Source organism: Vibrio lamellibrachiae, assembly GCF_050337265.1.
Classification (GTDB): Bacteria; Pseudomonadota; Gammaproteobacteria; order Enterobacterales; family Vibrionaceae; genus Vibrio; species Vibrio kyushuensis.
The window spans coordinates 1-230,686 of sequence record NZ_JAKJSU010000007.1 but is presented as its reverse complement, the minus strand read 5'-3'; the positions used below and the strand labels follow the sequence as shown (position 1 = coordinate 230,686).

The 230,686-nt window shown below is 41.4% G+C and carries 177 protein-coding genes and 2 pseudogenes (1 of these 179 cut by a window edge); 74 read left to right on the top strand and 105 right to left on the bottom strand.

The genetic code is table 11. The features are described from left to right. Together L4C54_RS12350 and L4C54_RS12345 are read right to left on the bottom strand one after the other, a co-directional pair. Positions 1-186, bottom strand: the 5' portion of a protein-coding gene (locus tag L4C54_RS12350; RefSeq protein ID WP_428808433.1) for a methionine synthase. 843 nt of this gene lie to the left of the window's left edge; the window shows 186 of its 1,029 coding nt (coding positions 1-186); the start codon lies at positions 184-186; its stop codon lies off the left edge, out of view. A 28-nt stretch (positions 187-214) separates the two neighbouring features. Continuing rightward, on the bottom strand, positions 215-1,192 hold the full coding sequence (locus L4C54_RS12345; RefSeq protein ID WP_428808432.1) for a DUF1852 domain-containing protein: 978 nt from the start codon (positions 1,190-1,192) through the stop codon (positions 215-217). Positions 1,193-1,513: 321 nt separating this feature from the next. Between L4C54_RS12345 and L4C54_RS12340 the strand changes: the two genes are divergently transcribed. The 8 genes from L4C54_RS12340 to L4C54_RS12305 all read left to right on the top strand — a co-directional run bounded on the left by L4C54_RS12340 (position 1,514) and on the right by L4C54_RS12305 (position 10,082). Then, positions 1,514-2,323, top strand: a complete 810-nt coding sequence (locus L4C54_RS12340) for a sulfite exporter TauE/SafE family protein (RefSeq protein ID WP_428808431.1) — start codon at positions 1,514-1,516, stop codon at positions 2,321-2,323. A gap of 112 nt (positions 2,324-2,435) precedes the next feature. After that, positions 2,436-3,233 (top strand): PhzF family phenazine biosynthesis protein, encoded by a 798-nt coding sequence (locus tag L4C54_RS12335; RefSeq protein WP_428808430.1) that lies wholly within the window; start codon positions 2,436-2,438, stop codon positions 3,231-3,233. A gap of 160 nt (positions 3,234-3,393) precedes the next feature. Next, the gene (locus L4C54_RS12330; RefSeq protein ID WP_428808429.1) at positions 3,394-4,092 is read left to right on the top strand and encodes a substrate-binding periplasmic protein; all 699 of its coding nucleotides are present in this window, start codon (positions 3,394-3,396) and stop codon (positions 4,090-4,092) included. 136 nt (positions 4,093-4,228) lie between these two features. Beyond that, complete coding sequence (locus L4C54_RS12325) at positions 4,229-4,630, top strand: VF530 family protein (RefSeq protein WP_428800412.1); 402 nt, start codon at positions 4,229-4,231, stop codon at positions 4,628-4,630. A gap of 315 nt (positions 4,631-4,945) precedes the next feature. Next, complete coding sequence (locus L4C54_RS12320) at positions 4,946-6,400, top strand: phospholipase D family protein (protein WP_428808428.1); 1,455 nt, start codon at positions 4,946-4,948, stop codon at positions 6,398-6,400. Between the two features lie 22 nt (positions 6,401-6,422). Beyond that, entirely contained in the window at positions 6,423-7,583 is a 1,161-nt protein-coding gene (locus tag L4C54_RS12315; RefSeq protein WP_428808427.1) for a YcjF family protein, read from the top strand. Then, complete coding sequence (locus L4C54_RS12310) at positions 7,576-9,153, top strand: GTPase family protein (RefSeq protein WP_428808426.1); 1,578 nt, start codon at positions 7,576-7,578, stop codon at positions 9,151-9,153. Before L4C54_RS12315 ends, L4C54_RS12310 begins: the two co-directional genes overlap by 8 nt. Then, positions 9,150-10,082: a Gfo/Idh/MocA family protein gene (locus L4C54_RS12305; protein WP_428808425.1), complete on the top strand. Its 933-nt coding sequence runs from the start codon at positions 9,150-9,152 to the stop codon at positions 10,080-10,082. Before L4C54_RS12310 ends, L4C54_RS12305 begins: the two co-directional genes overlap by 4 nt. A gap of 12 nt (positions 10,083-10,094) precedes the next feature. Here L4C54_RS12305 and L4C54_RS12300 read toward each other — a convergent pair whose 3' ends face one another. Both L4C54_RS12300 and L4C54_RS12295 read right to left on the bottom strand, forming a co-directional pair. Continuing rightward, a complete protein-coding gene (locus L4C54_RS12300) occupies positions 10,095-11,081 on the bottom strand; it encodes a GGDEF domain-containing protein (RefSeq protein ID WP_428808424.1) in 987 nt (328 codons plus the stop codon). A 210-nt stretch (positions 11,082-11,291) separates the two neighbouring features. Further along, the gene (locus L4C54_RS12295; RefSeq protein ID WP_428808423.1) at positions 11,292-12,908 is read right to left on the bottom strand and encodes an NAD(P)/FAD-dependent oxidoreductase; all 1,617 of its coding nucleotides are present in this window, start codon (positions 12,906-12,908) and stop codon (positions 11,292-11,294) included. A gap of 236 nt (positions 12,909-13,144) precedes the next feature. On the opposite strand from L4C54_RS12295, the gene fdxA reads away from it, so the two are divergent. Then, entirely contained in the window at positions 13,145-13,468 is a 324-nt protein-coding gene (gene fdxA, locus L4C54_RS12290) for a ferredoxin FdxA (protein ID WP_428800406.1), read from the top strand. 116 nt (positions 13,469-13,584) lie between these two features. On the opposite strand, the gene L4C54_RS12285 is transcribed toward fdxA, so the two are convergent. Continuing rightward, on the bottom strand, positions 13,585-14,322 hold the full coding sequence (locus L4C54_RS12285; protein ID WP_428808422.1) for an RNA methyltransferase: 738 nt from the start codon (positions 14,320-14,322) through the stop codon (positions 13,585-13,587). Positions 14,323-14,542: 220 nt separating this feature from the next. Here L4C54_RS12285 and L4C54_RS12280 point away from each other — a divergent pair, with 220 nt between their 5' ends. The 4 genes from L4C54_RS12280 to L4C54_RS12265 all read left to right on the top strand — a co-directional run bounded on the left by L4C54_RS12280 (position 14,543) and on the right by L4C54_RS12265 (position 16,345). After that, positions 14,543-14,752, top strand: coding sequence for a transporter suffix domain-containing protein (locus L4C54_RS12280; protein ID WP_428800756.1), 210 nt, complete (start codon positions 14,543-14,545; stop codon positions 14,750-14,752). Positions 14,753-14,785: 33 nt separating this feature from the next. Beyond that, on the top strand, positions 14,786-15,346 hold the full coding sequence (locus L4C54_RS12275; RefSeq protein ID WP_428800404.1) for a DUF2301 domain-containing membrane protein: 561 nt from the start codon (positions 14,786-14,788) through the stop codon (positions 15,344-15,346). A 20-nt stretch (positions 15,347-15,366) separates the two neighbouring features. Beyond that, on the top strand, positions 15,367-15,957 hold the full coding sequence (locus L4C54_RS12270) for a sugar O-acetyltransferase (protein ID WP_428808421.1): 591 nt from the start codon (positions 15,367-15,369) through the stop codon (positions 15,955-15,957). 70 nt (positions 15,958-16,027) lie between these two features. After that, entirely contained in the window at positions 16,028-16,345 is a 318-nt protein-coding gene (locus tag L4C54_RS12265; RefSeq protein WP_428808420.1) for a DOPA 4,5-dioxygenase family protein, read from the top strand. 50 nt (positions 16,346-16,395) lie between these two features. On the opposite strand, the gene L4C54_RS12260 is transcribed toward L4C54_RS12265, so the two are convergent. Continuing rightward, on the bottom strand, positions 16,396-17,058 hold the full coding sequence (locus L4C54_RS12260; RefSeq protein ID WP_428808419.1) for a hypothetical protein: 663 nt from the start codon (positions 17,056-17,058) through the stop codon (positions 16,396-16,398). A 300-nt stretch (positions 17,059-17,358) separates the two neighbouring features. Beyond that, positions 17,359-18,744, bottom strand: a complete 1,386-nt coding sequence (locus L4C54_RS12255) for an MATE family efflux transporter (RefSeq protein ID WP_428808418.1) — start codon at positions 18,742-18,744, stop codon at positions 17,359-17,361. A gap of 132 nt (positions 18,745-18,876) precedes the next feature. Here L4C54_RS12255 and L4C54_RS12250 point away from each other — a divergent pair, with 132 nt between their 5' ends. From L4C54_RS12250 to L4C54_RS12240, 3 genes are all read left to right on the top strand, one after another. Then, on the top strand, positions 18,877-19,719 hold the full coding sequence (locus L4C54_RS12250; protein WP_428808417.1) for an AraC family transcriptional regulator: 843 nt from the start codon (positions 18,877-18,879) through the stop codon (positions 19,717-19,719). A gap of 244 nt (positions 19,720-19,963) precedes the next feature. Then, positions 19,964-22,276, top strand: a complete 2,313-nt coding sequence (locus L4C54_RS12245) for a methyl-accepting chemotaxis protein (protein WP_428800398.1) — start codon at positions 19,964-19,966, stop codon at positions 22,274-22,276. A 436-nt stretch (positions 22,277-22,712) separates the two neighbouring features. Next, the gene (locus tag L4C54_RS12240) at positions 22,713-24,257 is read left to right on the top strand and encodes a DUF3369 domain-containing protein (protein ID WP_428800397.1); all 1,545 of its coding nucleotides are present in this window, start codon (positions 22,713-22,715) and stop codon (positions 24,255-24,257) included. Positions 24,258-24,361: 104 nt separating this feature from the next. Here L4C54_RS12240 and L4C54_RS12235 read toward each other — a convergent pair whose 3' ends face one another. After that, on the bottom strand, positions 24,362-26,311 hold the full coding sequence (locus L4C54_RS12235; protein WP_428808416.1) for a PAS domain-containing sensor histidine kinase: 1,950 nt from the start codon (positions 26,309-26,311) through the stop codon (positions 24,362-24,364). Positions 26,312-26,439: 128 nt separating this feature from the next. Between L4C54_RS12235 and L4C54_RS12230 the strand changes: the two genes are divergently transcribed. Together L4C54_RS12230 and L4C54_RS12225 are read left to right on the top strand one after the other, a co-directional pair. Then, positions 26,440-27,405, top strand: a complete 966-nt coding sequence (locus L4C54_RS12230) for an ABC transporter substrate-binding protein (RefSeq protein WP_428808415.1) — start codon at positions 26,440-26,442, stop codon at positions 27,403-27,405. 73 nt (positions 27,406-27,478) lie between these two features. Further along, a complete protein-coding gene (locus L4C54_RS12225; RefSeq protein WP_428808414.1) occupies positions 27,479-27,823 on the top strand; it encodes a HopJ type III effector protein in 345 nt (114 codons plus the stop codon). A gap of 63 nt (positions 27,824-27,886) precedes the next feature. Here the strand turns inward: L4C54_RS12225 and L4C54_RS12220 are convergent, their stop codons facing one another. Then, a complete protein-coding gene (locus L4C54_RS12220) occupies positions 27,887-28,195 on the bottom strand; it encodes a cysteine-rich CWC family protein (protein WP_428808413.1) in 309 nt (102 codons plus the stop codon). Between the two features lie 146 nt (positions 28,196-28,341). Here L4C54_RS12220 and yegD point away from each other — a divergent pair, with 146 nt between their 5' ends. Then, positions 28,342-29,694, top strand: coding sequence for a molecular chaperone (gene yegD, locus L4C54_RS12215; protein ID WP_428808412.1), 1,353 nt, complete (start codon positions 28,342-28,344; stop codon positions 29,692-29,694). Between the two features lie 86 nt (positions 29,695-29,780). Here the strand turns inward: yegD and L4C54_RS12210 are convergent, their stop codons facing one another. Then, positions 29,781-30,728: a DMT family transporter gene (locus L4C54_RS12210; RefSeq protein WP_428808411.1), complete on the bottom strand. Its 948-nt coding sequence runs from the start codon at positions 30,726-30,728 to the stop codon at positions 29,781-29,783. A 154-nt stretch (positions 30,729-30,882) separates the two neighbouring features. Here L4C54_RS12210 and L4C54_RS12205 point away from each other — a divergent pair, with 154 nt between their 5' ends. Next, positions 30,883-31,338, top strand: coding sequence for an Lrp/AsnC family transcriptional regulator (locus L4C54_RS12205; protein ID WP_428808577.1), 456 nt, complete (start codon positions 30,883-30,885; stop codon positions 31,336-31,338). A gap of 42 nt (positions 31,339-31,380) precedes the next feature. On the opposite strand, the gene L4C54_RS12200 is transcribed toward L4C54_RS12205, so the two are convergent. After that, complete coding sequence (locus L4C54_RS12200; RefSeq protein ID WP_428808410.1) at positions 31,381-32,586, bottom strand: aromatic amino acid transport family protein; 1,206 nt, start codon at positions 32,584-32,586, stop codon at positions 31,381-31,383. Positions 32,587-32,884: 298 nt separating this feature from the next. Here L4C54_RS12200 and L4C54_RS12195 point away from each other — a divergent pair, with 298 nt between their 5' ends. The 5 genes from L4C54_RS12195 to phaC all read left to right on the top strand — a co-directional run bounded on the left by L4C54_RS12195 (position 32,885) and on the right by phaC (position 39,064). Then, positions 32,885-34,144 carry a DEAD/DEAH box helicase gene (locus L4C54_RS12195; RefSeq protein ID WP_428808409.1) on the top strand — a complete coding sequence of 420 codons (1,260 nt, stop codon included), beginning with the start codon at positions 32,885-32,887 and terminating at the stop codon, positions 34,142-34,144. Between the two features lie 711 nt (positions 34,145-34,855). Next, positions 34,856-35,596, top strand: coding sequence for an SDR family oxidoreductase (locus tag L4C54_RS12190; protein WP_428800388.1), 741 nt, complete (start codon positions 34,856-34,858; stop codon positions 35,594-35,596). Positions 35,597-35,605: 9 nt separating this feature from the next. Further along, positions 35,606-36,811: an acetyl-CoA C-acetyltransferase gene (locus L4C54_RS12185; RefSeq protein WP_428808408.1), complete on the top strand. Its 1,206-nt coding sequence runs from the start codon at positions 35,606-35,608 to the stop codon at positions 36,809-36,811. A 39-nt stretch (positions 36,812-36,850) separates the two neighbouring features. Further along, entirely contained in the window at positions 36,851-37,198 is a 348-nt protein-coding gene (locus L4C54_RS12180) for a phasin family protein (protein WP_428800386.1), read from the top strand. A 57-nt stretch (positions 37,199-37,255) separates the two neighbouring features. After that, positions 37,256-39,064: a class I poly(R)-hydroxyalkanoic acid synthase gene (gene phaC / locus L4C54_RS12175; RefSeq protein ID WP_428808407.1), complete on the top strand. Its 1,809-nt coding sequence runs from the start codon at positions 37,256-37,258 to the stop codon at positions 39,062-39,064. A gap of 81 nt (positions 39,065-39,145) precedes the next feature. Here the strand turns inward: phaC and L4C54_RS12170 are convergent, their stop codons facing one another. Continuing rightward, positions 39,146-40,798: an FAD-dependent oxidoreductase gene (locus tag L4C54_RS12170; protein WP_428808406.1), complete on the bottom strand. Its 1,653-nt coding sequence runs from the start codon at positions 40,796-40,798 to the stop codon at positions 39,146-39,148. 298 nt (positions 40,799-41,096) lie between these two features. Between L4C54_RS12170 and L4C54_RS12165 the strand changes: the two genes are divergently transcribed. Together L4C54_RS12165 and L4C54_RS12160 are read left to right on the top strand one after the other, a co-directional pair. Beyond that, the gene (locus L4C54_RS12165; RefSeq protein ID WP_428808405.1) at positions 41,097-41,519 is read left to right on the top strand and encodes a YeeE/YedE family protein; all 423 of its coding nucleotides are present in this window, start codon (positions 41,097-41,099) and stop codon (positions 41,517-41,519) included. Then, positions 41,519-41,983, top strand: a complete 465-nt coding sequence (locus L4C54_RS12160) for a DUF6691 family protein (protein ID WP_428808404.1) — start codon at positions 41,519-41,521, stop codon at positions 41,981-41,983. The genes L4C54_RS12165 and L4C54_RS12160 overlap by 1 nt, the downstream gene beginning before the upstream one ends. A gap of 26 nt (positions 41,984-42,009) precedes the next feature. Here the strand turns inward: L4C54_RS12160 and L4C54_RS12155 are convergent, their stop codons facing one another. Further along, positions 42,010-42,909, bottom strand: coding sequence for an endonuclease/exonuclease/phosphatase family protein (locus L4C54_RS12155; protein ID WP_428808403.1), 900 nt, complete (start codon positions 42,907-42,909; stop codon positions 42,010-42,012). A gap of 294 nt (positions 42,910-43,203) precedes the next feature. Here L4C54_RS12155 and nrdD point away from each other — a divergent pair, with 294 nt between their 5' ends. From nrdD to L4C54_RS12135, 4 genes are all read left to right on the top strand, one after another. Beyond that, a complete protein-coding gene (gene nrdD, locus L4C54_RS12150) occupies positions 43,204-45,324 on the top strand; it encodes an anaerobic ribonucleoside-triphosphate reductase (protein WP_428808402.1) in 2,121 nt (706 codons plus the stop codon). 129 nt (positions 45,325-45,453) lie between these two features. Next, on the top strand, positions 45,454-45,924 hold the full coding sequence (gene nrdG, locus L4C54_RS12145) for an anaerobic ribonucleoside-triphosphate reductase-activating protein (protein WP_428808401.1): 471 nt from the start codon (positions 45,454-45,456) through the stop codon (positions 45,922-45,924). Between the two features lie 154 nt (positions 45,925-46,078). After that, on the top strand, positions 46,079-47,263 hold the full coding sequence (locus L4C54_RS12140; RefSeq protein WP_428808400.1) for an amino acid aminotransferase: 1,185 nt from the start codon (positions 46,079-46,081) through the stop codon (positions 47,261-47,263). A gap of 18 nt (positions 47,264-47,281) precedes the next feature. Next, positions 47,282-47,962 (top strand): putative ATP-dependent zinc protease, encoded by a 681-nt coding sequence (locus tag L4C54_RS12135; RefSeq protein WP_428808399.1) that lies wholly within the window; start codon positions 47,282-47,284, stop codon positions 47,960-47,962. Between the two features lie 89 nt (positions 47,963-48,051). On the opposite strand, the gene L4C54_RS12130 is transcribed toward L4C54_RS12135, so the two are convergent. From L4C54_RS12130 to moeA, 6 genes are all read right to left on the bottom strand, one after another. Continuing rightward, a complete protein-coding gene (locus L4C54_RS12130) occupies positions 48,052-48,882 on the bottom strand; it encodes a sulfurtransferase (protein WP_428808398.1) in 831 nt (276 codons plus the stop codon). Between the two features lie 79 nt (positions 48,883-48,961). Beyond that, positions 48,962-49,270 carry a hypothetical protein gene (locus tag L4C54_RS12125; RefSeq protein WP_428808397.1) on the bottom strand — a complete coding sequence of 103 codons (309 nt, stop codon included), beginning with the start codon at positions 49,268-49,270 and terminating at the stop codon, positions 48,962-48,964. 78 nt (positions 49,271-49,348) lie between these two features. Next, entirely contained in the window at positions 49,349-49,852 is a 504-nt protein-coding gene (locus L4C54_RS12120; protein ID WP_428808396.1) for a hypothetical protein, read from the bottom strand. A gap of 5 nt (positions 49,853-49,857) precedes the next feature. After that, positions 49,858-51,969, bottom strand: coding sequence for an LruC domain-containing protein (locus L4C54_RS12115; protein ID WP_428808395.1), 2,112 nt, complete (start codon positions 51,967-51,969; stop codon positions 49,858-49,860). Between the two features lie 229 nt (positions 51,970-52,198). After that, the gene (gene moeB / locus L4C54_RS12110) at positions 52,199-52,948 is read right to left on the bottom strand and encodes a molybdopterin-synthase adenylyltransferase MoeB (protein ID WP_428808394.1); all 750 of its coding nucleotides are present in this window, start codon (positions 52,946-52,948) and stop codon (positions 52,199-52,201) included. Positions 52,949-52,957: 9 nt separating this feature from the next. Further along, on the bottom strand, positions 52,958-54,193 hold the full coding sequence (moeA, locus tag L4C54_RS12105; RefSeq protein ID WP_428808393.1) for a molybdopterin molybdotransferase MoeA: 1,236 nt from the start codon (positions 54,191-54,193) through the stop codon (positions 52,958-52,960). 150 nt (positions 54,194-54,343) lie between these two features. Here moeA and folE point away from each other — a divergent pair, with 150 nt between their 5' ends. Both folE and dbpA read left to right on the top strand, forming a co-directional pair. Further along, positions 54,344-54,997 (top strand): GTP cyclohydrolase I FolE, encoded by a 654-nt coding sequence (gene folE / locus L4C54_RS12100; protein WP_428800358.1) that lies wholly within the window; start codon positions 54,344-54,346, stop codon positions 54,995-54,997. Between the two features lie 215 nt (positions 54,998-55,212). Further along, positions 55,213-56,592: an ATP-dependent RNA helicase DbpA gene (dbpA, locus tag L4C54_RS12095; RefSeq protein ID WP_428808392.1), complete on the top strand. Its 1,380-nt coding sequence runs from the start codon at positions 55,213-55,215 to the stop codon at positions 56,590-56,592. A gap of 83 nt (positions 56,593-56,675) precedes the next feature. Here dbpA and L4C54_RS12090 read toward each other — a convergent pair whose 3' ends face one another. Beyond that, positions 56,676-60,065 (bottom strand): response regulator, encoded by a 3,390-nt coding sequence (locus tag L4C54_RS12090; protein WP_428808391.1) that lies wholly within the window; start codon positions 60,063-60,065, stop codon positions 56,676-56,678. A gap of 147 nt (positions 60,066-60,212) precedes the next feature. On the opposite strand from L4C54_RS12090, the gene nagZ reads away from it, so the two are divergent. The 6 genes from nagZ (at position 60,213) to L4C54_RS12060 (ending at position 66,960) form a co-directional block, all read left to right on the top strand. After that, positions 60,213-61,238, top strand: coding sequence for a beta-N-acetylhexosaminidase (gene nagZ, locus L4C54_RS12085; RefSeq protein WP_428808390.1), 1,026 nt, complete (start codon positions 60,213-60,215; stop codon positions 61,236-61,238). 254 nt (positions 61,239-61,492) lie between these two features. Next, positions 61,493-63,181, top strand: a complete 1,689-nt coding sequence (locus L4C54_RS12080; RefSeq protein WP_428800354.1) for an ABC transporter substrate-binding protein — start codon at positions 61,493-61,495, stop codon at positions 63,179-63,181. An 89-nt stretch (positions 63,182-63,270) separates the two neighbouring features. Beyond that, on the top strand, positions 63,271-64,248 hold the full coding sequence (locus L4C54_RS12075) for an ABC transporter permease (protein WP_428808389.1): 978 nt from the start codon (positions 63,271-63,273) through the stop codon (positions 64,246-64,248). A 12-nt stretch (positions 64,249-64,260) separates the two neighbouring features. After that, on the top strand, positions 64,261-65,205 hold the full coding sequence (locus L4C54_RS12070; protein ID WP_428800352.1) for an ABC transporter permease: 945 nt from the start codon (positions 64,261-64,263) through the stop codon (positions 65,203-65,205). Next, positions 65,198-66,022 carry an ABC transporter ATP-binding protein gene (locus L4C54_RS12065; RefSeq protein WP_428800351.1) on the top strand — a complete coding sequence of 275 codons (825 nt, stop codon included), beginning with the start codon at positions 65,198-65,200 and terminating at the stop codon, positions 66,020-66,022. Before L4C54_RS12070 ends, L4C54_RS12065 begins: the two co-directional genes overlap by 8 nt. After that, positions 66,019-66,960: an ABC transporter ATP-binding protein gene (locus tag L4C54_RS12060; protein WP_428808388.1), complete on the top strand. Its 942-nt coding sequence runs from the start codon at positions 66,019-66,021 to the stop codon at positions 66,958-66,960. Before L4C54_RS12065 ends, L4C54_RS12060 begins: the two co-directional genes overlap by 4 nt. A 167-nt stretch (positions 66,961-67,127) precedes the next feature. Here the strand turns inward: L4C54_RS12060 and msrB are convergent, their stop codons facing one another. The 3 genes from msrB to L4C54_RS12045 all read right to left on the bottom strand — a co-directional run bounded on the left by msrB (position 67,128) and on the right by L4C54_RS12045 (position 71,036). Continuing rightward, positions 67,128-68,276: a peptide-methionine (R)-S-oxide reductase MsrB gene (gene msrB / locus L4C54_RS12055; protein ID WP_428808387.1), complete on the bottom strand. Its 1,149-nt coding sequence runs from the start codon at positions 68,274-68,276 to the stop codon at positions 67,128-67,130. A gap of 139 nt (positions 68,277-68,415) precedes the next feature. After that, positions 68,416-70,164, bottom strand: coding sequence for a formate--tetrahydrofolate ligase (locus L4C54_RS12050; RefSeq protein ID WP_428808386.1), 1,749 nt, complete (start codon positions 70,162-70,164; stop codon positions 68,416-68,418). Between the two features lie 245 nt (positions 70,165-70,409). Next, entirely contained in the window at positions 70,410-71,036 is a 627-nt protein-coding gene (locus tag L4C54_RS12045; RefSeq protein WP_428808385.1) for a lysoplasmalogenase, read from the bottom strand. Positions 71,037-71,440: 404 nt separating this feature from the next. Between L4C54_RS12045 and L4C54_RS12040 the strand changes: the two genes are divergently transcribed. After that, on the top strand, positions 71,441-74,575 hold the full coding sequence (locus tag L4C54_RS12040) for a chitinase C-terminal domain-containing protein (RefSeq protein ID WP_428808384.1): 3,135 nt from the start codon (positions 71,441-71,443) through the stop codon (positions 74,573-74,575). Between the two features lie 75 nt (positions 74,576-74,650). On the opposite strand, the gene glgC is transcribed toward L4C54_RS12040, so the two are convergent. The 4 genes from glgC to L4C54_RS12020 form a co-directional block, all read right to left on the bottom strand. Next, positions 74,651-75,868 (bottom strand): glucose-1-phosphate adenylyltransferase, encoded by a 1,218-nt coding sequence (gene glgC, locus L4C54_RS12035; RefSeq protein ID WP_428808383.1) that lies wholly within the window; start codon positions 75,866-75,868, stop codon positions 74,651-74,653. 230 nt (positions 75,869-76,098) lie between these two features. Then, the gene (locus L4C54_RS12030; RefSeq protein ID WP_428808382.1) at positions 76,099-78,000 is read right to left on the bottom strand and encodes a sensor domain-containing diguanylate cyclase; all 1,902 of its coding nucleotides are present in this window, start codon (positions 77,998-78,000) and stop codon (positions 76,099-76,101) included. A 271-nt stretch (positions 78,001-78,271) separates the two neighbouring features. Continuing rightward, a complete protein-coding gene (locus L4C54_RS12025) occupies positions 78,272-78,796 on the bottom strand; it encodes a hypothetical protein (protein WP_428808381.1) in 525 nt (174 codons plus the stop codon). 115 nt (positions 78,797-78,911) lie between these two features. Then, complete coding sequence (locus tag L4C54_RS12020; protein ID WP_428808380.1) at positions 78,912-79,286, bottom strand: YgiW/YdeI family stress tolerance OB fold protein; 375 nt, start codon at positions 79,284-79,286, stop codon at positions 78,912-78,914. Between the two features lie 163 nt (positions 79,287-79,449). On the opposite strand from L4C54_RS12020, the gene L4C54_RS12015 reads away from it, so the two are divergent. Beyond that, on the top strand, positions 79,450-80,913 hold the full coding sequence (locus tag L4C54_RS12015) for a cobyric acid synthase (protein ID WP_428808379.1): 1,464 nt from the start codon (positions 79,450-79,452) through the stop codon (positions 80,911-80,913). Between the two features lie 134 nt (positions 80,914-81,047). On the opposite strand, the gene L4C54_RS12010 is transcribed toward L4C54_RS12015, so the two are convergent. Beyond that, entirely contained in the window at positions 81,048-81,485 is a 438-nt protein-coding gene (locus tag L4C54_RS12010; protein ID WP_428800340.1) for a DUF3069 domain-containing protein, read from the bottom strand. Positions 81,486-81,620: 135 nt separating this feature from the next. Here L4C54_RS12010 and L4C54_RS12005 point away from each other — a divergent pair, with 135 nt between their 5' ends. Both L4C54_RS12005 and L4C54_RS12000 read left to right on the top strand, forming a co-directional pair. Continuing rightward, positions 81,621-82,583: a GGDEF domain-containing response regulator gene (locus L4C54_RS12005; protein WP_428800339.1), complete on the top strand. Its 963-nt coding sequence runs from the start codon at positions 81,621-81,623 to the stop codon at positions 82,581-82,583. A 172-nt stretch (positions 82,584-82,755) separates the two neighbouring features. Beyond that, positions 82,756-83,751, top strand: a complete 996-nt coding sequence (locus L4C54_RS12000) for a Solitary outer membrane autotransporter beta-barrel domain (RefSeq protein ID WP_428800338.1) — start codon at positions 82,756-82,758, stop codon at positions 83,749-83,751. Positions 83,752-83,812: 61 nt separating this feature from the next. Here L4C54_RS12000 and L4C54_RS11995 read toward each other — a convergent pair whose 3' ends face one another. Then, positions 83,813-85,045, bottom strand: coding sequence for a GGDEF domain-containing protein (locus tag L4C54_RS11995; protein WP_428808378.1), 1,233 nt, complete (start codon positions 85,043-85,045; stop codon positions 83,813-83,815). A gap of 234 nt (positions 85,046-85,279) precedes the next feature. Between L4C54_RS11995 and L4C54_RS11990 the strand changes: the two genes are divergently transcribed. The 11 genes from L4C54_RS11990 to L4C54_RS11940 all read left to right on the top strand — a co-directional run bounded on the left by L4C54_RS11990 (position 85,280) and on the right by L4C54_RS11940 (position 95,445). Then, entirely contained in the window at positions 85,280-85,645 is a 366-nt protein-coding gene (locus tag L4C54_RS11990) for a late competence development ComFB family protein (protein WP_428800336.1), read from the top strand. Between the two features lie 13 nt (positions 85,646-85,658). Further along, positions 85,659-85,943, top strand: a complete 285-nt coding sequence (locus tag L4C54_RS11985; protein ID WP_428808377.1) for an HlyU family transcriptional regulator — start codon at positions 85,659-85,661, stop codon at positions 85,941-85,943. Between the two features lie 296 nt (positions 85,944-86,239). Further along, positions 86,240-87,793: a Re/Si-specific NAD(P)(+) transhydrogenase subunit alpha gene (gene pntA, locus L4C54_RS11980; protein ID WP_428808376.1), complete on the top strand. Its 1,554-nt coding sequence runs from the start codon at positions 86,240-86,242 to the stop codon at positions 87,791-87,793. A 12-nt stretch (positions 87,794-87,805) separates the two neighbouring features. Beyond that, on the top strand, positions 87,806-89,203 hold the full coding sequence (pntB, locus tag L4C54_RS11975; protein WP_428800333.1) for a Re/Si-specific NAD(P)(+) transhydrogenase subunit beta: 1,398 nt from the start codon (positions 87,806-87,808) through the stop codon (positions 89,201-89,203). A gap of 142 nt (positions 89,204-89,345) precedes the next feature. Continuing rightward, positions 89,346-90,800 (top strand): sensor histidine kinase VxrA, encoded by a 1,455-nt coding sequence (gene vxrA, locus L4C54_RS11970; RefSeq protein ID WP_428808375.1) that lies wholly within the window; start codon positions 89,346-89,348, stop codon positions 90,798-90,800. Next, a complete protein-coding gene (vxrB, locus tag L4C54_RS11965; RefSeq protein ID WP_428800331.1) occupies positions 90,775-91,434 on the top strand; it encodes a response regulator transcription factor VxrB in 660 nt (219 codons plus the stop codon). Before vxrA ends, vxrB begins: the two co-directional genes overlap by 26 nt. Then, on the top strand, positions 91,434-92,312 hold the full coding sequence (locus L4C54_RS11960; protein ID WP_428800330.1) for a DUF2861 family protein: 879 nt from the start codon (positions 91,434-91,436) through the stop codon (positions 92,310-92,312). Before vxrB ends, L4C54_RS11960 begins: the two co-directional genes overlap by 1 nt. Positions 92,313-92,369: 57 nt before the next feature. After that, positions 92,370-93,593 (top strand): conjugal transfer protein TraF, encoded by a 1,224-nt coding sequence (locus tag L4C54_RS11955; RefSeq protein WP_428808374.1) that lies wholly within the window; start codon positions 92,370-92,372, stop codon positions 93,591-93,593. 63 nt (positions 93,594-93,656) lie between these two features. Next, on the top strand, positions 93,657-93,803 hold the full coding sequence (locus tag L4C54_RS11950; RefSeq protein ID WP_428800328.1) for a YoaH family protein: 147 nt from the start codon (positions 93,657-93,659) through the stop codon (positions 93,801-93,803). A gap of 410 nt (positions 93,804-94,213) precedes the next feature. Beyond that, positions 94,214-94,651, top strand: a complete 438-nt coding sequence (locus L4C54_RS11945) for a hypothetical protein (RefSeq protein ID WP_428808373.1) — start codon at positions 94,214-94,216, stop codon at positions 94,649-94,651. Between the two features lie 50 nt (positions 94,652-94,701). After that, on the top strand, positions 94,702-95,445 hold the full coding sequence (locus tag L4C54_RS11940) for a substrate-binding periplasmic protein (RefSeq protein WP_428808372.1): 744 nt from the start codon (positions 94,702-94,704) through the stop codon (positions 95,443-95,445). Positions 95,446-95,633: 188 nt separating this feature from the next. On the opposite strand, the gene yciH is transcribed toward L4C54_RS11940, so the two are convergent. Then, entirely contained in the window at positions 95,634-95,945 is a 312-nt protein-coding gene (gene yciH, locus L4C54_RS11935; RefSeq protein WP_428808371.1) for a stress response translation initiation inhibitor YciH, read from the bottom strand. Positions 95,946-95,950: 5 nt separating this feature from the next. Then, positions 95,951-96,319 (bottom strand): DUF3319 domain-containing protein, encoded by a 369-nt coding sequence (locus L4C54_RS11930; protein ID WP_428808370.1) that lies wholly within the window; start codon positions 96,317-96,319, stop codon positions 95,951-95,953. Positions 96,320-96,418: 99 nt separating this feature from the next. Between L4C54_RS11930 and L4C54_RS11925 the strand changes: the two genes are divergently transcribed. Beyond that, positions 96,419-97,378, top strand: coding sequence for a tyrosine-type recombinase/integrase (locus tag L4C54_RS11925; protein ID WP_428808369.1), 960 nt, complete (start codon positions 96,419-96,421; stop codon positions 97,376-97,378). Between the two features lie 2 nt (positions 97,379-97,380). On the opposite strand, the gene L4C54_RS11920 is transcribed toward L4C54_RS11925, so the two are convergent. Beyond that, the gene (locus L4C54_RS11920; protein WP_428808368.1) at positions 97,381-98,382 is read right to left on the bottom strand and encodes a D-alanine--D-alanine ligase; all 1,002 of its coding nucleotides are present in this window, start codon (positions 98,380-98,382) and stop codon (positions 97,381-97,383) included. A gap of 154 nt (positions 98,383-98,536) precedes the next feature. Beyond that, positions 98,537-99,115, bottom strand: a complete 579-nt coding sequence (locus tag L4C54_RS11915; protein ID WP_428808367.1) for an SPOR domain-containing protein — start codon at positions 99,113-99,115, stop codon at positions 98,537-98,539. Positions 99,116-99,331: 216 nt separating this feature from the next. On the opposite strand from L4C54_RS11915, the gene L4C54_RS11910 reads away from it, so the two are divergent. Then, positions 99,332-102,013 (top strand): bifunctional acetate--CoA ligase family protein/GNAT family N-acetyltransferase, encoded by a 2,682-nt coding sequence (locus L4C54_RS11910; RefSeq protein WP_428808366.1) that lies wholly within the window; start codon positions 99,332-99,334, stop codon positions 102,011-102,013. 69 nt (positions 102,014-102,082) lie between these two features. On the opposite strand, the gene L4C54_RS11905 is transcribed toward L4C54_RS11910, so the two are convergent. From L4C54_RS11905 to L4C54_RS11885, 5 genes are all read right to left on the bottom strand, one after another. After that, a complete protein-coding gene (locus tag L4C54_RS11905; protein ID WP_428808365.1) occupies positions 102,083-102,970 on the bottom strand; it encodes a LysR family transcriptional regulator in 888 nt (295 codons plus the stop codon). Positions 102,971-103,362: 392 nt separating this feature from the next. Further along, on the bottom strand, positions 103,363-103,614 hold the full coding sequence (locus L4C54_RS11900) for a hypothetical protein (protein ID WP_428808576.1): 252 nt from the start codon (positions 103,612-103,614) through the stop codon (positions 103,363-103,365). After that, a complete protein-coding gene (locus tag L4C54_RS11895; RefSeq protein ID WP_428808364.1) occupies positions 103,607-105,316 on the bottom strand; it encodes an SgrR family transcriptional regulator in 1,710 nt (569 codons plus the stop codon). The genes L4C54_RS11900 and L4C54_RS11895 overlap by 8 nt, the downstream gene beginning before the upstream one ends. 65 nt (positions 105,317-105,381) lie before the next feature. Beyond that, positions 105,382-105,618 carry a DUF3389 domain-containing protein gene (locus L4C54_RS11890; RefSeq protein ID WP_428800296.1) on the bottom strand — a complete coding sequence of 79 codons (237 nt, stop codon included), beginning with the start codon at positions 105,616-105,618 and terminating at the stop codon, positions 105,382-105,384. A 3-nt stretch (positions 105,619-105,621) separates the two neighbouring features. Continuing rightward, positions 105,622-106,059 carry a hotdog fold thioesterase gene (locus L4C54_RS11885; RefSeq protein WP_428808363.1) on the bottom strand — a complete coding sequence of 146 codons (438 nt, stop codon included), beginning with the start codon at positions 106,057-106,059 and terminating at the stop codon, positions 105,622-105,624. A 98-nt stretch (positions 106,060-106,157) separates the two neighbouring features. On the opposite strand from L4C54_RS11885, the gene L4C54_RS11880 reads away from it, so the two are divergent. Then, entirely contained in the window at positions 106,158-106,946 is a 789-nt protein-coding gene (locus L4C54_RS11880; protein ID WP_428808362.1) for a M48 family metallopeptidase, read from the top strand. 77 nt (positions 106,947-107,023) lie between these two features. On the opposite strand, the gene L4C54_RS11875 is transcribed toward L4C54_RS11880, so the two are convergent. Beyond that, positions 107,024-108,106, bottom strand: a complete 1,083-nt coding sequence (locus L4C54_RS11875; RefSeq protein WP_428808361.1) for a site-2 protease family protein — start codon at positions 108,104-108,106, stop codon at positions 107,024-107,026. Positions 108,107-108,337: 231 nt separating this feature from the next. Between L4C54_RS11875 and L4C54_RS11870 the strand changes: the two genes are divergently transcribed. After that, the gene (locus L4C54_RS11870) at positions 108,338-108,895 is read left to right on the top strand and encodes a PhnA domain-containing protein (RefSeq protein ID WP_428800292.1); all 558 of its coding nucleotides are present in this window, start codon (positions 108,338-108,340) and stop codon (positions 108,893-108,895) included. 153 nt (positions 108,896-109,048) lie between these two features. On the opposite strand, the gene L4C54_RS11865 is transcribed toward L4C54_RS11870, so the two are convergent. After that, entirely contained in the window at positions 109,049-109,240 is a 192-nt protein-coding gene (locus L4C54_RS11865; RefSeq protein WP_428800291.1) for a hypothetical protein, read from the bottom strand. 402 nt (positions 109,241-109,642) lie between these two features. On the opposite strand from L4C54_RS11865, the gene L4C54_RS11860 reads away from it, so the two are divergent. Next, entirely contained in the window at positions 109,643-110,347 is a 705-nt protein-coding gene (locus tag L4C54_RS11860) for a tRNA (adenine(22)-N(1))-methyltransferase (protein ID WP_428808360.1), read from the top strand. 129 nt (positions 110,348-110,476) lie between these two features. Here the strand turns inward: L4C54_RS11860 and ppsA are convergent, their stop codons facing one another. Next, the gene (gene ppsA, locus L4C54_RS11855) at positions 110,477-112,849 is read right to left on the bottom strand and encodes a phosphoenolpyruvate synthase (protein WP_428808359.1); all 2,373 of its coding nucleotides are present in this window, start codon (positions 112,847-112,849) and stop codon (positions 110,477-110,479) included. A gap of 175 nt (positions 112,850-113,024) precedes the next feature. Here ppsA and ppsR point away from each other — a divergent pair, with 175 nt between their 5' ends. After that, complete coding sequence (gene ppsR / locus L4C54_RS11850) at positions 113,025-113,858, top strand: posphoenolpyruvate synthetase regulatory kinase/phosphorylase PpsR (protein ID WP_428808358.1); 834 nt, start codon at positions 113,025-113,027, stop codon at positions 113,856-113,858. Between the two features lie 52 nt (positions 113,859-113,910). Here ppsR and phnE read toward each other — a convergent pair whose 3' ends face one another. The 11 genes from phnE to L4C54_RS11795 all read right to left on the bottom strand — a co-directional run bounded on the left by phnE (position 113,911) and on the right by L4C54_RS11795 (position 125,540). Next, the gene (gene phnE, locus L4C54_RS11845; RefSeq protein WP_428808357.1) at positions 113,911-114,714 is read right to left on the bottom strand and encodes a phosphonate ABC transporter, permease protein PhnE; all 804 of its coding nucleotides are present in this window, start codon (positions 114,712-114,714) and stop codon (positions 113,911-113,913) included. Next, the gene (gene phnC, locus L4C54_RS11840; protein WP_428808356.1) at positions 114,674-115,474 is read right to left on the bottom strand and encodes a phosphonate ABC transporter ATP-binding protein; all 801 of its coding nucleotides are present in this window, start codon (positions 115,472-115,474) and stop codon (positions 114,674-114,676) included. Before phnC ends, phnE begins: the two co-directional genes overlap by 41 nt. A 43-nt stretch (positions 115,475-115,517) precedes the next feature. After that, positions 115,518-116,357 carry a phosphate/phosphite/phosphonate ABC transporter substrate-binding protein gene (phnD, locus tag L4C54_RS11835; protein ID WP_428808355.1) on the bottom strand — a complete coding sequence of 280 codons (840 nt, stop codon included), beginning with the start codon at positions 116,355-116,357 and terminating at the stop codon, positions 115,518-115,520. Between the two features lie 240 nt (positions 116,358-116,597). Then, positions 116,598-117,431, bottom strand: coding sequence for a YadA-like family protein (locus tag L4C54_RS11830; RefSeq protein ID WP_428808354.1), 834 nt, complete (start codon positions 117,429-117,431; stop codon positions 116,598-116,600). Between the two features lie 514 nt (positions 117,432-117,945). Continuing rightward, a complete protein-coding gene (locus L4C54_RS11825) occupies positions 117,946-118,881 on the bottom strand; it encodes an alpha/beta hydrolase (RefSeq protein WP_428808353.1) in 936 nt (311 codons plus the stop codon). 9 nt (positions 118,882-118,890) lie between these two features. Beyond that, positions 118,891-120,099 (bottom strand): MFS transporter, encoded by a 1,209-nt coding sequence (locus L4C54_RS11820; RefSeq protein ID WP_428808352.1) that lies wholly within the window; start codon positions 120,097-120,099, stop codon positions 118,891-118,893. Between the two features lie 80 nt (positions 120,100-120,179). Then, positions 120,180-121,382, bottom strand: a complete 1,203-nt coding sequence (gene fabV / locus L4C54_RS11815; protein WP_428808351.1) for an enoyl-ACP reductase FabV — start codon at positions 121,380-121,382, stop codon at positions 120,180-120,182. Continuing rightward, entirely contained in the window at positions 121,379-121,831 is a 453-nt protein-coding gene (locus tag L4C54_RS11810; protein WP_428808350.1) for a MaoC family dehydratase, read from the bottom strand. Before L4C54_RS11810 ends, fabV begins: the two co-directional genes overlap by 4 nt. Before the next feature lie 77 nt (positions 121,832-121,908). Continuing rightward, complete coding sequence (locus tag L4C54_RS11805; protein WP_428808349.1) at positions 121,909-123,468, bottom strand: acyl CoA:acetate/3-ketoacid CoA transferase; 1,560 nt, start codon at positions 123,466-123,468, stop codon at positions 121,909-121,911. An 82-nt stretch (positions 123,469-123,550) separates the two neighbouring features. Further along, positions 123,551-124,756, bottom strand: a complete 1,206-nt coding sequence (locus L4C54_RS11800) for an acetyl-CoA C-acetyltransferase (RefSeq protein WP_428808348.1) — start codon at positions 124,754-124,756, stop codon at positions 123,551-123,553. Positions 124,757-124,805: 49 nt separating this feature from the next. Beyond that, complete coding sequence (locus L4C54_RS11795) at positions 124,806-125,540, bottom strand: beta-ketoacyl-ACP reductase (protein ID WP_428808347.1); 735 nt, start codon at positions 125,538-125,540, stop codon at positions 124,806-124,808. 312 nt (positions 125,541-125,852) lie between these two features. Between L4C54_RS11795 and L4C54_RS11790 the strand changes: the two genes are divergently transcribed. Continuing rightward, on the top strand, positions 125,853-126,761 hold the full coding sequence (locus L4C54_RS11790; RefSeq protein WP_428808346.1) for a LysR family transcriptional regulator: 909 nt from the start codon (positions 125,853-125,855) through the stop codon (positions 126,759-126,761). A 20-nt stretch (positions 126,762-126,781) separates the two neighbouring features. Here L4C54_RS11790 and L4C54_RS11785 read toward each other — a convergent pair whose 3' ends face one another. From L4C54_RS11785 to L4C54_RS11740, 10 genes are all read right to left on the bottom strand, one after another. Further along, a complete protein-coding gene (locus L4C54_RS11785; protein WP_428808345.1) occupies positions 126,782-128,182 on the bottom strand; it encodes a transporter substrate-binding domain-containing diguanylate cyclase in 1,401 nt (466 codons plus the stop codon). A gap of 126 nt (positions 128,183-128,308) precedes the next feature. Continuing rightward, positions 128,309-130,303 (bottom strand): alkaline phosphatase D family protein, encoded by a 1,995-nt coding sequence (locus L4C54_RS11780; protein WP_428808344.1) that lies wholly within the window; start codon positions 130,301-130,303, stop codon positions 128,309-128,311. A 145-nt stretch (positions 130,304-130,448) separates the two neighbouring features. After that, entirely contained in the window at positions 130,449-131,132 is a 684-nt protein-coding gene (locus tag L4C54_RS11775; protein ID WP_428808343.1) for an SDR family oxidoreductase, read from the bottom strand. Positions 131,133-131,298: 166 nt separating this feature from the next. Then, positions 131,299-131,973, bottom strand: a complete 675-nt coding sequence (locus tag L4C54_RS11770; RefSeq protein WP_428808342.1) for a hypothetical protein — start codon at positions 131,971-131,973, stop codon at positions 131,299-131,301. A gap of 614 nt (positions 131,974-132,587) precedes the next feature. Next, on the bottom strand, positions 132,588-135,086 hold the full coding sequence (locus L4C54_RS11765; RefSeq protein WP_428808341.1) for a DUF4150 domain-containing protein: 2,499 nt from the start codon (positions 135,084-135,086) through the stop codon (positions 132,588-132,590). Positions 135,087-135,232: 146 nt separating this feature from the next. Continuing rightward, on the bottom strand, positions 135,233-136,024 hold the full coding sequence (gene icmH / locus L4C54_RS11760) for a type IVB secretion system protein IcmH/DotU (RefSeq protein ID WP_428808340.1): 792 nt from the start codon (positions 136,022-136,024) through the stop codon (positions 135,233-135,235). Next, on the bottom strand, positions 136,021-137,346 hold the full coding sequence (tssK, locus tag L4C54_RS11755) for a type VI secretion system baseplate subunit TssK (protein WP_428808339.1): 1,326 nt from the start codon (positions 137,344-137,346) through the stop codon (positions 136,021-136,023). Before tssK ends, icmH begins: the two co-directional genes overlap by 4 nt. A 12-nt stretch (positions 137,347-137,358) precedes the next feature. Next, a complete protein-coding gene (gene tssJ / locus L4C54_RS11750) occupies positions 137,359-137,862 on the bottom strand; it encodes a type VI secretion system lipoprotein TssJ (protein WP_428808338.1) in 504 nt (167 codons plus the stop codon). After that, entirely contained in the window at positions 137,855-139,366 is a 1,512-nt protein-coding gene (locus L4C54_RS11745) for a type VI secretion system-associated FHA domain protein (RefSeq protein WP_428808337.1), read from the bottom strand. The genes tssJ and L4C54_RS11745 overlap by 8 nt, the downstream gene beginning before the upstream one ends. Before the next feature lie 8 nt (positions 139,367-139,374). Continuing rightward, the gene (locus L4C54_RS11740) at positions 139,375-139,977 is read right to left on the bottom strand and encodes a hypothetical protein (protein WP_428808336.1); all 603 of its coding nucleotides are present in this window, start codon (positions 139,975-139,977) and stop codon (positions 139,375-139,377) included. A gap of 615 nt (positions 139,978-140,592) precedes the next feature. On the opposite strand from L4C54_RS11740, the gene L4C54_RS11735 reads away from it, so the two are divergent. From L4C54_RS11735 to L4C54_RS11725, 3 genes are read left to right on the top strand one after another with little or no spacing between them, the layout of a single operon-like run. Next, positions 140,593-141,915, top strand: a complete 1,323-nt coding sequence (locus tag L4C54_RS11735; protein WP_428808335.1) for a type VI secretion system ImpA family N-terminal domain-containing protein — start codon at positions 140,593-140,595, stop codon at positions 141,913-141,915. 18 nt (positions 141,916-141,933) lie between these two features. Continuing rightward, positions 141,934-145,329 (top strand): type VI secretion system membrane subunit TssM, encoded by a 3,396-nt coding sequence (gene tssM, locus L4C54_RS11730; protein ID WP_428808334.1) that lies wholly within the window; start codon positions 141,934-141,936, stop codon positions 145,327-145,329. A 39-nt stretch (positions 145,330-145,368) separates the two neighbouring features. Continuing rightward, on the top strand, positions 145,369-145,821 hold the full coding sequence (locus L4C54_RS11725) for an Lrp/AsnC family transcriptional regulator (protein WP_428808333.1): 453 nt from the start codon (positions 145,369-145,371) through the stop codon (positions 145,819-145,821). Positions 145,822-145,893: 72 nt separating this feature from the next. Here L4C54_RS11725 and tssG read toward each other — a convergent pair whose 3' ends face one another. The 13 genes from tssG to L4C54_RS11660 all read right to left on the bottom strand — a co-directional run bounded on the left by tssG (position 145,894) and on the right by L4C54_RS11660 (position 161,480). Continuing rightward, a complete protein-coding gene (gene tssG, locus L4C54_RS11720) occupies positions 145,894-146,892 on the bottom strand; it encodes a type VI secretion system baseplate subunit TssG (protein ID WP_428808575.1) in 999 nt (332 codons plus the stop codon). After that, complete coding sequence (gene tssF / locus L4C54_RS11715) at positions 146,889-148,637, bottom strand: type VI secretion system baseplate subunit TssF (protein WP_428808332.1); 1,749 nt, start codon at positions 148,635-148,637, stop codon at positions 146,889-146,891. Before tssF ends, tssG begins: the two co-directional genes overlap by 4 nt. A 12-nt stretch (positions 148,638-148,649) precedes the next feature. Continuing rightward, positions 148,650-149,060: a type VI secretion system baseplate subunit TssE gene (gene tssE / locus L4C54_RS11710; RefSeq protein ID WP_428808331.1), complete on the bottom strand. Its 411-nt coding sequence runs from the start codon at positions 149,058-149,060 to the stop codon at positions 148,650-148,652. Between the two features lie 57 nt (positions 149,061-149,117). After that, positions 149,118-150,593 (bottom strand): type VI secretion system contractile sheath large subunit, encoded by a 1,476-nt coding sequence (tssC, locus tag L4C54_RS11705; protein ID WP_428808330.1) that lies wholly within the window; start codon positions 150,591-150,593, stop codon positions 149,118-149,120. A gap of 8 nt (positions 150,594-150,601) precedes the next feature. Continuing rightward, on the bottom strand, positions 150,602-151,108 hold the full coding sequence (gene tssB, locus L4C54_RS11700; RefSeq protein ID WP_428808329.1) for a type VI secretion system contractile sheath small subunit: 507 nt from the start codon (positions 151,106-151,108) through the stop codon (positions 150,602-150,604). 26 nt (positions 151,109-151,134) lie between these two features. Beyond that, complete coding sequence (gene tssA / locus L4C54_RS11695) at positions 151,135-152,733, bottom strand: type VI secretion system protein TssA (protein WP_428808328.1); 1,599 nt, start codon at positions 152,731-152,733, stop codon at positions 151,135-151,137. 2 nt (positions 152,734-152,735) lie between these two features. Then, entirely contained in the window at positions 152,736-154,727 is a 1,992-nt protein-coding gene (locus L4C54_RS11690) for a serine/threonine protein kinase (RefSeq protein WP_428808574.1), read from the bottom strand. Positions 154,728-154,958: 231 nt separating this feature from the next. Continuing rightward, positions 154,959-155,924 carry a hypothetical protein gene (locus L4C54_RS11685; RefSeq protein ID WP_428808327.1) on the bottom strand — a complete coding sequence of 322 codons (966 nt, stop codon included), beginning with the start codon at positions 155,922-155,924 and terminating at the stop codon, positions 154,959-154,961. 18 nt (positions 155,925-155,942) lie between these two features. Then, positions 155,943-156,914 (bottom strand): DUF2169 family type VI secretion system accessory protein, encoded by a 972-nt coding sequence (locus L4C54_RS11680; RefSeq protein ID WP_428808326.1) that lies wholly within the window; start codon positions 156,912-156,914, stop codon positions 155,943-155,945. Continuing rightward, on the bottom strand, positions 156,895-158,214 hold the full coding sequence (locus L4C54_RS11675; RefSeq protein WP_428808325.1) for a hypothetical protein: 1,320 nt from the start codon (positions 158,212-158,214) through the stop codon (positions 156,895-156,897). The genes L4C54_RS11680 and L4C54_RS11675 overlap by 20 nt, the downstream gene beginning before the upstream one ends. Positions 158,215-158,238: 24 nt before the next feature. Next, positions 158,239-158,724, bottom strand: coding sequence for a hypothetical protein (locus L4C54_RS11670; protein ID WP_428808324.1), 486 nt, complete (start codon positions 158,722-158,724; stop codon positions 158,239-158,241). 41 nt (positions 158,725-158,765) lie between these two features. After that, the gene (locus L4C54_RS11665) at positions 158,766-160,844 is read right to left on the bottom strand and encodes a type VI secretion system Vgr family protein (RefSeq protein WP_428808323.1); all 2,079 of its coding nucleotides are present in this window, start codon (positions 160,842-160,844) and stop codon (positions 158,766-158,768) included. Positions 160,845-160,961: 117 nt separating this feature from the next. After that, positions 160,962-161,480, bottom strand: a complete 519-nt coding sequence (locus tag L4C54_RS11660; RefSeq protein ID WP_428808322.1) for an Hcp family type VI secretion system effector — start codon at positions 161,478-161,480, stop codon at positions 160,962-160,964. 468 nt (positions 161,481-161,948) lie between these two features. Between L4C54_RS11660 and tssH the strand changes: the two genes are divergently transcribed. The 3 genes and pseudogenes from tssH to L4C54_RS11645 form a co-directional block, all read left to right on the top strand. After that, positions 161,949-164,660, top strand: a complete 2,712-nt coding sequence (tssH, locus tag L4C54_RS11655) for a type VI secretion system ATPase TssH (RefSeq protein WP_428808321.1) — start codon at positions 161,949-161,951, stop codon at positions 164,658-164,660. Beyond that, positions 164,647-166,012, top strand: a pseudogene (locus L4C54_RS11650) (sigma-54 interaction domain-containing protein); the annotation flags it as partial. The gene tssH and the pseudogene L4C54_RS11650, both read left to right, overlap by 14 nt. A 173-nt stretch (positions 166,013-166,185) precedes the next feature. Continuing rightward, a pseudogene (locus L4C54_RS11645) lies at positions 166,186-166,344 on the top strand (helix-turn-helix domain-containing protein); the annotation flags it as partial. Positions 166,345-166,421: 77 nt separating this feature from the next. Here the strand turns inward: L4C54_RS11645 and L4C54_RS11640 are convergent. The 4 genes from L4C54_RS11640 to L4C54_RS11625 form a co-directional block, all read right to left on the bottom strand. Beyond that, complete coding sequence (locus tag L4C54_RS11640) at positions 166,422-171,107, bottom strand: OmpA family protein (protein WP_428808320.1); 4,686 nt, start codon at positions 171,105-171,107, stop codon at positions 166,422-166,424. Then, the gene (locus tag L4C54_RS11635; protein ID WP_428808319.1) at positions 171,107-172,189 is read right to left on the bottom strand and encodes a hypothetical protein; all 1,083 of its coding nucleotides are present in this window, start codon (positions 172,187-172,189) and stop codon (positions 171,107-171,109) included. The genes L4C54_RS11640 and L4C54_RS11635 overlap by 1 nt, the downstream gene beginning before the upstream one ends. After that, the gene (locus L4C54_RS11630) at positions 172,190-173,902 is read right to left on the bottom strand and encodes a hypothetical protein (protein WP_428808318.1); all 1,713 of its coding nucleotides are present in this window, start codon (positions 173,900-173,902) and stop codon (positions 172,190-172,192) included. A gap of 665 nt (positions 173,903-174,567) precedes the next feature. Then, positions 174,568-183,900 (bottom strand): tandem large repeat, encoded by a 9,333-nt coding sequence (locus L4C54_RS11625; RefSeq protein ID WP_428808317.1) that lies wholly within the window; start codon positions 183,898-183,900, stop codon positions 174,568-174,570. A gap of 355 nt (positions 183,901-184,255) precedes the next feature. On the opposite strand from L4C54_RS11625, the gene L4C54_RS11620 reads away from it, so the two are divergent. Beyond that, complete coding sequence (locus L4C54_RS11620; protein ID WP_428808316.1) at positions 184,256-185,260, top strand: peptidoglycan DD-metalloendopeptidase family protein; 1,005 nt, start codon at positions 184,256-184,258, stop codon at positions 185,258-185,260. A gap of 349 nt (positions 185,261-185,609) precedes the next feature. Beyond that, a complete protein-coding gene (locus L4C54_RS11615) occupies positions 185,610-188,420 on the top strand; it encodes a glycoside hydrolase family 9 protein (protein ID WP_428808315.1) in 2,811 nt (936 codons plus the stop codon). 97 nt (positions 188,421-188,517) lie between these two features. On the opposite strand, the gene L4C54_RS11610 is transcribed toward L4C54_RS11615, so the two are convergent. Further along, the gene (locus tag L4C54_RS11610) at positions 188,518-188,856 is read right to left on the bottom strand and encodes a hypothetical protein (protein WP_428808314.1); all 339 of its coding nucleotides are present in this window, start codon (positions 188,854-188,856) and stop codon (positions 188,518-188,520) included. A 19-nt stretch (positions 188,857-188,875) separates the two neighbouring features. After that, positions 188,876-189,361 (bottom strand): ASCH domain-containing protein, encoded by a 486-nt coding sequence (locus L4C54_RS11605; RefSeq protein WP_428808313.1) that lies wholly within the window; start codon positions 189,359-189,361, stop codon positions 188,876-188,878. A 164-nt stretch (positions 189,362-189,525) separates the two neighbouring features. Between L4C54_RS11605 and L4C54_RS11600 the strand changes: the two genes are divergently transcribed. Then, entirely contained in the window at positions 189,526-190,533 is a 1,008-nt protein-coding gene (locus tag L4C54_RS11600) for a LacI family DNA-binding transcriptional regulator (RefSeq protein WP_428808312.1), read from the top strand. A 117-nt stretch (positions 190,534-190,650) separates the two neighbouring features. Here L4C54_RS11600 and L4C54_RS11595 read toward each other — a convergent pair whose 3' ends face one another. The 14 genes from L4C54_RS11595 to L4C54_RS11530 all read right to left on the bottom strand — a co-directional run bounded on the left by L4C54_RS11595 (position 190,651) and on the right by L4C54_RS11530 (position 220,595). After that, the gene (locus L4C54_RS11595) at positions 190,651-191,262 is read right to left on the bottom strand and encodes a dual specificity protein phosphatase family protein (RefSeq protein ID WP_428808311.1); all 612 of its coding nucleotides are present in this window, start codon (positions 191,260-191,262) and stop codon (positions 190,651-190,653) included. Between the two features lie 27 nt (positions 191,263-191,289). Beyond that, on the bottom strand, positions 191,290-192,138 hold the full coding sequence (locus L4C54_RS11590; protein ID WP_428808310.1) for an inositol monophosphatase family protein: 849 nt from the start codon (positions 192,136-192,138) through the stop codon (positions 191,290-191,292). Between the two features lie 103 nt (positions 192,139-192,241). Next, entirely contained in the window at positions 192,242-193,369 is a 1,128-nt protein-coding gene (locus tag L4C54_RS11585) for an ABC transporter substrate-binding protein (RefSeq protein ID WP_428808309.1), read from the bottom strand. 10 nt (positions 193,370-193,379) lie between these two features. Further along, entirely contained in the window at positions 193,380-194,558 is a 1,179-nt protein-coding gene (locus L4C54_RS11580; protein WP_428808308.1) for an ABC transporter ATP-binding protein, read from the bottom strand. Continuing rightward, entirely contained in the window at positions 194,558-196,390 is a 1,833-nt protein-coding gene (locus L4C54_RS11575) for an ABC transporter permease (RefSeq protein WP_428808307.1), read from the bottom strand. The genes L4C54_RS11580 and L4C54_RS11575 overlap by 1 nt, the downstream gene beginning before the upstream one ends. 184 nt (positions 196,391-196,574) lie before the next feature. Next, entirely contained in the window at positions 196,575-197,603 is a 1,029-nt protein-coding gene (locus L4C54_RS11570) for an ABC transporter ATP-binding protein (RefSeq protein ID WP_428808306.1), read from the bottom strand. Positions 197,604-197,623: 20 nt separating this feature from the next. Beyond that, on the bottom strand, positions 197,624-199,819 hold the full coding sequence (locus L4C54_RS11565) for an ABC transporter permease (RefSeq protein ID WP_428808305.1): 2,196 nt from the start codon (positions 199,817-199,819) through the stop codon (positions 197,624-197,626). Continuing rightward, the gene (locus tag L4C54_RS11560) at positions 199,819-200,841 is read right to left on the bottom strand and encodes an ABC transporter substrate-binding protein (protein WP_428808304.1); all 1,023 of its coding nucleotides are present in this window, start codon (positions 200,839-200,841) and stop codon (positions 199,819-199,821) included. The genes L4C54_RS11565 and L4C54_RS11560 overlap by 1 nt, the downstream gene beginning before the upstream one ends. A 31-nt stretch (positions 200,842-200,872) precedes the next feature. After that, positions 200,873-201,826, bottom strand: a complete 954-nt coding sequence (locus L4C54_RS11555; protein ID WP_428808303.1) for a PI-PLC domain-containing protein — start codon at positions 201,824-201,826, stop codon at positions 200,873-200,875. A gap of 47 nt (positions 201,827-201,873) precedes the next feature. After that, positions 201,874-202,791: a phosphatidylinositol-specific phospholipase C/glycerophosphodiester phosphodiesterase family protein gene (locus L4C54_RS11550; protein WP_428808302.1), complete on the bottom strand. Its 918-nt coding sequence runs from the start codon at positions 202,789-202,791 to the stop codon at positions 201,874-201,876. Positions 202,792-203,154: 363 nt separating this feature from the next. Next, positions 203,155-204,792: an eicosapentaenoate synthase subunit PfaD gene (pfaD, locus tag L4C54_RS11545; RefSeq protein ID WP_428808301.1), complete on the bottom strand. Its 1,638-nt coding sequence runs from the start codon at positions 204,790-204,792 to the stop codon at positions 203,155-203,157. A gap of 46 nt (positions 204,793-204,838) precedes the next feature. Then, positions 204,839-210,736 carry a hotdog fold thioesterase gene (locus tag L4C54_RS11540; protein ID WP_428808300.1) on the bottom strand — a complete coding sequence of 1,966 codons (5,898 nt, stop codon included), beginning with the start codon at positions 210,734-210,736 and terminating at the stop codon, positions 204,839-204,841. Next, positions 210,733-212,817 carry a PfaB family protein gene (locus L4C54_RS11535; protein ID WP_428808299.1) on the bottom strand — a complete coding sequence of 695 codons (2,085 nt, stop codon included), beginning with the start codon at positions 212,815-212,817 and terminating at the stop codon, positions 210,733-210,735. Before L4C54_RS11535 ends, L4C54_RS11540 begins: the two co-directional genes overlap by 4 nt. Further along, entirely contained in the window at positions 212,817-220,595 is a 7,779-nt protein-coding gene (locus L4C54_RS11530; RefSeq protein ID WP_428808298.1) for a phosphopantetheine-binding protein, read from the bottom strand. The genes L4C54_RS11535 and L4C54_RS11530 overlap by 1 nt, the downstream gene beginning before the upstream one ends. Positions 220,596-221,372: 777 nt before the next feature. Here L4C54_RS11530 and L4C54_RS11525 point away from each other — a divergent pair. Then, positions 221,373-222,221: a 4'-phosphopantetheinyl transferase family protein gene (locus tag L4C54_RS11525; protein WP_428800255.1), complete on the top strand. Its 849-nt coding sequence runs from the start codon at positions 221,373-221,375 to the stop codon at positions 222,219-222,221. Positions 222,222-222,330: 109 nt separating this feature from the next. Here the strand turns inward: L4C54_RS11525 and L4C54_RS11520 are convergent, their stop codons facing one another. Both L4C54_RS11520 and L4C54_RS11515 read right to left on the bottom strand, forming a co-directional pair. Continuing rightward, positions 222,331-222,732 (bottom strand): thioesterase family protein, encoded by a 402-nt coding sequence (locus L4C54_RS11520; protein WP_428800254.1) that lies wholly within the window; start codon positions 222,730-222,732, stop codon positions 222,331-222,333. A 141-nt stretch (positions 222,733-222,873) separates the two neighbouring features. Beyond that, positions 222,874-223,734, bottom strand: a complete 861-nt coding sequence (locus L4C54_RS11515; RefSeq protein WP_428808297.1) for a LysR family transcriptional regulator — start codon at positions 223,732-223,734, stop codon at positions 222,874-222,876. Between the two features lie 168 nt (positions 223,735-223,902). Here L4C54_RS11515 and L4C54_RS11510 point away from each other — a divergent pair, with 168 nt between their 5' ends. Then, positions 223,903-224,493: an FMN-dependent NADH-azoreductase gene (locus L4C54_RS11510; protein WP_428808296.1), complete on the top strand. Its 591-nt coding sequence runs from the start codon at positions 223,903-223,905 to the stop codon at positions 224,491-224,493. 209 nt (positions 224,494-224,702) lie between these two features. Continuing rightward, positions 224,703-225,101 (top strand): YkgJ family cysteine cluster protein, encoded by a 399-nt coding sequence (locus L4C54_RS11505; protein WP_428808295.1) that lies wholly within the window; start codon positions 224,703-224,705, stop codon positions 225,099-225,101. 64 nt (positions 225,102-225,165) lie between these two features. Here L4C54_RS11505 and L4C54_RS11500 read toward each other — a convergent pair whose 3' ends face one another. The 5 genes from L4C54_RS11500 to L4C54_RS11480 all read right to left on the bottom strand — a co-directional run bounded on the left by L4C54_RS11500 (position 225,166) and on the right by L4C54_RS11480 (position 227,531). Further along, positions 225,166-225,357, bottom strand: coding sequence for a YqaE/Pmp3 family membrane protein (locus L4C54_RS11500; protein ID WP_428800250.1), 192 nt, complete (start codon positions 225,355-225,357; stop codon positions 225,166-225,168). A 227-nt stretch (positions 225,358-225,584) separates the two neighbouring features. Next, on the bottom strand, positions 225,585-226,193 hold the full coding sequence (locus L4C54_RS11495; RefSeq protein ID WP_428800249.1) for a sugar O-acetyltransferase: 609 nt from the start codon (positions 226,191-226,193) through the stop codon (positions 225,585-225,587). A 282-nt stretch (positions 226,194-226,475) separates the two neighbouring features. Further along, on the bottom strand, positions 226,476-226,724 hold the full coding sequence (locus tag L4C54_RS11490) for a DUF3297 family protein (protein WP_428800248.1): 249 nt from the start codon (positions 226,722-226,724) through the stop codon (positions 226,476-226,478). A gap of 57 nt (positions 226,725-226,781) precedes the next feature. After that, the gene (locus L4C54_RS11485) at positions 226,782-227,111 is read right to left on the bottom strand and encodes a zinc ribbon domain-containing protein YjdM (RefSeq protein ID WP_428800247.1); all 330 of its coding nucleotides are present in this window, start codon (positions 227,109-227,111) and stop codon (positions 226,782-226,784) included. 81 nt (positions 227,112-227,192) lie between these two features. Next, positions 227,193-227,531, bottom strand: coding sequence for a hypothetical protein (locus tag L4C54_RS11480; protein WP_428808294.1), 339 nt, complete (start codon positions 227,529-227,531; stop codon positions 227,193-227,195). 262 nt (positions 227,532-227,793) lie between these two features. Between L4C54_RS11480 and L4C54_RS11475 the strand changes: the two genes are divergently transcribed. Next, entirely contained in the window at positions 227,794-228,096 is a 303-nt protein-coding gene (locus L4C54_RS11475) for a hypothetical protein (RefSeq protein ID WP_428808293.1), read from the top strand. 101 nt (positions 228,097-228,197) lie between these two features. Here L4C54_RS11475 and L4C54_RS11470 read toward each other — a convergent pair whose 3' ends face one another. The 3 genes from L4C54_RS11470 to L4C54_RS11460 all read right to left on the bottom strand — a co-directional run. Further along, complete coding sequence (locus L4C54_RS11470; RefSeq protein WP_428808292.1) at positions 228,198-228,659, bottom strand: hypothetical protein; 462 nt, start codon at positions 228,657-228,659, stop codon at positions 228,198-228,200. 135 nt (positions 228,660-228,794) lie between these two features. Beyond that, positions 228,795-230,057 (bottom strand): metal-dependent hydrolase family protein, encoded by a 1,263-nt coding sequence (locus tag L4C54_RS11465; protein ID WP_428808291.1) that lies wholly within the window; start codon positions 230,055-230,057, stop codon positions 228,795-228,797. Between the two features lie 207 nt (positions 230,058-230,264). Beyond that, positions 230,265-230,686: FUSC family protein (locus L4C54_RS11460; RefSeq protein WP_428808290.1), on the bottom strand; the 422-nt coding region annotated here is incomplete at its 5' end.

Sequence of the window (230,686 nt, the reverse complement as noted above, 5' to 3'; positions counted from 1 at the left end):
ACCATCACTAACAATATCGACGCCAGATTGTTCTTGTTCTTGAAAAGACAAACGTAACGCATCATGTTTACCGTCTATTAATTCCTTACCTTGTAATTTCCAAGGTGACCAAAGTGTTTCAGGCTCTGCGAGCCAAGAGGGCTTAGGTAAACTGCCTGCCGTTGAAGTAGGTAATAATGTTTTCATAATCAATGCCGTCATATTATTTAGTTAGTTAAAGAGTGTAATTGGCAGACCACTGCTCAAGTACAGTTTGGTATGGTTTGATGAAGTGCTCTTCAGCAAACTTTCCTTGCTCAATAGCTAACTGGCTACGCTCTTCTCGGTCATAAACAATTTGAGTTAATGAGTGATCCAAACTCTTCAAACTTGGTTTATAGCATTTACCCGCAATTGCGTTCGCATTGTAAATTTCAGGGCGGTATATTTTTTGAAATGTACCCATGGTGCTTATGGTGCTGATGAGTTCAAGGTTAGAGTAATCATTAAGTAAATCACCAAAGAAATAAAAGGCTAATGGTGCAACACTATTTGGCGGCATGAAATAGCGAACCTGTAAGCCCATTTTATTAAAATATTGCTCAGTTAAAGACGATTCGTTTGGTTCATATTCAATACCTAACACTGGGTGTTGGTTTTCCGTTCTGCTATAAACTTTGTTATCTGAAACACTGAGACAGATAACAGGTAACTTTTGAAAGTGCTGCTGGTATGTTTTAGAGTTCACGAAATATTGGAAGAGCTTTCCATGTAGGTCGCCAAAATTATCTGGAATGCTAAATTGAGATTGATCCTTATTATGCTCAAGTAGTAATACACTAAAATCATAATCTCGAATGTAAGAGGAGAAATTATTCCCTAAAATACCTTCAATGCGTTTGTTCGTTTTATGATCGACAATATTGGTTTTCAATACTTCAATCGAAGGGAATGCTTGCTCACTGCTTTCAATGTCCATATCAACGGATATAATATCAAGCTCGACCGAATAACGATCTCCCTTTGGGTTATCCCAGTGCGCTAAGGCATTGAAACTGTTGTCTATCATCTTTAGGGCATTACGCAAGTTCTCTTGACGACGAACGCCTCTAGCTAAATTAGCGAAATTCGTTGTAATACGAGTGCTGTCTGACGGATGATAATTTTCATCGAGACTAAGGCTCTTAACTGTAAATGTAAAATCTTTGTTCATGGTGATTTGTATCCTATATCCTATATCCTAGATGAAAGCTGAGTTTTTCATTACTCTTGCTGGGATTAATGATTATTTTTTTTCCCCAGTTTGTATTACCACTGCCTTTATTATTTATTCCTAAAGATCCAAAACGGTGGTTAAGAGCAGAGTGTTATTTATAACGCTTATCGGCACTTGATTAATAATGGATTTACTTCACATTCAACATGAGAAATATTCATGTTTCATTCTATTTTAAATCGTTATATTACTTGGACCAATTCGAACATGACTAATTTACATAGCATGTTTATCCATATTATTAACAAGGTTTATTAAGTGAGTGATTTACTGTTATTAGTTATTTATTGCGCATTGCTAGGCAGTGGCGTTGGTTTTTTGGCTGGGCTGTTAGGGATTGGTGGGGGGTTAGTGATTGTCCCTATCCTCAGCAGTATATTGCTTCACTTTGAAGTTTTACCATCAGAGCAAGTGGTCGTCGCAGCAATTGCAACGTCTTTGGCTTCGATTTTATTTACATCAACGTCTTCAGCAATCGCTCATCACAAAAATGGTAATGTGCCATGGGAAATAGCCCCTTGGATCATGACAGGCGTTGCCCTAGGTGCGCTTGTCAGTGGCTTTATGGCGGCATTGTTACCAGAGCTGGTTGTTCGTATAGTCTTCGCTGTAAGCGTTGTCCTTATCGCATTGAAGATGTTCTTAAGCAGTAAAAATGAGTCACCGAAAGAGCGCCAGCTGCCACATAAAGGTTTGTTAACTATTCTGACTACGATTACTGGAGGGCTGTCTGCCATGATAGGTATTGGCGGTGGTGCGCTCTTGGTGCCTTTGTTGACGTTTTTCTCACTCGATATGAAAAAAGCGATAGGTTGTGCCTCAGCTTGCGGAATTGTCATCGCACTATTTGGCTCTATCGGTTACATAAGCTCAGGTAGCAGTCATTTTTCATTAGACGATGGTTTTGCTGGGTTTGTATATTTGCCCGCTTTATTAGGTATTGTGAGTACTTCTTGGTTCACGGCGCCTATGGGAGCAAAATCTACGCAGACTTTACCTGTTCCAACGATAAAGAAAATCTTTGCAGTGTTATTGTTAGCCATGGCTGTAAATATGATGAGTAATTAAGAAATGCGTTGGTTGTTTCTATAAATAGAATCCTATACATCGCACCGGTGTTCTGTGATATTAAATTGTACTAATAATAGTCAAGCGATAATCTTATAGGGACAAGTCCAATATGGAAAAAGAGTTAGATATCTTCGTTGTAGATGCTTTTACAGATGAAAAATTTAAAGGGAACTCAGCAGCGGTTGTGCCGTTGGAGGAATGGTTAGATCCAATACTGATGCAAAATATTGCGGCTGAAAATAACCTTTCTGAAACAGCATTTGTAAAAAAATTGGCTGATAACAAATATCAGATTCGCTGGTTCTCACCGCTTACGGAAATTGATTTTTGTGGCCATGCAACCCTTGCTTCTTCGTTTGTGCTATTTAACTATTACTCTTGTATCGGTGAAATAGAGTTTGAAACTTTGTATGTAGGCAACCTAACCGTCGTTCAACAGCAAGATGGACGTATCGAAATGAACTTCCCTAAGCAAGAGTTAGAGCCGGTATTGATTTGCCCTGATGAGTTACTAAAAGGACTATCAATTAAACCCGTTAAAGTGCTTAAGAATCGTCAGGCCTATGTGGCGGTGATGGCATCGGAAGAAGATGTTGATAAAGTAAAATACGATACAGGACAACTAAAACAACTAGCGCCATTTGATGTTTCAGTTACAGCAAAATCAAAAGAGTATGACTTTGTTTCTCGTTATTTTTGGCCTGCAAATGGTGGAGATGAAGATCCGGTTACAGGATCGATGCATACTGGGCTTGCTCCGTATTGGTCAGAGGTACTAAAAAGGAATGATCTAGTAGCCTATCAAGCATCAAAACGAGGTGGAGTGCTTTATTGTGAAGTTGCTGATGAGAGAGTCATGGTCTCAGGTTATGGTGTTCTGTATTTGAAAGGAAAAATCGTTATTTGAGTGCGTTCTAAAGCCTAATCGGTACTATTTTTAACTAAGTTGTTCAGGTGATAAATTCGGCCGTTAGTAATAAGCAAATCGAAAAGAATACAAAACATGATCTGATTTGTTCATTCATTCCTATACTTAGATTAAGTTTGGAATGACAAGTAAGAACACTATGTTAAAACGAATTGGTCCTTTTATTGGCTTATGTACTGCAGTTCTCTTTTCATTTTCATCTAGTGCCCAATACAACATGCACTTCTTCGTACCTGATTTTCCTCCTTATACAACCGTTAATTCTGAAGGTGTTCCAGTAGGTATAGGCATCGATAAAATGGACTTAGTGCTTGATTCTATCGATGTTAAATACAGTATCGAAGTTGGGTCTAATCACGGCAGGGCTCTAAAAGAGTTAAGGCGTGGACGGTCTGATGGTTTCTATATGGCGTCTAAAAATGACGAACGAGACAGATACGCTGTATTTTCAGAGTCATTGATGATCAATCGCTGGGTATGGGTGGTACTAATGGAAGGCAGTGAGAACCTTCGCCCGAAAAGCCTCGCTTTCAAAACTGATGCGAAAGTGATGAGCTTGCTCAATACCAATACCAGTTATTGGTTGTTACGCAATGAGTACAAAGCGTTACCTCCTGCAGCAGATATAAAATCATTAGTCACTGCGTTGGACGAAAAGCAGGTAGATGCGATTTTTGTAGCAGAAGTGGTTTTTAGCCATTTAGCTGAAGGATCAAACAAATACAAAATCATATTAGAAAAGGAGAAGGAGTTTGGCATATATGTGTCGAATGATTTTGTAGAAGAGAATCCAATGTTTATGTTTGAGCTTAACAGTGCGATTCGTGAGCATAGGTAGTTCAAAAGTCACGCATATCGAGGGCATCTCATATCTTCACTCGTTTAGGAGAGAATTGAATGTCGATAATAGTTAGATTCAGATCTAATTACGCGTATAATCGCGAAGATCTCACCATATTATCAATAGGGCAAACATGTTAGAAGAGCAACAAAACAATCCATTACACGGTCTTAAACTAGAACAACTCTTAACTGAGCTTGTTGACTTCTATGGGTGGGATATTCTTGATGCCGCGATGCGTTTCAACTGTTTCAATACTAATCCATCTATCGCTAGTAGTTTGAAATATTTACGTAAAACAGAGTGGGCGCGTGAGAAACTTGAAAACTTCTACTTGTCACGATTTAAGCGCATGCCAAAAGCGAGTGATGAGCAATACCAGCTTCCGCCACGTCAAAGAACTTATGCAGTAGGTGTTATTCCCCGCGATCCTATGCCCCTAACGGTTGAATCTATTCTTAATTCACAAGCGAAGGCTGCCTCTTCTCATAAAGCGCGCGCAGCAGGTGGCGGTCGATATAATCGTCGTTCATAATATTTTGTAAAACCACGTTAATTTTTTGACGTGGTACTAAACACCCAGTTTCTATATTTTCGGCTGCCTGAGAGTTTACAACTCTTGGGCAGTTTTGTTTTTACTCTTCTTGAACTATCCATCTTTCACATCTAATAGCATTCCTACTTGGTTAATATAAAAAACTAACCTGTTGAAATATGCAATAATCCTTATATTGAATCATGTTTTACTTACATTGGTAAGTGTATAGGTTTGTTAGTGTTGGAAGTTCGAAAACCAAATCGATTGATAGTGAGTATTTTACTACTAGTTACTTTATACGGTTGTAGCTCAATGAGTTATGTAGACAGAGATCAGCCGAAAACAGTCACTCACCACTTTGGTTATCAAGAAAGTTCTCCTCTCCATGACATATTCAACCAAACTAGCTTTGATACTGATGTATTTACGGGCTTCTTCCCTCTGACGCGTGGTCACGATGCACTTCTAGCAAGATTAGCTCTAATTGAAAATGCTCAAAAGAGTATTGATGTTCAGTACTATATATACCGAGACGATGAGACCAGTCAGTTACTTACATGGCGTCTGTACGAAGCAGCGGAGAGAGGAGTAAGGGTCAGAATTCTTTTGGATGATATGCAAAGTCGTAATGATAGAGGAATGGCGACAGTTGATGCCCATCCTAATATTCAAGTTCGTTTGTTTAACCCTCACCAATATCGAACGGCTAGAGGTTTGGCGTTCGTGTCGGATTTTGATCGTTTGAATCGCCGTATGCACAACAAGTCACTCACAGTAGACTCCGTTAATACTATTGTTGGTGGGCGGAATATAGGTAATGAATATTTTTCGTTTGAATCCAGCGTAGAGTTCGGCGATTTTGATCTGTTGCTTTATGGTAATACGGTAGAAGAGACTGCGAATCAGTTTGATATTTATTGGAATAGCATTTACGCAACGCCAATGAAGTGGATTTACCCAGATGCACAAGTACTGTCAGCGGAAGCCGTTAATCAGATTCTTGAAGAGAAGCAACTAGAAGCGAAGTTTACCTCAGGAATGTATAACTTTACCACGCTACCATTATATCAACAGTTACTTGACCGTGACTTCTCGCTCTATTGGGGTCCAGGGAAGCTGTGGTATGACTCTCCAGATAAAGTGTCGGGTGAAGACAGCTTGCTGGTGGATAATTTAATTGAGTTACTTAATAGAGTAGAGCACTCATTGGTGCTGATTACACCGTATTTCGTTCCTACAAAGGAAGGGACAGAAAAGCTCGTTGAAGCAGTACAGTCAGGAAAGAAAATCACCGTTATTACTAATACGCTTGCTTCCAATGACGTGTTTGCCGTTCACGGTTGGTATGCAAAATACAGGAAAGAGTTAGTTGAAGGTGGTGTTGAACTTTGGGAAGTGAAGGCGAGTGCCGATATTGAGAATAAATGGACGATTACCGGCAGCAGTCGCTCAAGCTTACATGCTAAAGCCATGTTATTCGATAACAACAAGATTTTTGTGGGATCGTTGAATTGGGACCCTCGCTCTGCAAACCTAAATACGGAAATGGCGGTTGTTATTGAGCACGAAGAGTATGTTCAAAAATCTCTTTCCCAGATAGCACAACGATTGGAAATGAATGCATACAAAGTCGTTATTCATGACGGTAATGTCGCTTGGTATGATCCTTCAAATAGCTTAACGTTAACGACTGAACCAGAAGCGAGCGTATGGCGAAGAATGGGCGCGTGGTTATCTGGGTTGCTGCCCATTGAAGATCAGCTATAACAACCAATAACGGAGTCGGAAGATGTACGAGTCGATAAAAGAGTTTATCAATCCTAAAAAAAATTCAGACTTGACCGAAGCTCATCAGCTACAACGTCAGAGTCTACCAACTCTTTGGCTCTTAGGAAAAACAGGCGCTGGAAAGTCCTCTTTAATACAAGCGTTGACAGGAAACACCTCGGTTGAAGTTGGTAATGGTTTTCAGCCGTGCACTAAAACCGCTCAAATCTATGACTTCCCACTAGATAAGCCTATTTTCCGTTTTCTAGATACGCGTGGGCTGGCAGAAGCTGGCTACGATCCTAGTGATGATTTAGAACTATTTATCCATGGTGACACTTCAAATAGTAAATTAAGAAAACAAGGGCGGGCATTAGTTGTCGTTATCAAAATAGATGAGCCTGAACAAAGCTCATTAATGTCGGCGCTAAAAACAGTCAAACATAGCCGTAAAATAGAGAAAGTTCTTGTTGTTTATACTGCAGTTAAGCAAGTTTCCGATTCTGATCGGACAAGATTGATTGCTTTCCATAAAGAAAAGTTGGCTAAAGCCTGTGGTAAAGGTATTGATTCAATAGAAGTTGATTTCGAGCTTGCCCCTGAGCCTTCGAATGAAGGTAAGAGTAACTATAATGTTGACCGTTTAATAGATAGGCTCGCTAAGTTGCTGCCCATCATTGGCTTGATGGTAGAAGAGAGTGAGCACGCCAGTGTAGAAGAAGCCAATTTCGATAAATTAGAAAACGAAATATTGTGGTATTGCGGTTCAGTCAGTGCATCTGAGCTTATTCCTGCAGTGGGTTTAGTTTCGGTTCCTGCCATACAAGCAAAAATGCTTCACAGCTTGGCTAATCAATATGGTGTTACGTGGGATAAAAGAGCCTTCGCAGAGTTGACTGGCACGTTAGGCAGCAGTTTCGGCATTCAATATGGCCTTAAACTAGGCGCTAGACAGCTTACGAAATTAATTCCTGGTTACGGACAAACCATAGGTGCAGTAACCGCAGCTGCGCTGAGCTTCGGAACAACTTATGGCTTAGGAAGAGCGGCTTGTTACTATTTTTATCATAAAAGTAGGAATGAGCCAGTGAGCGCAGAAGTCATGCAGGGGTTATATAAAGAAGCATTAGATAAGGGACGCAAGGCCAAAGAGAGTAGTGGAGAAACGAAAAACGATGAGTAAATGGAAAAAAGCTTCACATGTGTTGGCGCATTTATCTGAAGGCGGAATTGGCCTTGGTATCGTATTAGCCGTGATTCCAATGTTTATTATGGCGCTTTTTGGCCTTTTCCTTTCATTTAAACATGGCTATCTAATCGAACTCTCGATTTCTTTGATGTTGGTTAGTGTGGTTACATTGCTACCGATGTTGATAATTCGATATAAAGAGTCGAAGAAATTAGAAAATCACGCCGAGGAAAAGCCTGATGAAGATTTTGTTCAAGCATCCAGTGATTGGTCTGAAAATGAAATTGAAATATGGCATCAAGTTAAACAGCATGTAGATGAGAAACTTGAAGAGGATGATGAGTGGTCTTCTCTTTACATTCACGGGTTAGGTGTGGTCGAAAAAGTCGCAGAATTTTATGGTAAGAAAGAACTTGAATTTACCGTACCCGAAGGGCTTAAGCTTCTAGAGGAGGTTAGCCGACGTTACCGCTGTACCCTGAGTGAGCATGTACCAGGCATCGAAGCGATAAATGTTTCTCATATTAAGTGGATTTATAAAACCCAAGATCAATATGGTGATAAAGCATTAGCCATGATGCAGCTTGCAAACTTAGGGCGAAAAGCCTATCTCGCTTATGTTAATCCGATTAAATTGGTTAATGATGAAATCAGAAACAAGATACTAATGACCGAGTCTTCAAGTCGTTATACAGCACTTCAAATAAACGCAAAGAAAGCTCTGCTACACGAAGCCGCGTCTGTCAGTATCGATCTCTATAGTGGTCGTTTCACCATTAATGATGAAGAGGTGACGGCCTCATCAATAGCCACAATAGATAAACACAGAGAAGCACCTGAACTTGAGCCCGTGCGGATTGTATTAGTTGGACAAACTGGCGTAGGTAAATCGTCATTGGTTAATGCACTAAAAGATGAGTTTTCAGCCGAAACTGATGAGATTCCATCTTCTAAAGGGGTAACCACATACAACTGTCAGTTTGACGAAAAGGAAGCATTAACACTAATTGATATGGAAGGACTGGATGGAACGTCTGAAACTCAGCGGCAGATGCTGGAAGAAATGATCAATTCGGATATCGTATTGTGGGTCTTGAAAGCTAATCAGTCGTCTCGTCAACTAGATAGTAACCTAAAACAGGCTTTCCATGATTTCTATAATGAAAGAAAGAACATTTCTAAAAAACAGCCTGTTATTGTAGGTGTACTCAATCAAGTTGATCGTTTGGCCCCTGCACTTGAATGGTCTCCTCCCTATGATTTAGACAAACCAACATGCAAAAAATCCTCTACGATAGTTGCAGCACTTGAATATAATCAAAGCTTACTTGAATTTGATGATCTGTATGCTTTATCTATAGGAGAAGCACGCGCACCTTTTGGCGTAGCAGCGCTAAAAACAAGATTGTCTCAACAATACAGCCAAGCTAAAAATATACAAAGAAATAGGCAAAACAGAGAAGCTCAATTTAAGGGTGAGAAGTTAATTACTCAGGGAAAGCGCCTATTTAAAAGCGCTAAAAAAATGATTAAACACTCTACAATAGAGAAGGAAGGTAAATGAAAATTGGAATTATAGGGTTGGGTGACATCGCCCTTAAGGCGTATTTACCCATCCTGGCTCAAATTAAAGGGTTAGAGTTGGTACTTTGCACTCGTAATTCGGAAGTATTACATGCCGTTGCCGATCAGTTTCGAATTAAAGAGTATTGTGTAGATTACCATTCACTCCCAATGATGAATGTTGATGCAGTTATGATACATGCAGCAACGGCTGCTCACTTTAATATTGCGAGTTACTTTTTAAAACAAGGCATTCCAACGTTTGTCGATAAACCGTTAGCAGACACAGCTTCGCAGGTTGAACAGCTTTACGACATTGCTAGTCAACAATCTGTCCCACTGTATGTAGGCTTTAATCGTCGCCACATCCCTCTATTCAATCAGCAAATAGAAGAACTCAAACACGGTAATACAGGTTCTTTAACAGCATTGAGATGGGAAAAACATAGGCATAACCTACCGGGTGAGTTGAGAACCTTCATTTTCGATGATTTTATTCACCCGCTTGATAGCATCAACCTAAATGGTCAGGCGACATTGGAGGACGTCTTCGTAACCCATCAGTCCAATGGCGCGGCACTGACTCGGCTCGATATTCAATGGCAAGCGGGAGAAACCATTCTTAATGCGTCTATGAATCGAAGTTATGGGGTCACATGTGAAAGAGTGATGGCATGCTATGAAAATAAAACGGTTGAATTTGACTCGTTTCTACAAGGAAAGGTTTGGCAAAACAAACATCAAACCCAAGTATCCTTAAAAGATTGGACTCCTATGCTAACCAGCAAAGGGTTTGAAAGTATGATTAAAGATTGGTTTAACGTGGTTCAGCGTGGGTCAATTGATCATCATATTGTTGAAAGAAATATAGCGACTCATCGTTTAGCTGAAGCTGTTTATGAGCATGTGCTTCAACAATTAAAAAGCTAGTAACTTCTGAGACTAGATATTCACACAGACCTTATTTCGACCATCAGATTTTGCCTGATATAAAGCTAAATCTGATGGATTTAGGGCTTGTTCAAGGCTAAGAGAAAGATCCAATTTAGCAACGCCAATACTAGCTGAATATATTAACTCTTGCCCATGATAAATCAGTTTGGATGAATAGATTGCTTGCCTTATATCCTCGGCGATATTAAATCCATCGTGCACATCGCCTTCAACAATGATTAAAAACTCTTCTCCCCCAAGGCGATAAATCCAATCAGTATTCGCGGTATTTCTAATCAGTTTTGCGGTAAAGGCTAAAACTTGGTCACCGGCGGCATGCCCATAGTTGTCATTGATTGATTTAAAGAGATCAATATCCAAGTAGAGAGCGCTAAGTTCTGGTTGATTATGGAGAATTTGTTCGCAGTCTTGTTTAAGTGATAGGCGATTTTTGACTCCAGTTAACGGGTCGTTAAGTGCCGCTTTTTCAAGAGCGCTTTGTATTTTCGTTCTACTTAATTCATGTGAACAAGATATTGCCCATATAGCGATGTACATAAGGGTGTAATTAATAATTGGAAATGGAACATTTCCTTGAATATTATGAATTAAAATAGTTGTAACACAAATGAGTAGAATGCCTGAAGAAGTTAATGCACAACGCATGGAGTAAAATACGTGATAAATAGCAGGCATTAAAAACGACCAATATAGTATGCCTGATGTCGTTGGCGTTGAACTTATACCGTAGACGACAAGTACCGTTATCAAGCCTGTATAAATATTAATATGAAGGTTTTTCACTCTGTTGTCTTTTAACAAAATGAAAAGATAGCAAGAGTAAAGAGATAGAAAGATTTGTCCGCTACCCAGTAAATAGTCACTAGAAAGAAAGAAATTTACAGCGCTGAGTAATAGAGCGAGAATACCAAAAACTATACAAATACCCTGTAAAATCAAGTTTCTAAGTGAATCGGTCGGATTATATAGGTCCATCAAAATACTTTTATAGTAGGAATGTACGGTAATTAAAGATGTTTCTAAATGTTAATTCAATGTAGCAGTGCAAATTAATGCGTACATTGATCACATATATTGAATCTTACCTTACACTGTTATGTATATATTGATATTTAGATGTGCTACAAAAAAGCCCGAGTTATCCATAAATAACACGGGCTAAATTTCACTTACTGTTAGAAAATGTTAACTCTCGGAAGACGTTTCAAGCATTGATAGGGCAACAGCTTCAGCTGCTTTAATCCCATCAATACCAGCAGATAAAATTCCACCAGCGTAGCCCGCACCTTCACCTGCAGGGAAGAAGCCCTTAAGATTAATGCTTTGGTAGTCTTTGCCACGCTTAATACAAACAGGCGAAGACGTTCTAGTTTCTACACCGGTAAGAAGACCATCGTATGTTGCAAAGCCTTTGATCTTTTTGTCGAAAGCAGGAATCGCTTCACGAATTGCTTCTACTGCAAAGTCCGGTAATGCTTTTGATAAGTCAGTTAATTTGATACCCGGTGTGAATGATGGTTCAACATTGCCTAGTGCACTCGGATCGCGGCCTTTAAGGAAGTCACCAATTTTTTGAGCCGGTGCATCATAGTTTTCGCCACCAAGCTTATAGGCACACGTTTCAAGCTCACGCTGAAGTCGAATGCCTGCTAAAGGGTCACCTGGATAATCTTGCTCCGGTGAAATTCCGACAACAATTGCACTGTTCGCGTTACGTTCAGCGCGAGAGTATTGGCTCATGCCGTTTGTTACAACTGCGCCTTCTTCAGACGTTGCTGCAACCACGGTACCACCTGGACACATACAAAAACTATAAACAGTACGGCCATTCTTACAGTGGTGAACCAATTTGTAATCAGCCGCACCTAATATTGGATTACCCGCATTCTTGCCAAAACGAGCGTCGTCAATCATTGATTGTTTATGTTCAATGCGGAAACCAACTGAGAATGGCTTAGCTTCCATGTAGACACCGCGTTCGTGCAGCATTTCGAATGTGTCACGTGCGCTGTGTCCAATCGCTAAGACAACGTGGCGAGTTTTGATCTCTTCGCCATCGGAAAGCGTCACACCAGTAAGCTGACCATCTTCCATATGAAGATCATCAACACGTGTGCTAAAGCGGATTTCACCACCTAATTCAATGATCTTAGCGCGCATTTTTTCAATCATTGTAACTAGCTTAAATGTACCAATATGCGGCTTACTCACGTACATGATTTCCGCAGGAGCACCAGATTCGACGAACTCGGTAATGACTTTACGGCCGTAATGCTTTGGGTCTTTAACTTGACTGTAAAGTTTACCATCAGAGAATGTACCAGCGCCGCCTTCACCAAACTGAACATTTGATTCAGGATTAAGTACGCGCTTTCTCCAAAAACCAAATGTGTCTTTAGTACGTTCGCGTACTTCTTTACCACGTTCAACGATGATTGGATTAAAACCCATCTGTGCCAATACAAGCCCAGCGAAAAGACCACAAGGACCAAATCCAATGACAACTGGTCGCTCTGTTTGAGATTCAGGTGCCTTTGCTACGAACTTGTATTCCATATCAGGTGTTACTTTCACATGAGGATCGCTAGTGAAAGCTTCTAGAAGAGCGGCTTCGTTTTCTACTTCAACATCGAGAGTGTAGATCAATAAAATTTTGGATTTCTTACGAGCATCATACCCACGCTTAAACATAGTAAACGAAAGTAATTGCTCAGGGTTGATTCCCAACTTCTTAATAATTGCAGCGGAGAGTGCTTCTTCTTCGTGGTCAAGTGGAAGCTTAATTTCAGTTAAACGTATCATGGCATTCTCGATGTTATTTAGGTGTCTTAGCTGAGTAATGGCGTTTTGCTCATTACAAAGCTCACAATGGCGCGTATTTTACGTGAAGTAGCTCTATGTGTCATATACTTGATGGAAATTAATTTGAAGGGTCCTTTTTTCGATTTTCATCGTTTTTTGTTTTCAGACGATTGTATTTTCACTAAGGATCAGTATCATCGCCCATCCTTAATTTGATGAACTAAGAGTTAATATTCATGGCATTTGTCGTAACGGATAACTGTATAAGATGTAAATACACCGATTGTGTGGCTGTATGCCCCGCGGATGCATTTTATGAAGGCCCAAACTTCTTAGCGATTAGCCCTATTGATTGTATTGATTGCGGGTTGTGTGTCCCTGAGTGTAATGCTCAAGCGATTTTTCAAGAAGATGAACTGGCAGACGATCAAAAAGTGTTCATTAAGCTAAATGAAGAACTTGCGGAAATTTGGCCAAATATTACCGAAGTAAAGCCTGCTCTGGATGACGCTGAAGAGTGGGACGGTGTACCAAACAAACTTAGTCTGTTAGAAAAATAAAGCATGTTAGAGAAATAAAGCATGTTAGAGAAATAAAGCTTGTTATAGAAATAAAGCTTGTTATAGATACATTGAACGATAGCGCTAGGTGAGAACTTAGCGCTTTTTTATGCCTACTAGTTTGTAACTTGGCGTTTCATATTATCGAGAATAATCCCTGTTGCCATTGCAACATTAAGAGACTCTGCACCACCGAAAGCGGGTATAGTCACTTTATCTGTAACAAAAGGGGCCGCGTGTTCTCGAATACCGTGTGACTCACTGCCCATCAGTAGAATGCCTTCCGACTCAAAGGTAGTTGTATGGACACTCTCTCCTTCTAGAAAAGCACCGTAGACAGGCAGCGGCGAGTTTTCCAAATAGGAAGGTAAATCAACAAGTGTCACTTCAACACGGGCAAAACTTCCCATTGTTGCACTTATTGTTTTAGGGTTGTATGGATCCGCACAATCGCTACTGGCAATAATATGCTTAATGCCATACCAGTCTGCAAATCGGATGATCGTTCCTAGGTTTCCTGGATCTGAGACACCATCTAGCGCAATCATTAGACCTTTTGAATCTGGTATTGCTATTGCTGGTATTTCTACGATGGCAATAGCAGCATTATTACTTTGCAGCGTGCTGGCTTTTGTTAAGTCATCTAAAGATGCTTCAACACAATCTAAACCTTCTAATTCACCACTATTCACTGATATAAATTCTTGCGTTGCAAATACGTGTTTAGTCACTAGAGAGCTATTGGCCAGTTCTAAGACGTTTTTTTCGCCTTGCACTAAAAATAATCCCAGCGTTTTACGCTGCTTCTTTTGGCCTAGAGCACGAAGTGTTTTTAATTGGTTTTTAGAAATCATGTTTAAATCTCGAGTAAAATCGCGCTCATTATAAGTTAAAGGGGAGGGGAGACAAAGCTGAGATTATGCAAAGTACTCTTTGTAGATTCAATTGATTAAAAATTACACATGAATTGTCACAAACTGAGCTATTTGTAAGATTGTAATTCATCTTGCTGAGCAGTAAAATTGGCCTTTATAAAATCGCACAAACTAGGAAAGGAAATACATAGTGTCTAATATGGTTAAGATCAGTATTACTTTAGTGTGCGTATATATCATAGTTTGGGTTGGCGTTCTTGGTTTACCTTTGACTGACTTACCAAAGAACAAATCGGATTTATGGGTCTCTTACCTCATTGTGGTCGAGGAGGTGCTGTCGTTAATCTGTATTGTTGTCATTGGTAAGATTATCCTCATGGACTTAAAGTCTTCGTTAAAAGCATCCTAAAAAATTCATCACTTATTTTACTAATGGAAAGTTATGGCCAACACTGAGCATCAAGAAGAATTGGACCAATTTGATAAATTAAGTGTGGTTGCTTATCGAACTGGCATTAGCTTGTTTTCTATCTCTCTAGCTTGGTATTGCGTCATTGGTTTTGTAGAGTTGAGTTGGGGTGATTTACCCTCGACGTTTTTATTTAACCCTGCCATTTTGTTTGTCATATCCGCAGCACTTAGTTCAGCTAACCTTCATGTTTATGACAAGAATATTAGAGCAGTAATAACGTGGTCAAGTTGGATAGGAATCGTCTTATTTACAGTATTAATCAATAGTGACTTTGCTTGGGTTGCTTATGGATTTATTTTTGTCACCTTTTCAGGAATAGCATTAAAGGAATCGTTTTGTTTTAACGTATTTGGATTAAAACTAATACCAATTTTGTTATTACTAACAACTCTTTTTATGGCCATAGAGGCTTGGTTGGTCTGTTTTGGTCTGACTGCTATTTGTGCCTTAATATTCTCATATTTAGCGTTAAAAAAATGGCAAATGCCACTACATTTTGATATCGGAAATAAGGCTAATTACCAAATTTAAAGACGTATTAGAGGCTGTATATGTCAATGAAAATTAGTGATTTCTCAGTTCAGACGAAAATCACATCAGAGCTGGATGAGTTATACGATCAATGCCAAGAGAAACTCTATGATTTTAATCAGACGAGACCGAGTGAAAAACAAAAGCGCACTGAGCTTTTAAAAGAGATTATTGGTCATATTGAAGATACTATTATCGTTCCTCCGTTTCGTTGCGACTTGGGAAAAAATATATCGTTTGGCCGTGGTGGCTTTTGTAATTATGGCCTGATTATCTTGGATATCGCGCCTGTTACTATTGGCAATAGCGTTCTTATTGGGCCTAACGTACAGATTTGTGGCGCGTCTCATCCTGTACTCGCATCTGAAAGGTACCACCCAGTTGCATGTGGCGAACCGGTAACGATCGGTAACAATAGTTGGATTGGCGGTGGTGCTATTATTCTGGGTGGCGTTACTATTGGAGCGAATACGGTAATAGGTGCGGGAAGTGTCGTGACTAAAGATATTCCAGAAAATGTCATCGCAGTGGGGAATCCCTGTAAAGTTTTAAAGTACCTCCCAAGTGATACAACAGCAAAAGAATGGGCCGAAATGGAAACTCATCATTGAAACATAATAACGAATTAGCCTAAGAAGCAACGACAACAATTATTAAGCACAACAATTAACAGGTATAAAAATGTTTCATGCACATGTTTACTTCCCTTTAAAAAACATCAAGCAAGCTGAGCAATTAAAAGAGCTTATCACCGCTGAAAGGCGTGATGTTCTACAGGTGTTTCCGTTAAATATGGGTCTAGTTGGCCCGCACAAAATGCCAATGTTTGAAATTCATTTTTCTAATGACGAGCGTAACTTTGTTAACTGGTTAGATGGCGTTCGAGGTGATATGGCTGTTTTAATTCACCCAGTGAGTGGAGAAGAGTTACTTGACCACACCGAGCGAGCAATCTGGCTAGGACGTGAACTTGGCGTTTTTGAAGATAAACTGAGTTAAATGTCGAAAGGCCTGTTATATGAAGCATCTAACTCATTACCAATGTCGAATTAAAAGGCCATTTGCCATTTAAAATACATCTCTTCTTCCGCTGAGTTTACACCGACTCGCACACGGTGATTATCGATTTGTTTCCCGACAAATGTATCGACAGAGTGAGTTTCATAATCGTTTTCACCTAGGGTGTAAAACGGGTCAACACCAAGGTGGAAGCCGCTACCAATATTGACACGGGTATACATACCAACCGTACCTGTGGCGATGGTCTTATTAGATAGCTCGTCGTTATTGACGCCAACCATTGCGAGAGGGTAGATCTTGATAGTTTCGGTGAGCTCAAATGTATGGATATAGCCGACACTGCCTGATTGAGTCTCTGTCTCTCTATTAAAATAGGCTTCCGCGTAGATGCCTTTCCCTTCTGTCATCCAAGCATAACGAGTATTTAAAGCGTCTGTACCTTGCTTTGTTTCAATTGAGAGCAAATTCTTTCCCCACGCAAACCCGGCTGATACGTCTATATCACCATTGGATGACATGCTCGTCCCAACGGAAGAATAAACAGCGGTTGGGTCGCTCATATCGACGTTTTTTTCTTGCTGTTTATGAGTCGAGCCTTCTTTGATTGCAGTTTCTTCGGCGCTTAGCTGTGGGGATAGAAAGAGCGTTGAAATAAGAGCGCTCGTGATCAGTTTTGTTGGTGAAAAATTCATAATAAGCCTATGTCGTGGATAGTCACATTCTAAGATGCAGTGAAATTCCACTTAATCTAGCAAGTTCATTTACTCGCTTCTGACAAGCAATAGGCTCATTTTTGGACTAAAAATACGTTTTGAGTAAGCAATACGTTTGGAGTAAGCAATACGTTTGGAGTAAGCACTACGGTTGGACTTGTGTATTACTTTTATCTTTAGAAATTGGAGAGGAAGATATTGGTAACTAAAAAAAGGCCAAGAGCAGAATCACGGGTCAGTGACAAAAGCTAAAGGCCTTTGGGTGTGAGTTCGGGAAAACTAAATCATTTGGGGGATAGGCTCTTCGACTAGGTTATTAATCCATTTTTTGGAATGAATACGCTGTGCAGTAAGAAAAATCTTTATTACTTCTTCTAAAAGTATGACCATCATAACCATGTGCAAAGGCCAACCTAATACAATACCTGTGAAGTAGGCTAGTGGGATACCAATAGCCCATTGTCCAAACAGATCAATGAATATACTGTATTTGATGTCACCGCCACTTTTCAATACACCACCAATCCCCACCATATTAAACACTTTAAGAATCATGCCAAATGCCATAACTAAACAGACCTTCACGGCCATTTCTGGGTCACTTAGAGGGCTATGATAAAACGCTTTGGTTATCAGTGGTTCGGCAATAAGGCAAAGTAGAGCGAGTAGAATAGACAAGATGCAGCTCGTGATCACATACCACCAAGAGGTATCAGAAACGCGCTGATAGTTTTTTGCTCCGATCTCGTTGCCCAGTATAATTGATGCCGCGACCGCAAAACCAAGGAAAGCGGAAATAAGAACACTTTCAATGGGAGCTAGCAAAGAGATGATAGCTAATTCACCTACCCCTAACTGTCCAATAATTACGCTGTAAATGATTAGACCGCCAGCCCAACAGGTGTCATGAATTATCATAGGGGTCGCGATCTTGATATAACGCTTTCGATGTTCAGGTAACTTAGCATCTTGCCAGCTACGTTGAGTTGGTAGTAAATGTGAATAACGTTTATTTACTAGGTAAAACAGTATTGCGGTATGGAATATACGTGAAACGAGCGTGCCAATAGCGGCACCAAGCACACCGAGCTCGGGGAATCCAAATAAACCAAAAATCAAAAGAGCGTTCAGAAAAGCGTTGATGAAGATAGCGATAATACTGACATTGGTTGGCATCTTTGCTTCGCCAACGGCTCTAAGAGCGCTTTCCATCGGTACAACGATGGCTGTTAACAGTAAGCTCATGCCTGTAACCCTGAGATAGTCTGTTGCTAGTGTGATGTATTCAGGGTCTGATGCCACGATTGATACAACCGATACTGGTGCGAATGTATAGAGAATCACAAAGGGAAAGGTAACGAGTATAGCGACCGCCCAAGTTTGCGCTAGAGTACGTTTTATTCCGTCAATGTTACCTGCGCCAAAGTATTGTGAAGCTAGCACACTGACTGCACCACTTGTCCCAACGATGACGATAAGATTGAAAAAGAAGATTCGGTTTCCCACGCCGACAGCTGCAGTTGCTGACTCGCCTAACTGGCTCACCATAAAGATATCGACCACACCAAGCAAAGAAAATAGCATCGCTTGCATTGAGACTGGTAGTCCTATGTCAATCAGCTTACGCCAAAACTGTCGGTCGAGTGTTTGATAAGTAGAGAGCATCGCAAATTTCCTCTTAGTTGATACAGAGAAGTTTAATTATTGTTTGGCGGTATGTATTGTCTAAACATATCAATAACTTTTGCAAAACTATCATAATGAATTTTCGGATGATTAAGGGATCTAAATAAACAGATGAACGATAAACAAGAAAGACTCTTGATTTCAGAAAAAACCCAGCATGAATTCATTGACCAAAGCAACGTTATGCTGCTTGAAGAACATGGAATTATTCAGTGTGGCATAGCAACTTGCCGCGATGTTTTTTCTGTCTATAGAAAGAATCAACATAAGCATATGTTACTTTACACCGTAAAAGGAAAAGGCTGGCTAGAGGTTAATGGTAAACGGTATATTTTAGAATCTAGCTCGGTGATATCGACCCCAGCATTTGTTGAAATTGCTTTTGGGATTGAAGAAGAAGACTGGCAAATCGCTTGGGTATTTTTAAATCCCGAAAAGGATTGGTCACAGGTTATTAGTAACCAAGTACAATATTTCTTGAGCCCAATTTCAGAAGTAATCTATGCTGCAATTCTATCAATGCTGCGTTCTATCTCATTACCTATCAATTTAGGGGGAGCGGTCGGCCTAAGAGCGGTAGAACAAATAGAACTACTTATAAATGCACCGATAAACCTAGAGCAATCGAGAACAAAAAACCGCATGAATCGTGTGTTCGATCTCGTACAAAGGCAACTTCATAAGGATTGGACGGTTAAGCAATTAGCGTCTGAATTTCCTTGCTCAGAACCTCATTTTCACCGTTTGTGCCAGCAGTTTTATCATCATAGCCCTAAAGTGCATGTTATGAGAATGCGCATGGAATACGCCGCGCGTTTATTGGTTTCAACTGAGTGGTCAGTGCAGCATATTGGCGAAATCGTTGGATACCCAAATGCATCAAACTTTAGTACTCGCTTTAAAACATGGAGTGGAATGACGCCAAGAGTCTTCAGGTTAAGCATCAATACCTAGTGCCGATTGCATTATAGAATAACGACGCGCGTTAGATTTACTATGCAACTAAGTTTAAGAAATGACAGGGTTTTCTAAAAAATCATTAGTAACTGCCTAAAATCGCGTCGATATATTGGAAATTTGCATCTAAACTCATTACAAATAATAAAACATATTTCATACAAACCAGTTGGCTAACTTTGTGTTATTTGAATGCACAATTGACAGGGAACATTTCAGCTTGAGGCTGTAGGGTTTGGTTATGAAGATTGCTACAAAAATTATTATCGCATGTACATTACTATGTACTTTAGGCGTTGTTGCTACCGGCGGTTTCGTTGGTTGGCGCGCATCAATTATGTCAGAGCAAGCTTTGTTTGATCGGGCATCCAGTCAACTTATTTCAGTACGAGAAATCAAAAAATCAGAAATTGAACGTTATTTCGATCAACTGCATTTTCAGATTGAAACCTTTGCCGATGATGTTTCTACTCAAGAAGCGATGGTCGGTTTTGATGATGCCTTTGATGCGTATCCGGTCAATAGTGTTTCTGATGGTGATAAGCAAAAGTTGAAGTCTTATTACTCGTCTGAGTTTGGCGCAACTTATCGTAATACCAATAGCGGAAATTCAGGCAATGAGCTGCAAAAGCTAGCCCAAATTTCAGAGGTGGGGACCGCGCTTCAAGCTCGCTATATAGCGGTAAACCCCAATGGATTAGGTAATAAACATGAGCTCCAAGCAGACAGTCTAGGGAATCAATACGATGAACTTCATGGTAAGTATCATCCAGGCATAAAACATTATTTAGAGGCGTTTGGTTACTATGATATTTTCTTAGTTGATCTCGAGGGGAATGTTGTTTATTCGGTTTTTAAAGAGTTGGACTTTGCGACAAATTTACAAAAAGGACCGTATAGAGGTAGTGGTATCGCTAAAGCGTTTAATTCCGCCGTACGAATGGGAGAATCACAATTTCACTTAGAAGATTTCGCCCCTTATTATCCTTCCTATGAGGCTGCGGCTTCGTTTATAGCCACGCCTGTATTTTCTAATGGAAATAAAGTCGGTGTCGTTATTTTCCAAATGCCAGTGGATGTTATTAACGCCATTATGACCTTTGATGAGAACTGGAGCTATGCCGGTTTAGGTGACAGCGGAGAAACTTATCTTATAGGGCAAGACGGGTTGTTAAGAAGTCAGTCACGTTTTTTGATTGAAGCACCAAACGATTATTTCTCAGCACTTAGTCGGGCTGGAGTATCTCAAAACTTGATTGACCAGATCAAAGATAAAGGCTCTGCAATTGGACGACAGAGTGTTCAGACTACGACTGCAAAACGTGCGTTACAGGGACAAAGCGGTATTGAGGTTTTAGCTGATTATCGAGGAGTCATGGTTTTCTCTGCTTATGCGCCAATAAATGCCGCTGGGATGCAGTGGGGCATTTTAACAGAGATCGACGAACAAGAAGCTCTACAAGATGTAGCGACATTAGTTAATTCGATGTTAATAACTGTTCTGATTGCAATTGTGGTTATTGTCGCCATTTCTATTGCACTCTCTTATCTTGTCGGTTCAGGTATATCGAAACCAATTCGTGTTGCGTCATTCCAGATTCAGAAAATTAGTAAGAATAACGATTTGACGGCACGTTTAAATGAGCAAGGCCAGGATGAAATGACAGACCTAGCCGTTTCACTAAACGCTCTGTTTGTTCATTTGCAGAACATGATCAAACAATTTGCTAGTGCAACAGAGACGCTGAATAGTAATACTCAAACCATGTCGAGCAACATGAATAGCACGCGTGATGCAGTGCAAGATCAAAACCACCGTTCTGAATCCGTTGCTACGGCAGTCAACGAGATGAGTGCGTCTATTGGTGAGGTCGCTCAATATGCAAGCCGTGCTGCTGATTATGTTCAAGAAGCAAACGACACGGGTACTCAAGGAGTTGAAATTGGGAACTCCCTTGGTGGAGAAATAAGCCAGTTAAGCGATGAAATGAATACTGCTGTTGAAGCGATTACAAGGCTACATACAGAAACAAACTCTATCGCTGAAGTGCTTGATGTTATCCAAGGCATTGCGGAGCAGACGAACTTGTTAGCACTTAACGCCGCAATTGAAGCTGCTAGGGCCGGTGAGCAGGGTCGGGGATTTGCAGTAGTGGCAGACGAAGTGCGCTCACTAGCGGGACGTACACAATCTTCAACTGAAGAAATACGTGACAAAATTGAGGCTCTTCAAAAAGAGACCAATAGTGTGGCTAAAGGTATTGAAAGCGCCAATATTACGGTTGTACGAGGCGTAGACACCTGTGGTAAAAACACTGAAATGATCACTCAACTGGTTTCAATGCTAAACGAAATAAACGAAATGAATGTCCAAATAGCTTCAGCGACGGAAGAGCAAAAAGCGGTAACAAACGAGATAAGCGGAAGTATCACATCCATCGCCGATGCGTCTTCAGCTGTTTCAGTGCAAGTTAACGATGTCGATGAAGTACTGCAAGGGCTATCGAATCAATCTGAAGAACTGAGTGCAGAAATATCACAATTTAAATACTAGGGTTACTTAGTCGATACGAAAAACGAGTAATCTAATTACTCGTTTTTTTGTGCCCTTAATATTTAAGCGGGCAGTATTTAACGATTGAAAGCTGAGTAAGGCGTAATTGTTCAATGTGATGATGTGAGGTGCTTTGTATAACGTCAGGCCGAACATATTTAGACACAGAAGCATATCGGCTTAGAGGTGAGTTGTTACACGACATAGCGCCATTCAGAGCACCTATGCAGCTATTTGTTCATTATATTATGTATTGTATGTGAAAAATTTCGTCACTATTGAATGACGATGTTCTTCGTAATCCTTAATCTATTACGCTGACTTTTTGTTGTGTGAAATCGTGCAATTGAGACGCTTAAAGCTCGTTGTATATAGGTGCAAATATACGATTTTGTGCTAGAACTTAAGAGGTGGTTTAGATAAAAAATGAGGTTTTATGCAATTGTTTGCAGATCGGCGCGATGATAAAAGTGACGACGATGAATCTAATGTGATTAAACACAACAACAATCCGTGGCGTTTATTGCTTGTAGACGATGATGAGCAAATGCATCAGATCACTCGTCTCGCATTAAGTCACTTTAAATTTCAAGATCGACCTTTGGAAATTTTATCTGCCTTGTCTGCAAAAGAAGCGAAAGAGCTAATGGCTAAAGAAGATAACATAGCTCTGGCTTTGGTTGACGTTGTGATGGAAACCGAGCACGCAGGCTTAGATCTTGTGCGGCATATAAGGGAGCAAGATCAAAACCATTTAATACGTCTAGTACTGCGAACAGGGCAAGCAGGACAAGCTCCTGAAGATACGGTTATTCAAGAATATGAAATTGATGACTATAAAGAGAAAACCGAACTCACCACACAAAAGCTAAAAACACTCCTCTATTCAATGCTTCGGTCATACAGAGATTTGTGTCTTATAGAAGACCAGAAAAAAGGGTTAAGGCGTGTAATTAAAGCGTCTGCATTGGTCCAAAATACGAGTAGCTTACAGGAGTATGCATCTTCAGTATTAAGCCAGTTAACCTCTTTGTTAAAGCTAGAAGAATCTGCATTTTATTGTGTCGTTCAACCTGGCCCTGAAGCGGAAGCGTCACGAGCCTTAACACTTGCTGCAACTGGGGGGTATGTAAACTTCTATTATGAATGTGTCCTGGATAAGTTACCGAAATTAGTATCAGAACGCTGTCATGAAGTATTGAAGAATAAACAGACGGCACGCTTTGATGATGCATTTGTGCTTTACACCTATACCGATGAGGGCGCTGATAGTCTTCTGTATGTGAATTTAAATCGAAACCTAAACTCGTTAGATGAGCAGTTGCTAGAGATCTACATGCGCAACATCAGCCTCACGTTTGAAAACCTGAACTTATTAATTGATTTACGAGAAACGTCTAAAGAGCTCGTACACAATCTAGCTAATGCCGTTGAAGCACGAAGTAAAGAAACAGGTGCGCATGTACAGCGAGTCTCGCTAATAAGCAAACGACTAGCCGAGTTGTATGGCTTACCGGCAGCCGTGGTTACTCTTATAAAAGACGCGGCTCCTCTTCATGATATTGGTAAAGTTGCTATTCCTGATAGCATTTTGCATAAGCCAGGGAAATTGGATGCCGATGAGTGGAAAATCATGCAGAAGCATGTTGAGTTCGGCGTTGACATATTAAGTAATTCTAAGAGAAAGCTCATCGTCACAGGGAAGGAGATAGTGAGCAGTCATCATGAGAAGTGGGATGGCTCTGGATACCCTTCGAATTTGCTAGGTTATGACATCCCCGTTAGCGGAAGAATTGTAGCCTTGGCGGATGTGTTTGATGCACTAGGGGCGTGGCGGTCGTATAAAGAGCCATGGCCTGATGATGAGATCATGCAAGAACTCATTGCTCAAAAGGGTAAGCACTTTGAACCAGAATTGGTTGATCTAATGATCGACAACTGGGATGATTTTATTCAAATTCGAAACGATCTTCCTGATTAGCACACTATTATCAACGTTAATATCCGAGGCATTCCTTTTCACCACGCAGTATTCTTTCTCGGTTATCGATAACTCATGATCTCTATTGGGTCTGCGGCTTGAAATCACTCCGTTGGTAACGTGTTATTTACTGTCGCGGGTAATTGTTGGGGCATTGTGATCGTAAATTTAACCCCTTTATCTGGTTGTGATTCAAACTGAAGCTCTCCACATAACTTTTGCTTAACCAGATTGAAAACTAGGTTCAAGCCTAAGCCACTGCCGCCTTTGCCGCGTTTACTGGTAAAGAAGGGCTCAAATATTTTTTGATGTAATGAGTGATGAACGCCGGAACCATTATCTTGATACTCTAGAACAATATTGTCATCTTGTTGGGAAAAGTGGATTGAGATTTCAGGGCTTTTAGTCTCCTCAAAGGCATGATTGATACTATTCATCACTAAGTTAGACACTATCTGTGTAAGAACTCCCGGTAAGCTACTCATGGTTATAAGTTCGTCCCCAGCGATTTTTGGTGTGACCGGAATTCGTCTCGTTTCAGGGTGAAGGCTCGCTATCAAGGCATCGAGAACTTGTTTTACCCCAAATTGAGTTCGAATTTCAGAGACTTGATCGACTGCTGTTTGTTTGAAATCTTTTACCAGTTTTGCTGCTCGATTAAGATTCTGCTCGAGCATGCTGTTACCTTCATCGATTTGCCCCATAAGTTCACTAAACTGAGTGCTTGTTAATGTTTGGTTGGAAAATGCACTATTTAGTTCCGAGGTCACATCACGAATAACAGAAGCCGCTGTTACTGAAATACCGAGCGGTGTATTCACTTCATGGGCAACACCTGCCACTAATCCACCAAGAGCGGCCAATTTTTCCGATTCAATCAGTTGTTCTTGGGTCGCTTGTAATTGTTCCATGCTTTGCTTTAAATCTAACGTCCTTACCGCGACAGTGTGTTCCAAACTGGCATTAAGCTCTTCCAATTCCAACTGTGCAGATTTAAGTGCAGTAATGTTAATACTTGTCCCACGATAACCTATGAATTTGCCGTCTAGAAATTTCGCTAACGCTTGAAAAAGCATATGATAAGTAACGCCATCGATAACGATACACTGTTCACACATCGTAAAGTCGTTGGTAGAACGTATTACTTTGTGCAACGAGTTTAGATCTTCAAACTGGGGTACATCGAAGATAAGTGGTTTGTTAAAAGGATCTATAGTTAGCGCTTCTAACATAGATTCTGAACAGAAGGTTAGCTGTCCATGTGCATCCGTTTCCCATAACCAGTCGGAGGAAACGTGGGTAAAGTCAGTAAGGCGCTCTTGCTCGAACTTAATGTTGCTATAAAGCTTAGTTACATCACCCGTAATCTTGTTTGTTTCATCGGCCAACCAGTTTAATTCGTCGTCTTTTTCCATTATCCAACTCTTATAGAATAGAACGAGTGGGTCAGAAGGGTGTCTCGGGTTGTAGCTTCTTAGATACTTTGCAATTAAAAACACTCGTCGATTTATGCTTTCGTGGAAGACCATCAAAATTAAGTAACAGACCAATGTTGTCTTAATTGCGTTTAGCGCTAGGGTAATAAAGAATTGTTTAAGTAGGGCGTCATATATGTGCTGAGCATCAGACTCAATATAGATTTTTCCTATCAGTTCTGCCTCTGAGCTGTCTTTAGTCGAGTACTCTAGAGGATAGGTTACCGAAACTGAATCGCCAGCTACTTTTACACCGGCACTAAAAGAGTAATTTCCTGATTCTACACGCAGATAATCAATTTTAGGCAAATTAACCAAACCATCTAATCGCTCTTGTAAAACAACCAGATCAAAACTCCATAGTGATGAAGCAAGTAGAGGGGCATGGACACTTTGAATTTCATAATGACGTTGATCAACAGCATTGAACTCTTTGTTGTAATCCCAATAGAGCTGCATAAGAGTAGTTAGCAAGGTAATCGAACCACTCAAAATAATCATGATTAGGATGATTCTGCGACCAATACGGCTATAGAGTGGGTTGTTAATGCTGTATTCAAACTGTTTATTCTTACCCATGCGCCACCTAATCTGTATATCGATTACTACATTATAGATGTTAGTTCGAATTCGGTGTTCAGCAATTAACCGACTAAACTATCAGTAGGGTTGCACTGATGAGTTCTAGCACAGTTTGAGGTGGTTAAATGAAGTTTCTTGTTTTTGTACTGAGTTTAATCAGCTTTTCAGTATCATCAAGTTCAGTGTTAGTGATTGAAAGCTACCATAGTGAATATGATTGGGATAAGAGCTATATCCAAGGTCTAGAAAGTTCTATTAGTTCTGATGTTGAGCTAGCCACTTTTCAGATGGATACGAAGAGAATTCCAGAAAATGAGTATGAGAAAATGGCGGATGAAGCTTATCAATACTATCAAAAAGTACGTCCCAGTATTGTAGTGCTTGGAGATGATAACGCGCTTCGTTACATGTATCCCAAACTTTATGATGAGCCAATTTCAATCGTATTTTTAGGGGTTAACTCCAATCCACGGTCATTACTGAACAAGTATCAAGGAGCCGCTTCTGTAACTGGAGTATTAGAGCAGCCACTGTTTGTTAAAACGATGGCAGATATAGGTTCAATGATAGCGGATGATAAGCGGAAAATTCGCATCATGTTTGACAGTGGGGTCACATCTCAAATAGCAATCGACTACATGAAAACTCAGACTCAATCGATTAGCAATAATCTGAATATAGAAATTGAATTATTGGCACTTGAGACATTAGATCAGTGGCATCAAAGCGTAGAGAATAGTGCTAGAGAGGAGGTTAGTGCGATTGTGGTGGGTTTGTACCACACGATTGTAGACAAACAAGGTAGCAGTGTACTTGCTGACGAGGTTTTAAGGTGGACAAATCAACACAGTACCGTTCCATTATTTGGTTTTTGGGATTTTTCAATTGGCGCGGAAAAAGCGGCTGGTGGCGTAGTTTTATTTGGAGAATTACAAGGACAGCAAGCTGGTGAGTTGGTGATGCGGATTTTAGGTGGCGAACTAGCTTCAATGATCCCTATTCAAATTGGTCGAAAAGGACGCGCCGTTTATCATCCTGCTGAAATGAAAAGGTGGGGGTTAACACCGCCAATCCACTGGAATCCAATGTAAATTGAACTCTTCAATAGATGCATGACTTTGTGGTATGTTTCCAATTCAATCGGAAATCATGAAGAGAGATAGAATGGAATTGAACCTATTTGTTGATGAACTGAATCAAGCATCTGACGCTATTGAGTTTGAACAAACTATGGCTGTAATTGAGCAAAACTTTGAGTTTACTCCAACCGCATTTAATAATGGAAAAACAGTGAACCTAGAGAATCAGAATAATGGTTCATGTAAAATTTTCGCTTTAGGAAAACTTCTAGATTTATCTGTTGAGCAAACATTAGCGTGCTTTGGCCGCTTTTACCGTGAAGATGTATTACAAAATCCAGAGAATGATGATCATCAAAATATTCGAAACTTCATGGTTTCAGGTTGGGAAGGGGTTACGTTTGAAGGGGAAGCTTTAAAAGCCAAGTAAAACGTAATCGACATAAGAAGTACAGTTGTAACAGAGGGAGCTTATCGCTCCCTCATGTTGTTTCTAGAGTATAGGAAGTGAACTTAAGCACTTTCTACATAAGCATACCCCATACTCCTTAACGTCAGCGCTATCTCGCTTTTCAATGTAAAAACACCAGCAAGTCTCTTTTCCATTCTGTACGTCACATTGGGTTTGAGCGTTACATTTAGGGCATTGATGGCTAGAAACCTCTCCCCTAAGCTCATTCATAATAACGTCTCTTTGTGCATCACTATAGCTTTGCCATTCGGCGATTTCTTTTGTTGTACGTTGGCATCCGATGCACATGTCACCATTACTTTTACACGCACCGATACATGGAGATTTCATATTTTTAAGTGGCTATTATTCAGATGGGATGAGTATATCAGACTCGGAGATATACGTTGATTCATTCTAGAAATTATCACGATGTTGGTGTAGCATTGCCGACCTTTTTTATTGTCTGTCTCATGATGAGATAAGTTGAGGTCGCCATGTTTATTGGTTTTGATTACGGAACAGCAAATTGCTCTGTTGCATCTATGCAAGATGGGAATCCCACTTTAATTCCACTTGAAGGTGATCACTATTATATTCCCTCGACTATATGTGCCCCCACTCGGGAGTCAGTGTCTGAGCATCTATTTCGACACTGCAACATTTCACCTGCAGACGCTGTTGGCGAGCAAGTACTGAGACGTTCAATCGCATTCAACCGGGAAGAAAGCATAGACCTAGTGCCAGAAGACGTAGCATTTGGTCAAGCGGCTCTTGATCTATACCTTGAAGACCCAAGAGATGTCTATTACGTAAAGTCACCTAAGTCGTTCTTAGGTGCTTCGGGTTTACATGATGTTCAATTAAGCTTTTTTGAAGATTTAGTTTGCGCCATGATGGCAAATATTAAAAACAAAGCAGAATTGAATCTACAGCGTTCCATTACTCAAGCTGTCATAGGTCGACCTGTTAACTTTCATGGCCGTGGTGGTGAAGACGCGAATAAACAAGCAGAAAATATCTTAATGAAAGCAGCTACTCGAGCTGGATTTAATGATGTTATCTTTCAGTTTGAGCCAGTTGCGGCAGGGTTGGAATATGAAGCGACATTGACCGAAAATCAAACGGTACTCGTTGTGGATATTGGCGGTGGTACCACTGACTGTTCAATCATTGAAATGGGACCGGATTGGAGAGGAAAGTCTGACCGTACACAATCATTACTGGCCCATAGTGGACAGCGTGTTGGTGGAAATGATCTTGATATACACCTTGCGTTTAGACTGTTGATGAGCCCATTTGGTTTTGGAAGTAAAACGACAACTGGTATTGAGATGCCAATTACACAGTTCTGGAATCCAATTGCCATTAATAATGTCGAAGCGCAAAAAGATTTCTATACAAGATCGAATTTGGCAGCATTGAAGTTACTACAAAAAGAAGCGGGGGACCCTGAGAAGTTGGCGAGGCTTCTAAAGGTCTATAACGAGACATTGGGCTATAGCATCGTACGCCGTGCTGAAGAAGCAAAAATAGCACTCTCTTCTGACACGCAATATAAAGCTCATATTGATTTACTATCTGAAACTATTGCTGTTGATATTAGCCAACAACAAATGATTGATGCCATTGACCAACCTAAGTCTAAAATGGCTGATCTAGTCAAAGAAGCTGTCGCGATGAGCGGTGTTAAACCGGATGTGATCTTTATGACTGGTGGTTCAGCGAGATCTCCGTTTTTAAGAAAATCCGTAGAGGACCTATTACCGAATATTCCAGTCGTGAGTGGCAATTATTTTGGTTCAGTGACAGCAGGCCTCGCTCGTTGGGCTGATATCTGCTTTAAATGAACGATTGATTTTTGAACTTCGATTTTTCAAAGTTTAAAAAAATTAGCCATCACTTTTTCGTTTAGTTAAAGTGATGGCTGCAATAGTTATGAGTGTTTAGGTGGTTGGTAAGCCAAAGAGGCATCCTCACGCATGAACACATTGCTTGCGACAATACTTCCCGTGCAAATACAGACCAACCCCACCCATGTCGTTACCGGCGGTACTTCTCCAAAGATAACAATGGCCAAAAGTGTGGCAATGACGGGAGTAAGTGAGCCAAAGGCTGCAGTTCGTTCTGCGCCTAATTTTGAGATAGCGTGCAAATAGGTAAAGGACGCGATCAAGCCTGCTCCAACTCCCTGAAGTAACAAATGACCAAAGAGTTCTTGATATGGCCAGTTCTCTATATTTGACGACCAAGATTGCCCACTACCGAATACGAACAAAGAGCTTTCAATCGAATTGGTTACTATAAGTAGCAACAGCAATACAAATGAAACGAGCGAAATCAAACCAGCGCATACTAAAGCCGGAAGGTTCGCGATACGAGCGCAAATGGTAAAAATAGCCCACATCATACTGCCGAATAAGAATAGGACATGACCCTGTACAAGCGTTGTTTCAGCCTCAGAAATGCCAGACCATAAGAACAGTGAAATGCCGAGAACAATCATGACGAGCCCGATTTTACGATGCTGACTCAGTGGTTGTGCGAAAAGTGAAACCGCAATAGCAGAAACAAATAAAGGAAGCGTGCCCGGTACCAGTGCACTGCCGTCAGAAACAGTTGCATAATTCATGGCGAGTCCCGCTATTAGAAGGTAAGGAAGCCCTCCGCCAACAACCATTCCAACAAGGTACCGTTTTGGTACTGAGAAAATCAGTTTCCTTGAATAGAACGTAATCGGTAGCAGCACTAATGCTGGGATAAGAAATCGAGTTAAGGCCATGTCAGCAGGGGTAAGTGCTGATATCGCTCCGCCTCTTAGTGATAAGAAAAAGCCGGACCACAACAAGATGGTTGTGATGATCGCTAGGTATCCAGAAAACATAATCGTTACATTTTTGTTAATAAGTACTATTATCCCTTAAACTTTACGCATGTTTCGGTCGTTTACGGTATCGAAGTGATAATTCTGTGACGATATATAGCGCGTAAATTGATAATATTGAGCTAATCGAGCGTAAGGGTGGTATTTGATGGAATTGGATCGGATAGATCGTCGTATATTAGATTTAGTACAACAGCAAGGGAGATTACCTACTGCCGAAATAGCGGACCAAGTGGGGCTTTCTGCTTCCCCGTGCGCTAGACGTTTAAAAAAGCTGGAAGACAACGGAATAATTGACAGTTACAACGCCCGCCTCAATAAGTCAAAGCTAGGGATAGGAATGACTTTTTTTGTTGAAGTGAGTTTGAATAACCATCAAGCGAATTCAATCGATGCGTTTGAGCAGTCAATGCATGATACTCATGCAGTGATTAACTGCCATGTTGTTTCTGGCGCGTATGATTATCTATTGGAAGTTGTGACAAAAGACCTCGAAGGTTATGAGCAATTTACCCGTTACCTGCAGAGAATCCAAACAGTGAAAGACATTCACACGCACTTAGCGATTCGTCAGGTAAAACAAGGAAAAACGCTGCCGATATTAATCTAGGCAGCGTTTCTTATTAGAGAGCTAAACGCTGAGTGGTTTAAATTAGCCAAGAGCAGGCAATAAACCAACACTGATCGCTAGTTGAGCTGAAACTATTAAGACACCAACAGCACTTGTGATGATGAGTGCGGGCTGCCCACCGAAAACTTGGTAATCCGCTTGGTATTCGTTAGATTTTCTAACTTTATATACCATTAATACAGGCAGGAAAATGGCGAGGATTGCTAGTGCAATCGCTGCGTAACCCAGTGCCATGATAAAGCCCTGAGGATAGAAAAGAGCAAAACCAAGTGGGGGAGTAAAGGTAATCAAAGCTGCAAAGCTTCGGTTGACTTTATTCGTCTTGCTTTTTACCGAATCCGCTAGAAACTCAAACAAACCTAGGCTTACACCCAGAAAAGAGGTGAGCAGTGCTAGGTCTGCAAAAATACCGACAATTTGGCTGATATTTGATTGCTGCACAGTGATGGCGAGTTCACTGATTAGTGATGATAAGCCTGAGTTCTCAATTAACTGCTCTTGGCTCACAACGCCTAAAGTGACGATTTGCCAAAAGATGTAAATAACTAATGGAATTGAAGAGCCAAGAATAATTGCTTTTCGCAGTGATCGTGTATCGCCGTCTAAATAATTTACGACAGCCGGAATACTTCCATGGAAGCCAAATGACGTAAAAATCACAGGGATAGCGGCGATTACGAAACCTTGTTGAATAGGCATGCTGAGCAGGTAGCCTTGGGTAACATTTGGAGCTAAGAAGCTAAGTACGACCACCATGGTGATCAATTTAGTGATAAACAAAACTCGGTTTACTTTATCGACGGTACTTGTTCCAAAAGTCACGATTACCGCAACAATCAAGGTAAATAATATGGTCGCTATCTGTGGGTTTATGTCTAACCCTGTCCAAGACGTGATTCGATCTGAGAACTGTGCACCACCACCCGCTATGTATGCCGCACACAATGAATAGAATAAAAACAGCATAGAGAAGCTAGTCAACAACTGACCTTTCTTGCCAAGTATTTGTTTTGCAAGGGTGTGAAGTGTCGCTTTACTATCGGCATGTTGGTGCAATTCAAGCATTAACAATGCAGTAAAAGCCATCAGAAACCATAAACCAAGCATGATCATTAGCGATGTGGAAAATCCTATCCCAGCAGAAGCAATAGGAAGAGCAAGCATTCCAGCACCAATCGTAGTGCCGGCTATAATCAGAGTACTACCAAATATCTTTGAGTTTTTCATGTGTATACTTTTTTGTACGGAGCTGCTCTTGTGGTGTATGTAACTGCACAATTGCTACTTTGTTAGGTTATATGTCTGTTGGGTTTGAATTCTGTAGTATTTGACTTTGGAAGGCAAGCTTTTTGTAACGCAGAATATCCACTCGTGTATACTAATGTTTACGTATTGGTTCTCGTGGATTTTATGGGCTAAATTCCAGAAAACACAATAAACCTGAAACGCCACAACATTCACAATTACCTGCTTTCGTAGGTTTGTTCTGATAGAATCCGCGCGAGTTTAATAGTGGGTACAAAACATGACGCATCCTTTCAAAAATTTAGGTCTTTCATCTTCGCTTGTTGGTGTTGTAGAAAAGCTCGGGTTCAAACAGCCTACCGAGGTACAACAACAAGCCATTCCTCACGTTCTCGCTAAGAAGAATGTATTAGCTGGTGCTCAGACGGGTACTGGAAAAACAGCAGCTTTTGGCTTACCGATTATTCAACGATTTCTCGATAATCCCATGAACAGAGAAATGAATAGCCGTGTTGTTCGCACATTAGTTCTGGTCCCAACTAGAGAATTAGCTCAGCAGGTTTTTGACAACATAGAAAGTTATGCAATAGATACCGATATTAAAGTCGTGACGGCGTACGGTGGCACGAGCATGAATGTGCAGACTACCAATCTAAAGGGTGGCGCGGATATTCTAGTCGCGACCCCAGGTCGCTTAATAGATCATCTATTTTGCAAAAACATTGTTTTGAGTCAGACAGAGGTGCTGGTGCTTGATGAAGCGGACAGAATGTTAGACATGGGCTTTATGCCTGATATTCAGCGAATCCTCAATCGCATGAATGACGAACGTCAAACATTATTCTTTTCCGCAACATTTGATGACAAGATTAAAGCTATTGCACATAAAATGATGGCTGATCCTGTTGAAGTGCAGGTATCACCATCAAATAGCACCGCTGACTCCGTGAAGCAGATTGTGTATCCAGTCGATAAAAAGCGTAAAAGTGAACTGTTGGCATTCTTGATTGGTTCAAAAAACTGGCAACAAGTGCTCGTGTTTGTAAAAACAAAGCAGGGTACCGACGCGCTAGTTAAAGAACTCAAGTTAGATGGAATAAAAGCGGCATCAATTCATGGAGATAAAAGTCAGGGTGCTCGTCAGAAAGCGCTAGATGACTTTAAGTCTGGGAAGGTACGCGCTCTTATCGCTACTGACGTAGCTGCCCGTGGTCTAGACATTCAGCAGCTAGAGCAGGTCATTAACTATGATCTGCCATACAAAGCTGAAGATTACGTTCACCGTATCGGAAGGACAGGACGCGCGGGTGCAACCGGGTTAGCTGTGTCATTAATGAGCCGCGATGAAGACTACTTACTAAAAGCGGTAGAAGAGCTACTTGATACCCATCTACCACAAGAGTGGTTAGAGGGATTTGAACCGAGTTTGAATGAGGAAGTTGTTAATGCACATACGCCCAAGAAGCGTGGACGCTCTTCAGAGAAACAAAAAATGAAAGCGAAGATGAAAATACATGCGGGTCGTGGCAAGCGCAAATAGCACATAATTCAAACCTCTACATTCATGGCCAAGAGGTGCTCTTTTGGTCATGAATACTTTTGCTCTCATATTACTCTATTAATTGCTAATACCTCTCACACCCCACCTACTTTGTAATTGATAACCATTTCAATATTTGAATTATTACCAATAGGTAATATTGATAAAATATCCGATCACATAAATATTTTACATATCTATATCGTTATACAATTAAATGACGATATTTAAATTATTACCTTACATATATTTATTGCCCTAAAACGATGCATCTTATTAAAGTTATGAATTAATTTAGTGCACCTTGAAATCAACTTTAAATAATGACATACCTATCAATAATGTGAGCTGGAATTAATAGCTTTGAAATTACATTAAATGTTGCAACGCGTTTGTTACACGACCAATGCCCATTACAAATCAATAACTTAGCAAAAACAATTTCTTGATGATAAGTGTAACAATAGCTTTATTATCAATGGCTTACTGTGTTTAACATGCCTTTAACATTTCATCATAAGTGGGATCTTGTTCAACTTTATGGATCTTAAAAAATAAATAGTATTTTATTTGTAATAAAACAGGCTTAGATTAATTAACAGAAAGGTTCTTCAACTAAGAAAGAATCAAAATATTAAACACGTTAGTTGGTGCTATTGCATGCACCATTTGAAATACGCTTATATATTGCTGTTAAGAATGGAGTCCCCAATGAAAAAGCTCGCTTTGATCACCGGATCAAAAGGCGGAATAGGTTCCGCGATCTCTTCTAAACTCGTCGAAGATGGTTTTCGTGTAATTGCTACATATTACACGGGTAATTATGAGTGCGCGTTAGAGTGGTTTACCGAAAAAGGGTTTACTGAAGAAGATGTTCGCTTATTCGAGTTGGACGTTACTAATGCACCGGAGTGTGCAGAACGTTTAAGCCAACTTTTAGAAGAAGAAGGAACCATTGATGTAGTCGTCAACAACGCCGGTATTACTAAAGATGGTCAATTTAAGAAGATGTCTTTGGAAGCATGGCGTGATGTGATCGACACCAATCTAAATAGCCTATTCAATGTGACTCAACCTCTTTTCGCTTCTATGTGTGAGAAAGGTGGCGGTCGTATCGTTAACATCTCTTCTGTAAACGGACTAAAAGGTCAGTTCGGCCAAACAAACTATTCAGCAGCAAAAGCTGGAATGATTGGATTTTCAAAAGCATTAGCCGCTGAAGGTGCTCGTAGTGGTGTGACAGTTAACGTTGTTGCTCCTGGTTATACGGGAACCCCAATGGTTGAACAAATGAGACCTGAAGTCCTTGATTCAATTAAGGCTCAGATTCCAATGAAGCGTTTGGCTACCCCAGAAGAAATAGCAGAATCAGTTAGCTTTTTAGCAAGCGATGCAGCGGCCTACATTACCGGTGAAACATTATCGGTAAATGGCGGATTATACATGCACTAAGGTGAAATGATGGAAAGAGTATTTGTAGTAGCAGCGAAAAGAACCCCCCTCGGCTCATTTGGTGGAAGTCTTAAAGATATAACAGCTGGAAAACTTGCTTCTATAGCAATAAAAGGTGCACTTGAGTCTGGAAACATACAGGCGCAAAACGTTGATGAAGTGATCGTTGGTAACGTTATCAGTGCTGGGCAAGGTATGAGTGTCGGTAGACAAGCTGCGATATATGCTGGAATTCCTTCTAGTGTCCCTGCATATAGCCTAAATATGGTGTGCGGCAGCGGAATGAAATCTGTTATGGATGCAGTTTCGCATATACGTTCTGGTGATGCCGAAGTTGTGGTAGCGGCAGGCGTAGAGGTAATGTCGCAAATTCCATTTACTGTCCCTGCTTCGGTACGTGATGGTCATAAAATGGGTAACCTAAATTTGACGGATTTACTCATTAACGATGGTTTAACTGATGTATTTAATCAGTATCACATGGGTGTAACCGCTGAGAATGTCGCTAAAGAATGTTCTATTGGTCGCCAGCAGCAAGATGAATTTGCATTGGCAAGCCAACTAAAAGCAGTTGCTGCAATTGAAGGTGGTGTGTTTAAGGATGAAATCGTACCAGTTGATGTAAAAAAACGCAGAGAAACTATCGTTTTTGATACGGACGAATACCCTAAGGCAACAGCCACTCTAAGCGGATTAGAAAAACTTCGTCCAGCTTTTGATAGAGAAGGCAGTGTAACAGCAGGTAACGCATCAGGCATTAACGATGGTGCGAGTGCATTGGTGTTAGCGTCAGAACAAGCAGTAAAAACGTACAACCTTGAACCAATCGCAGAAATCGCAAGTTATGCGCAAACAGGTTTAGACCCAAAATTGATGGGGCTAGGGCCAGTTAAAGCGGTCACAAAAGCGTTGGAAAAAGCACAATTAAGCATTAGCGATATTGATCTCTATGAGCTTAATGAAGCATTTGCGGCTCAAGCGTTGGGTGTTGTGCACTCTTTGGCGAAAGAACATCAAGTTTCGGCATCATCTATTTTAGATAATGCCAACGTAAATGGCGGTGCAATTGCACTTGGTCACCCATTAGGAGCTTCAGGAAATCGTATCCTCGTAACTCTTATACACGAACTAAATAGACGAAGTGGTCAATATGGAGTCGCCTCGCTTTGTGTAGGTGGCGGCATGGGCACGGCTGTCATAGTTAAATCAATCTAGTTGTTAAACGGAATATTCCCTTTATTTAGGAGCAAGACCATGTATACAGATTTTTTCAAATCATTCACAGACCAAACTGAACAGTCTCTACAGCCTTATGTAAAATTCAATAAGCTAGTGACTAAGAATATTGAAGTGTTGACTGAGCTCCAGCTAAACGCAATGCGTACTTATAGCGAAATGGGTATCAGCCAAATGAAAGCTGCAAGTGAAGTTCGCGACGTAACTTCTCTAACAGCATTTAGCGGTCAACAGCTGTCTGCAATGACTAAATTGTCTCAGCAACTGACAGATGACAGCAATAAGATTCAAAATATTGCAAAAGAGTTTAAAGATGACGTTGATCAGATGACTACGGAAAATCTTAAAACTGTAACTCCTGCATAGCACAGCCCTTGCCGCCTTTAATTAGGCGGCTTTTTTCCGAAGATAGGAGTAGAAATCATGTTCCAACACTTCTTTTCGGACTACCTTGTAAAACTCCAAGAAACCAATCAACAGTGGTGGAAGGATCTTGAACTCAACAAGGAAGCCGTTAACTCTCCCCTTAATAAGGCGATGCAAGAAGTAAACTTTGAAGATTCAGCAAAGTTCTTTGAGCAAGCTGCAAATCAACCAGCCGCATTACTTCAGTTGCAAACCCAATGGTGGGAGCAGCAGCTTCAAATTTGGCAAAATGTTGCTTTAGAAGGCAATTCAAAAAGTTTTCTTGAAGCAGAAAAGGGTGATAAGCGCTTTTCTGATGAAGCATGGAAAAATGATGCCTTTTATAGTTTTATAAAGCAGTCGTACCTGCTTTTTAGCAAAACGTATTTTGATACTGTAAACAGTATTGAAGGCGTTGATGAAAAAACGAAAGAACGCATCATGTTCTTCTCTCGCCAAGCGATAAACGCATTATCTCCAAGCAACTTCATTGCGACTAACCCTGAATTGTTGAAGCTAACACTTGAACAAAATGGTGAAAATCTGCTTAAAGGTTTAGAGCAGCTTAATGAAGACATGGAGTCTAGTGCGGACATTTTAAAAGTTCGTATGACCAATAATAATGCATTTCGTATTGGCGATGATGTTGCAAATACACCAGGTGACATTGTTTTTCAAAATGAATTGTTCGAACTAATCCAATATAAGCCATTAACTAAGACTGTTAATGCCACGCCTTTGCTGATTGTTCCGCCGTTCATTAATAAATATTATATTTTGGATTTGCGTGAAAAAAATTCCATGATGCGTTGGCTAGTCGAGCAAGGGCATACCGTCTTTATGATGTCATGGCGAAACCCAGGTCAAGAGCAGTCGCATGTAGAGTTTGGTGATTACGTTACAGAAGGTGTTGTTAAAGCCGTCTCTGCAATTGAAGAGATCACCGGACAAGAGCAGATTAACGCTGCGGGGTATTGCATCGGTGGTACAGTGTTAGCATCAACAGTTGCTTACTACGCTGCTAAGCGAATGAAAAAACGCATTAAATCTGCGTCATTCTTTACGACATTGTTAGACTTTTCGCAACCTGGCGAAGTCGGGGCGTACATTAATGAAACCATAGTGAGTGCGTTAGAAGCACAGAACAGTGCTAAAGGTTATATGGACGGCCGATCTCTGAGTGTAACGTTCAGTCTATTACGAGAAAACAGTTTGTATTGGAATTACTACGTTGATAATTATCTGAAAGGTAATAGTCCGGTAGATTTCGACCTGTTGTATTGGAACAGTGATAGTACAAATGTTTCAGCGCCATGCCATAACTTCCTGATAAGACAATGCTATCTTGAAAATAAATTGGTTCAAGATAAAGGTGTGAAAATTGGCGGTGTATGGATTGACCTTAATAAGATAAAGATACCGAGCTATTTTATTTCGACCAAAGAAGATCATATTGCACTTTGGCAGGGGACTTACCGCGGAGCGTTGAAATCTGGAGGTAACAAGACCTTTGTTCTGGGCGAATCAGGTCATATTGCCGGCATCGTTAATCACCCTTCTAGAAACAAATATGGTTACTGGTTGAATGATAATCTAGATGATTCACCAGAAGAGTGGCTATCGAATGCGACTCGAACTGAGGGTTCTTGGTGGAATCATTGGCATCAATGGTTGTTAACATTTAACCCAGAATATCAGGTCGAACCCTATTCTCAAGGCTCAGAAATCAATCCAGCTATTCGAACGGCTCCCGGGAATTATGTAAAACAAGTATTACCGGTGAAAAGTGAAGTAACTGAAAATGAAGTAAAAGAAGAAACAGCTTAACGCCCAGCTAATCTGCCTTTGAAAATAAAAATGAACACCATGACAGGTGTTCATTTTATTTTAATTACTCTCAATTACATATTACAGCTGTGCCGTCTTGTAGGTCCGATACCCACCAATTAAATTCTTTGCTTTGAATCCATTATTAACTAATTGGCGATAGGCGACGTTACCGCGTAACCCTACTTGGCAATAGATGACAATTTCTTTGTCTTTTGGCAATTCATCTAAACGTTCTCTCAGTTGATCGACTGGAATATTAATCGCACCTTCGATGAAGCCGACCTTTAATAGCTCGCCCGGATTACGGACATCTAATAGTAGTTGGTTTTCATTTAGGTGATCAATCTCATCGAAATGAATCGGTGTAGCGTCGCCTTTCATGATATTTGTAGCAACAAACGCGGCTTGATTGACCACATCTTTAGCACTTCCGTACGGTGGAGCATAAGTTAGTTCCAAGTGCTGAAGTTGCTCTACCGTCATACCTCCACGTTGAGCGACTGCCATAATGTCTATACGCTTATCAACGCCATCTTTCCCAGCAGCCTGTGCGCCTAATATTTTTCCAGTTTTTGGATCGAACAGCATTTTGAACGACACAATTTCTGCACCAGGGTAGTAGCTGGCATGGCTTGCCGTATGAACGAATACCTTTTCGTAGTCGGTACCTTCGTGTTTAAGTTGCTTTTCACTTTTCCCTGTTGATGCTATTGCAAGGTCAAAAATCTTACAAATCGCTGTACCTTGCGTGCCTTGATAGGTTTCTTGACCACCAAGCATATTGTCTGCAGCCATGCGACCTTGACGGTTTGCAGGGCCAGCCAATGGAACCATGGTTTGTGAACCAGTTACGAAGTCTTTTTCTTCAATCGCATCACCGACTGCATAGATAAAAGGATCACTAGTTTGCAAAGTTGGAGAGGTCCAAATACCGCCAAGCTCACCAATTTTAAGACCAGCTTCCGATGCTAGTGTTGTTTCAGGGCGCACACCGATCGCCATAATTAAAATGCCAGTTTCTATTTGCTCACCATTATTTAAGGTAAGTAAAAGGCTTTGAGAGTTATCTTTATATTCGACAGACTCAAGGGCAACGCCAAGTTTTAAGTCGATACCTTTTTCTTTGATTTCATTATGAGCAAAGCCTGCCATTTCCCGATCAACAGGCGTCATGACTTGATCCGCCATTTCAACAAGTGTTGTTTTGATACCTTGTTGATGAAAGGCTTCCATCATTTCTAAGCCAATAAATCCGCCACCAACAACCGTAGCATGTTGTGGTTTATTACGATCTAGGGTTGTGAGAATTTTGTCCATGTCTGGAATATTTCTCAGTGAGTGAGTAAGCGGGTTATCAATTCCAGGGATAGGAGGAACAATCGGACCTGCTCCTGGACTAAGCAGAAGGAAGTCGTAAGATTCTTTGTATTCACTATTATCCAATAGGTTTTTAACTGTTATCGTCTTGTTTGAACGGTCGACACTAGTGACTTCGTTCAATACACGAACGTCAACGTTAAAACGTGCAAGAAAGCTCTCAGGTGTCTGTAATAGTAACTTACTACGTTCTTTGATATCGCCACCTATGTGGTACGGAAGTCCACAGTTTGCGAACGATACAAATGGTCCTCGTTCAAACATCACAATCTCGGCGTCTTCACTCAAACGACGAGCACGAGCAGCTGCGGAAGCACCGCCAGCTACACCGCCAACAATTAAGATCTTAGTCATTACTTTCTCCGAATTACGTTTGATTTTTTATGTCTTGATGATAAATCGCAAACATATTAACAATCTATTACCGACCATTCACTATAACAGGGTACGGTTTGTTTACTGATTAAGCCCAACAAGAAACATCTTACTTTAGGACATGCTAATGTCTGTGTTTGTACATGTCAATACGCTAAATTAGTGATTGCTAATTTTTAGTTTGCATATATACTTCAAAAATACCGAATTAATAAGTTGAACCGTAGCTAGCGCTAGGGTGCTTAAATAAGAAAGTTATTATAGTTAGAGGTGATGTATGGTTTTTTCCATTCCTTTGGAAGCACTGTTTGGTGGTATGTTGTTAGGGCTATCAGCATCGATATTGATGTTGTTTAGCGGGAAAATTGCAGGCATTAGCGGCATAGTTGGTGGACTGTTGTCCTTAAAAAAACATGATTCAAGTTGGAGAGCAGCTTTTGTCGTAGGGATGATTTTCAGTGCATATATAGTAGCTCCGTTTGATTTCCAACTTCCAGATGTATCAGGCAATAATTTAGTAACGATTGCTATAGCGGGTGTCTTAGTCGGTTTTGGGACTCGAATAGCGAATGGATGTACAAGTGGACACGGTATTATAGGAATGGGGAGATTCTCCATGCGTTCTATCGTTGCTACTGTAACATTTATGGCTACGGCGATTTCTGTTGTAATGTTTAAACGAATGATGGGGTGGATGTAATGAATCTATCAAATATCGTTGTGGGCCTTATTTCTGGAGCGTTATTTGGCTCTGGGATGATTGTATCAGGCATGGCTGACCCTGAAGTAGTCTTGGCCTTTTTAGATGTAACTGGTCAATGGAATCCAAGTTTAATCTTTGTTATGGGTGGTGCGCTTATGGTGTTCACACCGTTTTACCATTTAGTGATAAAAAAGCGGACAGCAGCAATTGATGGCGCTAAATTTAATTGGCCAGTAAAACCTAAAATAGATTCTACATTGCTTACTGGTTCAGTCATATTTGGGTTAGGTTGGGGAATTGCCGGAATCTGCCCTGGTCCCGCAGTAAGCAGTATTTCAGGTGGTTCAAATGTGATTCTTGTTTTTGTATTGAGCATGTTTGTGGGCATCACTTTGGCGAAACAATACTTATGTGGTCGATTGCCGTTACCGTTTGTTGGGGCGCGCAAGCAGAACGAATAGCTTTAGACTAGAAACAGTACTATTGGCTACTTGCGATAATGTATCTCGGATACAACAGGGCAGTGATCACTCAGGTGATATTTAATTAAGTCTTCTCTTTCGTAGAGTTGCTGTTTGGCAACAGTAAATGATAACGTTTTACTGATTACAACATGATCAATGACTGATCGATACTGAAAGGTTTCTTCGGGTTGTTTACGTGACTTTACTTTACAATCTGGCTTGGTTGCTGCACTTGCTAGTGCCGCCTGAGTATCGACGGTTAACTGTGCCCACATCCAGTCACTTGGGTAGCTAAGATTATGGTTAAAATCACCTAGAATTATATATGCTTCATTATCTAACTCTCGATCTCTAATCCAAAGGTTCAAACGCTTTGCTTGCGCTTTGAGCCGCCTACAACTCTTATTATTTCTATACTTCGCAATACATCCCGCTTTCAAATGTACTGATAGCATATGAATGGGTTGGGCAGTGTTAGGCCCGAGTACTATGTACGATGCGAAGCGGAGTTTACTTGTGGCTGTCGATTCCAAGCGTATACCTGGCATTGATGTAACAGCAAATTTTTTATGAACAGCGAATCCAGTGTATTGGTTTATGTCATGAAATTGATGCTGTTTGTTTTCTAGCAACGAACGGTCAGAAATCCAGATCGTATAGTCACTCCCGACGACGCCTTTAATCACATCAATATCATTGACTTCTTGGAAGCCTAAAACATCGGCGCCTAGCATTGAATAATAGTGGGCAATTTTTTTGTAATCATCTGAGGATCGAAATGATGAAGAAATATTAGGACTTGGGTGCGAGGTTAACCATTCAATGTTCCAGCTCGCAATTTTTAATGGTTTTTCAGCTTGAATAGAAAACGATAGAAAAATCGCTGCAGTGATGAATATTCGAAGTAGATGGTTAAGATACATACAATAGTTACTGTGAATCCAATCAGAGCCTTTATTCTACCAGTGTTATAAAAAAATCAAGTGTGATTTTCATAAAACATACTTATTTCATCGTTTCTTTTCTAAGTGAGAAGTGAGGAGAAAAGATCGAATTGATCTTGAACAGGCATCACGTTTTCTTGATCCAAATCAATACTCTCGCGTTGTGCTTTTTGTTAAATACACCACAATATATAGTGTCAGTCGGTCAAATAATCACCCTATATAGTGTGTTTGTGGATAAGTCTGTGGGTATGCTTAGGGTAAGGGGAAATAGTGAAACCAATCGTAATCAAACGTGACGGCTCAAGAGCTCCGTTCAGTAGGGATCGTATTCAAGCAGCAGTGGAAAGTGCGGCGGAAAACGTGGATAAAGAAATTGCTATTTACGCACTGAATGTTGCGTTAGCGGTTGAGCTGAAGCTGAAAGATCACGATGAAGTCCATATCTCAGAAATTCAAACTCTTGTTGAAAATGAACTCATGCAAGGGCCATTTAAGTCTTTAGCTCGTGGCTATATTGAATATCGCCATGACCGCGATATTGCACGAGAAAAACAGAGTACATTAACTCGTGAGATAGAAGGTCTTATTGAAGAGAGCAATGTTGATCTAATCAATGAAAATGCTAATAAAGACGGAAAAGTTATCCCGACTCAACGCGACTTATTAGCAGGTATTGTTGCAAAACACTACGCAAAAACACATATATTACCACGTGATATTGTTCAAGCTCATGAAGAAGGTGACATCCACTATCATGACTTAGACTACGCGCCATTTTTCCCAATGTTTAACTGTATGCTTATCGATCTTAAAGGCATGTTGACTCATGGTTTTAAAATGGGTAACGCTGAGATTGATACGCCAAAATCAATCTCTACAGCAACCGCTGTAACTGCACAGATCATCGCTCAAGTTGCTAGCCACATCTACGGTGGAACAACCATTAACCGTATTGATGAAGTGCTGGAACCTTATGTTAAAGCAAGCTACGAGAAGCATCTAGAAATTGCTAAAGAGTGGGATATTCGTGAACCTGAAGCATTTGCTAATACACGTACTGAAAAAGAGTGTTATGACGCATTCCAGTCACTTGAGTACGAAGTAAATACGCTCCATACAGCAAACGGGCAAACGCCATTTGTTACTTTTGGTTTTGGTCTTGGTACAAGTTGGGCATCACGTTTAATTCAGCAATCTATCTTGAAAAATCGCATTGCAGGCCTTGGTAAAAATGCCAAAACAGCCGTATTCCCAAAACTGGTTTTTGCAATTAAAGATGGCCTGAACCATACATCTGATAACCCAAACTACGATATTAAACAGTTGGCTCTTGAGTGCGCATCAAAACGCATGTACCCAGATATCTTGAATTACGACAAAGTGGTTGAAGTAACGGGGTCATTTAAAACACCAATGGGCTGTCGTAGCTTCCTAGGCACTTACGAGGAAAATGGCGAACTAATACACGAAGGCCGCAACAACTTAGGTGTTGTTAGCCTAAATCTTCCCCGTATCGCGTTAAAAGCGAATGGTTCTATCGAGACTTTCTATGAACTACTTGATGAGAAATTAAAACTTGCTCGTCGAGCGTTAGAAACTCGTATTAGCCGTTTAGAGAACGTTAAAGCTCGCGTTGCGCCAATCCTATATATGGAAGGTGCATGTGGTGTTCGTTTAAAAGCGGATGAATCCATTGCTGATATTTTCAAAAATGGCCGTGCTTCAATTTCGTTAGGCTACATCGGTATTCATGAGATGATCACAGCTCTTCACGGAGCGGACAGCCATATCTATGATAGCGAGGAGCTTCGCTTACAAGCACTAGAGATCGTTAGCTACCTTAAGGATCAAGTGAATCAATGGACGGAAGAGACGGGTTACGCATTTAGCTTGTACGCAACGCCAAGTGAGAATCTATGTAGCCGTTTCTGTCGTATTGACACTAAAGAGTTCGGCGTTATCGAAGGTGTCACTGATCGTGGTTACTACACAAACAGCTTCCATTTAGATGTTCAAAAGAAAGTAAACCCATACGATAAGATTGACTTCGAATTATCTTATCCGCATATCTCTTCTGGTGGTTTTATCTGCTATGGCGAATTTCCGAACATGCAGAATAACATTGAAGCATTAGAGAACGTTTGGGATTACAGCTACAGCCGCGTGCCATATTATGGAACTAACACACCGATAGATGAGTGTTATGAATGTGGCTTCAATGGTGAGTTTGACTGTACAAGTAAGGGTTTTACCTGCCCGAAATGTGGCAATCATGACTCGACAAAAGTGTCGGTGACCCGCCGTGTATGTGGCTACTTAGGCTCGCCTGATGCACGCCCATTTAACTTCGGTAAACAAGAAGAAGTTAAGCGTCGCGTTAAGCACCTATAGAGAAGCAGCTACAGCTCTTGTTTTGAGGTAACAGCTCCTGTCATTAGAACAGCGTTCTTACCCTAAGATATAGTAAGAAGCCGTGCTATCAATAGCGCGGCTTTTAATTTAGCAATCGGTATCTTTGAAATGAATTATCACCAGTATCACCCCATTGATGTTATTAACGGACCAGGTACACGATGCACGCTGTTTGTCTCTGGTTGTATACACCAGTGCAAAGGGTGCTATAACCAATCGACTCAACGTCTCGACTCTGGTCATCTATTTACCCAAGAACTTGCTGATAAGATCATTGCAGATCTAACCGATAGCCGGATTAAGCGCAGAGGATTGTCACTCTCTGGTGGTGACCCAATGCACCCTGCGAATGTCTCTGAAATACTAAAGCTAGTGAAAAGAGTTAAAAACGAGTGCCCAGATAAAGACATTTGGTTATGGACCGGTTACGAACTTGATGAGTTGAACACTGAACAAAAAGAAATTTTGCCTTATATTGATACGCTTATCGATGGCAAATTTGAACAAGACAAATATGACCCGAGTCTTAAGTGGCGCGGTAGTGAAAACCAAATAATTCACACCTTTAACGAGTTTTAGACAAACAATTATCAATAACTTAGCGATGTATCTTTGCTACATTTGAAAAAGCACAAAATATCGATTTAACAAAGCATTAAAATATCGCTTCGATTTTTATGAATCTAATGTTACCGTGATGTCATTACTTGAATTTCAAAGGGTTGTGACTTTCATGTTCTCACACTTATCTGAACCAACACTAGATCCTATCCTCTCTTTATCCATTGCTTACCGTCAAGATGTACGTCCTGACAAAGTTGATCTCGGCATTGGCGTTTATCGCAACAGTCAGGGACAAACCCCAATTATGACTGCGATTAAACAAGCACAAGATATTGTTGTCGACACTCAAAAAACCAAAGCTTATGTTGGTTTAGCGGGCTGCGAAGAATTTAATCAATCTATGACTAAATTATTGCTCTCTGGTACCTCTGCAATGGACAGAGTAGCCACTATTCAAACACCTGGAGCGAGTGGGGCGCTTAGAATGTTGGGCGACTTAATGAAGCTTGCTCAACCAGACTCTACGATATGGATCTCGAATCCTAGCTATGTTAACCATAAACCAGTTATGGAAGCTGCTGGCTTAAAAGTGAAACACTACAGCTACTTTAGCTATGAGACCAAACAGGTTGATAGCGAAAAAATGCTTAAAGAACTTGCGCAAGCTGGTCCAAATGATGTAGTGCTTCTTCATGGGTGCTGTCATAACCCAACAGGGGCAGACATTGACTTTGCTGCTTGGCAAGCGATTACCGAATTGTCACAAAAAAATGGTTTTATTCCCTTTGTCGACATCGCTTATCAAGGCTTTGGTGATGGCTTAGAAGAAGACGCCAAAGGCATGCGCTATATGGCGGATAACGTTGACGAGATGCTGATTACCACATCTTGTTCAAAGAATTTTGGTTTATACCGAGAACGTACTGGTGCTGCAATTGTTGTTGGTAAATCAGTTAACGATGTGACTAATGCTAAAGGCAAGTTACTTACTCTTGCTCGTTCAACTTATACAATGCCACCTGATCATGGCGCTGCGTTAGTTAAAACTATTTTAAATGATGAGAAACTAACTGAAACTTGGAAATCTGAGCTGAGTCAAATGCAGCAAAGGTTGTTAAGCCTAAGAAATAGCCTATGTAATGAATTTAGAACAGTACATGGTACTGATGAATTTAACTTTATTGAACATCATAAAGGCATGTTTACGGTATTAGGTTTTAGTAGTGAACAGATGACGACGCTTAGAGAGAAGTATGGCATCTATGGCGTGGGCGATGGTCGAATTAATATAGCAGGGCTTTCTGAAACCCACATCGCTTACGTAGCAAACGCTATTGCTCAAGTTTCACGATAATATTAACAAGGTAGTGATATGAACAAACAAAAAAACCTCATATTAATGGTTATGTTGAGCCTCGGATTGACGGCTTGTTCAACGACTAGCAAAGTTGATCAAGAAACGATACCTGAGCCAGTGAATCCTATTGAAAAACCTGAGGTTGATTCTGAGCCCGTTGAGCCAGAAGTGAAACCTGAGCAGCTGCCGGAAGTAGAACCAGAAGTTAAGCCAGATCCAGTTCCCGAAGATAAACCCGTTGAAAAGCCGAAGCCTCAGCCGAAGAAAACGGAAGATGGCAAGTTGATACTTGGCGATCAAGAGTGGGTTTACATTCCGGGCATGAAACAAAGCTTTAAAGCACGAGTCGATACTGGTGCTACAACATCTTCAGTTAGTGCACAAGATATCGTTCAATTTGAGCGAGATGGCAAAGACTGGGTTAAATTCAAAATGGATATGGGCGATACACTTAGTAAAGAAATTGCGCTACCTATCCAACGTTGGGTTAAGATCCGTCAATCTAATAGTGAAGAATCAGAGAAGCGCCCAGTGGTTGTAGCATGGGTTCAAGTTGGTGACTTAAAAGAGAAAACAGAATTTACTTTGTCGGACCGCAATCATATGAAGTTTTCAATCCTTCTTGGTCGTAGCTTCTTTAAAGATGTGGCTATTGTAGATGTAAGTAAAAAGTTTGTTCAAGACAAGCACAAATAATCGTTATAAATAAAAAGAGCCGCTCATGTTTTTGCTAACGTGAGCGGCTCTTTTGTTTTAGGCAGCATATCCCAAATGTTCCTAGGCGTTTATTTCTCGATAGGAAGGTCAGGTCTTTGCCCCCACTCAGTCCATGAGCCGTCATAAACTGAAAGGTTTTCATAACCACAGACCTTACTTGCTAGAAGGACAATGCAAGCCGTCACCCCAGAGCCACAGCTGAATATGTAATGATCTTTGGATGGCTCAATAGATTGGTCTAGAATCGATTTGAGTTGTTCGACAGGCTTTAACTTGTGGCCATTCATCAGCTCTGAAAATGGCTGACAGACTGACTTAGGGATATGCCCACTTCTGATACCAACTCTTGGCTCTTCTGTTTTAGCATTGAAACGAGCTAATCCTCGAGCATCTACAGTTAAACTTGAGTCGTCTTCTATCTTATCAAGCACTTGTTGAGCGGATAAGAAATAGTTTGTGTTGAGTACTCCATTAAAATTTCCTTTCTGTTTTTGAGTGGCATAGGTTTGCGCTACTTCAAACCCAGAGTTCTTCCATTCAGTTAACCCGCCATCGAGTATGAACACGTCTTTATGTCCCATAGCCTTTAACATAAACCATGCGCGTGGAGAGGCGAAAGTACCGCTGTTGTCATAAACAATGATCACTGACTCGTTGTTTAAGCCGATTTTTTGAGCCATCTCATTGAAGCGAGTTTCGTTAGGCATCATGTGTGGGAGCGAATTCTCTAGGTCACTAAAATTTGAGTTGTAATCGAAACGGACGGCATTTGGGATTATATTTTGTTTGTCCTTTTCTGTTTCACTCGGAATTTGGAAATCAATACTTGCATCTAAGATGACTAAGTTTGGGTTAGAAGCTTGTTCATGAAGCCATTGTGGCGATACTAGAGGTGTCATTACGTTTCCTTGTATTGATGTTTTATTGTTTAGGTATAGACAGGTTAGACCAAATACTCTGTGTATAAACTAAATAACCTTAGCAGGATATAAATTGAAAGCTAGTGGCTTTGCTAGCATCATGATTATTGGCTTTAAGCTTGACTGAATGGCCGACATCGCACTCTTTGGTAGTGGGAATAGAAACTCTTACAATACCAGAATTAGGTACTTCAACGATAAGGTACTGTCTGTGCCCATCGAGAGATTGAGTTATAGAGTGATCTATAATGATCCCTACTACTTCAGCTTCATTAGTGTCACTGTGTATCAATTGGAGTAGGAGCAGAAGCAGAAGCGATAGGATAGATGCTACAAATACGGATAAGTAAACTTTAGGGTTATTCATCTGTTGAATCTGACTATTTCCCAAACAATTAAGTGAGAGACAGTTTAGCCTGTCTCTCACCTCAATACTTGAACCTTGCTACCAAATCCACTGATTTTGCGCTGTTGTAAATTGATGTTGAATCGGGTCGCTTCCGTCGTAAAACCAGATTTCAGCTAATACTGATGACTGTGAATCACTGATACAAAATTCCAGCGAAGCTGTACCGTTATCTAACGACGTAGAGGTAATACGGCTATTGAAATCAGGTTTGTAGCTACCATCTTGATTCTCGGTGAATTGACCATATACGGATATATAGGCACGCTGGCTTGAGTATGCACTAATGTCCACATCAAAATGATGGCCCATTACCGGGTTATAGCTAAAGTCATCAGGAACAACGAGATCTTGCATTGTTCTAGCGACAACAGCACTTTCTGCCGAAGACTCCTCAATGATCGTGCTCGTACTTCCTGTCGAACCAGAGCCAGAGCCGCTGCCTCCTGTTGATGATGAGCTACCTCCTCCTTCACCACCACCGCCTCCACCACAGGCAGTAAGAGCAAATACGATTGATAATGCAGTCCATTTAATATTCATTGTCCTTACTCCTCTGGAAGATAAAATTGGTTAGAAGACGCGTTATCCTCGGAATGCCAGTCTTGACTATTTTGCCCTGCAGATTCAGCGTAAGTGGCAAACTCTGGGTAGGCGGTAACGAGATCTACTCGCTCTTGGGGCCACATCCATTCACTAGTGACTAATAGTGCCCAAGGAAGGTTATTAGCGGTTTTGTAGTAACGGTTTTCACTAGGGTTACTGGTGTCGACGCCTCGTCCAAATAGTGACTCATCAAATTGTTCTGTTGGCGCTTGATCTGCAGCGTGCACTTCCCATTTTCTACCAGGCTGAAAAGTTATCCCATCGCCATGATAATAGTCTGGAGAAGCAAAGATGAAAGGGTCGTAAGGCATAGCCATTAATCCTGACGTATCAGCAGCACCGGTCGTTGAAATATCAAGCTTAAATGAAGTGTTCAATGCTTCTTGGCAGTTTTGACGCGTTCTAAAGTACTCACAGGTATCCGATAATACGTTAGACATATTGTCTGATATGATAAAAATAGCTTCTTCAGAAATGGCTTCCAATCCATTAGCCGGTTGTAAGTACCCGTTGATAGTCATAGTGGTAAGAGCGTCGTCAATATCTGTGCGATTGAGTCCAGCAAGCCTAATAGCAAAGCCATTGTGGTAACCCGCACCGTAAGCTGCGACATAGCCTTCGATAATTGAGCGTGAAACCTTACCGTCTTGAAGTGTTTCAGTGACGCGGTAACGAATAACCAGATCATTCATATCGTAATCAGTCGTATATGGCCAGTTATCTTCAAACGCAGCTGTAACGAATCCAGATTCACTTGGGTAGTGGCGAATAGCAACACCGTCTTTTGTAATCAATACTGGGTGATCTTCCACTTCACCTTTTTGAGCGCCGCCGAAGTAATCGATTCCCGTTTGGTCACTAAAGCGGAAGCGACTCCATGTAGAACCCATGGTTACATCGTTGGGTACCGAAAGCATAAGGGAGTTGTTACCGGGTACCAGCAACGTATCTGAGAATACTTTTTCTCCTTCGTCTGTGAAGTCGCCATCTTTGTTCCAATCGATCCACGCAGAAAGATACCCATTTGTTGATGCTTGCACAGAAACAAGTGCTGTCATACCTGCTTCGATTGCGGTTACAAAGCCAACACCGTCTTCATCTTGTAACCCCGCTTTGTTGTCATCTAGTGGCGCTAATAAACCATCACCTTCGCCGTCAGGAGCAACAGATCCAAGATAGAATCCAGATCCGATACCGTGACGAGGGCCATTTGAATCTAGAAGCGTCAAGTAGCTATCCGGAGCATCACCAAAATCAATGGTTGAATCTTCATCGATAACAGGCGCATTAGCACATCGAGCACCATCGTTTTGTCCAGAGGCTGGGCCATAAGCAAAAATTTGAGCGGCTATGATGTCGTCATTAAGGTCATCAGGGTCTGATAGGTTGATACGGAAAACGTGGCCATCTGCATTACGTGAAATATAGTAATAGCCATCAACGTCAAAATAACCAGCACCGAATGTCCCGGTCTCTCCAATGTTACCAAGATAGGTTTCGCCACCGTTGGTTATATCGAATTCGTATAGTCCACCTGTAGAGTTATCGACACCATACAGTTTCCCATTTGCAGGGTGAAAGGCGAAATCAGTTAGTGAAACAGTGGCTGTGGTAGTAATAAGCTCAAGAGCTAGGGTTGCACTAGGGTTTGTGTCCAGTGGGTATAAATCAATCTTGAATAAACCCTGACCCTTACGATAGAAATAGAGAACGTGGTCATAAACATCCCCAACATAGAATGTATGATCAGGAAGCCCAGTGACGTTCAATGTTTCTGACTGGAAGTCTTTACCTAAGCGAACAACTTCTTTGTGTGTTGTGTCATAGCCGTAGATATACTTATCTTCGAAATCAAAGCCAACCGCATTTATATTCCCGGTTGTTCCTGTATTACCTTCAAGTAGGTTTGTTTCACCAGTAACTAGGTTGACGCCATACACCTGAACAGGCTTAGATTGAAATAAATACGCTTTACTAGGGCAGGTCTCAAAAGGGGCTGAATGAGCTGATAGCGAAATAAGAATTGCTACAAATAATAGGATAAGCCTACGCATGATGTTCTCCTTCCAATAAACGTTTTGTTGATTACCTACGTTATTACAAGGAATGTGCCACTTTTAACTCATTGATTTACATGGTGGTGAAGAGGGTGTTGGTGAAAAAGTAATGAAGAAAAATCAGATTGATTGTCATAATAAAAAACCGACAATATGTCGGTTTTCATTATGAGAATCATAGTAACTGCATCAGAAATGTCAGTTAAGACGCAAGAACCCGTTACAGTTAGGAGCAAACAGTGCAGTGTTGCATCTTAGATAATTTCATCTCTCGCCAACTCATGGTGAGTGCGTCTAAAATGAGAATCTTCCCTTCAAGTGGCGTTCCGTAGTTTGCAATGACTTTGATCGCTTCCATTGCTTGCACAGCGCCGACAATTCCAACAACAGGAGCCATCACTCCGGCCTCGACACAAGTGAGTGCGCTATTACCAAATAGTGAACTTAAACATTGGTAGCAAGGTTGATTCTCATTTTGATAAGTGAATACACTGACTTGGCCTTCCATGCGGATTGCAGCGCCAGAAATCAGCGGTATTTTATTGCGAAAGCATAGACGGTTAAGTTGATTACGAGTCTCTACATTGTCTGACGCATCAAGAACCAGCGTATGAGATGCAATTAATGATTCTAATTCACTGTCACCTAAACGATTCTCTATGGTCTCAACACAAAGGTGAGGATTTAGCTTGGTTAACGCAGCTTTTGCTGATTCGACTTTAGCGACACCTATATCGATATCAGTGTGAAGCACTTGCCTTTGAAGGTTAGATAACTCAACCTTATCATCATCAATTAGTGTTAACTTGCCTATTCCAGCTGTCGCCAAATATTGACTGGCTGCGCAGCCTAAGCCACCGGCACCTAGAATTAGAATCGAGCTTTGCTTCAATGCTTCTTGTCCCTCAAAATCAAACTGTTTAAGAATGATCTGTCGGTTGTAACGCAGCATTTCAGCGTCAGATAAAATATCCAAACCTAATTCCTAGTAAAGTGTTGAGTTAAATAGCTGAATCTGAACTGTCTCACCAACTTCAACTCGGCCTCGATCTCGCTCTAATACCACAAAGCAGTTGGATAAACTCATGGAGCGGAAAGCACCAGAACTTTGGTTTCCTGTTGTTTCAACAACGAATTGGCCATTTTCAATACTGTAAATGCCACGTTGGTAATCGGTACGCCCCGGGCCTTTCTTAAAGGCTGTTTTGGTGACAGCAGGGATTGATTCTTGCTCTTTCCATTGGGTGTGCCCTGAGAGTTTTGCTAACATAGGTTGCACCAGCACATACATAGTTAGCATGGCTGAAACGGGGTTTCCTGGCAGGCCACAGAACCATGCTGTGTCTAGAGCACCAAATGCAAAGGGTTTGCCTGGTTTAATCGCAAGTTTCCAAAAGCCGATTTCACCAATTTCTTCCAAGATATCCTTGGTATAATCTGCTTCTCCAACACTTACACCGCCTGATGTTACAACGACGTCTGCCAATGTTTGAGCTTTTTCAAATGTCGCTTTTAACGTCTCTTGGCAATCAGGAATGATGCCTAGATCGATGGCTTCACAACCAAAATTCTCAATAAGAGGCTTAATACCGTAACGGTTACTATCGTAGATTTGACCATCAGCGAGCGGTTCGCCTAGTGATTTAAGCTCATCACCAGTCGAGAAGAAGGCAACTTTTGGTTTGCGTACGACGACAATGTGGCTCACACCTAGTGAGGCAATCATAGGGATGTCTCTAGGAGTTAGGCGAGCACCTTGTTCAAGTACGATATCACCTTGACGAATATCATCACCAAGAGGACGAATATTGTTTTGTGAAGCGATTTTCTCTTGTTTAATGACGATTCCGTCATCTGTTGCTTCGGTATTTTCTTGCATAACGACAGCATCACAGCCTTGTGGGATTTTAGCCCCTGTCATTATGCGAATGCAGGTTTTCTCAGGCCAATCACCTTCAAAAGGGAGGCCCGCAAAAGATTTACCGGCTAGTGGTAGAACGTTTGTTGTTTCTAAATCTGCTAAACGAAGGGCATATCCATCCATTGCTGAATTATCAAAAGGCGGAACAAAAATTGGCGAAAGAACATCTTCCGCAAGAACGTAACCCAGTGCATCAGCAAGAGGGAGTCGTTGTGTTGTTTGGATTGGTTTAATGCGGGAAAGCATTTTGTCCATGGCATCTTCAAGAGGCATTAAGCCCGGTGCGTCACAGCAGCCCATCTAGTTATCCTATTATCTTATTATTTGTGTTCGACTTTATCATATAATTATCAGTAGCAATAACGGCTAGAGACAATTATGAGTAGTCATTATTTCCAATTACGGGTATTCTTGCTGCCATCCAAAAGGGGTAATTCAAGAGGAATGAGAATGTCAGCTCTTAGCGAATCCGCAAAGTTAGTAAAAGATGCGCTAGAAAGCCGTGGTTTAGAAACGCCAATGCGTCCGAACCAGGTTAGTCGTGAAGATAAAAAAGAGAAGATTGAGCACCACATGCGTGAAATCTTAACGCTTCTCGAACTCGATTTAACTGACGACAGTCTCGAAGAAACACCACATCGCATCGCTAAGATGTATGTTGACGAAGTTTTTTCTGGCCTTGATTACGCAAACTTCCCTAAGATCACTGTTATTGAAAATAAGATGAATGTCAGTGAAATGGTGCGCGTGAAAGATATCACGGTGACCAGCACTTGTGAGCATCACCTTGTTACTATCGATGGCAAGGCAGCCGTTGCTTACATTCCTCGAGGAAAGATCATCGGGCTATCTAAGATCAATCGAATTGTTCGCTTCTTTGCTCAGCGCCCACAAGTTCAAGAGCGTATGACACAGCAAATCTTAGTTGCACTACAAACGCTACTAGAGTCCGAAGATGTGGCAGTAACGATGGATGCGGTTCACTACTGCGTTAAATCTCGAGGTGTGATGGATGCAACCAGTGAAACGACGACAACCGCATTAGGCGGGATATTTAAGTCTATCCCCGCCACTCGCCATGAATTTTTACATGGGTTGAGATAATCACGATTACGAATTAAAAACGCCTCTTTATTAGAGGCGTTTTGCTTTTTATTGTTAGAACAACCTCTCATCACTTATACGCTCGATGTTCAGTAGTTTTACGATATTATTGCTTTATTCTTTAAATGAATGACGAGTAGGGTAAAATAGTCGGGCAAATTTTCTATAAATAGGCATAATACGCCTCCTTATTAAGAGCCTTAAAGGACATTACCGTGACAACAACTTCTTTTTCGACCCTGTCGTTAAAACCTGAACTACTGCAAACATTGGACGCTCTTGGTTATACCGAGATGACGCCTATTCAACAGCAGAGCTTACCGAGTGTTTTAGCGGGCAAAGATGTTATTGCTCAAGGTAAGACAGGCTCAGGTAAAACTGCTGCATTCTCTTTGGGTTTATTAAGCAACCTAAACGTTAAACGCTTTCGTGTTCAATCTTTAGTTCTATGCCCAACTCGTGAGCTTGCAGACCAAGTAGCGAAAGAGATCCGTACTCTTGCTCGTGGCATTCATAACATTAAAGTATTGACTCTTTGTGGCGGTATGCCAATGGGGCCACAGATTGGCTCACTAGAGCACGGTGCGCATATATTAGTGGGCACACCGGGACGCATCCTAGATCATATGTCTCGCGATCGTATCTGTTTAGATGAGCTAAACACGCTTGTTCTTGATGAAGCTGACCGCATGATGGACATGGGTTTCCAAGACGCTCTTGATGCAATCATCGATCAAGCACCAAAGCAGCGTCAAACATTATTGTTTAGTGCCACTTTCCCGAAAGAGATTAAGACCGTTGCCGCTCGTATCATGGATAAGCCAGAGATGGTTAAAGTGGAGTCGACGCATCAAACATCAACGATCAAGCAGCACTTCTATAAAGTGTCATGCCAAGAAGATCGCGATGATGCACTAGAGACTTTGCTACTGAATTTCCAACCAGAATCATCAGTGGTGTTCTGTAATACCAAGAAAGAAGTTCAAAACGTCAATGATGAGCTGCATCACCGTGGTTTTAGTGTTACGGAACTTCATGGCGACATGGAGCAGCGCGAACGCGATCAGGCTCTAACGATGTTTGCTAACAAGAGTATATCTATTCTTGTTGCAACAGATGTAGCGGCTCGTGGACTCGATGTTGATAACCTAGATGCCGTATTTAACTTTGAATTATCACGTGACCCAGAAGTTCATGTTCACCGTATTGGCCGTACCGGTCGTGCTGGTGAAAAGGGTAACGCATTTAGCTTCTTTAGCGATAAAGAAATGCAACGTGTTGCTTTGATTGATGAGTACATGGATATTGAAATTAAGCCTTCAGCTATACCAGAAAGAAGCAAGAAAGAGCCAATGGAAGCACCGATGAAGACGATTCAAATACTCGGTGGTAAGAAGGTGAAACTGCGTCCTGGTGATATTCTTGGTGCATTAACCAAGCAAGCAGGAATTGATGGTAAAAAAATCGGTAAGATAAATTCTTTAGCGATGGTGACGTACATTGCTGTTGAAAAGAGCGTGGTTAATGTTGCTTTAAAGCAGATTCAAAATGGCAAGATTAAAGGCCGTCAGTTTAAAGCGCGTATCATGAAGTAATCATTCCATACAGAATTTAAACAAAAAACCGAACTGATATTTAGTTCGGTTTTTTTATGCATGAAAGTAGCATTTTCGGTTGATTACTTCTCGGATAAGTAAGCCTTAATCTGATTACTCGTATAGTTAAGGTGGGCGATTTTGTGTCGGTACACTTCTTTATCTACATGGTGAATGACATAAGTTGCTGTTCGAACCACATCTCGCCATCTTGGTTTTTTAGGAAGAGTTTGCTCTAAAAAGTATTTATCCATCGTTCGAGTTTGAGCCGAGCTTCGATCGAGGTAGACGCTCCAGATACGACTTTTCTCCGCTAAGTGTATTTTGCTTTGGCCAGTACCATCTTGCCACAACGCTATAGAGTCATTCATTAGAACAACCAGGTTTTTACGAAAATCAGATTCCGAATTCACCTTAGGCTCTGTAGGATTAGAGGAGGGCGAAGACGCTCTTTTGCTCAAAATAATGTGACGTTCTAAGTTTGGCTCTTTACTTGTGACCAAAACTTGAGCCTGTACCGTTGTTATAGTCCCAAGGGAAGACTCAATATCGATAGTTGACGCTATGGGTGCTCCATCGGGTGATTCGGTATTTAATTCGGCATCCAATTTTAATTCTGCCACTGCTTTGTTGGATAAAACCGTTTGTATATTCGAACCAATAAGTTGTGGCAGTGTATTCCCCGTTAATGCTAATGCTGATGCGTTCGTATAGGTGATTTCATTAGAGCCATTAATACTAATAAGAGCATCGTCGATCTGCTCTAAAATATTTTTCATCCGGCTTTGTTCGTTTATTAAACTCGATTCCGACTCAATTCTTTCGGCAACTTCAATTTTTAATTGCTCATTCTCTTCGAGTTTTTTGTCCGCTTGGTTGGCTTTGAGTAAATGCGATACTCGGGCCAGCAATTCCTGCTGCATAAAAGGTTTTGTTAAATAATCATCGGCACCGCTCTCAAACGCTTGTAATAGATCTTTTGTCTGGGATTTCGCAGTAAGTAATAAGATTGGAAGTGCTTGTGTGGTTTTATGTTTTTTCAACTCTTGGCAGACTTCGAATCCACTGATTTTCGGCATCATCACATCTAGGATAGCGATATCGGCTGAGTTTTCTTTTAAGTAATTAATAGCTTCAGTTCCATCACTAAATGAAGTGACTTCATATCCTGCGTAGGTCAGTTGATTATTTAATACCTGCAAATTAGATACTTCATCATCGACGACGACAACCTTAAAGCCATCTGTATTCGAGTTATTCATCTGACATAGTGGCAGACCCGCGTTATATGGTGCGTTATTTTGTCTTGGGTATCCGTCATCGCCTAAACTACTACGTGTTAAGTGCTCTACAACAGCGGATTTGTGATGCTCCAATTCTGGGTCAAAGAGCGGTAATGTAAAGGTAAAACAGCTCCCTTCTCCAACCTTACTTTTTAGAGATAGTTTACCATCCATCAGTTTAACGAGTTGAAAAGCAATCGCGAGCCCTAATCCGCTTCCATTGTGGATGCGAGTAATGCTGCCATCTATTTGTACAAAAGGGTCAAAAATAGTCGATTGCTCGGATTCAGTGATCCCAATACCGCTATCAATTATAGAGAATGTGACTGTCTTATTTTCATTATTGCTTATTAGTAAATTAACCTCTCCATCATCGGTGTATTTGATCGCATTATTAAGCAGGTTATATAAAACTTGCTCTAATCGGGTGATGTCTGCGAAGACCAACATCGGCGTATCAGGTAAGGTTAGACTTAATTTAACGGGTTTGTCGCCAACCATATGCTGTGTAATAGCTATGATGGTTTCAGAGCAACGATTTACGTCTACTGCTGAAGGGCTAACTCTTAATTGGTTGTTTTCGATTTTGTGGAAATCAAGAAGATCATCCACTAAATACGCGAGACGTTGAGCACTGTTCTTTACCATGCTCAATTGTTGTTCTTGATGCTCGTTCAATGCACCAGCAACGCCTTGTAATAAAGACTCGGTTATTCCAATAACTCCGGTAAGAGGGGTTTTTAGTTCATGAGAGGTGTTGGCCAAAAATTCATCTTTAATTTTGTCTGCTTGTCTAAGTGCCACATTCTGTTCGTTAATAAGATCAACGTGTTCTTCAAGTTGTCCGTTTTTATTTTTGATGACATCGAGCTGACGGCGAACCGCTTTAGCCATAACGTCAAAGCGAGATGCTAGTCGTCCTATTTCATCTTTCCTATGTTTACCTGAAATAGGCTGCAACGCGCCGCCATAAGTTATGGATTCAGTTGCTGCCATCAAAGATTGAAGAGGGTACGTTAATGAACGAGAAAGCCAATAGACAAAGGCCGCGACCGTTAATATGAAAAGAGTCCCAATCAGCAATATATGATATCCAAACCGTAGTGACCTTGCTTGGGCTTCTAATTGACTCTGCTCAGCCACAATAGCCCAACGAACATCACCAATATCGACAAAGCTATAGGCAGATAATACAGGTGTATTGATGTAATTTGTTCCTGGCATCACCCCTACAACGCCTTCTAGTGCTTGTTCGATTGTAGGCGTGTCAAAGGTATAACGGTGAATTAGTCGAGGGTCTACATTTCCAATTAACTCAGAACCGTGCATCAGCTTAGATATAGGGTTTAGCTGGCGATTTATGACGTAGACTTCAGATTGTTCCCCAAGTCTTACGGGTTGATGAATTAAACTATCAATAGAATCACTAGAAAGAGCGAACGCTATATACCCTGCTACTTGGGAGTGATGCTCCAAAGGCTTGATAATGTAGGAAACCATTTGGCCTTCAATTGCATCGAATGCAAAGTCATGGAATAGACTGAACTCTGGATCGATTTTTCCGTGGATAGCACCGTCATGCTCTCGTAGTTGCTGACTCATTTTTGTAAACGCGATGCCTAAAGGGCTTTTTTGATAGGACTCACTGGTAAGGTCAGCAGCAAAATAGTGGCCTTTATTAAAGTTGTAAAGAACCAGTCCCGATTCATCGATCAAATAAAGATCACTAAAATCACTTTTCTGGATGAACTGAGAAAAACCAGTATCAAATCGGTCGTGTACTTGCTGATAGCTTCCCGTTACGCCAGATGCTTTGGCTGGTAATTTTTTAAAGTCACCATAACGAGAGTGATGAGACTTTAACTCTTGCGCAGCGAATTGGGAGTCTTCGGAAATAAGCCCAAATGCGTATGGAAATCCGTAAAAACGGCTCATGGCATATTTTACAAAGTCCGTCTCACTGTAGTGTGTGCTTTGTTGCTTTAATCTGTCCATATGTTGATTGATCATGCCCTGTTTAGATTGCGCGACAGACAGCAGGTTGTCGTAAACTTGCTCTTCAGTGCTCGATACAAACGAAACGTAAAAAATACTGGAGATAAGCAGCATCGGGGCGATAGAGAGGATAAGAAAGGTCAGCAATAATTTATTTCTGAGGCCCATATTCCTAAGGGCATTCATTGACATCATGTCGAGTGTTCTTCTTTATTATATTTTTACCCAGTTTTTACGACTGTTGCCTATTAATAAAGAAATATCGTTAATATCGGTGTTAATTCTTGAACTGGTTCTCACCCCATTTAAAGATGATAACAAATCAATCAGTTAGGAATAGTCATGAAAAAAGGAACATCTCGCTCACCTCTCGTTATTGGTTTTCCAGGAACGGAATTTACCTCAGAACAGTTAGCATTCTTTGGCGAATACAAACCGTTTGGCTTAATGATTACAAGGGATAACATTGTTAGCAAAGCTCAACTAAAAAACGTTATCGCCCAGTTTAAGCAAGCCGTTGATGAAGAGCTAGTTATGGTCACTACAGATCAGGAAGGTGGCCGCATTCAGTACTTACAAGGCGAAGAGTGGCAAACTTACCCTATTTATGGTGATTTTAAAGCGCTAGCAGACAAAGACTTAGAACAAGCAAAAAAATCAGCATACGAAACCAGTATTTCGATGGCAACAGAAATGGCTGAGCTTGGGTTTAACGCGAACTGTGGTCCAGTACTTGATTTGTTAATGGACGAGGCTGATGCAGTAATGTCCAATCGCTGTTTCCATACTAACCCTAAATACACCGCGGAACTTGCTAAGTCGTATGTACAAGGGCATATGGACGCAGGCGTAATGCCTATGCTGAAACACATACCAGGCCATGGCCGAGCAACGGAGGATAGCCATAAAACTCGCCCTTGTATTGATACCAAACTCACAGAGCTAGATGACACTGATTTTCATCCATTTAGCGAGTTGCACAATGCGCCAATGGCAATGGTTGCACATGTGGTTTTCTCACAGGTTGATAACCTACCAGCTAGCATATCGAAAAAAACAGTCAACGAGTTAATCAAACAACGCATAGGTTTTGAAGGCAGCTTAATATCGGATTGTGTGTACATGGAGAGCTTAGAAGGGCCTTTGGAGGACCGTTGCCAAGCCGTGCAGCAAGCAGGGGTCGATCTGGTGCTTGCGTGCCACGGAGACGTGAATGATTGGACGGTTTGGCAAACCAAATTAAGTCCTCTCTCTGAAGAGAGCTTACAGCGCCTTGATAACTCTCTTAACATAACCGCGCGGTCTCGCATTGATCAAACGATTAATGTCGCAGAGCTGGTTGCTAGAGTTGAAAAGGTGCTCATTTAATTGTGGTAGAGAATGCCGTATGTAGCCACTAAATGTGAACTGTACGGAATTCTAAGTAAAAGTCATTATGTCTTTAATAAACAGAGGCTTATTTTCTATTTTTACGTTTTTGACGGTATATTTACGACATTACACTTTGTCAGAATATCCAAGAAGATGCTTGAATGATTTCATGCTTTATTGCTGCGGTAGGCACTAGAGTTGGAACAATAATTGAGTTTCCAAATAACGACAATAATCAAGGATATGATTTAATGAAAAAAGTTCTTCTTGCTACAAGTATCGCTACAATACTTTCTAGCACTGCTTTTGTATCTACGACGGCGGTTGCAAATGACACTGGTGCTACATCAGAAAAATCAGTACTGAATATTGTACCTAGACTTCGAACATCTTGGGTTCGAAACTTCAACCCATATAACCAAACCACATTCTTACCAACAACCAACGAATTTGTATTTGAGCCATTGGCCATTTTTAATTCAATGCAGGGTGGTGAAGTACATTATCGTTTGGCTGAATCATTCGAATACGCAGAAGATTTGACCTCGGTGACCTTTAAGATTCGTCCTGATGTTAAATGGTCAGATGGTCAAGCGCTAAGTGCACAAGATGTACTGTTTAGCTTCAATATGGTCAAAGAAAATGCGGCACTTGATAGCCGTGCGATCTGGCAGCGAATTAGTGATATTGAGTTAATTGATTCTCATACGATTAAGTTTAACCTGCCAGTGGCTGATGGCGGTGCAGCAATTGAAATTGTTCAAGTTCCAATTGTACCGGAGCATGTGTGGAAAGATGTTTCAGATCCTGTCTCGTTTACCAATGAAGAGCCTGTTGGAAGTGGACCAATGACAGAAATAGAGCGCTTTACCTCACGCGTCTATGTTCAATGTCGAAACCCTCATTACTGGGACAAAGACAATTTAGCGGTTGATTGCTTGCGCTTACCTCAACTTGCTAACAATGACCAAGTATTAGCCGCGGCTCAGAAAGGGGAGTTGGATTGGTTCGGTTCATTCTTACCGGATATTGATAAAACTTACGTCGCTCGTGATAAAAACAACCACAAATATTGGTTCCCTGCAGGGTCAATGGTAGCTTTCAATTTTAACTTAGAAAGCCAGCATGAAGGAAATCGTCAAGCGTTTAATAATGTAGAGTTCCGCCGTGCGATGTCTATGGCTATGGATCGCGAAGCCATGGTTGAAATTGCCGGATATGGCTACCCGACAATAAATGAATATCCGTCGGGCCTTGGCGCGACTTACCACTCTTGGAACAACGACACCGTTGACAAGAAATACGGTCAGTTTTCCAAATACAACATTAAGTCAGCCCAAGCACTACTAAAACAAAATGGTTTCGTTGACAGCGATGGTGATGGCTATATCAATAATCCAGATGGTTCGAAAATTGAATTTAACATTATCGTTCCCAATGGTTGGACTGACTGGGTAAATACGGTTCAAATCGCGGGTGATGGCCTTCAAGAATTGGGTATCAATGCAAAAGTTAGAACACCAGAAGCACCAGCTTGGACAGCTGCACTTATTGATGGAAGCTACGATGCCGCGATTAACTCTTACTATCAGGGAGCAACTCCTCATTACATGTACAACTCCGCGTTTAGTAGCGAGCAACAAGGTCAATCACGTTTCGCTGTTACTCGTTTTAGTCAGCCTGCTTTAGATGCACTTCTTGATAGCTTTTATCAGAGCATAGACCAGACGAAACAGAAAGAAGTGATGGATGACATTCAGTTAATCGTTGCGGAAAATATGCCGTTCGTACCTGTCTTTAACAATCCAACATGGTACCAGTACAACGAAACACGTTTTGAAGGTTTCTTTAGTGCTGATAACCCTGTAGCTCGTCCACAAGTACACCCTGGTGTTCCAGAGCGTCTATTGCACCTACTAAGTATCAAGCCGAAATCATAACTCTTCTTTTATCAATCTATAAAGGGCTGGTAGCTGCAGCCCTTATTCTCAAATAAATAACTATAAGCTCAACTCAAAAGGAGTGAGATATGGATTTTGTGCTTCGCCGCCTCGTATTCTATGTAATAGCTTTTTTCTTTGCGGCTACATTTAATTTCTTTTTACCAAGATTAATGCCCGGCGATCCAATAATGGTCATGTTCGCCTCGCAAGGTAACCCTTTACCTGTAGAGAGTTTAGAATCACTGAAACAAACTTTTGGCTTTGTTGATGGACCATTGTATTTGCAGTACGTCACGTATATGAAAAGTGTCTTTACTTGGGATTTAGGACTTTCCGTACAGTTTTACCCACTTCAAGTGAACGAAGTGATCGCACGTTCAATGATTTGGACTCTATTCTTAGTAGGCACGTCAACGTTAATTAGTTTCTTTATCGGGTCTATTTCCGGGATTATTGCGGCTTGGTATCGAGGCAGTTGGGTCGATACGATATTGTCACCATTGTCGTTGGTTCTACAGTCAATACCAGCGGTCGTTTTAGCGTTAACTTTTATGTTCATTTTTGGCGTGGCGCTGAATTGGCTTCCATTCTCATACGCTTACGACATAGAACTTGATCCGATGTTTACGTGGGAATACATCTCTAGCGTGATTGAACATGCGACGATGCCGATCATTTCTTTAGTTATCGTTCAAATTGGTGGTTATCTGCTGACCATTCGAAATAATCTGATCAACATTTTGGGAGAAGACTACATCGTCATGGGGCGCGCGAAAGGTTTGTCTGAGAACCGCGTCATGTTCAATTATGGTGCTCGTAACGCACTGCTTCCATCTATTACTGCCTTTGCTATGACAGTGGGTGTTGTGGTGGGCGGTTCACTGATTACTGAAGTCGTCTTTAACTATCCAGGGCTTGGTAATACTCTATTTGAAGCGATTGTTGCGCGTGATTACCCCGTCATTCAAGGTCAGTTGCTGATCATGACGATTGCAATGCTAAGCGCTAATTTTGTTGCCGATATGGCATATGTTTATCTTGACCCTCGTCTGCGCCGTGACTAATAGGAATTTGATATGAAGGAATTTTTAAAATTACTGGGTCGCAATAAGAAAGTTGCTGTCGGCCTATTCATTGTTCTGTTTTATATACTGATTGCATTAGCGGCACCTGTGTTAACGAGCCACGATGCAAACAAACGAGTTGCTCGACCACACCAAGCGCCGAGCGCTGAAAATGTGATGGGTACAACTCGAATGGGTCGTGACGTCTATCATCAGTTTATCCAAGGTACTTCTACCTCTTTAGCGGTTGGCTTTAGTGCGGGAATTATCATTGTACTTATTGGCACAGCATTAGGAGTATCTGCGGGCTACTTTGGTGGCAAGTTTGATGAAATTGTAAATCTTGTAACCAATATTGCTCTCGTGGTTCCCCAATTGCCTTTGCTGCTGGTTTTAGCAGCATTTATCGGAGAAGTGAGTCCATTTACCATTGCACTAATCATCGGGATGACAAGTTGGGCTTGGGGGGCGAGGGTAACACGTGCCCAAACGCTATCACTTCGAAACAAAGAGTTTATACACGCAAGTGAATTAGCGGGTGAGCCTGCAAGACGTATCATCTTTGTTGAGATCTTACCGAATTTAGCATCGATCATTGGTCTCAATTTCTTAGGCTCTATTATTTTTACCATCATTACGCAGGCAACCATTGAGTTCCTTGGTCTGGGCGATCCTCTGTCGGTGAGCTGGGGAACCATGCTGTATAACGCCCAAAACTCTTCGGCTTTAATAGTAGGCGCTTGGTGGGAAGTTATGGTGCCTTGTGTTGCTATTGCAATATTGGGGATGGGCTTAGCGTTACTGAACTTTGGTATTGATGAAATTTCAAATCCACGATTACGAACTTTCTCAGGAATGAAGAAATTTAACCAACGGATAAAACTGATTAAAGAGCGCAGAAGGCTTGCGAAGAAACCAGAAGAAGAGTTGGCTAAGAAGGAGTCTGTATATGGATAATACATTAGAGATCAATAACCTTAGTGTTGACTACTTACTTGAAGATAGTGAATTTACAGCGGTAAACAATGTGAGCTTTTCCATAAAGAAAGGCGAAATATTCGGTTTAGCTGGTGAGTCTGGGTGCGGAAAAAGTACCATCGCATTTGCGGTTAGTCGTTTGTTGCAGCCACCGGCTTATATTTCACAGGGTGAAGTTCTGCTAAACGGTGAAGATACTTTGAAAATGAGTGCTAAGCAGATCACGGCTCTTCGCTGGAATAAAGTGAGCATGGTTTTTCAAAGCGCAATGAACAGTCTAAACCCTGTTATAACTGTTGAAGAACAATTTCGAGACATGTTCTACAAACACCGAGGTTATAACAAAGCAGAGTCGGCTGAGAAAGCTGGAGAGCTTTTGGAAAGGGTAGGGATTGCTCCAGAGCGTCTTTCTGATTACCCCCATCAATTTTCTGGAGGCATGCGCCAACGAATCGTGATAGCTATCGCAATAGCGTTAAACCCTGACCTGCTAATAATGGACGAACCGACGACGGCGCTTGATGTCGTTGTTCAGCGAGAGATCTTAATGCAAATCCATGCGTTACGAAAAAAACTCGGTTTTTCTGTTTTGTTCATTACCCACGATTTAAGCTTAATGACTCAGTTGTGTGACCGTATTGGAGTGATGTTAAAGGGGGAGCTGGTGGAAGTAGCAAGCGCACGCGATATCTTACATAACCCAAAACATGCTTATACCCAAAAACTTTGGAATTCTATTCCAGCTGCGTTTGAAGATCACATTAGAAAAGAGCAACTGGAGGAATCGTTAGCATGAGCACTTTTGAACACGGTGAGACCATTATCTCAGTCAATAATATGAGTAAGACGTTCCATACTGGTAAAGGCGTAAAGAAAAAAGAAGTGAAAGCGTTACGCGGCATTAGCTTCAACTTAAATAAAGGCCGAGCCATGGCTTTGGTTGGCGAAAGTGGGTCGGGAAAAAGCACCGTTGCGCGCCTACTGACCAAAATGCATGATCACACTAGTGGAGACGTTTTCTTTAAAGGCCAAAATATTAGTGATATTGAAACGCGTAAAGATTTAGTCGCGTATCGAAAACAGATACAAATGATCTTCCAAGACCCGTTTGGATCGTTGAATCCCGCTCATACTATTTATCATCACATTGCTCGCCCTTTACTTACTCATAAATACGTAAAGAATCATAAGGAAGCGAAAGTAAAGGTCGATGAGCTACTAAGAATGGTTGAGTTAGATCCGGATGTTACAGTTATGAAGTTTCCTCACCAGCTATCAGGGGGACAGCGTCAGCGTGTGTCAATTGCACGAGCAATAGCAGTAGGTGCAGAAGTCATTCTCGCAGATGAACCGACCTCTATGCTTGATGTATCTATTCGACTTGATGTGCTGGACTTACTAAAGCGCTTAAAAGACGAACAAGGTTATACGTTTTTGTACATTACCCATGATATTGCCACCGCTAGGTACTTTGCTGAAGACATCGCGATTATGTATCAGGGACAAATCGTTGAGTATGGCGACACTGGCAGTGTGATAGACAATCCGCAGCACCCCTATACAAAGTTGCTGCTATCTGCGATACCAAATCCTTACGTTAGTTTCGACGAAGCGATAGAAACCGGGGCAGAGCTGCTCGAAAAAGCAAACAACATACGCAAGCAGAGCGACGCAGATATTTTGGGGTATCGACAGTTTGCCAAGAATCACTTTTATGGAGAGACGACGGTTTAATTTGATTTAACTTAATAGCCGGATTATTTATTAAAACGATGTGATTATGTAAAAAGCCAAACAGCCATTGTGTAAGTTAATGGTGTTCGGCTTTTTGTTTTTACTCTGTTTAACTTTTTCTTTGTATAACTAGGAATCGTACGCTACTTAAATATGATGGCGTGTTGTTAGCCATTAAATAAATACAGATACTCTTCATAGCCTTCTGTGCTCATTTGGTCTACTGGTACGAATCGAAGTGCTGCCGAATTAATACAGTAGCGTAACCCTGTCGGTGCGGGCCCATCTTCAAACAAATGGCCTAAATGTGAGTCGGCAAATCGACTTCTGACCTCGGTTCGAGAGTAAAGTAAACTATTGTCAGCGTGTTCTTCAATGTATCCGTCGTTAATTGGGCGAGTAAAGCTTGGCCAGCCTGTCCCTGATTTGTACTTGTCAGTCGACGAAAATAGCGGTTCTCCAGTCACGACATCAACGTATATACCAGCTTGTTTATTATCCCAGTACTTATTCTTAAATGGCCTTTCGGTTCCTTCCTCTTGAGTGACGTAATATTCGAGTTCGGTTAATTGAGCCTTGATTTGTTTGTCACTCGGTTTATCGTAAGCTTTCAATGTCGCCAAACGTGCTTGATCGTCTATCATAGTTCGGAGGGTAACAGGCATATCAATCCGCTCTTCACCAAAAATCTTGTCTAGGTATTGGTCTCTACCTGAGTTGTACCGATAGTACTTATATCGGACTGTATTCCGTTTGTAATAATCTTGATGATAATCTTCTGCTGGCCAGAAAGAATCAAATTCAATCAACTCAACTTTCAAAGGTTTGTTATATATCCCTAGAGACTCGACTTGTTGTAAAAACTGTTCCGCAATCACTTTTTGTTCGTCATTATGGAAAAAGATAGCAGGGCGATAGTGAGGGCCTCGATCAACAAATGAACCTTTGTTATCGGTAGGGTCGATATGGCGTAGAAGTTGATCGAGAACTTCTTCGTAGCTAACACGTGAAGCATCATAGGTAACTGAAATGGCCTCTATGTGTTTTGTCTTCCCTGAAGAAACTTCTTTATAGGTAGGGTTTTCTAAGCTTCCTCCAGAGTAGCCCGACACGACATCAATTACGCCGTCTAAAGCTTCTAAATCCGATTCTGTACACCAAAAACAACCGCCAGCCAGTGTCGCAGTTTCAATGTGTCCAGATTGATTATTCTGTTCACTAGTCGCTTTAGTTGATGATTCAACCGGTATAAGCGAAGAAACCACAAGTACACTCATTGCAGCGATAAAAATTGTAAAGAGAGAGCGTTTGCGCATATTGATTCCCCAAATAAGTTGTCTATAGATTAGAACAGGAATGAATGGGAAAAATTTCAAAGTCATGATTGATGATATGAATACAGAGCGAAAAAAAGCGAGGCTACTTGCCTCGCTTGTTTGTTTTAAGCATGTTCGATCAGCTTAACCCGATGATATTTCCTTCGTCATCTAGATCAAGGTTCATGAACGCAGGTTTATCTGGTAAACCGGGCATGGTCATTACGTTACCGCATAGTGCGTAAACAAAACCTGCACCAGCACATAGCTTTAGCTCGCGAATTGGCACATCGAACCCACTAGGTGCACCTTTTACAGATCCGTCAGTAGAGATTGAGAGTGGTGATTTAGCTAAGCATACGGCTAAGTTATCGTACCCATCTTTTTTAAACTGTGCCAGTTGTTGAGTTGCTTTATAGCTCATTGTTACGCCTTTCGCACCGTAGCCAACTTCAGCGACGGCCATAAGTTTCTCTTCTAACGACTGGTCTAATTTATATAACGGAGTGAATACAACACTATTTTCACATTGTTTCATGACTTTTTCTGCGAGTGCTACTGTCCCTTTGCCACCCAAAGAAAAGCCTTCGCTTATATCAACTTCTACGTTGTTTGGCAGTGCTTCTACCATCTCTTTTAGTTGCAATAGCTCATTACTACAATCTTGAGGGAAGCGATTGATCGCAACAACGGCTGGAACACCGTATTTGTTGACGTTATTGATGTGCCATTTTAGGTTATCGAATCCGGCTATCAATGCGTCTGAATCAGCATCAAATATTGAATCAGGAATAGCTTGTCCAGGTTTTAAATCATAATGACCTGAGTTGGCTTTTAATCCACGAAGCGTCGCGACGATAACTGCGCAATCTGGTGCTTTTCCTGACGCCTGAGCTTTAATATTACAGGCTTTTTCAAAGCCCATATCAGATCCAAAACCACCTTCGGTAACGGTGTATTTAGCTAACTTATTGGCGATATTATCAGCAATGATTGATGAGTTACCGTGAGCAATATTGGCGAATGGTCCTGCGTGAATAAGCGTTGGAACACCTTCTAGTGTCTGCATTAGGGTCGGCTCTATTGCATCTTTCATGCTAACTGCCATTGCGCCTGCTACTTGTAGGTCTTCCGCAGTGACAGGGTCACCATAAATATTGTAAGCGACTACAATACGTCCAATTCGTGCACGCAAATCTTTAAGATCAGTTGCTAGCGCTAAGATGGCCATAAGTTCTGACGCGGCCGATATGTCGAATCCATCCTCTCGCTCAAATCCATTGATGGTTTTATTAGTCTCATTTTTACCAACCGTTACCATGCGAAGGGCGCGGTCATTATGGTCTAGTACACGTTTCCAAACGACGTTCTTTGAATCTATTTTTAACGCAGTCAATCCGGTGCGGTCTTCAAAGTCGCTGTAGCCTTTGCGTTGTTCATGATAGATACGAGCATCAATGGCGGCCGCGGCAAGGTTATGTGCCGCTGTTACCGCATGAATGTCACCGGTTAAGTGAAGGTTGAGTTCGTCCATTGGGGCTACTTGAGAATAACCACCACCAGCAGCTCCACCTTTCACACCAAAAACAGGACCCATAGAAGGCTGACGGATACATGCAACAACGGATTGATCTAACTTCTTCAGACCCTGAGACAAGCCGATGGTCGTTACGGTCTTGCCTTCTCCTAACGGAGTTGGGGTAATAGCGGTAACCAATACCAGTTTACCGACTTGCTCATTTGTTAAACGCTTTACGCTGGAAAGGGATACTTTTGCTTTGTATTTACCTTGTGATTGGAACTCATCATCGAGCAAGCCCATAGACTGAGCTACAGTAGTAATTGATTGTAGTTTTGTCTCACGACAAATTTCGATATCTGACAGCATAAAACCCTCGGAACAGGACTATAAATAGTTAGGTAAACGTTTGCGTCAGGATGATAGCTTTAATTTATTCTTTGTAAAGTGCTATTTGACGCGTTATTTGTTCGCTAGTGTAACAGAGTCGGTGGTCAGTTCGCTAAAGTGGGTTTTGTTAGGAAAAACTGATGACAATTGAACTTATAATAGTATGAGGTGGAATGCATATTCACTAAAAAAGGAGCTATTTATATGCTAGCTGTTATTGGGAATTAAATGAACGTGAGAGCGGATAAAGCGATGAAGGCTTGTGCACTGTAGTACGTGATCATGACTACTTGCCTTGTTAGAAAAGAGGGAGCCCTGAAACGGTCGACAGCTAAGACAAAGTCAGACAGTAAAAATAGAATTGAACCTGTAAAGGCAAACGCAGCAGATTGACTATACCCACCACTTCTATATTCGATAGCAGCCCATGCCATACAAAGGATTATCAAGATGTATATGGCAACGGGGATTTTAATGTCTTCGAGACGGTTGTATATAAACTTGTAAACCAGCACACCGAGTATTGATAAAACGATAATTGGCCAAGGCGAAATAGACGTTGTTATCTGTCCGGTAAAAGCGGCGAGATAACAAATGTGAGCGATAAGAAAAAACTTTAAACCGGGTAAAAACTTATCACTGGGATGCATAAGAAAAACATCACCAATAACAGATAGAAATAATCCTAATATAATAAGTTGCACGTAAGGCAACATTATCGAACCTGACCATAAAAGCGTCCCGATCAATAAGATGATTGGTGTAGGCTTTGATATATAAAACAACCATTTAAATCGACTATTAATCGAGCCCACGTGTAGAGCCGAAAAAAGAACAATAAGAAACCACATCTAAATTGCTCCAATGAAAGCACGGTTATTTACAAGAGGTCGGATGCTAACATTATTTACAGTACAGGTGTGTGTAAATTGACACAAAAAACACGTGAGCTTGTCATTTATGTTATACCCAGCCAATTTATTTTTAGATTAGGTTGAAAATGAGATCATGACGATTCTCAAGTCGTGAAAGAGTTGTTGATTTTTTAAGGTAATAAATTAGTTGTTGGTGCAAATTAACTGTTGGCTTGTTGCATAAATGTGAATTATATTGCGAGTGATTGTACAAAACGTGTATAAATTAGGGGCTTAATAAGGAAACTATTCTAAGGTTATTTTGCGTATAAAAATTAGCCAGCGAAACAAGAGTAAAGCTGAATTAACGCATTGAAACAATAACTTAAGGATAGAGAATTATGCGTAAAGCGAACATTAAGATCCCCAAGAGTGTACTAACCCTTAGTACACTGGCTGCATCCTGCTTATTAGCTACAAATAGCTATGCCGCAGTTGATTGTAGTGCATTGAATGTATGGGACTCATCTACTGTTTATACCGGTGGTGATGAGGTTCAACATGAAGATAGTGCATACAAGGCCAATTACTGGAACCAAAATAATAACCCGACCAACTTTTCTGGTGATTACGCTCAGTGGAAATTAACAGACACTTGTACAAATGGTGGGGGTGGAGTCAACGAAGTTCCTTTGGCCGAATTAACATCGCCAGTTGCAGGAGACATAGTGACTGAAGGTGAGGTTGTAACCTTATCGGCGTCGGCAAGTGATAGTGACGGTACTGTTTCTAGAGTCGATTTCTTAGTTAATGGCGTTGTAGTATCTCAAGCGACAGCTCAGCCATACACAGCACCATGGACTGCCGTTGCGGGAACTCAGTTATTTAGTGTGATTGCCTATGATGATAAAGGGGCGCAAAGCTTAGAGAGTTCAGTATCTCTGGTTATAGATTCAAATGGACCAGCGAATGAGGCTCCGAGTGTGTCTCTTTCTTTATCAGCAGCATCTATTGATGTTGGCGGCGTTGTAACATTAACGGCCGACGCATCAGATTCGGATGGAACTGTCGATAAAGTTGATTTCTATGTTGCAGGTGCACTAGTAGGGACTGCTGCGACAGCACCTTACGTACTTGAGTACACAGCAACAAAAGCAGGAGCTTTGGCAGCTTATGCGAAAGCGACTGATGATAAAGGCGCTGCGACTGACTCTTCGCTGGTAGCGCTGACAGTCAATGGCTTACCAACGGTTAGTACATGTCGCCCTGATGGCTTATACCAGACAGAAGGCGTGAATGTACCTTATTGTACAACTTATGATGAAGATGGTCGCGAGATCATGGGCGTGGATCATCCTAGACGTGTAATTGGTTACTTTACTAGTTGGCGCGCTGGCGATGACCCACAAGCCGCTTATTTAGTTAAAGATATTCCATGGGATCAACTCACGCATATTAACTATGCGTTCGTAAGTATTGGCGCTGATGGAAAAACGAATATTGGTGACGTTAATGATCCGACTAACGCTGCCGTTGGTATGGAATGGGCAGATGTTGAAATTGATCCAACGCTCGGCTTTAAGGGGCACTTTGGTGCACTAGCAACAGCAAAAGAGAAACACGGAGTGAAGACTCTTATTTCTATCGGCGGTTGGGCAGAAACAGGTGGCCATTTCGCTACGGATGGCAGCCGTGTTGCTGACGGTGGTTTCTATACCATGACAACCAAGGCTGACGGATCTATCAACCATCAAGGCATCGAAACTTTTGCTACCTCAGCTGTCGCGATGATGAAGAAGTATAAATTTGATGGTTTGGACATTGACTATGAATACCCAACTTCAATGGCGGGTGCTGGTAACCCATACGATAAAGACTTTATGGAGCCACGTCGTCAGTATTTGTGGGCATCCTATCAGGAGTTAATGAAAGTACTTCGTCAAAAGCTAGACCAAGAATCAGCTCAAGATGGTGTGCACTACATGCTTACTATCGCAGCTCCTTCGTCGGGCTATCTTCTACGCGGTATGGAAACATTTGATGTAACCAAGTACCTAGATTACGTTAATATCATGTCTTATGACTTGCATGGCGCATGGAATGACCACGTTGGACACAATGCGGCACTGTTTGATACAGGTAAAGATTCTGAGTTGGCGGCTTGGAATGTTTATGGTACTGCGGCATACGGTGGAATAGGGTACCTAAATACGGACTGGGCTTATCACTACTTCCGCGGCTCTATGCCAGCAGGTCGTATTAATATTGGCGTTCCATATTATACTCGTGGTTGGCAAGGCGTGACTGGTGGTGAGAATGGTTTATGGGGACGAGCTGCCCTTCCAAACCAATCTGAATGTTCTGCTGGTACGGGCGAAGGTGAGAAAAACAATTGTGGATACGGCGCAACAGGTATCGACAATATGTGGCACGATACCGACCCTAAAGGCAATGAAATGGGGGCGGGTTCAAACCCAATGTGGCATGCCAAGAACTTAGAGAAAGGGATTTGGGGCTCTTATGCGGCGGCCTACAACTTAGATCCTGCTACTAACCCAATCGTTGGTACTTACACTCGAAATTATGACAGTGTCGCAGTCTCTCCTTGGCTTTGGAATGCGGAGAAGAGTGTCTTCTTATCAACTGAAGATAAATCGTCAATCAACGTGAAAGCCGACTACGTCATTGATAAAGAAATTGGCGGAATCATGTTCTGGGAACTTGCGGGCGATTACAACTGCTATACGCTAGATGCTAACGGTAACCGTGGTGGTGTCGACGAAACCGAACAAGCTTGTAATTCAGGTCATGGTGAATTCCACATGGGTAACTCCATGACGAAAGCCATTTATGAAAAATTTAAATCAGCAACTCCATACGGTAATAAATTAGCGACGTCATCTTTAGCGACGGAAGCACTTGATATTACTGTATCAGTTGGTGGCTTTAAGGTCGGAGATCAAAACTATCCGATTAATCCTAAAGTCACGTTTACCAACAACACAGGGCAGGCACTGCCCGGCGGTACTGAGTTCCAATTTGATATCCCAGTATCAGCACCTGATAATGCAAAAGATCAGTCAGGTGGTGGTTTGAAAGTTATCTCATCGGGGCATACTCGTTCTGATAATGTTGGTGGTCTTGATGGCCCTATGCATCGAGTGTCGTTCTCTTTACCTGCGTGGAAAGATCTACCGGCAGGTGGAGCTTATGAATTAGACATGGTGTATTACCTTCCTATTTCAGGTCCGGCAAACTACACCGTAACTGTAAATAACGTGGCTTATGCGTTTAAGTTTGAGCAACCCGATCTTCCGCTTGGGGATATTAGTAATGGCGGAAATACAGGCGGAGGTGATAATGGTGGTACGACCCCGCCGGGAAGTGTGACTCCTTGGGAAGCGGGTGTAACGCAGGCAACCAATGGTGATACCTATTCACATAATGGTAAGTGTTTTACAGCTAAAAACAATCCAGGCACTTGGGAGACACCAACCCAAACAAACTGGTTTTGGGATGAAGTAGCGTGCCCATAAGAAAGCATACTATTTATATCAGTTAATCACTGATAGTTAAGTAATAGCCTTAATCAAACGATTAAGGCTATTTTTTTAGTCAAAACAGTAGCTTTCAGGAACAACGACGACACCATTACTAGATATGTGAAATCGCTTTAGATCTTCAGATTTATCGACACCAATCTTCGTATTGTTTGGAATGATCACATGCTTATCAATAATGCAATTGGTTAACTCACATCCACTTCCAACAACGACATCGTCAAATAGAATACTATTAACAACTGTCGCACTATCGTTAATTCGAACATTGGATGACACAATGGAGTGCTGAACTGACCCTCCCGAGTTAATCACTCCATTTGCAATAAGAGAGTTAATAAATATCCCTTCGTTTCCGGAAGCGGAAGAGACGGTTCTTGCTGGAGGGTATTGTGCTTCATAGGTTCGTATTGGCCAGTTAGGCTGGTATAGATTCATAGGTGGGACAGGTTGTAATAGATCCATATTGGTCTGATAAAAAGAATCAATTGTTCCTACATCCCTCCAATAACAATCCTTTTCAACACGGCCTTTATCGCTACAAAATTGATAGGCAAATACCCGTTCTCTATCTATTAATTTCGGAATAATATCTTTTCCAAAGTCATGACTCGAAGCTTCGATAAGTGAATCTTCTTCTAATGCTTTTTGTAATGTTTCCATTTCAAATATATAGATACCCATAGAGGCAAGGCTACGAGTAGGATTGCCAGGCATCGATGGTGGATCGATAGGTTTCTCAATAAAAGAGATAACTTGGCCATTATCGTCTGTCGCCATCACACCAAATTCGTTCGCATCCTCTCTAGCTACATCCATACAAGCGACCGTCAACTTAGCGCCTGTTGCTTTGTGTTGTTTAAGCATGGCAGCGTAATCCATTCGATATACGTGATCGCCGGATAACACAACAACATATTTTGCATCACTACGTGAAAGCAACCATAGGTTGTGATAAATGGCGTCTGCTGTGCCCTCATACCATTTTCCGCCTTTTCTCATTTGGGGGGGTACGACGGTGATATATTCGCCTAATTCGGGATTAAAAATAGACCAACCATCTCTTAGGTGTTTTTGTAAGGAGTGGGATTTATACTGTGTTAAAACAAGGATTTGTCTAAGGCCTGAATGGAGGCAATTGGTCAACGTAAAATCGATAATACGATACTTACCTCCAAACGGTACTGCTGGTTTTGCTCTATCTTCAGTCAAAGGGCTAAGCCGAGACCCCATCCCACCAGCCAAAATGACGGTTAACGCGTTTTGCATCTATATTCTCCAGATAATGTGCAATCAATTGTTCATCATAGAGAGTAGTACATAAATCGAAGTCTTATAAAGCTCATTAAAATAATGAGTTAGAGATAAGAGTGCAGGATGATAATCGGGTTAAAATAACGCGGTGAAAACAGCCGTTTAAGTAATATCTCATTCTCAGGGCGTTAATATGCAAAAATATCGGTCTCTCGAAGGAGATAGTAACGTTGGGCATTTAATAGTTAAGCAATCTCAGCACTTTCTTGGCTAGTAATGATTGAAATACAATTTTTCCCTGAACTCTTAGATTCATATAGAGCGATGTCTGCACGTTTGTAAGACCGTTCGACGCTAGAGTCGATGTCGCTGACACCACCACTCACTGAAACGGAATTCTCATGACATAAGCTAATAGCAATTCTTAGCCTATTAACCACCATTTCAGCTTCCAAAATAGGGGTGTGTGGCATGATCAGCCCAAACTCCTCACCACCAATACGAGCGAGGAAGTCCGTGTCTCTAATCTGTTCTAATATGATGCTTGATACAGACTTAATGACTCGGTCACCCTCATCGTGCCCAAGCTCATCATTTACCCGTTTAAAATTATCTATATCAATAATAGCAAGGCACGATTGATACTGAGTAGGGTATCTGCGTGAGCGACGAGTTTCGCGTCTCATTTGTTTGTCAAATTTCCGGCGGTTCCATAATCCACTCAGTGAATCTTTTTCGCTGAGTTCACGTAAGCGATTTTCTAACTCTTTTCGTTGTGTAATATCAACGAAGGAGCCGACATAGAAGAGGATTTCTCCCTGACGGTCACTCACAGTTTGAATTCTTAAAATCTCTGTTAAGGTAGAGCCATCTTTTCTCTGGTTAACAACTTCACCTTCCCAAGAACCTTCGGCCAATAAGTGTTTCCACATTTTAATGTAGAATTGTTGTTGATGCTTTCCAGAGGCAAAAATTGAGGGACTTTTTCCTTTTACTTCATCTAAGGTGTACCCGCTAAGCCGAGTGAACTCTTTATTCACGGAAATAATACGATTGTTTCTGTCAGATATGAGAACAGCTGACATACCGTTCATGGCAACTCGTGCAATTTGGCTTTCTACCGAGTGTTTTTGATGGCGAATATTCCAGCCACAAAAAAGGAAGGTAACCAGTCCAATAATAATATAGACAGCTAACGCAAGCAGAGAGATATCATCGAACTCTTCAGAAATAATTTCATTAATCTTTTGGTCTGGTACATTCAGCACGAGCAGTAGGTCTTTCCCCATTAATTGGCTGGATAATGATAATTTTGAATAAGACCACCAAGACCCAGCATCAAAGACACTACCGGTGGGATTAGTTTGAGATTCCTTCCAAACCAGTGGTAATTGGTTTTGAATATTAAAATCTGCATGTTCTGAAACAATATCGCCAAGTAATTGGCTAAAGGTTTGGCTTTGCAAATAAAAACCGTTGGCTTTTAAAATATCTGGTTTAAGTTGGTTTTTTGAGCTGTGTCCTAAAGAATTATAGATAGCATCAAAATTGAGGTTAGCAATAAAATAGCCATAGCGTTTAAATTCTACATCGACAGGAACAATCAAACGTAGAGCAGGAGTAATTGGAGTCACAACTTTTCCATTTTCATACTCAATATCAATACCAAAACTACCTGATTGGTTTGGTTTAAGCGTTTTTGCGTACTGAAAGTAATCTCTGCCGCTCTTATTTTGTAAAAATTCTTTCGGAACTACCTCAATATAATTGTCGACACTATTAATACGGATTACTTCTTTTCCTGAATTATCTAGGAAACGTAAATGAGAAAAATAACCTTTCGAACGTGCAATTAGAATCCATAGGTCTTGGACTGCGTTGATGTTAAGTGTGTCTTTAGCGGTTACCGCTGAATGCAACAAGTTATTGCTTGATAACAATTCAACTGACGCTTCAATATCAGAGAGGGTGGATTGTAAAGATAATTGATTAAATTCAAGTAGTGCCCGAGTTTCTTGTTCGACTCTAGAAGTTGCACGTTCTTCTATACGATACCATTCGCTTACGAAAAATAGAGTCGGCACTATGCTCAATACAATAAACATGAGGGTGAACTGAAGAATCGGGGAGGTTGGCTTAAACGTCATATAAAATAATCATCATCTAGATACTCGTATAATAACTTACGGGAATATTATATTCGTGATACGAGTGGCATATTAATGATCAAGAGTATGAGCTATACCAAGATTTAAGTGATTTAGCTCTTTTGTACTAGCGTAGCTGAGGCGAGAGATTTTAAATATTGATGACGGTGAGAGGATATTACTTATACAGAGAACTCTAAAAGAGTGATAGCTCTACCAGATAAGCAATATCTTCGTTTGTTACTGCCATTAGTAACAAGTCGTTAGTAGGTTAGTAATTAAATCGAGCAGCTATAGAAAACTGAGGGCCATAAACGCCGTCATTTCGTGCACCAGCGAATAGTGTCAGGGCTTCAGTCGAATGGAAGTTAAGCCCAGCATGAAAGACAGAGCTTTCTTTATGCAGACCAATACGACCAGTTAATTCTATTTGGTTGGTCATCCAAACTCGTCCACCTATGTTAAACTCAGGCTGGAATGCAGAATCTGAACTCGAAGAGTCAACAAAATTTACATGATGAATTAGTATTTGCCCATAGATGTCTGCAAACGAACCGATAGGGCCGTTAAACCCCACTCCGGCAGCCGCATCCCAGTCATTTTCAAATGTAGTGTCTACTCGACCGATCAGGTGGGCGTTATCCATCAGTAGCATACTGAACTCACCACCTATCGTTTGTGGACCAAAACCGCCCCTTACTTCGAAGTAGTTGTAACTGAAGTTATTAGCTTGCGCAAAAGGGGTTAATAAAAGGGTAAGCGCGATAAGGCTAATCTTTCTTGATACTTTAAACATAACTGCTCCGTAGTCGTTAAGTATGCAGATGGAATTTTGACGTTACGAAAAAGCCTGCAAAAAGCAGGCCATTGTTATGTTAAGTGTTTGGACGTTTGAGGAATTGACGCTGTTTTTAGAGGATTACGATATGATCTACTTCCACTTCTGGTGCTGAACCACCTTCGTACTCGCCGAATAAGCGAACTAATGTTTCATGATCCAACATGCTATTTATAGTTACATCTTCAAGCTCAACCATAATCTCTCCCGTTCCATCAGCAAACAAGAATTTATCTTTTGATAATTGTTTCGTTAAGTGCCCTTCGAGAATGACGTCACTGTCTGAAAATAACTTAGCATCACTACTCATTTGTTTAATGGTTGTAACGGCAACAGGCCCTTTGTATTGAATCGCAGTTTCGTCGTGACCTTTCCCTTTGGCAAAACTTGGTACCGCAGCTAAGGTAAGAGTCGTGGCGATTGTTAAAGTCATTAATTTGGTTTTCATGATATTCCCTTGTTGTTATATGGTGTTTGTGAATCTATGTGTGTATTAAACACCGGGTGAGTTGAACATCAGCTGAGAAAACGATTCATAATCAATTCATTATATTGAGCATTACCAAGAACAAGCGTTATCATGTCGAAAATTATCTTGAATTTTATGTGATATGAAAAGCTCGTTAGAATCATTAATGGTGCAAGGCACCACGTCAGATGCTGGAAAAAGTGTACTAGTGGCAGGTTTATGCCGTGTATTAAAAAGGCGCAACATTAACGTGGCACCATTTAAGCCACAGAATATGGCACTAAACAGTGCTGTAACTGAAGATGGTGGCGAAATAGGTCGAGCACAGGCTGTCCAAGCTCAGGCGTGCGGGCTTAAACCAAGCGTGCATATGAATCCTGTATTACTTAAGCCCTGTACCGACACGGGAGCTCAGGTGATACTACAAGGAAAAGCGGTTCAAGACATGGATGCGGTTGGGTATCACGACTACAAGTTGGTTGCCATGAACACGGTAATGGATTCGTATCAGCGTCTAAGTAATGATTTTGAAAGCATTGTTATTGAAGGCGCGGGTAGCCCCGCAGAAATTAATTTACGAGAGAATGACATTGCCAATATGGGGTTCGCTGAAAAAGCGGATATCCCAGTAATTATTATAGCGGATATTGATCGTGGCGGAGTATTTGCTCATATAGTAGGGACACTCGCTTTATTGTCAGAAAGTGAGCATCAGCGGGTAAAAGGTTTCGTGATCAACCGATTTCGTGGTGATATTGCTTTATTACAGTCAGGCTTAGATTGGTTAGAAGAGAAAACGAATAAGCCTGTACTTGGCGTGCTACCTTATTTGCATGGATTTGATCTCGAGGCTGAAGATGCAATCAACGCTGAGCAGGTTCATGATTCAAACAGTAAGATCAACATACTAGTTCCGGTGTTAACTCGAATTAGCAACCATACAGACTTCGATGCATTAAGACTGAACCCTGATATTAACTTTAGATATGTAGGTAAAGGAGAGCGTCTTACTGGAGCCGATCTTATAATAATCCCGGGAACAAAATCTGTCAGAAGCGATCTTGAATATTTACGTAGCCAAGGCTGGGATGAAGATATTAAACGCCATATTAGATTGGGTGGCAGGGTTATCGGTATTTGTGGTGGCTACCAAATACTAGGAAAGACTATCAATGATCCTCATGGCGTGGAGGGCATAGCGGGTACAAGTGAAGGGCTAGCTCTACTTGCTGTTGATACAGAGCTCACACAGCAAAAAACGTTAACAAACGTGACAGGGACAATATCGTTAAATGGTGAGCAGCAAAAAGTGAAAGGGTATGAAATTCATGTCGGAGTCACTCAAGCCTCATCAAACCAACCAATTACACTGCAAGGCGGATCGCTAGACGGCGCAGTATCGGATTGTGGACAAATCTGGGGGACATACCTTCATGGCATATTTGATACCCCAGACGTTGTTTCTATGATTGCTCGCTGGCTTGGTGTTACGGAAATTAAACAGGTCGATCATATAGAAACCAATGAACGGGCAATAGATCGCATCGCTGATGCAATCGAAGAACATATGGATCTTGGCTTGTTATGGCCGGATTTGATTACCTGATAGTTCTTCTCACAATCCATAAAATATTGGGGAGACGTCAGCAAGAAGCGAAGCAAAAAATAAGCCGCAGATTAATTGCGGCTTATTTATTTATAGTCTTGTCGGTCGTTAAAGCCTAACCAATGTAATCAATACTACTTAACAAAGACTTCTTTAAAGTCTTTTTTCAAAATTGCATCTCTACGAGCTTTTTTGATTTGCTTAACCATGTCTTTAACACAATTGTGTAAAACTTGATCAAGGAGCTGGCTTCGGTATGCCTCTTTGTCTTCTTCGGTCATATCTTTTGGTAAGTCTAACGTTGGAAATTCTTCCATTACGTTAACACCAGCAAATGCTTGGCTTACCGAAATTAATGCGTGAAATTGCTCGAAATTATCAAGTACATTTTGAGCACTAGCTGGTAAAGAATCCCATGCTTCTCTAACCGCTTCTTCAGAAACTTCATGAATAGACGTGACCATAAAGTGCATAGCTTCAGGAACTTGATCAAATTCAATTACTTGTTTAAGTTCTGCTGAAACAGTTGATAAGTCAACTTTAGGTTGTTCTGTTTGTTTTTCGTCAGTCATGACAATATCTCTTGGAATAAAAACAATATGCTAAAAACTTATGATAAAAAGTCAATAAGCTAGACTTAATTAACTAGTGAAAGATCTGATTTGAAGTGCTATAAGTCTAATTAGCACAATATTATAAGGGACTATATGACTATAAATGGATCCTCAATGCGAATACTTCTCGTTGATGATGTACAGATGGATCGAATGCAACTTGCGATCCGTTTAAAACAACTCGGTCACGATGTTGAAGCGGTTTCTAGTGGTAAAGAAGCATTAGCCATCTATTTAAAGTTCGATCCGGAATTAATATTGCTCGATATCACAATGCCTGAAATGAATGGTTTTGAGTTATCACAGGAAATTCGGCGATTATACCCAGATTGGATACCGATCATATTTTTGAGCAGCCATGAAGAACCAAGCATGATTGCTAAAGCGATTGATGCGGGTGGCGATGATTACCTTATAAAGCCCGTTGATAAAATAGTTCTAAATTCAAAGCTAATCGCTATGCAGCGCATTGCTCATATGCGTAGAGAGTTAAAGCGTGCCTCTATTAAGTTACAAGAGTTAAATCATGCACTGCAACATCAGGTGAATGAAGATGGTTTGACAGCACTATATAATCGTCGGTTCATCGATGAAAAACTCCATGACATGATCAGTTGGCACGGACGGCACAAGTTTCCTCTAACGTTAATTCTGCTAGATGTGGACCATTTTAAGGCGTTCAACGATAACTATGGTCACATTGAAGGTGACCAGTGCTTAATTGCTATTGCTAACTTAGCTAAAAGTTTGTTCTCAAGAAGTGCCGAGTATGTGGGGCGTTATGGTGGTGAAGAATTTGCAATACTGCTTAGCCACACTGAACATGACAAAGCGCTACTGGCGGCTAAAAGAATTAAAGAAGCGTTAGAGGAACTAGCTTATCATCATGAATACAACGAAGATTTTGGAATTGTCACTGTATCTCAAGGTATTTATAGCACCGTTCCAAGCGGTCATGAATCAATTACTGAAATCTACACAAAAGCAGATGAAGCACTCTATGCTGCTAAGCATCAGGGCCGCAATACGTTCGTTTTATCTGAAAGCAAAGATTAATCATAGACTCGTGGCTTGAGCGATTGCTCTATCCTTAGCTAACTAGTATTGTCACGTTTTTAGTAAAGCAGCTATTAACTAAACAAAATATTCATAAACTAAGGTGTTGATTTTATACCTATTGATAGGTCATGATTATAGTCATGTTCAAGTAGATGTTTAAGGTTACCCATTGCATAAGTCAGTAAGGTTTGCGGTCTATGCTCCAATACTTTGTGTGGCGAATATAAGTTCTACGACTGTAGCTCATGCCTCTCCGAGTAAGGGCTACCAACATCAATTAGAACAGAATTTTGCGGCAGCTGTGATACTTATGGACAGTGATGTCTTTACATTCGGTATCCATGACTTTGATCCTAATGACTGGTTTAACTTAGAAAACGAAGATATTGGCACTGAAGAATCCGTCAGTTTAAGAAACCGAATTCAAGTATCAACAATTCCTTATACCTTTGATCTCAGTGATGAGGAAGATACCAATAAACAGTCTCTTATGCTTCGCCTATCTGGACTGGTATCAGAAAAAAATATCAAGCTGAACGGTGTTACGGTTGAAGACCATAGTGAAGATAGGATTCTAGCTGGCTATATTGCGTACAAATACAAATTTGTTATTAACGACAAATGGAGTATAGAGCCTTCGTTTGCGACTCATCTTATGCAATATAAAAATAAATTTGAATATCGAAGTGATGCGCTTATTGAGGCTAAAGATCGTTTGGACGGGGTTTACGTTAATACTTCTGCATGGAGCATGATCTATGAGCCTACTATCTCCTTTAAATACCAAAGAGCGCGTCCTTGGGGGCAATGGAGTGTCGAGTCTAAGTGGCACTACTTCTACGGGCATGGCTGGGGCGAAGCGAATCAAGGCCAAATAGGGAATACTGAAGGTTGGTATGTTTCTAATGGTATTCAGTCTAAATATGACTTTGATCAGTGGGGGAAGGCAGTACAGTCGATGTATACCAGCTTTCACCGTATTGACTTAGGTGCAGATGTTGAAAAGCCACTAGGTACGGGGTATTACTATGAAGCATCCATCGGATGGCTAATGACACCTCCGTTTGACACTGAGTGGGTTGATAATGTGGGCATAGGCTTAAACTTTAACTATGGCAGCGCACTAAAAGGTGGAAGTATTGTTCTGTTTTTCAATCAGACCTAACTTATGTCGTTGTAGTGTGCCTAAGCTCTTACTTCATTTTGTATATTCGACACAAAACACACTAGTGAGCTATTTTGTTTCTGCCGGTTTGTTTCGCTTTATAAAGCGCTTTATCGGCTAACTTAATGACATTATGTGGCTTTCTATCGGTAGAGGAGTCAGCGACACCGATACTTATAGTGACATTCACTGTATCAGTATTAGATGCTTTTCCACGCTTAGATGTACCTGATTTATTGTTTTTTGGTCGTGTCGCCACATCTCTAAGCGCCATCTCATATTGAGCGATATCTTCCCTTAATATCTCTAGATGCTCTAATACTTCTTTTAGATAGCGGCCTTTAAACACTGCAGTAAACTCTTCTCCACCATAACGATACACTCTAGCTTTTCCGCCTATGAAAGTTAAGCGCGTCGCGACCAGTTTAAGTACATCATCACCTGTATCGTGTCCGTAAGTGTCGTTAAATGCTTTAAAGTGGTCTACATCGAGCATAGCAATGGTGTACTTTCTACCTAATTGCTTTAAGTCGGTTTCTAAAGCGTGGCGTCCAGGAATACCGGTCAACCCATCATTAAACGCAAGTTCATGGCTCGCAGATATTAGCGCGACCAGAAGAAGTACGCCGGCTAATGTGAACATAGTGCTTGAGATAAATGGTGTATCAAAAAAGATGAACGTAAACGTGGTTGTCACGATTGCCGAGTAAGAGACAACATCTGCAATTCGATTGTTTCTCAAAACCAAAATAGCGGTAACACCGGTTAATGCAACTAAGTACAAAACTAGTACGAATGGGAGTCGCGAAATCTGAGGAACAACAAAAAGAAGGCCATCATTAAAGTGCACTAAACTTTCTTCGCCAAAATGACTAATGGTTAGGTAAGACCATGCTAAAAAAAGACCATTAATTAAGACATATAGTAAAAAACTTTTGCTACTTAAATTGGAGTCTTTGAATGCATAAGTTAATAGCGATGCAACGGGTAACAAAAATGCGAGTAAAGAGAGTTCTAGCAGTGTTGTACCAGTACCTAACGAAGATTGTAGTCGGTTTTGTATTATCCAGTAACTAAGCATCATAACCACTGCAATCATTGCGCAGCGGCTTTGGTTAAAACTATGGCTTAGAAGTAGTGCAACGAGGAAAAGCACAATCGGCAAATTAACTGCGATGTCCAAGTTACCTTGAGTCATAGTGATGACGTTACTCATACCGAGCCATAATGACGCTATGAGACAAAGAGGGAAGGAGACCCTAAACCAGCTTGAAGTAACAATGGATGGAGACATTAACAGCAGTATACCAATTAGTTATAAAGAGTAATTTATCAAAGACCCTATTAGGATACTTCTATTTACTGATTTGCCAAGCTTTTTGCTAAACTTATGGGACAAATATGAACTAACATAAATTGCTCTCCTTAGTTCTGGCAAGAAAACTTGTTGTTCACTGGTGGGTGCGCTAAATTAAATTTTATAATAGTTAAATTGTAAGTCGTTATGTGATTGATTAAGGAGTAAATAATGCAGATTAGTGTAGATGTTCACAATTACATGGAAACTCTGGTTGGGCATATTCTCGCAAAAGAGGAGTATGCGTCCAATTACGATCATGAGCAACTTGCAGATATAGCGTGTTTAGCTTTGAGTCAACTGCGACCAGTATACATACGTCATGACATCGATTTTCTTTCTGCGTTGGCAGAGTCACGACTGATTATATTGAAACAGTATACTCTAACTGCGATTGAAAATGCTGAGTCTATGATTTTAAGAGATCGTCGTATGGAAAGAGGTGATGATGTTCCTATCATGTTTAGCCATCCTCGCTTTGATGACGATGTAGAATTGGAGTGGTTCGAAAAACCACTCATACAAATAAAAAAATAAGAGGTATTAATAAGTGGGACTATTTTCGCGTCTGTTTGGATTAGGTAATGCTGAAACTAAGTCAAAGGTAGAGATCGAACCTATTGAATATAAGGGCTTCTTGATCTATCAAGAGCCTATTTCAGAAGGTGGGCAATTTCGAATCGCAGGACGGATTACAAAGAAATTAGATGATGAAGTAAAGTCTCATCGTTTCATTCGCTCTGATGTACTGTCGAACAAAGACGACGCCAATGAGTTGATGCTCAAAAAGTCACAAATGTTCATTGATCAAATGGGTGACAACATTTTCTCATAGTCGAGATGTTAGCTGATATCTACTTGATGAAAATCATAATTTAATGAGCCGTAAGCAGTTATGCTTACGGCTCATTTTTATATGTTTAATCTCTTGTTTCGCAACATCTTTTTTTAATCTGGTTCGACCTCTACTGAGTGTAAGTCCGTCGTTATTTTTCATCATAAAGTGCCGAATCAACCTTTGATTATGGCGCAATGTAGTATTTTTTAGTATTTTTACTACAAAACACTTGCGATGAAAGCTGCCGTTAGATAAAAAAGAAGAATCATTGTGCCAATAGTGAAGGAATAACTATGCAAATTGGTGTACCTAAAGAAATACTCGCGGGAGAAACGCGAGTCGCTGCATCACCGAAATCGGTTGAGCAGTTAATTAAGCTTGGCTTCGAGGTTTCAGTTGAAACCGGAGCGGGTAGTCTAGCAAGCTTTGACGATTCAGCGTATGAAGAAGCCGGAGCTACCGTCTCATCTTCTAGCGACGTATGGCAGTCAGATCTCATCTTTAAAGTTAATGCTCCTATTGTTGATAAAGACAAAAGCATTGACGAAATTGCACTATTCAAAGATGGTGCAAGCCTTATCAGTTTTATCTGGCCTGCTCAAAACCCTGAATTAATGGAACAGCTCTCAACCAAAAACATCAATGTGATGGCGATGGATGCTGTTCCACGTATTTCCCGAGCTCAAGCGTTAGATGCACTATCGTCTATGGCGAATATTGCTGGTTATCGTGCGGTAGTTGAAGCAGCGCATGAGTTTGGCCGTTTCTTTACTGGCCAAATTACGGCAGCTGGCAAAGTGCCACCTGCAAAAGTTCTTGTAGCTGGCGCTGGTGTTGCAGGTCTTGCAGCGATTGGCGCTGCGGGTAGCCTTGGTGCAATCGTAAGAGCATTTGATGTACGCCCCGAAGTAAAAGAGCAAGTTCAATCGATGGGTGCGGATTTCTTAGAAGTTGATTTCGAAGAAGACACTGGTGCTGGCGATGGCTACGCAAAAGAGATGTCTGAAGAGTTCAACAAGAAAGCAGAAGAGTTGTACGCAGCACAAGCGAAAGATGTTGATATCATCATTACGACGGCTCTGATTCCAGGGCGCCCTGCACCAAAGCTTATTACTAAAGCAATGGTAGATAGCATGAAAGCGGGGTCTGTTATTGTCGATCTAGCTGCTGCTAATGGTGGTAACTGTGAATACACCGAAGCGGATAAGGTTATTACGACAGCGAACGGTGTAAAGATCGTTGGCTACACCGACATGGTTGGTCGCCTTCCTACACAATCGTCGCAGTTGTATGCAACAAATATTGTTAACCTACTAAAACTTCTTTGCAAAGAAAAAGACGGTACCATCAATATTGATTTTGAAGATGTTGTTCTTCGTGGTGTTACTGTTATTAAAGAAGGTGAAGTTACTTGGCCTGCGCCTCCGATTCAGGTTTCAGCTCAGCCACAAGTTAAGCAGAAAGAAGCACCAAAATTAGAGCCTAAAGTGGAAGAGCCGACTTCGCCGGTTAAAAAGCTTGTTGGTGTAGGTGTTGCGTTAGCAGCATTTGGTTGGGTCGCATCGGTCGCACCTGCAGCGTTCTTAGCGCATTTCACTGTGTTCATTCTGGCTTGTATCGTTGGTTATTACGTTGTGTGGAATGTTTCCCACTCACTGCATACGCCTTTGATGTCGGTAACGAATGCTATTTCGGGCATCATTGTTGTTGGTGCATTATTACAGATAGGGCAAGGAAGTGGCGTTGTAACTTTCTTGTCATTCATCGCCGTGCTCATTGCAAGCATAAATATATTTGGTGGCTTTACAGTAACCAAACGTATGCTTGAAATGTTCCGTAAAGATTAGAGGGAGTAACAAATGTCTGCAGGATTAGTACAAGCGGCTTATATTGTTGCTGCAATCTTTTTTATCATGAGCCTTGCTGGTCTTTCTAAGCAAGAGTCAGCTAGAGCAGGTAACTACTACGGTATTACCGGTATGGCTATCGCACTAGTTGCGACCATATTTGGCCCTAGTACAGAAGGCTTGGCGTGGATTTTATTAGCTATGGTTATTGGTGGTGCAATCGGTATCCACTACGCTAAGAAAGTTGAAATGACGGAAATGCCAGAGCTAGTTGCAATACTACATAGCTTTGTTGGTATGGCAGCCGTATTGGTAGGTTTCAATAGTTACATTGATCCACCCGCTGTAATTTCTGTTACCCCGGCTGATATACATGCTGAACATGTCATTCACCTTGTTGAAGTATTCTTAGGTGTGTTCATTGGTGCGGTAACCTTCACAGGTTCCATCGTGGCATTCGGTAAACTGCGTGGTGTAATTTCTTCGTCTGCATTGAATATTCCACATAAGCATAAGTGGAATTTACTGGCTATCGTGGCTTCATTACTATTGATGGTTTACTTCGTTAAAGCTGATGGCAGCATGTTTGCTCTACTTGTAATGACATTAATTGCCTTTGCATTTGGTTGTCACTTAGTTGCTTCTATTGGTGGCGCTGATATGCCGGTTGTTGTTTCAATGTTGAACTCATACTCAGGTTGGGCAGCAGCAGCAGCAGGATTCATGCTAGCGAATGATCTACTCATCGTAACTGGTGCGCTAGTTGGTTCTTCAGGTGCCATTCTTTCTTACATCATGTGTAAAGCAATGAATCGCTCATTCATCAGTGTTATCGCTGGCGGGTTTGGCCAAGAAGTTAGTACAAGTTCAGGTGATGAAGATTACGGCGAACATAGAGAGATCAATGCTGAAGACGTAGCTGATATGCTGAAAAACTCTTCTTCAGTCATCATCACTCCTGGTTACGGAATGGCAGTGGCACAGGCTCAATATCCAGTACACGAAATTACTGAAAAGCTTCGTGCTCTTGGTGTCAACGTCCGTTTTGGTATTCACCCAGTCGCGGGCCGTCTACCTGGACACATGAATGTATTACTTGCTGAAGCAAAAGTACCGTATGACATCGTTCTAGAAATGGATGAAATCAACGATGACTTAAGCTCGACAGATACTGTTCTTGTTATTGGTGCTAACGATACAGTAAACCCTGCGGCGTTAGATGATCCAACAAGCCCAATTGCAGGGATGCCTGTTTTGGAAGTCTGGAACGCACAAAATGTTATCGTATTTAAACGTTCGATGAACCCAGGTTATGCGGGTGTACAAAACCCACTGTTCTTTAAAGATAACACTCAGATGTTATTCGGAGATGCTAAAGAAAGTGTGGATGCGATTTCTAAAGCTCTGTAATTAAGTAGATTTTTATTTAAAAGCCAGCTAATAGCTGGCTTTTTTTTTGCATATATTATTGACGTTGATATCACAAACGATATGTATATTTATGACAGAATGCTTTATAGTTCTTTAACGTAAATTATTCTGATTACTCACTTTGATTAAACGCGCACTCTATTTATCACTGTTTAGCTTAGCCTTCGTAACGAGAAGTGTCTTAGCTGATTCTTTACCGGAAAGAATTGATAACTTTGTGAGTTACTTTAACTTTAATGATGCGATTGCCTCTTACGATATTCGCGTTATTCAAGCTGAATACCCGACAAGATTGATCACACCAGATTCTCTGTTACCAAGAACTGCAGAGTACCCATTACGCGATATTCAAAAACTGTATCAATTGTCGCTATCTTGTACCGGGAAATTACCATTAAGCCCACTAATTACAGAACCTCTCGTTTTCACAAGAGCAGTATGTAAAGACACAAATCTATCGGTACGTTGGTTTGCGCGAAGTGGCCTTATTCACCCTGGTGGTGGTTCATACGCTTACCGCTGGGTTTCAAAATATCCAGATAAAAAAGAACTTCTTGAAATGTTCATGCATATTCAAGAAAGACCGTTATCTCTACCTAATACACTGCTAGGTCGATTGCAGCGTATGAACCAGGACAGTATTACCGCTCTCATTGGTGGGGCTAAGATGTTCATTGAACAAGATGAGCTTTGGCTAAAACAAGGTAATACATATCATATTTTTGGCCCCAATAGGTGGAAGCCAAACGTAAGTAAGGCAGAACTGAGTTTTAGTTTGTCGAGCGAAAGCTCAACGTGTTTTGTGCAACGTGGCAACATGTGTTGGGATATAGAAGATCATTCGGATATTTTACGCATAGCGATGATAGCGTTGGTCTTTGCCAATATTTTGTTGGTTGTTGGTTGGTCCGCATACCGTTGGAATTCTAAACGGCAAGAAATGAAAAGCAGAATGCTGGTACTACAAATATTGACTCATGAGTTACGTACTCCAATTGCTAGTTTGTCATTAACAGTTGAAGGTTTTAGACGTGAGTTTGAGCAATTGCCTGAAAGTGTATACGATGAGTTCAGACGTTTGTGCGAAGATTCACGAAGATTAAGACAGTTAGCTGAAGCTAGTAAGGATTATTTACAGTCAGATAACAAACCATTGAACACAGAATGGGTACCATCAGTACAAGAGTGGTTAGAGTACAAAGTATCGGATGAATTTAAAGGCAACATAAAATTAGCAATCAATGAAGATAGAGCCGCCAAGCTAAATGTTTATTGGTTAAGTAACTGTATAGATAATTTAATACGTAACGCAATCAAATATGGTGTGGCACCTGTTGTTATTGACGTTACAACATCCGCAGATCGTTTAACGATCAAAGTGATAGATCAGGGCGAATTATCACATCGAGATTGGCGGAACTTGAAAAAACCATTTGTAAGTAAAGCAGGCCTGGGATTAGGCCTGACGATTGTTGAATCAATGGTTGGCCGAATGGGCGGGAAAATGACGCTAATCGGGCCACCAACTACATTTATTTTGGAGATACCCTGTGAAACAGACACTGCTACTAGTTGAAGATGATAAGAACTTAGCCGATGGTTTATTAGTAAGCCTAGAACAAGCAGGATATGAATGTTTGCACGCAGAATCAATTGCTTGTGTAGCACAACACTGGGAGAAGGCTGATCTAGTCATATTAGATCGCCAATTGCCAGATGGCGACTCAGTTGAACACCTACAAGATTGGAAACAGTTAAAAGATATCCCCGTTATCTTATTAACAGCGTTAGTGACTGTTAAAGATAAAGTTGCAGGTTTGGACTCGGGTGCGAATGATTATCTAACGAAACCTTTTGCAGAAGCTGAACTGTTTGCGCGTATTCGTGCTCAGTTAAGATTACCTGAATCTGAAGAACATGATGACTCTAAAGTTATCACACCGAATTTGGTGATCGACAAAGCAACACGTGAAGTGTTCTATCGTGATGAAGCAATTACATTGACTAGAACAGAATTTGATCTGTTGCTATTTTTAGCTAGCAACTTAGGCCGAGTGTTTACAAGAGACGAACTTCTTGATCATGTTTGGGGTTACAATCACTTCCCAACGACACGTACTGTAGACACGCACGTATTGCAATTACGTCAAAAATTAGCTGGTCTAGAAATTGAAACACTTCGTGGTGTTGGTTATAAGATGAAAGCATAATGCGTCAGCTTGTTACTTTTATTTGTATATCTATTTGCTTCCCTTTGGCGGCAAATAGCGTTGATTGGTTTGAGTCAAATACACCTTTGACTCAAGCCCATCAATTTCTTCTTGATGACGATCTTGATGCGATGTTTGGGTCGGTCGTCGAGGTCTATCAGCAAAATGATAGTCGGTCTATTCGTGAACACCTCAACAATCTATTACTTCATTCTCTTGAAGTCGACTGCGGTAAAGGTCTTGATAACAACCATTTACCTGACTGGATAACAACGACAACAATTCGAAGAACCAATATTCAAAGTCCGGGTCGCGATATATATAACGTGACTGTTTCGATTGAATCTAAGAAAGAGATTGAAAATATTGTTTTTAAACGCTGGGTAGATAAGCAGATTTCAACAGATAGTGAATTTGCATTTAATGAGTCAACCCAAAATGGTAAGACTAAGAAGGTTTATCAAAAGCGCTACAACTTAAATAGCCGGGTGCCAAAAGGGCTCTATCGACTAGATGTTACAGCGACAGATCAAGAGACTTGGAGTTCTTGGATCGTATTTGTAGATTCAAAAGCAAAACAAGTCGTGAGATGGCAGTCCAAGGATCAATGGACGATCGAGAAAAATGCACTTCTCAACGACAACTGCCCACTTCCGTCACTAACAGTTGCACTCTATGATTATATTGATGGTAACTACAATGAAGTGTGGAGTCGAAGTTTCGAATCTGATTATCCAACCTCATTTGAACCAAGAAACATAGATCCCGAAAGGTACGTGTTGGCCGTTTCCATGACCAACCAAAGATGGCAGGGACAGGTATTAATCGAACAATCTCAAATAATTAGTAAAACATATGACGTTTCTGTGGAGGATTAGCTAAAGTTAATAGACAATAAGTCGTTATAAACTTAAGGGAATAACCGTTTATAAATTATGAAGACTACTATTAGATTTTTAACTTTGTCTATCGCACTTGCAAGTGCATCCGCTAGCGCTGCTAATTACGCAATCGAAGCCCGTGGTGATGCTATGGGTGGCGTTGGGGTTGTTTCAGCAAACTTTCTTACCGCACCATTTTATAACCCTGCATTAACTGCAATCTACCGTCGTAATGACGATGTTGGAATGATCATCCCTAGTATTGGTTTGTCGTATAACGATGAAGACGATATGGTTAATGATCTTGATACTGTAGCAGGGCTACTCGATAGCATCGATTACAATAATATAGATGCAGATGATATAGCTTCGCTCCAACAGTCACTAGATTCACTTGAGGGAGATCAAGCCAAATTAGAGCTTGGTGGTGTAGTTGCGTTTGCTATCCCTAATCAATATGTAGCAGCGAATGTTTTCGCAAAAGCTTATACCGAAACCTTTGCTTCACCTGATATATACACGGGCGCGGATGCTGGTTACGGGGATGAAATAAACACGCTTATTAACGCTTCTTTAAGTACAGTAAACGCGGTAGCTATTGGTGTTACTGAAGTCGGCGTTTCGTTTGCAAAATATCAGACATTTCTAGGACAACATATTGCCTTTGGTGTATCACCAAAACTTCAACGTATATACACATACGTTTATTCTGCCAATCTGAATAACTATGATATTAAAGATGTAACTGAAAATGGTACGGGGGAGACGATGTTCAACCTCGATGCTGGCTTTTTATGGTTTCACGGGCCATTAAGAATCGGTGTCGCTGCCACCAACCTTGTGTCTCGCGACATTGAAACAATTTCTTACACTGACACATTAAGCTACACCTATTCTAATGATCTAATTAGTGTTACCGAAAGTAGAGATATCAACGTTGGTTACGCCTACCAAATGCGACCACAATATACTATAGGCGCAGGTTTTGTGGCTGACTATGCCACCATAAGCGTTGATTACGATATCAATGAAGACGAACGCTTTACCGGTTTTGATGATAACACTCAGTGGCTAAGGGTAGGGGGCGAGCTTGATATAATGCGTCAACTGAAACTCCGAGCTGGTTATAAACGTAATCTAGCTTATGAAAATAGCGACGACACAGTAACTGCCGGTATTGGAATATCACCACTCAATCTATTTCAGTTAGACATTGGTGCTAGCTACACAAATGAAAACTCGATGGGTGTTTATCTAAATTTCTTAGGTAGTTATTAATAGTTCTACCGCTACTAACGGTTTCAGTATATAGTCAGCTCCTCAATTAAGAGGAGCTTTTTTATGTTTGATGATTTATCCCTTTCCCACGAAGAACAGCAGAAGGCTGTTGAAAGAATTCAAGAGTTAATGCAAACAGGTATGAGCACGGCTCAAGCGATTAAACTTGTAGCTGAGCAAATCAGAAAAGAACATAAGGAACAAGAGTAGGGTAGGAATCTACTCTATTACCATCTAACGCACTATAACTAAAAATTTAATACCAACAAAACTAGACTGCCATTCACATTCATCTAACCAAAGTCTATTATATCTAATTTGATATCTATCAATATGGTCATCGGATTCTTTCTGTGTATTATTTATTTGCATTATTAACAACAGCTTAGATTGGAGTGTTGTCCTGTTTGGTTATCACTAAATGTTCCGATGTAATATAATTACAGGTTGATTATTGTATGAGTTTTTATTAAGAGGAATATATCGCACTAGCACAGTGTCACCATCAAGTAATAAAACTCATTGCCAATTCGTGACGCGGTAACACTGTTTGTGATTTTAATGTGGACCTTGGTATGTCAAACTAAAGGAATATCCTTCAGTACAAGGTCTATGATTTCATGAACAAAATTAATTTGCTGGTGTGTGTATGTAGTGCAGTATTATTGGTTGGTTGTGACGGCACTCCCTCTGATGAGAACCAAACCGTAGATAACGATATTATTGCCCAATCAGTAGAGTTGCCGAAGTTTCAACTCTCTAAGAGTGGAGAGCTGTCAGCTGTACTATATGGAATATCTTGTGGGTCTAACCAGCACTTAAGTAGTAATCCTTCTGTATCATTGATCATAAACGGAACACCAGTCGAGTTTGCTCGCGAATGTAGCGACTCCATCTTGAGCTTTTCACCTATTAATAATACAGAGAACGCCATTTTCACCGATCTAATAGTTTCTAGTACTAACTTGAGTTGCCGTTACTTTTCAGGAACACGTACCTATGTTTATAACGACTGGCAGTTAGCACCTATTAAAGAAGCCTTAAAACAATTCCAGTAGCATTCAATGTACTGCTAAACTTATAGAAAGGTTTATGCGGGAGAATATAGATGAAGTTATCTACTTTACTTTTGTTATTCTCATTGAGTTCTAACTTCGCTTTTTCTAATGACATCGTGACTCTTGCGTCAGGTGAGTGGTACCCGTATCAATCACAGACTCTAAGAGAAGGCGGTTTTGTTGCTCACATTGTTACTGAAGCTTTTAAACAAGAAGGTTATGAAGTTAAACTGGTCTATTACCCGTGGGCTCGAGGGTTTGACAAAGTCCGAACAGGAGAAGTCGACGGTTCATTTGCTTATTCTAAAACCGATGAACGTATTAAATTCGCTTTATTTTCAGATGTGATATTGTCAGTTCCCATTGCTGTTTTTCATAGACGGGATGATGAAGTTGTTTGGAATGAAGTCTCAGATCTTCAAGGTCTCGAGATTGGTGGAGTTTTAGGCTATGACTATGGTTTGTCAGAGCTTGAAAAATCCAACGTAATCAATATTATCCGGATAGAAAACCAGATTGGTAATTATCATAAATTACTATCAGGCCGGCTAGATATACTCTTGGAATATCCCAATGTCGCGAATAAGTTTATTGATAAGTTAAATGCAGAAGATAAATTGGTGATGAATCCTAAACCAATAAACTTACTCTCATATTCATTAATTATCTCTAAGAAATCAAAACGTTCTGAACAACTGATTGCGGCATTCAATAGTGGCTTAAAGAAACTTCGTGAAAGCGGTGTGTATAAACAAATTGAATCAGAATCGAACCGCGGAGCTTATGAAAAGTAAATATTATCCCTACATCTAGGTGCGTATTATCTATGTTATGTTAAATGCAATCGAGCACATAAAAGAGAGTTGCTACTCTCCTGTACTAACTTAGGCAATCCATTAAACATAACTCTATTTACCATAAAATAGATAATAACTAGCTTACTATCTAACGATGTTCGCTAGCTATTATCTTAAGCCTACTTTTAGCCACCGGCTAACTTCACTGTATGGCCTTTCTTTTCAAGGTGAGCTTTGATTTTGTCTCTGGCGTCACCTTGAATTTCAATCGTTCCGTCTTTAACTGAACCACCGCAACCACATACCTTTTTTAATTCAGCCGCGATTAGTTTTAGTTGTGCATCTTCTAGGTCTAATCCAGAAACAATGCATACGCCTTTGCCTTTGCGGCCTTTGGTTTGGCGTTGGATTCGTACGATTCCATCACCTTTTGGTCGTTGAACGACTTCTTCTTCCTGTTTAATACGGCCAATATCCGTCGAATATACAAGACTCATATAGATTATTTTCTCTGTTGCTCTGCTTTCTGTTTCGCAAGTATATACGCTTCAATATGCTTTTGTATCGCGATTTTCGAACCTTTAATCAATCGACCGTTAAAGAAACAATACCAAGTGTTTGGTTCTCCAGTATCGTTCTTTAAAGCATAACCATTAAAGTCCTCTGCCATAGGAGAACCCTCGCTCTCGCGCTTTTGCCCCACAGATGAGAACTCTTTAGGGTCAATGATGGTTGCTGTATCGCAAAACCAATCAATACTTTTTTTAACTGCTGCTAGGCTACCAGACAGGACATGATTCTTAATCTTAGCCTGCCAGATATTGCTATCAGCAGATTTGAGGTTAAACCCTTTATAAATTGTAACAGCCATACGCAATTTTCTTATTATAGGAGTTACTTAAATAATAATTGTATCTGCGTGGTTATCAAGTATATTTGCAACATATATATGGATTTATAGACGTTTTTTATGAGAAAGCAGATACCACAGGTTACTGATATTTCGTTACTTAATCAGTGGCGTTCAACTTTTCGTTCTCAAATATCGCTAGATCAGTTTGATTCATTAACCGCGGGCCAATATTCAAAGAATTCGTTGTTAGCAATGGTCAAAGACTGGAATCACTTTTCTGACTTTTGCGCTCTAAAAAACGTCAAATCTATTCCTGCATCCGTTACTGCTGTAAGACTTTTTATTGAGCAGGAAGCCAAAAAACGTAAGTTTTCCACCCTAAAGCGTTACACTGTCACTATATCTCTAGTTCACCGACTCCTAACTAATCACGATCCAGTCTCTAACAGTAAAATCCGCCAATTGTTAGCAAAGTATAGTTTAGATAAAAATGGTGATGCAGCACAGGCCAATAGTTTAACGTTTAAGCACCTAAAAGCATTGGACGAACATTTAACTCGCTCACCTTGTGCTAAGAACATTCGAGATCTTGCCATCTATTATCTTATGTTTGAATGTGCTCTTAAACGTTCCGAACTTAAGAACTTAACCATAGCTCAGGTTGATTGTATCGAAGCTGATTTTTGTATCACGGTTAAAGGCTGTACTTATCGATTAAGCGAACGAGGCACATCCGCTTTAAGGCTTTGGTTATCTTTAGCTGGTGACTCTAATGAGTGTTATGTATTTAGAGCAATTGATAGGCATGAAAACATAGGTGATTCAGCGATGGATGACTCATCAATCTATCGGGTGTTGAAGAATGTAAGCGAACTATTACAGCTTCCAATTAAGTTTTCTGGGCAATCAACTCGTGTAGGCGCAGCTCAACATTTAGCAAATAGCGGAAAGAAAGCGAAAGAAATTCAAGAGTTTGGGCGGTGGTTATCCCCTGCTATGCCTTATCAATATATTGGATATAAACAAAAAGCAGAGGATGAAAAGCAAACCTTTAAAACAATTAGACCTTGGGAATAGCCCTAGTCATTATTCACTGACGTTTGCACGCAGTTTGCTAAGAATTCATGGAACTGATGTCCATTGTGTTCTAGCATTTTTGGAAACATGGATATTGGCGTCATTCCCGGAAACGTATTCACTTCATTTAAATAGATCTCACCATCTTCAGTTAAAAAGAAATCAATACGTGATAAATGGCGTAATCGCATTTGTTTAAAAACTTTGTGCGCACTTGTTCTTATGGTTTCTAGTTGTGACTCAGTGAGATTAGTCGCCTCAATTTCGGTACTTGAATGGCTATCGGCGCTGTACTTTTCTTCATAAGTATAAAACGCGTCTGAAGGTGCTATAACCTCACCGGGCTTAGATAAGTATAATTTCCCATCAAACTCATAAGCAGCCACTTCAAGTTCTCTTGGTTTTACCGCTTTCTCGACTAAAACTTGATCTGAATATCCAAAAGCTAAATCGATTGAAGATTTAAGCTCGGCCAATTCTGTGACCTTGTAACACCCAACAGAAGAACCTTGACGTGCCGCTTTGATAAAGACACTTCCCCACTTTGCAAAAGCAGACTCAGCCTCATTAAATGCAGAATCATTATTCTCAGAAAGAAACAGGTACGGTGTATTTGGAATACCTAACGCGTCATACCATAATTTGGACGTGATTTTGTTAAAGCTATTGGTACTTGCTTCAGGGCCGCATCCCAAATAAGGAATCCCTGCTAGCTCTAGCATAGATTGTATGTCGCCTGTCTCACCCGGAAAACCGTGAATGCAAGGTACAACAAAATCAATATGAATACTTTCAGAGTCACAGTTTAATGTAGCGGTATTCGTATCAAGTGATACCAGTTTATCGTTGTCGTTATACCAACCATTCTCTCTCATTTCGACGCGGATCACGTTGAAACCTGATGTTATGGAGAGCTGTTGCTGTAAATAGTTTGCTGATACTAGCGACACTTCATGCTCTGAAGAACCGCCTCCACACAAAAGAAGAATGGTTGTTTTAGTCATTAACCTAGTTTCCGAAACGCTACAAAAGATTGAAAGGTAATCATAATGAAAATGAGCCAAAACGGTAGCGTAACTTAGTAGGATTTACGCGGTTTTGGCTCATCTGTTGAAATATTCACCGTAATAGATAAGCAGCGCCCATCTATTATGTTAACTAGTTCAGTTTGTTCAATGTTGGGAACTCAGAGTTCTTAATTGAATCAATACTCTTTACAAACGGCTTAAGATTTCTAAATTCAACGGGTAACGTATCAATAGCTTGTTTAGCATCCACACGCGACGCGTAATCACCGTAAAGTACGGTGTACCATTTTGTCCCGTTAACTACTTTGTAGTTTTCCCATACAGGTTGTTTTGAATCCATAGGAAGTTTACGAGCAAATTCATCAACCTTTGTTTGAGAGCCTACAGCAACAACCTGAATCGTAAAGCCATATCGAGGATTCATTGCAACTTGGTTTGCCGTCGGTGGGATAATTGCAACAGCAGCGGCTTCAGGCGTTTTTTTAACGACCTTCTTCTCTTCAGTTACTGGTGATACTTTAACTACATTTTGCTCGACGTTGCTCTCGGTAATACCATCAGCAGTGCCTTCACTAGAAACAACCGGTTTATCTACCTCAGCAACTTTGTAGTCTTCCTTGTAACTTTCTGAGGTGACATCAGTGATGTACGTGTCAGAAGCACAAGCCGATAGAAGCACAGATAGGCCAACAATTGAAATCTTTTTCATGAAATGTACTTACGTCCTAAATAGAGATTACTGTAAATCATGCCGATTGAATGACTTAGAATCAAGCCAACATTTTAATTATATATCAATACTCTGTGATGCATGGCACAAAGTCACTTTTCTACCCTGTCCTACTGTTCATAATGAGCGCGAAATGCTCACAAACTAACATGGAATTGATTAATCTGTTGTTATTACAAGTGGATTGAGTTGAACATGCATTCGTTAGATAAATTGCTTAAACCTAAATCAGTGGCGGTTATTGGCGCCTCTATAAAAGAGCGAAGAGCCGGTAACATAGTGATGAAAAACTTACTATTGGGTGGTTTTGAAGGGGCTATCATGCCCGTTACTCCAAAGTATCCCTCCGTTTGTGGGGTATTAGCGTACAAAACTATCGATGCTCTACCAATCACCCCTGATATCGCGATTTTGTGTACGAATGCTAGCCGTAACGTGTCACTTGTTTCTGAACTTGCGAATAAGGGTATTGCGACGGTTATTATACTCTCTTCTGATATGGCAGGATCTGTCAGCGAGCATAAGTCCATTCAAGAACAGTGTTTAGACATTGCCAAGAAAGCGAACATGCGACTTCTTGGTCCGAATAGTTTGGGGGTCATTCTTCCTTGGTTGAATTTCAATGCTTCGTTCTCCCCGGTTACTGCATTAAAGGGAAAGATTGCGTTTATTTCACAATCAGCTGCCGTTTGTACCACGATTCTAGATTGGGCTAATGATAAGAACATAGGTTTTTCAGCGTTTGTTTCGTTAGGAAACGCATTAGATATCGACTTTGCTGAGCTTCTCGACCGATTAAGCATGGATTCTCATACCGAAGCGATTCTTCTTTACGTTGATACTATTAAAGATGCACGTCGATTCATGTCTGCAGCTCGGGCTGCATCTCGAAACCGAAGAATACTCGTATTGAAAGGTGGACGCACCGCTGGAGGGCGAAAAGCAGCAAGAAGACATACTGGTGGTGATGAGACATTAGATATCATTTACGATTCTGCGATACGCCGAACAGGAATGCTTCGGGTACATAATACTCATGAGCTGTTTGCAGCAGTGGAAACATTAACCCACTCTGTACCATTACGTGGTGAACGGCTTGCGATCATTACGAATGGTGGCGGACCTGCAATAATGGCCGTGGATACTCTGTTAGAGCGAGGAGGAAAATTAGCTAAATTGAGCAACGAAACACGCCAAAAGCTTGATACCATATTACCATCGAGTTGGTCCCAGAGTAACCCCATCGACATGGTTGGAGATGCTGGCCATCGTCGTTATGTCTCAACCCTCAATACCCTACTTGATAGCAATGATGCAGACGCAATACTTATCATGCACAGCCCTTCTGCTGTGTCTGAGTCAGAGCAAACTGCTCAAGAACTTATTGATGCCATTAAGGCGCACCCAAGAAGCAAACACTTCAACATTCTAACAAATTGGTCAGGTGAACTAACGGCTAAGCCTGCAAGGCAAGTCTTTACTCAGGCTGGAATACCGACCTATCGAACACCGGAAAGTGCTGTTGTTGCTTTCATGCACTTAGTCGAGTACCGAAGAAATCAAAAGCAGTTAATGGAAACACCTACATCAGCAGAGCCTGTTCACATCGCAGAGCTGAACCAAGCCAAAGATTGGATCGAGAAAAAGTTAACCAACAACAAGTTAACAACGCTTGATACCCATCAGATAGGAGAGTTTCTCAAATTCTTTAATTTCAATGTTCTGCCTACATGGATTGCTTCTGATGCTAGTGAAGCTGTACATGTTGCTGAAAAAATCGGTTACCCTGTAGCGGTAAAACTGCGTTCTCCTGATATTACTCACAAATCAGATGTACATGGTGTGATGCTAAACCTTCGAAATAGTGTCGAAGTTGCTAATGCAGCTGAAGCGATTCTAGATAGAACCAAACTCTCTTATCCAGCAGCTAATATTCACGGTTTACTTGTTCAAGGAATGGGTAAATTAGCTGGCGGAGAAGAGATCCGAATTAAAGTCGTAACCGATGAAACGTTTGGGCCCGTCATAATGATTGGTCAAGGTGGTTCAGAATGGGATGAATCAATAGATGCGGCCGCTGCACTTCCTCCACTAAATATGACGCTTGCACGCTACTTAATAGTTCGAGCTATTAAAGGTGGTAAAATCCGCCCTCAGAAACTACCAGAGCCTATGGATATACGAGGTTTATCGGAGTTTTTGGTCAGGTTGTCGCAAATGGTGGTTGATTGCCCTCAGGTTCACCAACTGGATATCCATCCACTACTCGCAAATGGCAGTGAATTTACCATACTTGATGCGGACCTAGTATTGAAAGCGTATGACAGAGATGCTCATGAGCGTTTGGCGATCAGACCATATCCAGTAGAGATGGAAGAAGCTCTCGTGCTAAAAGATCAAACCAAGATCTTGCTTCGACCAATACTGCCAGAAGATGAACCACTTCATGCCGAATTCATACATAACGTGTCAAAAGAAGATCTCTATAAACGATTTTTTAGCGACGTGGGTGAATTCAATCATGAAGCCTTGGCCAATTTCACTCAAATTGATTACGACCGTGAAATGGCGTTTGTAGCAGTTTCTAATGCTGATGGGAATCCATCCATCATCGGTGTCTCTCGCGCGTTGATAAACCATCAAAACAGTGATGCTGAGTTTGCAATATTGATTCGTTCTGATCTAAAAGGAAACGGCCTAGGAAAGGTGCTGATGGGCAAAATTATCGAGTATTGTCGTGATAAAGGTACAACTCAAATTTCAGGAATGACAATGCCAACCAACAGAGGCATGTTAACACTGGCACAGAAGCTCGGTTTTGAGGTTGATATACAGTTTTCTGATGGTACTGCTGATATGGTGATGAAGTTAAATTAGAGTAACTTAGAAAGCGTTTAGAGGGAGTTCTTGAATCTCCCTCTCTATACCGTTGTATAGATCAAATTATCAGATCAGATTCCAATTTTTTGCTAGATACTGAATCGACCAATTTTTTGCATTACCCATATTACTTCTTCGCCAAGCCATCACAATATCAATATCTTGCTGTTGACCGCCATCGATTAAACATATCTTACCTTCGGCTATTAACCGTTCAGCGACTTGTTTAGGTAGTGTCCCTATTCCTAAACCTGCGATAAGCGCATCCACTTTGGCATGAAATGAGGTTACCGTCAGTCGTGGCTGTTTGTCTAATACGTTAACCGTTTGAATAGGATGCTCTTGGGCTGTGTCTGCAATAGCGATAACCTTATATTTTTGACGCTCTTGTTCGTTAAATTCACCAACCCTGTTATGAATGTAATGATCATTGGCTGCGACCCAAACCATAGACATCGATCCAAGCTTCTGAGTTTTCAGATCTTGGGGGATCATCCCTACTTTCGGACAGATCAATATGTCCGCTCTACCAACAGCTAAGGACTCCCAACAACCTGCAAGGATCTCTTCTTGTAACTTAACTTTGGTATTGCTGATCTCTTCTAATTTTGCGACTAGAGGAAAAAAGTTATTAACCGGAATAATTCCATCAAAAGCGACAGTAAGTTCAAGTTCCCATCCATTAGCCAAAGCGGATGCTTTACCGACTAAGTCTTGAGAGGCCTGGAGAATATGACGGCCTTGTTCGAGTATCAAGCGCCCAACTTCTGTAAACGCCGCCTTGTGCCCCGAACGGTCAAAGATCATGAGATCTAAATCTTGTTCAAGTTTTTGTATTTGATAAGTCAGTGAAGAAGGTGCCCTGTCGAGCTCTTTTGCTGCGCTAGCAAAGCTACCACGGCGATCAATCGCATCAAGTATATATAGTGCTTCAAGTGTAAGTAGATTTTGCAATGAGAGCCCCTTAGAAAACCAATCTCTCTATAGAGTATCCAAATAACAAAAAACCAGCAATAAATGCTGGTTTAGAAAATAATCATTCGAAAAGTAATAACAAATTGGGCTGAATGAAAACTAATTATTAGACATCTCTCTTTTTACCATTACGACAGAAGCAACGATAAAAGCGATGATTAGACCTATTTCCACATGTAACTCCTAGATTCAAAACGTAACAAAGTGTAACTGCGGGAATTCTAACATTTACGAAGCGACATAAAAGCGATTAACGTATTTATTACGTAAATAATCGATATAGATCAATAAACGCGTAAAAAACGAACGATACGGAGTAGTAACTGAGAGATATAGCACTTTAAATGTTAAATATATGTAAACATAAGTTGTTATTTAAATGTAACTTTTCCACCTATGATCTTATTTGCGGGCATTCCTCGTATCATTGTTTCTCGAGCGAATGTAATCATACATTTTGGGCACTTTCCTAATTCAGTCGTAAAGTCGGTAACAATACGCTCTTGAAAGCACTTAACTAAAGCACCTTTTCCACCTTTCCGATACTTGTAGAGCGGCGCTTTACACTTTGCGCAGAAAACATTAACCGTGCGTGTTGGCTGTTTCTTGTTTGGCTTAGCCATCATTTGAATCCGAGGTTAATTCAGGTTTTACCCATGCGCGACTAAAGTCAAACCATCCTAATGCATTACACTTGGCATTTTGTAAAGAACCGCACTGGTCTTGGCTAACACCCAACCAACAGTGAAACATAGGGATTAGTTGTAAGTTTTCTACCAGAGACTTACCTAACGATTTCGCAGGGAAAGGAACTGTTTCGTCACTTCGCCATTGATTGATTAAACTTCCCCAATATTTGAAATGTTCATCCGTGCTCATTAGTTTGATGTCACTGTAATCCAGAAGCCAACCAGCAAGTGCATCATCTCGATTGTTGGACACCCCCATTGGCTTAATCCAAATATCAATCTCCGTGGTATCAGGAACTGAGAGATCGTATTTGATCATCTCTATTTTTAAACCGTCATCACGTAATATTCTTTCGATCGTTTTAGCTAATGTCGGAAACATTGGGTGATGAGCATGATACGCGATAGTTATGCTTTTAAATTCAGGAGGCTTAACGGTGCTATTAGAACGACCTTGGTGGTACCACCCTGGCTTCAAACCATGTGCAGGAAGAACACCTAACTCGACGAGCTTATTATCAGGTAACATCCGGAATAAGTTCATAGTATGAAGTTTATTCGTAAAGTATTCAGCCCATTCGGTATTCACTGCTAGACCATCTCTACGGTTAAGAAGTAAATATGTGCACCCTGGATCTAACTTTACCTCTTCGTTTTGGTCGAGTAGGTCAGGCTTTATTGGGTTCGACAAGCTTGGGAATATCATCGAAGAATGAACCTCATCAATAACCCATACTTCAACTCGGTCAATCAAAGGGCGGAAACCAAAGTATCCATCAAAAGCCTGTAATATCAATCTCTTGTCATTATTTTCAACAACCTGATAAGGCCCAGTTCCGACAGGCATAAGGTCAAAGCCGTCTGATCTAAGCTCGTCTGGTAATAAGATTTTTGCACACGACTCGGCTAACAACAGAGGTAATCGTCTGTCATCACGCGCAAGCTTGATATCAATGATGCTGTCACTTGGGGATGAAACTTCATCAATATGAGAAAATAGAGACACACTTTTTAGCAGTGATATATTTTCAATGATGTGCTCTGTACTCAGCACTAGACCATTATGATATCGAACCCTAGGTCGAATATAGAATCGCCAATGACGGCTAGATAGCATTTCCCAACTGTGTGCCAAATCAGGTTGGAGTTCGTCAGCTTCATCTAGCCGAGTTAGCCCACTGAATATTTGTTGTGCGATATGTTGCTCTGAGCGGCGCATATTTTTATTGGGGTTTAGCATCGACAAAGGACGATAGTACGGTAATCGCACGACCTGCTGCCCTTCTTGATGCTGGACACCCAAATAGCCATCAATAACGCGTGCAAGCTTTGCACTGTCGTTGTTAAGTACAGAGAGTGCGTGAGAGATTCGCCCCTCGTCGAGATACTGCTTCGCTAGGGTTTCGTTAACATCGGTACGGCTACGCTTGAAGTTAAGTTTTGAGAGCTTTCCACGACCCGGTGCTGGTCGCCATTCGATCCAGCCTTCCTCTTCCATTTTGTTGAGAACGATCCGAGCGTTACGACGAGTACAGAAAAGGATCTCGGTGATCTCATCAAGCTGAATACCTGAATCTTGACCATTGAAATGCTTAAAAAGAGTTTCAAACTGTACGCGTAGACGGGGACTGCTCATAAAGGGGAAATCTCGAACTTAGCAAAGAAGCACTTAGTTTCCCCTTTTTTTAAAGCTGTGGCAAGCTATACGCTAATCGCGCAGCCTAAAAGTTCACTCAGTTGAATAAGCTGTTGTTCATTATCAAGTTTTATTGACCACTTACAGCCACTATCATTGGCCACAAGTACATTAGCTCCCTTTCCAATTAACGTTATATAATCACATTGCGCCTGCATCACGATATGTTGCTCACCAGATAAACGTACGATCAGTTCATGGGGAGTTGCGATGATCTTCCCTAATGAAAATTCAATAACCATCTTCTATTTACCCGCTTTACTTTTGATTTTCTTAACGGCTATGGTTAAACGGCTTGAACAGATGAGTCGCTCTTTTTCGTCGGTGAGGTTTATTTGCCACACCTGTGTTGACACACCTAAATGTATTGGAGAGGCGGTGCCAGTCACTATCCCTGTTCTCATTGCTCGAATATGATTAGCGTTGATATCTAAGCCAACGCAAAAGTGCTGATCATCAACACACATGTTCGCAGCAACCGAACCGAGTGTTTCGGCTAGAACCACAGATGCTCCACCATGAAGCATTCCTAAAGGTTGGTGTGTAATAGGCGCGACAGGCATTGTCGCAGAGATACTGTTGTCGCTAAATTCCGTATATTCAATTTGAAGGTGCTCTATTAGCGTATTCTTTGACGTTAAATTGAGTTGTTCCAAATTTAGTGGCTTTTTCCAGATAGTCATTTAGCACTCTTATTGTTTACGTTATAATTATTAACTTACAGTTATTTGATGAAGTCGTCATGGAATGACTAATTTGCCTTTCAATATGGAGATTGTAAATGCAAACAGCGTTTAAATTATCGGTACTGTGCTCTGTTATTGCGTTAACAGCTTGTAGCTCCTCGCCTACCGGAAGAAATCAGTTAATTTTGTTTTCTGATGATGAGATGAGTTCACTCGGTGGTCAGTCGTTTGAACAAATGAAAAAAGAGCAACCTATTAGCAAGGATAAAGCCGTTAACAGCTATGTTCAGTGTGTCGCAGACTCGGTACTCAAACATGTTCCTAAGCAACCAAGCTTCGATAGCTGGGAAGTGGTGGTCTTTGATAGTGACCAAGTTAATGCCTTTGCCCTACCCGGCGGAAAGATCGGTGTTTATACTGGTTTATTAAACGTAGCGTCCAATCAAGACCAACTTGCCACCGTTATTGGACACGAAATTGCTCATGTTCTAGCTGATCACAGTAATGAACGGTTGTCACAATCTCAACTCGCTAATGCGGGATTGCAGGTTACAAGTATTGCATTAGGCTCTTCGGAATATTCAGAATACAAATCAATGACAATGGCCGCTTTAGGTGTGGGTGTGCAGTACGGTGTTATTTTACCTTACGGACGAACTCAGGAATCTGAAGCAGATATCGTTGGATTAGAGTTTATGGCAAATGCGGGGTTTGACCCTAACCAAAGTGTCGACTTATGGAAGAACATGGCTAAAGCGTCAGGTGGTGCTCAACCTCCGGAACTATTGTCTACTCACCCGTCACACGACACGCGCATTAACGATTTAAAAGCGAAGATATCAACGTTACCTCAATACACAGGTACTAAGCCAAAATGTAGTTGAGTCGGGTTTCACTCAATAATAAAGGCGAACAGTCAAATGTTCGCCTTTATTATTTCTAACTCGAATCATGCTAAGAGCTAGGTTCCTAAAATCTGCAGTGGAAGCTGTAGTAAAGCGTCGCCAGTTGAAGCGAAGTACCAAATGATTCCAATTAGTCCGCCAACTAAACCAATATACCAAAGCGCAGAGATAATCTGTCCGTAACGATCAAGAGGCAACAAATGACTATGGTGACGTTGTTTCCACTCCAATACGATTTCTACTGTTCCCATGATGAGTAAGAATCCAAACAGCGTAAGCCCTAGTGAGTAACTAAGAACCACTCCGCCAATTGCTCCCGCAGCGCACAATACAATGCCGGCGACACTGTTCATTGAGAAGCTGATACTTTTTAAAATATGCCCACCATCTAGAGGCAATATTGGTAATAGATTAAACAGATTAAGGAACGCGTTAAAAACAGCGAGGCCGGCAAAGAACATATTGCCTGTAACCCAATAAGCGATAATCAATACGATCGATAAAATCAGGCCAAAGAACGGACCCATTATTGAAATAACGACGTCTTGCCAGCGTGTATTGATTTTCTCATCGCTTAGGGCTAATCCACCTAAAAATGGGACTAAGTAGATTCCTTTGGTTTTCATCCCAAAATATTTCATCGCTTTAACATGGCCGTACTCGTGGAATACCAAGCAGGCAATCAGCGCTAGCGCGAATTGAAATGAGAACAACCATGAATAAGCAGCAAGACTTGCTGAAGCGAGAACGACTTTAATAAGCTTTGCACTTTTGAGCGCCTTCATGCCCAGAGAGACTAAGCCGATAAGGCTGAAACGTCTTTCTGCTTTAGGTGGCGTAAATGGAACTTGCTGCTCTATGTCTTTTTGATTTCGCTCACCTTGAGTTATTGGTTGCTCGTTTATAGACAGTGAGTAATTTAGATCAAAAGGTTGCCAAATCAGATCAAGGTTAAGCTTACAGTTTAGGTTTACATCACCTTGCATTAGCGTGAACTGGTGAGTGGATTGGCTATCTGAGGAGTTTGAAGCGTCTATTTGAGATACTAGGGTGTTATCCCAGTAGAGTTGTTGCCAACCTGCCATAGAGCCTTCAAGACGTAGCGGTTTTCCAAGACATTCAATTGCTAAAAGTTCCAATGTGTTCCCTATTATTAAACGATCATTAACGCGGAGATTATGACGCGCAATAAGTGATGGGTAAAGCTAGAACTTGTGTTACAAGGTAACTAAATGGCAAGTTATTGAGGTTTAATCCGAGTTTAAATAGACATTGCAGCCAGAATTGGGCCAGCTAGCTAAATCCCTTTCTTTTTAATGGATAAAGTGGATAATATGCGCGTTATTTAATTTACTAAATGTGAGCCAATTATGTCTTCTGAAGCGACTATGCTAGAACGCTGCCAATCTAAATGTGAACTATGTGGAAGCGACTCTCCACTAACAGCATACGCTGTACCACCACATAGCCATGTAACAGTTGATCACGGCATCATGGCTTGTGAAAAATGTTTAAGTGAAATTGAAGACCCGAAAGATATCAACCACTGGCGTTGTCTGAACGACAGTATGTGGAGCCAAGAAGCACCAGTTCAAGTAACAGCATGGCGTCAATTGACTCGCCTATCTGCAGAGTCATGGGCACAAGACCTACTAGAAATGATGTACCTTGAAGAAGAGACGTCTGTTTGGGCACAAATCGGCATGTCAGCTGATGATAAACCGTTTGATGTAAACGGTGTCGAGCTTAAAAAAGGTGACGACGTAACGGTAATTAAAGATTTGCCTGTTAAAGGCACTAACCAAGTCATCAAGCAAGGTACTGTTATTCGCGGAATCAGCGTTGGCGATGACCCAAAGCTTGTTTCTGGTAAAACAAACGGCGGCCAATCTATGTATGTTATCGCTGAGTTCTGTCGTAAGAAGTAATTTTCAAAAAGAACGATTGAATAGGCGCTTAATGAGCGCCTTTTTTGTACCTTGAATTTACTTGCTGTGTTGTAGCTATTAAACATCACTTTAGAAAGACACAAACAAAAAACGCAGCCATTGGCTGCGTTTTTAAATGCTTATTACTTGATATTAGCGAGTAAGACCTAAGTCTTTTTGCATGTGGTCTGAAAGATCAGATGCATAGTAAGCGCGTGGCTGGCTGTTATCAACAAACAGAATATCTAATAAATGTGCAATCAATCCTTTGAAACTAACCGAGTAGGTTTTCTTATCCATAGAGTTTGGAACAGCGATTGTGTCTAAATGCATTACTTGTGACATAGAAGCCTCTCTATAATTCGAATAATTTCGTTTCGTTGCGGCTAATATAGTTGTTTTTTAGGTGATTAAATAATGACAAAAACTACCCATAAAGATTAGTTTATCTAATGACACAATGTGTTAACAATCACCTAAGCGGTAGATTCAATATCGATGAATAAATAGTCGTAAATTACTTGTTTGGATGAAATGTTATTCTCACCATTAAATTGTTTCGTGATGTATTTAACAAAAACATTACACCTAAACAGTTGTTTCTTTTTCTCCAAAACCAATTGATAGCCGATAACCGATTAGAATATCTTGGTCTAAGCACGTGTTCTTTGTGTTACTTATCGACGCAACCTTTTGTTAGGCTCTCAAAGCCACTACAATAGCTCCGACTTTAAATAGGTATTTCGTGTGAAAATTAGCAAACGATTGAAACAAATTGATGCCATGGTTGCGCCTGGCTACGACCATATATGGGATTGCTGCTGTGATCACGGGCTTCTTGGGGCTCAGTTGCTTTCTCGTCAAGCTGGTGGGCAAGTCCACTTTGTTGATATCGTGCCTGATCTAATGGCACAACTGAAAGCCAACTTAACGAAGTTCTATTCTAGTTCCCCTACTCCCTGGCAGACTCACTGCATGGATGTCGCGAAATTACCTTTACAAGAGTATTCAGGAAACCACCTTGTTATCATAGCTGGTGTTGGGGGGGATTTAATAAAAGAGCTCATAGAGGCTATTAATAAAAGTAACCCTTATGAGTCAATTGACTTCCTACTGTGCCCCGTCCTACATCATTACAGTGTTAGAGAGCATCTACGCGCACTCGGGTTCAAATCGAAACAAGAAACTCTGATTGAAGACAACAGACGGTACTATGAAGTGCAGCTTGTGACACGAACATCTACCGACAATGATGAATTACCATTGGTATCGTTAGTTGGCGACACGATATGGAAATCGAACTGTGACGCTCAACAGAGAATATCGAAGCAGTACCTCGCTAAAACGCTGTCTCATTACAAAAGAATAGCAAAAGGTAATCATAGTGACACTCAGCCTATTATTGACGCTTACAAGCGTGTAGAGCGTCAATTAGCGTCTTCGATGTTGTAGTTCAATTTGAAGTAATACGAATATCGGTTACGAATATCGGTTACGAAACTCCTTGTATAAAAAAAGCGCCTAAAGTGGCGCTTTTTATGGTCACTGTTTAAATGCACAGTATTTGTTTTTTACTATCATTTATTGGCTACTGACGTTTCCAAGCTTAAGCCAAGTATCAATGACGGTATCTGGGTTTAGAGATACTGAACTAATCCCTTGATCCATTAACCACTTAGCAAGATCGTCGTGGTCAGAAGGCCCTTGACCACAAATACCCACATACTTACCTGCTTTGGTCGCTGCATCAATCGACATCTTCAGCATCGCCTTAACCGCTGGGTTACGCTCATCAAATAGATGTGCGACATCACCAGAGTCTCGGTCTAACCCTAGAGTTAACTGGGTCATATCATTTGAACCAATTGAGAAGCCATCAAAGTACTTCAAAAACTCTTCCGCTAGAATGGCATTCGATGGAAGTTCACACATCATAATGACTTTCAGCCCTTGATCTCCACGTCGAAGGTCAAATTTAGCCAAAAGATCAATCACAGATGCTGCTTCACTAGGAGTGCGAACAAATGGAATCATGATTTCAACGTTCTTAAGGCCCATTCCATTACGAACACGCTTAATTGCTTGTGTTTCAAGCTCAAAGCAATCTTCAAAGACAGGAGAGATATAACGGGAAGCTCCACGGAAGCCAAGCATTGGGTTTTCTTCATGTGGTTCAAAGCTCTTACCGCCAACCAAATTACTGTATTCATTTGATTTGAAGTCAGACATTCGAACGATAACGCGCTTAGGCCAGAATGCAGCAGCAATCGTTGCAATGCCTTCTGTTAGCTTACTGACGTAAAAGTCGATTGGATCTTTATAGCCACGAATACGTTGTTTGATTTCAGCTTGAATCTCTTCACTCTGCGCATCAAAATTAAGCAATGCTTTAGGGTGTATTCCTATCATTTTGTTAATGATGAACTCAAGTCTTGCAAGGCCAACACCTTCATTCGGCAGTTGAGCAAAGTCAAAAGCACGGTCGGGGTTACCCACGTTCATCATTACTTTAGTAGGTAGAATAGGCAGTTCATCAACAGCAGAACGTTTGATTTCGAAATCAAGCTCGCCTTTGTAAACATAGCCTGTTTCACCTTCAGAACATGAAATGGTTACAACGTCACCATCGGTCAGTGCGCTTGTCGCTGTTCCACAGCCTACAATCGCAGGAATACCAAGCTCACGTGCAATGATTGCTGCGTGGCAAGTACGCCCACCTCGATTAGTAACAATCGCAGCGGCTTTCTTCATAACAGGTTCCCAGTCAGGGTCTGTCATATCTGTCACTAAAACATCGCCTTCTTGAACCAAAGACATTTGATCAAGTGAGTCCACCAGCCTAACTTTACCGCTACCGATACGCTGACCAATAGCTCGGCCTTCAATCAATACGTCAGCTTTGTTGTTTAGCTCGTATCGCTCGATAACATTTTGTTCTGATTGAGAGCAGACCGTTTCTGGTCTTGCTTGTACGATGTATAACTGACCATCAATGCCATCTTTCGCCCATTCAATATCCATTGGACGTTGATAGTGCTTCTCAATGATCATTGCTTGCTTAGCAAGCTCTTTGATTTCTGCATCGTTAAGTGAGAATTGCTCTCTTTCTTCCGCTGACGTATCAATGATATCAACCTGTTTACCAATTTCTTGGTTGTCAGAGTAGATCATCTTGATAAGTTTGGAGCCAAAGGTTTTCTTAACGATCGGCGTTTGCCCTGCTTCAAGAAGTGGCTTATGAACATAGAATTCGTCAGGGTTAACTGCGCCCTGAACAACCATTTCACCAAGGCCCCAAGAAGAGGTAATAAAGACGACTTGATCGAAACCTGATTCGGTATCAAGAGTAAACATAACGCCTGATGATGCTTTATCAGAGCGAACCATACGTTGGATACCAGCGGACAGAGAAATTCCGCGGTGGTCAAACCCTTGGTGAACACGGTAAGAGATAGCGCGATCATTAAACAAAGACGCATAAACGTGCTTTGTTGCTTCTAACACTGCATCAATACCTTTGACGTTTAAAAACGTTTCTTGTTGGCCTGCAAATGAAGCATCAGGTAAGTCTTCAGCCGTTGCAGATGACCGCACGGCAACTGAAAGCTCTTCGTTACCATCAATAAGAGCATGATAGTCTTCACGAACAGCTTGTTCTAAATCACTTGGGAACGGGGCGTTTAATACCCAATCTCGAATTTGAGCACCTGTTTTACGTAGCGCGTCGACATCTTCAACATCTAATTCATCAAGCAGTAGATGAATTCTCTCATCAAGGCCTTCAAAATCTAGAAATTGATTAAACGCGTAGGACGTTGTAGCAAATCCGTTTGGTACTGATACACCAGCATTTGAAAGGTTTGACACCATTTCACCTAATGAGGCATTTTTACCGCCGACTTTGTCGACGTCTTCCATGGACAAGCGATTAAACCAAAGAGTGTTCTTATGCATGAATTTCTCCGAATGCATTACAGCTTTTTTGTAGGGGAAGGCAAACGATTACGCATCAACTTAAAAAAATCTAACAAATTTCAAAAGCTGTGGGGCGCGTAATTGCAGACCGGGTTTTGTTATCGTTATTATGGTACGCATCATACTCAACATAATTTGATAGTTTAAACAAAATATGCAGATCAATACCGAAAGTCGTGATGTATTCTATGTTTCTGATGGTACAGCCATCACTTGTGAAACGCTTGGGCACGTTTTACTTGGTCAATTCTCATTTTCCGCAAATGAAAAAACCTTTCCATTTGTAGAAACTGAAGACAAAGTTTTAGACGTTGTTAAAGAAATTGAGAGTAGCTTCGAAAGAAATGGAGAGAAACCACTGGTGTTTTTCTCTATCGTATTACCAGATGTAAGGAAAATCTTGATCGAAAGCTCGGCACACTGTTATGACGTTCTAGAGGGTATTGTGCAGAAAATGCAAAAAGATCTTCAAATGGATCCAACGCCAAAGCTTCAACGCTCAAGAAGTGTAAAAAGAGATTCAGATACCTATTTTGATCGAATAGCAGCTATCGAATATACCTTAGCTCATGATGATGGAATCACACTTAAAGGAATAGAGAAAGCCGACATAGTGTTGCTGGGTGTTTCTCGAAGTGGAAAAACGCCTACAAGTCTCTATATGGCAATGCAGTTTGGTTTAAGAGTCGTTAACTACCCTTTCATTGATGACGATATTAAAGCGATGCGCCTTCTTCCAGAATTTGAAATTCACCGGCACAAACTGTTTGGTTTAACCATAAACCCTGAAAGGTTGACCGAAATTCGTGAGAATCGTTTATCAGGCAGTGATTATGCGAGTACAGAGCAATGTAGACTGGAGCTAGCGAGTGTAGAAGCTCTTTTCAGGCGTGAAGCGATTCCGTATATCAATACCTCTTCTCTGTCTGTTGAAGAAATCTCGACTCGTATTTTAGAAAAAGCGGGCTTGAAACGAAGACTGGTTTAAGTCGTTACAGCCCAAGCTTACTTTCTTGGGCTGTAACTTGGCTTTGTAAGATCTACAGTATTTTCTTTCTAATCATCGCTGATACGCGTTCAACACCAATCACGACCACCAGTATTGATAAAATTACGGTTAGCGCTTGATCATATCTGAACAGATTCATTGACGCAGACAATTCAACACCAATTCCCCCCGCTCCAACCAAACCGAGAACAACCGCACTTCGCACTGCTTTTTCAACAGAATAAAGGCTAGTTGCAACAAATGACGGCAAACATTCGGGTACGACAGCACCCATGATCACACCACTTTGTTTTGCGCCAATGGCATTGAGGGCGTGACTTGGACCAGGGTCAATCTCTTCAATGCGTTCGGAGAAAAAGCGAGCACAGAAACCAATGGTATCCATGACGATAGCAAGAATGCCGGCCAGTGGCCCTAGACCAACGGCAATAACAAACACTAGCGCCCAAACAAGGTCTGGAATAGTTCTGAACGTCGAGACGATATTGACACAAACCATACGAACCAAAGGGTGTGGTGTTGTATTACGAGCGCACAATAATGCCATTGGTAAACTAAGGATGACACCAAACACCACGCCCACAATCGCCATTTGAAACGTTTCTAACATCGCTTTTGCAATGACATCGACGCGATCTAATTTAGGCGGGAAAGCCTCACCAATAAATGTGCCTAAATTAAAGAATCCATTGCCTAGTCTGTCAGCAGTAATATTGGCCTCATTAACGCCATTAACAAAAAACGCCAATACAACAATAGCGATAACCCAAGCAAAGATAGATGGACTTTCTACCCTAGGCGGCAGAGAATTGTGTTTCGTTGAAACTTGTTCCATTAGAGTTTTCCAAAACGTTAGTGTTAATCTTGTATAGCTGGTCAATATCTTGCTGGGAGATATTTGAAGAGAGTGAGTCAAACATTAGCTTTCCAGAATTAAGGCCAACAAATCGATCGCCAAATTCACGAGCAAATTCGATTTGATGAAGAACGCAGATTACAGTCATCTTTCGCTCTTTAATTATGTCCCACAGCAGCGTCATTACCTCATGCCCTGCTTTAGGGTCAAGGCTAGCAACTGGCTCATCGGCAAATACGATCTCAGCATCCTGCATCAACATTCTTGCTATAGCGACACGTTGCTGTTGCCCACCAGATAAAGTATCGGTTCTTCGACCCGCTAAATGAGAGAGTCCCACACGCTCTAACGAATCCATCGCAAGTAGTCTATCCGCTTTATTGGCCGTTAAACTATTACATGCAAAGTATCCTTTTCTGCCCATCAACCCAAATAGTACATTTTGAAGAACCGAGAGGTTTCCAATCATGTTGAACTTTTGAAACACACAGCCAATCTTTTGTCTTAGCTCACGTAGTTCTCTTTTCGGAGCGGTTGTCAGGTCCGTTCCATTTAAGATAATGCTCCCCTCTGTAATATCTTCTATTCCAGTTAGGCATTTCATTAAAGTCGATTTTCCACAGCCGTTATGGCCAAGAATAACGACACCTTCTCCTTGCTCAACATTAAACGAAAGCCCGTTAAGGGCCTGCGTTCCGTCGCTGTAGGTCTTTTTTAAGTTTTGAACGTCTAAGCGCATAGGTGTCTCTTAACTATTAATTATTAACTATTAACTATGAGGATTAAAGCAGAGAGTAGGATTCACGGACCATGTCGTAAGCCGAGTCATTGACTGAAACCATTTCAGCGCCAACGTATTTTTTACGCTTTCCTGGTGCAAGAATCGCTTGAAGTAATCCATCAGGATCGTCCATAAATTTTTCTTGAATGAAGTCTGAACATTGTTGAGATATATGAGGGCCAGCAATTAGCGGATCACCAGGCATAGTTTGGCTACGAGCAATAATTTTGTATTTCCCTTCGCCTTGTTGCGATGCAAATGGTGCAAAATCACGGACACCAGTACCAACAGCATCCACTTCACCAGATGCTAACGCTTGCATTCTAGCGCCAGCTAAAAGGCTAATATTTAAGTCACGATCTAAATCGATGCCTTCTTTGTGTAGCATGTACATTGGCATGATGTGGCCTGTTGTTGAGCCGTGGTCTTTCATAGCTACATGCTTACCTTTTAAATCTTCAAGGCTATCGATACCGCTGTCTGTTGGAGCAATAAAAACAGAATAATATTCAGGACGAACAACAGCACTGATTGGCTTGATACCTTCAACGTGTTCAGTCATAAGAACATATTCAGACGGACCCGCAAGTACGATATCAACTTGGTTGAAACGAAGTGCGTTAATCGCTGTTGTGCGGTTACCTACTGGATAGAATTCAACATTAACACCTAAACGATTTTCAACTTCGTCGACAAACTGCTGGTAAGTCAGTTGTAGCTCTTCTGTACCTTCAATACCTGTATCGGCAAAGCGAAGTGTATCAGGACAAACAGATGCGAATACGCTTGTAGCGGCTAGTGATAATGTTAAGACTGACAGTTGTTTAAGCTTTGTTTTCATTTTGAGCTCCTCATTATTGTATGAACAATTTAATGAGGAAATATGACGTTTATAAGTAGGTTGTGCTTCAGTTGTATTAAATTAAGATCATGCAAATTACTATGCTCAAAATTGTGCTGCAGTATGTAGTTTAATTTTGAGGACTTTCGAATTGACTTAGGTGTGAGTTAAAAGCTAATTATTGTTTACAAATGAAAAGCCCGGACAAATCCGGGCTTCCTTTGTTAAATGTTTTAAATATCAAAATACGTACTGAGCGCCAGCGCCAAACGATACTTCTGAGTCAACGTTATCAGTTTCAGACGTAGCAGACACTGTGCTAGACGCTGACCAGTTTTCATTAAATGCGTGAGATACACCAATGGCCATTGCTTCGGAATCGCCAGCGAAACCAGCACCCGCACCTATTGCAGTCTGCCCGTCAGTAACCATCGGGCGGGCATTGACTGTTGCCTGCATCATAGCTGTTGAATTATCGACACGCTGTTGGACTTCACCATTATAATTGGAAGCCTGCTCTTGAAAAGCTGATTTAAGCTCTTGTCGTTCTGGAGAACTCTGACGTTCCTCCTGACGGACATTTTGATTAAGTTCTTGATAACGACTATTCTGATCATCGAACTTTGACTCGTCGGTATTATCGACAGCATAAGTATAAATGGCGCTTGCAAGTTCATCACCCGAGGTGTACTCAGTTCCATGCTTAGTGTTAAAAGCCGTAATTTGCTCTTCAGACATTCCTTTAGCTGCGTCTGTTGCAACGGAAGCAAGCATAGATACCTCACCAGAGGTTGAACCATTGTTTAGTGAGAAGTTCTGCATGAATTGTAGTTGCTCTTCCGAGAACTCTCCTGCAGCAATACCGGCTAAAATATCTTGTGCTGCCGCTTGTTGCTCAGTTTCTCCATTAGGCTTCCATCCTGCCTTAATGTAAGAATCTATAGCTTCATTATCTGAGTGACGAACAATAGAAGCTTCTACTAATCCATCTTGAATTGGTGTATCTGCATCAGCTACTGCTGCTCCAGAGATCGTTACTGTTGCAATGCATACTGATACTAATAACTTTTTCATTCTAAAACTCTCTTCTAATTGAGCAATAAAGCTCAATATTTGTAATATACCTAGCATCTAAACTAGATATGTTCACTTTTGTCATCACCATCTGGATAATATTGACAATTTACTTACTGAATCTAATCCTTTATTAACTATGAATAATTGATGGAAAGTACCAATCACCGCCATACTAGGCTCGTGGCTACTTCAACATGAATTGCTTTATAAGTTCCCACGTCATTTATTTTTATGGCGATTCGCTAACCACCTATTTAGATTAGCAAAGACGTTAATTCAATTATGAGTTAGGTGAGTATCAGGTTTGAGCAAAGGAAAGGTATATAGGTGTTTACTAGTTGTATTGAAAGCGCGATCAATAGCGACCCATGGGGTAATCGTGTGCATGTATATATTCTTGGAACATAAAATCGCCTACACGCAACCAGAGGTGTACGTCGTGTGAGTACGAAAAACCGATAACAACGAATGCTATCGGTTTTGATGCTTCTATTACTATGCTATAGAGACACTACTTTTTTAAAAACTGAGCTATTTTTGCGTATACCTGTGCGCACTCTTCTTCGACAAGGTCTTCCATATTCATAAACGTATGAATCATATCGTCAAAGTGTATGTGTTCAGCGTTAACACCAACCGCTTTTACTTGCTCATAGTACCGAGTACCTTCGTCTCTTAACGGGCAAAATTCAGCAGTAATCATCAGTGTTTCAGGTAGTTGATTTGTAAATTCACCAAAGAGCGGAGACACTGCGTGGCGATCTTCATTACGTTTAAAGTAATTATCAAAATACCAAGCTATCTTCCCTTTCTGCAATAAATACCCCGTTGCGTTCTGCTCTATCGATTCTGAATCCATTGTGTAATCTAAACTTGGATAAATCATCGCTTGTTTGTATATAGACACAGAATCATCAAACTGCGCTTTACGACTTACCGAAGCAACCAACGCGCCACCGCCCGAATCTCCGACGGCAGAAAGCTGCTTTGTATATTTGAGCGATCTGCTTTCTAAAGTGTTCCATACATTTTTAACTGCAGAATAAGCATCGTTTACGCCTGCCGGATATGGGCATTCAGGTGCTAAGCGATAATCAACAGATACTACAATATGGCGGGTAGCGTTAGCCAATTTACGGCAGATTGGATCATAAACCGTCACGCTTCCTGCCATGTGACCTCCCCCATGATAGTAAACAATGACAGGGAGTGACTCTTTCGGAGCTGGATGATAAATACGTACGGGAACGTCATAATCATCACCCGCTACTAAATCATCTTGAACCCATTCAATTTCAGGTATATTTGTCACGAGCCCTTTAGTTAAATTGGCAAGCCCTTCACGAGCGTTTGTCGCTGTCGGTTTGAACCCACCTTCAACAAGCTTTACGACTAGTTGGTTAAAGTTGTCTAACCAAGGAGCGAGCTTTTGACTTACTTTGCGCATAACGAACTCCTAAGCTGTCTTTGTTTGTTGAGGTAACACATCAGGCTTTTTTCCCGTTTCCGGTAACATAAAGCTCGCGATGAAGAACGTCGATGAACACGCTACTGCAAACATGGCAGCATAAGCGATGTTACCGGTTGAATCTGCGATGATTCCAGAAATAAACATCAAGATAGTTTCAACGACATACGAAATTGACCAGAACATGCCGAATACGACGGTAATTCGTGCTGGTGTCATATTTGGTAGCTCTTGAGGAAGCGTAACTAGCGCCGTCATTGGAACAAACATAAAGAAACCTGCGAAAAAAGCCGAACCGTACGCAATCATTGCACTATCTGTAAAGATCATTAACGCAGCAAAAGCTGTCATCGCAAGACCACAGTAACGAATGATCGGTACTCGAAGTGGTAGTCGTTTAGTAATCAAGATGCCCACAATCGTACCAACCATACCTGCACCAATCATAATCGAAGAAAGGTATTTTGCTTCAGCAGCAAAGCTTGGCACCATAGGGAAGATTGCGAATACTGAGATGTAGCAAAATAGAAGGCCAGAGTAAGCAATAGGAAGCCACCAGTTAACGCTCTCTTTCACACCGTCTTTTAACGTGTATGTTTGAGCTGGCGTATCTCCCTTAGCGCCACTTGATAGTGAAAAATCATCACTAATAAACCACCAGATTACTAGTACAACAAAACTCGCGGCTGATATTGCTAAGATAACATTTTGCCAGATATCTAGATGCGCGAGCAACGTGCCTGTCAGTAGTATTGCCAATAAGTTACCCATATTAAATGCAGCGGCGTTGATACCGTTGATCATTGGGCGTTCTTCAGGTGTAAAGTAATTGATTACGATTGGATTGAAATAGACAATAACGAAAGCGCCACCAAACCCCATGATTAATCGGGTAATGACATACAGAGGATAGCTCGACGCGAACGCACCTAATGCACCAGCAACAATCAGTAGAGACGCAAACCCAAAGGCTTTCTTAGGCCCAAGCTTAACCAGAAAACTCGCAGCAAGTAAGTTACCAATTATTTTGGCGATAGTAATCGCATTGGTCATCCAGGTCGCGGCCGCCATACCTTCAATTTGATAAAAGGCCATGATGTCTTTTGTCATCATAGAGCCCGCAACCCACGACATCGCAAAAAGCGCATAGGTCATGAAGATGACAAGCTCGATCAGTTTTTTCTTATTCATGCTCATATTCTTTTCCTTAAGTTTCGTATTATATATGGGGGCTTGTAGGTTAGCCCCCTAATGCAGTTATTAAGTTTTGATATTTATTACGGATGAAGTTCTTTTAACGCTTGTACGTCGACACGTTTTTTATAGTCGACATTAGGTTGTTCAAATCCATTTTGCTGTAGGAAAGCCTGCTTGTATCCTTGATAATCACCGATGTCCATGAAGTTATCAGCGGTCATTTTCGTCATTAGTGCAGACACTTCACTTTGGATGGAATCGCTAAGTTCCCAGTCGTCAACGCGAATCAGTCGTTGTTCATCAACTACAGCTTGGCCATTTACTGGATATAAGCGCTCCGAGAACATACGTTGCATTTGTTCAATACAACCTTCGTGTAACCCTTTCTCTTTCATTACTTTGAAAAGACAAAGAATGTATGGAGAGAACGCAGGAATAAACACACTTGCCTTAGTGACTAGCGCTTTACATACAGAAACGTAAGCTTCACCGCCGATGGCATCTAATTGATGGTCAATTTTGTCACTCGTTGCATGAAGGTGCTGCTTAGCTATACCCAATGTGCCTTGGTGATAAATTGGGTACGTTGCTTTAGGCCCGATGTACGAATAAGCCACGGTCTTCGCGCCATTTGCTAAAACATCTTGCTCTAATAAGAAATCGATCCACTCTTGCCAATCTTCGCCACCCATGACTTTTTCAGTTGATTTGATTTCATCATCAGAAGCCGGTTCTAGTACAGAATCGTATAAGCTGTCTTCTTCTAGGTTTACTGTTTGACCAGTGAAAGGTTCACCTACCGTTTTTAGGCAAGAACGCCATAAATCACCGGTTTCTGAATTAGGACGCACGCCTGTTGCAAGGCTATATACTACCAAGTCTACTTTTCCGCCAAATTCATCTCGAATGAACTCAACGACTTCTTGGCGAACTCTGAGAGAGAATGCATCGCCTACGAAATTTTTAGCTATATGCTCTTCTTTTTCAGCCGCTTCACGAAAAGCGATGTTGTTATACCAACCTGCAGTTCCAACCCCCTTTTCACTTGGACCACGCTCAAATGAAACACCAATCGTGTCAGCTTTCGCGCCACCAAAGGTTAATGCGATGCGCGATGCTAAACCAAAGCCTGAAGAAGCGCCAAGTATAAGAACCTTTTTAGGACCACCTTCGATTGGAGCATGGGCCTTTACGTATTCAATTTGATTCAATACCGCTTGCTTACAACCTTCAGGGTGCGCTGTTCGTGCTACCACGCCTTTGATGATTGGTTTGATGATCATAATGTGTCCTTTATTTTCTTTTCTAATGGTGTGTTGTCTTTTGGCGGCATGACGGTTGCTACACCTGTAATTACCACTTTTCCATCTTGATTGGTGGTTGTAGTGGAGAATTTAACGATGTTCTTCTCTTTATTTATTTCAATGATTTCACAGCGAGCGGTGACAACATCGTCAAAATAGACCGGTGCAACAAATCGATTTTCTTGTCCAAGATAAATCGTACCTTCACCTGGAAGCCTCATTCCAAGAACGGTGGATGTGAGACCAGACACTAGTGCGCCGTGAGCAATACGCCCACCAAACACAGAAGCTTTAGCATGAGCTTTGTCAATGTGGACGGGATTGATATCGCCTGAGATATCAGCAAAAGTGAGTACTTCTGATTGAGTGATACGCTTTTCGACACTGGCTGATTGGCCAATTTCGAGCTGCTCTATGGTATACGACATAGATTACCTATTTATTGGGGTGGCTTTGGAAATATCCTCACCCACCAAAAAAGAATTCGTTTAAATGTTTAGGATTGTTACTTGCTAAGCTCAAGACCCATTGGGGTATCCCAGAAGATGCGGCTGTCCATCATCTTTAAGTCTCGGCTGATTGCTGGCTTGAACGCCATATGAGCAAGAATATCTTTTTCAAGATCAACGCCTGGCGCTATCTCTGTTAATTCGATGGTTGTATCTGACAAACTGAACACAGCGCGCTCTGTGATATACATGACTGACTTGTTATTGGCTCTTGCTGTATCTGATGAGAAAGTAATCTGTTGAACGCTTTCGATGAATTTGTCTATCGTGCCTTCTTCAATGATTTTTAGTTCCCCATCCTCTGCAATGATCTTCGATCGCCCCGCAGTGAAGGTTCCGCAAAAGAACACTTGTTTGGCATTTTGAGTGATGTCGATGAAACCGCCGCAGCCCGCAATCTTAGGACCAAATTTGGAAACATTCAGGTCACCTTTTTGGTCTGTTTCAGCCAAACCAAGAAAGGCTTGATCTAAACCACCACCATCATAAAAATCGAACATCTGATCTTGAGTGATGATTGCTTCTGGAAACGCTGAAGCTCCAAATGAAAGCCCACCAGCCGGAGTTCCGCCTATCGCGCCCGGTTCAACCGTGGCGATAAGTTGATCGCTTACTCCTTCTTCGTCCGTTACTTCGGCAATCACTTCTGGTGCGCCAATACCATAGTTAATGATGGCGCCTTTCTTGAGTTCCATTGCAGCACGGCGAGCGATAACTTTTTTTGCATCAAGCTTACGAGCCACTACTTGATCACTAATGCGCTCTCCACGACCTACATAACTGGTATTCATCTCTTCGGCGAACGTTTGCATGTGGTTTTGGCCGTCAGTGACGACTATCGCGTCAACAAATATGCCGGGGATACGAACGGACTGAGGATCAAGCATTCCGGTAGGCACAACTTTTTTCACTTGCACTATGACTTTACCACCTTGATTGCGGACCAATTGCGCCGCTGCAAGGTTTTCAAGAATAAGGCATTCATCTTCCATCGAAATGTTACCGTTTTCGTCAGCCGTAGTGCCACGTAATAGCGCTACGTTTGCGTCAATACGAGAAAAGAAGAGATACTCTTTGCCGGCTACCTCGGTGAGGTGAACTCGTTCCTCTTTTGTTGCATTGTTAATTCGGCCTCCTTCTACTCTTGGGTCAATAAAAGTACCTAACCCTACATGGCTGATACAGCCGGGTTTTCCTGCGGCAGAATCTCGGAATAGTTGACACAAAACGCCTTGAGGCAGATTAAATCCTGTGATCTTTTCATCATTTGCTAGCTTCTGAAGCCTTGGGATAAGCCCCCAATGACCACCGATTGCACTCTTGACCATGCCTTCATATGACAGGTGATTGTTGGCTTTACTTTTTCCATCACCCTGTCCCGCAGCAAAGATCAATTCTAAATTTTTAGGGTGACCCGTTGTAAGAAAACGTTCACCGACGGCCTCTTCAATAGCTTCAGGAACAACCGCGCCAATAAAGCCGCCTAGTATCACTTTGTCTTCATCTTGAATGAGTTCGGCTGCTTGTTGGCAAGTCAGTTGAGTTACTTTAGACATGGCTAAAACCTTTTAAACTATTTGTTAACTGTTGTGATCTAAATATGTACGTGTCGGAATTCAACACGCACTAATAGTATGATTACGCGCGCTTAAGAATGACCGCGGTACCCATTCCACCACCAATACAAAGCGACGCAAGACCCAGCTTTTTGTCTTGTTTGATCATTTCATATAACAGCGTTGTGAGAACTCGCCCACCCGATGCACCTAAAGGGTGCCCTAGGGCGATAGCGCCGCCATTGAGATTGGTTTTATCGTCAAACCATGCCATATCAACATCGTGCTCTTTTGTTAGACCATGCATAACGCCAAGAGCTTGAGCTGCAAATGCTTCGTTTAATTCAAGTAATTCAATATCAGTAAGTTTGAGGTCTGCGCGTTGAAGTGCTTGTTTGATCGCCGGAACAGGGCCTAACCCCATTATGGCGGGATCAACGCCCCCCTGCCCGTAAGCAATAACTTCGGCGATTGGCTCTAAACCGAATTCTTCGATAGATTCTTCTGAAGCCAAAACAAAGGCAACACCACCATCGTTGATGCCCGAGGCATTTCCAGCCGTAACACTTCCAGCTTTATCAAAAGCTGGACGAAGCTTCGCCAACGATTCAATCGTTGTTTGTTTTCGAGGGTATTCATCTTGAGAAAATGACAGAGTTTCTCGCCTCTGTTTTACCTCAATTGGAACAATCTCATCGTCAAATCGCCCTGATTCTACTGCCGCTACTGCGCGTTGTTGGCTACGAAGCGCAAAGTTATCTTGAGCTTCACGGCTGATCTTGTAGTGCTTTGCAATATTTTCCGCTGTAACACCCATATGGTATTGATGAAAGGCATCAGTAAGACCGTCATTTATCATGCTGTCTTTCATTGTTTGATGGCCCATTTTCGCGCCTGAACGGTTTTTTGCATCCATAACGTAAGGGGCTTGAGACATGTTTTCCATACCCGCGGCAACAACAATATTTGCATCACCACTTTTAATTTTACTCGCCGCTTCCATTACGGTTTTCATACCCGAACCACAAATCATATTTAACGTATAAGCTGGTACTTCCTGTGGAATATCAGCATACATGGCCGCTTGACGCCCTGGTCCCATGCCTTGACCTGCACCAAGAACGTTACCCACAATGACTTCATCTACATTTTGTGGTGCGACATTACTTTGCAACAGCGATGCTGCTATCGCTGTGCCACCGAGTTCGGAAGCTGGTACACCTGTTAAAGTGCCACCGAAGCTGCCTAATGCTGTACGTTTAGCGCCGACGATAAATACTCGTTTCATTACTAATTCCTTCACTCTTGATTGACAATTTATGATTTTATTCAGTGCTTTAAATGACTAAACCACCATCAATCTTTAAAGTTTGCCCTGTAATGAAACTTGACTGTTCACTGGCAAGGAATGTCACACCGTTAGCAATATCATCTCCGGTACCCATACGAGCTAAAGGCGTTTTACTTGTCATATGGTCAAGAACCTTTTGTGGCAAGTCTTTAGTCATCGGCGTTTCAATAAAGCCCGGTGCAACGCAGTTAGCGCGAACTTGCGCACCTTTACGTGCAAATTCTTTTGCCCAGCCTTTGGTCATCGCTATAACACCCCCTTTTGTTGCAGCGTAATTGCTTTGGCCAATATTTCCGTCAGTACCAACCACAGAAGACATAGTGATAACCGAGCCTGCGTTGTTTTCAATCATCATCGGCGCAATCGCTTGAGTCATGTTGAATACACCTTTAAGGTTTACGTCTATTACTAAGTCCCAATCTTGTTCTGACATGCGTTCAAGTAAATTATCGCGAGTGACACCAGCGTTGTTAACAAGCACGTCGACTCGTCCGTGTTCTTTTTGTATTTGTTCAATTAGCGCTGTAATCGACGCACGATCACAAACGTTGAGCTGCATTGCTCTCACATTACCTAGAGATTCATAAGCATCATTCATTGCTTGCGAGTTCATGTCACAGGCATAAACGCATTTAGCGCCTTCCGCTGAAAAACGTTCAACAATAGTACGACCGATACCTTGTGCACCACCCGTTACAATACAAATCTTATCTTTTAACATTGTGTTTCTCCGTTTTCGGTATGAATCTCGGCCACCTGCCTCATCAATATGGCTATTAGATATAGCAACTTGATCTTCTCTACTCAAATCCGAAAACAGGTGATATTTTGAAAATAGGAACGAGCTCTTTATGGGGTGCTTGACAAGAAATAAATACCAAATAACAACTAGATAGCTGTGTTGTGCAGTGGATTAATAAACAGTTCTTATCTGTTGTAGTTCAAAAAAATGGACAAGAACTCATGCTTATTTTGCTAAATATGGGATTATGCTTACCGTAAATGGCAATGTTTATTTGGAAAACTGCTCGTGATGTTGGATAAGACCGCTTTTTTTGTAGAAGTAGTAAGAACACAATCAATATCTGAAGGTGCTCGCATCTATGGTATTTCCGCTTCGGCGGGAAGTCGCTGGATAAAGGAACTAGAAGAAGAGTTAGGGGTAAGTTTATTGCTTCGTTCTACTCGATCAATAAAAACAACGGACATGGGACAAAAGCTTTTTGAACGATTCAGTCATATCCAAGATGATGCATCAGATATCTTTACGGAAATTCAAAACCTCGATCACGATATAGGTGGTGTGATTAAAATAGCGGCCACTCCTCTATTTTCACAAAGATTCCTCAGTCGAATTGTCGGCGAGTATTTACTAGCGCACCCTAAAGTATCGTTCAAAATTGTAGAAACTGCCTTTGAGGTAGACCATATACAAGAGGTCGACTTTTCAATAAAGGCCCATGCAACCTATCGAGGACACTTAGAAAAAGACAGCTTATTGGTAAAGCGAGTGCTGCTTAAATACCCGTTAGTAGCATGCTGTTCGCCCGAATATATAAAGCTGCATGAAGAGCCCATGACACCCAATGAGCTCAAAAACCACAACTGTCTTTATACTTCAACACTTGTTGGTGGAAACCGGTGGCAGTTTGAACGTAAAGGTGAATTCACAACAGTTCAAATAGCACAAACAATTGAGATCGAAAATAGTGAGTTTGTAAAAACAGTCGCGATGCAAGATTGTGGTGTAGCTTACCTTCCTAAACAACTCGTCAAAGAGGAGCTTAAAAGTGGCAAGCTTGTCTCTATTCTTAATGATTACGTGAAAAGTGAGTTTGAGTTCAGCCTCTATTATAAGCGACGTAAACAGATGCCAGCGCGTTGTTTAGATTTTAAAAACTATTTGATTCAACGAACAAAAGAGCTAAAGAAAGAGATGTAGATCAGGAGGTTATTCAAGGATTAAACCTTCTCCACCACAACTCGGTTTTTGCCCTGTTTTTTTGCTCGATACATTAAATGGTCGGCTTTAACTATATCAATAGTGTTGGCTCCTTCTTCATAGAACGCGCAACCAACACTGATTGAGAGCCGGTTTAAGTACTGCTCTGTATGATTCCCTTCATGTACTTTGCTGCAAACTCTATGCGCTAAATCTTTTGCGGCATCAAAATCTAGATCGAGTGCGACGATAGCAAATTCCTCGCCACCAATGCGAGAGAAGTGCATTGTCGAATTAAGCTCAGTTTTTACTACTTGTGCGACAAAGCGTATAACTTTATCTCCAACAGTGTGACCATAGGTATCATTGACGTTTTTGAAGTTATCAATATCAAAAATCATCACTGAAATGGTATGCCCGTCTTTCTCTAGGCCACTAATATAATCTGTAAAGTGCCGACGATTACTGATACCGGTTAGTACATCAGTTAAAGAGAGTTTCATTAGCCTTTGGTTTGTATCTTCTAAGTGTTTAGTTTTTGATTTAACGTGATGTTTAAACATGCCAAAACAAGCGATTACTACCAAAATGATGATCGTCACTAACAAAAAGACTAGATGTTTTGGATAGACAGTCTCGATATGCATCCATTTTTGTAACATACTCTTTCGTTCTATTTCGCTTATCTTGTTGAAACCAAGGGTAACTTCTTTTATCAGTGCCTCATTACCCTCTTTTACCGCAGGATATAGATCGCCTGAATATAGATAACGAACGGGAACGAAACTTAAAGGTTGTCTTGAGGAGTACAGATAGAAACTGGAAGTGAGAAGATCACTAACAAATGCTCTCACCTCACCAGAGTTTGCCGCAAAGACAAGATCTTCGGTGGTTGCGTAAACTCGAATGTTTGCCTTAGGAAACTCTTTACGTGCAAAGTACTCTTCATAGCCCCCTTTAACTGCCCCAATTGCATCATCGACTTCTCCATTGAGAAGGATCGTGATGTCATTACCTACATCACTTTGGTGATAATAAAGTTGAGTTTCGATCTCAAACAATGGCTCTGCATAATCTAAGAACTTTTCACGAGGCTCTGACCACAGTAGCCCACCATGTACATCGGCTCGGCCATCTTTCACAGCTTCAAGTGAGTCATTCCAATCAACGAGAACGAACGTTATCTCAACATTATTTTCTTTTGCGTACTTACGCCAAAAATCTATCAGTATTCCTTCTGGCTCACCTTCATTATTGATAAATGAATACGGTTTCCACGCTTTTGAGTTTGCAACACGTAGTATATTTTCATTAGCAGCGTTGATCGGAGAAAAGTAAATAGAAACAGAAATTATGGCCAGTACTAGTACTGCACTGATTGCCATTTGGATACAGACCTTTCGACCATGATCATATTTCATTGCTATACCTTCACTAAAAAACGCTATTACAATGAACTTAAATGACAAAATACTAATTACAAGCAATTGAATTATCGATATAAAGCTTCATTCTTTTAACAGCACCTTGTTCATGAGTCTAGTAAACTATCGCAGTTTTTCCACCTCCAGAAACGTTACAACATCACCTTTTGCGAGCAAGATCTGTATGGTTAGTGGCTTTCCATTTTCATCTAAGTAGACCTCTCCTATGGAGCTTTGATTGATTAATCTACGTTCACCATCATAATCTGGGTCGCGTTTATAGATCTTAAGATTCTTTCGCTTAGTAAAAAAGTTTAATGGTGACCGCGGACTATAAAGAGCTCGGTCTAAAACGTCACATACCTTAAGTAGAGGATCTGGGAATTCATTCTTGATACCACTCGAGGTGATTTGATAAATATTAGGGCTACTCTTACTAAACCTAAGGCGGATATCATAGGAAAATGAGTAGTGGACATCACCAGATAAGATCACAAAATTTGTAGGCGTTTTCGAGTGTGTAAATATACTAAGGAGTGTATTTGCTGATCCCGGGTGTGCCATCCAGTTTTCTGCATCAATAAGTAATGGTTGCCCTAGCCCTGTCATCGCTTTTTGTAACGTCTCAATGAACTTCACTCCGAAGATTGGAGCAGGAGAAACGATGATAACAGCAGGTTCATTTAACAAAGACTGCTGTAACTCACTCAGCGCTTCCCAGTCCATTAAGCCCGAAGGCTTGTTCATTTTTGATTCGGATCGCCAACGCCGGGTTCGTGTATCTAACACTAACATCTTAGGCGCTGTCTCTATGGTGTAATGCCATTGCTCAAATTTATAGAGCTTATCGATTAACTCGTCTTGTTTATTACTATCGTTACTTAATAATGCGTTCTTTACGCTGTTTATGAAGGCACTTTCGAAAGTTTTTGGGGAGTTCCCCCACCCTTGAAATAACCAGTAACCAATGAGCGCATTACCTATAATTCGATTTGAAAATGGATGCTGATACGCCGCTTGCTCCCAACCTCTTGTTAAGTTCCAGTCATCGGTAACATCATGATCGTCAAAAATCATATAAGTTGGAATATGTGCCATTAATCTACGTACTTTTGATAACCCAGAAACAAACTCTTCGATCACAGGGTATTCATCTTTCCAAAGCTTTTGCCACTTCGGCTCTAACTCTTTATTACTGTGAATGAATTTATTCTGCTTCAATGCTGCATTATCAACAAAGTGCCAAAGTGTCGGAGACCAAACTAACAAATACATTGCGTTAAACTCAGCTAACGAAATTAAGTGATTGCCAGACTCCCTTGAACTGAAAACGGGAACACGGCGAGTTAACCAGTTTTTAAGCCATTCCCGTTTATCTAATGTTCCTTCTCCACCATCTAAATAGTGGGGCAAAATTTTGTCTCTACGGTAAAAGTTATCTTCGTGTTTGTAGAGTTCTGAGGCGCTAGAAACAGGAGCATCTGTAAAGGTTTCGTCGGTCAAACCGAGTAGATGAATAACTTGTTGAATAGCATCCAACATGGGACCTGCAACATGGTCAGCATAGATTTGGTCGCCACTCATCATCAATAACGATGGGCGTTCATTTATTGGTAATGTAGACACTTTAGCATCGGCGGTAACAAGCGAGTCTTTACTTGGGTAATGAGGATTACGACAAGAGCCATGCATGATGTAATTAGCTTCGGATTTTATTTCGAACTGTGGCCTTGTTTCTGTATCATAAAGTAAGTCAGAAACTATATCTGCAAGTTCCCCTTCACTAGTCACTAACTCATATTCAAGTGGCGTATTAGTCGGAAAATCTCCGTTAACATTGAGTAAATAGATCCAAGCTCGTTCCCCTATCTGAATGTGTTCGCCATCTTCTAAATTTACTTTGAAAAAAGGCAGTTCCGCTCCATGTTTATACAATTCAAAACAACCAACCAAAGGCGCTGAAACGGCTAACCAAAGTGTTATCTCTGAACTAGTACACTTTCGAAGGATTGGACCTGACAGTATCAAGGGTAATGCGACATTAAGGTGCAAGGAACAAGAGCCTGTTTGTTTGGAATGATCTTGAGATAAGTTGTTGGATTGGAACTCTACTGACATAACTACGATAAACTCCTTTTCATTGAGTTCATTGACAATATTATAAATTCATATTGTTTACTACGCCCTTATTCTATTGAGTTTTACTTGTTTGGCGCTACGCACACAAACAAGTAAAGGTAGGTAAATAGTTTGCCAGTTCTTTCTATTCTAGCTCTACGGGAGGTCTGAACGTAAGTTCATGAACAACCACATCATTTGGGGTTGTTAGTAGTTGAGCAATCATTGTTGCAACACTTTCAGGCTGCATATATTGTGGGCGCTCTTGATCTCTAAATCCAGTATTTGTGCCACCAGGGTACGCTGCCGTCACTTTTATCCCGTAAGGCTGAGCTTCTTTCATCAACACATTACTTAATCCAGCAAAACCTTGCTTCATGGCAGTGTAGATACCCATGGTTTCGTTGCTACGTTTAGCTACGGTACTGACAACATTGATTATGTAACCATTGTTATTCGAAACCATATCCTTCATCGCTTCTCTGCACAAAATGTAAGGCGCACGAAGGTTTATTGCATACTGCTGTTCGAACTCTTCAAGAGTGGAATTCATAATTTCACACTTACGAGAGTTCATACCGGCGTTGTTGATCAATACATCGATACTACCTAGCGCTTCTTTAGCCGTTTGATATAGCTCTGCAACACATGCAGCTTGACTAAGATCGAAGCTTTGCCCAAAACACCCTGTTTCGCTCATTAATGCTTGTAGTTCTCGGTCATCACGACCTGTCGCGAAAACTTGATATCCCTTTTTACATAAGTCGATGACTAATGCTCGGCCAATGCCTTTTGTTGCACCTGTAATTAGTGCCGTTTTGTAATTCATTTATTTTCCCATTAGCAAGCGTAAAAACAGTCGTTATCATAACGAACGCTTGTATATAACACCTTGACGTTTAACCTAATATGAACAGTAATCACGAATTATCTAAACTCTTTCATACTAAAAAGGGCTAGCATTGCTAACCCTTTGTAAAAATTGAACTGATACCTTAAATGCTTTCTCGCTCAGCAAGATAAGCTTCATGCTGTTCGATGATCATTTCTTTAGTGAGGTCTGGGCAAGTGGGCCTATTTACTGGAATTGGACTATTAAAATCATCAACCCAAGTACCATCTATAATTAGCTCACGAATATGGGGTGGATACTCACACTCGGCCTCTTGATAGTAATCACCTTTAACAATGTTGAGTTCAATTTCTGCGTCGTCCGGAATCGTGTCAAAGTCCATGAAAACACCAAGTCTTGGTGTCGTAGAGCATGAGTAGGCAGAGCTCAATCTCTCAACTTTCCTTGGTGTGTCACGAACTATCCTTCCACAATTTGTCGTTATCACTTCATTAGGAAACGTGTAGTATTTTTGACCATATTCAACCGCATTTGGGTTAAAAGGACTATCACCCTTAAATCTAAATAATGCACTATTGCTGGTCATATAGTCTGTTTGATACGTTAACACGACATCGACAACATAGTATTTGCACTTATCTCGATAGCTATGATCAATCTCTGTTGGTACAGGGATCTCAAACCTAAACTGTATACCGTCATCACTAACCCAAGGTTTTGATTTTACGCTCTTATTTTGAGATGTCGTTCTTCCACTCCCCGAACCGATGCTACGTCTTTGGCACTTTTCAGTTCGCGTCACTAATAAAGTATACATTAGCAGGTCCATATCAGCTGGTTTCGTGCCATGAAATGCTAATGTTCTATTAGGAATGAAATGTACATCTGAGTTTTTAAAGTCTTGTGATGTAAAGGTGGATTGGGTATAGCTTATTTTTTTGCAGCCTAACAGAGTTAATATAATTAACCCTGCCAATGTTGGATGTCTTAGAGATTTAATCATACCCACTGATTATATCCTTTAAGCCTTAACTCTTTTCCAAATAGAAAATACTTTCATTAGCTAAACACCAAAGTGTTTTGATATAAGAACTGAAACTACAAACATAATAACAGAGTAAAACCACATAGAATTTAACGACATTATTAGTTTGAACTTCCAAGAGTTAGTCTTTGCTCTTTTCTTAATAAAAGGAAATGCGATACAGTAATCCAGAAAACGAGAGCTTATCGCATACGGAGACATATGGAATGGGTTGGAGTGCAAAGTTTTGGTGTCTTTAGCCAATTGTTCATCTAAAAAAAGAATGTGTTTGCTGTCCCCTAACGAGGCTCTGATAGCTAGAATCAAAGGAGGAACAAACCAAATCACCGCATATAATCCGGAGATTGTTCTAAAAATCACAAGAAGTTGTATAGTTAGTTCACTCATTATTCAAATACCTCAGAAATAGGCTCTAACAAGTACTCATGCACGATATCACCAAATACTTTACCGCCTGTCGCGCCAACAGTTCCACCAATTGCTCCCCCTACTACAACTCCCGTAATTGTTGCGATAGCAATAACGGGGGCTGATGCTGCAGCTCCAACTACACCTACTGCAAGCGCCACCCCAGCAACTGCCCCCTTAGATCCCCCAAAAATACCAAAGCCAAAGCCAGCAATTTCTCTAGTAGTTGTTTTACCACAGTTGCCACTTCCGTCAATGTTGCATGCTTCATAAATATTTTTCATACCACTAGCTGCACCTAACGTAATCCCAACGTATCCGACTTGCCTTGAAGTTGTGATTCCAAGTGCCACATTTGCCATTCTTTTTCCTAAGTTCGGAACAAAACCCTTGGCAATTATCTGATCTGCGTTATGAATTACTGATTTAGTTGATAGTTTCAAATTGCGCTTGACCTGTTTATAAGCGGGTATTTTGATGCTCTTTTTAGAAAGAGCTGAAAATGAACCATCTAATTTTTTCAATAGCAATGTTCGTTTTTGAAAGAACGCGTTGTGATTGACATACCCTACAGTTTGTCGCTTGCTAACATGACTTACATATAAGTCGTTTATTTCTTTTAAAATATTATTAATATTAGTTAAATGGTGAATTGTCCCAGAGGCAGCGGCTCCGACCCCTATTGAAGCATAAGAGTAATAATCGTTTGGCAATCCATTTTCTTTATATACATCGATTGCGTTATTAGCTAAATGGTCAAATAACTCAAAGAAATTATTAGCTGTTGCGACTTCATCATCAGTAAGCTTACCAAGCTCAATACTTGCAGCCAATGCTTCTTCTTGTAACTCAATTAGATCTTTTTCTTCTTTCGCACTTCTAGGCTTTACAGTCGGTAATATTACAATCTCTCCTTGTCGAACTGGATCGTTTAGATGTGAGTTTGTTTCTTTAACAAGAGCCTGTTGCTTCGCTGAAGTATCATCAGTAAAAAGTTCTGCCCATAGCGAATCTAAAGGCCGGGTAACTTCATTTTGCATCCAACCAAGATGGAAAGCTAATGGCTCTTCTACATCTAAAGTTTTTTTGGTGTTCACAGGCAACTTTACTTCGTAGACTTCTGCGGATGTTGTAGCGTTAACCGGTTTCACGACCATAACGTTTGAGCGTTCATTAATAAAAAGACTGCTCTTATCTTTAAGCAACGTTATGATCTCATCGGTGTATTCTGGTAACTTTCTTGTCCATTGCTGAATCGTATCAATATGAGCAGGGTACACCTCGCCGGAAAGATAGTCGTAGTTAAGTTGGCCAGCGTACGACTGCATAGAAGACAAACGCTCTTTTATTTTTTCAAGCCATCCACTTATCCAAGTATTTACTTGGTGTTTCATTACGTCCCAACCGTAACAACTTAGATACTTTATTGGGTTGCCTTTCCCTTGGAGGCGCATGAAAGCGAAGTAATCATCTGCGGTATGACCTTCAGAAAGGAATAACAACGATGCTAATAACTCGCCTTCATCTAGTGCATGTGGTAAGGCTTCATACATAAATGCTTGAAGCTCAATAGAATCAGGTTCTTCTAGGCAATTTATTAACGCCGAAGATAGTTCAGATATACTAAATGACGGATGGCGATACTCTAAGTACGATTGTGTTTCTAATAACACCAGCTCTTCAAAATCGTTACTTGAAGATAAAGAAGGTGACATCACTCCCCAAACTGGTGCATCGTGAGACATTTTTTTAGGAAGCCAGAATGGCTGCTTTTCCTTTGATGCTAGTTCAAAAAAACTTGGTTCATCAATGACACGACAATGTACGTTAGCTTGTCTTTGAGTTTGTATTACATAATCGTCATCAGATTCATAGACTTTAATAAACAGAGCACCACTTTGTAAACCAGGAACTTCTCCAACACCTGTATCGTTTATACGACCTGAAGAGATGATGCCTTCATCCTCGTCGAGAACATCAAAATTCGAGTTTTTTAACAGCTCACCATCTGGATAATGACATGATATATAGACAGTAAACGTCCCTACTTGGTCTTCGGTCACTACCACTGATGGATTCTGAACGCCACCCAAACACATTGTATTGGCTTCGTTCATTGTCATTTGGTCAGAGAGTCGGCACACTCCAAGGCCTTCGATTTTTACTGTAGGTGATGAGGATATGAATTCAGCCTCTCCTTGAATGGTTCCAGAGCTAACGCCTTTTTTATCTCCGCCTTCATCACCTGTACTGGTAGAGAACGTTGAGCCATGAATTGCAATAGAGTTGCCTCCATCTGCAGTAACAGTAGTGGTTCCCCCTGCAAGGTCTGAAGACTTTGCGCTGTTTTGATAGGAGATATCGACAGTTGATTTACCTACTGAGGTTTTGCACACATCAGGTAGCGTTGCATTAGCTTCACCACCAGAACCTTGGTGAACGACACTAAGGCCATTCGCACATACTGTTACACTCATAGCTCATCCAATTTGAGATTCGAAGATACATAATAAGGGAAAACACGTCACACTATCTATCTGATTTAATAGCTAAAATGAAGAATTCGCCCGTTATACTCTCGCTTGTTATAATTTTGGGCTCAGCATCTCTTTTTTAAATCGAGTTATTGATATACCGCTAATAATTGTTGGAACTGAACATCGATGACAAGGTACGTTGCCCCGTACATTACGGCAAAAATTAGCGCACTAACCCCGATGATCAATTTAGGTGGAATTACCTTTTTAAGCGGGTTTCTCAAGTATTTTGCTTTGAGGTTAACTAAAGGCAATTTTTCTTGTTCAGCGAGCCTTTCATCTCTGACCAAACGGTAAATCGTATTGCCGATTTCCGAAAGCTTTTCGTTACCTCTCTCTTCTCTTCCGTAACGGCCTTTAAAGCCCAATTGAAGAAGTAGGTACAGAAACTCAATAACATGGCGATACTTTCGTGGGTCCGATTTAAGACGTTCTAATATTGTGAAAAATTTATCACCACCGGATGTCTCGTTGTGAAACTCTGAAAGTAAGCTGTTTTGTGCCCAGTGACTATTCGCGCCCCACTCTTGTCGGCAAACCGCTTCATCAAGTGCTGCGCACAAACAATAACGAATTACGAGTACTGACGCTCGATCAACCTCCATTTCACCTAACTTACGCTCACCCTTTCGTATTTCTCGCGCGACTTGTTCTCTAAAAGGCGCAGGATCATCAAGCCAAGGAATGGAAGACATGCACGATAAGCTGGCAATTAACCATGTAAACTGGTCAACTAATGGGTTTACCCCAATACTTTCAATATTGAGTTCTTGAACCGCAATGTTTCTAGAGAGATCAGGAGCAGGCATAACCTCCATCGGTTTGCCGGGCTCTGGTTGAAACAGTACAACTGTGACATCACTTTCAGCGTAACTCATAACCTAACAGCCCATAATTGAAGTGATAAGTTGGCAAATTCACCGGCAACATGAACGGCAATAGCAGCAGAATTAGAAAGCGCCGCCCATTCTTCGCATGACTTATCAAGCTCGAAATAGGTATAGCCTGCATGATAGGGTAACGCTCTTGGCACAACTGGCATTGGCTTAATCTCAATACCCGGTAGCTGCAAGTTTATTAGGTCTCGAATGCTATCAATCGAGCCAATCTTAGTTTGGCTAACAAATTGAGTGTGTAGTACATCAAGTGTGACGTCTGCTTTAACAGCCAAGATAAAGGTAGTTGTGTCGATAATCTTTGGATCCGGGATTGCGGCTGTACTGATTCCAAAGCTCTGTTCCTTCAACGTTAATGGAATCGCCCTCTGCTCCGACATCACACTTAACGTTACTCTTGTAGCATCCAATGTTTGACTTAGGCAATTGGTTAAATCACCGTGGTTATATTTGACAAACTCTTGTGGTCTACGCTGAGAAGTACATAGTGTCGATAGCTCACCTTCCGCTTGAATCAACACCCTGTAAAACTCTTCAGGATGTACACCTTCTACGCTCGCGAAATGCCAAAAGAGCGGCTCATATCGGTTTAGCGTTTGTAATAGCATAAAATCGGATACTGTCGACACGCCCTGTTGGTCTACTACACCTAAACGTTGAACGATAGATTCCGCCCTATGCTTTAACATGGCTGCAAACTCAGTAGCAAATTTGCTCAACACTTCAGATGCATGTATATCTACACAGCTCGGAATAAAACTGTCATCGAGAATAACGCCTCCGTCTGGTTTTACTTCTGAAATCTTTAAAATTGGGATTGAAGTAAATGCACTCTTGTCTTCATGGTCGTACATCAAACAAAAATTAAGCTTACCCACCACAATACTTGCCATGTCTTCACTGTCATAACAAGCGTCTACAGCCTCTTCTTGTCCTAGAGAATATCGGGCCCCATCTTTATTCGTTCCGAAAAGCTCTGAACGCTCAGAAGGTAGTGGACAACATAGATAAACGACTTTGTCCGCATAGGAAGGATCTACGTCTTTAATTTCAGGTAAATCCGCTAGCAATGGTAGTTCAAAGGGAGTTCTATCACGTAGTATCCCTGTTACATTCGTTACCCCAATTTTGCCGAGCGACAGTAATTCTGTGTTCAGTCCAATACGTTTAATTCCCCAATAAAGTGGAGATGTATTGGAAATCAACATGCTAGATAATTTACCCTGAGAACGGTCAAGCTGTTGAAAATGCTGTGGTTTCATGAACATGCCGTCTTGCCATACGACCGGGTTGTATAAAGACATAATCGATATTCCTTAAAAATAAGTCTGTTCAATGCCACGCGTGGTATTGGTGCTCAACTCACTACCTTCCAAATTTAAACGTAGAAAGTACTCACTTTTCTCTTCTATAACTTCAACCTTACGCCACGACGATCCGTTTATATCGCGAAAAGCGACAGAAAATCCGAGCGCTCTTGTCGATGTATCTAATTCAATGTATTCATGAATTTTATCGCCAGGTTGAAGTTGGTATTCGTAGCGTTTTAAATATTCATCACCGAGTGAGTCTTTGTCATTTTCAAACAGAGCAAAGAAATCAAGGTTTCGAAACAACACTGGGGAACTCAGTTCATGAATTCGTAAGATGACAGGGGACGACTGCCCTCCTTCTCTCACGTTTAACACTGGTGATGCTTCGATAATCAGTTCAATAGAGGATGTTTTAGGCGTTAATCCTGTCGATTCTTTAAACTGATCCCACATGGCGCAGCCGTTAAGAGTTATTACAAAAAAGATAGGTATTAAATAATTACGCATGTTCACCCTTTAAAATATCTTGGTAGCTTTGTTTGATCTTGTTTTTCGTGGCGTCGCTATGTAGATCTCGACACGAGTCGTCATAAAAATCGTTATACGCATTCCACAATTTCCCCTTCGTTATAAAACGAGAATTCTTTTCCATCTCGCTCGCAAAACTTTGAGGGTTTTGAATCTTCATTTGGTGACTAAATGCGTTGTTAATGGCTAGGTCGAAGGTTGATTTATGTTCTTCCAACTCATCAAGCATCTGTTCAACTAATTCTTGAGGAGTCAAAAGTTTTTGCTGACTTAAGGTAAACATCAGCATGGCAAAGTCTGTTTCTGATGTACTCGATTGGAAATCGCCTTTTAAGTTTTCTACTTCATGCAAGTCACTCTGAAGTTTATTAATACATAGACGTAAGCATTGACCCATCTGGGTAAACAATTCGGTGTCGACTTGTCCAATTTCAATCGAGCTGAGGCCTAAACCTTGTAAGAATGCATGACTTTTATCACATTCAGATTGGTTCAACGTTCGCTCAGGGCTTACCTGCGGTTTGAGTTGAGCATTAGTTTGCTCTGGCTTTAGATTTGATTTCGAACCCGAGACTGCCGGTTCAAATGAACGAGTAACTTCTTCCCAATGCGGTATTTTTTGCTCTTGTACGTCGATTGATTCTTTTTGTTTGGCTTGAGATTCACAGTCTTGGGTAGAGTGGTGAACGGCCTCTTCGGGCTTAACGTAACTTTCTATTTGGCTAGGCCTTGCTGGATCATGGGGAGATTGTTCCTGAGCTAAGAATGATTCTTGGTTATTTTCCACTATTTCAGTATTGTTCGATTCATTTGTTGACTCGCCAGCCATCCAATCGGCTGGTATTAAACTAGGCGCGTCAAATTCAGACTGCACACTTAATCCGTCATCCACCATTTGACGCTGATTTTTCATCAGTTCGGGTATTAGGCTGTTTTCATTCTGGACTCTAATTAAGGCGTCATCTTCATTTTGCATAGTAAACTTGAGGTGCGCTACGGGATCGTCGCTATCGACATCATCAACTTTTGTCTCTATAAACAGGTCTTCTAATGCGCCAGTTTTTCTATCTTCTTGAATAGCGACGTCACCAAGACTTGATAAAGGGTCAATTGAGTTTCTTTCTGGAGCGATGTCCATTGCAATATCAGCTGTGCTTTCCGCCTTTTCAAAAGACGCTGATATTTCGTATTGACCAAGCGTAATTGTGTCGCCATCAAATAGTGATACTGGCTGGTTTTTTAACGATTTTTCGCCATTGATCAAGGTCCCATTTGTACTCACATCGCTAATATAAAAGCTTTCGCCGTAGACACTTATCAAGCAATGCGTTCCAGAAATGAAACGGTTTAAGTCAGATAACGGTACAGTACAGCCTGGGTTTCTACCTATAGAACCACCGGTTTCTGGCATCTCAATATGTTTTGATCCTGTGTACTCCTCTGGACACTTAGTAATAAACAAGATCAGCTGATTGGTATTCATTTTGGCCTCTAAAATAGCAGAGATACAGAGAGTTCGATTCCACCTAGCCCATCGTTATAAACGGGTAGGATGTACGAAACTTGAGGAATTATTTGCAAATGCGCATCAGGATTGCTTCCCAATTTAATTACACTTCCTACAGTAGCGACAAGTCCCACTTCAAATTGGCTCTTGTCGTCTAATTGAAGACCATATTTATAACCTTCATCGTCAACCTCCCAGCGGTTACCGTATTGCGTGTAAGCGGTGGACAGTCCCGCTCCCACGTAAGGAGTGAACACTGACCAAGTAGCTACAGCATACTGAGGGACGAGCCTAAATTCGTAGTTGGTGACTTCTTCATACACACCATTAGCTGGCGCTTCTACCGCGTCATCAAGATAATTGAAACCAAACCACCAACGCCAGCGATTATTGTTTTCATCTATAGGTCTAGTGTGCACAAAACCATAACGAAGAATATCTGCTTCTCCACTTCGGCCTTCTGGGTACTCGACACTATCAATACTGAGTAAATTAACAGACCCACCATAGCGAAGTCCTTTCGCATTTATTGGAGCGGATAAAACACATAAAACCAGAGCCATTTGGAGAAAACCAAATATCTTCATAATACTTCCTCGGAAAAATAAGTCCTTTTTCAACCATAGGAAGATACCAACAAAATACCTATTTTCAACATCCAACCATGTTAGGAATTAAAATAATGCTTTATGACTACCAACATTTTCAATATGACTATAAATATAGTTTAAATATATTCATCAAAATCTAAGGTAAGTTAATTCCATTTATATAAACGATGCAACAAAAATATATCTACATTGAAAATTGATACTTTAGTTCAAGTTAACCAAAACTTCTCATTAGTTAAGCGACAAACACAAAATTACCTTAATGAATGCCATCCTGCAAAATATCACGCCGAGCTATGTTACTGATTTTAACATACCGTTAAATAAGGTTTTTATAGAGATTCGGAGGGTAAGAAGCAACTTATGCTGATAGATCTATCATAATATAACTTAAATGTAATACTAGACTCACAAGGTATAGTTTGAACTGTATCCCAAATAGTTAATATTCAATAATAAAGGGAGTTTTTGCTCTTTAATTAGTTCATTTTAATTATAGAATCCCAAGACATCTTAGTCCTAATGCTTATTACTAAAACAATAAACACACATTACAAAGCATTCTTAAACGTCAGTGGGATATTAATATTCATGTACTTTTCAGACTTTACAAGGCGCCCTATTGAAGAAGGGAATCCATGTGGTGTAATACCTAATAACCTCGATGATTTTGACGAAATAAAACGCCAAATAAACAATATCAGTAAGGTCACCGGTCGTGTGTCCTGGAAGAAAGTTCAAACACTCTCTAAGTCGATATTAATGAAGCATAGTAAAGATTTTCGTTGTAGTTGCTATTACACGGTTGCTGCAGCTCACAATGATGGTCTTAAAGGGTTTGTTGAAGGTCTTAACTCAATATTAGATTTATGTGTAGTCTACTGGTTCAACGCTTACCCAGAACACTCAAAGAAAAATGCTCGTATCGGATCGCTCGAATGGTTGGTCGAACATTCTGAAAAAAGAATAAAACTATTCAAAGTCACAAACGACGATTTACCGCTAATCGAAGCTGGTCATCAAATATGTTTACGTATTGAAGAAGAGATGAGGTTTCACTATGGAGCTAAATCCCCATCTCTTTCTGCGATAAGACGTATATTCAGAGTTTGGACAGATGATCTCCGTGAGCAAACAACAAAGAAAGAACAGAAAGAGCAAGAGAAGAAGCGCGTAGTACAGCAGGTTAATGTAGTAAAACCTAAACCAAGTATAACCGTCGATGTCTCTCCTAAAAAAATGTCTACACCACAACAAACTGAAACGACAAATAAAGTAAATATAAACCCACATATATGGAAGTTAATGCTAAGTGCCAGCATAGTTGCAGCTTTGGTCCTTGTTCATTACGCAGCAGACTACTATGAAACCTCTAGTCTTAGAAATCGAATTAATGAAGCCTCCGTCACACAGTTAGCAGCAATATCTAACGAGCTAATAAGTGCAACGAAGCAAGCTAAAGACACAGCTCAGGTTCCTCTAATAACTAAGCTCGATGAATTGGTGCTCAATTGGGCTGCACGTCCTGAGTCCATTGTACAAATAGTCGAACTTAATCAAGTATCAAAGAATCTTCTTACACTTTATCCAGATTCCTCACCGGTAAAGCTATTAAATCAAAACTTAATTAAACAGAAGAAAACACTTGAAGAGGAGTATTTATCACTGCAGCGACGCTTCTCGAATGCTAGAACCGCAATAGCAAATGTGAACACAAAAAATGACAGTGAAGATGTGGCACTGGCCTATCGGTATAGCAACTCACTTTTCCCTTTATTAGGCCGAATTGAGTATGCCGAAAACAACAATGAACTCGAAGAGATAGATAAGTCTATTCAACTACTTAATGTTTATCTCTACAAGTTAACGCAGCTTCAGAATGGCGTAGAACAACACGTTGAAACAATACAATAACAACTAGAAATTAGGCTTATGTTTAAGAAACTTATAAAGAACCCCGTGTTCTTATCAACATTGATATTGGTAACCATTTCGTTAGCGTTGGTATTCATTCAACTCTTTTGGTTTAGCGAAAAGAGCAAGCTTTTGCTTTGGGTAGCTCTATCCGCAATTGGGTTGGGTTACCTAGCTTATCTGACGTCACTGTGGGTTAAGAAACGCAGATACAACAAGCTTCAGCATATAGAAACAGAAAATGAAGCACTATCAACTGTCATACGACCATTGCTATTTGACGGTGGTTCCAAACCGATATATCTACTACTAGGTAACAAATCTGCAGGTAAGGTTCAGTTTCTTACGAACTCAAGTGCGATTAAGCCTAAAGATAAAAATCACACCGTTAAAAATGATTTCTTTGAATGGTACGAGTCAGATTCAGCCGTTTATATCAAACCAGACCACCGTTTGGTATTTCAAGAGGTATCCAGTGCAGACGCAGGACTGTGGGATACGTTTATTAACGAGTTAATTCGCCATAAACCGCGTAAACCGCTTGCGGGTTGCCTACTCTTCTTGGATTTTGAGTTCTTAATTGTTCATGAAAAAGAGCAAGTTGATTATACGTTAACTGCATTGACTGAACGACTAACAAGCGTAGGTGAGAAAACTAAATCTGCTCTTCCGATCTATTTGATGATGAGTAAACTGGATAAACTTGAAGGGTTTAGAGAGTACATTCAATTTAGTCCGCTCAAGTCTAATGTTGAATTCTTGTCTATTCCACTGAAAGACTCTAAGGGAGCCATCGTCAATTACTGTTCTGATAGCTACCAAAACCTAATTAGGGTTCTTGAAGCCAACGCCTTAGATGCGTCGTCTCAATCCAACGATGTCAACGAAAAACAAGCGATACTCTCATTCCCTAAACAGTTTGAGTTATGCCAAGCAGAGGTATGTGCTGTTGTTGCTCGACTCAATGAAGCCAATCAAGGAATGTATTGTCTTGACTTAAGAGAGATATTTTTCGGCTCTAGTCTGCAAGGTGGTCGTAAATACAACCTTCTAGCAAAAAGCTGCAGCAACTATTTTAACTTACCAATTATCGCTTCGGAACACACTCACCTAACGGAAACCCCCTACTTCACGCGTTTCTTAATGGAATCTCAAGTGTTACCTGAAGCGGATTTTGCAGGCGAAAACAAAACCTACCTAAAACTTATACAAAGAAGGAGTCGACTGGCACTTCTCTTCTCTGTAACCATTTTAATGGGCGGCGGCTATTTCCTTGTAAAAGCCCTAGAAAGCAATTTACGTGTTATTGATCAACTCATCAGTGTTGAAGATGATGACGGGCTAACAACGACCTCAGCGGCTTTTGAAACTCAGTTGATTACCGCAATTCATCGTATTCAGCCAATCTACAATGCATGGATTGATGGTAATTCAGCGCTAGATGAAGAATTCGTTTCAATGAAGGTCAGCCGATTAGAACCAGCGACAAAACTCGCTTATGACGTATTGATTAAAGAAATAAACGAACAGCTCATGCCAGTCATCGAGCTTGGCTATCGAATTCAATTAGCACAGAATCAAAATGAATTAAAAAAGTCGCTCCCTCTACTAAAAGGCTACTTAATGTTAAGAGAGCCATCTAAACGAGAGATCGCTTTTTTAAAGAAGCAAACTCTGTTTACGTTGCAAGACTTAAGTAGTGAGACTTATGCCGTTAACGCATCCATGGAGTTTCTAGATGCATACTTCAGAACAACGTTTGAACCCGTACAGATCAGTATGGACCTTGTGCGAGCAACAAGACGCTCATTGTTAGCAAACTCTAATGTTGACCTAGTTTATCAACAGCTGCTTCAGCAAGCCGACGACATAGACCTTGGAACACTTGACCTGCAACGCGCAGTAGGCTTCGATTTCAATAATATATTCATTGACGACTTTGAACCACAAACGCTTGAAATTGGAAATGTTTATACGTCGACAGGTTTTAGCACCTTCTACCGTCCAAATGTCGACTTACTCTCTACCCAAGTTATTTCAGACAATTGGGTGTTAGGCCTGTCAAACCACGTTGAACCTACGCAGCAAGAACAAGATGTATTCAAAGACCAAGTAAGGAAAAAATACACTGACGATTACATTAATTATTGGAGAAACACATTAAGTGAATTGAAGATAAGAAAATACAGTAACGTAGGCGAATTAACTAACGCGATAGATTTAATTTCTGGTCCCTCTTCACCGATGACGACTATCTTGAATCAAGTCCATGTCAATACGCACTTCGCTCCACTTGGTGATCGCGCTAGCTTACTCAGTAACCTTAACCCACAAGTTTCTGGCGCTATAGAAGCTGTAAAGGGTTTAGCTGAAGAAACGATTCAGCCCGATTACGTCTTTATGCAAAGTGTGCAACAAGCATTTCGCCACTTAAATCAACTTCAAATTAATGAAACACCAAACACCCCTACTCCGTGGGAGGAAATTGTTACTGCTCTAAATCGATTACGCACGTACATGAAAGACATCGCTGACGCCCCTGATTCACAGATGGCAGCCCTCAATGCAGCGAAGACTCGTATGAGTAGCTCAGAGTCTGATCCTATTATTCGACTTAGACAAATTGCTCAAAAATCACCGGAACCAGTAAGAAGCTGGCTACTTGATATCGTTAATCAAAGCTGGTCTGTCATGATTGCAGAGTCTACAAAGGGTATCCAAACGCAATGGACAAGCGATATCTACAGTAAGTTCAGTGAAATTGGCTTAAATCGCTATCCATTTGATTTAACTTCGGCTGACGAAATATCGTTAGAAGACTTTGAACTTCTTTTCTCGCAAGGCGGCATATTGGATCGCTTTATCCAAGATAACTTCTCACCATTTTACGATACGAACTTGTGGACACCACGGCGTATCGACGGTGAAGTCTTGGCATTATCGCCAGAACTGTTAGTTCAACTAAGAAACTACAACGTAATTAGAGATACTTTGATAAGTAAAAGCACAAACCGATTCCATATTCCGTTTAGTGCCAACGTTTTAGACTTAGATTCAAGTGCCATAAGAGCAACGGTCCAAGTCGCGGATTCTAGTATCAGTTACTACCATGGCCCTAGCCGAGTACAAGAGCTTCAGTGGCCACCGCAAAGTGGTGATTTTAACGTTGCTATCACTATTCAAGATGTTACCGATGAAGGTAAGCAACATGTTCTAAATAAAACAGGTCAATGGGCCGTTTATAGACTCTTAGGTGAATCGACATTAACCAATACTCATAACGGAAGTTTCACCAGTGATGTCAAAGTCTCAGGTCGAGATCTAAGTTTACGAATTACACCATTAACTCAAAGAAATCCTTTTACTTTAGGTGAACTTTTTAACTTTACAATTCCAGAATCGATACAGTTATAACCAATATACCAACAAGAAAAATTAACGCAGGGCACAAACATGATTGCTAATATGAATTTACAAGGCTTAGACAAGTTAGACCGTAAAATCCTGTCTAACTTACTGTCTAACGGCCGTGAGTCGATCGCTAACTTATCGCGTAACATTGGGTTGTCGCGAACCGCTATTGCAGAGCGCATTAATCGACTAGAAAAAACCGGTATAATTAAAGGTTATACCGCGCAAATACGCATAGAGAACGAAGGCAGAAATGCATCAAGCTACCTACTTATCTCTTGTGAAAAAGGAAAGAAGAACGAAGTGATTAACTCACTCAAGGAGTTTCCTGAAGTTCGAGCGACCAGCATCGTTGGTGGTACTTACGATATTATTGCTCTAATTGAAGCGCCGGACTTACAATCTATCCATCATATTTCAAATGAAATCGAATCTTTCAACGGAATACGCTCGTTGAATACGACAGTTGTGTTGCACCAACCAATTCGTCGATAGAATTGATAGAGGAACCTCTTTCATAAGCCATGAATATTAATCCCCTAGTAGGCTCGTCTACCGGGGGGTTGTTTATATCTCGCCAATGACTTTAATCTGAGCATCTTTCTTGGTTGGTTTCCCTAACCACATAGTATGTCCCAATACATTCCCATCCCCTTTCCCTAACTCATTTGTAGGGATCGTATCTAAATCTACAGATAATTTTAAATCCCAAGCCATTGGATCACGTAAAATGAATTTCATCAGCTCCAATAGCGTATTATATAGCTCACCACCCTTAGAGAACTTGTTGTATTGTTCAAAGCTTAGCTGACTAATAACAAGGTTAAACTTACCCGTAAGATCAGATATGCTCTGGCCGAGGTGTAGGTTCCCACCTAGAATGCAGTTACTACGATTTAATTGATTTCTTTGGCACTCACTAATGTTCACTCGGCGATGGATCCATTCTTCAACTTCCACATGAGACAATGAAAAATAATGACTTACTATCCCGGAGATTAGCTTAGGTGAACGTGTTCTAGTTGATAGTTGGTTGGTATACGACAATAATTTAGCGCGATCTAAATTGTAGACTTTCGTTTCTTGGATCGAATCAGACAACCCAGCTAAGTGTAATAATTTACCCGAAAAATCGTCTTTGGCGTCACTTTGGTATTGGACGTGATAACGGTATTTTTTCCAAACACGGTAAACCATCGACAGATATCGATTATGGAAAAAATCAAAAAAATCTTTTACCGGATTATCATTGGGATCTCGACCCGCCAGCTTTTCTGTATAGGAAACCGGCAATGGTGAACTACTACCATGCAACCCTAAAAAGTTAACCTCGATACGAGTATAAGTATTTCCATCTCGTTCAAAACGAGTGATGGATTCCATATCGCTTTTCGGAAAGCTCAGCTTCGGGGAAACCGTGAAAGTAATCGTTTCTTGATGAAAGTACTTGTTTTTGTCTAAGGCAACGTACTCACTTTCATCACTGTACTGATAATGTTTTTCTAACAGCGAGACCGCTTGAAAAAAGCTGAATTCATGCGAATGTTCAACAAGTTGTTTAATCATAATACGGTTTGTTGCCCCGGCAAGCTGTCCCACCTGTACTCTTCACCTGTATTCTGGTCAAACACGTGAAGTTCAGTAAATGAGTTCACGCTCGAGTAAAGACGGATGAATTCGTTTAGTACACTGGTTAACAAGTACATATCCCCTTCATTAACGAAGAAACTTGAATCAACCTTAATACTAAATTGATTCCCTCTCACTGAAACACCTCGAAATAATCTATCGATAGGTTTTAGACTTGAGTCCTTAATACCATCGAGTCGATGTAAAGAAGCTCGGTGTGCCTGGCGATCAACCCGAGAATGAAAATCGTAAGTTGACAGTAAAACCTTGAGCACATCAATGTTAGCAAGTGACAGGTAGTTGAGTGACATATTTGCAATCAATTGCCACTGGAGTTCACCGTTAACCTGCGGGCTGACCGATTGAGTGGGTTTGGTTATATTTTGAAACGTAGCGAACGTAGGCGATTTATGCGTTGTATAAGTTATGTCTCCTACCGACAAGCGTTCGGCTAGATCACTATTACTGCATAACAATTTTGTCAGCACCGTCTCTGTACCCAAGTCAGCAATATCACTATTGTGAGAATGAAATGAGATGTGTCTTTCTAAACCTCTATTGCTCACTCTTGGCGCCACACTCGTTTTATAAAAGTTTTGTTTATCTCGTTGATTAATTTGATGTTCGAACGACTCAAACTCAATCAATTCTTTTTTTCGTCTCTCGTTTTTACTCCAGCTTTCCACCTTTTCAATTAGATAGACTTCGTAGTGATCTTGATTCTTGGTTTGTGGCCGAACTCGGTATTCATTTCTTCGATGCTCAAGACGAATAGGATCACCGTCTTTCTTAAACAAGTTAACCGCTGGTGTACAATGAAGACGAAAGTGTTTGTCCTTAACAATAACTTCAGAAGGTAGCGCTCGATTAAAGTGAAACGTGACGTTAAGACTCGTTCTTTGAGGAACGCCTTTCAACCACTCTAAACCCGATAAATCAAAGAACATGAACTTTTCTGGTAGTGAAAAGTACTCTTGTAGCAAACGGTAACCAGAAAATGAGTTATCGGCGTACGGTAATATCGCTTGATTCTCACTATAACCAACTGGGTTTACATGCTCGGTACTTAAACGTTGTTTATAGCCTCCACCTAGATCCAATTCTACATAATCTAGATACCTGAATAACCAAAGAAAGAGTGTTCGAGTAACGTGAATCTCTCCATTCAAATGAAAACGTAACGTATCCAATTTTATCCTTGAGAGATCCGCTCCATAATCGGCGGCAAGAGCAACCGAAACTGAAGTATTACTTCGACTGTTTGATTGATCAACCTTGGTAATATGAATAGGGTATAGATCGACATCATAACAAGTTTGAAAAAGACATTGCGTTGATTCAACTTGCTCGCTGGCCATTTCTGCGCCGCGTTTTACCGTCGTTTTTTCCGTCACGCTCCCTGAATGCGGTTTTAATTCCGTGATGCACATAGAGGGAATAGAACGCATATAGTGAGGCCATAAAAGCGTCATCAACGATTGAGTTAGCTCTGGCAGCTCATCGTCAATTTTTTCACGTATTCGCCCAGTTAGAAAGGCAAAACCTTCAAGCAGACGTTCTACATCTGGGTCGTATGAACCTTCAGCTAAGAAATTGGTTAATTTAGGATTGTATTTCGCAAACTCACTTCCCGACTCTCTTAAGTAGGTTAGCTCGTCTTGAAAGTATTTACTGCTGCTCACAATGCTCTCCTACTAAACGTTAAACTGACCATCAGTACCCATATAAACATCAATGGCCATTGGTACTTTTCCACCGTTATGAAACACTTCTCCGCAAATACCAAAGCCTAGATTTAATGCGTTATGTTCATCTTCTCGATAATTCACTTCGATGTTACGTAGACGAGGTTCGAACCTCTCGATGGTTGAATGGATATTTTTTTGAATATGGCGAACTAGGTTGTTGTTCGTCGATAAAACGTCATTAAAATCAGGTAATCCATAATCACCATCAATCATGGCATTACCTGAGTGGGTATTAAGAAGATCCGCAAGGTGGATTCGAACAGACTCAATTAGATCGTGGTGTGAAACCACTTTTTCATAGCTGCGCTTTGGTTCACCTAATTCAATCCGCTCTAAGAAGCGATAACCTTTTTCCATAATATACTCGTAAAAGAGCAGTAAGCTCATCACTTACTGCTCATGCTAACTCATGTTTTATTGGTCTAGTTTTCCAACTAGTGACAAGTCAAAACTTGCGCCCATGTACTTAAAGTGTGGACGAACAGACATAGATACCTTGTACCAACCTGGGTCGCCTTCAACGTCAGATACTTCCACTTTTGCTGCACGTAAAGGTCGACGACCACGTACTTCTGCAGGTGGGTTTTCCTGATCCGAAACGTATTGACGAATCCACTTATTAAGCTCAGTTTCTAAATCAGCACGCTCTTTCCAAGAACCAATCTGTTCTCTTTGTAGCACTTTTATGTAGTGAGCCAAACGGTTGATAATGAACATATAAGGCAGTTGAGTACCTAGCTTATAGTTCATTTCAGCCTGCTTCCCTTCCGGCGTATTTGGGAACACCTTAGGGATTTGTACAGAGTTTGCAGAGAAGAATGATGCATTGTCTGAGCCTTTACGCATCGTTAGTGCGATAAAGCCTTCTTCTGCTAATTCATATTCTCGGCGATCTGAAACTAAAATCTCTGTCGGGATCTTCGTTTCGATCTGCCCCATCGATTCGTAGTTGTATACCGGTAAATCAGTTACTGCACCGCCACTTTGTGGGCCGATGATGTTCGGACACCAGCGATACTTAGAAAATGACTCACTGATCTTAGATGCCATTGCATACGCAGAGTTACCCCATAGGAAGTTCTTATGGTCTTCAGTTACGGCCTCGTCGTAGTCAAAAGCTTTTATTGGGTTATCCGCTACAGAATATGGCGTACGTAACATGAATCGAGAGGTACATAAACCAACGTAACGTGCGTCTTCATGTTCACGGAAACCACGCCATTTCGTATACTGTGGCCCTTCAAATACGGATTTCAAATCTTTTAAATTTGGTAGCTCTTCGTAGCTGTCTAAACCAAAGAATTTTGAAGATGCAGAAGTAATAAATGGCGCATGCGACATAGCCCCAACATTACCCATGTATTCCATCAACTTAATATCCGGTGACGACGCTGACAGTTGGTAATCACAGATAACAGCACCAACAGGTTTACCACCAAATTGACCGTATTCACGCGTATAAATTTGCTTATACAGCCCAGATTTAACAACTTCAGGTGCGTCTTCAAAATCGTCTAATACTTCATCTTTCTTCGCTGAAATAAGCTCGATTTGAATGTTTTCACGAAAGTCCGTGTGGTCAACAAGATACTTTAGGCCACGCCAAGTCGACTCAATCGCTTGAACGTCTTCATTATGCAGAATCGCGTCCACTTGCTTAGAAAGCTTTTGATCGATCTCAGAGATCATTAAATCAACTAAAGATTGATCGACCTTAGTGGTTGCTGAGTTACTTAATAGCTCACCAATAAATGCTTCTACGCCGCGTTTCGCTACATCAAAACCCTCATCCGAAGGCTTCATTCTTGTTTCGTTTAATATACTATCTAATAGTGAGCCTGAATCTGCGATTACCGCCGCTTGTTCAGGAGCTTGTGCTTCAACCGTCATGGTATCCCTTACTCCGCGTTTTCTTCTTGGTCAGTGCCAATGCTTAGTTCATCCAGTAACTTTTTGCGTGCTTCTTCGTCTTGAAGAACAGAAGCAATCTTCTTGCGAAACGATGGTACGTTACCTAACGGGCCTTTAAGCGCTACAAGTGCTTCTCTCAATTCCAACAATCCGTTTAGCTCAGGCACATTTTTCGCGATGGTTTCTGGCGAAAAGTCTTTCATGTTGTTGAACGTTAAGTCGACACCAAGTTGAGCACCCTCTTCTTCAGAAAGTCGGTTCTCTACGTTCACTTTAACGTTTGGAGAGTAACCCTCTAATACTTCGTTAAAGTTGTCTTTATCGATATTGATCGGGGTACGTTCTTCAATCGGTGTTTCGTCAGCACGAGCTGTAAAATCACCTACAACCATCATGCTCAGCGGCAGTTCTACGTCTTCTTGCGCATCACCAGTTGCTGGAACATAACGGATATTAATTCGCTCTTTGGGAGCAACCGAGCCATCACGTGACATAATTAGTTCCTTATCTAATTGTGTTACTAGTTATAAAGTGTTTCCCACTCTTGAAATTTCGTAGGTAGCTGTTCCTTACTGGGGTACAGCTCAGTTAAAGTACTCTCCATGAGAGTTTTAACCTGTAGGTACAAATGTGGCTCCCAGGTTTTGAGGCTCATTTCATTCTGAATTACCCATAGTTTTTCTAAATAAGGTAAACAGAGTGAAAATAGGCCAAGCGTCTGATGAACCTGAACCATTTGTACAAGCAACATGAACTGCCCTCTACCCGAGTTAGCTAACTCGAGCTTGTTAGCAATATCAGCTGCGTAATCACCGAAGTTTCCTAAGGTGATGTCCTCCATTTGCAGAACTGTCTCGCCGTCCATCACGTAATTTATTGGCTGTGATTGATTAACAGACAGATTCTCTACACCGGAAGACAACCAGTTAATGGTTGCTTCGTCAGCAAATGGAATGGAATTTTTAAATTGAAGTGAAGTAATACTTGGTAGTGTATTAACAAACACTTGAACTTCAGATTTCACAGCTTTTGCTGCAGAATCAAAGCCAAGGTTCTTTAGCATTGAGTACACTAAAAAATGCCCGGTTACCCAAAAAGGCGCATCCGTTAACGTACGCTCTAGTCGTTTTAACGTTTCTATATCACTGTCACATTTGGCTTTTTCTTGATAATCGATTTGTTGATCTTGCGAGATTGCGAGACTTAATGGCGTCACATTATCTTTTTGTTCGGGCAAGCTATCGATATCAAACCAAGTTAAGTGTCTAAAGATTCGATAACAAAGCGGTAGACTTACATCAGCACTGATAAGCACGTCAGCAACGCTTTTTAATGTTTTTCTAGAAGCGGAAGGAGACGTAAAGTCTGTATCCACATCTATTTCTTCCAGTATTAATCTCTTTTTCGGTTGAGGCTTTGATTCTGAAATAACCGGCTTGCTAACAACAGCGGATTCCTCATCCTTCTTCAATTGAGGTTCTCTCGTCGTAGTTGGTTTTACCTCTAGATGTGTTTGGTTATTTGTATCGCTAGCTTCATAAGCTTCTGCATTTTTAACTTCAGAACTTACAGATTTAGCGTCGACTCTTTGCAATAATCCGTTTAGTACAGAACGTAGTTCAAAGAAGTCGGCGTCAGAATCATGAAATACGTCATCAAATTGATACTGAACTTTACTAACTAGCTCCTGACAAGCCGACAATTGCCCCCAAGACGTGACCTTGTCACTATATTTCTCTAGTGATAATTTTAAGTGTTGGTTTAACCAAGATATCGCGCCGTCGCGACCGCGCTTTCTATTTGGGTACAAATCTGATCCATAGCGAACAATACTGCCTAGCAATAAATCAAGCCCTTTACCTAAACCATCAAGTTCAGCTTCTTCCACTAAAGCGCGTGTTAAGTAACATATCGCTTTAAGGTCTTTACTGTGAGACGACAACACTTCAGTTGAATATTTCTTTACGACTGTCCAATCAACTGTTTCACCAAACAATGACCCAAACTTTTTGATTTCAGCTTCCATCATTTCATAGCAAAACTCGTAACGAGCATCATTGCCAGAAGGGAAATCCTCAGAGATTGGCGTTAATAGTGCTTCAATATCTATAAGAGCCATACCTAACTACGCTCCTTTTTACTATGGTTTTGGATAGCTCTTTGTATCGCTACCGCACCATTGGCTGGCTTAGATTTTTGGTAACTGTTATTTATTGCTTCATTAGCCATTCGATCAAGTAAATCACTCACTTCCCCAAACTTTTTAGGGGCGTTGCGCTCTAATTCATTAAGTGAAAACGTCAGCTTTTGTGGATCAAAGATGGCACGCTCGGTCACGGTGCTGAATAAGATGTACTCGCTGCGTGCTACTTTTAACTCTCTTATTTTCGCGTTAAGTTCCGGTGTATTACCGAAGAATTGTGTAGCGGCTTTCAGGTCAGAGATGGCTTGGGTGTAATAGTGATTTTTTGCATTTTTATCAACAATACTGTTTAGTTGATTCAACAAAGTTTGAGGAAGGACTTGGCTATAGAAATACGAGTTAGCTTGGCTGCTTTGCCACATCCCTTTAATGTACGAATCAACGTCTTCACTCTTTCCTTCGAGAATGGCAGTTACCAACGTGTCATTAATTCCACCCGTATGGTTCGCTACATCTTGAGCAGTAATAGTAACGTTATTGAGTTTATTCATCGCATTAGTCAACGAGTGTTCGGTTGTCGGAAATAAATAACCATCATTGGCTAGAAACTCGCGAAGTGAGACCAGTTCTTTACGTATCTCACTTAATGAAGGTACTAAGGCGCTCGATAGTTCATGCTGTTTCTCTACAACATGAAAATTATCTTTATAGTTTCTTGCGAGTTTTAATTGTTGTATTTGATAGGCTTCTCTATAAGGCGCAATCGAAACAACATCATTCGACATATCATCGAGTGCGGTTTGTATAGCCCAAGGGGCTTGTCCTAAGAAAGCCGCCGTCTGTGCAGGTTTAACAGAGCCAATGCCTTCTTCAGACGGTACATTCGATTTAACAATGCTTTTCCACTCTGGTTGGCTAGATTGGTAGACATGATTCCCTACCAAAAGCATGACACTCGCTACTAAGGTCGCCTCTAAATACTTAAAGCGACCAATGGCAAAGCGATCAAAAGCGCTTCGATGTGTTAGGACGAGATCGGCATTGATTAAGTTCTTGAAAATAGGTGCGTTACCGCCGACATCGATGGTACGTAAGTCAATTTTAGCAAGCTCTTGTGCAAATGAGATCGCTGTAAATCCATGATCACGCGGAGCGTCGATGATTTTTTTTAACAAGGCCCAAACATACTTCGGAATTGATTTAGGTCGACGGCGACGATTGAGTTGATTTAGCCACCCATCACCAAAAATAGCGCCTAGGAATAAATGTCCAGTGAGCAACGCTAACGAATAAACATCATCTTGTGGTTTTGCTGTTCCAGATTTTAAATATAAAGGAGAAGCATATTTCAGGCTCGCTTCGGCATACTCTTCCACTTCGTCCACGTAACGAGAAGCGCCAAAATCAATCAACTTAACCGTATCTGAATCACTAACTAGTATGTTTGAAGGTTTAATGTCTAAATGACAAATACCTCTTGTATGCATGTATTCCAATGCGCCTGCGAGTTGATAAACAAGCCATGCGATGTGATCATGCCTAAAACCCTGCCCGGTATAGCGAGCCATTTTGTCTGCAAGACTTTCACCCTTTATCCACTCATACATTAAGTAAGGACGGTCAAATTCAGTGCCTACTTTAATAAACTCTGCAACACTTGGATGTTGAGATATCTCAAGCCGACTCGCTTCGTTAATCAACATATCTTTCGCGTATTCTAAAACGTCTTGATTAGTGACTTTGCAACAAACCTGTTTTTCGGGTTCCGCTTTATTCGCTAGGTGGTAGACCGTCGTTTTACCATTTTTAGACGGCAGTGTTTCGAGTATTTCAAATTCAGAAAATAGGACATACTCCAAGCTCGGTTTATTACTTTCCGCTACTCGTTTCTGCTGTAATTTTCTTTTTTCAATCGCTTTTACAACTAATTGGTCAATAAGCCCATTCGATGTTATTTGCTTCTCGGACACTGTGTACTCTTTACCTACTACGATCATTTAAGACGCATAGTAATTACTCAACACATTGATATACAACAGTGCAAATTGAAACAAACATTATGGCTATTAATTCAGTGACTAACACGGTAGGAATGCCGAAATTAATACACTGTTTGACGGTCCAATTTATAGTGGGTGTAGTAATACTTAAAAATTCAATACCATATAATAATGGTCAGAAATAATAGTGCAGAGAATCCGTTAGGATCCGATTTTATGTATTGTGTTTTTTTGCATCGTAATCAGTCCTCGGTCCCCTTTGTGATCAAAAAAGAGTAACGAGGCTTGTTCTTCGGAATTTTGCTCACGAATAAAAGTTGCGATGAGTGCGTAAACTGATGCGTTACCCATTGTCCCCCATAGATCGTTAATTAAAAAAGGTCGCTGTGGATTTATAAACTTTTCAGCCCTTGCCCCTAATGCAAAACCATAATCTTCGGTATCTTTTCTCATATTCGTCATATCAGAATAAACTCGACCAAATCCTGATACTTGCTTACTGGCACGTCTAATTAATCGCATCATGGAACGTCTGTCGCTTGTATCGTGTTCACTAAATAGTTGACCAAAGGATGCTTGCGGAACGAGTTTTAGTGTATCTATGATATTTCGCTTAGTTAATATCACCCCTGCAGCCCCTTCACTTGGTATAACTCCCCACGGGTTTTGATCACTTAATACCAGATTATCATCTAACAGTGCGTCTAATTGTTCATGCATAGAATCAATGGCGATACTCATTAATGCATCGCATTTATTCAGTGCTTCTAAAGACTGCTCAAAAAAACGAATTCCCGTATCCTGAACAACAGTTATGTGTGAAATCCAGCGGTTAGATTCTAACAGTTCCAACTTATCTTTGAACTCATGAGGCGATAGCTGTTTAGAAATCGAAATATATAACGGAATCGGCTTAAGTGGTTTGGGTAACTTAGTTAACAATGATTCGATGAGTACCTCCGCCATCTCTGCACACTTATCTTCGTACTTAGTGGCTTCTAGGTACTCAATGTTCGCGTACGAGATACGCGACGAATTCTTGCTCGATACTTTTTGATTAAACAAGCCTAAATCAGCCTTAGCGACTGATAATGCAATATCGATATTCATACCAGTCGATGTCATTACATCAGCACCAAGTACGTATCGCTCATTATTATTTTTCATAAACACTGCTCATATAACTCAAATTCTTGTCTGTTCGACTAACGTTCGAACAAGAAGGTGTTCTTTTCCCTGACACGGGAACGTTGCCGAATAACTGATTGTTATTTCTTTACTTTCTGTATCAACAAAAATGGTACTAATGGGCATCTTGCGATGTTGTTCATCATCGAATTTTGCGCACGCTAAATATTTTTCTTTGGGGGTGCGAAAGCTAATCGTATCATCGTGACAAAATCCACTTAGCATCATCCTTTCTCCCCCTTCTAAGTGGCCATTACACTGCTGATCAAAAGGGGCTGATTGATAATATCGACGGTCAAAATCTAAGGGTAACAGTGGCCTACGCTCTTCTCCCCACCTTTCATCAAACGTCCCTGCGTATTCATAACGGGAAGAGAAAAAAGGTGGAAGCGGACCAAACCCAGCAACACGCGTTTTAATGCCCGCCAATAACGACTCTTCCTTCAAATAAAATACACTCGGGACTATCTGCGCCGATAGCTCTTGACTGCTTCCTACACCTCGTCCCAAACGATTACGTTCATCGCCACCAAACGCTTGTGAGTAATCAATTTCTTTCTCTGTAAATGGCTGTGCCTTTGTCATCGTTAGAGCACGAGCATGTTCTACCCACTTTCTTTCACCAGTAATAGCCAGAGTTTTATCGATATGTCCGTCGATTAGCAATCGACACTCAAGATAGGTCACTGGTTTTTTTGCATAAGCACGCGCTTTTCCTTTAACAATGACATCCGTATTGAGTTTATCTAGATGAAAATCGTGATCACAAATCATCGCGGATTGACCTACTTCATCGACATAATGGGGGGTATTTAACACATCGGCGTCTCCTGATTCTACCCATTGTCCCTCTATCCAACGCCAGGCGCGTTTTGCAGTCACAACCCATACTTCGTTGCCCGCTTCATCACGTTGAAAACAACCTTTGATAGCGAGTTCTGTCGTCGATTCAATATCCCACAATTGCATTATCTACTCCTGTATTGAAACGTTTGACTGCCATATGATTACTTTTATATTTGTTGAACAATGTTTGCTGCTGGTGAGCCGACATATAAGGGTTCCAAGGGAAGTAACTGCGTGAGCGTAAACAGAGAGATCGCCACATCCACAACCTAAACTCAGCGGGTATACTATTATTGAGCATTACATCGAGTGTAGATTCGCTGCTAATTGGTCTCCCTAACCTCGAGGGTTTATTGAATAGATGGCGCCCTTCGTTGAACCACTCAGCCAACGAGTTAAGCACGTCTTCCCATTCATAACCTATTCCAAGTTGGGAAGGCATCACTGGCAGTGCATCACCATAAATAATGTATAAAGCGTAAAGCCAAGGTTCACCCTCATCATCTTCAAGATGCAACATATGAGGGATTGCTGCTTCGACATCGTGAACATTACCACCAAGCGCAAGCTGAACAGGCGCTAAAATTGAGTTCACGTTAAAAGCGCTAAGCTCGTTAATCTCTAGTAGGTTGGCAAACGTACGTGCGTTATCTGAAGTAAGGCCTTGTAATGACGGACCTAACGTTTTTCGGAACCACGTATTGCGATCGTCTCTACCAAGTAAACGCTCAAACAGAAGCTCATCACCTACCACGAGGTCTTCTAACAAATCTCTATTTTCAAGATTCCCGGCTAGTATAAATTGTGGAAGTAATACAACATCAGAAAATGTTTTTGATTGGTACCAATGCTTTAGTAATGAGTTGCTTACAGATTGGCGTAAAGTAAGCCAGTCAAAACATTGTTGTTTTATAGATGAATTACCTTCAATAAGCTCCGCCAATACTGTATCTAGGTGCTGATGATATGACCCAGACACCAGCAAAGTCGCTAATTCATTATCTAGTTTTGATACTTCATTCAACGCTGACAATAATAATGTTCGATCGTTAGAAAACGCTTTATCTAACATCAGCCAGACATAAGTTTCTGGTGATGTATTTTTAAGCGAATAAAGCAGTCCAGGTGCAAGTTTATAATAGGCAATGAATACATCTTTGAATTTGCTTAATTTATTTTCTATGAGGGTAATGTACGCACAGCTTTGACTTGGAAACCCAAGTTCATGCTTTATTCGCAACTGCTTCAATAGAAACGTTACCGACTCAACCGCTGTATCTGCTTTTTCTTGGCAAAACTCTACCCACTTATCGGGCAGTTCATTCAGTTTGGCGATGCCTTGTTCAACCAATTCATTGGCCGTTAGTAAATCACTGTCGGCGATTGGTGAATGCAGTTGTTGTACTGTGATCCGTTGTCTCATTGTGATGCTTTCTATCTTGATAGGTTAATTAATTGAAACCGTTCCACCCTGAATCTTATTTGCTTTTTCAGCTTGTGAGGTTACATATTTTCCTTTTGTTGTTACACGCCCATCACGTCCACTGTATCGAGTTTCTGTCTCACCGCTTCTTACGATCAATTCACTTTTTGCTTCAAACACCAACTTATTCGCTCTAATGGTCAACTCATCAGAATCGTCCAATATTGAAAACATAATGTCGGTTAAAATAGGTAGGTTAAAATCATTGTTTAAAAATTCAATTCGGCAACTTAACTGATTATCAATGGCTAATTGCAGTTCCGATTTATGAAAGGATCGGCCTAATCTTGCGGTAACGGGTACGCCAAGCTTGTTGCCTTCAAAATCTACTTTTACATCATTCAATGTTTTGTTTATTTCAGTAATATTTCCGAAACGAGAAAAGCAAGCCATAGGTTCGGCTTGCTGGTACGACTCGAAACTGTGGAACAACGTCGTTTTCTTTTTCATATTAATAACTTACTTATTTGACGTTAACGAGATAAGTCTCGTTAATTAATTGCGACATCTGCGCCTTTAACAATGACTTTTGTACTCCCTTCAATCGTGATCGAAACGCCAGACAAATTGATGGTTCCATCGCTGCTCATCGATAACGACGATGCCCCTGTTTTTAGAATAATGTTATCTGAGCTAATCACTTGCGTTGACGCATCCGATTTATAGGAAATATTCTTATCTACCGATACCGTTAAATTACCACCTACGGTTTGATTATCGTCATTACTAACATCGGCGCTTCGAGAGCCTCCAACAACTAGATTGCTGTTCTGACCAACATCCAGGTCATCATTTTTTCCGATCACAGTTGTTCGATTATCACCAATATCTAAAGACGTATTATTCTTAACATATTGAGTTTCGTTCGCGTTGTAGGTAACGGAAACATCCTGCTCTACGGTCTCAGTAAAAGTACTGTTGACCGTCGTCGTCTTATGGCCTTCTATCGTTTCTTTGTGATCGCCATGGACTTCATTTGTTTGGTGGCGATGTACTTTTAAAAATTCGTCTTGCCCTATGTCTCTAAAGCGATCGTTGAGCACTTTTGTCGACATGTCTTTTTGAGCGTGAATGTAGACTTCTTCTTGATTCGCTTCGTCTTCAAAACTTAATTCGTTAAACCCTGAGCCCTTATGTGTTTGGGTTCTAAATGTGGTTCTTGTTTTGTTCTCAGGTAAAGAATACGGAGGGAAATGTAACCCATGATAAACAGCGCCGGTTACCAGTGGTCTGTCAGGATCTCCTTCAAGGAAAGTAACCACGACTTCATGACCAATACGCGGGAGGTACACTGCTCCCCATGTAGGTGCAGCCATTGATTGACTTACTCGTATCCAACAACTGGAGTGTTCATCCGAGTCTCCATAACGATCCCAGTGAAATTGGACTTTAATACGACCCAAGCTGTCGGTATAAATCTCTTCACCTGACGGCCCTACTACTACCGCTGTTTGAGGCCCATCGACAACAGGAGCAGGTAGTTTAGGTGCTTTAAATTCAACGTCTCTAGGAATACACACAAACTGGTTGCTGTACGTTGTCGGTAAACCGTTTGATTCATCTTCGTGAACTTGAGGATCCTGACCACTATGGGTAATGGCAAGTATTAAGTAATCACGATTAATATTGCTACGCGGATGTTCCCCGATAAAGAAGCCATAGCCAGTCGCTAACCGCATAACATCACTAGAAGCATTAATCTGTTGATTATCCGCCAAATGATCAGAGAGCCACTCTTCTGCCCTAATTTGGCCTACATTGGGATCAACATAACGCCCAGGGTAATCAAACAATTTCAGATCTTGATCAAGTTCGCCTTGGCTTTCCATTTTTTGAGGAATGTTAGGGTGCTCGTAGTTGTAGTCAGTGTACGTAACATGGCCTGTCTTAACTCGGTTTACGAGTTCTAGATCGAATATGTGCTCCCGGTCAGCTACGCCACCGCCGTCTGAATGGTACGTGACTGGGCCGATATATGATGAGTTGAGTGGCGTTGAGCTCAATTCTTCAACCGCATCACAGCTATCTACAATTACCATTGAGTGATTAGAGCCAGAATGATCAAAGTAGTACCAAAGGCCATGTTCAGCCATCAAACGCTGTACGAAGTGTAAGTCCGTTTCTCGGTATTGAAGAACGTACTCTTTGGAAGCATAACTACCCGACAGTTCCATTCTGTAGTTAGTGACTTTTGCGTCATCAAGCACTTCCGCAATAATTTCAGGGGCGGTTTTGCGCTGAAAGATACGGCAGTCTTGTCGCTGACTTAAAAACCAAACTTCAGGAACTAATACTAGTTGGTAACGGGCGAAGCGTCTGCCCTGACCTAAATAGCGAACTTCGTTAACGATTCCGTTGAACACCCGCGCTTTCCCAGTACCTTGACCAAATATGTCAAGCGTGCCAGGTTGACGAATTAATGAATCAAAAGTGATATCAGAATCAAGTGAAAGTAATGAAAGACTCACCTGGAATGGTTTTGACAACTCTTCAATGACCTGAAAGCTTTCAACTCGAAACTCATGACCAGATCCTGGTACTTCAAATTTAAATTCAACGTCATTAACCATATCTTTTACCTGATGCAAATAATCATTAGTAGATTGACCTAGTAATAACGCAATTCGCGAATACTAGAACAACAATAGGGCCAACTAAAAAGCTGGCCCATAAATCTATGCGAACAATTAAGCTTCGCGTGGTGTACGCCAGTCGTCGTTACCACCTTTACCACATACTTCGTGTGTTACTTCAATAGCACGGTATGTAAACTTAAGAACTTCTTCAGTTACACGGTCAGCTGTAGCAAGGTCTTGGCAATGCGCCATGCGAGTTTCCATATCAACTAGAAGTGCATCAATCAATTTGATTGTGTAGTAATGCTCTTGCTTACCCTGTACCGACGTACGGTAGAAACGAATTTGACACTCTGGTAGTTTCTCGCCAGACACTAATGCGTTAAACAGTAGTGGAGAACAGCAATCCTGCTGCTTAGTTACAACAACAGGCTTATGTACACGTTGACCTGTAGGCTGACCACTTTGAGGGTCACGTGGAATAGTAATTACGTGATCGATCTCTTGTACCATGAATTCATCGATATGCGCTTCTTGCCATGCATTACCTACAGAATCTGCAGAGTATGCATCTTTAGTAATTTCGCCTTGAGACTCACCCGTAATTGACATATATGCTGGAGTTGGCATGTGTAGTTCCTTTTATATTAAGTTTTGTTTAGTTAATTCACCAAACCGCTTATCACCGCGATCTAACCTCACTACAGCAATTGACATGCCAACATTTAAATCAATGGTTAATCAATGGTTAATCAATGACTTACACATATCAGCGTTGTTAATTCAATTTATTAAATACAATAAATTGTTGAGTAAAACAATTTATTGAAATCGATATTAATTTATTAGTAAGACTAAATAAAGTCATAACAACCAAATATAAAAATGAAGAAAACATCGTTTTAACTAATATTAAGAGCATAATAACTAACGCTATAGTTAAAACAACAGGAAAACTAAGTGTTAAATTATATATACCGACAATAGAAATATAAAAAACAACTACGATTAAGTAGTCATAATATCTACAAAATAATGAACACAACCATTTTTTAGTATAATGGTCATAATTTCCTTTACTAATAAACAAAAAATACAATGATAAACATTAACCTATCCTCGCTAATTCAACGTCTCCACCCTATCGCTAAGATCGCATTAGAAGATGCTGCAGCTTTAGCCGTTTCAGAACATGCTAATGAAGTACAAATTGAACACTATTTGCTTAGCCTACTTGAACGCCCAAATAGTGATTTTGACGTGGTATTAAATCATTTCGACTGCTCTGAAAATCTTTTAAGACAATCAATCCGATCCACGTTAGATACATCCATTAAAGGTAGTGGAAGTAAACCCGTATTTTCATCACTACTCATCGAGTGGTTGCAAGAAAGCTGGTTGGTTTCTTCTTTAGATCTCTCTCAAGTAAGTATCCGTTCAGGTTCACTGCTACTTACTCTTGTAAGTAACCCATTACGATATGGACAACACGGTTACGCATCGATATTGGAAGCGATTAACCCTGATAGCTTGAAACGAAACTTCTCAGAGTTGACAAGCCACTCTATTGAAAACCAAGTCGCGTCATCAGAAAAGACTGAAGCAAGAGAAGAAGGTTCGGCACTTAGCCAGTTCACTACAGACTTTACTGGTAAAGCTCGTAACGGTGAAATTGACCCGGTGTTTTGTCGCGATAAAGAAATCAGGCAGATCGTTGATATTTTAGCCCGTCGTCGTAAAAACAACCCTATTGCTGTTGGTGAACCTGGCGTTGGTAAAACAGCCGTTGTTGAGGGGCTAGCACTAAAAATCGTTCAAGGTGAAGTGCCAGATAACCTAAAGGGTGTTGAACTCTACGGCTTAGACATGGGCTTATTACAAGCAGGGGCGAGTGTAAAAGGTGAATTTGAAAAGCGCTTAAATGGCGTGCTCGAAGAAGTAAAAAATTCTCCGACTCCGATCATCCTCTTTATAGATGAAGCTCACACACTTGTTGGAGGTGGTAATCAAGCCGGCGGTAGTGATGCAGCAAACCTGCTTAAGCCTGCGTTAGCTCGTGGTGAAGTGAAAACTATAGCCGCAACAACGTGGTCAGAATACAAAAAGTATTTTGAAAAAGATCCTGCGCTTGCTCGCCGATTCCAGTTAGTGAAACTTGATGAACCCTCACCAGAACAAGCCGCTCTTATCATCCGAGGCCTACGGCCAGTGTACGAAAAATCACACAAGGTTTATGTACGTGATGACGCGATTACGACCGCAGCCATGCTTTCTGCCCGTTATATTTCAGGACGTCAACTCCCTGATAAAGCGATCGATGTTCTTGATACTGCGTGTGCACGTGTCAATATTAGCTTAAATGCTGTTCCTGCGTCTGTTGAAACCCTTCAACAGCAGTTAGCCGCTCAAGATCGTGAATTAAAAGCACTTCAACGTGATGAGCTTCAGCAAACGGGTGACAAGCACAGCGTAGCCACTATTCCTGATCTTATCTCTGCAATGGAACAAACAAAAAGTGAACTTTCCATTCTAGAAAAGCAGTGGCAGGAAGAGAAAATTCAAATCGATGACATGATCGCGTTGCGTGCGCGATTACATCAATTGGTCTCAGGTGACGAGTATGCTGATACGCAAAAGTCGACTGAAAACGCCAATGAAAAAGATTCAGATGTTGACTTGATCGACGATACCGAAACCGAAGCATCACCTTATTCTGAACTGGATGAAGAGTCGGTCCGCATTGCTATCGCGGCTTGCCAAGAGCAGCTAGACGCAATTCGCCAAGACAACCCGCTTGTGCACTTTGAGGTTGGCCCTGATGAAGTAAGCCACGTTATTGCAGATTGGACAGGAATTCCAATGGGTAAAGTCCTTCAGGATGAAGCCGCAACCACGTTAAGACTAAAAGATAGCCTGACGGAAAGCATCAAAGGCCAAGAGTTTGCAATGCATGCATTATCAGAAGGTATTCAGACTGCAAAAGCGGGCTTAGGCAACCCTGATGCGCCAACGGGTGTTTTCTTATTAGTTGGCCCAAGCGGTGTTGGTAAAACAGAAGCGGCTCGTGCGATTGCGGATCAATTGTTTGGTGGTGAACGCTTTATGACTACCATTAACATGTCTGAATTCCAAGAGAAGCACACAGTATCACGCCTAATTGGCTCTCCTCCGGGTTATGTGGGTTATGGCGAAGGCGGTATGCTAACCGAAGCAGTACGTCAACGCCCTTATTCCGTGGTATTGCTTGATGAAGTGGAAAAAGCCGACCCTGAAGTATTAAACTTGTTCTACCAAGTATTTGATAAAGGTACACTTAATGACGGTGAAGGTCGTACTATTGATTTCAAAAACACACTCATCATTATGACCAGTAACCTTGCAACGCACGAAATTGAATCTTTAGTGAATCAGTCTAAAGAGCTTGATACCGGCGTGATTGCAGAAGCGATTCGACCAACGCTTAACAATCATTTCAAACCTGCGTTATTGGCACGTATGTCAGTGCTCCCGTTTGTACCTTTGAATGATCAAGCAATGACTGAGATCATTCACCATAAACTGTCTAAGGTGTCTCAGCGTCTTGAGAGTAATCATAAGCTAGTACTCAATTACGATGATGCTTTGGTAGAGTTTGTATTGGGTAACTGTCGACTCGCTGAAACAGGTGCACGAAATATTGATGCTGTGATTAACCGTCAACTCCTTCCACAGTTGTCAACTCAACTATTGGTACACGATAAAGACGAAAGCCACAGTCAAATCAACGTGTCTGTTGATGAGCAGGGAACATTAAGCTATGCGTTCAGCTAGTCATAACGAACTTAGCAATGCATTACTCGCGATCAGTCAGTCACTGTCTGATCGCAGTCAGCTTGCTCAAACCTTTGAAGCGGTACTCACTGCCGCTCGGCAAATGACCTTCTCAAAACACGGCATTATCTATGTGTTAGACCAAACTGGAGAAGCGTTAATACCGAGTACAGTTCACCATAATGAAAAGGTATTAACGTCACACCCGTGGAAACCGTTAGCACTTGATAGCGCAAGTGAAAACGACCCCTTTAATTTCGCCGTTCATAATGGTGAAGTGGTACTGCTGAACGATCTTTACCAGTACAACGGATACGATTGTGAGAGCATTTATCAATGTGAAACGATCTTAGGGGTGAAAAGTACTAACCTACTCGCATGGCCTTTAATCGACTGCACAGGCAAAACCATTGGGCTATTGGTGCTGCTTGATCTCAATGTTATTGATAACGAAACTGCCCTAACCGAGTTTTGCCGAATGGCCGCAAGTTCAATTCGCCAAGCGGTTTGGTTAGAAGAGTACGGGCAAGTGATCAAAAACTTAACTGCCGACAATCAAGCGTTAGCACGGGAAAACTCACAGCTAAAAAAACGCACAACAAAAAAACACCAAGGGCCGATAGCAGAAAGCAAAGCGATGACCGATGTTTTACAACGGTTAGACCGGGTTCTTTCACTGCCTGTTGATGTCCTACTTCGAGGAGAGACAGGATCGGGTAAAGAAGTCATAGCGAAGTACATTCATGACAACTCCAATCGCGCTGATAAAGCCTTAATCGTTCAAAACTGTGCGGCCATTCCAGAACAGCTTTTGGAATCTGAATTGTTTGGGCATAAAAAAGGATCATTTACTGGCGCAGACAGAGACAAGGTCGGCTTATTTGAAGCAGCGAACGGTGGTACTCTATTTCTTGATGAAATCGGGGATATGCCTTTGCTGCTGCAAGCAAAGCTTCTGCGTGTTTTGCAAGAACGTAAACTCAGGCCAATTGGCGCGAACAAAGAGATAGACATTGATGTACGCGTGATTGCCGCAACTCACTGTAACCTGACTCAAAAGATCAAAGACGGAAGTTTTCGTGCCGATTTGTTCTATCGATTAAACGTCTTCCCTATTACCTTGCCACCACTTAGAGAAAGAGAAGACGACATTCTACCTTTGGCCGAACATTTCATTTCTCAAAGTGCACTAAGCTTAGGGCTTTCACAAGCACCAGGGTTTACGGCAAAAGTAAGAAAAGAGTTACTCGACTACCCTTACCCAGGTAATGTTCGTGAGTTAAAGAACATTGTAGAACGCTCTTTGTTACTCTCAGATTTAGAAATCATTTCCGCTATTGAGTTTGGAGACAGTGAGTTTGGATGTAGAGAGTTTCTAAACAATAACACGAACTCCGGCTTTTCTACCGATGGAATACAGTCGACTACAACCCATCAAGAGCTTCATAACGCCAGCATTGGTGATTCAGTTCAAGTTAAATCAATCACTACGGGGAAAAGCAGAGCGAATAATATTAAAAATGCAGGGCTGAAAGAGACCGTTGGGCAATATGAAAAGAATGTAATACTCGACTGCTTAACCGCGTGTAATTGGCATACTAAAAAAGCCGCAGAACAACTCTCCCTTCCGCTTAGCACGCTTAACCATAAGATGCGTAAATACGAGATAAATGCAGTGGACTAGTAGATAACAGGGTGAAAAGGTAAAAATAGAAGTGAATAAAAATCCCCCTACGCAGTGCGAGGGGGACTATATTATTTCTAGATTTGTATAAGTTTGACTTCTGGTGCCTTAGACGACGAACCGTGGTCTTCAATCCACTCCTTTGTCCATTTCTGGCGTTTGTCGGATTCTAACTCCCGCCAATGTCTGGTAGCAGATAAATTCTCAGAATTCTTGTCATCTATATCTTTAACCCAAGGAGTATCATGAGAAAAACTATTACTTGAAGGTAGGCGAATCGATATTTTAGGCACATCATAGCTCTCGTTGATATCACTATGGGATAACTGAGTAGATTTCAACATCAGTGATTTCAAACCATCCCCGTTAATGATGTTACCAAATGGACGTAAACCTTCTACTTTCTTACCTGTAGGAGCAACATAGGTAAAATCAAACTTCACCACATATAAATGCTTTTCACGTTTTCCTGTAAGTTTTGATATATGAGCTTCCCCTACTTCTTCTATGTAGCGCATTGCCTCATCACTAATTTGTGCAAGCTCATCGGTTAACGTAGTTTCGTGGGATAGCTTAAAGGAAGACTTAACTGTGGTTCCATTATAGCTATCCTTGTCCGGCATATTAGCTTTCGTTTCTTGTATGTTAACTACGCCAGAATAGTACATCTCGCTATGCATGGTTGGACCATCAACCAATGAGACATTCATAAATACCTCATTAGCATTAAGCCCCATTGATTCGTAGGCTGCATGGGCTGTGCTGTCACCTAGCAAAGTAAAATAGAGACTGAAGGTCTGCTCTTTACTCCAGTCAAACGAGTTGAGCATATCAAGTGCAGACCAATCATCTAGCCAACGCCTATCATCGCCAACCTGTATTCCGGTTAAGGACAGTACATTACCATGGACTACTGGCGGTGTACTTCCACGTGCTTGACTAGAACCACTCAAAACAAACTCTTCTATCAAGAAGTCTTGATCATTGAGCGACATCGTCACGTCGTGTCGCCCGTCATAACACTGAGTTTCTCGTTCTATCTCTTTGATGCCATAACGGAAGGCATAACAATCAAACGTTCTGCTTAGGTGATACAACTTACCAATAGAAATATCCTGTTCACCGACACTAAACATGTAGGGGAGTTGTTCAAAACTACCATTATTTTTCAAATACTCAAATGGGCTTTGTCGTGAAAAGAACGCCTTTGCCTTTTCATACCAAGTGGCGGCACACAAAGGCTTAATTCCACTTATATGATGAGCGCCAAACCAAAAGCTTGGTTCAAACTCAACACCCGTCAGTAAAAGCTCACCATTAAAGTAATCATCTAATTCACTGCACCCCTCTGGTTTAGTAAACTCCCTCAGCTCTTTGCTGATAAACAGGACATCATATTCAGGCCCATAAACATCAAAACCAGGAATGACCGCGCGATATTTTATGGTTTGAGTAAATGCAGACTTATGCTTGCTTGAGGCTTCTTTATTGAGTATTAATTGCAGTTTAATTCTCGTTTGAGGGCCAATTCTTCTGTCCCGGTCCTTATTACGCCAATCCACGTAAGAGTGCCATTTACCATCGTCACCTTCAACCAACATGCGAGAGAACGCTATCTCCCCCTTTGATAGTTTAGTTGACGTAAGATCGAAGTCTTTACAAAAGCCCTCTAACGCTTTTTCTGCTACATCATGATACAGCGCAGTTTGAACAGGGAATCCTGTATTAAATGCTCCCGATACCCTCGCCCCCCAATTTACACCGCCTGATCGATGTAACAAGGTATGATCACTACCATGGAAGTTAGAGTGGGTACAATATCGATTCGCCCAGTTTTGCGCCAGAGAGTTACCCGAGCGGCTTGCCAACTCCCAATTATCGGTCATAACGTACTGTTCAATAAATTCACCCACTCGATAGCGAGCCACTAACGCTGTAAGATCAGAGCTTTTGTTCGATATTATTGCCAGAAGCTCAACCAAAGAGTTAAGTGCATACGCTCTTAGTAAGTAACGCTTAAGCAGTTCGTTCGCCGTCACTTGACCTTCTATGTGTTCAGCTAGATCCGCTGCATCCACCACTTTTACTTCAATTGGTTTATTTATCTCGGTATAGCGGCTCAGCAGTTTTTGATTGATCATTGAGAGCGTTGCGAGATCTTGTTTCGACTTATAGTGCTCTTTAAACTGGTTAAACGTTTGGCTACCGGTAATGTCATCGTAAAGCTCGGTGGCCGAACCACATAGCTCTATCCCAGCACGGCCTAACGCAAAGTAGGCAGCGGCTGGGGCCATTGGCGTGAATATAGCCACCGCACTCAACACATCTGTAGCCGACATAAATAGCTCAGTTTGTGCATCTTTGGCATCCAACATGTGTCCTTCCCATAACTGATGGTAGCTATTGAGTCGCTGAGCACCAATGCGGCTTGGGGGAAGTGTTACTGAGAAATCAGGCACGACTAAACGAATGTCAACACGCCTATCCGGTGCATAGGCACTCTCATCAGAGGTGTCTTTTATGCCGATATATTCAAGGTCGATAGGCCGTGTATTACCATGAGAAACGGTAATTAAACGTGAACTTAATTGCTCTGGATCTTCTGCATTTTTTAGTAGTTCTTTTTGAACAAACTCAGCCCGTTCTTTCGAAACGGTTAGATTATTTTCATGAGAGCCAATCTGTCCAGCATGCCCTTCAATAACAATTTGATAGCTGGGGTTCTCTTCTAACAAGATAGTTAGCTTGTTACACACTGAGCTAAAGTCGCTATTGAGCGAATCGATCTGATTCTCAATCAAGGCTGAGTTAAACTGAAAGTGCAATCGAACCGCTATTCCATGTTTATCTTGTACAATAATTGCGTTATTACCTAAAGAATTTTGGATAGCTTTGGCTGAGTCCTGCCACGACTTTTTAGTCTCACCTTTAGTGAGGTAAGTAAGCTGCTTAAGGTAATCAGCCGATAAGGTTTGCATATCCTTTTGTGCACTCTCTGCACTCTCTACTGCTTTGCTATATTCTTTATATTGCTCAAGTACGTCTTTGCTGCCGTTAACCACTCCTATCATAGGCAGGCCACGGTTGACTAAATTGCCATTTATCCAAGAGTTGGCAAGGCGGCCAAGACCACGGGTAAGGTTAATGCTTCCGTTGTTATTAAACTGCCGCTTAATATAAGATAAATCGAGCACATTTTTTTTGAACAGCAGCTGAGTACTTCGCTCAAAACTCAATCCTCTTCTAGCAAAGATATTCGCTTTTTTCAGCTGTTGAAGCGCCTCTTTTTTTGCTGATAGAGCCGCATTTAACGCTAGGCCACTAGTCACAAATTTGGGTATCTGCTCTTTTTCGGCGTTATCCCACAGCGCCATCCCTAAAGTCGTGGCAATTTGACCTGCATTTCCTTTGGCCTTTAAGCCATCGATAGAGACAAAATCATCATTGAGCGAGTCGTAAGTTTTCTTGATAGTGCAGGCAAGAGACAGTGGCGCTATACCAGCCCTTGTGCTCGCGTTATAGGTTAGCCCTTTAGTGGTGTAGTCTTGATAACTTGGCAGCTGCAACGGAAATTGCTGAATAAGCAACTCTTCTAAAGTGATCATATCACCACAAATACAGGCTACTTTTCCAATCCCAGGGCTAGGCTTAAAGACAACTTTCTCATGCAGTTCATAGGTGTAGACATTTTGACTCCGGTCATTTTTACTACGGTCTTTAATCTCTCGCTTGATATTCGCTTGCTTAACACTTTTTGGCAGTACTAGTCCTTTATCGGCATGGAACTCTTCCCACTCTCGCTGCCAAAAAGAGATTCGAATTAAATAAAGTCCATCGTCAACTGCCGTAGGATCAAAATTGAAAATCGCACTTGGTAAGGTTTTGGGGCCTTCTTCTTTCAACCAGTCTGGTTCAAAGTGATCGATAGTAGTCGTTGCAAGCACTTCTTCACAAGTGGACTCAATGCCGTCTGCATCCAACGAAACTATCGGTTTTACTAGGGTTACTTCTGCACCTGCATACAGTGGGTCGCTAAACAGTACCGCACAAGTGTGCATATGAGGAACCATAAAACCTTGAATAGGTTCATCGGGTTTAAGAAGTTTCGCTTCTCGCCAATCGTTGTAAGCCTTTTGCTGCTCGGTTAGCTGCTCTCCAGTTTGAGGTTCATATTTGGGAGCTAACTGACTCGGTAGGATCTTGGTTAGACGAAACGGTTCCCCTATTTGCTTCTCTGAACCTTCATTTGCACTATCAATGATTTGTGCAAATTCTTTGAGGTTTTCTGCCAGTTGACCCACCGTTGCGGCTCCGTGATCACTATTGGGTGCCGCCACCATCTGCGATAACCAGCTGAGCGGTGGAAAACTGATCTGATAATCCGTTTCTGGGTGAATCACTTCGCAGCGATCGCTATGACGTAAAATGGTGTACTCTTCATAATCCAGCACTGCCGCATTGTCTTTTACAACTTTGTCGCCCGTTCGTATGTCACTTTCAGGGGCAGCTAGAGGTTCACCAAGGGAGAGGTTAAAGATTTTTCCGACGTTATTGGTGCCCCACAGTTCTGGGTCGCCGTCGCCACTTAAGGCATTGACCATGATAGGTGTTAGGGGGATTGGATGAACTTTGTCATTAAGCTCACCTTCTTCGGTTAAATCTGATCGTTTATGCCAGTCTTGATATTTTGTACCGGATACTGTTTGAGCACCAACAAAATACGTACCAAACAGGTAGAACTCATTGCTAAAGGTACAAGTCATTATTCTACCTCCTTAAACCACAACCCATCATTCGCGTCAGCGTTATACAATGTGATAGGGTCAAGGGTACGATTATGCCCTAAAGGCCTCCAATCCCATGCCAGTTTATTTTCATAATCCCTTACAGACATAACGGTTGCATGCCTGTTCTCATTGCCAAATCGACTATTTTGACCTATTAAATAGGGCATTGAATATGGTGCTGGCTTGACCTCATTGTTCTCGATATCAACATAGAACAACTTACCATAAATATTCGTTCCCCAAGCAAAATCACCTTCTGGGCTAATTGCCTTGTGTTCCGCTCTCGCTCTATCAATCTTTAAATGCTCCCCCCATAAAACCGACTGGATTTCTTCTCCCGACTCCAGATCGTAGACAGCAACACCAAATTCCGAAACTAAGTATCTGCGATCATTCAAGATTAGTCCCGTATCGCTGAGGGGGAAATCCATTTGCGTAATCTCGCGCGTTTCTACATCCCATTTATACACATCCCAGCCACCTCTGTAGTAAAGGTAGCTGCTATCTTCGGCCCACAAGTAGCCTTGAGCACCACTATTTCTCTCAATATCTATCACTTCTCGCGTTTTTAGGTCTAATACAGCTCGATAACCACCACTGTAACTAAATGCTAAATAGCGATTATTCGGCGAGCGAACAAATTTAGCCCCTATATCTCTTTTGCGATTCATTAACCCCTCAAAATCGGTAACTAAGCGCAAATCAGTACCGTCAGTTTTCATACTCCACAGTTTTACCTGCCCTTCATAATCATTGTACAACGGGTCAGGATCTTTGCCGGGATATTGGGTCATATTTGCCCAAGTAAATTGAATACGGGGTAAGTCATAGGAGCTTTCATCTGTGACATCCTCTACAGGCCACTCATTAGCACGATAAACAAAGTATTTTGGGAATGGCTCTACTTTCGCTGTAAAGTCCCAACCTTCAAATTCACCACCTTCACTATCAACCATAATGTAGTAATTATTGTCACCTATATAGGTACGGCCATCATTTTTACCGCAACCGATAAGCAGCAATGAACTTAATGCGATACAAAGTAATTTTTTCATCATTTAACCTAATAATTCTTTTATGGGTACATTCTTTTTCAACAGCGTAATATGTTGTGTTCCGGTTGATATATCGTTATGCGAACCTCGTAGAATATCCACATAGTCAACGTCTTCAGGAGGCAATGGGAATGTCAAATTCAAGTACCCATTTTTATCCTTTGGAAAAGCACTTAAATAAGCTCGTTGGCTCCATTCATATTCACTGTTTCTAAGCTCAAAGAAATCGTCTGACAAGTCAACGTCCGCTTCAGAGAGATAGTGTATGGTTGGTACTACGCCAATAGGAGGAATAACAACCGCTGCTATGTTTTTCTGTGTTTGTTTATTAATCAGTAAGCTACCAGTGCGATCAGAGGTTACCGCTTCTATATCGCTAACTATTTGGCTGTCTGATAAGAAGCATTGTGCATCGCTGTATACATCAAGATCTGTCAATAACACTGCTTTCGACTCTGGCGTCACTTCTAATAGATCGATATCTGCAAGTGATAACGCACTTTCTGAATAGTAGATAAAAGTCTCCTGCACTTCTGAATTCACTTTATAAGGCACCCATATATGAGGAATTGGGACACCTTGTGCTAGGCGATCTTCACTGTAACTAGCAACTGTAGGGCTTGCCTCTGTTACTAGAACAATTGGGTCAATATCCAGTTCAGGAAAGACGAGCTCAACTTCTTCATCAATAAGTTGGGTTATTCGTTGTTTTTGGTCCATAGGCAAATTACCTGACACCAATACGTTGCCCTCACTTTTAATCAGATAAGGTTCACCACCTAAAAAGTACTGAGGTACGAGCACTGCCCCATCAATATTGGTATGCCTTAGTATCGTGGAAGTTGTAGCCGCTTTGTTACGATAGTAATCAATATCGACGTCGCAAAAATGGCAATCGTGGTTAACCTCTAACTCTCGCCATACTTTGTTGCGCCATATTACGTAGAAAAAGCCACTGTTATATAACGCGTAGTTATCACTCTCTCTTATCATCGGTAGGATTGGCACCAATACATTTTCCCACTCGTCCATCTTCTCATCGTTATCAACGGGGATGATGTTGCCGGCCAGTTTTAGTTTGATGGGCGTTGGTTGATCGACACATGGGATCTTGATGTAAAGCGACTTGGCTTCGTCTTCTAAGCTTTTAAATGTTGCTATGCTTCGGTGGCTGTTTTCGGCATCAGGTTTTGCGTTGCTTACTTTTTCAGGCTGAGCTTCAGTCTCACCTAACATCAAACAGGCAGCATGGTTTCGCCACTGCCCAGCAAACTCAACCACAATCTTTTTATCTGGGCTTGGTTCTACTGGGTTATAGGTATAGTTTCGCGCCAAAGGTACATCGTCAGCTACTTGTTGGTATCCAGCTTTGGTTTGCTTTTTACTCTGCTGTTCTTGTAGGCCGTCGACAATACGCATAAGTGCTGGGTACGAAGATAATTGATCATTAGAGATTGGGTACTGGCGAGGAAACAACGCTAATGCGACCCACAGCCCTTTAACCAATTGAGATTTGACGCCAAATTGCAGGCTGTGAAGATCCTTTCTAGCTGACAGTGACAACTGATCTAGCAGTTGTTTTGGCAGCTGAGCGATAACATCCTGTGATTTTCGCATACGCGAAAGCTGCCTTACACACTCATCAGGCGTAAGGATATAATTAAGCTCTTTGTTGGTCACTTTAGAGCTTGGAACAAACTTGCAAGTTAATTGCATTTATTTTCTCCACAACCAAGGTTATAAATTGGCCGCGGTAATAGTTAAGTTGATAAGACTTAATATAACGGTTTGGCTAAGATAAATTTTAACCAATCGATATGTACTATTCAACAAAATTAATAAGTAACAGTTAATTTAATATATTCATAAATTATATAAATGGCGCTATTAAATCAGTAGTGGTCTTTTATTTGCAGCAAGATCACAATGCGCGAGTTAGTTGTTCGTATTGAGCAATTACTTATTAATAAGTAACCCCAGTTAATGGGCGATAACATGGAAAGCATCTATAAACCAGTCTCTTAGTGTGAGTTTTAGATGCACTAGATCAAAAAAAAAGGTGCGATCATTGTGACCACACCTAAAGGTGAGAACGTCTGAATAATAAAAACATTTGATATTAATTCGCCACCTAAGCCAAGTGATTACTCACTCATAACAGGACTGTATCGGTTAAGATACGCGAATATTTTATCTTTGATTTATCTATATCTCAACATGGTATAATGTCAGGTTAAATAGATACTTTTATAAGTATTAGCCCTACCAAACAGATTATTAATCTCGACCCATGCCACACTTTTACTATTGCTACGCTCTATTCCACTCTTTTATTAATGAATTACGATTAAATTAATTAAAAATAATTTCGAATTGGACGTTTAAGCAGCCAGATAAAGTGCGAGACGGCCCATACTCGGTATTTGATTGCCCTTTCGGACAATCACAGGATCTTCTACAAGTTCAAAGTCAGTACTTGTGCTTGCATTGGTATAACCATTGTTACCTGATGCTGTTACTGAAATCGTTCCAAGTGCTAGCGTGTCGACCTTTGCGACAATGTTCCATGATCCTCCAGAACCAATGGTTGCCTCTTTCTGAAGTTTTCCGCCACTATTATCGGTTATTAATATTTCAAACGTTTGACCTTCACTAAAACGCGTCGTTACACCACTAATAGTCATCTCACTGGCGTCCTCAAGGCTTACATCATCAATAGGGTTAAAAGATATTGTTGGCTTAAGCAGTAAAGGCGCTGAGATATGATCATTCCCTGTATTTCCATTACTATCGTTGAACCCCCCGATTGTAACGGCCAGCGTTTTTATCTCATTTTCAATATTATCCGGAACAACTATAGTTCCAACCCAAGAGGTTTTTGTATTCGAACCTTTTGTCTCCCAATCTATCTCAATACCACCAATATTAGAGCGATTTGGTATGGTTACTCTAGAATCAAATTCGACCCTGATTTGTACTTCATCGTAAGCGTCGGCAACTTCAGGAGCAATGCTCACTGAACTAACTGTAGGTTTTGTAAGATCCAACATAAATTCACTACTCGCAACTTCCGCAACGGCACCGTATTCGTTTGTTCCTGAAACGTAATATGAAATAGGGCTACCAGATGTTAGATCCGATACATCCACGACTTTGTTCCATGCCCCACTACTGTCGATGTCTACTTCTATGAAGCTCTTACCTTCAATATCAAGGGTTAGTTTATCTGTACTTAAAAATCGGTCACTTGCTCCTTCGAACAGTAATGATTTTGCTTGTTCTTCATTCACATCACCTTCAATTGGTATGATAGTGATATGTGGCGTTAATGGTAACGAAGTATCAGTATAATCATCACCAATATTACCAACACTATCTTGATAACCCTTTATTGTAATGGGTAGTCGATGGTCTTTGATGTGTGCGCTTACCTCAACAGTGCCTTGCCACACCAAGCTATCTTCTGTTCCGCTCCAATTAATCGTATTGCTTCCAAGTGTTGAGCCACTCGGTTTGGTTACCGGTTTATTGAATGACGCTTCTATGGTTACTATTTCAGTGTCATCAGCGAATTTTGGAGTAAGAACAACGCCTGTAACTGAAGGTTCGCTCGCTTCTAGTGTGAATGTCTGTTTGCCTTCTACAGATACTGCCTGTGCATTTTGACCCTCGACGACTAGTGATATTTCGCCATCATTCAATGCTTTCAGGTTAACGTTAAAATTCCATGTGTCATTACTCACGTTTATTCTGTCTTTAATAACTGGACCACCGCCATTTTCACTCGTAAAGGTGGCTGTCAAACTATTACCATTAGAAAAACGTTCAGTGCTTCCTGAAATGTAAACCGACGCAACGTTGTCTTTATTTACTGTCTCTATATGATCAACAGTAACTGTTGGTGTAATTGGCAGGCGGTAGCTCGTATCAGGCAGGCCAATATTACCCCAGTTGTCTTCAAAATCGCTTACGGTCAATTTATGATGGTCACCTGAAGTGTTACCAACAACAAATGCACCTTCCCATGAGGTTCCTGATCCCTTTAAACCTGTTACCGATTCACTACCCAGTTGAGCGCTAATACCAGTCACCGATTCATTAAATTCAAATGTGACGTCTACCGTTCCACCAACTACTTGATGTATTGGACTAAATACTACGCTTGTTAAGGTAGGAAGTTTGGCGTTAACACTGATTTCTGCCTTACGGCCGATCCCAGGGATGGTATTTTCACTTTCAAAACTACCATCTTTAACCTCTAACCCTACGACAATATCTGCATCTTCACTTGGGCTCGTGTATGTTGCTGTCCAAGTGATGTTATTACCCGTTACCAATTCACGAATTGAACCAGGATTTGTAGCACCACTGCCATTATCGTTTTCAATAGAAAGTAATATGTCACCAATGTCAAAGTTAAATACCTCTTCAGAGAAACTAAGCGTAACCGTTGACTCCTGTCCTCCGCCAAGCGGCCCTGATGGTTCAAAGTCTATCGCCGTTAATAGGGGTACAGATGAGGCTTCGACGGTAAATGATTTTGTGTCAGTCGTTGTTGTATTGTCCGCTAAATCATTAGCCGTCAGCGTAAATGTATATGGGTATTCACTCGCTTCGACTAAGTATTCCGCTATGTAAAGGTTTTTCTCGTCTGGTCCACTTTGGCTTACAGGAGACTCAGGATCTTGATTTGGGTTCCGGAGAGTTGGTAAAACCTCATCTAGATTAGCCTCATTAATATATGTTTCTAAATAAACCGTGTATTTATCATCAATTGGTACTTCGATCTGCTTCTTGACGATAGCACCAATCAACGGCGCTCCGAAATCAACCACTGCGTCAGCACCACGAAAATCGTAATCTTTATCGAGTAATTTAAACGCTGTAATCTCTCTTTCAAACTCATTAACGACGGTCAATTTAAGTGTGTACTGTCCTTCGTGGCTAGCGTTAAGCTGAAATGAACCCGTTGCATTAGGTGAATTACCAAAGCTCCCTTCTTCTTTAATTGTTGAACCAGAGCCTGTTGAGACTAATTCAAGTGTGTAATTTTCTAGTTTTACAACAGAGTCGCCTTCAGCTCGGATAGAAAAATTCTGGTTACCCGATTTATCAAATATATGTCGTTTACCATCGGAACTTTCATGAATGCTAGGTGTAAACTCAAGAATTAAATCAGGGGTAGAGACATTAACCTCCACCTCTTCAGTTCCGTGGTTATCAACGTTGTCCCATGCTTCAATCGTTACAATAAAATCTTTTTCACCCGCCAAATTACTCTGCTTAGCTTCAAAATACAGTGAGTTATCAGAACCGTCTTCTATTTTAGTAATCTTAATCGCACCATCATCCAAGATTCCCGTAGGAAGGTAATAAGTCACTTGTTTTATACCACTACCAGGATCGGAAATACCGAAATTAAATCGTAAATAACCTTCTCGGTCTGGAGACTGAGCAATCGAATACGACCCATCAATTGACGGAGGTGTTCTATCAATAATATATGTAGCTTGCTCTGAATTTCCTCTATTATCAAAAACATCAGTAACACTAAAGTTAATACTCACATGACCGTCATCATCCCCCAATTCAGCTCTAAACACCCTACACACATACTTCATATCGCTACGTTGGCCATCCTCACAACCTGTTGTCGGGCCAAACGTCCCGTTTATAGAAGAAGTGTATTCATTTAGATAGGTATTATCCAAAAGGCCTATCCGCATTTCGACTGAAAGATTACCACTAATAATACTCCCAGCATCTGGGCTTAATATTTCGATCGTCGGCTTACCTGTTGGTTTTTTGAGTTCAAAGTTATGAGGATCCGCTTCATTACCTGCGTTATCTTTTAACCCTACAACTCTAAAATTATGGACAGCAGAGTTATCATCAAGCATATCTAAGTAATTTCCTGTAAATTTACAGTAAACAGTCCCAGCACCACTTCCTCTGCAGCTGTCTGCGGAAAATTCTTTGCTACCTTGTTCTCGCACTATCTTTGGGTATTCTTCCAAATTTGAAATGTCGACCCCAGAGAGACTGTCGGTGAACCCAAGCTCTATTGAAAGCATTCGATCATCACCGGTGCCTTGAACTTCGTTTCCGTGTAAATTATATGTATCACCAGTGTCTACCGTCGGCGCTTCAGAATCCATCATTCTAAAGGTAAATATTTCAACATTTGAAGTGCCATTTGTACCTACAGTTCGAGTAATCAGCTTCACGGGTGGTTTGTGGAAACTTCGTCCTTCTGCCTCTAACGAACAACTTATTGGCTGCCCCGGAGATAGTCTGTCCGAGCTTGAAGGTCCATCATTATCCTGAGGGACATCATCGCTGTAATATTCATCACGAATCCAGCACTCAATAGTTCGAGGAAATACTTCACCATGTTGTTTGAAATCGACTTTTAAAGTCTTGCCCGCAATATGGTTACTAAAGTCACTCGGCGACTCAATGGCTAGCTGAACGCCTTGGCGCTCAACTCTAGGATTGAGGCTCCATTGAGCAGACTGTCTGTCATCAGGATCTTGGTACTTAGCTTGGTTGTATACATCTGCATTAAAAGCATATTCGCCATCTTGCGGTAGGTTTGCGCTAGCAATGGTAGCGACCCATTCACCGTTCCCTGAATCTTGAAAGCTAAGATCAGTACCTTGCTCAGGGTCAGTCGTATGATAACGGTAAGTAGCGTTTATACGATCGATACCAGCATTATCTTGAACATTTAATCTGATTCTAATGTCTTTGTTTTGAATAATCTTATTATCGTTGATTTCTTCACCGTCAGCATACTCGAGTACGTGTGACGTAATAACTGGGCGACTGTTATGTATATTAATCTCAAACGGGTCGGATATTGCTTCGTTACCTCGCACATCTTCCGCTTTCAATAGAATATTGATTGGACCATTGGCCGTATTATTTAAACTAAGTATACGATCGCTAGCAGTTACCCAGTCTTCATTCGGCTCGGTGGTATAGAACTGATACATTAAGGTATCAGCATTAACGCCATCGGGAGATATATTGATTCCATCGGCTTCATAATCTAGAGCGCGTATTTGGAAATCGAATGCGCTCAAGTAGTACCCGTCTTTGTCATAATCAATTAAATTAAGAGATGGACCATCCCAATCAATGGTTACCGAGTTAATGTTCGACGTATCTTCGAAATCATGGTTGTCTACCGCTTTTACATAGAGATATACATCGTTACCACTATCAAGGTTGATTCTGCTCGTATCTTGTTGAGTCAGATCGATTCTAAATCCGTTGTCTGGGTCATTAACGGTCATAGATTTTAGTTCTATATCATCTTCACCGTCGAGTCGCTGGTAAACCGACGTCTTCGCCACACCAGCTTCATCCACTACGCTATCCAAATATACTGAGAACGATCTTCCTAATACACTACTACCGCCTGAACGGGTATCTTTTACCCACGGGTCTCCCAGCGAAATTGTGGGTCCCGTTGTGTCCACAAGGAAATTGATGTACGTTTGATCACTTTCGTTTTCAGGAAACGCACTATCAAATGCTTTGACCCTAAATGAATTAGTATAAATATCATCAGTAAAGTCGCTCGCCACTAATTGTACTGCCACGTCAGGTCCTTGACCCGTTAGATGGGTTGTATCACACGTCTCCAATTTAGTGTTACAGGGTTCTAGTTTTACGTAACCTCCCACTTGTCCATTTTGAAGGTAAATATCCACCTTTTTACCAGGAGAAAGGTCACCCCATTCGATCACAGGCCTCCATTCGCTGTTTCCACCTAACCGTCCTTCAATAGCATTGCCATCGACAATAGGTTTCTGCGAATCAATTCTTATCGTAAACGAAGGAGTTTGCGGGCTTCGTATGACTCGGTTACCCAAGTTGTCTTCCGCAAGCACATAGACTTCCCATATACCGTCTCCTGGATAAATGGTTTTCTCTGATGTCGTACAGCCACCCTCTACACACAGAATAACTGTAAACTCATGATCTTCATTTGTATCAAATAATGTAGGAGGAACTGGATATTGTTCTGCCCCTTTTACAAACAATAAGCTACGTTTATCTAGAACGTCACCTACAAGATCATTAACCCGGAACGTAAGCTCATGAAAACTATTTGCATTCAAAAATGTATCCGCATCAGGTAAACCTAATGGCGGTTGATATTCACTGGTCGGCGGTTCGTTATCAATAAATAGGTTCAGAAATTCGGGCGTATCTTCACCATGGCTGTTATCTACGTTATCTGTCGCATTTATTTTTAATGCCCACTCTGCAATATTTGGAAAGCGGCTTGAATCTTGACTATATAATCTAAATCCGTACTCAACGTGCGACGGAGACTCTTCAATCAAATCTATATCTATATCACTCAACCTTTCTTCATCGTCATCATATGCAAACCAAACTTGTTTTTTACTCACTTCTTTAATACCAGAAGGGTCTTCTAACAGTAATTTTGCGTCTACTGTTCCTGCAATATAAATAGATCGGTTCAATTCAATAGAACGTCCACTTTCTACAGTTAAGCTGACACTAGGTGGCAAATCATCAATACTCCCTCCTGGTCCATCTTCGAATATATCTTGTCCGTTGAATTTAGGGTAAGCAGTTGAAATTAAGTCTGCAAACATCTGTGCCATATTCAACTCAACACCATATTTTTGGGTAACGTTGTTGTAATACGCTGTTGCTAAATCACGACGGTATGTACTTGAAGTCAGCGGGTAACTAGAACCAGGGCCAATATATATCTTTTGTCCATCTCTACCTTTACCATTGGCGACGCCATCTGAACTAAGATCTTCGTAAAACGCTGAAGCGAAATCTACTGTGTTCGCTAAAGGGTTGTCTTCTGCTAGTTTCGCTATCGCCTCAACTAAAAAACGATGATGATAAGGTGACGTAATTGGGGAAGGTACAGCCCCATTGCGGAGGTCTTCATTCGTAGCATATCTAGTCACTGTTGGTTCAAAGCCAAAGAATGAATTATTTTGTAGTGCCAGAGCAGATTCTACATCAGCCAAAATAGATTCTGCGTTTGCTAGTGTTTTCTGCCCTGCACCTTGGTTTTCCCACTTGCTATCGAATAACCCGGTGTGGTAAGCCGATAATTCTGTTAAATAGAATTCTTGTGAACCATTTAAAGAGAAGTATGTTCCGATCCCGGAGTTACCTAAGTTTTCTATTTCTGTATCATTATCAGGATCGTCTTGCCACTCATAATACTCAGTATTAACAGAGTTGTATAAACGAATCCTAAGAAAATCAAAACTAGATACATCCGTAATTATTTCACATGAGGCTAGATCAAGTGCATCATTTCCAGTGCTTTGTTCTTCTTCCATACTAGTGTCACAGCTGCCTACTCGTACGAAGTCACCATTATTATGTAGTCCATAAAGCTGTGCAGTTGCACCAATAAAAGGGGTTTTCACTTTAAAGCTTGGAAGGTCGAAGGTACTTCGAAAGTATACTTCTTGGGGTGGACTAACATTACCAGCTTCGTCTGTTGTGGTAATAATTAGTTTGTGGGCGCCGTTTTCCCCTTTAGTCGCAAATGTTAAGCCTAAAAGATCAGACGTAAAAGGAATGTAATATTCCATTTGTTCTACATAATCATCACCATCGAAAATTAGTTTTCTATGGGGAATATTTGATTCCTGATCATCAACATGAGTATTAGACGTTATTTCTCTAACAAAAGAATAATTGCCATCATTGAACTCACTCTCCAAATAGCGCACATTTAGCTTCAGTTTATCTGCAGAAGAACCGATTAAGCCTCCACTCTGTGGATCAAAAACTGTCACTCTTACGTATGGGATTTTGTTGTCGTCTAGAAAATTAACATGAAAGTCTTCAAAATCGACACCTTCTAAATCTTTAATGCCAGAAGAGGCGTATGAATGCTCAATTTTTAAATACTCATTCTTGTTTTGAATATTTCCTTCAGTGTAAGTGTTATCTCTATAGGGTTGAATTATATGTCTTCTTTCATCATCCCTTTCAACTATAACAAAGCTCATATCTTTCGAAGGGTATTCTAAACCTTGATTTGGTGCTTGAGCGTCCCTTCTAACAATATGTGTTGCTGTCCCTACATTCCCTTCAGTATCTGTTGCTGATAAATTAAATATTGTCTCTGATTTAAATCCATCTGTAGAGAACCAATCTTCAAATTCACAAATACCACTCTCACTACTATGTGGATGACAAGATATTATTTCAGGCTGGAAGTTATCTATAGCGACTTGCAATTCTGATATTCTGGAATTTTGTTCGTTAACAGTTCCAAATAGTCTAAAATCACCACCTTCATTACCTATGGTACTATCAGACAATACATTAATAACTGGAACTTTATTATTCCACTCAAACTCTAGTGGTACACCATCGCCTACCTGATGTTTGTTACCTAAAGCATCTTCTGCGTAAACCACTATACGCGCAGCTGATACAGCTGATTCTCCTGTATCAGGGGAAATACTTAGCGCATCTAGAGTAAGTGTATCGATTTCAACATTGACATCCGCAACTCGTTGACCCCTCTGGAAGTCATTGAGTTGCAGCGCACATAGTCCGTCACCAGCGCCTAGATCATAACTACACGGTATTTCTAATTCCCAAAAGCCACTTTGCCATTGGTTGTCTCCAACCCGATATTGAATATATGTATTAATTTCGTCTATACCAATATTGTCGGAAACTTTTACATCTATTTTGTCAATCTTAGCTAATACCGCATCATCTGTTCTTTCCACTTCCGGTGGATCTGTATCAATATCGTCACCATCTCTTGGTGGAATCACGCCACTTCCCCCACCGCCTGGTGTGCCAAGAGCATTAATTTGGTGGCTGAACTCTATATAATCTGAAGGTTGTGTACCTGAAATGTTGAGCTCAGGGTCATTCACAACAATCAAAACATGTTTCGCTAACCCAGCCGTATAAAGATCGCTCGTGACACGTTGCATGCCAAATGTTATTGGTGTTTGCATACCTGTATGCGGGTGAACTTCCTGACCATCTAGCAATCCATTTGAACTCACGTCACGATACTGGATGTCAGCAAGGTGCATCGATGTATAAACGTTATTTGGATTGCCGTATTTTTCAATAAGGTCGTACGACAATGACGAATACGCCGTCAATAACGCACCATATTTATGCCCCGGCGTTGCAAAGCTACTTTGACCACCTTGCGTTATGTCTATCGGCCTTGTGGTATTAACATCAAAGCCATACAGACCGTTAATGGCCTGCAAAGATTGATTTACAGCGTATGAGTCACTCACACCGTTTTCTATTTTAAAGCGTGCCAACCCCGCAACCATGTTAGTTAACGGAGTAATCATTAAACTGTGCCTATCGCCTTCTGCGTAGTTAATTACACTATCAAGCCTGAGAACTTTTCCGTTACTAACAGATACCGTCTCATTAGTCAGTGGGTCCACATAACCGCCACCTTGAGCGCTAACTAACAACAATCGATTAGACGCTTCCAAGCTCATAAAGTAATTGCCGAACGCATCGGTAGTTGTGCGCCCTAATAACTTACCTATCTGACCATCAACGTATTCCCACACATAGACATTGGCACCAGACACTGGCGCATCGTATACGATACCAGAAATGCTGCCTACTTCACGTGAAGGCGGTTCACTTGTATTTTCATCGCTGCTGTCTCCTCCACAGGCGCTTAGCACCAAAAGAACCATAGATGAAAGCAGAAACAACCTAAACCGATGTAAATTATTTATTATTAAACGCATAGTAATGGCACAAATAGTCGTGATATAAAATTAGTTGCGTCGATTATATTTCCATCATTAATTTTCTCAATCTGTCACAATTACCGTCAAATAAACCCTTTTATCTAGCATTAAAGTGATTAACCCATTTAAGTGATAACAGCCACACTACAAACGTTTTTAATATTAGGTAAACCGCCCGATTTACACTGAAATTTGTCTTGGTTTTTTTTTGTAAAATTGCCAATATAATCTAAAACACGCATAATTCTTTCAGTTTTAATGTTGTTTAAACATCTTCAAGGTATTAATGAGCTCTAACAGTCCAATTTATTCAGGCTTCAAGATTTGGGTTTCATTCGTTATCTTCTCAGTGATATTGAGCGTGTGTATGATATGGCTCACCTCCATAGATTACACATTAAGATCAATCAGATATGAGAACAGCCAACAGGTATGGAGAAAACCAAACAACGAGCAGTTTCACTTTTCTTCGCCACCGACTTCCAGCATCGAACCGGCTATAGAGCGTCAATTATATAAAGGCGAGCTGAAATACTCTTTTATTAGCTCTATTATGGAATCTGGCGTCGCTTCAAACGTTGCACACGAGTTAATTAATCTAACTAATGGGAAATTAGACTATTTTAACTTACAAGCGGAATCTGCGAGATTTCTAATACAAACAAGATCTAATTCCTATGATAGTAAAAACCAAATAGAAGCTTTTTTATATCGGGATGAAGTACGGAATTTCTTTATATATAAAGCAGATGACGGTGAGTTATTTAATGAGTACGGTAACTCAATCACCACCCCAACCTGGCTAGCAAAGCCTACTTTACATAATCACCGTATTTCATCGCATTTTAGTCACAGTCGCCTTCACCCTATAACGAAAAGATACACCCCTCATAACGGCACTGATTATGCGACCCCAACAGGTTCAAAAGTGGTGAGTGTCGCTAACGGAGAGGTTATCGCGTCAAGATATAATCGATTTGCCGGAAACTATATTACGATCAAGCACTCTGATACGCAGGTTTCTCGCTATTTGCACCTATCTGAATCTCTCGTATCAAAAGGAGACCGTGTTACTGCCGGTGATTTAATTGGGTTAAGTGGTAATAGCGGTAGAACGACAGGCCCACATCTTCATTTTGAACTAATTATTGAAGGTATGCCTGTAAACTTTACTGAATACACCGCCAATCAATGGATTGGAGATGCTAGTAATCATGGTCAATCACAACAGGCAAAACAGGCAAAACAGGCAAAACAAACGTATCAAGAACTAACATCAGCTCTATTTTAGTACTTTTAATCAATCGTAATCTCGCCGTACCAACGTAATATCAGTGGCTTAGAATTAGTTATGAAAACATAAGTCCAAGTGTGGTAGTAAGTCGTAACATCACAAATAATATCCAAATAATTTCATATGTAATTTTTTCATGTCATGAATATAAATAATATTTGAACCACGTTCTAGCAAAATTGAATACGCAACACATCCCCTAAAAATTCATTCTACATTTTCATTGTCGCAGTTAAAGACAATATACGACGTGTAGCACTCCCCCTGTTAGCAGTCTCGTCGCGTAATAACGAAGCTTTTGAAATATCTAACGTTTTAAGCTTCCATTTAGTTAAAGGACTACAGAATGAAATTTAAAAAAACATTACTAACGACTGCCCTTCTACTCTGCTCGACCCATATCGCCGCTGCGAATTATGGAGAAGCATTACAGAAATCTATTTACTTTTACGAAGCCCAACAGTCAGGTGTAATACCCGATTGGAATAGAACGGAGTGGCGTGGTGATTCAGCGCTAACAGATGGACAAGACAATGGCGTCGACCTAACAGGAGGTTGGTACGATGCTGGTGATCACGTTAAATTTGGATTTCCTATGGCGGCCACAGCGACAATGCTTGCTTGGGGTGCTGTTGATTACCGTGAAGCGTATGAACAGACGGGTCAACTTGAGCATTTAAAGAACAACTTACGATTCGTTGCTGATTATTTCGTTAAAGCCCATACCGGTCCAAATGAATTTTACGGGCAAGTCGGCGCCGGAGCTGCAGACCACGCTTGGTGGGGCTCAGCTGAAGTCATGAAGATGGATCGCCCATCGTATAAGATCGATGCAGAAAACCCTGGTAGTGAACTTGCAGGAGAAACAGCAGCTGCTCTTGCTGCAATCTCAATGATTTTCGAATCGTCAGATCCTGAATATGCAGCATTACTATTAAAACATGCGAAAGAGCTTTACCAATTTGCTGATGAGTACAGAGGAAAATATTCTGACGCTATCTCAGATGCGACCGCTTTCTATAACTCTTGGAGTGGATACCAAGATGAGATTGTCTGGGGCGCAATTTGGCTTTATCGCGCCACAGGTGACGAGTCTTACCTTGCTAAAGCGAAAGACGAATATCTTCTTTTAAGTACGGAACCACAGTCGACAGAACGTTCTTACCGTTGGGGACAAGCGTGGGATGATAAATCTTACGGAGCCTATGTGTTGATGGCACAGCTAACAGGTGATGAGCTATACCAAGTTGATGCCGAACGATGGTTAAATTACTGGACGGTTGGGCATGACGGAAAACGAATTAAATACACGCCCGGTGGTATGGCGTTCCTCGATACATGGGGAGCGGCTCGATATACATCTAATACCTCGTTTCTTGCGTTAGTGTACTCCGACTTCCTTAAAAATAACGATCTCAAGCCTGAATTGGTCACTCGGTATCATGACTTTGCGAAGAGCCAGCTTGATTACATACTTGGTGATAACCCGTTAAATATTTCATATCAAATTGGTTATGGCGATTATCACCCAACGAAGCCTCACCACCGAACGGCTCATGGTGCTTGGAATGACAGTTCGTCTGATCCAATTGAAAACCGTCATTTACTCGTAGGCGCATTAGTTGGTGGGCCGGGTGCGGACGATTCTTGGGAAGATGACCGTGGTGATTATGTAAAGAATGAGGTTGCGACAGACTACAATGCAGGCTTTACTTCGGCACTGGCAAGATTATGGCTCGACTATGGTGGTCAACCTATCAACGAAGCAGACTTTCCAGCCAAAGAAGTGCGGGATACTGAGTTCTACGTTGACGCCAAGATTAACTCTCAAGGTACGCGCCATTTGGAGCTGAGTACTAAAGTTTATAACCATACGGCATGGCCATCAAGAAACACTGACAACCTCACCTTCCGCTACTGGATCGATATCTCTGAGGTTATTTCCGCAGGCTATACCGCAGATGATATTGAACTATCAACCGCCTATAACCAAGGTAAAGGGATATCTGGGCTCTATTCATGGGGTGATCCTGAGTCTAATATCTACTACGCGGAGATAAGCTATCAAGGCGTTGACGTTTACCCTGGAGGACAATCAGCCTCTAAGAAAGAAGTTCAATTCCGTATGGCTCTACCTGCTGACAACAACAACCCTGACTGGGATAACACAAACGATCCTTCTTGGGATGATTATGGAAGCGGTGTAAAACTGGCTCCTAAGATTGCATTGTATGATGATGGCAAACTCGTTTGGGGCCAAGAGCCAACACCAGATTGTGGCGCGGAATCTGGAATTAACTGTCTACCCGTAGCGGATAATGCCTCTGCAACAACGCAATACAACTCACCTGTCAGTATAGGTCTGTCTGCCACAGATTCAGACGGTACCGTTGTCGGTTATGATCTTGCTTCTCAGCCAGCTAAAGGAACAGCAACCTTAGCCGAAAACATTGTGACATATACACCAAATCTTGATTACTTTGGTAGCGATAGCTTTACGTATACCGCTACCGATAACTCAGGTGCGGTGTCAAATGCCGCAACCGTGTCTATCGACATCGAAGCACCAATTGTACCTGGTGTGACAATCAATTCACCAGACAATGGAGAAGAGGTCGAAATAGCGAGTACTGTGCAGCTAAACCTCACTGTGGTACATGCTTATGGCGTGAATGTGTACGTAGATGGATCATTTATTACCTCTAAAATCGGTAGCGGTAACGTTGCGTTGACCATGCCTGAGACTGAAGGCGTAGTTAATATCGATGTTGTCACCATTGACGAACTAGGAACTGAACTCGAAGCTCAAGCGGCGTTATCACTCAATGTTATTGAAGTAGTCATTCCACCTGTTGGTGAAGGTCTAGTGTGTGAAGTGACTTCAACCGATGTATGGAATTCAGGTTTCACAGCAAACCCTGTAACCGTTACCAACAATGGAACAAACGCTATTTCAGAATGGTCGGTTAACGTTTACTTTGAAAATCCAACCTCGATTACAAACTCCTGGAATGGTGTGTTATCAGAATCTTCTGATGGTCTAAGTGCAACAATGACCAATGAAGCTTATAACGGTAATTTACAACCGGGACAAAGCGCAACCTTTGGTTTCCAAGGTACACATAATGGAGACTTCGCTACTCCAACCTGTGAATAAACAATTTGATTAATGTTAAATGATATAGGGTAGCGCTCGCTGCCCTACCTTTTATATCTGATGTACGAAACGTAATTACCTCACGATCGCCACAAAACTACTCTTTGTTGGAAAAGGTAATGCTTGGCCAAGGTGCATCAAATCCAATAATGATGTCACTGCAACAAAGACCAAAATGCCATGTGATATTATCGTTCATAGAAGAATCCAAACGTATGATGTCCCACGGTAAGTCAAGGTTAACACTTTCATCCTGAGGATCTAATTGCACCTCAACGTAGTTCAGCACAATGTCTTTGAAAACAGCGGTAATTTGGTTATCGAGATCACTCCACGGCGCAACAATTAGTACAATTCTTTGCTCTGAAATGTCGAGTTTGATAACGGCATGAGCACCAAGTGAACGAAATAGTTCACTCTCTAACATGTTTGCCATAGTGCTCCCTTTTTGTTTCCTAACTATCTATAGGATAGACCACCTTAAAATGCTCTAGTAGCAAAAGCATTTCCTCGCTGGGTTCGATTTTTAATTCTTTGCACTCTTTTACAAAGAACGCCCAATGGGCTTTTTTCCACCACTCTAATGTTTTGTCGCCCTCTCCTTCGGCTATAGCAAACTCAGCCGTCACATCGTTATATTTGCTAGTCGACACCGAGGTAATTTCAATAACGCAGATTGGTTTGCCATCCCAGTTCGTCACAACTTGTAAATGCCCAACCTCAGGCCTAACCTCACCTTCATTGCTGTACCAATACTCCATGCTGCACGACGCGCGTTTTTCACCGCGTAAGATTAAGTCGGCGCACAAATTTGCATTATATTCATCCGCGCAAAAGTAGTCAGAACTGAAGGGGTGATATTGTGTTGAAGTAGTCTTTGGGAGTGAGTTAAGAAAGTGTTGTAAAAACACTCTGCTCTCTTTATTTATTTTCGAATCCATCGCTTGTACATCCGTGTTATTGAACTGAATTAATTGAATTTATAACATATTATTGTAACTGTGAATCTCTATGATAAAACCGTTAATCTATAATGTTGGTATCCACAGTATCAGATGCTGTATACCACCGAGCTACCAAACTTATACGGATTTTATAACTGGTTATGACTGATAGTACTAAAGGATTCATTAGTGCCCAACAAGTCGCCGATTTGGCAGGCGTTTCACGATCTGCGGTGTCACGATCGTTCACTGAAGGGGCCAGTGTTTCTGTTAAAACACGTGAAAAAGTCTTAAAAGCTGCGCAAGAACTTGGCTATCATGTCAACCATCTAGCTCGAGGCCTACATGATACGAGTAATATCGTTAGCTTAATTACCACCGATATCAGCACGCCATTTCAAGCTAGTTTTATCGACACCTTAACTCGAAACCTACAGAAGATTAATAAAGTCGCCATGGTCATCAACACTAAAGGCGACAAAGATAGCGTCACGGCAGCTTTAAACCAAACCCTTAATTTCCGTGCAGAAGTGTCCATTATTTTATCCGGGCAACCGTCAAGTACACTCATTGATCAGTGCATAGCCAATGGACAGCGTGTAATTTTAGTCAACCGAAATTACGTCCATCCAAATACTGATAACCTACGAATAGATAATAGTGAAGCCGCTAAAAAGGCGTTAAATATTCTGGTTTCTCAAGGGTGTAAGCATATTGCACTTGTTAATTCTAACGTAGGATCATCAAGTTTAATGGCCCGTGAAAAGAGCTTTATATCGGCAGCCGAAAAGGCCAATGTATCTGTATATATTCACCGCTATGGTGATACCTCTTACACGTCAGGTTATTACATTGCCAAGCATCTCACTAAACCTATTGATGGTGTATTCTGCGTCACTGATCTTCTCGCGTGTGGTTTTATGGATGGTCTAAAGTCTAATGGGCTAAACGTCCCGGAAGACGTTGCGATAGTAGGATTTGATGATATTGAGCAAGCAAGTTGGGATAGTTATCAACTTACGACGTTTAAACAACCGATTGAAGAGATCACTAAGCACATCATTAAGCGAATACAGAGTCCAGCGAACCAACCAAACATAGATCACCAATATACCCTTGAGACTGTCTGGCGAAAAACAACCAGACATAAGTTACGCCGTCACCATTAGTTAACCATATAGTAGTGTCTTAGTCTCTGAGTGGTAAAAAAGATAAGACCCACTTTACAAAGTGGGTCTTTATACGACGTGTAAGCCGTTTGATAAACTGAACACTAAAGCACGATATTAATCGTTGAACCCGTGCTCATCCAATAGCTCTAACATGCTATTGGCTTTTTCAATCGCTTCAACAAGGCTTGGCTTTGGCGTTTCAAACCACTCATCAGGTCTAAGATCACGACGCTCACGGACGATATCGATGGCAGATTGTAAAGAAGGATATTGCTCTTGCTGCTGTCTATGAATAAACAAAGACGCTATCGCGACTGAACGACTACGACCACCGCGGCAATGAATGAGTACATTGCCTCGCTCTCTGTTTGGATAACTCGGCTTTTCAGGCATTGTTTGTTTAAAAGCACCGTCAAGCAGGTAATAGCCGGCCAGTATCATTTGATGGGGGTTGCCAGGTCCATCAATGAGCCCCATTTTATAGGTACGAGCGACACCGCTACCACCAGCAAGTTTATCGCCTTCCTCTTCCAAGTACGGGTCATTAACGTAGTTGATATCAAGATTAACAGCACAGTTAACAATGGTCGTGATGCCCAGCTCTTTATGTAGAGCCAGATCTCGCGCTGAATCATAGCCACCAAGGTAAAGATTTTGACCTTCAGGCCCAATGTTCGTTGCAACCAAATGAGCAGCATCACGCTCATATACAGGAGATATTTTCATTTCAATTCCTAATCTTTTGTCGTTCAATCAAGCACACTGATCAATATGGATGGAGACGGTATCAGCGACAGACTCTGCCAATGATGGAATGACCGCAAAGACCGGCCCACCGTTGTGCCAGTCTGGATACTGAGTGAAGTTGTTGACCACACCTCCAGCCTCTTTGACTAAAAGCAGACCTGCTAGACAGTCCCAAGGATTCATGTGCAGCTCGACATACCCATCGGTACGACCAATAGCAACATAAGCCAGTGCCAGAGCACCAGACGCACTACGGCGCACATTTCCGCCAAGTAGGTTTAAATTTTGTAATGCCGAGAAGTAATTGTCGCGACATGATCGTTGATTCCAACCTAGCTCTAAGTTCGCTGCGCTAAAGGATTCCGTTTTTGCCACGCTGATTGCGCGACCGTTCATCGTCGAACCTTTGCCTTTTTCAGCGATAAAAAGCTCATCGTGGATTGGGTCGAATATCAAACCGAGTTTGGTGTCGTTCTCACTCACAAACGCCATGACAATACAGAAATGAGAAATGCCACGGGCGAAGTTCGCCGTCCCGTCAATTGGATCTAATATCCAAGTGTTGGCTTTAATTTCACCGCCGGTTTCTTCTCCATAAACAGAGTCATATGGAAAAGCCTCGATGAGACGGCCACGTATCAACTCTTCAACCGCGAGATCTGTTTCTGTAAGAAAATCTTGCGGGCCTTTAAACCCGATTTTTTCAGGTGTCATCGAAATAAATGCTTTGCGAGCCAGTTTTCCCGCTTCTTTAATGATGTCGATGGCAACAACCAAGCGATTGGTTAGATCACCCTCGGTTAGTTTAGTCTCGTCCAATTCTTGAACGGTGTTCTTTGCTGAAGCTTGTTGCATGTAAACCCTTACTCATTGGGCGAACGCAATCTCATTATTGCGTTCAGCGTTTGTTATTGATGCGTATATCTAGGCGATACTTATGCGTTATTACTGGAATGAATTAACGAGTGAAGTTAATTCTCCATAGGTCAGCCCAGTCTTGACGGTTATCAAAGTCATCTAAACCCGTCGACGCGTTATACTGGAGAATTTTCGAGTAAACGTTTTGCACCCCTGATGCTTCCTTCGGGTGTACTGGTATCGCTAAGTTTCCAGATACTTTGCCATCCACTGTTTGATTACTTATGCCCTCTTCTGTCATCAGGAAATGAAGGAACAATTTCGCAGCATTTGGGCTTTTCGTTTTAGTCGAGATAACCCCGTAGCTCGGTGTAGACCACCCAACGAATGGTTTTATTGTTTCGCATATACCTAAGTGGACTTTCCCTTTCACAACGTCTCGGTATTTAGCTGTCGACATAAACCCAACAAACGATTCAGTTTGGCCCGGAGCACCCACTACATCGCCCGCAGCAGAACCCGAATCGGTTGGTAGCGGTGAATTTTTTGCCAGCGCTTTAACCCAAGCTGTTGTTGCCGATTCTTTGCTCGTGTCTAACCGCTTTCCGTAGTGCAACTCATAGGCAATGGCAACCGCCTCGTCGTGATGCATCTCTATTTGGTTAAACCAATCGAGAAAACGACCATTGTTTAGTGGATCAGGCATCGCAACCTTGCGCGACCAATCCTCATCCGTTAAGGCCCAAATATTAGACACCGGACATTCTGCATGCACTTCAGTGTTATATGTCCAAACGGCCGGGTCTCCATAAACCACCAAAGGATCTTTTCCGTACTCAGCTATATCTGCAGAAATAGAAGGAGACACCCAAGATTCAACGACCCCCATAGGTAATAGTTGAGCGACCGTAGCGGATGCATCACCGGAGACAATTACATCCCCTCGTATATTATTCGCGCGGTATTCTCTGATCATCATCTCAACTTGCACAGAGCCGCTGACCTTACTGCCGACCGCTTTTACATCGTATTTGTTGCTAAAATTTTCAGCCGTTTGGACAATCTTTCCCGATGGGGCATAAACTGTGATTGGCGCTTCATTTTGAGCGGCCTTAATCAACTCATCTAGTTCAGTTGTGTCTTCTGTAACTGCTAAAGCACTTGAAGGAGCTAATACGCTCGCCATAGCCAACGCGAGTGTTTTAGCTTTAATTTTTGTAATCTTCATAGTTCTAATCCTAATTCGTCATCAATTTTTGTTCGTTCTTATTCGCGTTAATTTCCTTCAACGCATCGATCTCAATGCGTTTTCCTTCGCAATCAAATAAGTGAATGTCTTGTGGTGAAATGGAAAGCATGAGGTGCTCCCCTTCTCGGAAATTTGGTGGTGTTTGAGTGTTCAGATGGAACTTATGATCGGCCACGGTCAGCTCTAAAATCCAACTCCCTCCCGTAGGAAGAACACTTTCAAGGCGAGCACTTAAACTCAGGTAGCCTTGTTCGCTGTTTCGCTTTTCGCTATTTCTCCTGTCGCTCGGGCTACTTAAATCATTGACTTTAATGCGCTCTGGTCTAATTCCTACCGAGCAATTTTTATCAATATTCCCTATCTGATTAACGAGGTATTTCTTGATCACTTCACTGCAGAGAGAAGATTCGTTAAGCTCGAAAATATTAATGGGCGGGGTACCGACAAATTCAGCGACGAACCGATTCGCAGGTCGATCATAAATATCGTTTGGTGTTCCAACTTGCTGCAACTCACCGTCTTTCATTACCGCTATTTTTGTTGCCAATGCCATCGCTTCCCACTGGTCGTGAGTAACAAAAACGATAGTGGTGTTGTAAGTTGAGTGGATACGTTTAAGTTCAGTGCGCATCTCCAATCGAAGCCTTGCGTCAAGGTTCGATAAAGGCTCATCCATTAATAATATGTCTGGTTGCACAGCTAACATTCGTGCGAGCGCCACACGTTGTTGTTGACCACCAGATAATTGTGATGGGTAGCGCGCACGATATTTTTCAATACTTAGTGTTTCCATAACCGACTGAATGATTGCTTGTCTTTCCGACTTTCTCACCTTTCGCAGCTTAAGACCAAATTCGATATTCTTTTCAACCGTCATATGTGGCCAAAGTGCATAACTTTGAAACACCAAGCCTAGGTTTCTTTTTTCTGACGGTACAAAAACACCATCATCTATAGAATCAACTATGGTTTCACCAAGCATTATCTTTCCCGATGACACGTTTTCTAGGCCTGCTATCATGCGTAAAGTGGTTGTTTTCCCACATCCTGATGGGCCAAGGATGCACGTAAACTCACCTTCATTGATCACAAGATCGAGCTGATTTACCGCCTGCCCCGACCCACTATCAAATTGTTTACATACTTGGTTTAGATGAATATTTGGCATTAGCTTCCTAGTCCTTCTGCAAGGTTAGTCTTGGTCAATTTTTGAGTGAAATATGTCCCAACAAAAGCGATTAAACAGATAATTAAAACAACCGCATTCGCAGCTTGGGTATAGTTGTAGTCAATCAATCGCAATGCGTAAGTGGTGAGTACATCTGTTGAAGGTACTGCTAGAATGACAAATAAGCTCAATCCATTAATACCAGAGATAAATGGCAGCAATATTCCAGTCACTAGCGACCCTTTTTGAATGGGTAATACAATATGTCGCATTCGAGTGAACCATCCAGCGCCAGCCAACTGAGCAGCTTCTTCTGGATCTTTTCCTAGCTGCATCATCGCGGATATTCCAGCACGCGAAGCGTAAGGCATTTCGTCCGCTATCAGAGCTAAAATCAGGAGAGTCACGGTTCCGTATAGTGCTGGCATTGGTCCTCGAGAAACTGCGAACAAAGACAAGTACGCAGCCGCAAATGCAATGCCTGGAACCAAATATGGAAAGAAGGTGATCTGTCGTAACGCTGTACTAAGCAGCTTGATAGGACTTCGCACAACCACATAGCCGACCAACAACCCCAAGACACCTGAACATATTGAGGCGATGCTCACTATCCATAATGTATTCCACACCGCACTCCAAAGATTCGAGCTCAGTAAAATGCCACTACTTTCTGCTATTGTCCTAAGGCCTGTACCGACCCAGTAATCTAAAGTGAAGTTGCTTAAAGAGAAATCACCCGGAATTCTCATCACGGTTGAGAGTGAAAGAACAAGAAGCGGTAGCACCACAGAGCCCAGAAATACCGTCGCTGATAACAAGGTTGCAGGCAGACGCCACTGACCAAGCGGACTTGGGCGGTGCATCACCCCTTTGCTACCAACAGTGACGAATCGTTTCGCTTCTTTAAGTACGAGCGCATCTATTAATAAAGAAACAATGCCAAAGAACATAATGGCCCCAGCTAGAACTGCCGCTACACCTGTTTGCCTTGATTCAATACTTCTATACAAAGAAGTTGAAAGCACTTCGTAATTAACAGGAAGACCAAGAATGTATGAGACACCAAACTCTCCCAAAACTTTGGCAAAAATAAGAACACTTGCCGACATCAACGCGGGCAGCATCAAAGGCATGATGATCTTAAACGTGATAGTTCGTGGTTTCGCTCCGAGTATTCTTGCTGAGTCTTCTAATTGTGAGTCGAATGATCGCAGTGCGTTACCGAGCAGTAAGATAACGAACGGAATATAGTTCAGTGATAAAATGATGATAATTGGCAGTTCACCATACGCAAGCCAGTCTGGTGTTGAGATCCCAAGGTTCTCTAGCCAACCTTGTTGTCCGCCTGTGGTACGATTTTTAAAGATGGTCGTCCATGCCATCGCAAAGGTCCATGCTGGTAGCATATAAGGAACGATAAGCGCTGTCGCAAACCATTTCTTACCGAACATGTCACTACGACTCACTAACCAGGCAAGAACGCTACCCAATGTTAAAGAGATAGCAATAACACCAACACCAACTCGTAACGTGTGGCTAAGCGGTTGCCAAAACAATGAGTCTGAAATAGGAGAAACAAGCGTTCGAATTAGATAATAGTCTGTCCATTCGCCTGTAGAGCTACCTATTCGGCGTTCATCACCAAATTGAACTTGTACTGCATCAAAAAGAAGCGACAGTACTGGAACTGCTATAAAATAGCCAAATAGAGCAAGGAGCATGAAGCCAATAATACTGGTCGGTGTCTGTACTATTAGTTGTGACTTATATCGTAATGAATTAAAGCTTAGTTGTTGCTTTAACTCTTGAGTTCTTGCAGACAAAGAGTTCAAAATACACCTCGTTAAATACTTTGCACAGCTGTGCAAGTGAGGTAAATATTAGATTTTCAATGTGTCATTTACATAGAAGAACAGTGACAAATTCGTGACAGTAAAATAGAATTGTACGTACTAATCGAAAAAGGCAACCTACTGGTTGCCTTCGATATTTACTTTCCGTATTAGTAAAACGCGTTTAGCTTACTCGAATTAGGTCATTCTTGTTTATCTGTAGGTTAATATCCGAGTCAACGCGATACCGCTCATCATTTGCAGGAGTAGAAACCAATAGCTCACCGAATGATGTTTTAACTTCATACTCCATTTTACTGCCTAGATAAGTTGCACTGACCACTCGCCCAACCAAATCAGTTTTATTTTCCGTTACTTGAATAAGCTCTGGTCGAATAGAAATGGACGCATCGATACTTTCCTCTCCTTCAACATCGACTTGCCATTCGCCCGCGAAGAATTTATTTTGCTGTATCTTGCCATCAATAAGGTTGGCATCGCCAATGAAGTTAGCAACGAAACGGGAATTTGGTTGCGCATAAAGCTCCTCAGGAGTTCCTATTTGTTCAATCTGACCATCTTTCATCACAACAACTTTGTCAGATACCGCCAGCGCTTCTTCTTGATCATGCGTTACATACACGGCCGTAATTCCGAATTTTTGTTGTAATTCACGGATCTCATTACGTACTTTTCTGCGAAGCTTTGCATCTACGTTCGATAAAGGCTCGTCGAACATCAGAACGTCCGGTTGCTGCACAATGGCACGTGCGACGGCAACTCGCTGCTGTTGTCCTCCCGATAATTCAGAAGGATAACGCTGTGATAAGCCGTCCAATCCAATCAACGATAGTACCTCATGAGCACGCTTACTCGCTTCTCGCTTATTTTCTCCACGTGTAACCGGCCCATATATAACATTGTCTAACACAGTCATATGAGGGAACAACGCATAGGACTGAAAGACCATACCCACGTTTCGGTCAGACGCAGACAGTTGGCTTACATCATTGCCGTCGATAAATATCGCCCCCGAACTGGGTAATTCTAACCCGGCGATGAGACGTAACGTGGTCGTTTTACCACAGCCAGAAGGCCCTAGAAACGTAACTAGCTCACCTTTGTTGATAGTGAGATCAATTCCAGCTACTGCTGTAGCGTCACCAAATGTTTTGACGATATTTTTTAGTTCAATCGCAACTTCTTTGCTCATAATAATTCCTTAACGCTTATTTACTTCTGCGTTGCTTCAATAAGCTGATTGTTATTTTGTTCAGTGTTACGTTGGCGAAATTGTCGTTTCTTGCCCACGCCTATAGCGATTAAGCCAATCACTAAAATCATAATGACCATCAATACCGCTGAATAGGTTATAGCCAATGCGTATTCACCATTTTCGACTCTACCCATAATGTAGGCTGTCGCCATATTGTGACGCGCGCTAACTAGGAATATCACCGCAGATACGGCTGTCATTGCGGTAACGAAAGCATAAATGGTTGCTGTGAATATCGCAGGTTTAATCATCGGTAAGACAACGTTTCTAAGCGTGGCAAAACTTCCAGCCCCCATAGTTTGGCTTGCCTCTTCCATAGACTTATCAATCTGAGACAGCGCTGCGACACCCGCACGCATGCCTACAGGCATATTTCTGAATGCAAAACAGATAATCAATATGATCAATGTCCCCGTCATATCTACAGGAGGTACATTAAACGCAGCGACATAAGACACACCAACGACAGTACCCGGAACAGCAAAGCTCAGCATCGTCATGAATTCAAATTGACGTCGTCCGTAAAACTGCTGCCTAGTGATTAACCAAGCCGTTAAAATTCCAAGCACCGCTGTAATTGGTGCTGCAATTCCTGCAACCCAAAGTGTTGTCTTTAAAGAGTTCCAAGCTGACCCATAAAGCTCAATACCACTGGTACTGATTTCGAAAGAGAAAGCGGTAGATAGGTGCTCTATCGAGGGAGTGAGATCCCACCGACCAATGTCTTTCACCACACCGCCAATCAAAACAATACTGTAGATTGCAAGCGTAAGTAGAATGAACGGAACGACAAAACCTGCTGCGCCATTTTGCAGTGTCTTCGGCAGTGGAGCGACCACACCAGCGTCTGATTTTCCCGTTACCGTCACATAGCTCTTTTCACCCAACCAACGTTTTTGTAGCCAAAAGGCCGCTAATGTTAGTCCAAGTAAAATGATAGAAAGAACCGCTGCGTTGGTTAAATCGTAACGCGCACCGACGACTGCAAAGAAGATCTTCGTTGATAAGACCTCAAAATTACCACCCAGAACAATGGGGTTACCAAAGTCAGATAAGCTCTCTATGAATGCCAAAAGAAACGCGGCCGCAATGCCAGGTTTCAAAAGCGGAAGTGTCACGCGATAGAAACTATGAAGCGGTTTTGCGCCCATCGTTTGAGAAGCTTCCTCAAGCGTCGGGTTTATTGACTCTAAAGCCCCTTGAATCACAAGGAATGTAACAGGCGTGAACGCTAAGACTTGTGCCATTAATATGCCGGGTAAACCATATAACCAACGCGTAGGACGAACATCAAATAGATCAGCAGTGAACCCGGTGATTAACCCGCTTCGACCAAAGAGCACAATCAATGCAACACCAACGACGAAAGGCGGTGTGATGATTGGAAGAATGGATAACCCGCGAAGTAGCTTTTTATATTTGAAATCGGAACGTACAAACAGTAGTGCCAACGCTAAACCAATAATCGTGGATAGCGATGCCGCTAGCGTCGCAAGGATTAGAGAGTTAATAACAACACCACAACGTCCACTGCCAGTGAAACATCTTAGTTGCCATAATTCGTTTGAGGTAACTCGTGGCAAAGCATGAGCAACGCCCCAAGAACCATCAGGTTGAATGAACGCCGTTAATATCAACTTACTGATAGGGAAAAAGACAAACGTAATTAGTAGTGCAGAGATAAAGACTATTGCCGCGCTAGCAAATCGATCGCCTTTACAAAGACCAAATGACGCTAGTACATGAGACAGAAACCCTAGGCAGCCAACGAAAAAAGTGTATCCACCCCACCCCAAACCAGTTTGTCCATTAACCGATGAAGGGAAGACACTTTGAACGAGGCCTAACTCAGTCCCATTTAAAGGAATCGCGAATGCTTGAAATATGGCAAATGCAAGACCAACTATACTCACAGCAAGGGTGTCTATTCGATTAAATTGGCGGTTAAGCAATGAGGTCAACGAAAGGATCAATGGTGTTAATACACACAACCATAACCATGTTGATCCATTGTTCGCATTAACAAGCGCACTATCAACCCAAGCACTGTGCTCAATTGATGGCGTTTTATACCATGGCATCACCACTGTTGCGATGAGCATGATAAAGAGCCAGCTTGCGCCAGCTCTTTGATTATTATTGATATTAAGCATTAAAGTAGTGACCCAATCTCATCATCCCAACGCTTAAGTAGACGCGCTCGTTCATCTGATGAACCGTAAAGTTTGAAATCATAATCAATTAACTTTATATCCGACAATTTTGGCGCCTGAGGCGATGTTTTCGCTTGTTTATTAGAGGGAACTTGGTAAGAGTTCGCTTCAATGGCAAGGCTTTGGGCATCCGCGGTTAACGCCCAGTCATACCATTTTTTTGCAGCTTCTGGGTTTGGTCCATCTTTGATTAAGCTCATTGAGCCAATTTCATAGCCCGTTCCTTCACAAGGAGAAACCGTTACGATAGGAGCGCCCTGCGCTGACTGAGCGACTGCATCATGCATAAATACGATACCAACGGCTGTTTCACCCGTCCCTGCAGCACGAATAGGTGCACCACCAGATTGAGTATATTGGTTAATGTTGCCGTTTAATTTAGTTAGGTATTCAAACGCCTCATCTTCACCAAATAGCTGAACTAATGTCGCGAGTAGCGTGTAAGCTGTGCCAGATGAATTTGGGTTAGCTACTTGAATATCATCTTTTAAGTCTGAATTGAGCAAGTCAGCCCAACATTGAGGTTGATCCTTACGTATTAGATCTGTGTTGTAACCAAACCCAAGTCCGCCAGCATAAACACCAACCGTTTTATAGTCTGATGCTTCTGCCTGACTAACAGCCCAGTCTTGTAGTTGATTAAGCTTTGGAGACTTATAAGAAACTGTTACGCCCTCTTCAGCTGCTTGCAAATGTGGGTCACCTGTACCTCCCCACCAAATATCACCACGCGGCTGACCACTTTCAGCGCGAATTTGAGCGTAAGTTTCACCAGAAGAACGACGCGTCATCAATACGTTGATACCTGTTTCTCGCTGGAACGAATCAGCCATAATTCGGCACCAGTTATCATCAACTGAACAGTACACTACGACTTCTTCATTTGATGCAGAAGCTTGCATTGGAGCTACGGTAGCCGTCACGGCTGCAATAGCACTAAGGGCAAAAAATGTGTTTTTCATACTAGGGTCTCTTAGTTTTAAACTGGGGTAATTAATCTGCTTTAGTCCATTGAGAATGGTCTGTCCAAACAACGCTTGGGTTAGAAGGCTCATCATCATTTTCTAGTAACCACGTACGCAGCTCTTCGGAATAACGAGTCACAATCAAATCTACATTGGCGTTATGAAGTTCAGTCCAAATCTTCGCATTGATCTCATCATTGCCTTCAGGTGAAGACCAAAAACGGATTTTTTGATTATTCTGAGCGGCGATGTCGGTAATTTCTTGTAATCGATGCAGCGCTTCTTGAGGCCAATCACCCGCGCCGTAGAAATTTCCGTATTTGTCTTGATCGAAGTAATTAAAGTTGCTGCTTATGAGTGGCATTAACCTTGAATCTAACTCTTCACCAAGGTGATTCATTCGACCATCCAAAAACGTATACCGATAAGGAGCAGCACGCATCTCATCAATAATATGATCACTACCCGAAAGTATTACAGTCACCGCTTTTTCCGTCACCATTTCACCGTCATAGTGGGTGAAAACATCACTGTATTGAGATAAGACTTTTTCAATTTCTAGCCACGTAATAACTTTTTCATCGTTACTGGATTTGACGTCCACTAATAGGATATAGCTTTCATCCCAGCCTTTATAGAATTGGCCGCCGTTAGCTCTGACTTGCTCTACGATAGGTTTAACAAATGTCTCTTCGAATGACCATTCGTATTCGGTCATCCATTCAGAGCGTCCAACCAATGGTTCGTCATAGACCTCTCTTCCATTACGGAAAAACACTTCTATTTGAGATGCACCAAACTGATTAGCGATATTTTGTTCGTACGGGTTATCTAGCAAATAATTAGTCCCAACGATTGCACGAGAGACAGGAACTACTTTTGGCTCTAGATCGATGTCAGATCGATCATCATTACTGCTTTTACATGCAGCCAACGTTAATGCTAACGTCGTCAAAGACGCGACTTTAATTAAATTTTTCACAAGTTACCTCAAAGGAAATAATAGAGTTGAAGGAAATTAAATTCTGATTAATTCCAGTTAGGATGGTCACGCCAATCAACACCCGGTGTCGCGTGATTTTTGTCATTTTCTAATAACCAATCATGCAATGCTTGTTGATGGTCGGTATTTATGAAATCAACATTTGCTTCAACCAGTTCACTCCAAATGTGATTGTTCATATGGTCAATCCCTTCAGGGGTTGCCCAAAAGCGAATCTTTTGGTGGTTAGCGTGTGCAATATCCGTTACGCGTTTAAGCTCTTCTTTTGCTTTTTCTGGCCACTCGCCTTTACCAAAGAAATAACCGAAATCGTTTTGGTTAAAATAGCTAAAGTTATTACTGATAAGAGGCATAAGCGTTGCGTCAGTCTCTACACCAACATCCTCAATGCGACCATCAACAAAAGAATAGCGGTTTAGAGCTTCTCGCATTTCTTCAATTGGGCGGTTACCCGAAATAATGGCTGTAACTGGACGCTGCTGAACGCCAATTTTATGGTTATATCTTGTAAATACATCAGGATACTGAGCCAGTACATCTTCAACTGCTAACCAGGTTGAAATAGCTTCTGTTTTGATATCAACAAGTAGTACTACCGAATAATCCCAATTCTCGTAAAAATGACCATTCGCACGAACATGCTCAACGATTGGTTGGATGTACATTTCATCAAATGACCACTCAAGCGCGGTTTCCCATTTATCATGTGCGATTAGTACTTCGCTAAACGTTTCATCCCAAAAAACATCCGCCTCAAAACTGCCGAAACCTAGCTTAAGGGCTCCGTAAAAAGGGTCTTCTAAATGGTAATCGTTGTGAGAGTGGGTACGAATCGTAAGTTGTTTCTCTTCATCGTTAACTTGGTATGAAGGTGAATCAGAACTGTATACACCTGCGCTTAACATGGCAGACAGTATTGCCACACTCTTAATTAATTTACTCAAAATATGCCCTTACCTTGATATTGACCACTACATTGCACAGCTGTGCAATTCAATGTGGACAATATTGGCATGAGCTAATTTCAGTTTTATTAAAGAAAAATAAACGAACGTTTACAAATATAAGTAACTATTGACAGAAGATATAAACTAGATCACTTGATATAAATATATGATGGAAACTTACTAAATTACTAATGTTTAATTATTTATTAATACTAAATAATTACTAAAATATATAATCAACTCCAACAATTTATAGTGTGCAGGTTATTAATATTAGATTTATAAGAAACAGAAAACAAAAAGCGACCATGAATAATGGTCGCCTTTCGATTTTATACTGAGCTACGAGCTATATAAGCATTAAGCCATTCTCTGGCCCGGAGTCCAACGTGCTAACTCAGGGTCCAATTTAATACCTTGAGCAGTCAACAGGTTCACACGAGCAAGATAAGCAGCACCGTGCATCAAGTGCTTCGCAAGGTCAACCGCATTACGTTGTGTGTAATCATCCAAGTAGCTGTCTTTCGCCCATTCGTTAAATGCGCCAAGAGCAGGGCCAGCCCAAACTTGGTAATCCATCTCACGCCCCAGTTCACCTGTATTGGACCAACGGCTTGATAAGCCAAGATACCAACGGAAGATCAGTGCCATTTTACGCTTAGGGTTACCTTCAGCACGTTCAATCTGTTTCGGATCACGTTCATTGAAGTGAGCAACCGTACCCGCCCAGATATCGTCTAGCGTTGAGCGGAATACTTGCTTCTCTAGTTTTTGACGCTCATCAGCTGGGATCGCTTCGATAGAATCGTAACGCGTGTAAATTTCGTAAAGCTTATTTGCACGCATTGGGAACAAGGTTCCACGCTTAACTACTTGAAGCTTAACACCCATTTCAAACATATCCGCAGCCGGGGCCATGGTTACGTCTGCCATTTCAGTCGTTGCTAGCAGCTTACGAGTATGTTCACTTGCACCAGCCTCAACACATGCTTGGTTGATAGAACCAGTAACAATGTAAGCTGCGCCCATGTTGAATGTTGCTAATGCCGCATCAGGAGTACCAACACCACCACCACAACCTACGCGAAGTGGTGTCTTAAAGTTGTATTCTGCTTGAATCTTATCTTTAAGCGCTAGAATCGTCGGAAGAAGAGTAACCAACGGGCGGTTATCCGTATGACCACCAGAGTCTGCTTCAGCGGTAATGTCGTCCGCCATAGGAACAAGCTGCGCCAGCTCCATCTGCTCTACGGTAATACGGCCTTCGTCAACCAGACCTTGTAACATTTTAATTGGTGCTGGTTGCATGAACTTACTTGCCACTTCAGTACGGCTTACTTTCGCGATCACTTTATTAGCGATTCGAATCTCGTCTTTTGCGTCTCGGCTAAGACCTGCAGCGCGGTATTGAACGATCTGAGGTGTTAGACCCAAGAAAGCTGAAGCTTCAACCGTGTGGACACCATGCTTTAAGAATAGCTCTACGCTACCACGCTCTAGTGCTGGTTCACTTGGACTGTGGATCAAGTTGAACATGTAAGGGCCGTTTGGCAGTGCCGCTTGAATACGGTTAATCGCCTGTTCTACGCGCGAAGGAATAAGTCCTGCCGCGCCAAATGAACATAGAATACCCGCTTTACCAAGAGCAATAACTAGCTCTTCAGAAGAGATACCATTCGCCATTGCACCCGCATAATACGCGTACTTAACGCCATGGAAGCGACGGAAGTCTTCATCACCTAAGCTTTGAGTACCAAGAGCGGGTGCAAATGCACTCACTGGGTGCGTATTTGCAGAGCTTGCAGAGTCACCTGATGTGATTTCAGCTTTCTGGCTAACGCCTAAGCCTTTCTCAGGGTGATTAATAACGTAGCAACCAAGACTCATGTCTTTAAGTGCAGTCGCCATTGCTGCTGTATCGAAATGCGTTGTACGCTCTTCAATCTGCCAAGGCCATGGAGAAAGCTTTTCGTTGTTCATTGTTGTTTGTGTCGTCATTTTAGTTTTTCTTCCTAATTCTTTTTCTTACCAACATGAGCTTGGCTTACGCTTCTTCAATACTGTCGGCTTCTTGAAGACAGATCGCGATGTCTTTTAGTTCGTAGATACGAAGACCGTCTTTACTCAGGTTCGCGTCACCAACAATGATCTTCTTGCCGTCTTCATCTTTGATTGCTGTGATGTGTACATCAAGAGACATTTGTTTGTTCAACGGGTTAATCTGACCACGGTACTTCCACTTCACTTCAGATTGAATTTGACCAAACTTAGGATTACGGAAACCTGCACCTAAATCTTTGTTCAGCGCGTACGTTTGCATTAGCTCAATGATCGCTTCAACACCTAGTGAACCTGGCATTACAGGATCTTGATGGAAGTGGAACTGGAAGAACCAATCGCTAGGGTCGATAGTACGCTCAGCGTATAGGTAACCAAGACCAGACTTACCGCCATCGCTTGTGATTTGAACGTTATCGATAAAGTTCAAACGACCACCAGCAAGTTTGTAGTGCATTTGTTCTACGCCCGTTGCTGAAACTGGAGCGTTGAAGTAACGGCTCGTCTTATCGAGAAGGTCAATGCTAACATCAGGTGTGCGGTTGTTATCAACATGCCAAGGTTGAGTAACCTTGCCGTTATCAAGACCAAGTTGATCTTTAAGCGCCGCGCCTTTGAAGTAACCAAATACGGCTGTACCTTCGTAGAAAGGAACACCATCGGTGCTTAGCTCAAAGCTAAAGCTTTGAACGATGTTAGTACCCATCATTACCGTTGAAAGTAGACGTGAGTCATTGGTAATTGTTTTGCCGCGTAAATCGACGTTACGTAGCATCTTGCCGCTACCATCGAGGTTACGGAAGAATAGCTCTTCACCAGGGAAACCAAGAGTTGTACCCATGTAGCCAGAGATGAAACCGTTTGGCTGAAGTGAGATCTCCATTAATACCGAATAAGGCATTAGAGTTTCATGGCTATTCTCGTCGAAATACCATGCATTCGCTGGTACTTCATATTCTGCGATACACGATGATGGCTTTTTAAACTCACCACGTTTACCTTGAATATCTACAACACGAGTCGTTAACTGCAGATCACCACATGGAGTACGTGGTGGGATCATACCTCGATAGATTGAGAAATCAGGGCCGAAGCATTTTTCAATATCGCCCGTTGCAAATTCAAACATATGGTAAGGCGTGAACGGAACAGTATCCGGAGTACGGTTCGGGTAATCAGGTGTTACTGGTGCTTCAACGTGTTGAAGCGGAACAACGCCTTTATTTGTTGCCGTGCCTAAATCTTCAATTTGAGCCATTAAAGGTGCATTCACTGATGCTTGTTGGCTTACCGATTTATCTGCAACAACAGATTTTACTGAACTAGAAGCAGTTGAAGTTGTTTCTGCGAAAGGAATCGTTGTCTCATCCGTCACCACGTAATCACCAGAACCAATGTAACGAGTACACTCTTCATCTTCACGGATCATCACACCCAAGTTTTGGAAATCAACAATGACTTTACCGTTTAGTAAAATATCAATGTTTGCTTTCGCGTATGGACGTGGGCTCAAACCAATTTCCGTCACTTCCATGCGGTAAGTTAGCTCAGCAGATTGAGGAAGAACTTGGCCACGACAGCGTACTTGCTGTGGTGCATTCTCTAGCGGTTGGAATCGACCGTTCTGCACTAACGTATGCATACCTAGGTGCATCATGAAGAACTGTAGTAACTGCCCACAACCTTCTGCCATTAACGAACCAGCCATTACCGAGTCATCTTTAAAGTGACATGGGAAATACCAATGTTCAGGCTCTAATTGCTTATGGCCTTCAATTAAGCCAAGTCCCCATGTACCACCTTGTGGTTCAACACGGCTGACTTTTTCAATCATCATAAACTTCTCAGAGCTAAAGCACAGTGAAGGCTGATGGCGATCTGATTTGTGAGTCGGGCCAAAACATTCCGCAATATTTGCAGTAAGCAGATGGCGTAGTGATTGGTTATCAAACTCAGTTTTAGGGCAATGTAAGATTGGGTCAAAACGCTGTTTAGTCGCCAGCTTACGAGTTTTGATCTCTTCTTCGGTGTGAATCACGCCTTTACCATCAGCCAGTTCTTCATCAGTGAAGAAACCTGCACAACCGTTGTCCATTTTCAGGATCATCTTATCGCCAACGAAACATTCGTAAGAGAAGAAGAACAGCAGTGTATCGCCATTGCGAGCATAGTTATTGATAGAGATATCGTAACGTAGAGTATCGCCACCGCGAGGTAAATCGCCTAGGAACGTTAGAGTACAATCAAGAAGACGATAAACACGCTCACCTTTGTTTTCAAAATCGATGCCCAAGTAGCTGATCAACATCAGGTCACATTGGCCAGATTCAACAGCCACTGCCCATGGTATTTGGCCATCGACAAGGTAAGGCGCATCAACTGGAATATCGTATTCCGTCGTCATTGTGCTTGGCTTGTACTCATTCATTGTCGCGTTTAGCTTAGTAACACGAGATACTAGAAGGTAATCGGTCGTAGGCAGTCTTACACGACGTGAATAGCTATCAATGATTGCGTAATCAGGACCGAATACATTGGCAATGTCACCCTCAGCGTATTCAACCAAGTCGTCGTAATTCCAAATACATGGTTTAAGGACAGGCTTAACCGGCGCTGCTTTGTCTGGCGAAGAAAGAACATTCACTGGTTGCGTTACAGGTGCGCTAGCCACACCGTTTTGAATCTCCAATGTTTGAACACTATCGCTTAACAGAGCACTATCAATACCCGTTGTAACGGCATTTAATTGCGCCTTTAATAGTGCATCAGCTATTTGAAGGCCTTGTGCACGGGTCTGTAGAAACGCTTTGTGCACTTCTTGAGTCAATTGTTGATTTTGATTGAACGCTGAAATCTGAGGTGCGTTCTCTTTAGCGGATAGGACTGTAGTCATATTGCTGTGATTACCTGTAATCGAATTCGGCGAAGTCGTCGCCAAAGTTGCAGAAGAATGTAAAGGCTGTGCCGTTGTAAGCTGTGGCGTCTCTATTTGTGCCGTCTCTTGCAGTGGAGCTTCAGCATGTTGTAGAGTCACAATATTCGATTGCGCTAATGTCGCGACCGTTGCTTGTCTGTTCGCTGATTTACCTGCTGACTTTTGTTGGATCTGATTCAAATCAGCTAACGGTGTTTCCGTGATGTGCTGATAAATATCGCGTCCACCCAGCGCTACTGACTTAACTAATTGACGCTTACTGTCACTTGGCAACTCATTACTTAAACGGCCATTCAAAGATTGAGATTCAACGTTTGACTGAGTTAACAATAATTGAGAACACTGCCCTTCACTGATGTTTGCCACAACTGCTCTTTTCGGTGCGCTAACATTCACAGGCGATTGAACATTTAAGCTCAATAAACCATGAATAAGGCTCGCCATGCCAGATGCAGATGAACAATGGCCAACACGTTCACTCGCATGAATTGGTGTTGCAGCGCTTAACGTACTCGTTAATTGGCTAGTCGTTTGATTTTCAGCTGCTTCATTGAGTTCAAGAAGAGAAACCTCATTTGAACTTACACCTACGCGTGTTAGAAGCTCGTCAGTCACCACGTGTTCACGTTGACTAGAGCCAAAGGCCAAAGCACTTATCTCACCGTAAGCTTGGCATTGGGTTGATTCCGCGTGTGCTTGATCAACCAGAACAAGAGCACCCGCACCCTCACCGACTTTCCAACCATTATCGTTGGCAGTTAAAGCGACTGGCGTAATGCTGTTTCGTAGTAATACATGTTCAGCACTACCGCTTAAGTCTACTGCGGCAATAACGACTGCATCAATTGACTCTTGTGACATTAGGTTTTCAGCAACATCGATACAACGCGCAACAGATTGCTCCGCAGCGGAAATAGTAAAGGCTGGTCCATTGAAGTCCCACAATGATGAAATTCGAGACGCCATGATATTGCCAATGAAACTGGTGTACTGATTCAGCTTCGCTGCATCCATCACACTATCCATCGCAATGGTTTCAAGCGCTTTGTATTCAGCTTCCGTTAAATCAATACCCATGTTAGAAAGGCTATCAGCTAGCTGACTGTGCAAGTTTACACGTCCACGGAACTGATGCATTTCCAGTTCAGTTTCCATCGCTACTAACACTGCAACTTTTTGTCCTGCTTCTAACTTGGCATCGCGAATCGCTTCATCAGCTACTTTCATTAGAAGTAGTTGCTGCGAGATCAAACGATCGTCTTCATTTGGTGGAACTTTAAAGCGTAAAAAATCAAGATCAAATTGGTCAATGTAGGCACCACTAGGGACGCCATGTAAACCAAGCTTGCTTAACAGCTCTGGATGTTGATCTAAACCTTTCCAACGTTTCTTCGGCAGTTCAATGAACGCGTTCGAGTTTGATTTAATCGCACTATCAAGCTCACACACACTTTTTAGGGAACCAAAGTGAGATGCTAGGCCTGTTATCTTCAATGCAGAAGTTGCGGCGTTAGTACTAGGCTGCTGAACCGACACATTGTTGCTACTGTTTTCTGAATAGGCTTCAAGTAATAAGTGGGCGTTACAACCACCAAAGCCAAACACGGATACGCCAGCACAACGTTCTGAGTTGCCTGCTTTATCTGGCCAAGACTGAACTTGTTTCGGTAAAGTTTGCGTACCGAATAGACCATCTGGAGAAGATAGAGGGGTATCAAGATTAATACTTGGCGGTAAAACGCCTTCCTTCATAGCAAAGATCATTTTCATGATCCCTGGCATACCCGCTGCTGTAAGCAAGTGGCCAAGGTTTGATTTAGCGGAGCCAATCAGTGGCACGCTAGATCCCTGCAACTTGTCCGTAAAGAAGCGCTCCATTGAAGTCAGCTCTACTTTGTCACCCAGCGGTGTACCCGTAGCGTGACACTCAATCACTTCTATGCTTTCAGGTGATAAATCTGACGCTTCGTAAGCACGTTCAAATGCTTGTACTTGGCCTTTACTATTTGGACTCAATACGAACTGGCCACGGCCATCGTTTGATAAACCAATACCACTAACAACGGCGTAAATATTGTCGCCATCACGCTCTGCATCAGCGAGACGTTTTAGAACTAAAACACCTGCACCTTCACCGGCGAATAGACCTTTACTGTTGCTATCAAATGGGACTGATACACCATGGTCTGGATAAGCATGGAATATAGAGAAGCCCATGTTAATAAAGAATGGATCAGCGCCAGATACAGCACCAGCCAACATCATGTCAGCCTTACTCGTATTAAGGTAATCGCAGGCAAGCTTTAATGAATAGACCGAACTTGCACATGCTGCATCTAAGCTTAACTGTACATTGCCAAGGCCTAATGCATCAGCAACCAACTTCGACGCGTTATGAGCAGCGGCTCCATTGATCGCATTGAGTGGCTGAGGTTGCTCATTGGTTGGCAATAACTGGAAGTTTTCGTTTGAAAGCTTCGTCTTCAGCGCCTTCTCTACCACTGAATGGTACATAGGTAGGAACAGGTCGTTAGAGCGTGTCGTTGGGAACGATAACGCGCCCATAATCACACCCGTTCGCTCTAGTACATCAGCGCTGATATCAACTCCAGCATCTACTAGGGCTTTACGGCTAGTGTCCAGTGCCCATAAAAAGCTTTGATCGACACCTTTGAATGACTCTTCCGTTACGCGGTAACCTGAACTATCGAAGCTGAAATTTTCAATATAGCCGCCTTTATCACAATAAAAACGGTCAGACTCACCTTGAACACCTTGGTAATCATTTGGTGTTGCGCCAAGTTTTTCAGCGCTTAACGTTGTACGTGAATCTTTCTTATCAAGTAGGTTCTGCCAAAAGTCATTTGGCGTATCTGATTGCGGGTATTGATTGGCAATACCAACAATTGCAATTTTATTGCATTTCACTTTATCTTTCTGAGAACTCATATCGGCTCTCCTTGGTGATTATTTGCTTGATTCTCTGCTGCATGGCTACTGTTAGGTGAGTTCGTTGCAGATAAATCACGCTGGAGCTTCGCGTTATTTATTTGCAGCTCTAAGCCTTCAAGAAGCGGTGAGACAGACAGCGGAATTTGGTGAGTAATTAGCTGACCAATGCATTTCAATAGCGTAGTGATGTCTTCACCACCCTTCGCATTCGCCGCCACAGTGCAATACCCGTTAGCCACCTCATCAGTACGATTAATCTTGTCGATTAGCGTACTTGTTTGACGGTCAGCCCCTACTTCGATAAACAGACGAGCTCCCTGTGTACGGGCACTACGAATCAATGAAGTAAAGTCTAATGTCGAACAAAACGTATTAGCAATTGAAAGTGCAATGCTTTGACTGTCGATATCAACTGGACGATTTTGGTCGGCACTAATAAAGCGAATATGCTCAGGCAGTTCATCAAATACTGGTTGCGTGTAGAACTCACGTATCTGCTCATGCTGACTCCAAGCTGGGGTAGTATGCATCGCTGTTACACGGTTAGCTGGAATTCCACGCTTGCCTAACTTCTTAAGAAGTGCGCGGCACGTTTCTTCACAACCTGCTAGAACACAAGTATCACCTTGAACAATGGCTAGATAAGCACGTGGAAACTCAGGTAGAAAAGCTTCAATAGAAGCAGCATCACTGCGAACAACAAAGCTATTCCACTTAATTTTTTCAGCAGTGCTTAATTGCCAATTCTCACGTACCGCAGTTAGCTCACCTGAAATCGCGGTGGTGAATATTGGGCTGGTTTGAGTCATCTCAATCAGTGCGTGTGGGTTTTTCCACACTCCCAAACTTGCCCACATTGATGCTTCGCCTTTGGAATAACCTAACGCGAAGTCCGGCTTCACTGCGAAATTTTCACACAACAATTGAGTCAGAATATAGCTACTGCCCACACCCGCTATAGCAAGCTCACTCAGTGACAGCTCTTGCGGCTCATCAGCGTAAGTTTTACTCGCTTGCAGCATTTCCTCTAGATCACCTTCACGCTCTAAACGAGCAAAAAGCTGTGGGAAATATTGGTGAAATTCACGAAGCAACCCCGAATAGACAGTGCCTACACCTGGGTAAACAAATGTGACTCCACCTTTGCTGTTTGGATCTGGTGAAAAACAGCTACCAGCAGGCGTTTTGTAATGACCGTTTTCAGCCATTACTTTGCTCAGTGAGCTTTCTAACGCAGAGATCTCTTTTAACGCAGACTCTACCGATACCGCTTGAATGACAATATCAGCACAAGCAGCATTTTTAGAACCAGATGTCTGATACTGCTTAAGGTTAGAATGCATTAACTCAATCAGTTCAATCGCTTTAAACTCACTAGAGTCACTTAAAGGCAAGTCACTAAGCTGTACTTTTAGTTGAGCTAGAGCGGATCTAAGTTCCGTTTCATTTGAACCACTAACGACGAACATTATTCTCTCTTCAGAAAGTAATGGTTTGGCGGGCTGTAGCCCTGTCGCTTGAGTTAAAATTAAACTTGTTGAACCTTCACTTTTGCTATTAAACGTTAGCGAAGCAACACGAGCTTTATTCGGTTGTGTAAACCAATAACGATTTGCTAGTGCTCGACCTGATATAGCGGTAAGCACACCAAACAGCTCAGTGAATTGTTGCGTAGAAGTAATTACATCAAAGTCACGATCATAGCTAAGGTCTTCATGTTGACGTCGGGCGTGTGAAAGCGCCTCTTCGACACTTTCAGCTTTTGTTGCACTATTTTCACAAAAACCAGCAAAGTACGCATGAGGATGAATTTTGCTTTTCGCAGCACTCAATGCGTTTAACATTAAGATACTATTTTTCATCTCACCATTAATGGAATCGGTAGTTAGCTCAACAACATGACCTTGAGACACCGCTTCAATAGCGCTATTAATCGATAGATTGAAATCATCACCGACCACTATTTTTTGAACAGTAGGAAGTGAGGACAGTAAGTCGGCAGAAAGCCCAGCGGCGTTTGCAGGCTGAGCTAAAAGAGCGATGCGCAAAGGCATCGCTTTATTAGAAGGAACAGTCACTATGAGGATAGCTCCTTTTCTGTCTTAGAATCAGCTGCCTTAGACTTTTTTGTCTTTTTAGCTACCGATTTAGTCTCAGGTTGATTCGCTAAGAAGGCATCATTAAGCGTTTTACTGATGGTCACTTTCGCCCCATTCATAACAGCACTTAATCGACCATCTTGATGATAAAGGGCGATATTCGCTTGCAGTGAACGAGCGGTACTCTTGATCACTTCAAGTTCTAAATAGCCTTTATCTCCTGATTGCATTGGTGAATAACAGATCATCTCACCAATTGCCGAAGGAAGACTTGCTGAACCGTACTTTAGACGAGCCCAAACTAGCATCGCTTGTAACAGATAATCTTCTGTAAATGGCTGGCTATCACCAAATGCATTTTTTGCAATGAAAGATCCGCAATCACTATCAGCAACAGTTGGCATTTCGCATTGGGCTAACAAGCCTTCGTCGTCAAAACGCTCTACCGTTTTAATGCCTTGTAGTGTTGGCCCGTGAAATAACGTTCCATCACTGTACAAAGTTTCTACAGTGGCTATTTTTGAGTCTGAGCTAACATCAAAATGCTTAACTAATGAAGCCGGTACGTCGCTTGCCACCTGAGCATCAGCAACCAACAATTCAGCTTGGTATTGCGGACGACCTTGGCAACTGATCAACGCTTTTATCTCGTCAGTCTTAGCCGAAGCTTTTGAAGCCATAGGTGACAGTGTCACCGTTAATTCTTGTACTTCATCAGTGTCAAAGATTACGCCTTTGAGCAACTTGTAGTTGCGAACGCTGACGTTCGCCCCTATCAATTGCTGCGCTGTTTCACGCATCCATTGGATTGCACACACTGTCGGTAACACAGGGTTACCGGCAATGCAGTGATCCTTGATGAAAGGCAGAGCCTTTGGATCAAGGATACGTGTCACAGTGATGCTTGTTTTCAGCGGACTCTTTGCAAGATGCATAGACTCCGCATTAAGCTTTTTTACAGAAGCTTCCTCTTCAGCGCCTTGCATGCTTGTACCAACAAGCAATTGAATGCCAGTTTCGCTTAGCAGTTGAGAACTAAACAATTCTGCACCTGCCTGTAGAGGAATCACGTAAACACCACGCTCTTCGAACATTTTTTTCAGTGCCGCGTTTACCATGCCGCCATCCCACGGTCCCCAGTTGAAGCTCATTACTTTCGCTTCTGGGTTACGTGCTGAAAGCTGCAGTGCTGCTTTGTTCAAGATTTCGTTCGACATCGCGTAATCGCTTTGCCCTGTGTTTCCATAAAAACCCGCCGCTGATGAAAACATCGCAACCAATTTCAGCTTGCTGCTATCAAGACCGCTAAGTACTGCTTCTAATCCGCCGACTTTCGTTCCGTAAACCATGTTCAGTTCATCTAACGTTTTGTCTTGAATATGTTTATCAGCCAGTACACCTGCTCCGTGAATCAAGCCAGTGATGTCGTTGAAGTTCGCCAGTGTATTTACTACAGACTCACTGTTCGATACATCAAGACTTAGGTATTCAGCGCTCGCGCCAACTCCACTAAATGCTGCTAAAGCGGCATTGATTTCAAGGCTGCTTAATACAGGCTTAATTAACGCATCGACTTTCTTTGGTGTTGGTTTATCACCCGTCGCTTGCAAATGTGCAATTGCTGCAGGTTTTAGTTGGCTCTCTTGCTTACCTTGAGCCCACTGTGGAAGCTCGCTTTCTGTAACATGCTTACTGCGACCCGCTAGAATGAAGTGAGATTGACACTTCTTAGCTAGTGTTAAGGCACACTCGAACGTTACGCCTTTAGCGCCCCCAGTAACAAGAACCTTGTCGCTCTTACTCAATTTTGCTGCTGTATTTTTTGTTACAGCTTCGCCTGGAGCTGCTGCAATCAATGTTGCACGACCAGATTCACCTTCAACAGCTTCAATTAGGCCGATTTCAACAGTATTAGTATCAATGTCGAAAAGCTCTGCTGTAATAGCTTCAGCTAAGTGGCGAGCATCAAGCGCCAGCGTTGCATCTAGCGCACGACAGAACACGTTTGACCATTCGTGGCTCAACGTTTTAGTTAAACCTGAAAGTGCCGCTTGGTTTAGCTCTGCATTAACTAATTGCTCTGCATCTAGGTAACCAAAACCGCCATCAATACGGCTTAGAGTGAAGAACACGCTACGACCTGACACAGTGTTTAGTTGGCTGTTTAGGTGCTTAGCGAATAAGAACGCGATTGAAAATGACAATTTAGAATCGACATTTAAGTTAACGCCTAACTTAGCTTGATCTTCTTTCGAATTAACTAACGCTTGTAGGTGAACAAAACCAGCAATCACTTTGTTTGAAGATTTTAAGTCTGCTTCAATTGAATTGATAACAGAACTTACACCCGCATCATCAATGCTTTCTAGCGTGTAGCTTGCGATTTCACTATTTAGTGGTGACGCGGCAGATAGTGGACTATGTACTACAGCAACTTGAACGCCGTTAGCAGTCAGCTTTTCTGCTAGAACACCCGCATTATGGCCATCATCGGTGATCACAACACAAGCGTCTTTTGAAAAACAGTCGACCAGTTTATCTACCGCTGGTAGCTTTTTTAGCGCTACCTCATTGTGTGGAGGAAGTTCTGTAGATTCAGAAATAGACGTCACAGTTTGAGTTGCAGACTTTTCAACGTTCGCTACTGGAGCAGACGTTGACAGTTTGCCTTGCATGTATGTAACGATTTCGCCCAGTGTACGACACTCTGCTAGATCTTCAGGGTTTAACTCTGGAAGCGTTGGCAGTTGATCTTGAACCGTGCCAAGGATCTCAACACGCTTGATTGAGTCGATACCTAAGTCTGCTTCCATATCCATTGCTAGGTCTAGCATTTCTGCTGGGTAACCTGTTTTGTCAGCAACCACTTCTAACATTGTTAACTGAACATGCTCAGGGTTTAGACCGTTAGTTGTTGGAGCAGCTTCCGTTTGCACTATTGACGCTTCTTCTACAAGAGCAGGTGCGCTTAGCTTACTGTTCATGTAATCAACGATTTCGCCTAGTGTACGACACTCTGCTAGATCTTCAGGGTTAAGCTCTGGAAGAGTTGGTAGCTCATCTTGAACTGTACCTAAAATTTCAACACGCTTAATAGAGTCGATACCAAGGTCTGCTTCCATATCCATTGCTAGATCAAGCATCTCTACTGGGTAACCGGTTTTTTCAGCAACCACTTCAAGCATTGTCTTTTGAACTGTCTCTGCGTTAAGTCCACCTGTTGTTGCTACTTGAACTTGTTGAGCAGAAGGTGCAGGTACAGCAGATAATTTGCTGTTCATGTAATCGACTATTTCGCCAAGAGTACGACACTCTGCTAGGTCTTCTGGGTTAAGTTCAGGAAGAGTTGGTAGCTCATCTTGAACTGTACCTAAAATTTCAACACGCTTAATAGAGTCGATACCAAGGTCAGCTTCCATATCCATTGCTAGATCAAGCATTTCTGTTGGGTAACCGGTTTTCTCAGCAACCACTTCTAACATTGTCTTTTGAACTGTCTCTGCACTTAGACCGCTAGCGACTGGCGTTGATGCAGGAGCTGCTGTTACAACAGCCGGAACAGCAGATAACTTACTGTTCATGTAGTTAACGATTTCACCCAGTGTACGACACTCTGCTAAATCTTCAGGGTTAAGCTCAGGTAATGTTGGTAGCTCATCTTGAACGGTACCTAGTATTTCTACACGCTTGATTGAATCGATACCAAGGTCTGCTTCCATATCCATTTCTAGATCAAGCATCTCTGTTGGGTAACCAGTCTTCTCAGCAACCACTTCTAGCATTGTTTTTTGAACAAGTGCTGCATCTAAACCGTTTGAAACAGGAGCTGTTTGAACAGGTGTGCTGTTAACTACAGTAGCGCCTGAAGGCATCTTACTGTTCATGTAAACGACGATTTCACCAAGCGTACGACACTCTGCTAAATCTTCAGGGTTAAGCTCTGGAAGGTTTGGCATTTCATCTTGAACCGTTCCAAGAATCTCAACACGTTTGATAGAATCGATACCAAGATCCGCTTCCATGTCCATATCAAGATCTAACATCTCGGTTGGATAGCCAGTCTTCTCAGCAACCACTTCTAGCATTACTTTTTCAGCATCAGCCGATTGTACTTGTACAGGAGCCGGTTGAGCCACTATTGCCGGTGCTGAAGTCTTAGCTGCCATTGCTTGAGTAGCTTGTTGTTGAACAACTGGAGCTGCAGGTTTAGGCGCTTGTGCGACGGCTGGAGCTGCTTGTGTTTTAACAGGAGCAACTTGTGGAGCTACCTGCGTCTTAACTGCTGGTGCTACAGCTTGTGCAACAACAGTTGGCGTGTAAGCAGGAACCGTTACTGGTGCTACGCTTTGAGAGCCTAGAGCACTTAACGCTGAATTGTTGCTTTGAGCTTGCATCTCTAAATAATGCGCGTGAGCTTTCAACGTTTCAGCTTGGTGTTGGTGGAACATGTCCATTGAGCGTTGTAGGCTTTCTGGAACCGAAACGCCTGCTGTCGCCATTTTTGCTTGCTCAGACATTAGCGTATTAAACGTATCGCCGTATTGCTGAGGAATTGCTAAGAACTGCTGATGAACTTCAGCTGCTTGCTGTTGAGCGTTAAAGAACGACTGTAACGACGACTCATCCACAGATACAGACGACGTAGCTTGTACGTTACCTTGAACGTTAGATGCCTGAGTTGGAGTTACTTGAGCAGCAGCTTGTGCTGTTGCTGATACTTGATTTGCTGCAACGGCAACAGGAACTTCTACTATTTCAGTTTTAATCACTTCTTTTTCCACAATCTTTTCGACTTCAACTTTCACTTCAACAATTTCAGTCTTCTCAGTCACTTGTCCAGTAGACAACGACTTGTCCATCTTCTTACGCGTTGATGGGCTGATGTAGTTCGTCGCATTCAATTTGATGTTCATTGGCGACGTAGCTGCTGGCGCTGCAATATCGGCTTGGTATGGGTCAATGTTGTCTAGTGACACGCCCGCTACACAAAGTTGAACCGCTGCTAAGCGCAATTGATGATCACTATCACCTTTAGGGCTTGGGTTAATACTGATCGTGCAAAGCTCTTCGCTTTTATCTGCTAGCGTTTTCTCTACCAGTTTAGTCAGAATGTTCTTCGGTCCGAATTCAACAAACACGCGTGCACCAGCGTCGTACATAGCTTCAAGTTGAGCGCTGAAATGTACTGATTGCAGCATGTGCTGTTTGAAAGCTTTCTTAATTGCCTTCCCATCTTTACTGTGCAGTTTACCAGTCGCGTTTGAATACAATGGTAAAGCAGAAGCACTAAACGTTGCTTTGTCGATTGCAGATGCAAATGGTTTTTGAGCATGAGCAACTAATGGTGTGTGGAATGCACCAGACACTGGTAAAGCAATCGCTTTGAAACCTTGCTCAGTTAGTGCATCAGCGGCTTTTTTAGTTGCATCTGTAGGGCCTGCAATAACAAGCTGAGTTGGCGCGTTGTAATTTGCAATGCTCACACCATCAAACGCAGTAATGCAGCTTTCAACAGCAGATAGTTTATCGGCATCCAAGATAACAGCGTACATTGTGCCGCTGTCACCTTCTTTTGGTGTTGCTGCCATTGCATCGCCACGAGCAAATGCTAATTGGTAGTAATCATCTTGAGAGATAACACCAGATGCACATAACGCGCTTAATTCACCAAAGCTATGACCTGCAACCATGTCCGCTTTAAAGCCTGCTTGAGACATGATCTCGAACTGACCCATTGAAATCGTACCAATTGCACTTTGAGCGTTCGCAGTATTAGTCAATACTGCTTCTTGAGCTTTAGCTGCATCAGTTGTGAATGTTGGAATAGGGAAAAGTACTTGAGACAAAGCTGTCTTCTTGTGTTGACCAAATACCTGATCCGCTTTTGCTAATTGTTGACGCATCTCAGGGTAATGACATGCAAGCTCGCGACCCATGTTTAGGTATTGAGAGCCCTGCCCTGCAAACAATGCTGCAACTTTACTATCAGCACTTGTGAATGCGGATTCTCGGAAAGTCGTTCCATTAGGCAATTGCCATTGTGCTTTCTCTTGGCCGTCAATCATCGAAATAGCTTTTGTAAGCTGCGCTTCAAGATCCGCTTGATCATTGGCAACAAGACCTAGACGAGCATGCGATGCATCAATGTCTCGTACAGCGTATTGAGTAGCAAACTTAGCTAAGTCTTTTTCGTTGTCAGTAAGTTCAGAGACAACCTGCTTTAAACTTGCGGTTAGCGCGCTACGTGACTCTGCACTAAATAGGAACGATTGAGGAACTTGACGCTGACGGTATTTATCACCACGAGCATGTTCCTGTTTGTACTCTTCCATTACAACGTGGAAGTTAGTACCACCGAAACCGAATGAGCTCACACCCGCACGACGTGGCGTACCATCAACACGGCGCATCCAAGGACGCGTTTGAGTATTCAAGTAGAATGGAGAGTTCTCGATCTCTAATTTAGGGTTTGGAGCAGAGACATTGATCGTTGGTGGCAATACTTTGTGGTGCAACGCTAGCGCAGCTTTAATCAAACCAGCCGTACCTGCCGTTGATTTAGTATGACCAATTTGAGATTTAACAGAGCCAAGCGCGATGTGCTGTTTCTCTTCGTTATCTTCACTAAAGACTGAATTTAGACCGCCAAATTCTGCAACATCACCTGCCGCTGTACCGGTACCGTGAGCTTCAAGTAAGCCTAACGTATGCGGAGCAAAGCCAGCGTCATCGTAAGCACGTTTAAGGGCTTTAGCTTGGCCTTCAGGACGCGGAGCATAGATACTCTTAAACTTACCGTCTGAAGATGAACCAACACCCTTAATTACAGAGTAAATTCTGTCGCCATCACGCTCTGCATCTTCTAGACGCTTAAGCGCAACCATACCAATACCTTCACCGATCATCATACCTTTAGAGTCGATGTCGAACGGCTGAATAGTTTCGTTGGTGGTAAATGCAGGTGTCTTAGAGAAGCTCATGTACATCGTTGGTGAGTTATCTGTACAAACACCACCAGTGATCATCATTTCACTGCGACCTTCAACAAGCTCGCTCAACGCCATACGCATAGCAGCTAACGAGCCAGCACATGCAGCGTCAACTACACAGTTAATGCCACCAAGGTCAAAGCGGTTAGCAATACGACCTGAGATAACGTTACCAAGTGAGCCTGGGAACGAGTTTTCTTCCCAGTGGATGTACTGATCTTGGAACTTTTTGATCAGCATCTCGCTGTCTTCGTCACTAATGCCACTGCTCTTGAATACTTTTTTCAATACAGGGTATTGCAGACGAGCGTTCAGGCTCTGAGCGATTTTTTGACCGCCACCAACACCTAACGTAATACCAATTTTATCGCGGTCATAGCCTTCTGGAAGTTTTGCATCTTCAAGCACTTCCTTCGCTACGATAAGCGATAACAACTGAGACGTATCAGTCAGCTCAAGAATATTTGGCGGAAGGCCAAACTCCATTGGGTTGAAGTCTACTTCAGGAATAAAACCACCACGCTTACAGTAAGACTTATCTGGCGTAGTTCTGTCTGCATCGTAGTAATCTTCTGGACGCCAGTGGGTGTCTGGAACTTCAGTGATAGCATCGATTTTTTCGCTAATAAGATCCCAGAATTTGTTCAAATAACGGGAATTCGCAAACATGCTCGCCATGCCAACGATTGCAATCGGCATATCTTTTAGGCGCTTATTAAGACGAGTATCGTCGATAGATTCAGGTTTGGTTGTTTCGGGTTGGCTCATTATGAGTCTCCACTGGACATCACAGAGAGTGATGACATGTTTTGATACGGCGTTTTTAGATACATAGAAAGAAAATCTGTAAAAGATTTATAAAAACACAGCTGAAAATTCTGGTTGCTGAGGTTGTGCAACCAAATATAGATTTGTTTCTTAGAGTTCGATAACTCGTAGGGGGTAATGCTCTTCATAGACGGTGTAAGCATTGAAACGTTAGGTTAAGGTCTGACTGAGCTGGCTTATTAAGTACTTGGTCCTTTAGTACAGCCTTCATTAGCACATTACTTGAAAATGAAATGTTCGTTACTGAAATGCCCATTAAATCCTATCCAAACTATTGCTAAGTAAGAAGCTTAATCTCGCAATGAAAATTAGTTAATTTGACCAATGGTTGAGCAGGCTACCCGAGGTGGCAAGTTGATACAATCCTCTAAACGCTCTGTACTATCTCTTCAGACCAGTTGAATTCTCCAGATTTCATAGGAATGCAAAGTAAAACAAGCTAACTAACTGATTAATATTGGCTAGCAAGTGAACGTTAGTGCTTTTACTCTACATATAACCTTAATGAGATCTACGTCAGGTTTTTGTAAGTATTCTTAAAGAGAGCCTTATTCTGCAATGGGTTATTTTTGTCAGTGCAAAAATTATGATAACTTCCACCTCAAGTAATATCGTCTCCATATGAAAAGAAATCCGCATTATTTAGGGGCTATTTTTCGCTTTTATCTAGTGTTTAAATTTAACCCACCTTGTGTGTTTTTTAGTAAGTGAGAAATTATGTTTGATCGTCAACCACAGGTAGATTTGTGGCTGTGTCCCCTTATTGAACTCGATGAAACATTTGAGCGAATCTCACATCTTAAAACGTTCCTCACACCAGATGAGATCGCTAAGGTTGATCGCTACCGTATGCACGCTGATAGAATTCGTGCGCTCTACGTTCGAGCCTATCTTCGCTCAATACTTTCTCGCTACTGCAATATCGAACCTACTCAATGGCGTTTTGAATATGGTGACAAAGGAAAGCCTACTTTAGAGATTAACCAACTTGCTTCAACGGGGCTTCACTTCAATATTAGTCACAGCAAAGATCACTTGTTGATTGGCGTGTTTCAATCTCCAGCAGATACAGTTCAGCTGGGGATCGATATTGAACACACTAGAGAGAGCACCGATATTCATGCAATTACGGCTCATTACTTTTCAAGTAGAGAGGTAGAAGACTTAAATAGCTTGCCGGCGGTTCACCAAAGAGCGCGCTTTTTTGATTTATGGGCGTTGAAAGAGTCCTATATAAAAGCGACAGGTAAAGGTCTATCGACTTCTCTTAAAAGTTTCTCTTTTGATTTTTCGTCAATGAAGGTGAATCACGATCACGACCTTGTTGGTAACGACGTGGGTAGTACTTGTAGTAATGGCAAGTTTGAACTTTACACAGGAATCGACATTGTATTCGCAGACCATACAAGCGATAAAGAAAAAGAAGGGACAAATAGTTCGACGTATTGGCAAAGTGCCTTAGGTCGCCTTAATGATCAATATAGATTCGCGGTGACGTTAGGTGGAGTCAGTAACGATATGATCATTAGCATGCATGAATTTGGAAATGACGATTTGTTTCGGTAGAACTATTGCCGCTCTTAATACGATAATCAGTAGAACGGCAGTTGAGTTCGGTTATTAGTGAGTAGATCTTCGAGAGTGCCCTACCCTCAACTAAAATACATTGTTTGCACTAACCTGCTAGCATCGCCTTTAAAACATCTTCTGGTAATGGATGCAGACGCTTCTCTTTATCCAAACACACCATCTCAATATCACCTATAACGGCAGGCCTAGTCGCACCTTTCTGCCACACTTCTTGTCGCCAAAGCGTTTTGTATTTGCCATCCAGTTTAAATGAGGTACGAATATCGCAGATTTCCGCAAACTCCACACCGTCTTGAAACGTCATGTTAGCCTTGTATACTGCAAACCCTAACCCATACTCATTCCAAAGTTCAGCGAGCTTGTCACTGCCTAATACGTGCTCTCTTGCACGTTCAAAGTACTTTAGGAAGTTTGGATGATAAACAACCCCTGAGTGGTCGGTGTCTTCATAATATATTTGTACAGGATGGTGAAAGATCTTGCTCATGTAGGTGGATCTCGTTATTAACGTTGGCATCATCAAAATGCGAAATAATTGTCGGCACTCTACATTAAACCTCTAAAACACTTCAAGAATTGAAACGTAAAAGCATGCTAGTCTGACCTCTTTAAATTCATTTCCCTCGCGTTAACTAAGAAACATGCCTTTTTCATTTTGTTCTAACAAAAAATCCCAAAATGCTTTTACTCGTACGACTTTCCGCATCTCCGGATGGGCAAGTAACCAAATATAGCCACTAAACTCATTAGGTAATCGGTATACCTCTACAAGCTCGGTTGACATCAACGCAGGTAAAAGAGCAATGCCAAGCTTATTTTTCGCGCAACCCTTAGCTGTCTCTACATTGTTGCAAGTAATACTATATGGACCACTCGATACGTTTTGTCGAAACCATTTGACCGGTCTCGGCTCAAAGCCTTTATAACCAATTAAGGGCTGCTTTCTAAGTAACTCCAAATCCATTTTTTGTTTTGGTACCAAATCAGGATGCGCAAAAAAGGCCCAAGGTGCCTGCTTTAATTTTCTCGCGATAACGTTTTCTGGTGCTTTCATATTTGCTCTAATGGCAATATCAGCTTCCCGTTTACCAAGGTCTAAATCGCCGATTCCTTCGATTATCTCAAACTCAACCAAAGGGTATTTTTGATTAAACTTGTAAATCATTTCCGGCAGCGTTCGTGAAGCCATCGTATTCGGTGCTGTAAGACGTATTAAGCCTTGCATATCTTTCTTATTGATATGAGTACTCAGCTGGATTGCCTCAACATGAGATGCCATTTTCTTTGCACTTTCTAGTACCTCTAACCCTGCATCTGTTAAACGGTACCCTTGCCGGTCTGCAATAAAGATTTGGCACCCTAGCTGTTCTTCCAACCCTTGTATTCGACGCCATGCTGTACTGTGATTAACCCCAATATGTTCAGCTGCCGCCTTCAATGACCCCTGCTCTGCAATAGCAATAACATATCGTAAATCGTTCCAGTCCATAGATTTACTCCTTCAGCTAGTCTGTTTTTTGTTCAAAGCCAAAATTTTTAACATACGTTGAACATCCCATCCATTGCAATTATGCATTTTAGTAATGCATATATTGCCATTTATTTGCATCAATGAAATAACTATATTTGAACCATGACAACTCTAAAGGTGATAAATATGAAAAACATTCTCGCAATCTATTCAAGTGCAGCTGGTGAATACTCTACGTCTACACAACTGGCTAAACAGTGGATCAACCAACAATCAGTAAACCTAATTGAGCGTGATATAGCATCGTCGCCTATCAACCACTATGACGAAGTTACACTAAGTTCATTTTTCTCAACCGACCCTGAGCAATTGACTGGTGAACAAATGCAAGCTTTAGACACTTCCGATAAACTGATTGGAGAAGTTCAAGAAGCCGACTATGTTGTACTTGCTGTTCCTATGTATAATTTTGGTATTCCCTCTACACTGAAATCTTGGTTTGACCAAATTGCTCGTGCGGGTAAAACCTTCACTTACGGAGAGAACGGTCCGGAAGGCCTTTTGCAGAATAAGAAAGCGGTTGTGATACTGACCCGAGGTGGCTTTTATAAAGACAGCGACCATGACTTCATGACACCCTATTTAAAACAGTTTCTCGGGTTTATCGGGATAGCAGATGTTCAGTTTATCTATGCGGAAGGCACGGCAATGGGGGAAGAGAGTAAAGAGTCAGCTATTTCAAACGCAAAACAATTGTTGGAAGAAGTCGCTGTTTAACTGAGCGTTAGCTGCTACAGGGAACACAATTATCACAATTTGGATAAGCACGTACATATCACAATGATTATATGTACGTGTTCTAAATCAACCACTACAAACCAAAGCCAACTTTAGGCAGTTTGCGTACAGACCTAAACAGATCGTGATCACAAAAGTTCATCAGTGGTATACTCTACTATCTATTAATTAATTACTAGCTGACCACTATGAAAGATTGTAATCAATGCGGTAAATGCTGTACTAAATATGGCGGTGGCGATCTTTGGGCATCCCAAGAAGAAATTGATTTGTGGGAGATATTTAATCCAGAAATTTTTGAGTATGTGAAAAATGGTAAGATTTGGTTCAACCCAGAAACAGGCGAACAATTCGACCATTGTCCTTTCCTCGAATGGGTGCAAAAAACTCAATCACAAGAATCAGATAAATATACCTGCAGTATATACTTAAGCAGGCCAGAAGACTGTCGACACTACCCTAGTCTCATTGCTGAAATGGTAAGAGATGAATGTGAAATGATAGAAGCTCTTGACTTAGATAACCCGAAACAAGCCCAAATTAAGCTCGATAAATTAATGATAGATAGCCGCCCACCAAGCACTTAAAGCGTACATTTCGGTATAGAATTAAGACTCTCATAAGTTCTATTTCGTCATCATTTTCCTACATTCATTGCTTACCAAATGCTTGTTCAATTTTTTGATCGGTATTGTATTCACTTAATGCAAACATGGACCAAATAACCGCAGGTATCCAACCAATTAAGGTGAATTGTAACACCAAACAAACAACACCCGCTATTGGTCGTTCAATAGTAAAAAACTGAAGCCAAGGAAGAAAAATAGCCAACAAAAATCTCATCTCAAATTCCTACATAAACTAAGTAATTAATCACCCTGATACTAAACTTAGCGCATAATCATATCTGAATATGTCCAAAATATGAGACTCGGTGCTCATCAACGACATTCGCTTTACTGAAATCATAATCAACTAAACGAACATCTAATGTAGAGATCGAGGCGAAATCTTTGTCTAGGCATGACTTAACAAAGGTTGCCAAAGGCTCAGGCCTAACTCAAATGAGGCTATTGTGATGCCAAATCGATTTTCCGATTTTTGTAATAATACTCTTTGTCATGCTCCCCTATATCTCTCAAAACACGACACGGGTTACCCACAGCAACAACATTCGCTGGTATATCTTTGGTTACAACACTTCCTGCACCAATAACAGTATTTTCACCAATGGTAACGCCCGGTAAAACGACAGAATTAGCTCCAATCCAAACGTTATTCCCAATAGCCACAGGAATATTAAATTGTGCAATGTCACGTCTTAGGTCTGGATCAATAGGATGCCCAGCTGTTGCTATGGTGACGTTAGGGCCAATCATGACATAATCACCAATATATATATGCGTATCATCAACTAACGTTAGGTTGAAGTTAGCGTACACATTCTTACCTAAATGGGTATGAATTCCCCAGTTGGCACGTAAAGGAGGCTCTAAATAGCAGTTTTCACCAACTTCGGCGAACAGCGTTTTCATTATTTCTAAACGCTTATCCCCTTCAGTTGGTCTAGTGAGATTAAAGTCATACAGCCTGTCTAAGCATTTCATTTGCTCATTAGCTAAGGTTTCATCGTCACAAAAATAGACTTTCTGCCCGTGTAATTTAGTCTTACTGTCCATCATTTACCTCTCTTTGAAAGACACCACTATAGCCAGATTAAAAAGTTCTGCATTAGAGCTTGAAACAAACACTTTTGCCCACGATAACTTAAATAACCATCAAGTTTGACCATAACAAAAACCAAATGTATTAGTATGTTTTCGAACAAGTTATTGGATGAAAAGCACTATGTTGTTACTGTGAATGGAAAACGAACCAGATGTATGTCCGACAGATACAAAAGCGCCCAAAGTAATTAACTTCGGGCGCTCGTATAGAAAACGGTTATTCGCTATATCAACCTATTTATAGAATGCTTCAACCGTTCCTTTTAAAGTAATCAACATTGGCTGGCCCCAACGGTCTAAGGCTTTAGGTGAAGGTACTTTTACCCAACCTTCGCTGATGCAGTACTCTTCAACATCATTACGCTCTTTACCTTTCAAACGAATACCAATGTGGTGCTCAAAGATTTCAGCCACGTGGTGTGGGCTACGAGGATTACCCGAAAGGCGATCTGGTAATGTTGGTTTCGATGTAGTGTCGTTCATGTTGGTGACCTGACTTAAATAAAAAGTGCGCCATTGTAGACCTTATAGAGCAACCGCTCAAGCTCTCTTAACATACTTAGCAGTCACCAGAATTTCTCCAGCGCCATCGACCTTACAATCCAATTGATGGTCTTTGCCTTCTATAATTCGCTTTATAACCGCTTTGGTACCAATTTTAAGGTTTAACGAGCTTCCTTTCACTTTCAAATCTTTTACTAATGTAACTTTGTCACCCTGTTCTAAGATTTTTCCATTGATATCTTTCACAACAAAAACATCTTCAACATCTGATGGGTTCCACTCATACGAGCACTCTGGGCAAATAAGATTCTCACGATCTTGGTAGACGAACTCAGAATTACAATTGGGACACGGAGGAAACGACATACAGTTTTACTTATACAAATGGGACTTGCGCTTATGGTAATCGCTCTTTTTGTGCTTGCCTAGTTATTTGATTAGCTTTACTTAATAGACGATGCAGAACACCAAAGGTAATAGGCTAGCAAGTAATAGTGTGTGGCCGACACTTGTACCTTCAAGTTTTGTAACAATGAAAGATTTAGGCGAATCATTTTCTATAAGGGTACTAGCAACAACACCCGCACTATTGGTTGGATCGCTATAACCAACTTTATGTCCAGAAAACGACATAATTGAACCTACCCCAACAAGAATCAGCATTGAATAGAACGCATAGTCAGTTAGAAATGATAATTGTAGTATCCCAGTAAAGATTTCAATGGTGAATACAATACTTAAAGAGATGACATTAGAGCCTATCAATAGTTTTAGAAAATTGGACATATAACACCCACGTATCCATATTGAAGCTTTAGATAAATCATTAGTTTATCTGTCACAAAACGTTAGTATATGACCTGTGAAAACTAAACGCCATGTGTTTTGCGTCAACTCAATCATTTCATAGTAGCAGTTAATAATTTGACGCAACTCTTACTATTGGACTAACGATATCATATTGATTAATTTGTATTTACTTAGGTTTAGCCAGTTTAGTAAACTCTCTATACAACACAATAATTCATAACGAATAAAGGCGGCAAACATGGGGGAAGCAATAGCAAGCCTTCTGATTATATTTGGTAACCCTCTAGCTTACAGAGTCGGTAGACTAATAATTTCTATTTTGACTTTTGGCAAACTCTCTATCGAGCCATTACCGTCTAAATACCCTGCAAATTTTGTACAAGCATTCGATGACGATAACACTACTACGTGTAAAGCTTCTGACAGTTATGCCATTTCACATAAGGTTGTTTTAGCTGCTGGGTACTTTGTCATTCTTAGTCTCTTTTCTGCCGTGCTTTATAGCTTCCGAGATGTATTAATGGCAACTAAAGTGTCTTAGTCAATGTTTGGAGTGATACTCAAAAGGCCAAGCCTTATATAATTTAAGAGCCACTAAAAAGCAGCTCTTATTATTTGTATAGATTAGCAACCAAAAGTTAATCAGTTAATCGGCTCCTTGTCATTTAGCTTAAAGTAAATATTTGCCACTACTTTCTCTGCTAACAGTATTGTAAAGACAACCGCAATAAACGCGATAACGCCATTCCAAGGGCCTGTAAACTGAATCTTATCGCCAAACAACAGGTTGAGTAGCTCTAATATCAAAAATTTGGAACCGACGAGTATGATATAGCTCGACACTGCGCGTATAACTTTCGGTAACAAGCCTTCTTTTGTCGCGAAGTAACCTGCTAATTTGTGCTCTGCTTGAATCGAAGCCTTAAGTAATACCTGTAATAATATTGCTGCGGCAAATGAAACCGTAAATGAAGAAAAACTAACGAAACCCCAGTATTCATTGAAGAAGTTTAGTACACACAAATCAACCAATATCGCTAGTGTATAACCAACAAATAGTCGCTGTTTTGTGTTAAATCCGTAAATAGGTGCTTTAGTCGTCATATTGTTCAACTCTCTTACGTATTGATTAGTTAGAAAGTTCGTCCAATTACTTTCTTCATAGCAAACAGGTGTATCTTTTTCGTATTCTAAGTAGCAAAAACAAGAGCCTGCCGATCAGGCTCTTGTTGCCATCTGTTACAGAGTATTTTTATAAATCACACCATCTTTCATGATCACTTTCTTCGTTTCATCTTGAATGACACAATCAACACTTTCCAATGGGTTGCCATCAACAATAAGCAAATCAGCATAAGCACCTTCAACAATATTACCTAGTTGTCCATCTTGGTATGGGTGCTGATAGGTCGACAATTCAAATAAACGACCGCAGTTAGACGTTGCCATACGCAGCGCTGTAATGGTGTCGAATGTCTCTTCAATCGCTTTAAGCTCTTGCATTTGAGTTTCGTGTACATTCGCTGTACCAACACAGTCAGTACCAAATGCAATATTTTGAATATCGTACTTCTTGATTAGTTCGGCCGAACTTAGCATCGCTTTACCGACACGCTCCGTTTTACGATAGGTTTCTTCATTTGGTAGTGGAATCTTACGTTCTGCGATAAGTGACGCGGTAAAGTAAGATGGAACAACCCAAATATCCTTCTCTTTGATGATTTTCGCCACTTCATCGTTCATGATCGTCGCGTGTTCAAAACATTTAACGCCCGCTTCTGCCGCTCTTAACATTGCTGGAATCGTGTGTATATGCGCTGCAACGTAAGTACCGTAGTCACTTGCTGCTTCAACCGCTGCTTTCATCTCATCTAATGTGTATTGAAGCGTATCTAGCGGGTCAAAGGTAGATGATGCACCACCACCAGCCATTATTTTGATTTGAGAAGCGCCGTTAAATAGCTGCTCACGTACTGCTTTTAATACTTCTGTGCGACCATCAGCCACTTTGAACGTTCCGGTCTTCATTAGTGGCGAGTCTTCGTGCCCATTGGTTAATCGCTCTTGCGCTTGGTTCTGGCGATAATCAGAGTGACCACATGTTTGTGAAATAGCAGCTTGTGAAGGAAGGATACGTGGACCCGTTGCATAGCCGCTATCAATCGCGTTTTTTAGACCTAAAGCGTTACCACCAACATCGCGACATGTTGTAAAACCGCGCATCAGCATCTGTTGTGAGATTTTTGCAGAGCGAATTGCAATTTCGTTTGTTGTCATCGCATCTAGAACATTAAATCCGGCTGAAAGCGTAATGTGTACGTGAGCATCGATAAGGCCTGGCATAACCGTACCGCCTTTAGCATCAATCACTTCATCAGCAATTGCAGGGTCAACCTGACCAATTTTAGTAATTAGGTTATCTTCGATAAGAACTGAAACATTTTCAGTTAATTTGTTATCAGTGCCGTTAAATACATTTGCGTTCACAATTAGCTTTTTCATATTTAATATCTCTTTTTGGATTAAGCTTGTTAAGCTGATGAAGTAATCATACTCACCGACCTATACAAAGAATTGCCATTTGGTGACAATAAAATCAAAGCTAAAAATCGGAACTACAAAAGCATTAGAATCCAAAAAAAGCAGCAACGGTATAAGCTGACTGCCTCTGAACTAAAGGTAAAGAAGTCATTAAGTATTACTCTAAAACTAAGCGACTTCTTTATCATGGATTGGTACTAGCACGCCTAACGCCACCATCACGCCGCCACCAATTAAGGTGTACCAAAAACGCTGCATGAAGACTGCATCAACAAGCTCTAGATTGAAAGGCCCAACTGCAATGATCAAAATCAACAACATAATAAAGGCTGCCGCTAACGTGTAGTTGTGCTCAAGAAAGACAAGGATCATATAAAGTGACAGGATAACGAATGACCATACGACGACCGTCACAGCCAGTGGTGACTCTAAGTCTCCTAACAACAAACCTAAAGGTAGATATGCCACGGCTCCAATGACCGTTCCACTTAATCGCTGCCAAGCTTTAGGGGCAAGGTTTTTGCTTATTGGGCTGTGAATCATCATAAACAAATACGCACCAAGAGCAGCCCCTGTTCTATCAATAAAAC

Bases quoted from the DNA above. Each gene is read 5' to 3' on its own strand.
- L4C54_RS12345 (WP_428808432.1), bottom strand. From the start codon at position 1,192: ATGAACAAAGATTTTACATTTACAGTTAAGAGCCTTAGTCTCGATGAA.
- L4C54_RS12335 (WP_428808430.1), top strand. From the start codon at position 2,436: ATGGAAAAAGAGTTAGATATCTTCGTTGTAGATGCTTTTACAGATGAA.
- L4C54_RS12330 (WP_428808429.1), top strand. From the start codon at position 3,394: ATGTTAAAACGAATTGGTCCTTTTATTGGCTTATGTACTGCAGTTCTC.
- L4C54_RS12325 (WP_428800412.1), top strand. From the start codon at position 4,229: ATGTTAGAAGAGCAACAAAACAATCCATTACACGGTCTTAAACTAGAA.
- L4C54_RS12320 (WP_428808428.1), top strand. From the start codon at position 4,946: ATGAGTTATGTAGACAGAGATCAGCCGAAAACAGTCACTCACCACTTT.
- L4C54_RS12315 (WP_428808427.1), top strand. From the start codon at position 6,423: ATGTACGAGTCGATAAAAGAGTTTATCAATCCTAAAAAAAATTCAGAC.
- L4C54_RS12310 (WP_428808426.1), top strand. From the start codon at position 7,576: ATGAGTAAATGGAAAAAAGCTTCACATGTGTTGGCGCATTTATCTGAA.
- L4C54_RS12305 (WP_428808425.1), top strand. From the start codon at position 9,150: ATGAAAATTGGAATTATAGGGTTGGGTGACATCGCCCTTAAGGCGTAT.
- L4C54_RS12300 (WP_428808424.1), bottom strand. From the start codon at position 11,081: ATGGACCTATATAATCCGACCGATTCACTTAGAAACTTGATTTTACAG.
- L4C54_RS12295 (WP_428808423.1), bottom strand. From the start codon at position 12,908: ATGATACGTTTAACTGAAATTAAGCTTCCACTTGACCACGAAGAAGAA.
- fdxA (WP_428800406.1), top strand. From the start codon at position 13,145: ATGGCATTTGTCGTAACGGATAACTGTATAAGATGTAAATACACCGAT.
- L4C54_RS12285 (WP_428808422.1), bottom strand. From the start codon at position 14,322: ATGATTTCTAAAAACCAATTAAAAACACTTCGTGCTCTAGGCCAAAAG.
- L4C54_RS12280 (WP_428800756.1), top strand. From the start codon at position 14,543: ATGGTTAAGATCAGTATTACTTTAGTGTGCGTATATATCATAGTTTGG.
- L4C54_RS12275 (WP_428800404.1), top strand. From the start codon at position 14,786: ATGGCCAACACTGAGCATCAAGAAGAATTGGACCAATTTGATAAATTA.
- L4C54_RS12270 (WP_428808421.1), top strand. From the start codon at position 15,367: ATGTCAATGAAAATTAGTGATTTCTCAGTTCAGACGAAAATCACATCA.
- L4C54_RS12265 (WP_428808420.1), top strand. From the start codon at position 16,028: ATGTTTCATGCACATGTTTACTTCCCTTTAAAAAACATCAAGCAAGCT.
- L4C54_RS12260 (WP_428808419.1), bottom strand. From the start codon at position 17,058: ATGAATTTTTCACCAACAAAACTGATCACGAGCGCTCTTATTTCAACG.
- L4C54_RS12255 (WP_428808418.1), bottom strand. From the start codon at position 18,744: ATGCTCTCTACTTATCAAACACTCGACCGACAGTTTTGGCGTAAGCTG.
- L4C54_RS12250 (WP_428808417.1), top strand. From the start codon at position 18,877: ATGAACGATAAACAAGAAAGACTCTTGATTTCAGAAAAAACCCAGCAT.
- L4C54_RS12245 (WP_428800398.1), top strand. From the start codon at position 19,964: ATGAAGATTGCTACAAAAATTATTATCGCATGTACATTACTATGTACT.
- L4C54_RS12240 (WP_428800397.1), top strand. From the start codon at position 22,713: ATGCAATTGTTTGCAGATCGGCGCGATGATAAAAGTGACGACGATGAA.
- L4C54_RS12235 (WP_428808416.1), bottom strand. From the start codon at position 26,311: ATGGGTAAGAATAAACAGTTTGAATACAGCATTAACAACCCACTCTAT.
- L4C54_RS12230 (WP_428808415.1), top strand. From the start codon at position 26,440: ATGAAGTTTCTTGTTTTTGTACTGAGTTTAATCAGCTTTTCAGTATCA.
- L4C54_RS12225 (WP_428808414.1), top strand. From the start codon at position 27,479: ATGGAATTGAACCTATTTGTTGATGAACTGAATCAAGCATCTGACGCT.
- L4C54_RS12220 (WP_428808413.1), bottom strand. From the start codon at position 28,195: ATGAAATCTCCATGTATCGGTGCGTGTAAAAGTAATGGTGACATGTGC.
- yegD (WP_428808412.1), top strand. From the start codon at position 28,342: ATGTTTATTGGTTTTGATTACGGAACAGCAAATTGCTCTGTTGCATCT.
- L4C54_RS12210 (WP_428808411.1), bottom strand. From the start codon at position 30,728: ATGTTTTCTGGATACCTAGCGATCATCACAACCATCTTGTTGTGGTCC.
- L4C54_RS12200 (WP_428808410.1), bottom strand. From the start codon at position 32,586: ATGAAAAACTCAAAGATATTTGGTAGTACTCTGATTATAGCCGGCACT.
- L4C54_RS12195 (WP_428808409.1), top strand. From the start codon at position 32,885: ATGACGCATCCTTTCAAAAATTTAGGTCTTTCATCTTCGCTTGTTGGT.
- L4C54_RS12190 (WP_428800388.1), top strand. From the start codon at position 34,856: ATGAAAAAGCTCGCTTTGATCACCGGATCAAAAGGCGGAATAGGTTCC.
- L4C54_RS12185 (WP_428808408.1), top strand. From the start codon at position 35,606: ATGGAAAGAGTATTTGTAGTAGCAGCGAAAAGAACCCCCCTCGGCTCA.
- L4C54_RS12180 (WP_428800386.1), top strand. From the start codon at position 36,851: ATGTATACAGATTTTTTCAAATCATTCACAGACCAAACTGAACAGTCT.
- phaC (WP_428808407.1), top strand. From the start codon at position 37,256: ATGTTCCAACACTTCTTTTCGGACTACCTTGTAAAACTCCAAGAAACC.
- L4C54_RS12170 (WP_428808406.1), bottom strand. From the start codon at position 40,798: ATGACTAAGATCTTAATTGTTGGCGGTGTAGCTGGCGGTGCTTCCGCA.
- L4C54_RS12165 (WP_428808405.1), top strand. From the start codon at position 41,097: ATGGTTTTTTCCATTCCTTTGGAAGCACTGTTTGGTGGTATGTTGTTA.
- L4C54_RS12160 (WP_428808404.1), top strand. From the start codon at position 41,519: ATGAATCTATCAAATATCGTTGTGGGCCTTATTTCTGGAGCGTTATTT.
- L4C54_RS12155 (WP_428808403.1), bottom strand. From the start codon at position 42,909: ATGTATCTTAACCATCTACTTCGAATATTCATCACTGCAGCGATTTTT.
- nrdG (WP_428808401.1), top strand. From the start codon at position 45,454: ATGAATTATCACCAGTATCACCCCATTGATGTTATTAACGGACCAGGT.
- L4C54_RS12140 (WP_428808400.1), top strand. From the start codon at position 46,079: ATGTTCTCACACTTATCTGAACCAACACTAGATCCTATCCTCTCTTTA.
- L4C54_RS12135 (WP_428808399.1), top strand. From the start codon at position 47,282: ATGAACAAACAAAAAAACCTCATATTAATGGTTATGTTGAGCCTCGGA.
- L4C54_RS12130 (WP_428808398.1), bottom strand. From the start codon at position 48,882: ATGACACCTCTAGTATCGCCACAATGGCTTCATGAACAAGCTTCTAAC.
- L4C54_RS12125 (WP_428808397.1), bottom strand. From the start codon at position 49,270: ATGAATAACCCTAAAGTTTACTTATCCGTATTTGTAGCATCTATCCTA.
- L4C54_RS12120 (WP_428808396.1), bottom strand. From the start codon at position 49,852: ATGAATATTAAATGGACTGCATTATCAATCGTATTTGCTCTTACTGCC.
- L4C54_RS12115 (WP_428808395.1), bottom strand. From the start codon at position 51,969: ATGCGTAGGCTTATCCTATTATTTGTAGCAATTCTTATTTCGCTATCA.
- moeA (WP_428808393.1), bottom strand. From the start codon at position 54,193: ATGGGCTGCTGTGACGCACCGGGCTTAATGCCTCTTGAAGATGCCATG.
- folE (WP_428800358.1), top strand. From the start codon at position 54,344: ATGTCAGCTCTTAGCGAATCCGCAAAGTTAGTAAAAGATGCGCTAGAA.
- L4C54_RS12090 (WP_428808391.1), bottom strand. From the start codon at position 60,065: ATGATGTCAATGAATGCCCTTAGGAATATGGGCCTCAGAAATAAATTA.
- nagZ (WP_428808390.1), top strand. From the start codon at position 60,213: ATGAAAAAAGGAACATCTCGCTCACCTCTCGTTATTGGTTTTCCAGGA.
- L4C54_RS12080 (WP_428800354.1), top strand. From the start codon at position 61,493: ATGAAAAAAGTTCTTCTTGCTACAAGTATCGCTACAATACTTTCTAGC.
- L4C54_RS12075 (WP_428808389.1), top strand. From the start codon at position 63,271: ATGGATTTTGTGCTTCGCCGCCTCGTATTCTATGTAATAGCTTTTTTC.
- L4C54_RS12070 (WP_428800352.1), top strand. From the start codon at position 64,261: ATGAAGGAATTTTTAAAATTACTGGGTCGCAATAAGAAAGTTGCTGTC.
- L4C54_RS12065 (WP_428800351.1), top strand. From the start codon at position 65,198: ATGGATAATACATTAGAGATCAATAACCTTAGTGTTGACTACTTACTT.
- L4C54_RS12060 (WP_428808388.1), top strand. From the start codon at position 66,019: ATGAGCACTTTTGAACACGGTGAGACCATTATCTCAGTCAATAATATG.
- msrB (WP_428808387.1), bottom strand. From the start codon at position 68,276: ATGCGCAAACGCTCTCTCTTTACAATTTTTATCGCTGCAATGAGTGTA.
- L4C54_RS12050 (WP_428808386.1), bottom strand. From the start codon at position 70,164: ATGCTGTCAGATATCGAAATTTGTCGTGAGACAAAACTACAATCAATT.
- L4C54_RS12045 (WP_428808385.1), bottom strand. From the start codon at position 71,036: ATGTGGTTTCTTATTGTTCTTTTTTCGGCTCTACACGTGGGCTCGATT.
- L4C54_RS12040 (WP_428808384.1), top strand. From the start codon at position 71,441: ATGCGTAAAGCGAACATTAAGATCCCCAAGAGTGTACTAACCCTTAGT.
- glgC (WP_428808383.1), bottom strand. From the start codon at position 75,868: ATGCAAAACGCGTTAACCGTCATTTTGGCTGGTGGGATGGGGTCTCGG.
- L4C54_RS12030 (WP_428808382.1), bottom strand. From the start codon at position 78,000: ATGACGTTTAAGCCAACCTCCCCGATTCTTCAGTTCACCCTCATGTTT.
- L4C54_RS12025 (WP_428808381.1), bottom strand. From the start codon at position 78,796: ATGTTTAAAGTATCAAGAAAGATTAGCCTTATCGCGCTTACCCTTTTA.
- L4C54_RS12020 (WP_428808380.1), bottom strand. From the start codon at position 79,286: ATGAAAACCAAATTAATGACTTTAACAATCGCCACGACTCTTACCTTA.
- L4C54_RS12015 (WP_428808379.1), top strand. From the start codon at position 79,450: ATGAAAAGCTCGTTAGAATCATTAATGGTGCAAGGCACCACGTCAGAT.
- L4C54_RS12010 (WP_428800340.1), bottom strand. From the start codon at position 81,485: ATGACTGACGAAAAACAAACAGAACAACCTAAAGTTGACTTATCAACT.
- L4C54_RS12005 (WP_428800339.1), top strand. From the start codon at position 81,621: ATGACTATAAATGGATCCTCAATGCGAATACTTCTCGTTGATGATGTA.
- L4C54_RS11995 (WP_428808378.1), bottom strand. From the start codon at position 85,045: ATGTCTCCATCCATTGTTACTTCAAGCTGGTTTAGGGTCTCCTTCCCT.
- L4C54_RS11990 (WP_428800336.1), top strand. From the start codon at position 85,280: ATGCAGATTAGTGTAGATGTTCACAATTACATGGAAACTCTGGTTGGG.
- pntA (WP_428808376.1), top strand. From the start codon at position 86,240: ATGCAAATTGGTGTACCTAAAGAAATACTCGCGGGAGAAACGCGAGTC.
- pntB (WP_428800333.1), top strand. From the start codon at position 87,806: ATGTCTGCAGGATTAGTACAAGCGGCTTATATTGTTGCTGCAATCTTT.
- L4C54_RS11960 (WP_428800330.1), top strand. From the start codon at position 91,434: ATGCGTCAGCTTGTTACTTTTATTTGTATATCTATTTGCTTCCCTTTG.
- L4C54_RS11955 (WP_428808374.1), top strand. From the start codon at position 92,370: ATGAAGACTACTATTAGATTTTTAACTTTGTCTATCGCACTTGCAAGT.
- L4C54_RS11950 (WP_428800328.1), top strand. From the start codon at position 93,657: ATGTTTGATGATTTATCCCTTTCCCACGAAGAACAGCAGAAGGCTGTT.
- L4C54_RS11945 (WP_428808373.1), top strand. From the start codon at position 94,214: ATGAACAAAATTAATTTGCTGGTGTGTGTATGTAGTGCAGTATTATTG.
- L4C54_RS11940 (WP_428808372.1), top strand. From the start codon at position 94,702: ATGAAGTTATCTACTTTACTTTTGTTATTCTCATTGAGTTCTAACTTC.
- yciH (WP_428808371.1), bottom strand. From the start codon at position 95,945: ATGAGTCTTGTATATTCGACGGATATTGGCCGTATTAAACAGGAAGAA.
- L4C54_RS11930 (WP_428808370.1), bottom strand. From the start codon at position 96,319: ATGGCTGTTACAATTTATAAAGGGTTTAACCTCAAATCTGCTGATAGC.
- L4C54_RS11925 (WP_428808369.1), top strand. From the start codon at position 96,419: ATGAGAAAGCAGATACCACAGGTTACTGATATTTCGTTACTTAATCAG.
- L4C54_RS11920 (WP_428808368.1), bottom strand. From the start codon at position 98,382: ATGACTAAAACAACCATTCTTCTTTTGTGTGGAGGCGGTTCTTCAGAG.
- L4C54_RS11915 (WP_428808367.1), bottom strand. From the start codon at position 99,115: ATGAAAAAGATTTCAATTGTTGGCCTATCTGTGCTTCTATCGGCTTGT.
- L4C54_RS11910 (WP_428808366.1), top strand. From the start codon at position 99,332: ATGCATTCGTTAGATAAATTGCTTAAACCTAAATCAGTGGCGGTTATT.
- L4C54_RS11900 (WP_428808576.1), bottom strand. From the start codon at position 103,614: ATGGCTAAGCCAAACAAGAAACAGCCAACACGCACGGTTAATGTTTTC.
- L4C54_RS11895 (WP_428808364.1), bottom strand. From the start codon at position 105,316: ATGAGCAGTCCCCGTCTACGCGTACAGTTTGAAACTCTTTTTAAGCAT.
- L4C54_RS11890 (WP_428800296.1), bottom strand. From the start codon at position 105,618: ATGGTTATTGAATTTTCATTAGGGAAGATCATCGCAACTCCCCATGAA.
- L4C54_RS11885 (WP_428808363.1), bottom strand. From the start codon at position 106,059: ATGACTATCTGGAAAAAGCCACTAAATTTGGAACAACTCAATTTAACG.
- L4C54_RS11880 (WP_428808362.1), top strand. From the start codon at position 106,158: ATGCAAACAGCGTTTAAATTATCGGTACTGTGCTCTGTTATTGCGTTA.
- L4C54_RS11870 (WP_428800292.1), top strand. From the start codon at position 108,338: ATGTCTTCTGAAGCGACTATGCTAGAACGCTGCCAATCTAAATGTGAA.
- L4C54_RS11865 (WP_428800291.1), bottom strand. From the start codon at position 109,240: ATGTCACAAGTAATGCATTTAGACACAATCGCTGTTCCAAACTCTATG.
- ppsA (WP_428808359.1), bottom strand. From the start codon at position 112,849: ATGCATAAGAACACTCTTTGGTTTAATCGCTTGTCCATGGAAGACGTC.
- ppsR (WP_428808358.1), top strand. From the start codon at position 113,025: ATGCAGATCAATACCGAAAGTCGTGATGTATTCTATGTTTCTGATGGT.
- phnE (WP_428808357.1), bottom strand. From the start codon at position 114,714: ATGGAACAAGTTTCAACGAAACACAATTCTCTGCCGCCTAGGGTAGAA.
- phnC (WP_428808356.1), bottom strand. From the start codon at position 115,474: ATGCGCTTAGACGTTCAAAACTTAAAAAAGACCTACAGCGACGGAACG.
- phnD (WP_428808355.1), bottom strand. From the start codon at position 116,357: ATGAAAACAAAGCTTAAACAACTGTCAGTCTTAACATTATCACTAGCC.
- L4C54_RS11830 (WP_428808354.1), bottom strand. From the start codon at position 117,431: ATGAAAAAGTTATTAGTATCAGTATGCATTGCAACAGTAACGATCTCT.
- L4C54_RS11825 (WP_428808353.1), bottom strand. From the start codon at position 118,881: ATGCGCAAAGTAAGTCAAAAGCTCGCTCCTTGGTTAGACAACTTTAAC.
- L4C54_RS11820 (WP_428808352.1), bottom strand. From the start codon at position 120,099: ATGAGCATGAATAAGAAAAAACTGATCGAGCTTGTCATCTTCATGACC.
- fabV (WP_428808351.1), bottom strand. From the start codon at position 121,382: ATGATCATCAAACCAATCATCAAAGGCGTGGTAGCACGAACAGCGCAC.
- L4C54_RS11810 (WP_428808350.1), bottom strand. From the start codon at position 121,831: ATGTCGTATACCATAGAGCAGCTCGAAATTGGCCAATCAGCCAGTGTC.
- L4C54_RS11805 (WP_428808349.1), bottom strand. From the start codon at position 123,468: ATGTCTAAAGTAACTCAACTGACTTGCCAACAAGCAGCCGAACTCATT.
- L4C54_RS11800 (WP_428808348.1), bottom strand. From the start codon at position 124,756: ATGAAACGAGTATTTATCGTCGGCGCTAAACGTACAGCATTAGGCAGC.
- L4C54_RS11795 (WP_428808347.1), bottom strand. From the start codon at position 125,540: ATGTTAAAAGATAAGATTTGTATTGTAACGGGTGGTGCACAAGGTATC.
- L4C54_RS11790 (WP_428808346.1), top strand. From the start codon at position 125,853: ATGTTGGATAAGACCGCTTTTTTTGTAGAAGTAGTAAGAACACAATCA.
- L4C54_RS11785 (WP_428808345.1), bottom strand. From the start codon at position 128,182: ATGAAATATGATCATGGTCGAAAGGTCTGTATCCAAATGGCAATCAGT.
- L4C54_RS11780 (WP_428808344.1), bottom strand. From the start codon at position 130,303: ATGTCAGTAGAGTTCCAATCCAACAACTTATCTCAAGATCATTCCAAA.
- L4C54_RS11775 (WP_428808343.1), bottom strand. From the start codon at position 131,132: ATGAATTACAAAACGGCACTAATTACAGGTGCAACAAAAGGCATTGGC.
- L4C54_RS11770 (WP_428808342.1), bottom strand. From the start codon at position 131,973: ATGTATACTTTATTAGTGACGCGAACTGAAAAGTGCCAAAGACGTAGC.
- L4C54_RS11765 (WP_428808341.1), bottom strand. From the start codon at position 135,086: ATGAGTGTAACAGTATGTGCGAATGGCCTTAGTGTCGTTCACCAAGGT.
- icmH (WP_428808340.1), bottom strand. From the start codon at position 136,024: ATGAGTTACGCTGAAAGTGATGTCACAGTTGTACTGTTTCAACCAGAG.
- tssK (WP_428808339.1), bottom strand. From the start codon at position 137,346: ATGTCTTTATACAACCCGGTCGTATGGCAAGACGGCATGTTCATGAAA.
- tssJ (WP_428808338.1), bottom strand. From the start codon at position 137,862: ATGCGTAATTATTTAATACCTATCTTTTTTGTAATAACTCTTAACGGC.
- L4C54_RS11745 (WP_428808337.1), bottom strand. From the start codon at position 139,366: ATGAATACCAATCAGCTGATCTTGTTTATTACTAAGTGTCCAGAGGAG.
- L4C54_RS11740 (WP_428808336.1), bottom strand. From the start codon at position 139,977: ATGAAGATATTTGGTTTTCTCCAAATGGCTCTGGTTTTATGTGTTTTA.
- L4C54_RS11735 (WP_428808335.1), top strand. From the start codon at position 140,593: ATGTACTTTTCAGACTTTACAAGGCGCCCTATTGAAGAAGGGAATCCA.
- tssM (WP_428808334.1), top strand. From the start codon at position 141,934: ATGTTTAAGAAACTTATAAAGAACCCCGTGTTCTTATCAACATTGATA.
- L4C54_RS11725 (WP_428808333.1), top strand. From the start codon at position 145,369: ATGATTGCTAATATGAATTTACAAGGCTTAGACAAGTTAGACCGTAAA.
- tssG (WP_428808575.1), bottom strand. From the start codon at position 146,892: ATGATTAAACAACTTGTTGAACATTCGCATGAATTCAGCTTTTTTCAA.
- tssE (WP_428808331.1), bottom strand. From the start codon at position 149,060: ATGGAAAAAGGTTATCGCTTCTTAGAGCGGATTGAATTAGGTGAACCA.
- tssC (WP_428808330.1), bottom strand. From the start codon at position 150,593: ATGACGGTTGAAGCACAAGCTCCTGAACAAGCGGCGGTAATCGCAGAT.
- tssB (WP_428808329.1), bottom strand. From the start codon at position 151,108: ATGTCACGTGATGGCTCGGTTGCTCCCAAAGAGCGAATTAATATCCGT.
- tssA (WP_428808328.1), bottom strand. From the start codon at position 152,733: ATGGCTCTTATAGATATTGAAGCACTATTAACGCCAATCTCTGAGGAT.
- L4C54_RS11685 (WP_428808327.1), bottom strand. From the start codon at position 155,924: ATGAAAAATAATAATGAGCGATACGTACTTGGTGCTGATGTAATGACA.
- L4C54_RS11680 (WP_428808326.1), bottom strand. From the start codon at position 156,914: ATGCAATTGTGGGATATTGAATCGACGACAGAACTCGCTATCAAAGGT.
- L4C54_RS11675 (WP_428808325.1), bottom strand. From the start codon at position 158,214: ATGAGACAACGGATCACAGTACAACAACTGCATTCACCAATCGCCGAC.
- L4C54_RS11670 (WP_428808324.1), bottom strand. From the start codon at position 158,724: ATGAAAAAGAAAACGACGTTGTTCCACAGTTTCGAGTCGTACCAGCAA.
- L4C54_RS11665 (WP_428808323.1), bottom strand. From the start codon at position 160,844: ATGGTTAATGACGTTGAATTTAAATTTGAAGTACCAGGATCTGGTCAT.
- L4C54_RS11660 (WP_428808322.1), bottom strand. From the start codon at position 161,480: ATGCCAACTCCAGCATATATGTCAATTACGGGTGAGTCTCAAGGCGAA.
- tssH (WP_428808321.1), top strand. From the start codon at position 161,949: ATGATAAACATTAACCTATCCTCGCTAATTCAACGTCTCCACCCTATC.
- L4C54_RS11640 (WP_428808320.1), bottom strand. From the start codon at position 171,107: ATGACTTGTACCTTTAGCAATGAGTTCTACCTGTTTGGTACGTATTTT.
- L4C54_RS11635 (WP_428808319.1), bottom strand. From the start codon at position 172,189: ATGATGAAAAAATTACTTTGTATCGCATTAAGTTCATTGCTGCTTATC.
- L4C54_RS11630 (WP_428808318.1), bottom strand. From the start codon at position 173,902: ATGCAATTAACTTGCAAGTTTGTTCCAAGCTCTAAAGTGACCAACAAA.
- L4C54_RS11620 (WP_428808316.1), top strand. From the start codon at position 184,256: ATGAGCTCTAACAGTCCAATTTATTCAGGCTTCAAGATTTGGGTTTCA.
- L4C54_RS11615 (WP_428808315.1), top strand. From the start codon at position 185,610: ATGAAATTTAAAAAAACATTACTAACGACTGCCCTTCTACTCTGCTCG.
- L4C54_RS11610 (WP_428808314.1), bottom strand. From the start codon at position 188,856: ATGGCAAACATGTTAGAGAGTGAACTATTTCGTTCACTTGGTGCTCAT.
- L4C54_RS11605 (WP_428808313.1), bottom strand. From the start codon at position 189,361: ATGGATTCGAAAATAAATAAAGAGAGCAGAGTGTTTTTACAACACTTT.
- L4C54_RS11600 (WP_428808312.1), top strand. From the start codon at position 189,526: ATGACTGATAGTACTAAAGGATTCATTAGTGCCCAACAAGTCGCCGAT.
- L4C54_RS11595 (WP_428808311.1), bottom strand. From the start codon at position 191,262: ATGAAAATATCTCCTGTATATGAGCGTGATGCTGCTCATTTGGTTGCA.
- L4C54_RS11590 (WP_428808310.1), bottom strand. From the start codon at position 192,138: ATGCAACAAGCTTCAGCAAAGAACACCGTTCAAGAATTGGACGAGACT.
- L4C54_RS11585 (WP_428808309.1), bottom strand. From the start codon at position 193,369: ATGAAGATTACAAAAATTAAAGCTAAAACACTCGCGTTGGCTATGGCG.
- L4C54_RS11580 (WP_428808308.1), bottom strand. From the start codon at position 194,558: ATGCCAAATATTCATCTAAACCAAGTATGTAAACAATTTGATAGTGGG.
- L4C54_RS11570 (WP_428808306.1), bottom strand. From the start codon at position 197,603: ATGAGCAAAGAAGTTGCGATTGAACTAAAAAATATCGTCAAAACATTT.
- L4C54_RS11565 (WP_428808305.1), bottom strand. From the start codon at position 199,819: ATGCTTAATATCAATAATAATCAAAGAGCTGGCGCAAGCTGGCTCTTT.
- L4C54_RS11560 (WP_428808304.1), bottom strand. From the start codon at position 200,841: ATGAAAAACACATTTTTTGCCCTTAGTGCTATTGCAGCCGTGACGGCT.
- pfaD (WP_428808301.1), bottom strand. From the start codon at position 204,792: ATGACGACACAAACAACAATGAACAACGAAAAGCTTTCTCCATGGCCT.
- L4C54_RS11540 (WP_428808300.1), bottom strand. From the start codon at position 210,736: ATGAGTTCTCAGAAAGATAAAGTGAAATGCAATAAAATTGCAATTGTT.
- L4C54_RS11530 (WP_428808298.1), bottom strand. From the start codon at position 220,595: ATGAGCCAACCCGAAACAACCAAACCTGAATCTATCGACGATACTCGT.
- L4C54_RS11525 (WP_428800255.1), top strand. From the start codon at position 221,373: ATGTTTGATCGTCAACCACAGGTAGATTTGTGGCTGTGTCCCCTTATT.
- L4C54_RS11520 (WP_428800254.1), bottom strand. From the start codon at position 222,732: ATGAGCAAGATCTTTCACCATCCTGTACAAATATATTATGAAGACACC.
- L4C54_RS11515 (WP_428808297.1), bottom strand. From the start codon at position 223,734: ATGGACTGGAACGATTTACGATATGTTATTGCTATTGCAGAGCAGGGG.
- L4C54_RS11510 (WP_428808296.1), top strand. From the start codon at position 223,903: ATGAAAAACATTCTCGCAATCTATTCAAGTGCAGCTGGTGAATACTCT.
- L4C54_RS11505 (WP_428808295.1), top strand. From the start codon at position 224,703: ATGAAAGATTGTAATCAATGCGGTAAATGCTGTACTAAATATGGCGGT.
- L4C54_RS11500 (WP_428800250.1), bottom strand. From the start codon at position 225,357: ATGAGATTTTTGTTGGCTATTTTTCTTCCTTGGCTTCAGTTTTTTACT.
- L4C54_RS11495 (WP_428800249.1), bottom strand. From the start codon at position 226,193: ATGGACAGTAAGACTAAATTACACGGGCAGAAAGTCTATTTTTGTGAC.
- L4C54_RS11490 (WP_428800248.1), bottom strand. From the start codon at position 226,724: ATGAACGACACTACATCGAAACCAACATTACCAGATCGCCTTTCGGGT.
- L4C54_RS11485 (WP_428800247.1), bottom strand. From the start codon at position 227,111: ATGTCGTTTCCTCCGTGTCCCAATTGTAATTCTGAGTTCGTCTACCAA.
- L4C54_RS11480 (WP_428808294.1), bottom strand. From the start codon at position 227,531: ATGTCCAATTTTCTAAAACTATTGATAGGCTCTAATGTCATCTCTTTA.
- L4C54_RS11475 (WP_428808293.1), top strand. From the start codon at position 227,794: ATGGGGGAAGCAATAGCAAGCCTTCTGATTATATTTGGTAACCCTCTA.
- L4C54_RS11470 (WP_428808292.1), bottom strand. From the start codon at position 228,659: ATGACGACTAAAGCACCTATTTACGGATTTAACACAAAACAGCGACTA.
- L4C54_RS11465 (WP_428808291.1), bottom strand. From the start codon at position 230,057: ATGAAAAAGCTAATTGTGAACGCAAATGTATTTAACGGCACTGATAAC.